General features: G+C 73.1%; 153 protein-coding genes, 1 tRNA gene and 5 pseudogenes (1 of these 159 running past the window's edge). 68 read left to right on the top strand and 91 right to left on the bottom strand.

Translation table 11 applies throughout. The annotated features are described in order from the left end of the window. The 4 genes from ABTY56_RS04020 to ABTY56_RS04005 form a co-directional block, all read left to right on the top strand. Window positions 1-1,641 (top strand): GltB/FmdC/FwdC-like GXGXG domain-containing protein (locus tag ABTY56_RS04020; RefSeq protein WP_350626252.1); only part of this gene is annotated, 1,641 nt, incomplete at its 5' end. Beyond that, complete coding sequence (locus ABTY56_RS04015; RefSeq protein ID WP_350626250.1) at window positions 1,634-3,112, top strand: glutamate synthase subunit beta; 1,479 nt, start codon at window positions 1,634-1,636, stop codon at window positions 3,110-3,112. The genes ABTY56_RS04020 and ABTY56_RS04015, both read left to right, overlap by 8 nt. Before the next feature lie 461 nt (window positions 3,113-3,573). Continuing rightward, a complete protein-coding gene (locus ABTY56_RS04010; RefSeq protein ID WP_350626248.1) occupies window positions 3,574-4,440 on the top strand; it encodes a Sco1979 family transcriptional regulator in 867 nt (288 codons plus the stop codon). A gap of 49 nt (window positions 4,441-4,489) precedes the next feature. Further along, entirely contained in the window at window positions 4,490-5,947 is a 1,458-nt protein-coding gene (locus ABTY56_RS04005) for an aldehyde dehydrogenase family protein (RefSeq protein ID WP_350626280.1), read from the top strand. Between the two features lie 105 nt (window positions 5,948-6,052). On the opposite strand, the gene ABTY56_RS04000 is transcribed toward ABTY56_RS04005, so the two are convergent. From ABTY56_RS04000 to ABTY56_RS03970, 7 genes are all read right to left on the bottom strand, one after another. Beyond that, window positions 6,053-6,997: an AraC family transcriptional regulator gene (locus ABTY56_RS04000; protein ID WP_350626246.1), complete on the bottom strand. Its 945-nt coding sequence runs from the start codon at window positions 6,995-6,997 to the stop codon at window positions 6,053-6,055. 85 nt (window positions 6,998-7,082) lie between these two features. Beyond that, complete coding sequence (locus tag ABTY56_RS03995) at window positions 7,083-8,009, bottom strand: NADP-dependent oxidoreductase (protein WP_350626244.1); 927 nt, start codon at window positions 8,007-8,009, stop codon at window positions 7,083-7,085. A 141-nt stretch (window positions 8,010-8,150) separates the two neighbouring features. After that, entirely contained in the window at window positions 8,151-8,705 is a 555-nt protein-coding gene (locus tag ABTY56_RS03990) for a Uma2 family endonuclease (RefSeq protein WP_350626242.1), read from the bottom strand. A gap of 86 nt (window positions 8,706-8,791) precedes the next feature. Continuing rightward, window positions 8,792-10,624: a bifunctional metallophosphatase/5'-nucleotidase gene (locus ABTY56_RS03985; protein WP_350626240.1), complete on the bottom strand. Its 1,833-nt coding sequence runs from the start codon at window positions 10,622-10,624 to the stop codon at window positions 8,792-8,794. Between the two features lie 322 nt (window positions 10,625-10,946). After that, window positions 10,947-11,543 (bottom strand): hypothetical protein, encoded by a 597-nt coding sequence (locus tag ABTY56_RS03980; protein WP_350626238.1) that lies wholly within the window; start codon window positions 11,541-11,543, stop codon window positions 10,947-10,949. Beyond that, window positions 11,530-13,185: a VWA domain-containing protein gene (locus ABTY56_RS03975; protein WP_350626236.1), complete on the bottom strand. Its 1,656-nt coding sequence runs from the start codon at window positions 13,183-13,185 to the stop codon at window positions 11,530-11,532. The genes ABTY56_RS03980 and ABTY56_RS03975 overlap by 14 nt, the downstream gene beginning before the upstream one ends. After that, window positions 13,182-14,279: a substrate-binding domain-containing protein gene (locus tag ABTY56_RS03970; RefSeq protein ID WP_350626234.1), complete on the bottom strand. Its 1,098-nt coding sequence runs from the start codon at window positions 14,277-14,279 to the stop codon at window positions 13,182-13,184. The genes ABTY56_RS03975 and ABTY56_RS03970 overlap by 4 nt, the downstream gene beginning before the upstream one ends. 331 nt (window positions 14,280-14,610) lie before the next feature. Between ABTY56_RS03970 and pyk the strand changes: the two genes are divergently transcribed. The 3 genes from pyk to ABTY56_RS03955 all read left to right on the top strand — a co-directional run bounded on the left by pyk (window position 14,611) and on the right by ABTY56_RS03955 (window position 16,807). After that, entirely contained in the window at window positions 14,611-16,041 is a 1,431-nt protein-coding gene (gene pyk, locus ABTY56_RS03965) for a pyruvate kinase (protein ID WP_350626232.1), read from the top strand. 110 nt (window positions 16,042-16,151) lie between these two features. After that, a complete protein-coding gene (locus ABTY56_RS03960; RefSeq protein ID WP_350626230.1) occupies window positions 16,152-16,511 on the top strand; it encodes a type II toxin-antitoxin system RelE/ParE family toxin in 360 nt (119 codons plus the stop codon). Further along, a complete protein-coding gene (locus ABTY56_RS03955) occupies window positions 16,508-16,807 on the top strand; it encodes a helix-turn-helix domain-containing protein (RefSeq protein ID WP_350626228.1) in 300 nt (99 codons plus the stop codon). The genes ABTY56_RS03960 and ABTY56_RS03955 overlap by 4 nt, the downstream gene beginning before the upstream one ends. A 17-nt stretch (window positions 16,808-16,824) precedes the next feature. Here ABTY56_RS03955 and ABTY56_RS03950 read toward each other — a convergent pair. Continuing rightward, window positions 16,825-16,907, bottom strand: a tRNA-Leu gene (locus ABTY56_RS03950). Between the two features lie 94 nt (window positions 16,908-17,001). On the opposite strand from ABTY56_RS03950, the gene ABTY56_RS03945 reads away from it, so the two are divergent. Continuing rightward, window positions 17,002-17,658, top strand: coding sequence for an ANTAR domain-containing response regulator (locus tag ABTY56_RS03945; RefSeq protein ID WP_350626226.1), 657 nt, complete (start codon window positions 17,002-17,004; stop codon window positions 17,656-17,658). Between the two features lie 57 nt (window positions 17,659-17,715). Here ABTY56_RS03945 and ABTY56_RS03940 read toward each other — a convergent pair whose 3' ends face one another. The 6 genes from ABTY56_RS03940 to ABTY56_RS03915 form a co-directional block, all read right to left on the bottom strand. Further along, entirely contained in the window at window positions 17,716-18,432 is a 717-nt protein-coding gene (locus ABTY56_RS03940) for an ABC transporter ATP-binding protein (RefSeq protein WP_350626224.1), read from the bottom strand. Beyond that, entirely contained in the window at window positions 18,429-19,310 is an 882-nt protein-coding gene (locus ABTY56_RS03935; RefSeq protein ID WP_350626278.1) for an ABC transporter ATP-binding protein, read from the bottom strand. The genes ABTY56_RS03940 and ABTY56_RS03935 overlap by 4 nt, the downstream gene beginning before the upstream one ends. Before the next feature lie 8 nt (window positions 19,311-19,318). Next, complete coding sequence (locus tag ABTY56_RS03930) at window positions 19,319-21,250, bottom strand: branched-chain amino acid ABC transporter permease (RefSeq protein ID WP_350626222.1); 1,932 nt, start codon at window positions 21,248-21,250, stop codon at window positions 19,319-19,321. Window positions 21,251-21,255: 5 nt separating this feature from the next. After that, window positions 21,256-22,185 (bottom strand): branched-chain amino acid ABC transporter permease, encoded by a 930-nt coding sequence (locus ABTY56_RS03925; protein WP_350523537.1) that lies wholly within the window; start codon window positions 22,183-22,185, stop codon window positions 21,256-21,258. A 179-nt stretch (window positions 22,186-22,364) separates the two neighbouring features. Continuing rightward, a complete protein-coding gene (locus ABTY56_RS03920; RefSeq protein ID WP_350626220.1) occupies window positions 22,365-23,594 on the bottom strand; it encodes a branched-chain amino acid ABC transporter substrate-binding protein in 1,230 nt (409 codons plus the stop codon). Window positions 23,595-24,172: 578 nt separating this feature from the next. Beyond that, on the bottom strand, window positions 24,173-24,637 hold the full coding sequence (locus ABTY56_RS03915; RefSeq protein ID WP_350626218.1) for a PaaI family thioesterase: 465 nt from the start codon (window positions 24,635-24,637) through the stop codon (window positions 24,173-24,175). Window positions 24,638-25,000: 363 nt separating this feature from the next. On the opposite strand from ABTY56_RS03915, the gene polA reads away from it, so the two are divergent. Then, window positions 25,001-27,685 (top strand): DNA polymerase I, encoded by a 2,685-nt coding sequence (gene polA / locus ABTY56_RS03910; RefSeq protein ID WP_350626276.1) that lies wholly within the window; start codon window positions 25,001-25,003, stop codon window positions 27,683-27,685. 137 nt (window positions 27,686-27,822) lie between these two features. Then, complete coding sequence (locus ABTY56_RS03905; protein WP_350626216.1) at window positions 27,823-28,584, top strand: GNAT family N-acetyltransferase; 762 nt, start codon at window positions 27,823-27,825, stop codon at window positions 28,582-28,584. A 173-nt stretch (window positions 28,585-28,757) separates the two neighbouring features. On the opposite strand, the gene tgmC is transcribed toward ABTY56_RS03905, so the two are convergent. The 5 genes from tgmC to ABTY56_RS03880 form a co-directional block, all read right to left on the bottom strand. Further along, complete coding sequence (gene tgmC / locus ABTY56_RS03900; protein ID WP_350626214.1) at window positions 28,758-29,900, bottom strand: ATP-grasp peptide maturase system methyltransferase; 1,143 nt, start codon at window positions 29,898-29,900, stop codon at window positions 28,758-28,760. Continuing rightward, a complete protein-coding gene (gene tgmB, locus ABTY56_RS03895) occupies window positions 29,897-30,862 on the bottom strand; it encodes an ATP-grasp ribosomal peptide maturase (RefSeq protein WP_350626212.1) in 966 nt (321 codons plus the stop codon). Before tgmB ends, tgmC begins: the two co-directional genes overlap by 4 nt. Beyond that, window positions 30,862-31,140: a putative ATP-grasp-modified RiPP gene (gene tgmA, locus ABTY56_RS03890; RefSeq protein WP_350626210.1), complete on the bottom strand. Its 279-nt coding sequence runs from the start codon at window positions 31,138-31,140 to the stop codon at window positions 30,862-30,864. Before tgmA ends, tgmB begins: the two co-directional genes overlap by 1 nt. Before the next feature lie 110 nt (window positions 31,141-31,250). Next, on the bottom strand, window positions 31,251-31,817 hold the full coding sequence (locus ABTY56_RS03885; RefSeq protein WP_350626208.1) for a hypothetical protein: 567 nt from the start codon (window positions 31,815-31,817) through the stop codon (window positions 31,251-31,253). Window positions 31,818-31,830: 13 nt separating this feature from the next. Continuing rightward, window positions 31,831-32,283 carry an ATP-binding protein gene (locus ABTY56_RS03880; RefSeq protein ID WP_350626206.1) on the bottom strand — a complete coding sequence of 151 codons (453 nt, stop codon included), beginning with the start codon at window positions 32,281-32,283 and terminating at the stop codon, window positions 31,831-31,833. Window positions 32,284-32,763: 480 nt separating this feature from the next. Between ABTY56_RS03880 and ABTY56_RS03875 the strand changes: the two genes are divergently transcribed. The 3 genes from ABTY56_RS03875 (at window position 32,764) to ABTY56_RS03865 (ending at window position 35,103) form a co-directional block, all read left to right on the top strand. Further along, window positions 32,764-33,642 (top strand): glycosyltransferase family 2 protein, encoded by an 879-nt coding sequence (locus ABTY56_RS03875; protein ID WP_350626204.1) that lies wholly within the window; start codon window positions 32,764-32,766, stop codon window positions 33,640-33,642. 239 nt (window positions 33,643-33,881) lie between these two features. Then, window positions 33,882-34,649, top strand: a complete 768-nt coding sequence (locus ABTY56_RS03870; RefSeq protein WP_350626202.1) for an XRE family transcriptional regulator — start codon at window positions 33,882-33,884, stop codon at window positions 34,647-34,649. Then, window positions 34,636-35,103, top strand: coding sequence for an NUDIX domain-containing protein (locus ABTY56_RS03865; protein ID WP_350626200.1), 468 nt, complete (start codon window positions 34,636-34,638; stop codon window positions 35,101-35,103). The genes ABTY56_RS03870 and ABTY56_RS03865 overlap by 14 nt, the downstream gene beginning before the upstream one ends. A gap of 26 nt (window positions 35,104-35,129) precedes the next feature. Here ABTY56_RS03865 and hrpB read toward each other — a convergent pair whose 3' ends face one another. Both hrpB and ABTY56_RS03855 read right to left on the bottom strand, forming a co-directional pair. Next, on the bottom strand, window positions 35,130-37,643 hold the full coding sequence (gene hrpB, locus ABTY56_RS03860) for an ATP-dependent helicase HrpB (protein WP_350626198.1): 2,514 nt from the start codon (window positions 37,641-37,643) through the stop codon (window positions 35,130-35,132). Between the two features lie 6 nt (window positions 37,644-37,649). After that, complete coding sequence (locus ABTY56_RS03855) at window positions 37,650-38,516, bottom strand: class I SAM-dependent methyltransferase (RefSeq protein ID WP_350626196.1); 867 nt, start codon at window positions 38,514-38,516, stop codon at window positions 37,650-37,652. A 415-nt stretch (window positions 38,517-38,931) separates the two neighbouring features. Between ABTY56_RS03855 and rpsA the strand changes: the two genes are divergently transcribed. Continuing rightward, window positions 38,932-40,422, top strand: coding sequence for a 30S ribosomal protein S1 (gene rpsA / locus ABTY56_RS03850; RefSeq protein WP_030061640.1), 1,491 nt, complete (start codon window positions 38,932-38,934; stop codon window positions 40,420-40,422). 194 nt (window positions 40,423-40,616) lie between these two features. Then, complete coding sequence (locus tag ABTY56_RS03845; RefSeq protein ID WP_350626194.1) at window positions 40,617-42,863, top strand: MMPL family transporter; 2,247 nt, start codon at window positions 40,617-40,619, stop codon at window positions 42,861-42,863. Window positions 42,864-42,950: 87 nt separating this feature from the next. On the opposite strand, the gene ABTY56_RS03840 is transcribed toward ABTY56_RS03845, so the two are convergent. Continuing rightward, complete coding sequence (locus tag ABTY56_RS03840; RefSeq protein ID WP_350626192.1) at window positions 42,951-43,382, bottom strand: MarR family winged helix-turn-helix transcriptional regulator; 432 nt, start codon at window positions 43,380-43,382, stop codon at window positions 42,951-42,953. A gap of 62 nt (window positions 43,383-43,444) precedes the next feature. Between ABTY56_RS03840 and ABTY56_RS03835 the strand changes: the two genes are divergently transcribed. Then, window positions 43,445-44,086, top strand: a complete 642-nt coding sequence (locus tag ABTY56_RS03835) for an MBL fold metallo-hydrolase (RefSeq protein WP_350626190.1) — start codon at window positions 43,445-43,447, stop codon at window positions 44,084-44,086. Between the two features lie 109 nt (window positions 44,087-44,195). After that, the gene (gene coaE / locus ABTY56_RS03830; RefSeq protein ID WP_350626188.1) at window positions 44,196-44,795 is read left to right on the top strand and encodes a dephospho-CoA kinase; all 600 of its coding nucleotides are present in this window, start codon (window positions 44,196-44,198) and stop codon (window positions 44,793-44,795) included. 137 nt (window positions 44,796-44,932) lie between these two features. On the opposite strand, the gene ABTY56_RS03825 is transcribed toward coaE, so the two are convergent. Then, window positions 44,933-46,168, bottom strand: coding sequence for a sensor histidine kinase (locus tag ABTY56_RS03825; RefSeq protein WP_350626186.1), 1,236 nt, complete (start codon window positions 46,166-46,168; stop codon window positions 44,933-44,935). Window positions 46,169-46,269: 101 nt separating this feature from the next. Here ABTY56_RS03825 and ABTY56_RS03820 point away from each other — a divergent pair, with 101 nt between their 5' ends. Further along, a complete protein-coding gene (locus ABTY56_RS03820; protein ID WP_350626184.1) occupies window positions 46,270-46,887 on the top strand; it encodes a GNAT family N-acetyltransferase in 618 nt (205 codons plus the stop codon). A 7-nt stretch (window positions 46,888-46,894) separates the two neighbouring features. On the opposite strand, the gene ABTY56_RS03815 is transcribed toward ABTY56_RS03820, so the two are convergent. Then, a complete protein-coding gene (locus tag ABTY56_RS03815) occupies window positions 46,895-47,626 on the bottom strand; it encodes a CTP synthase C-terminal region-related (seleno)protein (RefSeq protein WP_350626182.1) in 732 nt (243 codons plus the stop codon). A 70-nt stretch (window positions 47,627-47,696) separates the two neighbouring features. Here ABTY56_RS03815 and ABTY56_RS03810 point away from each other — a divergent pair, with 70 nt between their 5' ends. The 3 genes from ABTY56_RS03810 (at window position 47,697) to ABTY56_RS03800 (ending at window position 50,049) form a co-directional block, all read left to right on the top strand. Then, on the top strand, window positions 47,697-48,605 hold the full coding sequence (locus ABTY56_RS03810) for a LysR family transcriptional regulator (RefSeq protein WP_502893012.1): 909 nt from the start codon (window positions 47,697-47,699) through the stop codon (window positions 48,603-48,605). 109 nt (window positions 48,606-48,714) lie between these two features. Further along, window positions 48,715-49,269 carry a GNAT family N-acetyltransferase gene (locus tag ABTY56_RS03805; RefSeq protein ID WP_350626180.1) on the top strand — a complete coding sequence of 185 codons (555 nt, stop codon included), beginning with the start codon at window positions 48,715-48,717 and terminating at the stop codon, window positions 49,267-49,269. A 171-nt stretch (window positions 49,270-49,440) separates the two neighbouring features. Continuing rightward, the gene (locus ABTY56_RS03800; protein WP_350626178.1) at window positions 49,441-50,049 is read left to right on the top strand and encodes a hypothetical protein; all 609 of its coding nucleotides are present in this window, start codon (window positions 49,441-49,443) and stop codon (window positions 50,047-50,049) included. A 204-nt stretch (window positions 50,050-50,253) separates the two neighbouring features. Here the strand turns inward: ABTY56_RS03800 and ABTY56_RS03795 are convergent, their stop codons facing one another. From ABTY56_RS03795 to ABTY56_RS03785, 3 genes are all read right to left on the bottom strand, one after another. Beyond that, window positions 50,254-51,054: a hypothetical protein gene (locus tag ABTY56_RS03795; protein ID WP_350626176.1), complete on the bottom strand. Its 801-nt coding sequence runs from the start codon at window positions 51,052-51,054 to the stop codon at window positions 50,254-50,256. 560 nt (window positions 51,055-51,614) lie between these two features. Next, window positions 51,615-52,874: an alpha/beta hydrolase gene (locus tag ABTY56_RS03790; protein ID WP_350626174.1), complete on the bottom strand. Its 1,260-nt coding sequence runs from the start codon at window positions 52,872-52,874 to the stop codon at window positions 51,615-51,617. Window positions 52,875-52,910: 36 nt separating this feature from the next. Continuing rightward, window positions 52,911-53,690 carry a class I SAM-dependent methyltransferase gene (locus ABTY56_RS03785; RefSeq protein WP_350626172.1) on the bottom strand — a complete coding sequence of 260 codons (780 nt, stop codon included), beginning with the start codon at window positions 53,688-53,690 and terminating at the stop codon, window positions 52,911-52,913. A 313-nt stretch (window positions 53,691-54,003) separates the two neighbouring features. On the opposite strand from ABTY56_RS03785, the gene ABTY56_RS03780 reads away from it, so the two are divergent. Further along, window positions 54,004-54,525, top strand: coding sequence for a GNAT family N-acetyltransferase (locus tag ABTY56_RS03780; RefSeq protein ID WP_350626170.1), 522 nt, complete (start codon window positions 54,004-54,006; stop codon window positions 54,523-54,525). Here ABTY56_RS03780 and ABTY56_RS03775 read toward each other — a convergent pair. Both ABTY56_RS03775 and soxR read right to left on the bottom strand, forming a co-directional pair. After that, entirely contained in the window at window positions 54,522-55,448 is a 927-nt protein-coding gene (locus ABTY56_RS03775) for a phosphotransferase family protein (RefSeq protein WP_350626168.1), read from the bottom strand. The genes ABTY56_RS03780 and ABTY56_RS03775 overlap by 4 nt on opposite strands. 64 nt (window positions 55,449-55,512) lie before the next feature. After that, complete coding sequence (soxR, locus tag ABTY56_RS03770; RefSeq protein WP_350626166.1) at window positions 55,513-56,061, bottom strand: redox-sensitive transcriptional activator SoxR; 549 nt, start codon at window positions 56,059-56,061, stop codon at window positions 55,513-55,515. 180 nt (window positions 56,062-56,241) lie between these two features. Between soxR and ABTY56_RS03765 the strand changes: the two genes are divergently transcribed. Together ABTY56_RS03765 and ABTY56_RS03760 are read left to right on the top strand one after the other, a co-directional pair. Then, window positions 56,242-56,895, top strand: coding sequence for a thiamine pyrophosphate-binding protein (locus ABTY56_RS03765; RefSeq protein WP_350626272.1), 654 nt, complete (start codon window positions 56,242-56,244; stop codon window positions 56,893-56,895). Window positions 56,896-56,962: 67 nt separating this feature from the next. After that, complete coding sequence (locus ABTY56_RS03760) at window positions 56,963-57,856, top strand: transketolase family protein (RefSeq protein WP_350626164.1); 894 nt, start codon at window positions 56,963-56,965, stop codon at window positions 57,854-57,856. A gap of 91 nt (window positions 57,857-57,947) precedes the next feature. On the opposite strand, the gene treZ is transcribed toward ABTY56_RS03760, so the two are convergent. The 3 genes from treZ to glgX form a co-directional block, all read right to left on the bottom strand. After that, window positions 57,948-59,681, bottom strand: a complete 1,734-nt coding sequence (treZ, locus tag ABTY56_RS03755) for a malto-oligosyltrehalose trehalohydrolase (protein WP_350626162.1) — start codon at window positions 59,679-59,681, stop codon at window positions 57,948-57,950. After that, the gene (treY, locus tag ABTY56_RS03750) at window positions 59,681-62,200 is read right to left on the bottom strand and encodes a malto-oligosyltrehalose synthase (RefSeq protein WP_350626160.1); all 2,520 of its coding nucleotides are present in this window, start codon (window positions 62,198-62,200) and stop codon (window positions 59,681-59,683) included. Before treY ends, treZ begins: the two co-directional genes overlap by 1 nt. Window positions 62,201-62,285: 85 nt before the next feature. After that, window positions 62,286-64,409 carry a glycogen debranching protein GlgX gene (glgX, locus tag ABTY56_RS03745; protein ID WP_350626158.1) on the bottom strand — a complete coding sequence of 708 codons (2,124 nt, stop codon included), beginning with the start codon at window positions 64,407-64,409 and terminating at the stop codon, window positions 62,286-62,288. A gap of 555 nt (window positions 64,410-64,964) precedes the next feature. Here glgX and ABTY56_RS03740 point away from each other — a divergent pair. The 4 genes and pseudogenes from ABTY56_RS03740 to ABTY56_RS03725 all read left to right on the top strand — a co-directional run. Further along, the gene (locus ABTY56_RS03740) at window positions 64,965-66,155 is read left to right on the top strand and encodes a DUF5919 domain-containing protein (protein ID WP_502893016.1); all 1,191 of its coding nucleotides are present in this window, start codon (window positions 64,965-64,967) and stop codon (window positions 66,153-66,155) included. A 61-nt stretch (window positions 66,156-66,216) separates the two neighbouring features. Beyond that, window positions 66,217-67,155: a GNAT family N-acetyltransferase gene (locus ABTY56_RS03735; RefSeq protein WP_350626156.1), complete on the top strand. Its 939-nt coding sequence runs from the start codon at window positions 66,217-66,219 to the stop codon at window positions 67,153-67,155. Between the two features lie 206 nt (window positions 67,156-67,361). Beyond that, on the top strand, window positions 67,362-68,063 hold the full coding sequence (locus tag ABTY56_RS03730) for an exonuclease domain-containing protein (protein WP_350626154.1): 702 nt from the start codon (window positions 67,362-67,364) through the stop codon (window positions 68,061-68,063). An 8-nt stretch (window positions 68,064-68,071) separates the two neighbouring features. Continuing rightward, window positions 68,072-68,202 (top strand): annotated as a pseudogene (locus tag ABTY56_RS03725) (GNAT family N-acetyltransferase); the annotation flags it as partial. 63 nt (window positions 68,203-68,265) lie between these two features. On the opposite strand, the gene ABTY56_RS03720 reads toward ABTY56_RS03725, so the two are convergent. From ABTY56_RS03720 to ABTY56_RS03705, 4 genes are all read right to left on the bottom strand, one after another. Next, window positions 68,266-69,231, bottom strand: coding sequence for a YwqG family protein (locus ABTY56_RS03720; protein ID WP_350626152.1), 966 nt, complete (start codon window positions 69,229-69,231; stop codon window positions 68,266-68,268). A 64-nt stretch (window positions 69,232-69,295) separates the two neighbouring features. Further along, window positions 69,296-70,345, bottom strand: coding sequence for a polysaccharide deacetylase family protein (locus tag ABTY56_RS03715; protein WP_350626151.1), 1,050 nt, complete (start codon window positions 70,343-70,345; stop codon window positions 69,296-69,298). 170 nt (window positions 70,346-70,515) lie between these two features. Beyond that, window positions 70,516-71,409 carry a phosphotransferase enzyme family protein gene (locus tag ABTY56_RS03710; RefSeq protein WP_350626149.1) on the bottom strand — a complete coding sequence of 298 codons (894 nt, stop codon included), beginning with the start codon at window positions 71,407-71,409 and terminating at the stop codon, window positions 70,516-70,518. Between the two features lie 120 nt (window positions 71,410-71,529). Next, the gene (locus tag ABTY56_RS03705; protein WP_502893015.1) at window positions 71,530-73,779 is read right to left on the bottom strand and encodes an MMPL family transporter; all 2,250 of its coding nucleotides are present in this window, start codon (window positions 73,777-73,779) and stop codon (window positions 71,530-71,532) included. Between the two features lie 573 nt (window positions 73,780-74,352). On the opposite strand from ABTY56_RS03705, the gene ABTY56_RS03700 reads away from it, so the two are divergent. The 3 genes from ABTY56_RS03700 (at window position 74,353) to ABTY56_RS03690 (ending at window position 78,982) form a co-directional block, all read left to right on the top strand. After that, window positions 74,353-76,548: an MMPL family transporter gene (locus ABTY56_RS03700; protein ID WP_350626145.1), complete on the top strand. Its 2,196-nt coding sequence runs from the start codon at window positions 74,353-74,355 to the stop codon at window positions 76,546-76,548. Between the two features lie 364 nt (window positions 76,549-76,912). Further along, a complete protein-coding gene (locus ABTY56_RS03695) occupies window positions 76,913-77,119 on the top strand; it encodes a cold-shock protein (protein ID WP_049657493.1) in 207 nt (68 codons plus the stop codon). Window positions 77,120-77,275: 156 nt separating this feature from the next. Further along, window positions 77,276-78,982: a DEAD/DEAH box helicase gene (locus ABTY56_RS03690; protein WP_502893011.1), complete on the top strand. Its 1,707-nt coding sequence runs from the start codon at window positions 77,276-77,278 to the stop codon at window positions 78,980-78,982. A gap of 80 nt (window positions 78,983-79,062) precedes the next feature. Here the strand turns inward: ABTY56_RS03690 and ABTY56_RS03685 are convergent, their stop codons facing one another. Next, entirely contained in the window at window positions 79,063-79,926 is an 864-nt protein-coding gene (locus tag ABTY56_RS03685) for a helix-turn-helix transcriptional regulator (RefSeq protein WP_350626143.1), read from the bottom strand. 114 nt (window positions 79,927-80,040) lie between these two features. Between ABTY56_RS03685 and ABTY56_RS03680 the strand changes: the two genes are divergently transcribed. From ABTY56_RS03680 to ABTY56_RS03660, 5 genes are all read left to right on the top strand, one after another. Continuing rightward, a complete protein-coding gene (locus ABTY56_RS03680) occupies window positions 80,041-81,060 on the top strand; it encodes a hypothetical protein (protein ID WP_350626141.1) in 1,020 nt (339 codons plus the stop codon). A gap of 306 nt (window positions 81,061-81,366) precedes the next feature. Next, window positions 81,367-82,140, top strand: coding sequence for a ricin-type beta-trefoil lectin domain protein (locus tag ABTY56_RS03675; protein WP_350626139.1), 774 nt, complete (start codon window positions 81,367-81,369; stop codon window positions 82,138-82,140). 47 nt (window positions 82,141-82,187) lie between these two features. Next, window positions 82,188-82,955 (top strand): ricin-type beta-trefoil lectin domain protein, encoded by a 768-nt coding sequence (locus ABTY56_RS03670; protein ID WP_350626137.1) that lies wholly within the window; start codon window positions 82,188-82,190, stop codon window positions 82,953-82,955. 149 nt (window positions 82,956-83,104) lie between these two features. Beyond that, window positions 83,105-83,326 carry a type II toxin-antitoxin system VapB family antitoxin gene (locus ABTY56_RS03665; RefSeq protein ID WP_350626135.1) on the top strand — a complete coding sequence of 74 codons (222 nt, stop codon included), beginning with the start codon at window positions 83,105-83,107 and terminating at the stop codon, window positions 83,324-83,326. Next, on the top strand, window positions 83,323-83,733 hold the full coding sequence (locus ABTY56_RS03660; RefSeq protein ID WP_350626133.1) for a PIN domain-containing protein: 411 nt from the start codon (window positions 83,323-83,325) through the stop codon (window positions 83,731-83,733). The genes ABTY56_RS03665 and ABTY56_RS03660 overlap by 4 nt, the downstream gene beginning before the upstream one ends. 15 nt (window positions 83,734-83,748) lie before the next feature. Here the strand turns inward: ABTY56_RS03660 and ABTY56_RS03655 are convergent, their stop codons facing one another. The 11 genes from ABTY56_RS03655 to ABTY56_RS03605 form a co-directional block, all read right to left on the bottom strand. Further along, window positions 83,749-84,477 (bottom strand): sirohydrochlorin chelatase, encoded by a 729-nt coding sequence (locus ABTY56_RS03655; protein WP_350626131.1) that lies wholly within the window; start codon window positions 84,475-84,477, stop codon window positions 83,749-83,751. A 10-nt stretch (window positions 84,478-84,487) separates the two neighbouring features. After that, entirely contained in the window at window positions 84,488-85,414 is a 927-nt protein-coding gene (locus tag ABTY56_RS03650) for an ABC transporter permease (RefSeq protein WP_350626129.1), read from the bottom strand. Then, window positions 85,401-86,204 carry an ABC transporter ATP-binding protein gene (locus tag ABTY56_RS03645; protein WP_350626127.1) on the bottom strand — a complete coding sequence of 268 codons (804 nt, stop codon included), beginning with the start codon at window positions 86,202-86,204 and terminating at the stop codon, window positions 85,401-85,403. Before ABTY56_RS03645 ends, ABTY56_RS03650 begins: the two co-directional genes overlap by 14 nt. A 150-nt stretch (window positions 86,205-86,354) precedes the next feature. Further along, window positions 86,355-87,515: an aliphatic sulfonate ABC transporter substrate-binding protein gene (locus ABTY56_RS03640; RefSeq protein WP_350626125.1), complete on the bottom strand. Its 1,161-nt coding sequence runs from the start codon at window positions 87,513-87,515 to the stop codon at window positions 86,355-86,357. Window positions 87,516-87,763: 248 nt separating this feature from the next. Then, window positions 87,764-89,092 carry a sulfate adenylyltransferase subunit 1 gene (locus ABTY56_RS03635; RefSeq protein WP_350626123.1) on the bottom strand — a complete coding sequence of 443 codons (1,329 nt, stop codon included), beginning with the start codon at window positions 89,090-89,092 and terminating at the stop codon, window positions 87,764-87,766. Continuing rightward, entirely contained in the window at window positions 89,092-90,030 is a 939-nt protein-coding gene (gene cysD, locus ABTY56_RS03630; RefSeq protein ID WP_350626121.1) for a sulfate adenylyltransferase subunit CysD, read from the bottom strand. Before cysD ends, ABTY56_RS03635 begins: the two co-directional genes overlap by 1 nt. Beyond that, window positions 90,027-90,608: an adenylyl-sulfate kinase gene (gene cysC / locus ABTY56_RS03625; protein WP_350626266.1), complete on the bottom strand. Its 582-nt coding sequence runs from the start codon at window positions 90,606-90,608 to the stop codon at window positions 90,027-90,029. The genes cysD and cysC overlap by 4 nt, the downstream gene beginning before the upstream one ends. A gap of 65 nt (window positions 90,609-90,673) precedes the next feature. Beyond that, window positions 90,674-91,375 (bottom strand): phosphoadenylyl-sulfate reductase, encoded by a 702-nt coding sequence (locus ABTY56_RS03620; RefSeq protein WP_350626119.1) that lies wholly within the window; start codon window positions 91,373-91,375, stop codon window positions 90,674-90,676. Continuing rightward, window positions 91,356-91,538 (bottom strand): hypothetical protein, encoded by a 183-nt coding sequence (locus ABTY56_RS03615; RefSeq protein ID WP_030060859.1) that lies wholly within the window; start codon window positions 91,536-91,538, stop codon window positions 91,356-91,358. The genes ABTY56_RS03620 and ABTY56_RS03615 overlap by 20 nt, the downstream gene beginning before the upstream one ends. Then, entirely contained in the window at window positions 91,535-93,259 is a 1,725-nt protein-coding gene (locus tag ABTY56_RS03610) for a nitrite/sulfite reductase (RefSeq protein ID WP_350626117.1), read from the bottom strand. The genes ABTY56_RS03615 and ABTY56_RS03610 overlap by 4 nt, the downstream gene beginning before the upstream one ends. Window positions 93,260-93,456: 197 nt before the next feature. Continuing rightward, window positions 93,457-93,540: a putative leader peptide gene (locus ABTY56_RS03605; protein WP_310593185.1), complete on the bottom strand. Its 84-nt coding sequence runs from the start codon at window positions 93,538-93,540 to the stop codon at window positions 93,457-93,459. 176 nt (window positions 93,541-93,716) lie between these two features. Here ABTY56_RS03605 and ABTY56_RS03600 point away from each other — a divergent pair, with 176 nt between their 5' ends. Beyond that, complete coding sequence (locus ABTY56_RS03600; RefSeq protein WP_350626115.1) at window positions 93,717-95,066, top strand: YihY/virulence factor BrkB family protein; 1,350 nt, start codon at window positions 93,717-93,719, stop codon at window positions 95,064-95,066. 132 nt (window positions 95,067-95,198) lie between these two features. Here ABTY56_RS03600 and ABTY56_RS03595 read toward each other — a convergent pair whose 3' ends face one another. Then, window positions 95,199-96,887, bottom strand: coding sequence for an FtsW/RodA/SpoVE family cell cycle protein (locus tag ABTY56_RS03595; protein WP_350626113.1), 1,689 nt, complete (start codon window positions 96,885-96,887; stop codon window positions 95,199-95,201). 259 nt (window positions 96,888-97,146) lie between these two features. Between ABTY56_RS03595 and ABTY56_RS03590 the strand changes: the two genes are divergently transcribed. Together ABTY56_RS03590 and rsgA are read left to right on the top strand one after the other, a co-directional pair. Continuing rightward, window positions 97,147-98,154, top strand: coding sequence for a cytochrome c oxidase assembly protein (locus tag ABTY56_RS03590; protein ID WP_350626111.1), 1,008 nt, complete (start codon window positions 97,147-97,149; stop codon window positions 98,152-98,154). Window positions 98,155-98,586: 432 nt separating this feature from the next. Continuing rightward, entirely contained in the window at window positions 98,587-99,696 is a 1,110-nt protein-coding gene (rsgA, locus tag ABTY56_RS03585; RefSeq protein ID WP_350626109.1) for a ribosome small subunit-dependent GTPase A, read from the top strand. 41 nt (window positions 99,697-99,737) lie between these two features. Here rsgA and ABTY56_RS03580 read toward each other — a convergent pair whose 3' ends face one another. Then, window positions 99,738-100,232 (bottom strand): ASCH domain-containing protein, encoded by a 495-nt coding sequence (locus ABTY56_RS03580; RefSeq protein ID WP_350626107.1) that lies wholly within the window; start codon window positions 100,230-100,232, stop codon window positions 99,738-99,740. Between the two features lie 232 nt (window positions 100,233-100,464). Between ABTY56_RS03580 and ABTY56_RS03575 the strand changes: the two genes are divergently transcribed. Both ABTY56_RS03575 and ABTY56_RS03570 read left to right on the top strand, forming a co-directional pair. After that, a complete protein-coding gene (locus ABTY56_RS03575; protein WP_350626105.1) occupies window positions 100,465-102,033 on the top strand; it encodes a DNA-3-methyladenine glycosylase 2 family protein in 1,569 nt (522 codons plus the stop codon). After that, a complete protein-coding gene (locus ABTY56_RS03570; RefSeq protein ID WP_350626103.1) occupies window positions 102,030-102,539 on the top strand; it encodes a methylated-DNA--[protein]-cysteine S-methyltransferase in 510 nt (169 codons plus the stop codon). The genes ABTY56_RS03575 and ABTY56_RS03570 overlap by 4 nt, the downstream gene beginning before the upstream one ends. A gap of 72 nt (window positions 102,540-102,611) precedes the next feature. Here the strand turns inward: ABTY56_RS03570 and ABTY56_RS03565 are convergent, their stop codons facing one another. Next, a complete protein-coding gene (locus ABTY56_RS03565; RefSeq protein ID WP_350626100.1) occupies window positions 102,612-103,172 on the bottom strand; it encodes a GNAT family N-acetyltransferase in 561 nt (186 codons plus the stop codon). Window positions 103,173-103,277: 105 nt separating this feature from the next. After that, on the bottom strand, window positions 103,278-103,784 hold the full coding sequence (locus ABTY56_RS03560) for a MarR family winged helix-turn-helix transcriptional regulator (protein WP_350626098.1): 507 nt from the start codon (window positions 103,782-103,784) through the stop codon (window positions 103,278-103,280). Between the two features lie 144 nt (window positions 103,785-103,928). Between ABTY56_RS03560 and ABTY56_RS03555 the strand changes: the two genes are divergently transcribed. Beyond that, a complete protein-coding gene (locus ABTY56_RS03555) occupies window positions 103,929-105,614 on the top strand; it encodes an MFS transporter (protein ID WP_350626097.1) in 1,686 nt (561 codons plus the stop codon). Here the strand turns inward: ABTY56_RS03555 and pth are convergent. From pth to ABTY56_RS03535, 4 genes are all read right to left on the bottom strand, one after another. Further along, window positions 105,611-106,246: an aminoacyl-tRNA hydrolase gene (pth, locus tag ABTY56_RS03550; RefSeq protein ID WP_350626095.1), complete on the bottom strand. Its 636-nt coding sequence runs from the start codon at window positions 106,244-106,246 to the stop codon at window positions 105,611-105,613. The two genes, ABTY56_RS03555 and pth, sit on opposite strands and share 4 nt — an antisense overlap. A gap of 123 nt (window positions 106,247-106,369) precedes the next feature. After that, complete coding sequence (locus ABTY56_RS03545; RefSeq protein ID WP_502893014.1) at window positions 106,370-106,999, bottom strand: DUF305 domain-containing protein; 630 nt, start codon at window positions 106,997-106,999, stop codon at window positions 106,370-106,372. A 149-nt stretch (window positions 107,000-107,148) separates the two neighbouring features. Further along, entirely contained in the window at window positions 107,149-107,814 is a 666-nt protein-coding gene (locus tag ABTY56_RS03540) for a thioredoxin-like domain-containing protein (protein ID WP_350626091.1), read from the bottom strand. Between the two features lie 102 nt (window positions 107,815-107,916). Beyond that, entirely contained in the window at window positions 107,917-108,483 is a 567-nt protein-coding gene (locus tag ABTY56_RS03535) for a hypothetical protein (protein ID WP_350626089.1), read from the bottom strand. A gap of 328 nt (window positions 108,484-108,811) precedes the next feature. Here ABTY56_RS03535 and ABTY56_RS03530 point away from each other — a divergent pair, with 328 nt between their 5' ends. Beyond that, window positions 108,812-110,650 carry a PP2C family serine/threonine-protein phosphatase gene (locus tag ABTY56_RS03530; RefSeq protein ID WP_350626087.1) on the top strand — a complete coding sequence of 613 codons (1,839 nt, stop codon included), beginning with the start codon at window positions 108,812-108,814 and terminating at the stop codon, window positions 110,648-110,650. Between the two features lie 550 nt (window positions 110,651-111,200). On the opposite strand, the gene ABTY56_RS03525 is transcribed toward ABTY56_RS03530, so the two are convergent. From ABTY56_RS03525 to ureA, 4 genes are all read right to left on the bottom strand, one after another. Continuing rightward, window positions 111,201-111,800, bottom strand: coding sequence for a TetR/AcrR family transcriptional regulator (locus tag ABTY56_RS03525; RefSeq protein WP_350626085.1), 600 nt, complete (start codon window positions 111,798-111,800; stop codon window positions 111,201-111,203). A gap of 83 nt (window positions 111,801-111,883) precedes the next feature. Beyond that, entirely contained in the window at window positions 111,884-112,930 is a 1,047-nt protein-coding gene (locus tag ABTY56_RS03520) for an agmatine deiminase family protein (protein ID WP_350626083.1), read from the bottom strand. A 47-nt stretch (window positions 112,931-112,977) separates the two neighbouring features. Then, entirely contained in the window at window positions 112,978-114,699 is a 1,722-nt protein-coding gene (locus ABTY56_RS03515) for an urease subunit alpha (RefSeq protein ID WP_350626081.1), read from the bottom strand. A gap of 97 nt (window positions 114,700-114,796) precedes the next feature. After that, a complete protein-coding gene (gene ureA, locus ABTY56_RS03510; RefSeq protein WP_350626079.1) occupies window positions 114,797-115,507 on the bottom strand; it encodes an urease subunit gamma in 711 nt (236 codons plus the stop codon). Window positions 115,508-116,131: 624 nt separating this feature from the next. On the opposite strand from ureA, the gene ABTY56_RS03505 reads away from it, so the two are divergent. Together ABTY56_RS03505 and ABTY56_RS03500 are read left to right on the top strand one after the other, a co-directional pair. Then, window positions 116,132-116,626: an ATP-binding protein gene (locus ABTY56_RS03505; RefSeq protein WP_350626077.1), complete on the top strand. Its 495-nt coding sequence runs from the start codon at window positions 116,132-116,134 to the stop codon at window positions 116,624-116,626. A gap of 356 nt (window positions 116,627-116,982) precedes the next feature. Continuing rightward, window positions 116,983-119,316, top strand: a complete 2,334-nt coding sequence (locus ABTY56_RS03500) for a SpoIIE family protein phosphatase (RefSeq protein WP_350626075.1) — start codon at window positions 116,983-116,985, stop codon at window positions 119,314-119,316. A gap of 99 nt (window positions 119,317-119,415) precedes the next feature. Here ABTY56_RS03500 and ABTY56_RS03495 read toward each other — a convergent pair whose 3' ends face one another. The 5 genes from ABTY56_RS03495 to ABTY56_RS03475 form a co-directional block, all read right to left on the bottom strand. Further along, window positions 119,416-120,531, bottom strand: a complete 1,116-nt coding sequence (locus ABTY56_RS03495) for a DUF2637 domain-containing protein (RefSeq protein WP_350626073.1) — start codon at window positions 120,529-120,531, stop codon at window positions 119,416-119,418. A 213-nt stretch (window positions 120,532-120,744) separates the two neighbouring features. After that, window positions 120,745-121,683 (bottom strand): (2Fe-2S)-binding protein, encoded by a 939-nt coding sequence (locus tag ABTY56_RS03490; RefSeq protein WP_350626071.1) that lies wholly within the window; start codon window positions 121,681-121,683, stop codon window positions 120,745-120,747. A gap of 163 nt (window positions 121,684-121,846) precedes the next feature. Next, complete coding sequence (locus tag ABTY56_RS03485) at window positions 121,847-122,689, bottom strand: hypothetical protein (RefSeq protein ID WP_502893010.1); 843 nt, start codon at window positions 122,687-122,689, stop codon at window positions 121,847-121,849. A 202-nt stretch (window positions 122,690-122,891) separates the two neighbouring features. After that, complete coding sequence (locus ABTY56_RS03480; protein WP_350626069.1) at window positions 122,892-123,746, bottom strand: hypothetical protein; 855 nt, start codon at window positions 123,744-123,746, stop codon at window positions 122,892-122,894. A 141-nt stretch (window positions 123,747-123,887) separates the two neighbouring features. Next, window positions 123,888-124,505, bottom strand: coding sequence for a nucleotidyltransferase family protein (locus tag ABTY56_RS03475; protein WP_350626067.1), 618 nt, complete (start codon window positions 124,503-124,505; stop codon window positions 123,888-123,890). Between the two features lie 130 nt (window positions 124,506-124,635). Here ABTY56_RS03475 and moaA point away from each other — a divergent pair, with 130 nt between their 5' ends. Beyond that, window positions 124,636-125,631, top strand: a complete 996-nt coding sequence (gene moaA / locus ABTY56_RS03470) for a GTP 3',8-cyclase MoaA (RefSeq protein WP_350626065.1) — start codon at window positions 124,636-124,638, stop codon at window positions 125,629-125,631. Window positions 125,632-125,726: 95 nt separating this feature from the next. Continuing rightward, window positions 125,727-127,301, top strand: coding sequence for an alpha/beta hydrolase (locus ABTY56_RS03465; protein ID WP_350626063.1), 1,575 nt, complete (start codon window positions 125,727-125,729; stop codon window positions 127,299-127,301). Between the two features lie 137 nt (window positions 127,302-127,438). Here ABTY56_RS03465 and ABTY56_RS03460 read toward each other — a convergent pair whose 3' ends face one another. After that, window positions 127,439-129,925, bottom strand: a complete 2,487-nt coding sequence (locus tag ABTY56_RS03460; RefSeq protein WP_350626061.1) for an ArnT family glycosyltransferase — start codon at window positions 129,923-129,925, stop codon at window positions 127,439-127,441. A gap of 85 nt (window positions 129,926-130,010) precedes the next feature. After that, entirely contained in the window at window positions 130,011-131,132 is a 1,122-nt protein-coding gene (locus tag ABTY56_RS03455; RefSeq protein WP_350626059.1) for an alpha/beta hydrolase, read from the bottom strand. Between the two features lie 152 nt (window positions 131,133-131,284). Here ABTY56_RS03455 and ABTY56_RS03450 point away from each other — a divergent pair, with 152 nt between their 5' ends. The 6 genes and pseudogenes from ABTY56_RS03450 to ABTY56_RS03425 all read left to right on the top strand — a co-directional run bounded on the left by ABTY56_RS03450 (window position 131,285) and on the right by ABTY56_RS03425 (window position 136,693). Then, on the top strand, window positions 131,285-132,205 hold the full coding sequence (locus tag ABTY56_RS03450) for a hypothetical protein (RefSeq protein WP_350626057.1): 921 nt from the start codon (window positions 131,285-131,287) through the stop codon (window positions 132,203-132,205). Between the two features lie 101 nt (window positions 132,206-132,306). Beyond that, window positions 132,307-132,993 (top strand): annotated as a pseudogene (locus tag ABTY56_RS03445) (trypsin-like peptidase domain-containing protein); the annotation flags it as partial. 213 nt (window positions 132,994-133,206) lie between these two features. Continuing rightward, window positions 133,207-133,923 (top strand): annotated as a pseudogene (locus tag ABTY56_RS03440) (Ig domain-containing protein); the annotation flags it as partial. 229 nt (window positions 133,924-134,152) lie between these two features. Beyond that, window positions 134,153-135,370, top strand: coding sequence for a hypothetical protein (locus ABTY56_RS03435; RefSeq protein WP_350626055.1), 1,218 nt, complete (start codon window positions 134,153-134,155; stop codon window positions 135,368-135,370). Between the two features lie 247 nt (window positions 135,371-135,617). After that, complete coding sequence (locus ABTY56_RS03430) at window positions 135,618-136,001, top strand: hypothetical protein (RefSeq protein ID WP_350626053.1); 384 nt, start codon at window positions 135,618-135,620, stop codon at window positions 135,999-136,001. Between the two features lie 26 nt (window positions 136,002-136,027). Beyond that, window positions 136,028-136,693 (top strand): HAD family hydrolase, encoded by a 666-nt coding sequence (locus tag ABTY56_RS03425; protein ID WP_350626051.1) that lies wholly within the window; start codon window positions 136,028-136,030, stop codon window positions 136,691-136,693. On the opposite strand, the gene ABTY56_RS03420 is transcribed toward ABTY56_RS03425, so the two are convergent. Continuing rightward, the gene (locus ABTY56_RS03420) at window positions 136,681-137,424 is read right to left on the bottom strand and encodes an SDR family NAD(P)-dependent oxidoreductase (RefSeq protein WP_350626049.1); all 744 of its coding nucleotides are present in this window, start codon (window positions 137,422-137,424) and stop codon (window positions 136,681-136,683) included. The two genes, ABTY56_RS03425 and ABTY56_RS03420, sit on opposite strands and share 13 nt — an antisense overlap. A 102-nt stretch (window positions 137,425-137,526) precedes the next feature. On the opposite strand from ABTY56_RS03420, the gene ABTY56_RS03415 reads away from it, so the two are divergent. Then, complete coding sequence (locus tag ABTY56_RS03415) at window positions 137,527-138,381, top strand: helix-turn-helix transcriptional regulator (RefSeq protein WP_350626047.1); 855 nt, start codon at window positions 137,527-137,529, stop codon at window positions 138,379-138,381. Here the strand turns inward: ABTY56_RS03415 and ABTY56_RS03410 are convergent. Beyond that, entirely contained in the window at window positions 138,357-139,298 is a 942-nt protein-coding gene (locus tag ABTY56_RS03410) for a LysR family transcriptional regulator (RefSeq protein WP_350626045.1), read from the bottom strand. The genes ABTY56_RS03415 and ABTY56_RS03410 overlap by 25 nt on opposite strands. A 117-nt stretch (window positions 139,299-139,415) precedes the next feature. Between ABTY56_RS03410 and ABTY56_RS03405 the strand changes: the two genes are divergently transcribed. Together ABTY56_RS03405 and ABTY56_RS03400 are read left to right on the top strand one after the other, a co-directional pair. After that, window positions 139,416-140,132, top strand: coding sequence for an SDR family oxidoreductase (locus tag ABTY56_RS03405; protein ID WP_350626043.1), 717 nt, complete (start codon window positions 139,416-139,418; stop codon window positions 140,130-140,132). Between the two features lie 59 nt (window positions 140,133-140,191). Beyond that, window positions 140,192-141,184, top strand: a complete 993-nt coding sequence (locus tag ABTY56_RS03400) for an aminoglycoside phosphotransferase family protein (RefSeq protein WP_350626041.1) — start codon at window positions 140,192-140,194, stop codon at window positions 141,182-141,184. Here ABTY56_RS03400 and ABTY56_RS03395 read toward each other — a convergent pair. Continuing rightward, on the bottom strand, window positions 141,151-141,972 hold the full coding sequence (locus tag ABTY56_RS03395; RefSeq protein ID WP_350626039.1) for a hypothetical protein: 822 nt from the start codon (window positions 141,970-141,972) through the stop codon (window positions 141,151-141,153). The genes ABTY56_RS03400 and ABTY56_RS03395 overlap by 34 nt on opposite strands. Before the next feature lie 72 nt (window positions 141,973-142,044). Between ABTY56_RS03395 and ABTY56_RS03390 the strand changes: the two genes are divergently transcribed. Continuing rightward, window positions 142,045-142,353 (top strand): cupin domain-containing protein, encoded by a 309-nt coding sequence (locus ABTY56_RS03390; protein ID WP_350626037.1) that lies wholly within the window; start codon window positions 142,045-142,047, stop codon window positions 142,351-142,353. Between the two features lie 53 nt (window positions 142,354-142,406). Here ABTY56_RS03390 and ABTY56_RS03385 read toward each other — a convergent pair whose 3' ends face one another. The 7 genes and pseudogenes from ABTY56_RS03385 to ABTY56_RS03355 form a co-directional block, all read right to left on the bottom strand. Beyond that, complete coding sequence (locus tag ABTY56_RS03385) at window positions 142,407-143,003, bottom strand: RICIN domain-containing protein (RefSeq protein ID WP_350626035.1); 597 nt, start codon at window positions 143,001-143,003, stop codon at window positions 142,407-142,409. Between the two features lie 125 nt (window positions 143,004-143,128). Further along, on the bottom strand, window positions 143,129-144,124 hold the full coding sequence (locus ABTY56_RS03380; protein ID WP_350626033.1) for a helix-turn-helix domain-containing protein: 996 nt from the start codon (window positions 144,122-144,124) through the stop codon (window positions 143,129-143,131). A gap of 98 nt (window positions 144,125-144,222) precedes the next feature. Further along, window positions 144,223-144,363: a hypothetical protein gene (locus ABTY56_RS03375; protein WP_350626031.1), complete on the bottom strand. Its 141-nt coding sequence runs from the start codon at window positions 144,361-144,363 to the stop codon at window positions 144,223-144,225. An 89-nt stretch (window positions 144,364-144,452) separates the two neighbouring features. Beyond that, window positions 144,453-145,208: an alpha/beta hydrolase family protein gene (locus ABTY56_RS03370; protein WP_350626029.1), complete on the bottom strand. Its 756-nt coding sequence runs from the start codon at window positions 145,206-145,208 to the stop codon at window positions 144,453-144,455. A 207-nt stretch (window positions 145,209-145,415) separates the two neighbouring features. Continuing rightward, complete coding sequence (locus ABTY56_RS03365; RefSeq protein WP_350626027.1) at window positions 145,416-146,111, bottom strand: aspartate/glutamate racemase family protein; 696 nt, start codon at window positions 146,109-146,111, stop codon at window positions 145,416-145,418. 54 nt (window positions 146,112-146,165) lie between these two features. Continuing rightward, the gene (locus tag ABTY56_RS03360; protein ID WP_350626025.1) at window positions 146,166-148,019 is read right to left on the bottom strand and encodes a CocE/NonD family hydrolase; all 1,854 of its coding nucleotides are present in this window, start codon (window positions 148,017-148,019) and stop codon (window positions 146,166-146,168) included. Between the two features lie 155 nt (window positions 148,020-148,174). Then, window positions 148,175-149,140, bottom strand: a pseudogene (locus ABTY56_RS03355) (hydrolase); the annotation flags it as partial. A gap of 236 nt (window positions 149,141-149,376) precedes the next feature. Between ABTY56_RS03355 and nicT the strand changes: the two are divergent. Further along, window positions 149,377-150,486, top strand: a complete 1,110-nt coding sequence (nicT, locus tag ABTY56_RS03350; RefSeq protein ID WP_350626023.1) for a Nickel transporter NicT — start codon at window positions 149,377-149,379, stop codon at window positions 150,484-150,486. Window positions 150,487-150,719: 233 nt separating this feature from the next. On the opposite strand, the gene ABTY56_RS03345 is transcribed toward nicT, so the two are convergent. Next, entirely contained in the window at window positions 150,720-151,658 is a 939-nt protein-coding gene (locus tag ABTY56_RS03345) for an SGNH/GDSL hydrolase family protein (RefSeq protein ID WP_350626021.1), read from the bottom strand. Between the two features lie 337 nt (window positions 151,659-151,995). Between ABTY56_RS03345 and ABTY56_RS03340 the strand changes: the two genes are divergently transcribed. The 4 genes from ABTY56_RS03340 to ABTY56_RS03325 all read left to right on the top strand — a co-directional run bounded on the left by ABTY56_RS03340 (window position 151,996) and on the right by ABTY56_RS03325 (window position 156,477). After that, on the top strand, window positions 151,996-153,651 hold the full coding sequence (locus ABTY56_RS03340; RefSeq protein ID WP_350626019.1) for an FAD-binding dehydrogenase: 1,656 nt from the start codon (window positions 151,996-151,998) through the stop codon (window positions 153,649-153,651). Between the two features lie 147 nt (window positions 153,652-153,798). Further along, window positions 153,799-154,227: a (2Fe-2S) ferredoxin domain-containing protein gene (locus ABTY56_RS03335; protein ID WP_350526427.1), complete on the top strand. Its 429-nt coding sequence runs from the start codon at window positions 153,799-153,801 to the stop codon at window positions 154,225-154,227. Between the two features lie 117 nt (window positions 154,228-154,344). Next, window positions 154,345-154,596 (top strand): hypothetical protein, encoded by a 252-nt coding sequence (locus ABTY56_RS03330; RefSeq protein WP_030056971.1) that lies wholly within the window; start codon window positions 154,345-154,347, stop codon window positions 154,594-154,596. 213 nt (window positions 154,597-154,809) lie between these two features. Beyond that, window positions 154,810-156,477 carry a purple acid phosphatase family protein gene (locus ABTY56_RS03325; RefSeq protein WP_350626016.1) on the top strand — a complete coding sequence of 556 codons (1,668 nt, stop codon included), beginning with the start codon at window positions 154,810-154,812 and terminating at the stop codon, window positions 156,475-156,477. A gap of 159 nt (window positions 156,478-156,636) precedes the next feature. Here the strand turns inward: ABTY56_RS03325 and ABTY56_RS03320 are convergent, their stop codons facing one another. Together ABTY56_RS03320 and ABTY56_RS03315 are read right to left on the bottom strand one after the other, a co-directional pair. Then, on the bottom strand, window positions 156,637-156,969 hold the full coding sequence (locus ABTY56_RS03320) for a YnfA family protein (protein ID WP_350626014.1): 333 nt from the start codon (window positions 156,967-156,969) through the stop codon (window positions 156,637-156,639). A gap of 18 nt (window positions 156,970-156,987) precedes the next feature. After that, window positions 156,988-158,202 (bottom strand): pyridoxal phosphate-dependent aminotransferase, encoded by a 1,215-nt coding sequence (locus ABTY56_RS03315; RefSeq protein ID WP_350626012.1) that lies wholly within the window; start codon window positions 158,200-158,202, stop codon window positions 156,988-156,990. 97 nt (window positions 158,203-158,299) lie between these two features. Here ABTY56_RS03315 and ABTY56_RS03310 point away from each other — a divergent pair. Further along, window positions 158,300-158,653 (top strand): annotated as a pseudogene (locus ABTY56_RS03310) (winged helix-turn-helix transcriptional regulator); the annotation flags it as partial. Between the two features lie 320 nt (window positions 158,654-158,973). Further along, window positions 158,974-159,759 (top strand): SGNH/GDSL hydrolase family protein, encoded by a 786-nt coding sequence (locus ABTY56_RS03305; protein WP_350626010.1) that lies wholly within the window; start codon window positions 158,974-158,976, stop codon window positions 159,757-159,759. Here the strand turns inward: ABTY56_RS03305 and ABTY56_RS03300 are convergent. Continuing rightward, the gene (locus ABTY56_RS03300) at window positions 159,756-160,412 is read right to left on the bottom strand and encodes a GNAT family N-acetyltransferase (protein WP_350626008.1); all 657 of its coding nucleotides are present in this window, start codon (window positions 160,410-160,412) and stop codon (window positions 159,756-159,758) included. The two genes, ABTY56_RS03305 and ABTY56_RS03300, sit on opposite strands and share 4 nt — an antisense overlap. Window positions 160,413-160,541: 129 nt before the next feature. Here ABTY56_RS03300 and ABTY56_RS03295 point away from each other — a divergent pair, with 129 nt between their 5' ends. Beyond that, window positions 160,542-161,471, top strand: a complete 930-nt coding sequence (locus ABTY56_RS03295; protein ID WP_350626006.1) for a pentapeptide repeat-containing protein — start codon at window positions 160,542-160,544, stop codon at window positions 161,469-161,471. A 39-nt stretch (window positions 161,472-161,510) separates the two neighbouring features. Here ABTY56_RS03295 and ABTY56_RS03290 read toward each other — a convergent pair whose 3' ends face one another. The 4 genes from ABTY56_RS03290 to ABTY56_RS03275 all read right to left on the bottom strand — a co-directional run bounded on the left by ABTY56_RS03290 (window position 161,511) and on the right by ABTY56_RS03275 (window position 164,046). After that, complete coding sequence (locus ABTY56_RS03290) at window positions 161,511-162,071, bottom strand: DinB family protein (RefSeq protein ID WP_350626004.1); 561 nt, start codon at window positions 162,069-162,071, stop codon at window positions 161,511-161,513. Window positions 162,072-162,202: 131 nt separating this feature from the next. Further along, complete coding sequence (locus ABTY56_RS03285) at window positions 162,203-162,937, bottom strand: tyrosine-protein phosphatase (RefSeq protein ID WP_350626002.1); 735 nt, start codon at window positions 162,935-162,937, stop codon at window positions 162,203-162,205. A gap of 10 nt (window positions 162,938-162,947) precedes the next feature. Next, window positions 162,948-163,601, bottom strand: a complete 654-nt coding sequence (locus ABTY56_RS03280) for a TetR family transcriptional regulator (RefSeq protein WP_350626000.1) — start codon at window positions 163,599-163,601, stop codon at window positions 162,948-162,950. Between the two features lie 40 nt (window positions 163,602-163,641). Continuing rightward, window positions 163,642-164,046 carry a RidA family protein gene (locus tag ABTY56_RS03275; protein WP_350625998.1) on the bottom strand — a complete coding sequence of 135 codons (405 nt, stop codon included), beginning with the start codon at window positions 164,044-164,046 and terminating at the stop codon, window positions 163,642-163,644. A gap of 72 nt (window positions 164,047-164,118) precedes the next feature. Between ABTY56_RS03275 and ABTY56_RS03270 the strand changes: the two genes are divergently transcribed. Beyond that, on the top strand, window positions 164,119-165,048 hold the full coding sequence (locus ABTY56_RS03270) for a LysR family transcriptional regulator (RefSeq protein ID WP_350625996.1): 930 nt from the start codon (window positions 164,119-164,121) through the stop codon (window positions 165,046-165,048). Here ABTY56_RS03270 and ABTY56_RS03265 read toward each other — a convergent pair. After that, window positions 165,045-165,944 (bottom strand): aminoglycoside phosphotransferase family protein, encoded by a 900-nt coding sequence (locus ABTY56_RS03265; RefSeq protein WP_350625994.1) that lies wholly within the window; start codon window positions 165,942-165,944, stop codon window positions 165,045-165,047. The two genes, ABTY56_RS03270 and ABTY56_RS03265, sit on opposite strands and share 4 nt — an antisense overlap. Before the next feature lie 74 nt (window positions 165,945-166,018). Here ABTY56_RS03265 and ABTY56_RS03260 point away from each other — a divergent pair, with 74 nt between their 5' ends. After that, window positions 166,019-166,597, top strand: a complete 579-nt coding sequence (locus ABTY56_RS03260; RefSeq protein ID WP_350625992.1) for a hypothetical protein — start codon at window positions 166,019-166,021, stop codon at window positions 166,595-166,597. Here the strand turns inward: ABTY56_RS03260 and ABTY56_RS03255 are convergent. Further along, window positions 166,584-166,976 (bottom strand): PPOX class F420-dependent oxidoreductase, encoded by a 393-nt coding sequence (locus tag ABTY56_RS03255; RefSeq protein WP_350625990.1) that lies wholly within the window; start codon window positions 166,974-166,976, stop codon window positions 166,584-166,586. The genes ABTY56_RS03260 and ABTY56_RS03255 overlap by 14 nt on opposite strands. Before the next feature lie 188 nt (window positions 166,977-167,164). Between ABTY56_RS03255 and ABTY56_RS03250 the strand changes: the two genes are divergently transcribed. Next, window positions 167,165-169,666, top strand: a complete 2,502-nt coding sequence (locus tag ABTY56_RS03250; protein ID WP_350625988.1) for a Tex family protein — start codon at window positions 167,165-167,167, stop codon at window positions 169,664-169,666. Between the two features lie 95 nt (window positions 169,667-169,761). Here ABTY56_RS03250 and ABTY56_RS03245 read toward each other — a convergent pair whose 3' ends face one another. The 4 genes from ABTY56_RS03245 to ABTY56_RS03230 form a co-directional block, all read right to left on the bottom strand. After that, window positions 169,762-170,181 (bottom strand): SHOCT domain-containing protein, encoded by a 420-nt coding sequence (locus ABTY56_RS03245; RefSeq protein WP_350625986.1) that lies wholly within the window; start codon window positions 170,179-170,181, stop codon window positions 169,762-169,764. Window positions 170,182-170,292: 111 nt separating this feature from the next. Continuing rightward, complete coding sequence (locus ABTY56_RS03240) at window positions 170,293-170,877, bottom strand: NUDIX hydrolase (RefSeq protein ID WP_350625984.1); 585 nt, start codon at window positions 170,875-170,877, stop codon at window positions 170,293-170,295. Further along, window positions 170,874-172,034 (bottom strand): type III polyketide synthase, encoded by a 1,161-nt coding sequence (locus ABTY56_RS03235; protein ID WP_350625982.1) that lies wholly within the window; start codon window positions 172,032-172,034, stop codon window positions 170,874-170,876. Before ABTY56_RS03235 ends, ABTY56_RS03240 begins: the two co-directional genes overlap by 4 nt. Window positions 172,035-172,158: 124 nt before the next feature. Further along, on the bottom strand, window positions 172,159-172,673 hold the final stretch of the coding sequence (locus ABTY56_RS03230; protein WP_350625980.1) for a cytochrome P450. The gene runs 691 nt beyond the window's last position; 515 of the gene's 1,206 nt are visible here — the last part of the coding sequence; the start codon falls outside the window, past its right edge; the stop codon is at window positions 172,159-172,161.

The raw sequence follows: 172,673 nt of genomic DNA, 5'->3' as shown, positions 1-172,673 counted from the left end.
AAGGTGTACCCGTGGGTCGCCAAGACCCGGCACTCCACCCCGGGTGTCGGTCTGATCTCCCCGCCGCCGCACCACGACATCTACTCGATCGAGGACCTGGCGCAGCTGATCCACGACCTCAAGAACGCCAACCCGGCGGCCCGCATCCACGTGAAGCTGGTCTCCGAGGTCGGCGTCGGGACGGTCGCGGCGGGTGTCTCCAAGGCGCACGCCGACGTGGTCCTGGTCTCCGGCCACGACGGCGGCACCGGCGCCTCGCCGCTGACCTCGCTGAAGCACGCCGGTGGCCCCTGGGAGCTCGGCCTCGCCGAGACCCAGCAGACCCTGCTGCTGAACGGGCTGCGCGACCGCATCGTCGTCCAGACCGACGGGCAGCTGAAGACCGGGCGTGACGTGGTGATCGCCGCGCTGCTCGGCGCCGAGGAGTTCGGCTTCGCCACCGCCCCGCTGGTCGTCTCCGGCTGCATCATGATGCGCGTCTGCCACCTGGACACCTGCCCGGTCGGCGTCGCCACCCAGAACCCGGTGCTGCGCGACCGGTTCTCCGGCAAGCCCGAGTTCGTCGTCAACTTCTTCGAGTTCATCGCCGAGGAGGTCCGGGAGATCCTGGCCTCGCTGGGCTTCCGCTCGATCGAGGAGGCCGTCGGCCACGCCGAGCACATCAACGCCACGGCCGCGATCGACCACTGGAAGGCCGCCGGGCTCGACCTGGCCCCGCTCTTCCACGTGCCCGACCTGCCCGACGGCGCCGCCCGGCACTGCACCACCACCCAGGACCACGCGCTCGACAAGGCCCTGGACAACCAGCTCATCACGCTCGCCGAGGACGCCCTGGTGCGCGGCGACGCCGTCCGCATCCAGCTGCCGATCCGCAACGTCAACCGCACCGTCGGCACCATGCTCGGCCACGAGGTGACCAAGCGGTACCGCGGCGAGGGCCTGCCGGAGGGGACCATCGACGTCACCTTCACCGGCTCCGCCGGGCAGTCCTTCGGCGCCTTCGTGCCGCGCGGCGTCACGCTGCGGCTGGAGGGCGACGCGAACGACTACGTCGGCAAGGGCCTCTCCGGCGGCGTGCTCGTCGTCCGCCCGGCCCGCGAGGCTGCGGCCATCGGCAACGACGCGCAGAACCACGTCATCGCCGGCAACACCATCGGCTACGGTGCCACGAGCGGCCGGATCCACCTGCGCGGCAAGGCCGGCGAGCGCTTCGCCGTCCGCAACTCCGGCGCCACCCTGGTCGTCGAGGGCGTCGGCGACCACGGCCTGGAGTACATGACCGGCGGCCGGGTCGTCATCATCGGCGAGACCGGGCGCAACCTCGCGGCCGGCATGTCCGGCGGCATCGCGTACGTCCTGGACCTGCGCCCCGCGAACGTCAACGACGGCATGGTGGGCATCGAGGCCCCCACCGCCGACGACCGCGACTGGCTGCGCGAGACCGTGCAGCAGCACTACGAGGAGACCGGCTCCACCGTCGCCGCCGAACTCCTGGCCGACTGGGGCAGCGGCGTCTCCCGCTTCTCCAAGATCATGCCGACCGACTACAAGGCAGTGCTCGCCGCCAAGGACGCCGCTGAGCGCGATGGCCTCTCCGAGGCCGAGACCACTCGCAAGATGATGGAGGCGGCTAATGGCTGACCCCAAGGGCTTCCTGACCACGCCCAAGCAGCTGGCCGAGCGCCGTCCCGTGGACGTCCGTCTGCGGGACTGGAACGAGGTCTACGTCGAGCGCAGCCTCCTGCCGATCATCACCAAGCAGGCCGGCCGCTGCATGGACTGCGGCATCCCGTTCTGCCACAACGGCTGCCCGCTCGGGAACCTCATCCCCGAGTGGAACGACCTCGCCTTCCGGGACGACTGGGCCGGCGCCATCGAGCGCCTGCACGCCACCAACAACTTCCCGGAGTTCACCGGGCGGCTCTGCCCGGCGCCCTGCGAGTCGGCCTGCGTGCTCGGCATCAACCAGGACGCGGTGACCATCAAGAACGTCGAGGTCACCATCATCGACAAGGCCTGGGACCGCGGCGGCGTCACCCCGCAGGTGCCGGAGCGGCTGTCCGGCAAGACCGTCGCCGTCGTCGGCTCCGGCCCGGCCGGCCTCGCGGCCGCCCAGCAGCTCACCCGCGCCGGACACACCGTCGTGGTGTACGAGCGGGCCGACCGCATCGGCGGACTGCTGCGCTACGGCATCCCCGAGTTCAAGATGGAGAAGCGCCACATCAACCGCCGCATCGAGCAGATGCGCGCGGAGGGCACCCGCTTCCGCACCGGCGTGCACGTCGGCGAGGACATCACCGGGCAGCAGCTGCGCGAGCGCTTCGACGCCGTCGTCGTCGCCGCCGGCGCCACCACCGCCCGCGACCTGCCGGTGCCCGGACGCGAGCTCAAGGGCATCCACCAGGCCATGGAGTACCTGCCGCTGGCCAACAAGGTGCAGGAGGGCGACTTCGTCGAGTCCCCGATCAGCGCCAAGGGCAAGCACGTCGTGGTCATCGGCGGCGGCGACACCGGCGCGGACTGCGTCGGCACCGCCCACCGGCAGGGGGCGGCCTCCGTCACCCAGCTGGAGATCATGCCGCGGCCGAGCGAGGAGCGGCCCGGACACCAGCCGTGGCCGACCATGCCGATGACCTACAAGGTCACCTCCGCCCACGAGGAGGGCGGCGAGCGGATCTACTCCGTCAACACCACCCGCTTCACCGGCTCCGCCCCCGAAGAGGGAGAGACCGTCGGCAACGTCCAGGAACTGCACCTCGTCGAGGTGGAGTTCAAGGACGGCCGGTTCGAGCCGGTGCCGGGCAGCGAGCGGGCCATCCCGGCGCAGCTGGTCACCCTCGCCATGGGCTTCACCGGCACCGACGTGCGGAACGGGCTGGTCGAGCAGCTGGGAGCCGACCTCGACGCGCGGGGTAATATTGCCCGCGACGGCCGGTTCGCCACCAATGTCGATGGCGTGTACGTCTGCGGAGACGCCGGCCGAGGCCAGTCGCTGATCGTCTGGGCCATCGCGGAAGGCCGTTCGGCCGCCGCCGCGGTGGACGCGTACCTGGGCGGCAAGACCCCGCTTCCCGCCCCGATCCGACCCACGGACCGCCCCCTGGTGGTCTGACGGTCCGACCGGCCCCCGAACCCCCGGCGCCGCATCGCCGGGAGCTCAACCCGCTGCCCCCGCCAGCGTCGCCGGGCCAACGCGGTCTCCTGGCGCCTGCCCTCTTCCCCGACCAGTTGGAGGGCGGGCGCCGTCGCGTTTTCCGGGGGCGCCGAAGTCTCCGGAGAGGCCGTCGGGGAGGGCGTCGGAGAGGCCGTCGGGGAGCGTGCAGGCGCCCTTGGCACGGTGAGTCCGGGGGAGGGCGCAGCCGGGATCGCGTGGGGCGCACAGGGGAAACCTCCACGCGTGGGGGCGCACGACGGGCGCGACACCCCTCCGTACACCGAGGGTTGGCTCACAGCGGAACCACAGGCTTCTCACAGCGACCGGAAAGCCTCCCGGGACGGGCTGTTGTTCGTCGGTGCCAGGTGGCAGACTGCCGCCGACGGCCGGGGGCTGCGCGAGTGCGGAGGTTGACTTCGATGGGCACGACTCAGGCAGGCGGAGGCGCGACGGTACGGCGTCTGCTGCTCGGCACCCAGCTGCGCAAGCTCCGCGAAGCCAGAGGCGTCAGCCGGGAGGAAGCCGGCTACTCGATCCGCGCCTCCGAGTCCAAGATCAGCCGGATGGAACTCGGCCGCGTCGGCTTCAAGGAACGCGACGTCGCCGACCTGCTGACCCTCTACGGCGTCGAGGCCGAACAGGAACGCGCCACCGTCCTCGGCCTGCTCCGCGACGCCAACGCCAACTCCTGGTGGCACGAGTACGGCGACGTGCTGCCCGGCTGGTTCCAGAACTACCTCGGACTGGAGGAGGCCGCCGCCCGGATCCGCAGCTACGAGGTCCAGTTCGTCCACGGGCTGCTGCAGACCGCCGACTACGCCCGGGCCGTCGTCACCGCCGGCTGCCACGACCACGGGGCCGAGGAGATCGAGCGCCGGGTCGACGTCCGGCTCAAACGCCAGGCACTGCTCACCGGCGAGCGCGCGCCGCAGCTCGTCGCCGTGCTGGACGAGGCGGCGCTGCGCCGCCCCTGGGGCGGGTCCGAGCTGATGCGGAGCCAGCTCGACCGGCTGCTGGAGCTCGGCGAGCTGCCCAACGTGCGGCTGCAGGTGCTGCCGTTCGGCAACGCCGGGCTGTCGGCGGAGAGCGGCGCCTTCACGGTGCTCGGCTTCGCCGAACCGGAACTCTCCGACGTCGTCTACCTGGAGCAGTTCACCACCGCGCTCTACCTCGACAAACCCGCCGAGGTCACCGAGTACCGGCACGCGATGGACGACCTGATCGCCGACAGCCTGGACCCGGCGCGAACCAGGGATCTGTTGTACGCGGTACGCCAGGAGCTTTGACACATCAGTACGATGATGTTCCATCAGGTCGGTGCATGAGAGGGAACAGATGTCGTACTTCTCCGAGTTGGCGCTGCAGTACATCGACGGCGAGTGGTGCAGCGGCAACGGCTCCTGGGACATCGTCGACGTCGACCCCTACACCGGGGACAAGCTCGCCACCATCACCGTCGCCACCGTCGCCGAGCTCGACCGGGCCTACCGCGCCGCCGAACGCGCCCAGAAGGGGTGGGCCGCCGCCAACCCCTACCGGCGCCGACTGGTCTTCGAGCGCGCGCTGCGCCTGCTGGAGGAGCGCGAGCCCGAGATCGTCGCGGCGATCATGGCCGAGCTCGGCGGCACCGCGCTCAAGGCGGGCTTCGAACTGTCCCTGGTCAAGGACGTGCTGCGGGAGTGCCTGCACCTGTCCGTGGCCGCCGAGGGCCGGCTGCTGCCCTCGCCCGCCCCGGGCAAGGAGAACCGGCTCTACCGGCTGCCGGTCGGGGTCGTCGGCGTGATCAGCCCGTTCAACTTCCCGCTGTTCCTGGCGCTCAAGGCGGTCGCCCCGGCACTCGCCCTCGGCAACGGCGTGGTGCTCAAGCCCCACCAGGAGACCCCGGTGGTCGGCGGCGGCCTGATCGCGAAGCTCTTCGAGGACGCGGGCCTGCCGCCCGGCCTGCTGAACGTCGTGATCACCGACATCGCGGAGATCGGCGACGGCTTCATCGAGCACCCGGTGCCCAAGGTGATCTCCTTCACCGGCTCCGACAAGGTCGGCCGGCACGTCGGAACCGTCGCCGCCGCGAACTTCAAGCGGTGCGTCCTGGAGCTCGGCGGCAACAGCGCGCTGATCGTGCTGGACGACGCCGACGTCGACTACGCCGTGGACGCGGCGGTGTTCAGCCGCTTCGTCCACCAGGGCCAGGTCTGCATGTCCGCCAACCGCGTGCTGGTGGACCGCGCCGTCGAGGCCGAGTTCACCGAGAAGTTCGTCGCCAAGGTCGCCTCGCTCACCGTCGGCGACCCCAAGGACCCGGCCACCCACATCGGCCCGCTGATCAACCCCGTCCAGGCCGACGCCCTCTCCGCCCAGATCGACCAGGCGGTCGCCGCGGGCGCCACCGCGCTGCTGCGCGGCACCACCACCGGCAGCCTGATGGCGCCGACCGTGCTCACCGGCCTCGCCGAGGACGCGCCGATCCTGCAGCGCGAACTGTTCGGCCCGGTCGTGCTGCTGGTGCCCTTCGACGGCGAGGACGAGGCCGTGCGGATCGCCAACAACACGCCGTTCGGGCTCAGCGGCGCGGTGCACACCGCCGACGTCGAGCGCGGGGTGCGGCTCGCCCACCGGGTCGAGACCGGCATGATCCACGTCAACGGCGGGACCATCGCGGACGAGCCGGGCGTGCCGTTCGGCGGGGAGAAGAACTCCGGCGTCGGGCGGCTCAACGGGGAGGCGACGGTCGACGCGTTCACCACGATGAAGTGGATCTCGGTGCAGCACGGGCGGGCGGTGTTCCCGTTCTGACCGTCCGCCGGTCGGGCGGCTCGGACCGTGCGGCTGAGACCGTACGGCTCTGATCGTGCGGTTCTGATCGTGCGGTCCTGAGCGTCCGGCTCTGATCGCGGGCGCCTACGCGGCACGGGCCTCCCGGCGGTAACCGCCGGGGGCCAGGCCGAACTCGCGCTTGAACGCCTTCGCGAAGGCGTACTCCGAGCCGTAGCCGGTCTGCGCCGCGACCGAGGTCAGCGGTGCCTCGGACTCGCGCAGCAGCCGGGCCGCCGTGGTCATCCGCCAGCGGGTCAGGTACGCCATCGGCGGCTCGCCCACCATCGTGGTGAAGCGGCGGGCGAAGGCGGCCCGGGACAGGCCCGCCCGGTCCGCCAGCGACTCCACCGTCCACGGGGTGGCCGGTGCCTCGTGGATCGCGGTCAGGGCCGGGGCGACGGCGGCGTCCCGCAGCGCGGCCGCCCAGCCGGCGGCCGTCGCGGCGGGCTGGTCCTCGAACCAGGCCCGCAGGATGTACAGCAGCAGCGAGTCGATCAGTGCCGGGACGATGCCCGTCGAACCGATCCGCGGATTCTCCAGCTCGGTGCCCAACAGCTGGACGGCGGCGGCAAGTTCGGGGTGGCGCCCGTGCCGGGTCGGCAGGTGGATCAGGGCCGGCAGCTGGCGGACCATCGGGTGCGGGCGGCCCTGGTCCAGGTGGTAGTTGCCGCACAGCAGGCTGGTGCGGGCGCCCTCGCCGCCCAGGGTGAGGGTGCCGATCGGCGGGGCGGAGTCCTTCACGCAGTCCCGGGCGTCCACCGGCGGGGTGTCCGGGTGGTCGGCCAGGACGTGGCCGCCGCCGTCCCGCAGGAAGACGACGTCGCCGGGGCTGAGCGCTGTCGGCTCCTGCCGGTCGGCGCCGTCCCCGACGCCCAGCGGGATCAGCCAGCAGGTGCCGTACAGCACCACGTGGAAGCCGGCGCCGAGCACCGGGGGCAGGCGCAGGGCCCACGGGGCGCGGCCCTCGGTGCGGGCGGAGGACGGGTAGGCCGTCCGCATCGAGCCCAGTGCCTCGGTCAGGATGTCCAACGCCCGTCCCCCTTGGGTGCTTTCACCGGCGTTCCTCGGTGGTCCTCGGCGGTGCTCAGTGGTCCTCAGTGGTCCCCGGTGCTCCTCAGCCGACCGTCAGGACGACCTTGCCCTGGACGGTACCGGAGCCGACCAGCTCGTGCGCCCGGCCCGCCTCGGCCAGCGGGAAGGCCTGCGCGACGTGCGGACGGATCCGGCCCTCGTCCACCAGGGCGGCGATCGCCTCCAGGGCGGCGTGGTCGGGCTCGACGGAGACACCCGCGAAGCGGCGCCCGGCCGCTTCGACTGCGGCGGCCAGCTCCCGGTCCCGGTGCTCCATGATGCTCACCAGGACGCCGCCGGGCTTCAGCACGTCCAGGGCGCGGGTGTTCTCGGAGGAGGAGTCGAAGACGACGTCGACGTCCTTCACCGCCTGGGTGTAGTCGGTGGTGCGGTAGTCGACGACCTCGTCGGCGCCGATCTCCTTGAGGAAGGCGTGCTTGGGCTCGCTCGCCAGCGCGATCACGTACGCGCCGCGGGCCTTGGCGATCTGCACGGCGAAGTGGCCGACGCCGCCCGCCGCCCGGTGGACCAGCACCCGCTGCCCCTCGCCGACGTCCGCCGCGTCCACCAGGCCCTGCCAGGCGGTCAGCGCGGCCAGCGGCAGCGCGGCGGCCTGCACGTGGTCGATCGAGGCGGGCTTGCGGGCCAGCTGGCGGGACGGCGCGGCCACGTACTCGGCGTAGGCGTTCGCGGCGCGAGGGAAGAACGGCATCCCGTACACCTCGTCGCCCACCCGGTACCGGGCGCCGGGCGCGGCCTCCTCGACCACCCCGGAGACGTCCCAGCCCACCGTGAACGGCGGCGCGCCCAGCAGCGGGAACATGCCCGCCCGCACCGCCACGTCCACCGGGTTCACCCCGGCCGCCTTCACCCGCACCAGCACCTCGCCGCTCAGCAGTTGCGGACGCTCCACCTCGGCGACCTCCAGGACCTCCGGCCCGCCGACCTCACGCTGAACGATCGCACGCATCGCACTCACTCCCTGTCCGCTCGACAACCCCGGCCCCCCGTGGGGCCGTTCGCGATGTCTTCAACGATAGGGAGGGCCGGCGAGCGGATGAATATCCTCCAGTCTTCGCTGGATGTCCGATCGTCTCGCCGGACGAGCGGGTCAGGCCGGGTAGCGGAGCAGGGTGTCGGTGGCGAGCTCGAAGTCGAAGGGGGCCGGGATCGGCACCCGGTCGCCGAACTTGCCGTTCCACTGCCGGTGGTAGCCGGTGGGGGAGGGTTCGGCGTAGAGCGTGATGTCGCCGTTGCGCGGGTCGATCACCAGGTAGAGCGGGATGTCCATCAGCGGGTAGTCGCGGACCTTGCCGACCAGGTCGTTCTCGGGGTTCGACGGGGAGACGATCTCCACCGCGATCGCCGCCTGCTCGGCGGGCACCTCGTTGCCGCCGGAGTCGAGGACCGAGAGCGGGACGTAGGTCAGGTCGGGGTTGCGCAACATGCCGATGGCCGGCGAGACGAGGTCGGTGTTCTCGCTCGGCATCACGTCGGAAGGGCGGTGCGCGTCGAGTTGGCGGCGGACGAGCCAGAGGGTGTGTGCATGGGCGACGGACGGACTCGCCGTGATGACGATCATGCCGCCGGAGACTTCGACCTTCCAGCCCGGTGGCGGGGTCAGGGTGCGTGCGTACGTGAGGACTCGGTGGTCCGGCTCGGTCATGGCGGGCATCATGCCACCGGCCGGATGCGGCGAGGCGCCGCCGGGCGGACGGGCCCGGCGGCGCCTCGGAGGGGAGGGGGTGCTGGTCAGAAGACCGGCTGGCCGGCGCGGACGAGGCGCCAGGAGTCGGTGAAGAAGTCGGCGGGGTCGATGACGCCCTTGGCCTTCACCCAAGCGATCATGGTGTTGCGGATCTCGTCGGAGTTCGACCAGACCAGCTTGGCGTTGGCCACGTGCGGGAAGTTGCCGCCGCCGTTGGCACGGTAGTTGTTGACGGCCAGGACGAACTGGGCGGCGGGGTCGATCGGCTTGCCCTGGAAGGACAGGTTGACGATCCGCCGGCCCTTCGGCTGGGCGATGTCGATGTCGTAGCTCAGGCCGTAGACCGAGTCGTAGTTGTAGTCCGGGGTGGTCTCGGCGCCGGTCAGGGCGTCCTTGTCGACCGGGGCGCCCGGGGCGAGCTGGTTGTAGTACTTCGCCGAGAACTCCAGGTAGTCCTTGAGCTGGACGCCCGTCAGGATGCGGGCCTCCAGGGTGTTCTCGTAGATGTAGAGGCCGGCGGCGTCGCGCAGCTTGACCTGGCCCGACGGGATCACGGCGGTGCGGTTGAACGGGGCGGCCTGGGCCAGCACCGGGAGGTTGGCGTACTGCCCGCCGGCCAGCGCGGTCTTGACGGCGTCGGCCTGGACCTTGCCGATCAGGTCGATGATCGGGGTGGCCTTGAAGCGGGACTCGGCGATCGACAGCTCGATCTTGCTGGTGCCGATGTTCTGGTTGACGTACGCGACGACCTTCTTGTGCTGCTCGGTGAGCGCGTTGGTGATCTCCGGGTTCTCCGGCACGGTGTTGGAGTTCAGCACCCGCGAGGAGACCGAGGTGACCTTCCAGGCGCCGTCGGCGAACTCGACCTCGAAGTCGAAGCAGCTCAGGCGCTGGCCCCAGCACAGCGGCTCGGAGAGCACGACCGTCTTGCCGGTCTTCTTGTTGACGATCAGGCGCTGCGGGACCTCCTTGTGGGTGTGCCCCACCAGGACCGCGTCGATGCCCGGGACGGTCTCCGCCATCTCGCCGGACGCGTCCTCGGGCCAGGGCAGCTGGTCGCCGTAGGTGGTCGCCTCGTCGATGCCGGAGTGCGCCGAGACGACGATGACGTCCGCGCCCGCCGCCTTCATCCGCGGCACGTACTTGGCGGCGGTCTCCACGATGCCCGGGAAGACCATCTGGCCGCTGACGTTGGCCTTGTCCCAGATCGCGATGCCCGGGTTGGTGAGGCCGAGGATGCCGACCTTCAGCGGCTTGCCCTCGCCGAGGTGCAGCTCCTTGATCACGTACGGCGGGAAGGCGGGCTTCTCGTTCTTCGCGTGCAGCGCGTTGGCGCCCAGCAGCGGGAACTCCAGCTGGTCCTCGAAGGCCTTGACGGTCGGGATGCCGTAGTTGAACTCGTGGTTGCCGAGCGCGGCGGCGTCGTACTCCATGAGGTTCATGGCGACGGCCATCGGGTGGTCTGGGACGGTGTCGCCGTCGGTGGCGATCGGCTCGATCCGGGCGTAGTAGTAGGTCAGCTGGGTGCCCTGGATGATGTCACCGGAGTCGATCAGCAGGCAGCGGTTCCAGCCCTTCTCCTCGCGCACCTGGTTGGCCAGGGTGGAGATCTTGGCGAGGCCGACCGCGTTGTGCGCCTTGTCGACGTACTCGGCATCGGTGAAGTAGTCCCAGTTGAGCACCCGGCCGTGCAGGTCGGTGGTGCCCATGACGGTGAAGGCCTGCTTGCGCGGCTTGCGCTGGCCCTTGGCGGCCGCCGTGTCCGGCTCGGCGGCCGCGGCGGAGGGGGCGGCGGCCACGGCGGCACCGCCGACGAGGGCGGCGCCGGCGGCGGTGGCGGCGGACCGGGTGACGAAGTCACGGCGGTTCAGGGGCATGGACGACTCTCCCGAGTGGGGCGACGGCAGATGGACCGTCAACTTGGCTGCGTGAGTGGGTGCGCGCCCGGGTGTCGGCGCGTCAATGCGTCGACGCGCGTAGAAGGACGCGCGTAGAAGTGTGCCGTGCGGGCCGGGCCGCTGGATAGCCCCCGGACCTGTCCAGGAGGTGAGATCTTGGCGACTCGTTCGTGACCGGGATGGGTGGGGGCGACGGTGGTAAGGGGAGAATCCGGGCCCGGCCAGGCGCCTGAGCTGGGACGACCCGGGGCCGATCAGGGGCCGATCGGGGGCCGGTGCCCGGCCGGGGCCGGGCACCGGGTCACGCCAGGTCGCTGGTCAGCAGGACCACCTCGCGGCCCAGTTCGGCCGCCGGGTCCGGGGCGTCCGGGCCCACCCACGGCTGCCAGGTCCGCGCCCGCAGGTAGCCGGCCACCGCGAGCGGCAGCCGGTGCCGGACGATCCGTTCCGCCACCGGGCCCGGGCCGGCCGCCCGCAGCGCCGCCACCAGGTCGTCCACCCCGGCGGAGGGCGGCAGCGGCACGGTGTCCAGGTAGCCGGCCAGCGCCTCCAGTTCGGGGTCGGGGAGGGGCGCCGGCGGCGGGGTCGGCGGCTCGTCCGGCTCCCGCTCCGGCTCCGACTCCGGCTCTGACCCGGACCCCGACCCCGACACCCGGCCGGGGTCCGAGCCCCCACCGGGGATCGGCGGGTCCGGCGGGTCCGGCGGGCCGGGCCTGCGGCCGGGGGCCACCAGGGCGCCGACCCCGTACAGGGCGGCCACCACCCCCGGCCACAGGCCCCCGCCGAGCCCGAACTCGTGCAGCGTCGTCCCGACCGCGGCGCCCCCGAGGCCGGCCCAGTTCTTGGCCGAGTTCAGGTACTGCCCCACCCGCCGGGCCGGTCCGTCACTGGTAGCCACGGATCTCCTCGAACGCCCCGTCCAGCGAGCCCGAGCCGTCGAACAGCTTGCCGCCGCTCACGTCCGCGATCCCCTGCAGCTGGGACACCGCCGCCTCCCCGAACTTGATCGGGAACACCGGGATCGACTTCTCCCAGGCCGGCAGCGCGTCGTGGAAGCGCTTGAAGTCGGCGTCCGACGCACCGACGTTGCTCTCCCCGTCCGTCATCAGCACGATCGAGGTGAACCGGTCGTCGTTCGCCGCCGCCTGCTGACGCTCGATCACCCGGTACGCCTCCTCCAACGAGCCGTACACCGCCGTCCCGCCCGAGGCCGCCAGCGACTGCACGTCGTTGTTGATCGACGCCAGCTCCTGCTGCGGACCGGGCTGGCTGCCCGTGGGCGGCACCACGTGCGTCTTGGACCACTTCACCGAGGAGGCGAAGGACATCAGCGTGACCTCCTCGCGGTTGCGGAAGCGCCGCACCCCGCGGGTGTCGTCCGCCCCGGTCAGCCGGCCCATCGCGGTCTTCAGCGAGGCGATCCGCGAACCCTCCATCGAGCCCGAGGTGTCCAGCACGTACACCGTCCGGGACGGGCGGCGCAGATCGTTCTGGTACGAGGCGAGCAGGCCGTCCGCGACCGCCCTGGTGCCCGGGAACGGCAGCTCCCGGCGGCGGTCCGTCGGCAGCCCGGCGGCCGGGCCCACACCCGCCGTCGCCGGGCGGCGCAGCGTCGTCTCGGAGATGCGCTTCTGCACGTCGTCCTTGAGCAGGTACGAGGTCAGCCGCTGGAAGGCGTCGCGCTGGTCCGGCGCGGCCGAGGACAGCAGCGACAGCGGGTAGTCCGCCGACACCACGCCGTCCACCGGGCGCACCACCGTCAGCTGCTGCTGCGGCGACAGCGTCCGGTTCATCGACAGCAGCACCGACTCGTAGTTCACCAGCGCGCCCACCACGCCCGACTCGGCCCGGGTGTACGCCTGGGCCAGCCAGCCCGAGGAGCCGGAGGTCAGCTTCTGGCCGGTGAAGAACTGCTTCAGCTGCGGCGTCGCCTTCTGCACGTCCGCCTCGGCCAGCGCCCCGTCCGCCCCGGAGAACGCCGAGGCGACCGCCACCAGCGTGGAGAAGCCGGAGTTGGAACGCGACGGGTCCGCCATCCCGTACGTCAGCTTGCCGGCCGCCGCCGCGTCGCCGACCTGCGCCCAGGTGACCTTCGAGCCGTCGCCCCAGCCCAGGTCGCCGAGCACCGAGGAACGCACCCCGATCGCCACCGGCGAGACCATCACCGGCGTCTCGGACAGCACCTTGGACTTCCCGACCGGATCCAGCCGCAGGTACTGGTTCGAGGGGAACCACACCGCGTCGTACTTGCCGTCCGCGCGGCCCGAGGCCACCGCGTCGGCGCCGTCCAGGGTGCCCGTCCAGGAGAACTGCACGGTCACCCCGGTGGCCTTCCGGGCCTCCTCCAGGACCGGCGCCAGGTCCTGCAGCTCACTGCCGGCCAGGACGCGCAGCACCCCCGGCCGGGCGGTCTCGGCGGGCGGGTCGCTGGGCTGCGGGCCGGCCTTGTCACCGCCGGAGGAGGTGCAGGCGGTCACTGCGGCCAGCACGGCCGCCAGGGCGACGGCGAGCCCGCCGCGGCGCTTCGTACGGAGGTTCACTTCGGGCTCCCACCCTTCGCCGCGGCGATCAGCTTCTGGAGGTTGTCCAGCGAGGGCAGGGTGGCCTGCTTGAACCCGGAGTTCCTCAGGTCGTGCGCGAAGGACGGCTTCTTGTCCTTCATCAGGTTCCAGAAGGCCTCCTGGTCGGCCTGCGGGCGCAGGCCGTACCGGGCCTCCAGGCCGCGCAGCACCGCGTCGTTCTCCAACAGGTCGGCCAGCTTGCGGCCGTTGTCCGTCCGGGCCACCAGGGTGTGGTCCGACTGGATCGTGGTGTCCGGGTACATCACCACCATGTCGCCGGTGTCCTTGCCCTGCAGCGGCAGTGCGGCGGCCTGCGACTCGTACGCGAAGACCAGCGTGCCCACGCCCGCGAAGAAGTCGCGGAACGGCTCGTCACTGCTGATCTTCTGCATGCCCTGGACGCCGTTCGAGGTGGCCAGGACGTCCCGGACGTTGTTCACGCCGGCGTCGTCCTGCACCACCTGGTTGCCGTTCGCGACGTACGACAGCAGCGCCACGTACATCGCGCCCGAGGACGAGGTGTCCGGATCCGTGGTCGACACGAACAGCGGGCCGGCCAGCTCCGGGTGCTTGTCGGCGCCCTGGAGCTCCTTCCACTTCCGGCCGGCCTTCAGCGCTTCCACGTACTTGTCCATCCGGAACGTCCAGACGCCCTTGGTGTCCACGTCGGCCAGCTGGTTCTGCTTCAGGACCTGCGCCGCCGAATCGGGCGCCACGACCACCAGCGGGGAGTAGAAGGGCACCAGCGGCGAGTCCGTCAGCTGCCAGTTGCGCTGGATCTCCCGGGCCGGGGCGGCACTGGCCGGGAAGGCGAAGTCCAACCCCTTGGTGCTCTTCGCCTGCTCGCTCATCGTCCACGAGCCGGTCGAATCCGCCTTGACCACCAGGCCCTGCTTCTTCAACTCGTCCTTGACCGCCTGGTCTTCGAAGAAGCCGCGTTTCTCCGAACCGATCAGGCCGGTGACCGTGACCACCTGGGTCCCCCCCTTGTGGTCGTCGGGGATCAGCGCATAGGCGACCCAGCCCAGCAGGGCCAGGGTCGCCACCACCCCCAGAGCGCCGCCGCGTTTCATGTCGAACGCCTCCCCCTCGTACGCGACTTCGGCCGCGTCTTCTACGTCGTCCGGGTGGTTACCCGGAATCCTCGGATCGTCACCCGGGGGTGACGAGCGTCCCGCCGGGCGGGGAGCGGCAACGGAAGTGACGGTGAACCAGGGGTGAACACCCCTTCACGGAATCGCATCGACCGGGCCGCCGCAGGACGGCCGGAGAGGGGCCGGGGCAGGCCGCTCGCACACCGGTCCGAGGGTGTGTCAGATTGTTCAACTCGCCTTACCGCAAAGGTCATCCCGCAGTCCGGACCCGCCTCGTGGTTACGCGCCGGTAATGCCTAGTCTCAGCACTATGCGCCGAGCAAAAATCGTCTGCACCCTCGGGCCCGCCGCCGACTCGTACGACCAGATCAAATCCCTGGTCGACGCCGGGATGGACATCGCCCGATTCAACCTCAGCCACGGCACCCACGCCGAGCACGAGGAACGCTACCGACGCGTCCGTAAGGCCGCCGACGAGACCGGCCGGAGCGTCGGCGTCCTCGCCGACCTTCAAGGCCCGAAGATCCGCCTCGACACCTTCGCCCACGGGCCGGTACTTCTCGAACGCGGCGACGAGTTCACCATCTCCACCGACAAGGGCGTCGTGGGGGACAAGGACATCTGCGGAACCACCTACACCGGGCTCGCGGGCGACGTCAGCCGCGGCGAACGCATCCTCGTCGACGACGGCCGCGTCACCCTGGAGGTCGTCGCCGTCGAAGGGCCTCGCGTGCGGTGCCTCGTCATCGAAGGCGGCCTGGTCTCCGACCACAAGGGCCTCAACCTCCCCGGCGTCGCCGTCTCCGTCCCCGCACTCAGCGACAAGGACGTCGCCGACCTGCGATGGGCGCTGCGCACCGGGGCCGACCTGATCGCGCTCTCCTTCGTGCGGAGCGGACGCGACATCGAGGACGTCCACCGGATCATGGCGGAGGAGGGCCGGTACGTCCCGGTCATCGCCAAGATCGAGAAGCCGCAGGCGGTGGAGAACCTCGAATCCGTCGTCGACGCCTTCGACGGCATCATGGTGGCCCGCGGCGACCTGGGCGTGGAGATGCCCCTCGAACAGGTCCCGCTGGTCCAGAAGCGCGCCATCAAGCTCGCCCGGCGCAACGCCAAGCCGGTCATCGTCGCCACCCAGATGCTCGACTCGATGATCAACGCCTCCCGGCCCACCCGCGCGGAAGCCTCCGACGTCGCCAACGCCGTACTGGACGGCACCGACGCGGTGATGCTCTCCGGCGAGACCTCGGTCGGCAAGTACCCCGTCGAGACGGTCAAGACCATGGGCCGGATCATCGAAGCCGCCGAGAACGACATCCTCGCCGCAGGACTGCCCCCGCTCACCGCCGGCAGCAAGCCGCGCACCCAGGGCGGCGCCGTCGCCCGCGCGGCCGCCGAGATCGGCGACTTCCTGCACGCCAAGTACCTGATCGCCTTCACCCAGTCCGGCGACACCGCGCGCCGCCTCACCCGCTACCGCTCACCCATCCCGGTGCTCGCCTTCACCTACGAACCGGCCGTGCGCAGCCAACTCGCCCTCACCTGGGGCGTGGAGACCTTCCTCGGCCCCTTCGCCCCGACCACCGACCAGATGGTCGAACAGGTCGACGCGGCCCTGCTGTCGCTCGGCCGCTGCCAGAAGGGCGACATCGTCGTCATCACGGCCGGCTCACCCCCCGGCCTCGCCGGCTCCACCAACCTCGTCCGCGTCCACCACGTGGGGACGCTGGACGCCTGAGCGTGAATCGATCGGCCTTCCGAGGGCGGCATCCCCCATCTGGTGGGATGCCGCCCGTCGACTGTCGGATCGGCGGGAGTGTGGCCTGGCGCCCTCATAACATCCGTGTTATGACTTGGGGAGAGGTGGAGCTCGAACCGGAGGTCCGGGATTGGATCCTCGGGCTGAGCCAGGACGATCAGGGAACGGTCGCGTTCTACGTGGACCTGCTGGCCGTCCGTGGCTCGCTGCTCAGCGAGCCGTACAGTCGGCAGTTGCACGGAAAGCTTCGAGAACTGCGCTTTCATCTGGGCGAACTGGACATGCGCATCACCTACTGGATCGCGTCCGGCAGGAGGATCATCCTGCTGACCGTGTTCCGTAAGACGCGCATGCGTGAGACCGGCGAGGTCGACCGCGCGAGGCGGGCGATGCGCCGTTGCGTGGCTGAGCAGCACACCGCCGACGAGGATGAGGAGTGGTCGAGATGAGCGAACGCACGTCCTGGCGGTCCATGCGGGAGGAGATCCTCAACCGACCCGGTGCCGGCGCAGCCTACGAGGCCGCGCGGATTCGGTTCGAACTCGGCGAGACCGTACGCCTGCGCCGCGAGGCCCTCGGTATGACCCAGGCCCAACTGGCTTCCGTGACCGGGATGAAGCAGCCCGCCATCGCCCGTTTCGAGGCAGGGGGGACGATGCCCACGATCGTGGTCCTTGAACGGCTCGCGGAAGCGCTCGGAATGCGGCTCACGGTCGAGCTGGAGCCATTGGACAGGGCGAGCTGAAACGCGGAGCGGGAGGGTGCCGGGTGCGGGATTCGAACCCGCAAGCCCTTTCGGGCAGATGTGTTTGAGACATCCGTGTATGCCGTTCCACCAACCCGGCGGGGTCAGTCCCGACAGAGCATACCGGCTGCGTGCGGTCGGCCGCTGCTAGGTACCCTCGATTACTGCAGTACCCCGCCGGAACTAGGAGCCCCGTGAGCACCGCCGACGAGCAGGCACAGCCGCTTGAGACCGATACGCCCCAGATCACCCGGATCGTGATCGCCGAGGACGAGGCGCTGATCCGTCTCGATCTGAAGGAGATGCTGGAGGAGGAGGGGTACACCGTCGTCGGCGAAGCGGGGGACGGGGCGACGGCGGTGCAGTTGGTGGAGGAGCTGAAGCCGGATCTGGCGATCTTCGATGTGAAGATGCCGGTTCTGGACGGGCTGTCCGCTGCCGAGCAGATCCACGAGAAGCACCTGGCGCCGGTGTTGATGCTGACGGCGTTCTCGCAGCGGGAGCTGGTGGACCGGGCGCGGGACGCCGGGGCGATGGCGTACATCGTCAAGCCGTTCTCGAAGTCGGACCTGGTGCCGGCGATCGAGATGGCCGTGTCGCGGTACACCGAGATGCGGGCGCTGGAGAGGGAGATCGGGGATCTCACCCAGCGGTTGGAGACCCGGAAGCTGGTGGACCGGGCGAAGGGTGTGCTGCAGACGAAGTTCGGGCTGAACGAGCCCGCCGCGTTCCGGTGGATCCAGAAGACGTCGATGGACCGGCGGATGACGATGGCGGCGGTGGCCGAGGCGGTCATCGAGGAGGGCGAGGCCCAGGACCGCAAGAAGGCCGAAGAGGCCAAGGGGGAGTAGCGAGGACGGGAAGGGCCCGGCAGAGCGGATCTGCCGGGCCCTTCGTCATGTGTGGGCTCAGTCCTCGCCGAGGTAGGCCTTGCGGACGGACTCGTCGTGGAGGAGGTCGGCGCCCGTCCCGGAGAGGACGATGCGGCCGGTCTCCATGACGTAGCCCTGGTCGGAGAGGGACAGGGCCGCCTGGGCGTTCTGCTCGACCAGGAGGATGGTCGTGCCGGACGACTTGAGCTCGACGATGGTCGCCATGATCTTCTGCATCATCAGCGGGGAGAGGCCCATCGAGGGCTCGTCCAGCATGAGCAGCTTGGGCTGGGACATCAGGGCCCGGCCCATGGCGAGCATCTGCTGCTCGCCGCCCGACAGCGTTCCCGCGGCCTGCTTGCGGCGTTCGCCGAGGATGGGGAAGAGGCCGTAGGCGCGTTCGACGTCGGCGGTGATGCCGGCGGTGTCGGAGCGCAGGAAGGCGCCGAGGAGGAGGTTCTCCTCGATGGTCATGCGGGGGAAGATGTGCCGGCCTTCGGGGGAGTGGGCGAGGCCGAGGGACACGATCTTGTGGGCGGGGACGGTGGAGAGGTCCTGGCCGTCGAAGGTGATGCGTCCGGCGGTGGGCTTGAGGAGGCCGGAGAGGGTGCGCAGGGTGGTGGTCTTGCCGGCGCCGTTGGTGCCGATGAGGGTGGTGACCTCGCCCTGTTCGACGGTGAAGCTGATGCCCTTGACGGCTTCGATCTTGCCGTAGGCGACGCGGAGGTCCTCGACCTCGAGGAGTGCGGTCACTGGTCGGTCTCCGTAACGATCTCCGGGCCTGCCGGGGCGGTGTCTGCCGGGGCGCTGTCTGCCGGGGCGGTGTCTGCCGGGACGGTGTCTGCCGGGACGGTGTCTTCGAGCGGTGCGCCGAGGTAGGCGGTGATGACGCGCTCGTCGTTCTGGACGGTCTCGCGGTCGCCCTCGACGATCTTCTGGCCCTGGACGAGCACCGCGGTGCGGTCGCAGAGGTTGAAGATGAAGCGCATGTCGTGCTCGATGACGAGGATGGAGATGCCCCGGTCGCGGATGGCGAAGACGAGTTCCTCGGCGGCGCGGGTCTCCTGGGGGTTCATGCCGGCGGTGGGCTCGTCGAGGAGGAGGAGGCCGGGGTCGGAGGCGAGGGCGCGGGCGATTTCGAGCTTGCGCTGCTCGCCGTAGGGGAGGTTGCGGGCGAGGTGGTCGGCCTTGTCGGCGAGGCCGGTGAACGCGAGGAGTTCCATGGCCTTCTCGCGGCTCTCGGCTTCGGCGCGGTGGTAGCCGGGGCCGCGGAGGATGGCGGAGAAGATGCCTTCCTTGGTGCGGGTGTGGCGGCCGACGAGGACGTTCTCCAGGACGGTCATGTTGGCGAAGAGCCGGATGTTCTGGAAGGTGCGGGCGATGCCGGCCTGGGTGACCAGGTGGGGCTTGGGGGGCAGCAGGACGTCGCGGTAGCGGACGGCGCCCTCGGTGGGGACGTACAGGCCGGTGAGGCAGTTGAAGAAGGTGGTCTTGCCGGCGCCGTTGGGGCCGATGAGGCCGATGATCTCGCCCTCGCCGACGGTGAGGGAGACGTCGTTGACGGCGGTGAGGCCGCCGAAGCGCATGGTGACGCCGGTGACTTCGAGCAGGGGTGCGGCGGTGGTGGTCATCGGGTCGTTCACGCCCCTGCCTTGGTGAGTGCGGTCGGCTCGCCGGTGGGTTGGGCCGGGATGGTGGCCTCGTGGAACTCCAGCTGCCGGCGGCGGTTGGGGATGAGGCCCTCGGGGCGGACGCGCATGAGGATGATGAGGGCGGCGCCGAAGGCGAGGAGCTGGTAGTCGGCGAGGAACTCCAGCTTCTTCGGGATGAGGAAGAGGAGGGTGGCGCCGGCCAGCGGTCCGCTGATGGTGCCCATGCCGCCGAGGATGACGGCGGCGAGCAGGAAGGCGGAGTTGGGCGGGAGGGCCTCGGCGAAGGTGTACTGGTCGGGGGTGACGGTGTAGCTGACGTGGGCCTGGACGGTGCCGGCGAGGCCGGCGAGGCAGGCGCCGAGGGCGAAGGCGAGGAGCTTGAGGCGGAAGCCGTTGATGCCCATGGCTTCGGCGGCGGTCTCGTCCTCGCGGATGGCGACCCAGGCGCGGCCGATGCGGGAGTTGCCGACCCGGGCGAAGACGAGCACGACCAGGGCGGTGACGAGGAGCATCAGCAGGTAGTAGTTGGAGAAGCGGCCGAGTTCGATGCCGGCGACGGTGTGGGTCTTGCCGAGGTCGAAGCCGAGGATCTCCAGGTCGGGGATCCGCGGGATGCCGTTGGAGCCGTTGGTGATCTTGGGGCCGGTGGTGCCGTTGAGGTTGAGCATGGTGATGCGGAAGATCTCGCCGAAGCCGAGGGTGACGATGGCGAGGTAGTCGCCGCGCAGCCGCAGGGTGGGGGCGCCGATCAGGACGCCGAAGACCATGGAGACGACGGCGCCGGTGAGCATCGCGGCCCAGAACGGGAACTGGACGTGGATGGGCGAGGCGGGGGAGCCGGAGACCAGGGCGGCGGCGTAGGCGCCGACGCCGAGGAAGGCGACGTACCCGAGGTCGAGCAGGCCGGCCAGGCCGACGACGATGTTGAGGCCGAGGGCGACGGTGGCGAAGATCAGGATGTTGGTGGCGACCGAGGTGTACTGGTCGCTGCTCTGGGTGAAGGGGAAGCTGGCGGCAGCGGCGAAGGCGGCGCCGGTGGTGACCGGGCGGTGCTTGACGGTCAGCGCGCGCAGTCGGGCGATCAGGCCGGACTTGGTGAGGGCGGCGACGGTCGGGCCGGCGAACAGCAGGTAGCAGATGAAGAGTTCGCCGTACTCGGTGTCGATGCCGAAGGTGATCGCGAAGAGGCCGAGCCCGAAGGCGACGATGATGAGCAGGACCTCGAGCCAGGAGGGGAGTTGCCGCGGCGCGGGCAGCGGGCGCTCGATCCGGCCGAGGCGCAGCCAGGTGTTGGCGAGGTGGCCGAGTTGGAGGAGGAGGACGGCGCCGGTGGCGATGGCCACGCCGCCGGCGAGGGCGGTCATGACGGGGGCGACGGGCTTGTCGGTGGGGATGGCGTGGGTGGCGAACCAGACCAGGGGGGCGGCCGGGACGAGCAGGAAGAGGCGCTTGTCGACGATCCGCAGGGGGACGGCGGTGCGGCGGTCGAGGGGGAGGCCGAGGGCGCCGAGGACGCTGAGCAGGCCGCCGGCGGCGAGGACCCAGCCGCCGGGTTCGAGGTTGACGAGGCCGTCGAGTTCGACGGCGATGGAGGCGACGGAGTAGACGCCGACGGCGAGGGCGCCGGTGGCGGCGTAGAGGACGGCGTTGTTGCTGCCGGCGGGGGCGGCCCAGCGCAGGCCGGGGACGCCTTGGGCGGCGAGCAGCAGGACGAGGGTGAGGGCGCCCGCGGCGAGGGCGAGCCACTGGAGGCCGGCCGGGGAGCCGTAGTAGGTGAGGTCGCCGGGGAAGTCGGAGGTCCAGGTCCAGGACATGGCGGCGGAGGCGGCGGTGGCGAGGGCGCCGAGGCCGGTGAGGGCCGCGGCGGCGCGGGCCGGCAGGGGGATGACCGGGGTGGTCTCGGTGGTCGTGGTGGTCATGGTGGTCACGCCCTGTCCGCGACGCGCTCGCCGAGCAGGCCTTGGGGCCGGACGAGGAGCACGAGGATGAGGAGTACGAAGGCCCAGACGTCCTTCCAGGCGCCGCCTCCGAAGAGGTGCATGCCGGGCAGGTGCTGGATGTAGCCGGTGGCGAGGGCTTCGGCGAGGCCGAGGGCGAGGCCGCCGAGCATGGCTCCGTAGATGTTGCCGATGCCGCCGAGGACGGCGGCGGTGAAGGCCTTGAGGCCGAGGATGAAGCCCATCCGGAAGTCGATCTGGCCGCTGCGCAGGCCGTAGGCGATGGCGGCGACGGCGGCGAACGCGGCGCCGATGGCGAAGGCCATGACGATGATGCGGTCGGTGTCGATGCCCATCAGCTTGGCGGTGTCGGGGTCCTGGCTGGTGGCCTGCATGGCGCGGCCGGAGCGGGTGCGGGTGACGAACCAGCCGAGGGCGAGCATGCACAGCGGGGCGGCGATGATCAGGAAGAGGTCGCTGCGCTGGATGGTGACGGAGCCGAGGCTGAAGGGGTCGCCGGGGATCTTGGGGAAGACCCGGGCCTTCTTGGCGTCGGGGTAGAAGGAGAAGACGAGTTGCTGGAGGAAGATGGAGAGCCCGATCGCGGTGATCAGGGGGGCGAGCCGGGGCGCGTTGCGCAGGGGGCGGTAGGCGAAGCGCTCGGCTGCGACGGCGGTGAGGGTGGAGACCAGGATGCCGGCGATCAGCATCAGCGGTAGGGCCAGCCAGAGGGTGGTGCCGCCGGGGAGGGCGAGGTAGGCGGTCAGGGCGCCGAAGCCGCCGACCATGACGATCTCGCCGTGGGCGAAGTTGATGAGCTGGACGATGCCGTAGACCATCGTGTAGCCGATCGCGACGAGTCCGTAGAGGGCTCCGAGGATCAGGCCGTTGGCCAGCTGCTGCGGTAGGTCGTGCACCGCTGGGCCTCCGTAGTGCGTTCTGGGGTGTCCGCGTGGGTGGTGGATGTGGGGGCGCGCGGGGGCACTCGTGGCGCCCCCGCGCGCGTGCTGTGCTGTCTGGCCGGCTCCCGGGGGAGCGTCAGCCGTCGGCCGGCTCCCGGGGGAGCGTCAGCCCTCGGCCGGCTCCCGGGGGAGTGTCAGCCGTTGAAGGTGCCGGACTTCTCCACGGCCCACTTGCCGTCCTTGACGGTGTAGACGGTGAGCTGCTTGTTGGTGGTGTCGCCGAACTCGTCGAAGGAGACCTTGCCGGTCACGCCGTCGAAGGAGACCTTCTGGACGGCGTCGCGGACGGCCTGGCGGGTCGGGGCCTTGCCGTTGCTGTCCTTCGCGGCCTGCTTGACGCCCTGGATGATGGCCCAGGCGCTGTCGTAGGAGTAGCCGCCGTAGGTCTCGTAGGCGTCCTTGTAGGCGGCGGCCTTGTAGTCCGCGATGAACTTCTTGGCGGTGTCGAGGGATTCGACGGGCAGGCCGACGGCGGTGGCGAAGTCGCCCTGGCCCTTGGGGTTGAGCTTGATGAAGTCGCCGCTCTGGATGCCGTCGCCGCCCATCAGGGGGATGTTGACGCCGGCGTCCTTGAGCTGGAGGGAGAGCGGGCCGGCGGCGGGGTACTCGCCGCCGTAGTAGACGGCGTCGGCGCCGGAGCTCTTGACCTTGGTGACGATGGCGGCGAAGTCGCGGTCGTCGGGGTTGACGTGCTCCTCGCCGGCGAGGGTGCCGCCGAGCTTGGTGAACTCGCCCTTGAAGGTGGCGGCGAGGCCGGCGCCGTAGGTCTTCTGGTCGTCGATGAGGAAGACCTTGGTCTTCTTGGCGTCGTTGTAGAGGAACTGGGCGGCGAACGGGCCCTGGACGGCGTCGGTGGTGGCGGTGCGGAAGTAGGACTTGAAGGGGCGCTTCTTCTCGCCGCTGGCCCACTTCTCGCCCTGGCTGAGGGCGACGCCGGTGTTGGCGGGGGAGACCTCGACCAGGTTCGCGTCGTCGAAGATCTGCTGCATCGACTGGGCGACGCTGGAGTTGAGGGGGCCGACGACGCCGAGCACCTTGGGGTCGCCGACCAGCTGGGTGGCGTTCTGCTGGCCGGGGGCCGGCTTGCCGGTGTCGTCCAGGGCCTTGATCTCGAACTTGACGCCCGGGACCTCGTTGGTTTCGTTGGCCTTCTTGACGGCGAGGTCCACGGAGTTGCGGATGCCGAGGCCGAGGGCGGAGAGGTCGCCGGTGAGCGGGGCGTCGACGCCGATGACGACGGTGGTGGAGGCGTTGTTGTCCTTGCCTCCGGCGCCGTCGGACTTGGCACCGCGGGAGCCACAGGCGCTGAGGCTGAGGGCGCCGATCACGGCAATGCTCACGACAACTGCAGAACGGTGACGCACGAGGGTCCCCTTCGGTTCAGGAGGCGCCCGCGCCGGAATGGCGGGAGCCGGAGTGCGCAGAGGGCCGGGCCCAATCGGTGGCGCGGTGACTGGCCGTGACTCTAGATGCCGTTGGGCGGCTCGGGCAGTGCTGCGAGCATGCTGTGATTCTCTTGTTATGAGCACACGGAGCAGTTGTCTCAGCATGTGGTCGTTTCGGCTCGATCGATCCGGCGCTTTCGGGCGTTTACGCGCTGGTAGGGCGATGTAAGGGCCAGAAATGCGGGTTGCGGCTGGCATCGTCGATAACCGGACAGTCATGTCCGATTCCCGGGTTTCGACCTTGCGCGTCCGTATTGCGGACGAGAAGGGCGCGGTGAAGTGGCCTCGGGGCGCCTGGGGCCCCCGGAGCCGGACCTGTGCTCGGATTTCCTGCCTGTTACGCAGCGTTACGGGAGCGGGGGTCGCCTCGGTGTGTCCGGGCATGCGAACGCCCCCTCGTTTGACCAACGCCTGCCCAGGGCGGTCGATGGTCAAACAAGGGGGCGGAAAAGGAATTTGATGCCGCGTCCGCTGAACTCGCGGCAGTTGTCGGCCCGTTAGAGGTCGCGCAGCATGCAGGTCAGCCGGCAGCTGGTGATCCGCTTGCCGGTGTCGTCGGTGATCGCGATCTCGTAGGTGGCGGCGGTGCGGCCCTTGAACACGGCCGTCGCGACCCCGGTGACCAGGCCGGAGGTCGCCGAGCGGTGGTGGGTGGCGTTGAGGTCGACGCCGACCGCGTACCGGCCGGGGCCGGCGTGCAGCATCGCCCCGATCGAGCCCAGCGTCTCGGCCAGCGCCGCCGACGCGCCGCCGTGCAGCAGCCCGTACGGCTGCTGGTTGCCCTCCACGGGCATGGTGCCGACCACGCGGTCGCCGGACGCCTCGACGATCCGGATGCCGAGCTTCTCGCCCAGGTGGCCGCCGGAGAAGGTCTCCGGGCTGACGCCCAGCTTGGCGAAGTGGTCCAGTACGTCCTGCGGGACGTTCAGGACGGGTGCGGTCTCGGGGGCCGCATCGGTCATGGGGGAACTCCTGCCGCTCGGGGGTCACGGGTCCTGCTGCCCGTGATCGTACGACCGTCCTACTCGGCGGTGGAGCGCGCGGCCGGGGGCTGGCGTGGCGGCCCCGGCGATGCGCCCCCGCCGACCCCGCCGGTGCGCCCTCACGGCCCCGGCGATGCGCCCCCGCCGGCTCCGCCGGGGCGGCACTCCGACCCCGCCGGTGCGGTGCCCTGCCCCCGTCGATGCCGTGCCCCTTTTGTCGGTGCCGGGCCATAGGATCGGTGGCCGGTAGTGGAATCGGCAGGAACGGACGTTGACGTGGCTACGCAGAGTACGGACAAGGGCGCTACGGGTGGCGGCGGGGCCGGCCCGCGGCCCCGGCTGATGCTGCTCGACGGGCACTCGATGGCCTACCGGGCCTTCTACGCCCTGCCCGTGGAGAACTTCAACACCTCCACCGGGCAGCCCACCAACGCGGTCTACGGTTTCGCGTCGATGCTCGCCAACACCGTCCGGGACGAGCAGCCCACCCACCTTGCCGTCGCCTTCGACCTCTCCCGGCAGACCTTCCGCTCCGTCGAGTTCCCCGACTACAAGGCCAACCGGGCCAAGACGCCGGACGAGTTCAAGAGCCAGGTCGGTCTGATCGGCGAACTCCTCGACGCCATGAGCATCCCCCGGCTGACCGCCGAGGGCTTCGAGGCCGACGACATCATCGCCACCCTGGCCACCGCCGCCGAGGCGGCCGGGTACGACGTCGACATCGTCACCGGCGACCGCGACTCGCTCCAGCTGGTCACCGACCACGTCACCGTCCTCTACCCGACCAAGGGCGTCTCCGAGCTCACCCGCTTCACCCCGGAGAAGGTCACCGAGAAGTACGGCGTCACCCCGCGCCAGTACCCGGACCTCGCCGCGCTGCGCGGTGACCCGTCCGACAACCTGCCCGGCATCCCCGGCGTCGGTGAGAAGACCGCCGCCAAGTGGGTCAACCAGTTCGGCTCCTTCGACGAACTGGTCTCCCGCGCCGAGGAGGTGAAGGGCAAGATCGGCGAGAAGCTGCGCGACAACCTCGACTCGGTCAAGCGCAACCGCGTCCTCACCGAGCTGGTCCGCGACGTCGAACTCCCGCTCGGCGTGGCCGACCTGGCCCGCTCGCCGTTCGACAGGGCGGCCGTCGGCACCCTGATGGAGTCGCTGGAGTTCCGCAACGCCAACTTCCGCGACCGCGTCTACGGCATCGACCCGGCCGTCGGCGAGGAGGAGGCCGCCGAGCTCGCCCCCGGCATCGAGGTGGACGGCGAACTGCTCACCGACCCGGGCACCCTGGCCGCCTGGCTGCGCGAGCACGCCTCCGACGGCAAGACCACGGTCGCCCTCGCCGCCGTCTACCAGTGGGCGCTCGGCGCCGGCGAGGTCACCGAAGTCGCCCTCGCCGCCGGGGAGACGGCCGCCTGGTTCGACCCGGCGCTGCTCGCGGAGGAGGACGAGCGGGCCTTCGCCGGCTGGCTCGCCGACCCGGCCGCCCCCAAGGCCCTGCACATCGCCAAGCAGGTCATGCGCGCCTTCGCCGAGCGCGGCTGGACGGTCGAGGGCGTCGTCGCCGACACCGCGCTCGCCGCCTACCTGGAGAAGCCCGGCCGCCGCACCTTCACCCTGGAGGTGCTCGCCGAGGAGTACCTGGCCCGCTCGCTCACCCCGGCCCCCGCCGCCGAGAGCGGCCAACTCGCCTTCGACGCACCGGAGGAGGACGAGACCGCCGCCGCGCAGTCGCTGATGCTCCAGGCCCGCGCCGTGCTCGACCTGGCCGCGCTCTTCGACACCCGCCTCGCCGAGGTCGGCGCCGCCGGGCTGATGCACGACATGGAACTGCCCATCGCCGCCCTGCTCGCTCGCATGGAGCGCTACGGCATCGCCGCCGACCGCGCGTGGCTCACCACGCTGGAGGCGCAGTTCGCCGCCGAGATCCAGCGCTGCGTCGAGGAGGCCCACGCCGCCGCCGGGCACGAGTTCAACCTCGGCTCGCCCAAGCAGCTCCAGGAGATCCTCTTCGGCGAGCTCGCGCTCCCCAAGACCAAGAAGATCAAGACCGGCTACACCACCGACGCCGACGCGCTGACCTGGCTCGCCACCCAGACCGACAACGAGCTGCCGGTCATCCTGCTGCGCCACCGCGACCAGGCCAAGCTGCGCACCACCGTCGAGGGCCTGCTCAAGACCGTCTCGCCCAAGGGCCGGATCCACACCACCTTCAACCAGATGGTCGCCGCCACCGGCCGGCTCTCCTCGCAGGACCCGAACCTGCAGAACATCCCGGTCCGCACCGAGGAGGGCCGCGCCATCCGCCGCGCCTTCGTCGTCGGCGAGGGCTACGAGTCGCTGCTCACCGCCGACTACTCGCAGATCGAGCTGCGGATCATGGCGCACCTGTCCGAGGACGAGGCACTGATCGAGGCCTTCGCCTCCGGCGAGGACCTGCACACCACCGTCGCCTCCCAGGTCTTCGAGGTCCCGGGCGCCGCGGTCGACGCCGAGATGCGCCGCAAGATCAAGGCGATGTCCTACGGCCTGGCGTACGGGCTGTCCGCGTACGGGCTCTCGCAGCAGCTCAACATCAAGCCCGCCGAGGCGCAGGGCCTGATGGACACCTACTTCGAGCGCTTCGGCGGCGTGCGCGACTACCTGCGCCGCGTCGTCGACGAGGCCCGCGCGACGGGGTACACCGAGACGCTGCTCGGCCGCCGCCGCTACCTGCCGGACCTCAACAGCGACAACCGCCAGCGCCGCGAGATGGCGGAGCGGATGGCCCTCAACGCCCCGATCCAGGGCTCGGCCGCCGACATCGTCAAGATCGCCATGCTCCGGGTGGACGAGGCGCTGCGCGCGGCCGGCCTCACCTCCCGGATGCTGCTCCAGGTGCACGACGAAATCGTCCTGGAGCTGGCCCCCGGCGAGCGCGAGCGGGTGGAGGCCGTCGTCCGGGAGCAGATGGCGGGTGCGTACCCGCTGCGCGCCCCGCTGGACGTCTCGGTCGGCGTCGGCGCGAACTGGGAGGCCGCCGCCCACTGACGGCGGCGAGCGGTACCCGGCGGGCCCGGACGCGTGGAGCGTCCGGGCCCGCCGTCGCACAGGGTCGCGGGGTCGCCCGGTCCGCCCACGGGAAACCGTTCCTTACGTTCGATCAATTTCGTACTACCGTAGGCGCAATGACAACCGGAACCCCTTCGACCGACCAGCCCATGTCCCTGGCCGAGGCGCCGCTGCGCCAGGCCCGGAACTCCGCCGCCTTCTGGACTGCGACCGGCCGGTCCCGGGGACACGAGGTGATCCGGCGCCGCGGGTTCGTCGCGGTCGACGGCGACGAGCGCGCCGGCCTGCGGGTCCTGATCCAGGAACCCGAGCTCGACCCGGGCGAACTGGCCGAGGTGAGCGAGCTGGTCCGCGGGGCCGCAGGGACGGCCTACGTCGAGGACCCGTTCAGCTCGGCCGACCTGAACCACCTGGGCCTGCGCAACTGGCAGATGCCGATCATGCTGCGCCTGCCCGGGCCCGTCGCCGAACCGGCCCTGGACGTGATCAGGGTGCGGCGGCTCGAGGACCTGTGGACGGCCGAGCAGGTCGTGATCGAGGGCTTCGAGCTGGACGGCTTCCAGCCTCACCGCCCCGGCGAGCTCTTCCCCCCGGCGCTGATCGAACAGCCGGGCGTCGACGTCTTCATCGCCTCGATCGACGGCGAGACCGCGGGAGCCGGCGTCAGCGTCCTGGCCGACGGCGTCGGCAGCCACTACTGGATCGGCACCTCGTCGGCGTTCCGCTCGCGGGGCGTGGGCCGGGCCGTGATGCTCGGAGCCCTCGCCCACCTGGCGGAGCTGCCGGTCACGCTCACCGCCTCGAAGCTGGGCAGGCCGCTGTACGAGTCGCTGGGTTACGCGGTCGCGGCGCCCTCGACCTGGTGGGCCTCCTCCTGAGCGACGGACCCGCGGTGACATCCGCCCGGCCCGTACTGCCGTGACGCGCCGGCCGGTACCCGCTGCCCGCGCCGCGGGGACGTCGGAGGGCACGGTCCGAAGTGCACAGGAAGTCGGTGTTGCCGACTTCCTGTGCACCGGCGCGGGTGCCGGGGGTGGTTTCGCACACCCGGTCAGATCGGCAGGTTCCAGCCGGGGCCGTTCTCGCTGCCGAGCCAGACCCGTTGCCCCGCCGGGGAGACCGTGATGCCGAAGGCGTCCTGGTGGGGCTCGCCCGCGCGCTGCCATGCCTCGACGGCGGTTTCGACCTGGTCCCACAGTCGGAGCGGCCCGCGTTGGACCACGGTCCACCCGTCGTCGCCGTCGGGCACCGTCCGGGCCTGGGAGCCGGTGGCCACGTCCGAGAGGACCTGCTGCCCCCCGCTTCCCATCCGTTCGGCCGAGGGCGCGGCGAGCTGCGCGACCCAGCTCCCGGTCCACGTGTCGAGCGTCGCGGGGTCGATCCGGCTCGGACGCTCCTCCCCGGGGAGCAGGGCCAGGGCCGGGCGGGGCGGCCGGTCGTGCGGCCGGGCGATCATGAAGCTGGTGTAGCCCGGCAGGAACCTGCCGGTGGCCTCGCCGGGGCCGGTGACGTCGAGCAGCGCCAGGGCGTTGGCGTAGCCCCACCCGGACAGGGTGACCAGGATCCGGCCGCCCGGCCTCACCTGGCGGAGCCAGGCCATCGGCAGGTACCGGACCGAGCACGTCGCGATCAACCGGTCGAACGGGCCGCCGTCCGGGTCCCCGCCGAGGCCGTCGCCGGTGAGGAGCCGTGGGGCGCAGCCGGCGGCCCGGAGTGCGGCGGCGGCGCGTTCGGCGACGCGGGGGTCGTACTCGATGCTGGTGAGGTTCCCGTCGCCGAGGCGGTGTGCGCCGAGGGCGGTCGAGTAGCCGGTGCCGGTGCCGACTTCGAGGACCCGGTGACCGGTGTCCGCGCCGAGCTGCTGCCACATGTCCAGCACGAGTGAGGGCAGGGTGGAGGACGACGAGGGCGCCCCGGTCACCGGCTGGTCCCCGGTGTCCTCCGGGTGGGTGCGGCCGTCGAGTTGGGTGATGAGGGTTCGGTCGGCGTAGGCACCCTCCAGCCATCCGGGGTCACCGTGGTGCAGGGCCCGGTAGCCGGTCGGGGAGCTGCCGTCGATCGGGACGAAGTAGGAGCCGGCGAACAGTTCGCGCGGCACGGCTCCGGCGGCCGCGGTCCATGCGGGGTCGGTGAGCGTGCCGTTCTCGGTGAGCTGCCGGACCAGGGCGGCGCGCAGGGTGGCGGACGTGGTCACGTGTCGTGGTTCCCTTCCAGTCGGTCGGCGATCGCGTGTGCGATCCGGTCGGTGATGTCGGGCGGCTGCCATGCCCATTGCCCGTTGGGGTTGCACTCCAGGAACTGCCAGGTGCCGCCGTCGGTGACGGCGAAGTCGAAGGCGCCGAAGGTCAGCCGGAAGGCGGCGAGGTAGCGGGCCACGGCTTCGGCGACCGGTACGGGGACGTCGATCGGGCTGCACCGCATCCGGTCCTGCCGGTACCGCCAGTCGAGGTCCGGGCTGTCGATGCGGGCGCCGAACAGCCGGTCTCCGACGGCGGTCACCCGGGTGTCGAAGGCCTTGGGGACCTTGGCCTGGAACAGGTGCGGACACGCCGTCACCGCTTCGGTGAGCTCCGGGCCGCGGACTTCGCGGACCCAGACGGTCCGGGGCTGCCCGTCGACCTCGTGCGGGGTGTGCCACACGGGCTTGTAGACCGTGCCGCCGGCGTTCCCGGCGGCGAACTCCCGCGCCTCGCGCTCGTCGTCGGTGATCAGCGTGGGGGGCACCCGGAATCCGCAGTGCTGGGCGGTGGCGAGCTGAGCCGGCTTGTACTCCGCCGCCCGGTTGTCCCAGGGGTGGTTCACGTAGTGCGCCCCCGGCAGCGAGGCCAGGATGCCACCCGCTCCCCAGAAGGCCTGTGCGGCGGCGAACCGGCGGTCCTGGCCGTCGAGGTCGGGCGGCCCCTGGTACGGCGAGGGCCTGCGGACCCAGACGGAGCGCACGGCCGTCAGGTCCAGTTCGCGGCTCGACGTGCGGAGGGTGCCTCGCTGACCGTCCGCACGGTACGCGGCGGTCAGCGAGGCACCCCCGTGCAGGTCGGTGCCGGGATCGAGACGGACCACCGGGACGCGGCGCCCGGCGAGCACCCGCAGCACCGCGTCCGCCGTCACGTCGGAGACATTGGTCAGTACCAGCACCGACCTGCTTCGGTCGTCCATCAGCCGGAGCTCTGGTCCTGGTCGTAGGACTCGGTGACATCGCTGTCCGTGGCCCCGCCCGGCGCGGCCCCGTCACCGGGGGTCGTCTGGGTGGGCGTGACACCGCTGGTGCTGGTGCCGTGGCTCCCCAGCTCGACCGTCCGGCCGTTCTCGTCCACGATGACGGCGATCTGGGTCTCGGGGTCGATGACGGGCGTGAACGCCGGGAGCGGGAGCGTGGCGGTGGCCGCGTAGGGCTCCATCCTGCCGATGCCCCACGGCTTGGGGGTCTGCGTCATGCGTCCTCCTTGTATCGGTATGCGGAGATTTCCGGCAACTCTGCTGCTGCGCAGAGTCGTTCATCGGCCCGCCCTGGGTGGGACGGGAGTGGTTCGCCGACTTCCGGCGCTTACGGGGTGCTGGTTCGGGCGGCCTGGGTGCGGCAGTGGGCGAGGGCGAGCTTGATGCGGCCGTCCGGCGCGGGGGTGGCGGCGAGGAGTTCGCCGGCGGCGACGAGGGTGGTCCAGTAGGCGGTGGGGTCGCCGGTGCGGGGCATGGGGTGGGCGGCGGCGAGGGAGAGGTAGGCGGCGGTCAGGTTGCCGGTGGTGAACCAGCGGTCGAGGCCGTGCCGGTGGCCGGGGCGGATGCCGCCCATGGCGTCGATCGCAGTGAGGAAGAGGTCGATGAGGGAGCGGTCGGTGTCGGTGAGGGTGACAGGGACGTCGAAGACGCCGAGGGCTTCGAGGAGTTCGCCGGTGTCGGCCTCGGAGCCGGGGCGGCGGTGGGCGAGGAGGGCGCTGTAGCAGTCGTCGAGGCGACGGTCGGCCTCGGCGAGGGGGATGGAGAGGGCCAGGCACACGGCGCGGGCGGCGGGGAGCGGCTTGCGCGAACGGCGAGCGAGGAACGCGTAGGCCTCGGCGGGTGTGGAGCCGCGCGCGAGGGCGTGCCGGGCGAGAGTGATGAGGGGCGGCTGCATCGGGGGCGCGCTTTCAGGCGGTGACGAGGGAGAGGGAGGGGGAGCGGGCGGGCGAGGGGGCGGGGGCGACCAACGCCCAGACGAACTTGCCGACGCCACCGGAGCGGGGGCAGCAACCCCACCGCTCGGCCAGCTCGTTGACGAGGAAGAGTCCGCGTCCGCGCTCCTCGTCGGTACCGGCGGTGTGGACGGAGGGGCGGCCGGCGCCGGCGTCGTGGACTTCGAGGCGGAGGAGGTCGCGGACGACGGAGAAGCGGACCTCGATGAGCCGGTCGGCGGGCGCCTCGGAGTGCTGGACGGCGTTGGCGAACAGTTCGCCGAGGAGCAACTCCGCGACGTCTGAATAGCATTCGCCGTCGGGGAGGGCAGCGAGGTAGGCACGGAGGAGGTGGCGGGCGAGAGGCGTGGACTCGGTGCGGGAGCCGAGGCGCGCGGCGAACGTGCGGGGACGACGGGCAGTGAGCATGACGGAAGCACCTCAAAGGGATGGAGGGGGCATGCGAATGGAGTGCGACGTGCGCGAAGCGGTGGGCGACTGCTGCTGAAGCGAAGGGTCGGACCGCGGTTTCGGAGGCTTGGCCTTGGGAACCGTCTCCGGCCGAGTCCTTGATCAGCCTCCCGGCGTCGGGACGCCCCGGAGGGGAAGGAGGCCGCCGGGTCGGCGTCGGCAGTCATGACAGGCCGCCGCAGTGAAGTGGGCGGGCAGCTGCATCAGGAGCGGGACCCCGGCGATGCGTCGGGCGCCGTGGACGGTGCCGACAACCTTCCTACGGGTGAACAAGAGCCTTCGGGGACCAAGCAGGGACGGGCGGTGTGGGATGGTGACCCGGGTACCCGGATCTGTGGCCCAGGCGTTGGCCCGTCCCGGTCGGCACGCGCAGCGGCGCATGCCCAGGTTGCGGTGCCGACGAGATCCTGGAGGGCTCTCACGTTGGGTTCGAGTGCGATGGGCGTCACGCTGGGCGTGGTGGTGCTCACGATGGGAAACCGGCCTGCGGAGCTGGCGGCGTTGCTGGACTCTGTGCGGGCCCAGGACGGCGGCAGCAGGGGTGTGCGGACGGTGGTGCTCGGGCAGGGCATGAGTCTGCCCGAACTGCCGGACTGGGTGGACGCCGTGGAGCTGACGAAGAACCTCGGCATCCCCGGGGGCCGCAACGCCGGTGTCGAGCGGCTGCGCGAACTGGGGGGAACTGACGTCCTGGTCGTTCTGGACGACGACGGCCTTCTGCCGCGCACCGATACCTTCCAGCTGGTCCGGGAAGCCTTCGAACAGAGCCCGGAGCTGGGAATCGTGTCCTTCCGCATCGCGGACGAGACCGGGTTCACGCAGCGTCGGCACGTCCCCCGTCTCGGCGCCAGCGACCCGATGCAGTCCGGCCCGGTCACCACGTTCCTGGGCGGTGGACACGCAATTCGGATGAGCGTGATCGACCAAGTAGGAATGTTCCCCGACGCGTTCTTCTACGCCCATGAGGAGACGGACTTCGCCTGGCGCGCCCTGGACGCCGGCTGGCGCATCGACTACCGCGCCGACATGGTGTTGCAGCACCCCCGCACCGATCCGGCCCGGCACGCCGCGTACTTCCGGATGACGGCCCGCAACCGGGTGTGGCTGGCCAAGCGTCACCTTCCGGCGGTTCTCGTGCCGGTCTACCTCACCTCCTGGGCTCTGTACACGGTGCTCCGCCGGCCGCCGCTGTCCGGTCTCAAGGCGTGGTGGTCCGGCTTCTTCGAGGGCGTACGGACGCCCTGTCCTCCGCGTCGGCCGATGCGGTGGAGCACGGTGTGGCTGATGGCGAAGCTGGGTCGACCGCCGGTGTTCTGACAGGCAGCCCAGCACGGTCAAGCTGAAGTGGCGGAGGGCATCGAAGACGCTCTGCACGCGGCTGTACTGGTCATGGTCGGGTGGCGCGGAAGGAATGTGCTTGCTGCGGGCAGGCGGTGTGGCTTCTGTCACGCTCGAAATGGTCGACCCATATGACGGGACGTCATACCGCGTTCGGGGGACATTTAGGACGTTCAGCTGGTAGACCTTGAAACGTCCCTCATGTGGAAGGTTGGTCGGTGAACAGCCCCCTCCGTGACGCAATGGCCCGTGCCAATATGACCTCGTCCAAGCTCGCGCGGGTGTGCGGTGTCGATCCCAAGACCGTTGACCGGTGGCTCGCGAACCCCTCGCGTGAGCCGCATGCCCGACACCGTTCAGCGGCCAGCCGGGCCCTCGGCGAGGAGGAAACCGTGCTCTGGCCATCCGTGCAGCAGCTGGTGAAGTCAGGGCCGGACCGGGAGTTGGTGCAGATGTATCCGTACCGGTCGGCGGCACCGGCTTCGCTGTGGCGTCAGCTGATAAGGGGGACAACCCGGGAGATGACGTTCGCGGGGTACACCAACTATTTCCTGTGGCTGGAGCACGCGAACTTCGGCAGCTTGCTCCGACAGAAAGCGGAGGCTGGCGTCCAGGTCCGCTTCATCCTTGGTGAGCCCGGACATCCGGTCACCCGTCAGCGTGAGCTGGAGGAGGGCGTGCCGCTGAGCCTTTCGACCCGAATCGAGGTCACCCTGTCCGAGTTGGCCAAGCTACGGGACACGTCGATCGAGGCGCGATTCGAGACCGCACACGTCTCACTCAGCGTCTTTCGCTTCGACGACGACATGATCGTCACGCCGTTGCTGCCGGGTAGGATCGGCCATGACGCCCCGATGATGCATTTCAGGCGTGCCCAGGACGACGGCGTGTTCGATCGCTTTGCAGGCCACGTCGAGGACTTGTGGGCGAAGGGGCGAGACGTATCGATCCCGGTGACGGAGGTGGTGGGTCATGTCCAGGCGTGACTACGAGGACGACCCCAACGCTCCCGAGGCCAACTCCCTTGTCCCGGCCGCGTCCGTCGTCGTGGTCGACGATGCGGGTCGCGTCCTCCTCCAGCGCCGGACCGACAACGGGATGTGGGCCCTGCCGGGCGGCAGGATGGACATCGGTGAGTCGCTCGCCGGGTGCGGCATCCGCGAGACGCGCGAGGAGACCGGCATCGACATCGAGATCACCGGGATCGTCGGCACCTACACCGACCCCCGCCACGTCTTCGCCTACGACGACGGCGAGGTCCGCCAGGAGTTCTCCATCTGCCTCCTCGGACGCCCGCTCGGCGGGGAGCTGCGGGTATCCGACGAGTCCCACGAGGTGGCATGGTTCACCCCGGCCGAAACGGACGGGCTGCCGATGGTGTCGAACATCCGCAGGCGGCTGGCCGACTGGCGCTCGGGGGAGATCCCCGTGGTGCGTTGATCGCCGTACGTTGTTCGACTCCCGGGTCACTTGCGGGCGTTGGTGCGCTTGGTGGGCTCGGCGGTGGTCGGGTCTTCGGGCCAGGGGTGGCGGGGGTAGCGGCCTCTCAGATCCGCTCGCACGGCTTGATAGCCGTTCTGCCAGAAGCTCTCCAGGTCGCCGGTGATGGCGGCGGGGCGGCCGGCGGGGGACAGTAGCTGCACGGTGAGCGGGATGCGGCCGCCGGCCAGGGCCGGGGCGGCCTTCCAGCCGAAGAGTTCCTGCAACTTGACGGCCAGTACTGGGCGTTCGGTGCTGTAGTCGACTCGTATCTTCGAGCCGCTGGGCACGGTGATGCGTTCGGGTGCCAGCTCGTCCAGCCGCCCGGCCTGTCCGCTCGCCCACGGGAGCAGGCGTTGCAGCGCCGCCGTCGTGTCGATCCGCGCGAGGTCGGCGCGGCGGCGGGCGCGAGACAGTTCCGGCTCCAGCCATTCCTCGGCGTGCTCCAGCAGCGCCTCGTCGGAGACGTCGGGCCAGGGGTCGCCGATCGCCGTGCGGAGGAACGCCAGGCGTTCGCGCAGGTTGGACGGAAAGGTCAGGAGGGTGCTGACGCCCTCGCGGGTGAGGCCTTCGAGGACGGCGGCGCGGACGAGTGCCCGGTCCGGGCGGTCCAGCGGCTTCTCGGCGAGTTCGATGGCGCCGAGGGATTCGACCCGCCGGGAGACGACTTCACCTCGCCGGGTGTCCCAGTGGACTTCCTCGCGGGCGTCGAGCAGGGCCGCTCCGGCTTGCCGGGCGGTGGACTCGTCCAGTGCCGCGGCGTGCAGCACCCGCGCGGAATGTGATCCCGCCGGGCGGTCGGCGACGGCGACGGCGAGCCACGGCAGGGTGCCCAGGACCGTTCCGGGGGAGAGTTCGGCGGCCGTCCCGGAGGCCATCAGGTACGGGCTGCGCTCGCCGGGCGCCGGGCGTTCGACCCTCGCCCTCGCGATTCGCTCCGGGAACGCCAGGGCGACGACGAGGCCGACGGCGGCCGTGTCGTCCAGTGCGGTGGCAGGCTCGTCGCCCGCCGCCCGCTGCAGGCGGCGGACTTCGTCGCGCCAGCGCCCGGCGTAGGGATCACCGGAGGAGCGGACCGTCCGCCACACCGCGCCGAGGTCGTCCCCCAGTGCGCGCGGGGGCTCTTCGGAGAGCAGTGCGACGACCTCGGCCGCGCGCCGCGCGCCGACGGCGGCCGCGCCGTCGACCAGGGCCCGCCCCAGTCGCGGGTGCAGCCCGGTGCGGGCGAGGCGCACGCCGCGCTTCGTCGCCCGGCCGTCGGCGGAGACGGCCCCGAGGGCCCGGAGGGTCTGCCGGGCGGCGGCCATCGCGCCCGCCGGGGGCCGGTCGGGCAGGGCGAGGCCGGTGGCGTCCGGGTCGCCCCAGCACGAGGCCTGGAGGGCGAACGACGTCAGGTCGGCGAGGGCGATCTCGGGGGTGGGGAAGCGGGCGGCGAGGGCGTCCTCGGCCTCGTTCCAGCAGCGGTACACCGTGCCCGGGGCCTCGCGCCCGGCACGCCCGGCGCGCTGGCGGGCGGCGGCGAGGGAGGCGCGGACGGTGACCAGCCCGGCGAGGCCGCGGGCGTGGTCGGTGCGCGGCTCGCGGGCGAGCCCGGCGTCGACCACGACGCGGACGCCGGGGACGGTCAGGGAGGACTCGGCGACGGCGGTGGAGAGCACCACCCGTCGCTGCGGGGAGGGCGTGAGCGCGGCGTCCTGGACGGCCTGTGGGGCGCGTCCGTGCAGCTGCAGCACGTCCCCGGCGACCCCGCCCAGCTGCCCGGCGACCCGGGCGATCTCGCCGACGCCGGGCAGGAAGCAGAGCACGTCCCCGTCGCGCTCGTCCAGGGCCCGCCGGACGACGGACGCGACGTGGTCGAGCAGCGCGAAGTCGACCCGGGTGCCGTGCGCGGGCCGGACGGCGCGCGGCGGGGGCGCCCAGACCACGTCCACCGGGTGGGAGACTCCGTGCGCTTCCACCACCGGGGCGCCGCCGAGCAGGTCGGCCCAGGCCTCGGTGTCGGAGGTGGCCGAGGCGCAGACGAGCCCGAGTTCGGGCCGCAGTGCCGCCCGGACGTCCAGCAGGAAGGCGAGCGCGGTGTCGGCGTCCAGGTGCCGCTCGTGGCACTCGTCGAGCACGACGACGTCCACGCCGGGGAGTTCCTGGTCGCGCTGGAGCCGCTGGAGCAGCACGCCGGTGGTGACCACCTCGACCACGGTGTCCGGCCCGGCCCGGCGTTCGCCGCGCACGGTGTACCCGACGCGGCCGCCGGCCGTCTCGCCGAGCAGCCAGGCCATCCGCCGGGCGGCGGCCCGGACGGCGAGCCGGCGTGGTTCGGCGACCAGTACCCGGCGGACCGGCCGGCCGTCGTCGAGCAGTCCGGCCAGGGCGAGCGGCACCAGCGTGGTCTTGCCGGTGCCGGGCGGGGCGGCGAGGACGGCGGTGCCGTGCCCGTCGAGGGCGTCGTGGAGCGCGGGCAGGGCGGTGCGGACGGGCAGGTCGCGCCAGGCCGGGTTCAGCAAGACGATTCAGCCCCGCTCGGTGACGAAGATCGCCGTGCCGGGGATCAGCCGCCCGCGCAGCGGGGACCAGCCGCCCCACTCCTGCTCCAGGCCGGCCGGCCACTCGGGCTCGACCAGGTCCAGCAGCCGGAAGCCCGCGCCGACGAGTTCGCGGACCCGGTCGCCGATGGTCCGGTGGTGCTCGACGTAGGTGGCGTGGCCCTGCTCGTCCTGCTCGACGTAGGGGGTGCGGTCGAAGTAGGAGGACATCGCGGTGAGGCCTTCGACGCCCGGCTCGTCCGGGAAGGCCCAGCGGATCGGGTGGGTCACCGAGAACACCCAGCGTCCGCCGGGTCGCAGCACCCGGTGCACCTCGCGCATCAGGGCGGCGGTGTCGGCACTGAACGGGACGGCGCCGTAGGCGGAGCAGGCGAGGTCGAACGCGCCGTCGGCGAAGGGGAGGACGGCGGCGTCGGCCTGGACGACCGGGACGGGGACGACGCCGCGGCCGAGGTCGATCCGGCGGGAGTGCTGGAGCTGGCGGTAGGAGATGTCCAGGGCGACGGGGCGGGCGCCGCGGCCGGCGAGCCAGCGCGAGCACTGGGCGGCGCCGGCGCCGATCTCCAGCACGTCCTTGCCCGCGACGTCGCCGAGCAGTCGGGCGTCGGCCTCGTCGAGGCCTTCGGGGCACCAGGTGAAGCGGTCGTCGCCGAGGAACTCGCCGTGCTCGTCCTGGTACTCGTCGGCGTTGCGGTCCCACCAGTGCCGGCTGGCGCGGCTGCTTTCCCCGGTGCCGGCCTCGCGCCGCACCGCGTCGTCGTCGCCCTCCTCGGCGGATGCGTCAAGATCGTGGAGGTCTGACTGGGGGGTGGTGGCCACGGTGACAATGCCCATCGCGTAGGGTATGGAATGCGGAAGCGCCGCTGCCGAGAACCGGTCCCGAGAGGGCCCGGATCCTGGCGGTGGCATCCGGGGAAAGGGCTCCCTGCGGGCGCCGCCGAGAGGTGCGCATCCGGAGGATATGGCCTGATCCGTACCGGGCTCCACCGTCTTGCCGTTCTTGGCGTTGACCGTGCCTGGCCGTCCCCGTATGCTACAAGTTGCGCTGCGGGCCTGCGCGCCTCAGACGGAGCAGGTCGCGCTCGCATTCTGTCGAAGACCCCACGGTCGCAAGACGGACGCCGGTTCTCGCTGTGCGGGAAAACCGGTGGGCCGCGTCTTGGGCTGTCCCGGTTTTCGGTGGGAGCGATACGGGCCCTCCGCGTGGCATTACCTACGACTTCATGTCCGTACCGGAGCCCTTTTCCTAATGACGAGCCCCACCGACTCCTCCCTCAGCACCACCCCGCAGGTCGCGGTCAACGACATCGGCGACGCGGAGGCCTTCCTCGCCGCCATCGACGAGACCATCAAGTACTTCAACGATGGCGACATCGTCGAGGGCGTCATCGTGAAGGTCGACCGTGACGAGGTCCTCCTCGACATCGGTTACAAGACCGAGGGCGTCATCCCGTCCCGCGAGCTCTCGATCAAGCACGACGTTGACCCGCACGAGGTCGTCGCCGTCGGTGACAACATCGAGGCCCTGGTTCTCCAGAAGGAGGACAAGGAGGGTCGTCTCATCCTGTCCAAGAAGCGCGCTCAGTACGAGCGTGCCTGGGGCACGATCGAGAAGATCAAGGAAGAGGACGGCATCGTCACCGGTACCGTCATCGAGGTCGTCAAGGGTGGTCTCATCCTCGACATCGGCCTCCGCGGCTTCCTCCCCGCCTCGCTGGTCGAGATGCGTCGCGTCCGCGACCTCCAGCCCTACGTGGGCAAGGAGCTCGAGGCCAAGATCATCGAGCTGGACAAGAACCGCAACAACGTGGTCCTGTCCCGCCGTGCCTGGCTGGAGCAGACCCAGAGCGAGGTCCGCCAGACCTTCCTCACCACCCTGCAGAAGGGCCAGGTGCGCTCCGGCGTCGTCTCCTCGATCGTCAACTTCGGTGCCTTCGTGGACCTGGGTGGCGTCGACGGCCTGGTGCACGTCTCCGAGCTGTCCTGGAAGCACATCGACCACCCGTCCGAGGTTGTCGAGGTCGGCCAGGAGGTCACCGTCGAGGTTCTCGACGTTGACATGGACCGCGAGCGCGTCTCCCTGTCGCTGAAGGCGACCCAGGAGGACCCGTGGCAGCAGTTCGCCCGTACGCACCAGATCGGTCAGGTCGTCCCGGGTAAGGTCACCAAGCTGGTTCCGTTCGGTGCGTTCGTCCGCGTGGACGAGGGCATCGAGGGTCTGGTCCACATCTCCGAGCTGGCCGAGCGCCACGTGGAGATCCCGGAGCAGGTCGTCCAGGTCGGCGACGAGATCTTCGTCAAGGTCATCGACATCGACCTCGAGCGTCGTCGCATCAGCCTGTCGCTGAAGCAGGCCAACGAGGCCCTGGGTGCCAACCCGGCCGAGGTCGAGTTCGACCCGACCCTGTACGGCATGGCCGCCTCGTACGACGACCAGGGCAACTACATCTACCCGGAGGGCTTCGACCCCGAGGCGAACGACTGGCTGCCCGGCTTCGAGAAGCAGCGTGAGGAGTGGGAGCGCCAGTACGCCGAGGCGCAGGCCCGCTTCGAGCAGCACCAGGCCCAGGTCATCAAGAGCCGCGAGGCCGACGCCCAGGCTGCCGAGGAGGGTGGCGACGCCGTCGCCGCTGCCGCCGGTGGCTCCTACTCGTCCAGCAGCGACGAGGGCTCCGGCGCCCTGGCCTCCGACGAGGCCCTGGCCGCCCTGCGCGAGAAGCTGGCCGGTGGCCAGAGCTGAGGCTCTCGCTTCCCGCTAGCCGATAGCTAGCAGATGGGCCCCACCCGGAATTCCGGGTGGGGCCCATTTGGTTTTCCGCTTTGACTTATGTGTGTTTTATGTGAAGGAAAGTGTGAGATGGGGCTCATCGCCCTTCCCTAGGTCGAAGTTCGGGTTCCGCCTACATTGAGTGGAGCTGCCCGAAAGGCTCCTTTATGCGAAACCCCTCCTCCGCTGCCCCCGCCACCGCGCTGGTCGGCGGCCGGCTCGCGGCCCTCGGCCGGTTCTGCTTCCGCCACCGCCGCTGGGTGCTCGGCTTCTGGGCCGTCGTCCTGGTCGTCGGCGTCCTGATCGGCGGCCGGGTCTTCGAAGGATCGGTGGCGGGGGCCTCCTCCGCCAGTGCCGAGGCTGACCGGGGCAGCGCGGTGGTCACCGCGGCCGACCCGGTCAAGGGCACCGTCACCGCCGTGGTGGACGGCAAACCGGTGGACGATCCGGCGGTCAAGGCCGCCGTCGAGAAGGCCACCGCCGAGATCGCCGCCCTGCCCGGGGTCTCCTCCAGCCTCGACGCGTACGGCCCCGGCCCGGCCCCGGCCGCGCTGCGCTCCGCCGACGGCAACGCCGGCCTGGTCACCGTACGGATGGCCGACACCGCGACCACCGCGCAGACCGACGCCGTCACCGGGCGGCTCGCCGCGCTGAACGGCGCGGGCGGCGCGCACGTGACCGTCGGCGGGGACCTGGTGCTGCAGGACGAGGTCAAGAAGCAGACCGAGAAGGACACCCGCTTCGGCGAGATGGTGACGCTGCCGCTCACGCTGGTCGTCATGGTGCTGGTCTTCGGCGGGCTCTCGGCGGCCTCGCTGCCGGTGATCGGGGCGGTCGCCTCGGTGGGCGGCGCGCTGCTGGCCATGTTCGGGTTCAGCCGGATCATGGACATCGACACCAGCGTGCTGCCGATCGCGACCGTGCTGGGGCTCGGGCTCTCGATCGACTACGCGTTGCTCATGGTGAATCGTTTCCGCGAGGAGCGCGGCCACGGCGCGGGCATCGCCGCCGCCGTCGAGCGCACCGCGGCGACCGCCGGGCGCACCGTGGCCTTCTCCGGGCTGACCGTGGCCGTCGCGCTGTCCGGCCTGTTCGTCTTCACCAGTCCGGTGCTCGGGGCGGTCGCCGCCGCCGGGGTGAGCGTGGTGGTGATCGCCGTCGCCGCCGCGCTGACACTGATCCCCGCGCTGCTCGGCTTCGCCGGCTCCCGGATCAAGACGCCCACCTCTCCGGTACCGGACGAGGGGTTCTTCAGCCGGACCGTCCGCCGGGTCCGCAAGCGGGCGGTGCTGGTCACGCTCGCCTCCGTGGCGCTGCTGATGGCGGCCGGGGCGCCGTTCCTCCATGCCGAGATGCGGAACTCGGGCGCCGCCGTGCTGCCCGCCTCCTCGGCGGGGCGGCAGGTCACCGAGACCGTCGACCAGCGCTTCCCGCAGGTCTCGGCCGCGCCGGTCACGGTGGTGGTCGAGGGCGGTGCGACGGTCGCGCAGGCGTACGCCGATGACGTGGTCGCCAAGCTGCCCGGGGTGAGCGGGGTACGGGCGGTCAGCCCGGTGAGCGACTCCGTCTCCACCATCGACGTGCTGGTGAAGGGGGACCCGCAGGGCGGGCAGGCCAAGCACGTGGTCGAGGAGCTGCGGGCGGACCGCGGCGGGCTGAAGACCTACGTCACCGGCGGCGCGGCCTCGGTGGTCGACTTCCAGAAGGAACTGCTCTCGCGCGGGCCGTGGGCGCTCGGGCTGGTCGCGGCGGGCACGCTGGTGCTGCTGTTCCTGATGACCGGCTCGGTGGTGATGCCGGTCAAGGCGCTGCTGATGAACCTGCTCTCCCTCGGCGCCTCGCTCGGCGCGCTCACCCTGGTGTTCCAGGACGGGTGGTTCAGCGGGCTGCTGGGGTTCAGTCCGGCCGGCGGGTTGGAGACCTTCATCCCGGTGCTGGTCTTCGCCTTCGCCTTCGGGCTGTCGATGGACTACGAGGTGTTCCTGCTCGCCCGGATCAAGGAACTGCGGGACAAGGGGCACAGCAACACCCGGTCGGTGGAGCTGGGCGTCCAGCGCAGTGGTCGGATCATCACCTCGGCGGCGTTGCTGATGGTGATCGTCTTCGCCGGGTTCGCGCTCGGGGACATGCTGATGGTCAAGCAGATGGGTATCGCGCTGGCCGTCGCCGTCGCGGTGGACGCCACCCTGGTGCGCTGTCTGCTGGTGCCCGCCGCGATGAGCCTGTTCGGCGAGTTCAACTGGTGGGCGCCCGCTCCGCTGCGGCGACTGCACCGGCGGTTCGGGCTGAGCGAGCACGTCGAGCTGCCGGAGATCGAGCCGGCGGTGATCCCGGCACCGCGGCCGGTGGCCGGCGAGCCGGTGAGCGACTCGGCGCCCGGCGAGCCGGTGAGCACCGACCTGGTGAAGGCCTAGCTGTCCGTCCCCGGCGTCCGTGCCTGGCGTTCGTGCCCGGCGTCCGTGCCGGGCACGGACGCCCCCGGCCGGAGCCGGGCGGGCGGCTCAGGACAGGCGGTGCAGGAGGTCGACCGTGGCACGGAGCCGGTCCTGCTCGGCGGGCGTGAGGCGGGACTCGATGGCGGCCGCGATGTGGTGTTCGCGGCGGGCGCGCTGGTCGAGGAGGGCGGCGCGGCCGGCCTCGGTGGCGGCGATGAGCTGCTTGCGGCCGTCGGTGGGGTGGGGCTGCTGGGTGACCAGTCCGGCTTCGGCCATCAGGGCGACGGTGCGGGCCATCGACTGGTGGCGGACCCGCTGGAGGTCGGCGAGCTCGGCGACGGTGCAGGAGCGCTCGTCGCGGACCAGCAGGCCGAGGACGGCGGCCTGGTTCTGCGGCAGCTCGTCGTTGTCGCGCAGGGAGCGGACCAGGCTGCCGAGGGCGGCGCGCAGGTCCGCGGCGAGTTCCAGGGTGTCCGGGTGCGGGGCTTCGCTGGGCATGGGAGAAGTCTACCCGGAAGATCTGCAGCATTGCTGTACAGCTTTGCTGTAGGGTTTCGAGCATGCGAATCACCAAGTTCGGACATGCCTGCGTACGCATCGAGCACGGCGACACCACCGTCGTCGTCGACCCCGGGGTGTTCACCGACCCCGTCGCGCTGACCGGGGCGGACGCCGTCCTGATCACCCACGAGCACATGGACCACTTCGAGGAGTCCCGGCTGCGCGCCGCGCTGGAGGCCGACCCGGCCCTGCGGGTGTGGACCAACACCGCCGTCGCCGCCCAGCTGGAGGGCGTCGCGCAGCGGGTCACCGCGGTCGGCGAGGGGGACGCCTTCGAGCTCGGCGGCCTCGGCGTCTCGGTGCACGGCGAGTGGCACGCGGTGATCCACCCGGACATGCCGCAGGTGCGCAACATCGGCTTCCTCTTCGACGGCCGGCTCTTCCACCCCGGCGACGCGTTCACCGTGCCGCCGCACACCGTGGACACCCTGCTGCTGCCGCTCGCGGCGCCGTGGACCAAGGTCTCCGAGGTGGTCGACTACGTCCGGGAGGCGGGGCCGCACCGGGCGGTGCCGATCCACGAGGCGGTGCTCAGCCCGGCCGGGTTCGCCGTGCACAGCCGACTGGTCGGACCGGACGGGCCGGGCACGGGCGCGGAGCTGGCCGTCCTCGGGGACGGGGAGAGCCTGGAGCTGGGCTGACCGCTGGGCGCGACCGGGATGCGATCGGGGTGCGATCGGGGTGAAGCCCGCGCTCCCCGGGTGCCGCCCGGTGCTGACGGGCCCGGTGCGGCGCCGGTAGCCTGACGCCATGCTGAAGATCGGACTGACGGGCGGCATCGGCGCGGGCAAGAGCGCGGTGTCCCGGCTGTTCGCCGCGCACGGCGCGGTGATCGTGGACTCCGACGTGATCGCCCGCGAGGTGGTCGCCCCCGGGACGGACGGTCTGGCGGCCGTGGTCGCCGAGTTCGGCCCGCAGGTGCTGCGGGAGGACGGCGCGCTGGACCGCCCGGCCCTCGGGACGGTCGTGTTCGCCGACCCGGAGCGGCTGAAGGCGTTGAACGCGATCGTCCACCCGCTGGTGCGGGCCCGCTCCGCCGAGCTGGAGGCGGCGGCCGCGCCGGACGCGGTCGTGGTGCACGACGTGCCGCTGCTGGCCGAGAACGGGCTGGCGCCGCTGTTCGACCTGATCGTGGTGGTCGACGCGGCCGACGAGGTGCGGCTGGACCGGCTGGTGCGGCTGCGCGGGATGGCGGAGGAGGAGGCCCGGGCCCGGATGGCCGCGCAGGCCTCGCGGGCGGACCGGCTGGCGATCGCCGACCTGGTGATCGACAACGGCCGGGGGCTGGCGGAGCTGTCGGCCCGGGTGGACGAGGTCTGGACGGAGCTGGCAGAGCGCGCGGCCGTCTGAGCCGCGGGGCGGTCTGAGCCGTGGGGCGGTCGGGCCCGTGCCGGTTCGGCCGGCCCTGCGCGGACAGCCGGACCTGCGCCGGGTCAGCAGGGTCAGCCCGGTCAGCAGGGTCGGCCCGGTCAGCAGGGTCGGCCGGGTCAGCCGGTCCGGCCGACGCCGAGCGGAAGCCTGGCCCGGACGGCGAAGCCGCCCTCGGCCGTCGGCCCGGCGTCCAGGGTGCCGCCGAGATCGCCGGCCCGGGTGCGCATGCCGGTCAGTCCGTGGCCGCCGGAGGGCAGTCCGGCTCCGTCGGCCCCTGGGGCGCAGCCGCCCGTGGGCCCGTCGGACTCCGCCGCGGTGGGGGAGTTGACCACTGCCAGGCGCAGCCCGTCCGGCCCGACCTCGACGGTGACGGCGACCTCGGCCGCCGGGGCGTGCTTGTGCGCGTTGGTCAGCGCCTCCTGGACGATCCGGTACGCCGCGTACTGCACGGCGGGCCCGGGCGCGGGCAGCCCGTCGGCCGGGCCGGTGACGGTCAGTCCGACCGCCAGCCCGGCCTGCCGGGACTCCTCGACCAGGGTGGGCAGGCCGCGCAGCGAGGGCGCCTGGTCGGCGGCCGTGGTCAGCACGCCCAGCAGGCCGCGCAGTTCGGTGAGCGCCTGCAGCCCGAGGGTGCGGATCAGGCCGAGCGTCTCCCGGACGGCGGCCGGGTCCTCGGCCCGGGCGACCTGGCCGGCGCCCGCGTGCAGGGTGATCAGCGAGACGCGGTTGGAGACCACGTCGTGCATCTCCCGTGCGAGCCGGGAGCGTTCGGCGGCCGCGGCGCGTTCCTCGACGTGCCGGCGGGCCTCCTCCAGCAGCCGGTTGCGCTCGCCGAGGAAGCGGTTGCGCTCCGCGAGCACCCGGACGGTGCGGGCGCGGTGGTGGGTGGTCAGCCCGAGGAGGACCGGGACCGCGCCGAACACCAGCGGGTCCTCGATCAGGCCGGCCAGCGACGAGGGGGTGGTGACGTCCCCGAGGTCGAACGGGACGACCAGCCGCAGTTCGGCCGCGGCCGCCAGGACGTACAGCAGTGCGGTGGTGCCGCGCCGCGCGGCCAGTCCGTAGAGGGCGACGGCGAGCGGGAGTTGACCGCTCATCAGGGTGGCCGCGGTGACCGCCGCCGGATGCCGGCGCCGCAGGGCCAGGGCGAGGGCGCCGAACGCCATCAGGCCCGCGTTGACCGACGGTGAGGTGGTCGGGCCGAAGTCCGGGTCGTTCGCGGCGAGCGGGACGAGCACCAGCAGGACCAGGGCGGTCGGCGCGAGGGCCCGGACCGGGCGGGGCAGGCGCACCGGCGGCCAGGGCGGCGGCGCGTCGGGATCGACGGCCGACCGGTCGGTGAGGTGCTGCATGAGGGGCATGCTTCCACACCGGGGTCCGACCGGGATGATCGTCCGACCGTGTGGCCGGGAAGGGGCTGTTGCGAGGAGCCCGGTGGGGAGAGCATGGCGGCATGAATGATCATCTTTCGTCCGGGCCGCAGTCGACCGGGTCGCCCACGGCCGACCCGCACCGGACCGACCGGCACCTGACCGACCGGCACCTGACCGAGCCGCACGTGGCCGTCGAACGGTTGGAGCGCTACTCCCGCGCCGAGCAGGAGGAGATCCTCGGCCCCGGGGACGACCCGTACGGGGTCGCGTACACCGGGCTGACCTTCCTGCCCAAGGAGATCCACTTCGGCGTCCGGGCCGCCGACGGCCGGCTCGTCGCCCACACCGGGCTGTTGCCCCTGGCGCTCACCGCGGGCGGCACCGACCTGACGGCGATGGGCGTCGGCGGGGTCTGCGTCGCCCCCGACCGGCGCGGCGGCGGCCTCGCGCACGCCGTGGTCGGGGCCGCCCTGGACCACGCCCGCACCCTCGGCCATCGGCGCGCGCTGCTGTTCTGCAGGCCGCCGCTGACCGCGTTCTACCGGGGAATGGGCTTCCGGGAGGTGACGCCGGAGGTGACGGTGGAACAGCCGGAGGGCCGGCTCGCGGTGATGCCGCTGCGTACCATGTGGGCGCCGCTGGCGGCGGGGGCCGACTGGCCGGAGGGGCCGGTGCGGCTGCGCTCACTGCCGATGTGAGTCCGGATCAGACGCCGACGGCCGGCGCGGACGACTCCGCGTGGGCCACGGCGGCGGCGGCCAGCGCGCGGATCACGGCGTGCGCCCGGGTGCCGTCGCCGGACAGCTCGGGCTGGAAGAGCGAGGCGAGGAAGAACGGGTGGTCCGGCAGTTCCAGGATCCGCACCTCGCCCGACTCGTCCGCGCCGCTGAACCGCAGGCCGTGCGCGCGCAGCCGGTCCAGATAGGCGGCGTTGAGGCCGTACGCGCAGTGGTAGCGCTCCAGGGTGCGGGTGGTGCCGAGGACGCGCTCGGCGAGGGTGTCCGGGGTGATGACGACGGCGCCCTCGTGGCCGACCAGTGAGCAGCTCAGCGGGGCGATCACCTGCTGCTCCCCGTCGGGGTGCTGCTCGCCGTGGACGGCCCCGGCCAGGCCGCAGACGTTGCGGGCGAACTCCAGGACCGCGTGCTGGAACCCGGCGCAGGTGCCGAGGAAGGGGATGCCGCGTTCGCGGGCGGTGCGCACGGCGGCCACGGCGCCGGCCTCGCTGCGGTAGGGGCTGCCGGGCAGTAGCCAGACGGCGTCGAAGCCGTCCAGGGCGCCGGGTGCCGCGGCGTCCTCGGTCGGGATCCAGTAGGCGTCCAGGACGAGGCCGTCGTGCTCGGCGAGCGCGTCGAGCAGGCCGGGGATGCGGGCGTGCGAGCGGACGGCGGGGGAGCGGTCGCCGACGAGGGCGATCCGCGGGGTCAGGTAGGTCATGCGGCTATCCTGACCCCGCACCCGAGATCAGCGCCAACGATGATTTCTTACACCTCGATCAGATCGGTTGATGGCCGCCGTGGATCCCCAGCAGCTGCGCACCTTCGTCACCGTCACCCGCCTCGCCTCCTTCTCCGACGCGGCACGCGAACTCGGCTACACCCAGTCCGCGGTCTCGCAGCAGATCGCCGCACTGGAGGCGGACCTCGGTACGGCGCTGCTGATCCGTCGCCCGGTCGGCCCGACCGAGGCGGGGCGGCGGCTGCTGGAACACGCCGCGCCGTTGTTGGTCCGCCTGGAGGCGGCGCGTGCCGACGTCGCGCGCCTGGCCGGTGCCCCGAGCGCCCGGCTGGTGCTCGGCGCCACGGCGCTGGCGGTCGGAGCGGCGCTGGGGCGCGCGCTCGGCGAGGTGCGCCGGGCGTACCCGAGGGTGCAGCCGGAGGTCCGGGTGCTCGCCCAGGACGTGCTGCCCGCGCAGGTCGCCACCGGCGAGGTCGACCTCGCCCTGATCGACGGCCTGGCCGCGCCCAGCGACCCGCTGCCGTTGCCCGAGGTCGGCCCGCTGCGCACCGTCGCGGTGGACGAGCGGCCGGTCGTCGTCGCCCTGCCCGCCGGCCACCCGCTGGCGGGCCGCGGCGGCCTGGCGCTCGCCGACCTCTCCGCGGCCCGCTGGCTGGACGCCCCCGACCTCGCCCCGCCGGTCGCCCGGCTGCGCGCGGCGGCGGGCGTCGACGGCTTCCGGCCCGCCACCCGCTACCGGGGGACCGACCTGCACGGGCTGCTGGCGCTGGTCGCCGCCGGGCACGGGCTCACGCTGCTGCCCGAGCCGGTGCCGGCCGGGGTGCCCGGGGTCGGGTACGCGCCGATCGTCGCACCCCGGCTGGTGCACCGCACCGAGCTCGTGCATGGGAGCCTGCCGGAGGGGCCGGCGGCGCTGCTGGCGCGGTTGCTGGCGGGGGCACCTGTCGACCCGGCCTGATCGGCCGCCGCCGGCTGGATCGGCGGTCCGCGCAGCGGTGGCCCCCGGTGCGGGTCGGAGGGTGAAATCGGGTTGCGAGGGCTGCCGGATTCGATGAAATGATCATGCAATGAGCATCATCATCAGGCGGGTACGGCAGGGGGACTGGGCGCGGGTCAAGGAGATCCGGTTGGACGCGCTGCGGGACCCGGTCGCGGCCATCGCCTTCCTGGAGACCCACGAGCAGGCGGCCGCCAAGCCCGACGAGTTCTGGCAGGACCGCACGAGGGGGGCCGCGACCGGCTCCGTCGTGGCGCAGTTCGTCGGCGAGGACGCGGACGGGCGCTGGCTCGGCACGGTGAGCGTGCTGGTCGAACGGCCCGGTGGGCCCGGGGCGTTCGAGGGCGACGCCGTCGAGGTCGACCAGGCGCACGTCGTCGGCGTCTACGTCCGGCCCGAGGCGCGCGGCACCGGGCTGGCGCCCGATCTCATCCGGGCGGCCAGGGACTGGTCCTGGTCGCTCGACGAGCCCCGGATCGAGCGCGTGCGGCTGTTCGTCCACGAGGACAACGCCCGCGCCGAGGCGATGTACGTGAAGGTCGGGTTCGAACGCTCCGGCGTGGCGCTGCCCGTACCGGGTGACGTGCCGGGCCGGGAGATCGAACTGGCGGTGTCCCGGGGCTGATTGCCGGCCGTGCTGCGGGGTCGTCCTGCGGGGCCGTGCTCCGGGGTCGTTCTGCGGGGTCGTCCTGCGGGTCGGCGGGCGATCCGGGAGGACGGCCCCGGCGGTTGTGAAGACGAGGTCACCTGGCGTTCACGCCCCGGGACTGACGGTCGTCGCACGCCCGGTGCTGTCATGGACACAGCTGCCCGGCGACAGGCCGGGCCGACCCTGGAGATCTTCCCCATGATGCTCCGTCAGCGCCTGACCGTCGTCGCCTCGGCGGCCGCCCTGACCGTCGCCGGGCTCGCCGCGGGCACCGCCCACGCGGCCGCCCCGGCGACCGCCGCCACCGCGAAGTCCCGAGCGCTCAGCGCGAGTTGTTCGCAGGACTACCTGCCGCTGCCCGACCCGTCCTGCACCCCGGGTGCGTACAACCCGGACGTCACCCAGGACACCATCGGGCAGACCATCTGCGTCTCCGGCTGGACCGCCACCGTCCGCCCGCCGACCAGCTACACCAACCCGCTGAAGGTGCGGCAGATCGCCGAGTACGGCTACGACGACACCAGCACGGCCGACTACGAGGAGGACCACCTCGTCCCGCTGGAGCTCGGCGGCGCCCCGCGCGACCCGGCCAACCTGTGGCCCGAGCCGCGTTACGGCAACGAGCCGGCGCAGAGCAAGGACTCCGTCGAGACCAGGCTGAAGAACGCGGTGTGCAGCGGCCGGGTCGGCCTGGACGACGCCCGCGGCGCGATCGCGAGCGACTGGACCACGGCCCTCAGCGTCCTGGGGCTGTGAGGCGCGCTGCGGATCCGAGGCGCCCTCGCGCCGTGGCTCCGCGACGCCCTTCGCGCCGTGGCTCCGAAGCGCCCCTGACGCGGTGAAGCCGGTTCACCGCGGGCGGGCGTGAAGGAGCCGCCCGGCCCGTCCGGTCCCCTGTGCCGGACGGGCCGGACGGCCGTCTGTGGGGTGGTGCGGGCGCCCGGGCGGAGCGCCCGCGGATCAGCCGCAGCCGGGCAGGGCCTCGCACATCGGCGCGGTCATCCCGGTGCCGACGTACTTGTCCTCGGGGGCCTTCCAGGCGTCCTTGGGCTGGGCGCCGCCCTTGGTGGTCGCCCAGACGGACAGCTCGCTGACCGTCCCGCCGTCGGTCACGGCGTACTCGTGCAGGGTGACGGTGGTGCCGTCGGCCTGCGGGATCGTCAGGACGGCGGCGAAGTACGGCGCGTCATCGGCGCTGTTGACCTTCACGGTGGCCCCGGGCGCGGTCTTGGCACAGCCCTTGAGCGCGTCCGTCAGGCGCTGGTCGACCATGTTGGTGGTCTGCTTGGTGCCGCTGCTGTGGGTCGGGTCGCCGACGAAGAGCAGGGTCTGCTGGGCCGTCCAGCGGTCACCGCCGAAGCCGACCGAGGCCTTCGCGGAGGCGGTGCCGGCGAACCCGTACTCGTCGTCCTTGGCGATCGGGGCGTGGCACAGCTCCATGCCCTTGAACTGGACCGGGCCGGTCTGCGGCTTGGCGTTGGCCGCCAGCGGCGCGTAGTGGTAGGCCTCGTCCATCGGGATGCTCTTGGTGTCCATCCAGGCCTTGGCCGGGATGCCCTTGGCGGCTCCGTCGGTGCCGGCCGGCTTGGTGGCGCCCGTGGTGGGGGCTCCGGTGGCGGCGCCGGTCGCGGCGGGGGTGGACGGAGCGGGTGCGGCGGTCTTGCCGCCGTCCTCGCCGCTGTTGTCCGGTCCGCAGGCGCTGAGGGCGCCCAGGCAGACGAGGGCTGCGGCGGTGGCGGTGACCAGGCGGGTGCTGCGCAACTGACGAATCCTCAAGTGTCCGGTGGCGTGGATCGGGGTCGGGTGCGCGGCGGTCGCGGGCCGCTGGTGCGCGGCACCGCCCGTCCGCCCCCGCCGCCCGGGCGACCCGTGGTCGCGGGCACTCGGCATGGCTGTTCCTCCCCCGTAGACGTACTGCCGTCCGGCTCCTGGCCGCGCCGCCCTCCCAGGGTCTGAGGGGCGGTCAGCGCCGGTGCTGCGTCGACGGCGGTCGAAACCTATGCCAAGCGACCGTCGGGAGCAAAGCGGGATTCCGGTGGACGCCCGGGTGGCGGGGGTGGTTGCACGGCAGTGGTGGGGAACGTGTGTGCGGGCGCGGCGGGAGCCATGTGCGGGGTGCGGGGGATTCCTGGAGCGCGCGACCTCGGCTGCGCGCGGTCCGGAGCGGCGGATCCCCGCTGCTGGGACGCGGTGCTGCGAGCGCGCACGGTGCCCCCGGCCGTACCGGGGGACGGACCGCGGGCGGCCCCCGACACCAAGGCTTTCCCAGGCTGCGGCCCGGGGCAGCTCCCGTCGGAGGGGTCTCGGCGGCAGCCGTGCGGCTACGCGTGGGTGCCCGGGACGCCGAGCTGCTGGGCGAGCCAGGGGAGGGCCTGGGCGAAGGTCGCGGCGCCGGTCTGCCAGCTGTGCTTGCCGGAGCCGACGGTGGAGACGGTGCGGATGCCGTCCTTCCGGGCGGCCGCCTCCAGGGCCTTGGCGGACTCGATCTGACCGTGCTCCTCGTCGCCCTGGCCGAAGTAGCCGGAGACGCCCTGGTACTTGGGGTGGTGGGCGAGCACCGTCAGCGGGTCGTGGGCGGCCCAGGCCGCGGCGTCGCCGCCGTACAGCTCCTGGACGGTGTGGTCCTTGTCCCCGATGAACGGGCCCTTGTCGCCCGAGAAGTCGCCGAAGTGGGTGAAGACACCGGGGTGTTCGACGGTCAGGTCGAAGGCGCAGGTGCCGCCCATCGACCAGCCGGCCACGCCCCACTTGTGCGGGTCGGTGGCGGCGTTGAAGGTCGTCCGGATGAACGGCGGGACGTCCTTGACCAGGTGGGTCTCGGCGTCGCCGTGCGGGCCGTCGACGCACTCGGTGTCCACCCGGAAGCCTCCGGTGGCGTCCACGAAGACCAGGATCGGCGCGAAGCCGTTGTGCTGGGCGGCGAACGCGTCGGCGGTCTTCACGGCGTTGCCGGAGCGGATCCAGTTGTCCGGCGCCGCGAACTCGCCGCCGATCATCTCCAGGACCGGCAGCTTGGGCCGGGTCTGGCTGCGGAACCAGGCGGGCGGCAGGTACACCAGCTCCTGGCGGTGGGCGAAGCCGCCGGTGGTGTCCGGTATGTCGACCTGGACGATGCGGCCGGTGTTGGTCCTGCCGTGGATGGAGGCGAGTTCGGCGAGCGTGACCTGTTGAGGCAGTGGCCCGCCGCTGAGCTCACCGATCGCGTCGCCCAGGGTCGGGTAGTAGCCGGTGGCGGTGTTCAGACTGTTCGCGGCGCAGAACAGCGCCAGCAGGACGGACGGCACCACCAGCAGTCGCCGCCACCACCGCGCGCCGCGCCAGCCGAACCCGAGCACGCACAGGGCCGCGACCGCCACCCCGCTCCACAGCCACACCCCGTACGGGATCGGGTCGGTGATCCCGCTCAGCGTCACCACGGCGACGGCGGCGACGGTAGTGACCGCCAGCGCCGTCCCGAGCGCGATCGGCCCCCGCCTGACCAGCCATGTCCGGTCCCGCCGGGCCACCGAGCCGAGGAACACCACGAGGGCCGCGGCCTGCACCGTCCACGGGAACCAGCCGTCCAGCAGGGAGACGTTCATAGGGCCGGAGGCTAGGGGCGGTGGATGAGAGGCTGGTTAAAGACTGGTAGTTCGCTGGAAGAGGCCTGTGAGGAGAAAGGGGAGGCCGAAGAGTCCGGAGCCCGGCGGCCGGGCCGCCATCGGGCGGATCTCCAGCGGCGTGAGCTCGCGGAACAGCGAGCGGAGTTCGTCCGGGGACCAGGCCAGGCCGCCTTCCAGGGCCCCCAGTCGGTACAGCTCCTCGTCGGGCCGCGCCGACCCCATCGCCCCGGCGGCGAACGCGGTGACGGCGAAGTGCCCGCCCGGTGCGAGGACGCGGTCGAGGAGGGCGAGGTAGCTGACGCGGCGGTGCGGCGGGAGGTGGTGCAGGCAGCCGGAGTCGTAGACCAGGTCGTACCGGGCGTGCGGGAGGTCGGCCTCGAAGATGCTCGCCCGGTGGAGGCGCAGGGTGGCGCCGACGCCGGCTTCACGGGCGCGCTCCTCGGCCCAGGCGACGGCGGCGGAGGAGACGTCGACGGCGTCCACCTCGAACCCGCGGGCGGCCAGGTGGATCGCGTTGCGGCCGGGCCCGCAGCCGAGGTCGAGGGCGCGGGCACGGGCGGGCGCGGGGTCGGGTGCGTCGTCGGCCGCGTCGTCGGGGCGGGAGGCCGGTGCGCGGTCGGGGGAGAGCAGGCCGCGGTCGAGGTAGGAGACCAGGTTCTCGTCCGGCTCGGGCGTGAAGAACGGGCGGTCGGCGGAGCGGTCGGCGTAGAAACGGTCCCACCAGGCCTCGGCCGGCGGGAACAGCCGGTCGAGGAGGGCGAGGACGTCCTCGGTGGTGCGGATCGTGCGGTTCATGCGGCCGAGCGTAGGCGGCCGGGCGGGCGGCTGCGAGCGGCGCGAAATCCCTTGTGGGGCGGGCTGTCGGGGCCCCGGTCGCAGTGGTGGGACGGGGTGGTTACGGGCCGGTCCGGCGCACGGCGGTGGCCCCGCCGCACGTCGGGAAGGGCCCTTTCCGCGGAGCTGCAGGCGCACCCGGAGGAGGGGCGGCATAACGTTTCGGGCAAGGTGACGAGAGGACTGACGGGGCGTCACGGTGGCGGGACCCGCGCGGCCCCGGAAAGTCGCCTCCCGAGGAACTCGTGTGCGGGGAGCGGTCGTTGAGGTCGGTGTGACCGAAGAGCCGATCTTCCTCGAGCCGATCGCCGAGACGGACCTCGCCCCGCTGGAGGCGCTGGTCGCCAGTCCCGAGGAGCTGGGCCCGTTCCAGTGGTACGGCTGGCGCGATCCCGGCCGGTTTCGCCGCACCTGGGCCGAGAACGGCCTGCTGTCGGACGAGCGGTCGGTGCTGGCGGTCCGGGCCGGCGGCGGGTTCGCGGGGTTCGTCGCCTGGCGCCGGATGAATGCCGCGCCCGGCGCCCCGTACTGGAACATCGGCATCCAGCTCCGTGCGGAGGTGCGCGGCCGGGGCATCGGCACCGAGGCCCAACGCCTGCTCGTGGACTACCTGTTCGCGCATTCGCCGGTGATGCGGCTGGAGGCGGACACCGAGACCGCCAACCACGCCGAGCAGCGGGCGCTGGAGAAGTGCGGCTTCACCCGGGAGGGCGTGCACCGCGCACTCACCTTCCGGGACGGGGAGTGGCGCGACGTCGTCCGCTACGGCCTGCTGCGCACGGATCCGCGCCGCTAGCCGACGGCCCCGAACCACTCCTCGGCGAGGGCGTCCAGCGTCCGGGCGGAGGGCTTCAACTCCCTCAGGTACCACGGCAGGTTGCTGTAGACGTGGAGCAGGGTGTACGCCATCAGCAGGCGCGGGTCGACGGCCCGGCCGTAGGCGGCCAGCAGCTGCCCGAGGAGGTGCGGGTCGGCGCGGGTGGTGAAGAGGCCGACGGCGACGAGGTCGTAGTCGGGGTCGCCGATCATGGCGGGCTCGAAGTCGAACAGACCGGTGAGGCGCCAGCCGGCGGCCGGGTCGGTGAGGAGGTGCTCGCGCATGAACTCGGTGTGCAGCAGGGCGCGTCCGGGGGCCGCCGGGAGCGGGGCGGCGGCGAGGAAGTCCGGGATCTGCTCCGACCAGGCTTCCGGCAGGCCGCGTCGGCGCCGGCGGGCGACGGCGTCGGCCCGCCGGTCGTCGAGGAAGGCGAGCCAGTCGCCGGGGCCGAGGGCGTCGGCGAGCGGTTCGGGGTCGAGGGCGTGCAGGGCGGCGAGGGCCTCGCCGCAGTCACGGGCGATCCGTTCGCGCTCGGGCTGCGGGATGCGCGGCCAGGCGGGCGCCAGGCCCTCGCCGGGCAGCCGGGACATCAGCACGTAGCGCCAGCCGTTGACGTACTCGCCGGCCTCCCGGACCACCGGGGTGGGGATCGGCAGCGCGCCCCGCAGCCGCTCCAGGACGCGCGCCTCGACGAGGCCGTCCCGGGCACTGGCAGCCGGGAACAGCTTGAGGACGTGCTCGTCGCCGACCGCGTAGACCGGGACGGAGCCCTCCGCGAAGCGTTCCAGCGGCAGCCCGCCGACGCCGAGCCGGGCGCACAGCGCCTCCGCGCCGGGGCGCATGACCGACTCGTCGGGGACGACCGCGTCCCACTCCTTGTCCGTCAGTACCAAAGGCAGCACGGGCGCACCGTAGGCAGACCGGCGGCCGCGCCGCAAAGGCTTTTCACCGCGCCGCAAAGGCTTTTCACCGCTCCTCCAGGGCGGCGCCGCAGGCGTCGGCGGATGGCGAGACCGGCTCGGGCCCGGCGGCCGGGTCGCGGGTGAGCAGGTAGCGGGCGCCGGGGCCGGCCTCGGCGGCGCGGTCGCCGGCGTTGTAGAGGGCGCAGCGGGAGAGGGAGAGGCAGCCGCAGCCGATGCAGCCGGACAGCTTGCGCTTCAGCAGTTCGAGTTCGGCGATCTGTTCGTCGATGCGGCCCTGCCAGGACTCGGCCACCCGGTCCCACTCGGCGCGGGTGGGTGCCGGGCGGTCGGGGAGGCGGTCGAGGGCGACCCGCGCTTCGTCGAGGGAGAGGCCGACCCGTTGGGCGGCGCGGATGAACGCGATCCGGCGCAGGGTGCCGCGGGTGTAGCGGCGTTGGCCGCCGGTGGTGCGGGTGGCCTGGATCAGGCCGAGGCTCTCGTAGTAGCGCAGCGCGGAGGCGGCGAGGCCGCTGCGGTCGGCGAGTTGGCCGATCGTCAGCAGGTCGCTGTGGTGCGGGCCGGCGGTGCGGCGGCCGTCGGAGGAGGCGGTCATGGGAGCCCACTGTAATCGCTTGACCTCAAGCTCGCTTTAAGTTGCATGATCGTGGTCATGACGACGAACGCAACCGCGGAATCCGTGACCGAGAGCCGTTCCGAGACCCGTTCCGAGACCCGTCCCGAGAGCCGTTCCCAGGCCGGCCCCGAGGCCCGGTTCGAGGACCTGCCGGCCCTGATGGCACTGATGACCGGCGCCGAGAAGCACGGCCCGGCCGCCACCTCCACGCTGGACGTGCTCTGGGTGCTGTACGACCGGGTGCTGCGGGTCACCCCGGCCGGCGCCGAGGAGCAGGGTCGCGACCGCTTCCTGCTCTCCAAGGGCCACGGCCCGATGGCGTACTACGCGGTGCTGGCGGCCAAGGGCTTCATCGACCCCGAGGTGCTGTCGAGCTTCGGCGGCTACGACTCGCCGCTCGGCCACCACCCGGACCGCACGCTGGTGCCCGGTGTGGAGATCTCCTCCGGCTCGCTCGGGCACGGCCTCCCGCTGGGCGTCGGCACGGCGCTCGGGCTGCGGGCGCAGGGCCTGACCGACGCCGCGGTGTGGGTGCTGGTCGGCGACGCCGAGTTCGACGAGGGCTCCAACCACGAGGCGGTCGCCTTCGCCGGGTCGTACGGGCTGGACCGGCTGCACGTCGTGGTGATCGACAACTCCTCGGCCACGCACGGCTGGCAGGGCGGCATCGCGCAGCGGTTCGCGGCCGAGGGCTGGTCGACCGCGACGGTGGACGGCCGCGACCACGAGGCGCTGCACCGGGCCTTCACCGCCGAGCACCCGGGCCGCCCGCACGTGGTGGTCGCCCGGGTGGAGCCAAAGGAGAACCACTGAGCGTCCGGCCGCCCCGAGCGCGCCAGGACGAGCACGTCGAGCCCGAACCCCGAGAGGAACGTCACCGATGGACACCATGCGCGACCGTTTCGTCGCCGTCACCACCCGCCTGCTGGACGAGGACCCGAGGCTGGCCGTGGTGCTCGCCGACATCACCGCCGCCGCCTTCGCCCCGGCCCGGGAGCGCCACCCCGACCGGGTGGTCAACGTCGGCATCCGCGAACAACTGCTGATCGGCGCGGCCGGCGGCCTGGCGCTCAGCGGGATGCGGCCGATCGCCCACACCTTCGCCAGCTTCCTGGTCGAACGTCCCTTCGAGCAGGTCAAGTTGGACCTGACCCACCAGGGTGTGGGTGCCGTCCTGGTGAGCGCGGCCGGCTCGTACGACTGGCCGGCCGGCGGCCGCACCCACATGTCCCCGGGCGACGTCGCGCTGCTGGACACCCTGCCGGACTGGACCGTCCACGTCCCCGGGCATCCGGACGAGGCCGAGCAGCTGCTGCGCCACGCCTACGCGGACGGCGACCGCAATGTGTACGTCCGGCTCTCGGCGCACCGGAACGCGGCGCCGGTGGCGGTCGAGCCGGGCCGCTTCAGCACCGTCCGCACCGGTTCGCGCGGTGTGGTGCTGGCCGTCGGGCCGATGCTGGACGCGGTGCTGGCGGCCACCGAGGGCCTGGACGTCACGGTGCTGTACGCGGCGACGGTGCGCCCCTTCGACGCGGCCGGGCTGCGGGCGGCGGTCGGCGAGCGGGCGGAGGTGGTGCTGGTCGAGCCGTACCTGGCCGGGACCTCGGCGAGCGAGGTGCACGAGGCGCTGGCAGACCGCCCGCACCGGGTGCTGGGCCTGGGCGTGCCGCGCGAGGAGCACCGGCACTACGGCTCGATCCCGGAGCACCTGGCCGCCTACGGCCTGGACGCGCCCGCGCTGCGGGAGCGGATCGGTACCTTCCTCTGGTGAGCGGGCCCCCGGTGCCGCAGGCCATGGGCGTGCGACCCCTGGCGCCGAGACCCCTGGCGCCGCGGCCGTCGGCGCTGCGGCCCCCGGTGGATCAACCGGTCAGGACCACGGCCACCGCGTCCGGGCCCACCCGCACCGCCGTGCCGTCCAGCGTGGCCGGGCCGAAGGCCGCGACCACCTCGCGCCCGGCGGCCCCCAGCGGCAGCGCGGCCTCGTCCGGTCCGAGGTTGACGGCGACCCGGTACGGCCCGCGGTGCACCACCAGCCACCCCGCCGCCTCGTCGAGGACCGCCCGCACCGCGCCGAGGTCGGGGTCGGCGAGCTCCGGCCGTTCCCGCCGCAGTCGGAGCAACGTCCGGTACCAGGTAAGCAGTTCGGAGTGCGGGGCGCGCCGGGGCTCGGTCCAGTCGAGGACGGAGCGCAGCACGGTGGCGGGCTCCTGGGGGTCGGGGACGGCCTCCGCGGCCCAGCCGTGGTCGGCGAACTCCCGCCGCCGGCCCTGTCGGACGGCCTCGGCGAGGTCCGGGTCGGTGTGGTCGGTGAAGTACTGCCAGGGTGTCGCGGCGCCCCATTCCTCGCCCATGAACAGCATCGGGGTGAACGGCGAGGTGAGCACCAGTGCGGCGCCGCAGGCGAGTCGGCCGCCGGGGAGCGTGGTGGAGATGCGGTCCCCGAGGGCCCGGTTGCCGATCTGGTCGTGGGTCTGCAGGTAGCCGAGCAGCCGGTGGCCCTCGGCGGTGGGGAACGGGCGTCCGTGGCTGCGACCGCGGAAGGAGGACCAGGTGCCGTCGTGGAAGAACCCGCGGGTGAGCGCCTTGGCGACGGCGGCGAGCGGTTCGCGCGCGAAGTCGCCGTAGTAGCCGTGGGATTCGCCGGTGAGCGCGCAGTGCAGGGCGTGGTGGAAGTCGTCGCTCCACTGGGCGGTGAGGCCCTGGCCGCCGGCCTCGGGCGGGGCGGTGGTGCGCGGGGTGTTGAGGTCGGACTCGGCGATCAGGAACAGCGGGCGGTTCGTGGTGACCGCCAACCTCCTTACCTCGTGGGAGAGTTCCTCCAGGAAGTGGACCGCTCGGTCGTCCGCGAGGGCGTGCACGGCGTCCAGTCGCAGGCCGTCGATCCGGTAGTCGCGCAGCCAGGCCAGTGCGCTGCCGATCAGGTACGCGCGCACCTCGTCCGAGCCGGGCGCGTCCAGGTTCACCGCGGAGCCCCACGGCGTGTGGTGCCGGTCGGTGAAGTACGGGCCGTACGCGGGGAGGTAGTTGCCGGCCGGGCCGAGGTGGTTGTGCACGACGTCCAGCACCACGCCGAGGCCCTTGCGGTGGGCGGTGTCGACGAAGCGCTTGAGCCCCTCGGGCCCGCCGTAGGGCTCGTGGACGGCCCAGAGCGAGACCCCGTCGTACCCCCAGCCGTGCCGGCCGGGGAACGGGCAGACCGGCATCAGCTCGACGAAGTCGACACCCAACTCGACCAGGTGGTCCAGGTGTTCGGCGGCGGCGTCGAAGGTGCCGCGGGCGGTGAAGGTGCCGATGTGCAGTTCGTACAGCACCGCGCCGGGCAGTGCGCGGCCGCGCCAGCCGGTCCGCGACCAGCGGAACGCGGCGTGGTCCACGGCGCGGCTCGGGCCGTGCGGGCCGTGCGGCTGCCAGGCCGAACGCGGGTCGGGCAGCGGCGGGCCGTCGTCGAGGCGGAAGGCGTAGTCGCCCGCCGGGGCCTCGCCGGACCACCAGCCGTCGCGGTCCGCGCAGCGGGCCAACTCGTGTTCCGTGCCGTCGACTTCGACGCGGACACGGGACGCGGCGTGCGGCGCCCACACCTCGTAGGCCGGCATCAGCCCCTCCTCGTCAGCAGCGCCACCGGGCTCCCGGCCAGCAGGTCGGTCACCGGCACCGGGCCCGCCGGGAAGGTCCGCAGCGTCAGCTCGTCCGTCCACGGCCCGCCCGGCGGCAGCTCCAGCACGGTGTCCCGCCAGCCGCCCGCCCGCTCCAGCCCGTACGGCAGCCGGGTGACGGCGGTGACCGCGTCGTCGCCGCGGGCGAAGGCCAGCAGGTGGTCGGCGGCGGCGCCGGTGGCGGGCAGCGGCCGGTACGGGCCGAGCGGGTGGGAGCGGCGCAGGTGCAGCGCGGTGGTGGTGAGGTGCAGCTTCTCGCGGGCGAGGTCGCCGGGGCGCGGGGTGGCGGAGTCGGTGAGCCGCACGGCGAGCGCGCCGAGGTCCACCACGCCCCGGTTGTCCGGGTCCACCAGGGTGTACAGCGGCTCCTCGCTGCCCTGGTAGAGGTCTGGCACGCCCGGCACCGTGAGGTGCAGCAGGGCGGCGGCGAGGGTGTTGGAGCGGGCGTGCGGGGCGAGGGCGTGCACCCGGCCCTCGATCCGGGGGAGCAGCCCGGGGTTGTCGTAGGCGGCGCGGGCCCGCTCCTCCAGCGCCCGTTCGTAGCGCGGGTCGGGCTCGGTCCAGGAGGTGTGCAGCTTGGCCTCGCGGACGGCCTTGAGCAGGGCGGCGACCAGTCGGTCCGGGGCGATCGGCCAGGCGGCGACCAGGGTGTGCCAGAGCAGCCAGTCGGCGTCGCGGTCGAGGCCGGGGGCGGCGGGGCCGGCCGCGGTGGACCAGGCGGCGGCCTCGGCGGCCCAGGCGTGCGGCTGCTCGGCGAGGACGGCGAGCCGGGCGCGGGCGTCGGCGCTGCGCTTGGTGTCGTGGGTGGAGAGCACGGTCATGCCGTGCGGCCAGGTGCGCTCCTGCCGGCGGCACCAGTCGTGGAAGTCCGCCGGGCGCAGCCCGGGCCGGGCGGGCTCGCCGCCGACCTCGTTGAGGCCGGGCAGCGCGTTCCAGCGGTAGAAGGCGGTGTCCTCGACGCCCTTGGCGGCCACCGCCGCGGCGGTCTGGGCGAAGCGGACGCAGAACTCGTCCTGGTCGGCGCCGCGCCCCAGCTCGCCGAGCGCCAGTGCGGCCACCAGGCGGTCGGTGGGGTCGGCGGAGCCGTCCAGGGCCGCGCGCAGCTGCTGCCGGGAGGCGGGCGGGGGTGCCTCGCCGGGCCGCGCGTACGGCCGGTACGCCGGGTAGCCGGTGAGCAGCCGGGCGAGCGCGGCGCGCAGCTGCCAGGGCGCGTGGTCGGCGTGCGCGGGTTCGGCGGCGCCGATCCGCAGGGCGATCCGCACCAGCCGTTCGACCTCGGCGGCGAGCTCGCCGTCCGGTCCGGTCATGTCGGCCCGTCCGCGCCGGGCGGCGGCGAGCGCCGGGTGCGGGTCCTCGCAGAGGTCCCGGACCGGGCCGCCGCGCAGGAAGGACTCGTAGGCCCCGGCCAGCACGCAGGCGCCCGCGTGGTCGGTGAGCACGCCGTCGATGCGGCGCAGCGCGTCGTAGCCGGTGGTGCCGGCGACCGGCCAGTCCTCGGGCAGCCGCTCGTCGCCGGTGAGGATCTTCTCGACCACGACGTAGGCCCCGCCGGCGGTCCCCGCTGCCCCGCCCGTGGTCCCCGACGTCCCGCCGGCGGTCCCCGCTGCTCCGCCGGTGGCTGCTGCGAGGCGGCGCAGGTAGCCGCGCGGGTCGGCGAGCCCGTCCGGGTGGTCGATCCGGAAGCCGTCCAGGACGCCGTCGGCGTGCAGCCGCAGCAGCACGCCGTGGGTGGCGGCGAACACCTCGGGGTCCTCGACCCGCAGGGCGATCAGCTCGTTGACGGTGAAGAAGCGCCGGTAGTTGAGCTCGGTGCGGGCCAGGCGCCACCAGGCGAGCCGGTACCACTGGCGGGCGAGCAGCTCGGGCAGCGGCAGTGACTCGGTGCCGGGGCGCAGCGGCAGTTCGTGCCGGTGGTAGCGCAGGGCGCCGCCGTCCACGGTCAGCTGGTCCAGGACGGCGCCGAGCCGGTCGCCGAGCAGCGGCAGCAGTACCCGGCCGCGCCCGGGGGCGTCGGGGGGGCCGGGCTGGGCGGTCCAGTCGATGTCGAACCAGCGCGCGTACGGCGAGTCGGGCCCGTCACGCAGTACCTGCCAGAGCGGGTGGTTGAGCCGCTCGGGGGTGGGGACGGCCATGTGGTTGGGCACCACGTCCGCGATCAGCCGCAGTCCGTGCTCGCGGGCGGCGGTGGCCAGCGCGCGCAGCGCCGGCTCGCCGCCGAGCTGCTCGCTGATCCGGGTGTGGTCGACGGTGTCGTAGCCGTGGGTGGAGCCGGGGACGGCCTCCAGCAGGGGGGACAGGTGCAGGTGGGAGACGCCGAGGGCGGCCAGGTAGGGGACGGCGGCGGTGGCGTCGTGGAGGGTGAAGCCGGGCTGGAGCTGGAGGCGGTAGCTGGCGGTGGGGGTGCCGCCGGGAGGGGTGGCGGCCGGGCGGGGCTGCGCGGGCTCGGCGGCGGAGGTCATAGCTCCATAGGTACCCGGGGGAGCCCGCCGCCAAGACCCGCTGTTGATCCGAACAGGTGACCGCCCCCGGTCGCCGGCCGGTCGGTCACGCCGGCCGCTGCAGCACCATCAGCGAGCGGTCGGTGAGCCACAGCGTGTCCCCGGCCTTGACCCGTGCCCCGGTGCCCGGGGCGGGCAGCCGGGGCTGGGTGGTGTCGACCACGACCCGCCACTCCTGGCCGTGGTCGGCGGGCACGGTGAACTCCAGCGGCTCGAAGTGCGCGTTGAACATCAGCAGGAAGGAGTCGTCGACGATCCGGCCGCCGCGCCGGTCGGGTTCGGAGATCGCGTAGCCGTTGAGGAAGACGGTCAGCGACTTGGCGTGGCTGGCGCCCCAGTTGCGCTTGGTCATCTCCTCCCCGGTCGGGGTGAACCAGGCGATGTCGGTGAGGTCGTCGAACCCGCCGGAGGCGGACACCGGCCGGCCGTGGAAGAACCTCCGGCGGCGGAACACCGGGTGGTCGCGGCGCAGCCAGATCATCCCCTGGGTGAACTCCAGCAGCCGCGCCTGCGGCCCGTCGTCCTCGGGCCAGTGCACCCAGGTGAGGTCGTTGTCCTGGCAGTAGGCGTTGTTGTTGCCCAGCTGGGTGCGGCCGAGTTCGTCGCCGTGCGAGAGCATCGGCACGCCCTGGGAGAGCATCAGGGTGGCGATGAAGTTGCGCTGCTGGCGCGCCCGCAGCTCTTCGACGGCCGGGTCGCCGGAGGGGCCCTCGACGCCGCAGTTCCAGGAGCGGTTGAAGGACTCGCCGTCGCGGTTGTCCTCGCCGTTGGCCTGGTTGCGCTTGTCGTTGTAGGAGACCAGGTCGCGCAGGGTGAAGCCGTCGTGGCAGGTGACGAAGTTGATGGAGGCGATCGGGCGGCGGCCGTCGTCCTGGTAGAGGTCGGAGGAGCCGGTGAGGCGGGAGCCGAACTCGGCGAGGGTGGCGTTCTCGCCGCGCCACAGGTCGCGCACGGTGTCCCGGTACATGCCGTTCCACTCCGTCCACAGCGGCGGGAAGTTGCCGACCTGGTAGCCGCCCTCGCCGAGGTCCCAGGGCTCGGCGATCAGCTTGGCCTGGGAGACCACCGGGTCCTGCTGGACCAGGTCGAAGAACGAGGAGAGCCGGTCGACCTCGTGGAACTGCCGGGCGAGGGTGGCGGCGAGGTCGAATCTGAAGCCGTCCACGTGCATCTCGGTGACCCAGTAGCGCAGCGAGTCCATGATCAGCTGGAGCACGTGCGGGCTGCGCATCAGCAGGCTGTTGCCGGTGCCGGTGGTGTCCTCGTAGAAGCGCTGGTCCTGGGCGAGGCGGTAGTAGGAGACGTTGTCCAGGCCGCGCAGCGAGAGGGTGGGGCCGAGGTGGTTGCCCTCGGCGGTGTGGTTGTAGACGACGTCCAGGATCACCTCGATGCCGGCCGCGTGCAGCGCCTTGACCATCGACTTGAACTCCTGCACCTGCTGGCCGCGGTCGCCGGTGGAGGAGTAGGAGGAGTGCGGGGCGAAGAAGCCGACGGTGTTGTATCCCCAGTAGTTGGCCAGGCCGAGGTCGCGCAGCCGGTGGTCGCGGACGAACTGGTGCACCGGCATCAGCTCGATCGCGGTGACGCCGAGCTTGGCGAGGTGTTCGATCACCGCGGGGTGGGCCAGGCCGGCGTAGGTGCCGCGGATTTCCTCGGGGATGCCCGGGTGGAGCCGGGTGAGGCCCTTGACGTGGGCCTCGTAGATGACGGTGCGGTGGTAGTCGGTGCGCGGCGGGCGGTCGGTGCCCCAGTCGAAGTACGGGTTGATCACCACCGAGTGCATGGTGTGCGGGGCGGAGTCGAGGTCGTTGCGGCGCTCGGGCGCGCCGAAGTGGTAGCCGTAGACCGACTCGTCCCAGTCGATGTGCCCGCTCATCGCCTTGGCGTACGGGTCCAGGAGCAGCTTGGCGCTGTTGTGCCGCTGGCCGAGGCCCGGGTTGTACGGTCCGTGCACGCGGAAGCCGTAGCGCTGGCCGGGCTGGACGCCGGGGAGGTAGGCGTGCCGGACGAAGGCGTCCGTCTCGCGCAGTTCGACGGCGGTCTCGGAGCCGTTCTCGTCGAGCAGGCACAGTTCGATGCGGTCGGCGCTCTCGGAGAACACGGCGAAGTTGGTGCCGGCTCCGTCGTAGGTGGCGCCGAGGGGGTAGGGCGTGCCGGGCCAGACCTGCATGGCTCCTCAACTTCCTTGCTGCAAACGGAAACTGACATGTAGTCCGACAATAAGTCCGACAGCCTGCACGGACCCGGACGCTCTCCTGCCCGGCCGGGCGGCCGGGCATGTGCGGTGCTCGCGCGCCGTGACGCACGGCACAGCCCGCATACTTCCCGAGCCCTTCCCCGGTGGCCGGGAGAACCGGCCCGGGTTGGTCCGAACGAGTGTCCGGCGGGCATTCGTGTGAAGAGTGGTGCCGGTGGGGCGGGTCAGTGGGGCCGCCGGTGCGGGCCGGGGTGCGGGCGCGGCGGCCCCCGGGGCGCGGGCGGGGCCCTCTGCGATCCGGCTGCGGTCGGCTCGCGGCGGGCAGTACCCTTGATCGTCCGGCCGCCCGGCGCCCCGCCGACAGTCCGTCAACAGGCTGACAGCGGTCCGTCAACGGTCCTCGCGCCCGCGGGGGCCGGCGGCAGCAACCAGATGAGGTGGCGCATGGTGTTCCCCGCCGGCGGCCGTGGCCCCGGGCCCGACGGCCCCGACCGGGGCGCGGCCCGCGCCGAGGCGCCCACGGTGGTCATGCGCCCCGCCATGACCGGCCGCGCGCTGGTGCCCGCCCAGGGCGGCCCGGTCGAGATACCGGCACTGGCCTGGTCGGCCGGCGAGTGGGAGGACGCCTACCAGCGGGTGCGGCTGTCCGGCCGCGCCTACGTCTGGCTCAACCTGGTCGAGCAGCGGCTGCGCTCCCTGGTGGACGAGGTGCTGCACCCGATCTACGCCCCCGCCCACGGCGAGGACTGGGTCACCGCCGCCGCCGGACCGGCCGGCGAGGAGTGGGCGTACCGGGCCGGGGCGGTGCGCGAGGTCAGCCGCCGCAAGGGCTACCTGCTCGACCCGGCCGACGACGACCCGCTGGTCTTCCTCACCCTGCCCCAGCTGCGCGAGTTGATGGTCCAGCACTGGCCCTGCTTCGAGCCGTACCTGGCCGACCGGCGCGAGATCGAACTCGCGCTGGACGAGCTGGAGGTGGCCCGGCACGTGGTCTCCCGCAACCGGGTGCTCACCCAGACCGTCCTGGCCCAGACCGAGCGCGCCGCCGCCCGGCTGCTGGCCGTCCTGGACGGCGGCGCGGGCGGGGTGCCCGCCGACGTGGTGGAGTCCCTGGTGGCCGGCCGGTACGCGGACGTGGTCGCGGTGCACGCCGACCGGGTGCGGCTGCAGCGCGACCTGCCGGTGGAGGACCTGCTGGACGGCGCCCGGCGACTGGACGCGCTCGGTATCGGCCTCGGCATGCTCTGCCAGAACTACACCGGCAAGCGCCTGGTGCGCCTCGCCGGGGAGGGCTGCCGGGTCCGGCTGCTCTTCCTCAACCCGGCGAGCAGTGCGGTGCGCCGCCGCGAACGCGAACTCGGCCTCAGCCGCAGTGAGTTGTCCCGCTCGATCGAGATGAACATCATGCACGTACGGCGGGTCCGGGCCCGGCTGCGGGACCAGGGCGGCTTCGAGATCCGGGTGTTCGACGAGACCCCGCGCTTCACCGCCTACCTGGTCGAGGGCCCCCGCGCCACCGGCCAGGCGGGCGGACGCCGGCAGGGCCGCGACCTCGGCGTCATCCAGCCCTACCTGCGCCGCTCCCGCGGCATGGAGTCCCCGGCGCTGGTGCTGCGCGGCGGTGCCGGCCAGCAGCCGGGCGGCACCGAGCCGGGGCTGCTGGAGGTCTACCGCGAGGAGTTCGAGGGGGTCTGGGCGGACTCCCGGCCGGTGTCGTGAGGCCCGCATCCCGGGAAAACCCCGTGGTCCCGGCGGTGGCGCGGCTGACAGACTGCGGTCCGTGAACAGTCTTCCCGCCTGGACCCTGGTACCCGCCGCGCTCGACGACCTCGAACGCATCACCGACCTCAAGGACCAGGTCATGCGCGCCGACCTGGAACGCCTCGGCCGCTGGGACCCGGACCGCTCCCGGCGGCGGGTGGCGGACTCCTTCTCCACCAGGTGGACGTCCGTGCTGCTGGTCGACGGCGCCTTCGCCGGCTCCGTCGCCGTCAGCCCCGACGCGCGGGGCGGGCGCCACCTGGAACTGTTCTACCTGGCTCCGCACCTGCAGGGCCGCGGCCTCGGCAGCGCCGTCCTGCGCCGGATCCTCGCCGAGGCCGACGCCGCCGGGGAACCGGTGCACCTCGTCGTCCTGCGGGGCAGCGCCGCCCGGCGGCTCTACGAGCGGCACGGCTTCACCGTCGTCCACGAGGACCCGGTCGACGTCCACATGTACCGCCCGGCCCCCGAGCCCGCCCCCGTGACCACCCCGGAGCAGGCGCTCACCCGGCTCCGGGACTGCGCCGCCCTCTGGAGCGGCGGCGCCGCGCACGGCCGGGTGGTGATCGACGCGGCCTGCGAGGCCCTGGTCGTCGGGCTCGACGGCCCGGCCCTGCGCGAACTGGCCGCCTGCTCCTACGGCGAGGCCGCCACCGAACTGCACGCCCTGCTGCCCGCCGCACTGGCCGAACAGGGCCTGGTCTTCCACCCCTTCGGGAGCGACGGCGCCGACGAGGACATCCTGCGGGCGCTCGCCGTGGCCTTCCTGAACGGGGAACTGACGCCCCGGGAACTGACCCGCGCCGCGCACCAGCGCTTCGGGCACGAGCTGGACGCGGCCGATCCGCTCTCCTGCCTCGACGACGAGTACGACATCCTGGCGTACGGCACGCGCACCCGGGAGGAACTGGACGCCGACGTCCTCGCCGAGGCCCGCCGACTGGCCGGCGCGCCGTAGGGCGGACGGACTGCCGGTGGCCGGAGTCCCGGCCGGCCGGGCCCTGCCTGCCGCCCCGAGGCCGCCCCGAGGCCGCCCCCGACCGTCCTCCGCATGCGGAACGTCCGCCCGCCGGAAGGGGGAGCGGGCGACCCGTGGGCCGGGTTGTCGGTGGGGCGGGTGATGATAGGGACTGTTTCGAGAGGCAGGACGGAAGGACACACCTGATGAGCTGGTGGCAGCAGCCACTGGTCGGCTTCGACCTGGAGACCACGGGCACCGACCCGGCCGTGGACCGCATCGTCACGGCCGCGCTCGTGGACACGGTCGGGGCCGCCCGGGTGGGGGCCGCGCACTGGCTGCTCGATCCCGGGGTGCCGATACCCGCCGAGGCGGAGGCGATCCACGGGATCGGGGACGAGGTGGCGCGGGGCAAGGGGCGGCCGGCGAAGGAGGCGGTGGAGGAGATAGCCGCCGCGCTGTGCGAGCGGATAGCCGCCGGGAGACCGGTGGTGGCGTTCAACGCGCCGTTCGACCTGTCGCTGCTCGACGCCGAGCTGCGCCGGTACGGGCTGGCGACGCTCGCGGAGCGCCTCGGCGGACCGGTCGGGCCGGTGCTGGACGCGCTGGTGATCGACCGGGCCGTGGACAAGTACCGCAAGGGCTCGCGCACCCTGCAGCGGGTCTGCGAGGTGTACGGGGTGGAACTGACGGACGCGCACGAGGCGGGCAGCGACGCGCTGGCCGCCGTCCGGGTCGCCGTCGCGCTGGCCGGGCGCTATCCGGCCGAGGTGGGGGCGGTCGCGCCCGCCGAGCTGCACCGCCGGCAGATCGACTGGTACCGGACGTGGGCCGAGGGCCTGCAGGCCTGGCTGCGCCGCAGCAAGGACCCGCAGGCGGTGGTCGACCCGCGCTGGCCCGCCCGCTAGCCGCGCGCCCGGACCACCCGGGCGCGGTGGCGAGCGGCGCCCGGTCTTCTACGAACGGCTGGGCTTCACCCCGGCCGAGGCCGCCGACCCGGGCCCGGAGGGCGGCTCCCGGCAGGTCTACCGGCTCGACCTCACCTGACGGGGGCCGGCGGCGACGGTCCGGCGGCCCGACAGCCTGACCGGGCCTGCCGGGCCGCCGGGACTACTGCAGGTCCAGCCCCACCGGGTGCGCGAGGTCCACCGGGCAGACGAACACGTGAAGTTCGCCGAACCGCCCGACGGACACGTCCGGATCCCCGCCGCTGTCCACGGTGAGCAGGTGGACCATCCGCGCGCCGCAGCCGCAGTCGATCGGGACCAGGTCGGTGGAGTGCCAGGACGGCCAGCCGCCGAGCTTCCAGCCCTCCGCGCAGGACAGGGCGCGGTGGTACTCCAGGCCGTGGCGCTGTGCGAACTCCTCGGCAGCATCGTGGAGTTCGCCGGGAAGCTCGTCCTGGTCCGGCAGGTCGAGGATCTGCTCGGGATGCAGCGCGCAGGGCGTCGGCAGGTAGTACTCGTCGCTGCGCCGGGGCGCCGGCGGAGTGACCGCGGAGAGGTCGGCGGCGCGCTGCCAGTGCAGTTCGACGTTCGGGCCGTAGTAGTAGCGCTGTCCCGGGAGGTCGTCGTGGTCGTTGGGGCACCACAGCACCTGGAGCCGGTCGGTGCCCTCGGGCCAGGGCAGGTGCGGGGCGTCCTCGGCGCGGATGTGTGCCAGCGGCACCACGGCCGTCCCGGCGGCGGGCCGTTCGGCGACCTTCCGGTGGAGGCGCCAGTTGATCAGGTCGAGGGAGCCGGCGCCGTCCATGATCCGGCGTCGCTCGGCGGCTTCCTCGGGGGTGAGGACGTGCGGGTCGCCGCCGGCCCGGGCCCGCTCGTGCAGCGCGCGGTCGATGCCCTCCCAGATCGCGCGGTCGGCCGCGGAGACGTCCTGGTAGTCGTCGTCCAGGTGTCCGGCGGTGCAGTGCGGCCACGGCTCGTCGGCCGGCCACAGCGCGGGGCCGCCGATCCGGCTCGCCGTCGGTTCGGGCGTCGCGGCGTACGGGTGGAGCAGGGTGGCGGGCCGCAGGTAGGGGGCCAGTCCCGGTACGGCGGCGACGAGTTCGGCGGGGGTGGGGCTGCTGTCGGTCACGCCGCACACCCTAGGCCCCGGCCCCGTCCGGCCGCCCGGGCGGGTGCCGGAGCCGGCAACTGCCCTACTGCGCCGGGAAGTCGAAGGTGTACCCCTGGGCGACCAGCCAGGGCAGCAGTTGCCTGAGCGCTGCCACGGTCTGGCTGCGGTCGCCGCCGCCGTCGTGCATCAGGATCACGCCGCCCGGCTTGAGCTGCTTCTGGACGGTGGCGACGATGGCCGGCACGCCGGGGCGGGACCAGTCGCGGGGGTCGACGGACCAGCCGAGCGAGGACATCCCGAGGCCCGCGGTGATGTGCTCGTTGTCGGCGTTGAAGCCGCCGCCCGGGGCGCGGAACCAGTCGACCCGGGTGCCCGGGCCGCCGGCCTCGACGATCATGTCGCGGGCGGCGCCGATCTCGTACGCGGCCTTGTCGTGCGGGAGCTTCGCGAACGGCTGCGGGTGGTGGACGCTGTGGTCGCAGAGCCGGTGCCCGGCGGCCAGGACGCGCTTGACCACGGCCGGGTCGGCGGCGGCGTTCTGGCCGACCTCGCAGAAGGTGGCCTTGGCGTGGTACTGGGCGAGCAGGTCGAGGATCTGGCCGGTTGCGGGGCCGGGGCCGTCGTCGAAGGTGAGGGCCACGGTGCGGCCGCCGGAGGCGGTGGAGCCGATCACCGTGCCCGCCCCGGGGTGCTCGGGCGGCGCGGCGGGCGAGGAGGACGCGGGTGAGGAGGACGCGGGTGAGGAGGACGCGGCGGGGGAGGCCGGCACCGCGGGCGTGGCCGGGGCGGCGGGGGAGGAGGAGTCGCCCGGCTTGGGCGTGCGCGGCTTCGCCGGGACGGCCGGCGCGGCCGACGAGGAGGAGCCGGTGGCCCCGGTGGTCCCGGAGGTGCCCGGGGCCGGCGGTATCCCGTCGGAGCCGGGCGTCGGGGCGATGGTGGCCGCCGCCGTTCCGCCCGGGTGCGCGGTGACCGGCGGCTGGGCGGCCGCGCTCGGCGACTGCAGCGCCCCGCTGGCGGTCCCGCACGCGGTGAGCCCCAGCAGCGCGGCCACCGCGGCGCAGCCCGCGATCAGCCGGCGCCTGGAGCGGGACGGGCGGGCCGGGGCGGAGGGGCAGCGGGCGGTCCGGTGCATGGCGGCGGCTCCTGAGGTACGTACGGTGCCGATCCCTCGGGTCAGGATGACTGTCCGGTAGGACGCCGAGCCTACGTTCCGCGGTTGCTCGCCGGACCGCTCCCGTCCGGGACTCTTCTCACACCCGCCCCGGTTGGCACCCGGCCGCGGACCGGGGTATCGGCCCGCCGTCAGAACGGGTACCAGCGCACCTCGGTGGCACCGTCCCGCAGGGAGTCGACCCGCCGCCGGAACTCCGCCAGTGCGGCCGGGTTGCTCGCGGCCTGCTGCGCCACCCAGGAGGCGCTGGCGGTCTCGCGGGCGCCGCGCAGCACCGTGAAGCCGGGCCAGTCGCGCACGTCCCAGCCGTACGCCTCGGTGAACGCGCGGTACTCCTCGCCGGGCACGCCGTAGCGGTCGTGGGCGAGCGCGAGGACCACCAGGTCGTGCTCCCGCAGGTCGTTCGCGACGAATTCGAGGTCGAGCAGCACCGGCCCGTCCGGGCCGACGTGGACGTTGCGCGGCAGCGCGTCGCCGTGGATCACGCCGGGGTGCAGCCGGGGGACGAGGTCGGGCAGGGCGGCCTCGAAGGCGTCCCGGCGGTGGCGCAGGAAGGCGACGTCCGCGGGGTCGACGTGGCCCTCGGCGGAGGCCAGCCAGCGTTCGACCGGGGTCAGCAGGTCGCGCCGGCCGAGCGGGACGGGCGGCACCGGCAGCCGGTGCAGGGTGCGCAGCAGCGGGGCGAGGTCGACCGGGCGGGCGGGTCGGACGGCGGGTGCGAGCCGGTGCCAGAAGGTGACCGGATGCCCGTCGGCGAGTTGGGGTTCGGGCGCCACCGCGTCGTACGGGCGCACCACCGGGACGCCCTGCCCGGCCAGCCAGTGGGCGACGGTCAGCTCGCGGTGCGCCCGGTCGTACAGCTCGGGGCCGCGGCCGACCTTGGCGACCACGGCGGGGTCGCCGAGGTCGAAGACGGCGTTCTCGCCGAGCGCGAGCAGCCGGGCGTCGCCGGGGCCGGGCAGTCCGGCGGACTCGCAGGCGTGGGCGAGCAGCAGCCGGGCGCGGCCCTCGTCGAAGGGGATCATGACTGGGCTCCGTTCCGGCGGCGTTCACCCGGGGGACCCGGGACGGTGATCATCATGACGCACGGACGCCGGGCCCCGCGCGTTGCGGGGCCCGGCGTGGTGCGCGTCACCGCCGGCGGCTCAGACCTCGACCCGCCGGTGCCGGGCGGCGCCGTCCGAGGGGGCGGCGGGCTGGGTGTGCAGGGCGTTCGCGGCGCCGAGCGGCGGCACGGACTCGCCGTGCGACAGGTCCGGCAGCCGGTTCAGCCAGCGCGGCAGGTACCAGTTGCGCTCGCCGAGCAGGGTCATCACCGAGGGCAGCAGCACGGCGCGGATCACGGTGGCGTCGATCAGGACCGCGACCGCCAGGCCGACGCCCATCTGCTTCATCGCCTGCATGGACAGGGTGCCGAAGACCCCGAACACCGCCACCATGATCACCGCGGCGCTGGTGACCACCCCGGCCGTGGAGCGGATGCCGTGGGCGATCGCGGCGCGGGTCGGCAGCCCGCGGTCGTGGCCCTCCTTGATCCGGGAGACCACGAAGACGTGGTAGTCCATCGAGAGCCCGAAGAGGATCACGAAGAGGAACAGCGGCACCCAGGACTCCACCGCGCCGACGCCGGCGGTGCCCAGCAGTGAGGCGCCCACGCCGTGCTGGAAGACCAGCGTCAGCACCCCGTACGCGGCGCCCACCGAGAGCAGGTTGAGCACGACGGCGGTGACGGCCACGGTCGGCGAGCGGAAGGAGGTGAGCATCAGCAGGAAGGCGAAGGCGACGACGAAGCCGAGGACCAGCGGCATCGAGCCGGTCATCTTGGCGTTGAAGTCGTACGACCCGGCGGTGCGTCCGGTGACGGGGGCCTCGGTGCCGGGCACCGTGAGGACGGTCGAGGGCACCAGGTCCTCGCGCAGGGCCTTCAGCGCCTTGTTGCTGGTGGCGTCGTTGCCGGTGCCGTCGAGCGGGATGTCGACGGTGGCGATGTTCTTGTCGGCGTGCACGGTGACCTCGACCGGGCCGTGCATCAGCCCGCCGGCCAGCGCCTTCGCCTTGAGGTCGGCGATGGCGGCGGTCATCGCGGGGGAGTCGATGTCGGCGGCCTTGATGACGACGGTGGCCGGGGCCGGGCTGCCGGGGAAGGCGGCCTCGATCTTCTGCGAGGCGGCGACCAGCGCGTTGCCCTCGGGCAGCTGCTGCTGGAAGGTCAGGTTGGCGGTGTGCATGGTGAGCATCGGTGCGGCCAGGGCGAGCAGGAAGGCCCCGGCGAGCACGGTGGAGGCCAGCGGGCGGCTCAGCACGGGGGTGAGCACCGCGTTCCAGAACCGCCCGCCGGTCCGTCCCGCGTCCGGGCGGCGGAGCTCGGCGAGGAGGGGCACCCGGCCCTTGTCGACCCGGTCGCCGAGCATCGACAGCAGTGCGGGCAGCACGGTCAGCGAGCCGAGCACGGCGGTGATGACGACCAGGATGGTCGCGAAGGCCATCGCCCGGAAGTCGGCGATCCCGGTGAGGAACATGCCGGCCATGGCGACCACCACGGTGACGCCGGAGACCAGTACCGCCCGGCCGCTGGTGGCGGCGGCCACGGCCAGTGCGGTGTGCGCGTCGCGCCCGGCGGCCCGTTCCTCGCGCTCGCGGCGCAGGTAGAAGAGGCAGTAGTCGACGCCGACGGCGAGGCCGACCAGCAGCATCACGGAACTGGCGTCGTCGCTGGTGTGCAGCAGGCCGCTGCCGAGCGCGACCAGCCCGGCGGCCGCGACGAAGGCGGTCAGCGCGAGCACCACCGGCAGCACGGCGGCGACCAGCGCCCCGAAGGCGATCAGCAGGATGCCGAGGGCGAGCGGCACGGCCGTCCACTCGGCGCGGGCGAAGTCGTTCTTGAACTGGTCCTGGATCCACTTGCCGGAGCTGGCGTCGCCGAGCTCGACCACGGTCAGGCCGGGGTTCTGCCGCTGCACGCCGGCCACCGCGTCCATCACCGCCCCGACGTTCGCGACCGCCTCGTCCCGGTCGCCCTTGAGCGTGACCAGGACGAGCGCGGAGTGGCCGTCCGGGGAGACCGCCTTGGTGTCGTACGGCGAGCGGACCCCGGCGGCCTTGCCGGTGCGGTCGACGGCGGAGAGGACCTGGTCGACGGCGGTGCGGAAGTCGGGGTCGTCGGCGCTGCGGGTGGCGCTCTGGATCAGGACGGTCTCGCTCGCCGGGCTCGTCAGGCCGGCCTCGTCGAGGATCTTCGCGGCCCGGGAGACCTGCCCGGGCATCGACTCGGCCTCGGTCACCTTGGTGCTGCCGTGCAGGCCGCCGAGGACCGCGGCGAGTACGACGAAGAGCAGCCAGCCGAAGACGGCGGACTTCCGGTGCCGGGCGCTCCAGACGCCCATCGCGGCAGCCATGCCGAGTCTGGTCCGGGCGGGTTCGGACTGCACGGGTTTCACGGAGGTTCCCCCTGGGAGAGCGGCGGTTCGTCGCCGGTCGTGAGCGGCGGTGGCCCTGGCCGTCCGAACCGCCGTCTGCTGTCCGCCGGTTGCGGATCCGGCGTCCCAACCGACAGTAGGGAAGGCGGGGTTGGGCGGGAATCGGGCTGGCGGGTGAGCCTGCCCTGGGGCCTGCCTCGGGGGTGGGGTGGGGTTATCCCTACCCCGCGACCCCGAGAACTCCACCTGGGGGTAGGGGATCGGACTCCACCCTGAGGGGGAGATGACTCCACCCGGAGCACGAGGTCAACGGGTCCGCGCTCGGGAGAAACTGGGTCGGGGCCGCTTCGGGGCGGTCCCGCACGGGGGTTGGAATACGGGGGCTCCTTGCCGGGCGGCAAGCAAGTGCTCGTAAGATGATGCCCCACACCTACTTACCTGCCGACCGGCAAGGGCCTGCGCATCCCGTGCATGCCCGGACCGGTCATGCCGTCGCCCAGCGTCCCGTCCCCCAAGGGCTGCGGTGAACCATGCCCAGGAGGCATCACGAGCATGTTCCACCGACTAGGACACTTCGTCGTTCGTCGTGCGTGGTGGGTGATCGCGGCGTGGGTCGTCGCGATGATCGCCATCGTCGGCTCCGCGCCGAAGGTCACCTCGCAGACGGACGAGTCCGCATTCCTGCCCAAGCACTACGAGTCCATCCAGGCCGCGCAGCTCCAGGAGCAGGCGTTCCCGGCGAGCTTCACCCCCTCCGCGCTGCTGCTCTTCGAGCGCAACGACGGCCAGGCGCTGACCGCCGCCGACCAGGCCTCGATGGACAAGGTCGTCAACGGTCTCACCGACGCGAAGATCCCCGCCGTCGAGAAGGTCCTGCCGGTCGACCCCAAGACCTCGAAGTCCAAGGACGGCAAGTACGCGCTGTCCATGGTCGCCATCGACAAGAACAAGATGCAGAGCGAGGAGTTCCCCGACGCGGCCAAGAAGCTGCGCGAGGAGGGCACCAGGCTCGCCGACGGCAGCGGCCTGAAGTTCCAGGTCGGCGGCCAGGCCGCCAGCAGCCTGGACCAGAAGGACGCCTCCGGCGCCACCGACATGATCGTCATGCTCGGCAGCCTGGTGCTCGTCATCCTGATCGTCGGCATCATCTTCCGCAGCGTCCTGGCCGGCATCCTGCCGGTCCTGCTGTCGCTGGTCATCGCGATGCCGGTGGCCAACGGCCTGATCGCCGACGCGATCAAGCTGTTCGACCTGAAGTCCTCCCCGATGACCTCGGCGATCCTGATCATCGTCGTCCTCGGCGTCGGCACGGACTACTTCCTCTTCCTGTCCTTCCGCTACCGCGAGCGGCTGCGCCTGGGCGAGGACCGCAAGACGGCCGTGGCCAACGCCGTCGGCCGGGTCGGCGAGGCGATCGCCTCCGCCGCCGGTGCCGTCGCCGTCGCCTTCGCCGTGCTGATCCTCTCCAGCCTGGGCATGTTCACCGCGCTCGGCCCGGCGCTGGCCATCGCGGTCATCGCGACCGCCCTGGTCTCGCTGACCCTGGCCCCGGCCGTGCTCGCCGTCATCCCGTCCCGGGCCGTGTTCTGGCCCGGCAAGAAGTGGATGCAGGAGCCGCAGAACGCCCGCTTCGCCGCGCTCGGCCGGATGACCGGCAAGAAGCCCGGCCTGGTCGCCCTGGTCTCCGGCGGCATCCTGGTGGTGCTGACCCTGGCCGGCATCAACTACAACGGCACCTACGACCTGGCCGGCAGCTCGATGCCCAAGGGCAAGGAGTCGATGGTCGTCCAGGACAAGCTGATGACCGCCTTCTCGGCCGGCGCCGCCGACCCGAGCCACGTCTACCTGACCAGCACCAACGGCTCCAAGCTCAGCGAGTCCGCGCTCAACGACTTCGCCGGCAAGCTCCAGGGTGTCCCCGGGGTGGCCTCCGTCGTCACGCCGAGCAGCGAGAACAAGGCGATCAGCGCCGACGGCGCCACCGGTGACTTCACCGTGATGCTCAGCGACGCGCCGGCCTCGAACAAGGCCATCGACACCATCGAGAAGGTCCGCGACACCGCCCACGCCTCGGCCCCGGCCGACAGCAAGGCGCTGGTCGGCGGCATCACCTCGGTGTACAAGGACATCAACACCGCGATGGTGCACGACTACACGCTGGTCTTCCCGATCGCGGCCCTGCTCATCATGATCATCCTGGGTCTGCAGCTGCGCAGCGTGGTCGCGCCGTGGTACCTGATGGCCTCGGTCGGCCTCGGCTTCGGCGGCACCCTCGGTGCCACCACCCTGGTGTTCCAGAACATCAAGGGCGAGCCGGGCCTGATGTTCATGCTGCCGATCTTCATCTACCTCTTCGTGGTGGCGATCGGAACCGACTACAACATCCTGATCATCGCCCGCCTCCGTGAGGAGGCCCGCGAGGGCCGGAACCCGCGCGAGGCGGCCCGCGAGGCCGTCAAGCACGGCGGTCCGACCGTCGCGGCGGCCGGCTTCATCCTGGCGGCGTCGTTCGCGACCTTCATGTTCGCGGGCAACGTGCTCTTCATGGAGCTCGGCTTCTCGCTGGCCTTCGGCATCGTGCTGGCGGCCTTCGTGATGGCGATGTTCTTCACCCCGGCGCTCACCGCGCTGCTCGGCCACCGCGCCTGGTGGCCCGGCCACGCCGACAGCCCCGGCCACGGTCACGGCGGCGGTCCGGCTCCGCTGGCCGGCACGCACGGCGTGCCGGAGCCGGCCGGTCGGCACTGACCCCGGCTGACCCCGGCCGACCCCGGCTGACCCCGGCTGACCCCGGCCGACCCGGGGCTGATCCCGGGTCGACCCCGGGTTGATCCACAGGCGGCGCCCCGCTCCGGCGGGGCGCCGCCTGCCCGTTCGCCGGGGGCGCCAAACGTGATCTGTTCAGCGGAAAATCCCCGGTCGCGCGGGGTGTCACCGTGCTACAGTCGAGTCAGTTGCAGTTTTGGTTCCCATGAACGTGTATGTGCGCCTGCTGGTTCCAACCAACAGGCGCATTTGTTTTGTCCGGTGTTTCAGTCTCCGGATGGGGATCGCGGCTACTTGGGGATTCACGAGGTGTGGGTCCCTGATGCCCCAGTATGAGGAGACGGTTATGGCTACCGGCACCGTGAAGTGGTTCAACAGCGAAAAGGGCTTCGGCTTCATCGAGCAGGATGGTGGCGGCGCCGACGTGTTCGCCCACTACTCGAACATCGTTGCTCAGGGCTTCCGTGAGCTGTTCGAGGGCCAGAAGGTCGAGTTCGACGTGACCCAGGGCCAGAAGGGCCCGCAGGCCGAGAACATCCAGATCATCGGCTGACGTCAGCCCCACGCTGACTCGCGATCATCGCGAAGCAGGGGCCCGCACCGCACGGTGCGGGCCCCTGCTCATGCCGCCGAACGGCCGGGGCGGCGCACGCACTCCGACGGCCGACCAGCCCGCGACGCGGGCTGCCTACCGACTGACGGAGATCCCGTGACCACCCCTGCCCGCCCGCCGCGCGACCGCGGCCCCCGCAACACCGACCAGTCCCGCGGCACCGCCGGCGGCGACCGCGCGCGCAAGCCGCGCAACCGTAGCGGCGCTCCCAAGCACGGTGCTCCGAAGCACGGTGGCCCCAAGCAGACCCGGGCCACCGCGCCCGAGGCCGCCGACTTCACCGTGGTCCAGGGCACTCCGGCCCGGCCCCCGGCGGCCACCTTCGCCGAGCTGGACATGCCCAAGGCGATCCTCTCCGCGCTCACCCGCGAGGGCGTCACCGAGCCGTTCCCGATCCAGGGCGCCACGCTGCCCGACTCGATCGCCGGGCGCGACGTGCTCGGCCGCGGCCGCACCGGCTCCGGCAAGACCCTCGCCTTCGGCCTGCCGCTGCTGGCCCGCACCGCCGGGCGCCGTGCCGTCGCCCGGTACCCGCTGGCGCTCGTCCTGGTGCCCACCCGCGAGCTGGCCCAGCAGGTCACCGAGGCGCTGACCCCGTACGCCACCGCCGTCAACCTGCGGATCACCACCGTCGTCGGCGGCATGTCGATCAACCGGCAGGCCAACGCCGTGCGCCGCGGCACCGAGGTCCTGGTCGCCACCCCCGGCCGGCTGGACGACCTGATCGGGCGCGGCGACGTCAACCTCTCCGACGTGACGATCACCGTCCTGGACGAGGCCGACCAGATGGCCGACATGGGCTTCCTGCCGCAGGTCACCAAGCTGCTGGAGCAGGTCGCGGAGGGCGGGCAGCGGATGCTGTTCTCCGCCACCCTGGACCGCAACGTCGACCGGCTGGTCAAGCGCTTCCTGACCGACCCGGTGACCCACTCGGTCGACCCCTCGGCCGGCGCGGTCACCACCATGGACCACCACGTCCTGCAGCTCGACCCCACCGACAAGGCCTCCGCCACCGCGCACATCGCCTCCCGCGAAGGCCGCGTGATCATGTTCGTGCACACCAAGCACGGCGCCGACCGGCTCGCCAAGCAGCTGCTCGCCAACGGCGTGAAGGCCGCCGCCCTGCACGGCGGCAAGTCCCAGCCGCAGCGCAACCGGGTCCTCGACCAGTTCCGCGACGGCCACGTCACCGCGCTGATCGCCACCAACGTCGCCGCGCGCGGCATCCACATCGACGGTCTGGACCTCGTCGTCAACGTCGACCCGCCGATCGACCACAAGGACTACCTGCACCGCGGCGGCCGCACCGCCCGGGCCGGCGAGTCCGGCACGGTCGTCACCCTGGTGCTGCCCGAGCAGCGCCGCGAGGTCAACCGGCTGATGACGGTGGCCGGCATCCGTCCGACCGTCACCAAGATCCGCCCCGGCGACGCCGACCTGGTGCGGATCACCGGTGCCCGCACGCCGAGCGGCGTCCCGGTCACCCTGGCGGTGCCCGTGGTCCAGGCCGCCGGGGCTCCGGCGGGCACGGCCGGTTCGGCGGAGGACAAGCGCGCCGGGTCCAAGGCCGGCGCCCCGCGCCGCCGCTCCGGCAAGCGCTCCGGGCTGCCCACCGACGTCGACATGAACGGCAACCCGCGCCGCCCCCGCCCCAAGCAGCGGATGGGCGCCGCCGCGCAGAACGGCGAGCGCCCGCAGGCGGCCGGCTTCATCGGCCGCTCCGCCGGCCGCGCCAAGCCGGGCAGCGGCACCAAGTCCGGCTCCAACTACGGGACCGGTCGCCAGCGCCGCACGTTCGACTGACACTCCGCACCCGCGCCCCGGGCCCGCTCCACCGCGAGCGGCCCCGGGGCGCGCGGCTGTCGTGGGGCGGCCGAGCGCCCTCAGACCGCCGCCACCGCCGGGGTCGGGGCCAGCGCGCGCAGCCGCTCCCGGGTCTCGGCGTCGCGCGGGGCCATCACGATCAGCTGCAGGCCCTCGGAGGCCAGCAGCACGTGCTGGTCGATCCGCAGCGCGCCCACCGCCTCGTGGTGGATGACCTTCTCGGCACCGGAGCGCTCGGCGACCTGGTGCTCGTCCAGCCAGCGGTCCGCCTCCGGATACTCGCCGCGCACCTGCTGGATCATCCGGGCCAGGTGGCGGCCGACGGCCGTCGCCTCGCCGCCGCGCTCGGCGTACGCGGAGCGCAGCTGCGCCAGGAAGCGGCGGGCGTGCTCCTCCCAGTGCTCGACCCGGGCCCGGTGCACGGGGTTGCCGAACACCACCCAGGCCAGGTTGCACTCCTCCGGCGGTCGGCCGGTCAGGCCGAACAGCGCGTCCGCGCCCGGGTTCCAGGCCCGGATGTCCCAGTTGGCGTCCATCACGAAGGACGGCGCGGGCCACTGCGCGTGCATCAGCCGCAGCAGCGGGACCGGCACGTCCCCCGGCGCGGCCACCTCGCCGTCCCGCGGGTGGCTGCCGGCCAGCCGGAACAGGTACGCCGTCTCCGCGCGGTCCAGCCGCAGCGTCCGGGCCAGGCTCGCCAGCACCTCCGGGGACGGGTGGATGTCCCGCCCCTGCTCCAGCCACGTGTACCAGGTCACCCCCACGCCGGCGAGCAGCGCCAGCTCCTCCCGCCGCAGCCCCGGGGTGCGCCGCCGCACCCCCGGCGCCAGCCCCACGTCCTGCGGCGCCAGCCGTGCCCGGCGGCTGCGCAGGAAGCTCGACAGCGCCGTACGGCGCTCCTGGGCGTCCTCCACCTCGACCATCTCCCCCCGTCCTCCCTGGTAGTCGGACTACCAGTATTCCCACGCACTGCTGCGGACCGCCCGGCCGCGCGAGAGTCGATCACGTCAACGGACCGCACGCGCAAGGGAATCCCGATGAGCAACCGTCAGCACCGTACCCTCCGTGCCGCCCTGGTCGCCGCCGCGACCGCGGCCCTGCTCGGCACGGCCGGCACGCTGCCCGCCTCCGCCTCCGCCTCCGCCGGCTGCCCGGCCCCGGCCGTGGTCACCGGCCACGCGGCGAGCCTGGTACCCGAGTCGGGCGACTGGGACGCCACGCACCACCGCTTCCTGCTCGGCTCGCTGCGGCACGGCACCGTCTCCGCCGTCGGTACCGACGGGAGCGTGCGCACCCTGGTGCAGGACCCCGCCCTGACCGAGGTCGCCGGCCTGCGGGTCGACCCGGTCCGCCGCCGCGTCCTGGTCACCGACCTGGACAACGGCCTCGGCGAGCGCAGCAGCGCCGCCACGCAGGGGAAGCTCGCCCGGATCGCCGCCTACGACCTGGACACCGGGCGCCGGATCTTCGTCACCGACCTCGCCGCCGTCGCCGCCGACGGCGGGAACCACCTGGCCAACGACATCGCGATCGGCCCCGACGGCACCGCGTACGTCACCGACTCCTTCGCCCCGGTCGTCTACCGGGTGACACCGGACGGCACCGCCTCCGTCCTGCTGCGGGACCCGCGCCTGGCCCCCGCCCCCGGCGCGTACGGCCTCAACGGCATCGTCTACCGGGACGGCCGGCTGGTCCTCGGCAAGTGGGACGACGGCACGCTGTGGCAGGTTCCGCTGCGCGACCCGGCCGCCCTGCGGCGCGTCGAGGTGACCGGCGGGGACGCCCTGCTCCACCTGGACGGCCTGCTCGGCCGCCCCGACGGCTCCATCGCGGGCGTCACCAACGCCTTCTTCGGGGCCGGCCGCGACGCCGAGGTCGAGCTGCGCTCGGACGACCACTGGCGCACCGCCCGGCTCACCGCCGTCCGACCCTCGGCCGACCCCACGCCGACCGCCCCCGTCGCGGGCCCGGGCGGCAGCCTCTACCGGCTCTCCGGCGGCCTCGGGGACGCCTTCGCCGGCCACCCGGCGGACACCTTCACCCTGCGGCGGATCTGACCCGGCGGGCGGGCCCGGTCGGGGCCCGGACCGGTGGACCCCGGCTCGGCTCCCGCTCGAACGGGGAGCCGGGCCGTGTGCGATCCGGCCGGATCGGCCGTCCGCCCGGCCTGCCCGGACCGGTCCCGGCCCCTGTCGTGTACCAACCCTGCGTGGACGAAGCGATGGCGTGATCTCCGCCCCCTCCCGTTGACCGTGAACAGACCGTGCCCGATGCTTTCGCGCGGCCCGCACAACCGTCGCACCGTCATCACGGGTGCTCCACATGCGGGTCGACCGGTTCACCGTCTCCGGAAGGACCTTCCCATGCGCCGTACCGCCGCCCTGTTCGCCACCGCCCTGCTCGCGGGCGCCGCCGCGCTCACCGCGCCCGCCGCCGGCGCCGCCGAGAGCACCCCGTCCACGTCCACCGCGTCCTCCGCCCGGACCGCCGACACCACCCCGGGCCCGGGCGGGGTCGGTAGCTGCACTCTCAGCGGCCTCACCGGTACCTGCACCGGCCTCGACCCGCAGCAGACCTGGAGCGTCATAGGCACCTGCCAGGGCCGGGACTTCAACACCGGGATGCCCACCTCCTGGCCCACGGGCAGCGGCTGGGTCACCGGCAACACCACCGCGAGTGCGGGGTGCTTCGGCCCCATCCTGTGGTTCTCGGCCGCTATCGCGTTCGGCCCGGCGGTTCCGGCGGGCCCGGTCGGTCAGATCACCGGCATCGCGGGCAAGTGTCTGGACGTGCGTGGCGGCAGCAACGCGAACGGGACGCAGACGCAGATCTGGGACTGCCTCGGCAACGTCAACCAGACGTGGAAGGTCGGCGCCGACGGCACCGTCCGGGCGGTCGGCAACTGCCTGGACGTCGAGGGCGGGCGCACCGGCAACGGCACGCTGGTGCGGACGTGGGAGTGCAACGGCAGCGGCGCCCAGCAGTGGCGGGCCCGTCCCGACGGTTCGCTGGTCAACCCTCAGTCGGGGCGCTGCCTGGACGTGCGGGGCGTCTCCAGTGCGAACGGCGCGGTCCTGCAGATCTGGGACTGCTTCGGCGCCACCGCCGCCAACCAGGTCTGGCACCTGCCCGTCTGATGTCCGCCGCAGGACAGTCCACCCGATCACCCTCCAGGAGCCCTGACATGCGTCGTACCGCCACCCTGTTCGCCACCGCCCTGCTCGCCGGTGCCGCCGCGCTCACCGCGCCCGCCGCCGGCGCCGCCGAGAGCACCACCCCGAACGCGCCGGCCGCGTCCGGCGCATCGACCACCGGCACCCCGCTCACCGGCAGCTGTACCGTCAGCAGAAGCGGTGCCGGCTTCGTCGGCACGTGCTCGGGCATCGACCCGCAGCAGACCTGGCGCCTCGCGGGCACCTGCCAGGGCGTCGACGCCAGTGGGTTCCCCACCTACTCGGGGACGTCCAGCGGCTGGGTCACCGGCAACGTCACCGTCTCCACGGGGTGCTGGGGCATGTCGATGCCGTCGTACGGCTGGATCGTCACCGGCTCGCCCGTCCCGGCGGGCCCGGTCGGCCCGATCAGCGGCTACGCGAACAAGTGCGTGGACGTGCGCGGCGGCAACAGCGGCGCCGGCACCCCCGTCCAGATCTACGACTGCCTGGGCAACACCGCCCAGACGTGGAAGATCGGCACCGACGGCACGATCCGCGCCCTCGGCAAGTGTCTGGACGTCCAGGGCGGGAACACGGGCAACGCCACCCTGGTGCAGATCTACGACTGCAACGGCACCGGCGCCCAGCAGTGGCAGGTCCGGGCCGACGGCTCGATCCTCAACCCGCAGTCCGGCCGCTGCCTGGACGACCTGGGCTTCTCCACCACCAACGGCAACCAGCTGGGCATCTGGGACTGCAACGGCGCCGCCAACCAGGTCTGGCACGTCCCCGCCTGACCCCACCCGGGCGCGCGGCCCCGGGGCTGCCCCGGGGCCGCGCACCCGCCGTCCGGCGACGTGCAGACGTTCTGGCCCGTGGCGATGTTGGAAGAGTGCAGTTCCATGTACATCACCAACATCACCAACATCGATCGACGGAGGTGCCGATGGCCGTGACACAGATCGACATCGATGAAGAGGCGTTGGAGCGCGCGATGGTACTCGCCGGAGTGCGGACCAAGAAGGAAGCCGTCAATCTCGCGCTGCGCTACTACGCCGAGCGGCAGGAGCGTGCGGCCCGTATCAGCAGGCACTTCGAGCGGGCTCGTCTTTGGGAGGCCGTCGAGCTCGCCGAGCGGCTGCACCGGGCCGAGAAGGATGCCCGGTGATCTACCTCCTCGACACGTCCGGTCTGGTCCGGCTGCTACGCGAGCCGAAACTCCAGACCGCCTGGTACGACGCGATCGACGCAGGGTCGATCGCGTCGTGCTATCCGCAGCGTGCCGAGTTCCTCTGCAGCGCCCGCGACGGCCGGGAGTACGACGAGATCTCCGAGATGTTCGCCGAGTTGTACCCGGACGTCTCGGTGCCGAAGGGCACAGGACGTTGGATCGACACGGTGCCGCGCCGGATGGCACCTGCCGGACAGCACCGAAGTGCCTCCGCGGTCGACCTGATGATTGCGGCGACGGCTGCGCACCACGGGCTCACGGTCCTCCACGATGATGCGGACTACCGCACCGTGGCACGGTTCGCGGCGGACCTCCGTGAGCACAGCATCATGGATCACGCGTGACGGACGGTCCCGTGCTCACGCCGTCAGTGCGGTGGTGACCGGCGCCGCGCGACGGGCCCCGTCGTAGCGCCGCAGGAGCAGGGCGGCCAGCTCCGGGGCCGGGCCGAGGACGTCGGCCAGGACGTCGGCACCGGCCGCGGCCGTGGCGATGCGGTCCGGCAGCAGGCCCGGGGCCAGGAGGTAGGGGGAGACGGCGGTGCGCTCGGCGCCGGCGGCCCGGAGCGCGGCGAGGGCGTCGGGGACGCGCGGCCCGGCGGCGGAGGCGTAGGCGACCTCGACGGCGGCCCAGCCGCGGGTGCGCCGCCACTCGGCGGCCACCGCGCGGGTGGCGGCGTCGGCGGCCGGGTCGGAGGAGCCCGCGGCGGCGAGCACGACACCGGTACGGGCGCGGACGGCCGGGGAGGAGAGGTCCGGGTCCGCCTCGGCGAGGCGCCGGTCCAGGGCGGCGAGCAGCAGTGGGGAGGGGCCGAGCACGTCCGCGACCGGCAGCCGCGAGCCGGCGGCACGCAGGGCGGCGGGGATGTCGTGCTTGGCGTGGAACGCCCGGTTGAGCAGCAGCGGCACGGCCACCGCGTCCGCCAGCCGCTCCACCACCTGCGGGATCCGCGGCGCGCAGTGGTCCAGGTACGCGGTGGCGACCTCGACGCCGGGCCGTTGCGCCCGCACCTCCTCGACGAGCGCGGCCACGGTCGCGGCGTGGCGCGGGTCGCGGCTGCCGTGGGCGATCAGGAGGAGGGCGGGCATCAGCGGCGCCTCACTTGCCGGTGGCCAGCAGGCCGCGGTTGCGCAGCACCCGGCGCTCGACCGGGGTGAACACCAGCAGCTCGATGGCGATGCCGACGAACAGGATCAGCACGATGCCGAGCAGCACCCCGGACATGTCGGAGAACTCGCGCTGGTCCTCCAGGAACCGTCCCAGGCCCCGGCCCAGGTCGGGGGAGGAGGCGACCAGTTCGGCGGCCATCAGCGAGCGCCAGGAGAACGCCCAGCCCTGCTTGAGCCCGGCCAGGTAGCCCGGCAGCGCGGCCGGGATCAGCACGTGCCGGGCGCCAGCCAGCCCGGTGGCGCCGATGGTGCGCCCGGCCCGCAGGAACAGCGGCGGCACCTGGTCGATGCCGGCCACCAGCCCGTTGGCGATGGACGGGACGGCGCCCAGCAGGATCACCGCGTACATCATCGAGTCGTTGATGCCGAGCCAGATGACCGCGGCCGGCACCCAGGCGACCGAGGGCAGCGACTGCAGGCCCTGCAGCACCGGCCCGATCGCGGTGCGCACCGGTCGGACCCGGGCGACCACCAGCCCGATCGGCGTGCCGATCATCACGGCGAGCAGGAAGCCGGACAGGCCACGCCAGACGCTGGTCCAGATGATCGAGAACAGCGTGCCCTGGTACCAGAGGTCCTGCGCGGAGCGCCACACGTCGGCGGGGCTGGGCAGCTTGTACGAGGAGGTGACGTGCAGGCTGTACGCCCCCTGCCACAGCGCGAGCACCACGAGCACGCCGATCAGCGGCGGCAGCGCCTTGGTCCGCAGCGCCTCGCCGAGCGAGCCGCGCTGCGCGGTGACGGCGTCGAGGGCGTCCAGGCCCGCGCCGACGTCGGCGGTGTCGCTGGTGCCCGTCCCGCCGTCGCGGGCCCGGTCGGTCTTGTCCAGGACGGGGGTGGTGTCAGTGCTGGCCATGGCGACGGATCTCCCCACGCAGTTCTTCGGTGATCTCTATGGACAGGTCGGCGACGCCCGCGGACTCGATGCGGCGCGGCTGCGGCAGGTCGATCCGCCACTCCCGGGCGACCCGGCCGGGGCGGGAGGACAGCAGCACGACCCGCTGGGCCAGTCGCACGGCCTCGCGCACGTTGTGGGTGACGAAGAGGACGGACAGCTGCCGCTCGGCCCAGATCCGGGTGATCTCGTCGTGCAGGACGTCCCGGGTGATGGCGTCGAGCGCGGCGAACGGCTCGTCCATCAGCAGCACCTTGCTGCCCTGGGCGAGCGCCCGGGCCATCGCCACGCGCTGGCGCATGCCGCCGGACAGCTCGTGCACCCGCTTGCCGTACGAGCCCTTCAGACGGACGAGTTCGAGCAGCCGCTCAGCCTCGGCGCGGCGCTCGGGGCGGGGCACGCCGGCCAGCTTGAGGGCCAGTTCGATGTTCTTCCCGGCGGTGAGCCAGGGGAACAGCGCGTGCTCCTGGAACATCAGGGCGGGTCGGCCGCCGGGCACCTCGATGCTGCCGGCGGTGGGCTTGTCGAGACCGGCGACCAGGTTGAGCAGGGTGGACTTGCCGCAGCCCGAGGCGCCGAGCAGGGTGACGAACTCACCGGGCGCGACGTCGAGGGTGATGTCGTCCAGGACGTGGGTCCGGGCGCCGGGGCGGCCGAAGGACTTGTGCACGTTCGAGATGCGGACGGCGGGCGCGCCGCCGTGGGCGTCGGCGCCGACGGCGTCCGCCGAGGTGGTCAGTGCCGGGGTCATCCGTGGCACCTCCTGCGTGAGTGGTCTGCGGGGCTGCTGGTCGGGGCCGTGGCCCGGGCCCCGCCCGTCCCGGTGGGCATCGATCGGGGATCGACCGGGCGGGCGGGGGCCGGACCGCGGAGTCGGGGGCGAACGGCCGTGCGGTGGGCGCTACTTGGCGCCGAGCCCGGCGTCCGCCACGGCGGCCTGGCCCTGGGTGGCGAGGACCTTGTTCAGCAGGGTGAGGTCGTAGATGCCGTTCAGGTTGGGCTTCTTGAGGAGCCCGGCGGTGACGGCGTGGTCGGCCTCGGCCTGCAGGGTGTTCGCCAGCGGGTCGTCCAGGAAGTCGATGTCGGCCCAGGCCGGGTCGAGGACGGCCGGCTCCAGCGCGCTGCCGACCTCCTTCTTGATCGCCTCGTTCGCGTCGGCCTTGGCCTTGTCGGAGTCGGCCTTGATGAAGGCGTTGGTCTTCACCGAGCCGCGCAGCACGGCCTCCACCACGTCCGGGTGCTCCTTGAGGAACTTCTGCGAGACGATGATGTTGGTGATCACGAACTTCTTGTCCGGCCAGACGTCCTTCTCGTTGAGCAGGACCTTGGCGCCGAGCGAGACCAGCTTGGAGGCGGTGGGCTCGGGCACCCAGGCGCCGTCGACGGAGCCGGACTTGTAGGCGTCGGGGGTGACCTTGTTGTCGGTGCGCACCACCGAGACGTCGCCCGCGCCGGAGGCCGCGTCGACCTTGTAGCCCTTGCCGGCGAGGTAGTTGAGCAGTGCCACGTCCTGGGTGTTGCCCAGCTGCGGGGTGGCGATCTTCTTGCCCTTGAGGTCGTCCAGGGAGGAGATCTTGTCCGGGTTGACCACCAGCTTGACCCCGCCGGAGGCCGAACCGCCGATGATCTTCAGCGACTTGCCGTCGGACTTGGTGTAGCCGTTGATCGCCGGGGAGGGGCCGATCCAGCCGATGTCGATCGAGCCGGCGTTGAGCGCCTCGATCTCGGCCGGGCCCGCGTTGAAGACCTGGGTCTTGATCTGGGTGGCGCCCAGCTCCTTCTGGAAGATGCCCTCCTGGAGGCCGACCAGCGGGGTGCCGTGGGTGAGGTTGGCGAAGTAGCCGATCTTCACGGTGTCGGCGGAGAGCTTCGCACCGGAGCCCCCGGCGGTGGCCGCGGCATCGGCCTTGGTGTCGGCGGACTTGTCGGCCTTGGAGCCGTAGCTGCAGGCCGACAGCAGGGCCACCGCGGTGAGTCCGGCCGCCGCGGCCGCCGCGGTGCGTCTGATCCGGCCGGCGTTGGGGCGGGCGCGGGTATGCGAAGGTGCCTGGATCGGTGCCATGGTCAGGAGTCCTGTTCGCGGACGGACCGTCAGGAGGCGGTCTCGGGGCGGAAGGTGCGGAAGGTGGTGCGCGCGGCAGCTGGGTGCCGGGGCAAGCCGGGCGGCTGTGGGGGAAGACAGCCCGGTGACAGGGCGTTCTCAGCCCTGTCGGCCCGCACATCGGGTCAGGCCGCCCTGGCCGCTGCCGAGGACGCCGCTGCCGATGCGGCCGCCTTCCTTGTCCATGCCCGAGAACGCCTCGCTGGGCATCAGACCCAGTCCTCCTCTTCGGGTGCGTCGGGTGCGTCGTTGCTGCGTACGGTCTCGAAGGCCTCGCCCGCCATGCCGGCGGTGAGGGTGGTGCCGTCGGCCGGGTCGATCAGCAGGAACGAGCCGGTGCGGCGGTTGTCCGTGTAGGCGTCGAGGGCCAGCGGTTCGGCGGTGCGCAGCACCACGTGACCGATGTCGTTGACGGTCAACCCCTCGGCGCCGGAGCGCTGTTCGAGCGTGTCGATGTCGATCCGGTAGGAGATCTCCTTGACCAGCGCGCGCACCGTGCGGGTGGTGTGCTTGAGCAGCACCTTGTCCCCGGCGCGCAGCGGCCGCTCGTTGAGGTGGCTGACGGTGGCCTCGATGTCCTTGGTCGGCGCGGAGGCCGGCCCGGCGGCGATCAGGTCGCCGCGGGAGATGTCGAGGTCGTCGGCGAGCCGCACGGTGACGGACTGCGGGGCCCAGGCGATGTCGGTCTCCCGGCCGAGCGCGTCGATGCCGGCGACGGTGCTGGTGAGGCCGGACGGCAGCACGGTGACCGGGTCGCCGACCCGCAGCACGCCGGAGGCCAACTGGCCCGCGTAGCCGCGGTAGTCGGGGTGCTCCTCGGTCTGCGGGCGGATCACGTACTGGACGGGGAAGCGGGCCGGCTCGGCGCTCGGGTCGCTGCCGACCGGCACCGTCTCCAGGTGTTCGAGCAGGGTCGGGCCGGCGTACCAGTCCATGTGCGCGGACGGCTCGACGACGTTGTCGCCGGCGAGGGCCGAGATCGGGACCGCCAGCACGTCCTTGACGCCGAGCGAGGCCGCGTAGGCGGTGAACTCGGCGGCGATCGCGGCGAACACCGGCTCCGCGTAGCCGACCAGGTCCATCTTGTTGACGGCCAGCACGACGTGCGGCACCCGCAGCAGGGCGGCGACGGCGGCGTGCCGGCGGGTCTGCTCGACCACGCCGTTGCGGGCGTCGACCAGGACGACGGCGAGCTCGGCGGTGGAGGCGCCGGTCACCATGTTGCGGGTGTACTGCACGTGCCCGGGGGTGTCGGCGAGGATGAACCGCCGCCGGGGGGTGGCGAAGTAGCGGTAGGCGACGTCGATGGTGATGCCCTGCTCGCGCTCGGCGCGCAGGCCGTCGGTGAGCAGTGCGAGGTCGGGCGCGTCCTGCCCGCGCTTGCGCGAGGCGTGCTCGACCGCCTCCAGCTGGTCGGCCAGCACCGACTTGGAGTCGTGCAGCAGACGGCCGACCAGGGTGGACTTGCCGTCGTCCACCGAGCCGGCGGTGGCGAAGCGCAGCAGCGAGGTGGCGGTGGTCTCGATGGTCGTGCTCATTAGAAGTACCCCTCGCGCTTGCGGTCTTCCATCGCGGCCTCGGACAGCTTGTCGTCGGCGCGGGTGGCGCCGCGCTCGGTGAGGCGGCTGGCGGCGATCTCGGCGATCACGGCCTGGATGGTGGTGGCGTCGGAGTCGACGGCCCCGGTGCAGGACATGTCGCCGACGGTGCGGTAGCGGATCAGCCGCCGCTGGACCGGCTCGCTGTCCTTGGGGCCGCCCCACTCGCCGGCGGTCAGCCACATGCCGTTGCGGGCGAAGACGTCGCGCTCGTGGGCGTAGTAGATCTCCGGGAGCTCGATGCCCTCGCGCTCGATGTACTGCCAGACGTCCAGCTCGGTCCAGTTGGACAGCGGGAACACCCGCACGTGCTCGCCGACCGCGTGCCGGCCGTTGTACAGCGACCACAGCTCGGGGCGCTGGCGGCGCGGGTCCCAGGCGCCGAACTCGTCGCGCAGCGAGAAGACGCGCTCCTTGGCGCGGGCCTTCTCCTCGTCGCGGCGGCCGCCGCCGAAGACGGCGTCGAAGCGGTTCCGCTCGATGGCGTCCAGCAGCGGGACGGTCTGCAGCGGGTTGCGGGTGCCGTCCGGGCGCTCGCGCAGCACGCCGCGGTCGATGAAGTCCTGGACGTGGGCGACGTGCAGGCGCAGGTTGTGCTCCGCCACGACGCGGTCGCGGTAGGCGATGACCTCGGGGAAGTTGTGCCCGGTGTCGACGTGCAGCAGGGAGAAGGGGACCGGCGCCGGGTGGAAGGCCTTGAGCGCCAGGTGCAGCATGACGATGGAGTCCTTGCCGCCGGAGAAGAGGATCACCGGGCGCTCGAACTCCCCCGCGACCTCGCGGAAGATGTGCACCGACTCGGCCTCCAGCGCGTCCAGGTGGGACAGCGCGAAGGGATTGTCCTCGGTGCGGACGAGACTGTCGGTCGCGGTGGTCATGCGAGTCCCCTCTCGGTCAGGAAGGCGTACAGCTCGGCGGCGGAGTCGGCCACCTCGCGGCCCTGCGTCCGGATCCGCAACTCCGGGCGCTCCGGGGCTTCGTACGGGTCGTCGACACCGGTGAGGCCGGAGATCTCGCCGGCCGCCTGCTTGGCGTACAGGCCCTTGACGTCGCGTTCGGCGCACAGCTCGACCGGGGTGGCGACGTGGATCTCCAGGAACTCGGTGCCGGCCGCGGCGTGCCGCTCGCGCACGGCGGCCCGGGAGTCGGCGAAGGGGGCGATCACCGGGGCGAGCACCTTGACGCCGTTCGCGGCGAGCTTCTCGGCGACGAAGCCGATCCGGGTGACGTTGGTGTGCCGGTCCTCGCGGGTGAAGCCGAGGCCCTTGGAGAGGAACTCGCGGATCTCGTCGCCGTCCAGGACCTCGACCTTGTGGCCCTCGGCGCGCAGCCGCTCGGCGAGTGCGAAGGCCAGCGTGGTCTTGCCCGCGCTGGGCAGCCCGGTCAGCCACACGGTGGCGCCGCGCTCGCAGGGGGCGGCCGCGGGGGCCGCCTCCGCGGCTCCGACGGCGCCCAGGGTGTCTGCTGTCACGGTTCTTTCCTTACGCGGTCGTTGACGGATGATCAGGGGGCCGTCGGGGTTCAGAGGTGGATGCCGCACTCGGTCTTGCCGGAGCCGGACCAGCGGCCGGCCCGGGCGTCCTCGCCCTCGGCGGGCTTGCGGGTGCAGGACAGCGGCGAGCAGCCGATCGAGGTGTAGCCCTCCCACAGCAGCGGGTTGAGCAGCACGCCGTTCGCGGCGACGTAGGCGTCCACGTCCTCCTGCGTCCACCGGGCGATCGGCGCGATCTTGACCTTGCGACGCTTCGGGTCCCAGGCGACCACCGGGGTGTTCGCCCGGGTCGGCGACTCGTCGCGGCGCAGCCCGGTGGCCCAGGCGTCGTAGCCGCCGAGGCCGCGGTTCAGCGGCTCGACCTTGCGCAGCGAGCAGCAGAGGTCGGGGTCGCGGTCGTGCAGGTTCGGCCCGTGCTCGGCGTCCTGCTCGGCCACGGTCCTCAGCGGGGTGAGCGTGATGACGTTGACCGGCATGGTCGCGGCCACCGCGTCCCGGGTGCCGATGGTCTCCGGGAAGTGGTAGCCGGTGTCCAGGAACACCACGTCCACGCCGGGGAGCACCGAGGAGGCGAGGTGGGCGACGACCGCGTCCTCCATGGAGGAGGTGACGCAGAACCGCTTGCCGAAGGTGTCGGCGGCCCATCGCAGGATCTCCTGCGGGGTCGCCTCCTCCAGCTCGCGGCCGGCCCGGACGGCTGCCGCCTCGTGGTCAGTCGCGGTGCTGCTCATGGGACGTCCCCCCGTGGTTGGTCGGTGACAGCAGGCCGAGGAACTTCAACTGGAAGGCGCGGCGGCAGCCGTGGCACTCCCAGGCGCCGTGCCCGGCCTCGGACGGGCGCAGGTCCTCGTCGCCGCAGTAGGGGCAGAAGAACGGGGCTGCTCTCTCGCTCACGACAGCTGCTCCTCGCTCGCCCGGGCCGTCCACTGGGCGAAGCGCTCGCCCTCGGTGCGGTCGGCCTGGTAGCGGGTCAGCAGGCGCTCGACGTAGTCGGGCAGGCCGGCGCTGGTGACCTTGAGGCCGCGGACCTTGCGGCCGAAACCGGCCTCCAGGCCGAGCGCGCCGCCCAGGTGCACCTGGTAGCCCTCGACCTGCTCGCCGTTCTCGTCGGTGACCAGCTGGCCCTTGAGGCCGATGTCGGCGACCTGGATGCGGGCGCAGGCGTTCGGGCAGCCGTTGATGTTGATGGTCAGCGGCTCGGCGAACTCCGGCAGGCGGTGCTCCAGTTCGTCGATGAGCGTGCGGCCGCGCTCCTTGGTCTCGACGATGGCGAGCTTGCAGAACTCGATGCCGGTGCAGGCCATGGTGCCGCGGCGGAACGGGGACGGGGTGACCCGCAGGTCGAGCGCCTCCAGGCCGGCCACCACCGACTCGACGTGCTCCTCGGCGATGTCGAGGATCAGCATCTTCTGCTCGGCGGTGGTGCGCAGCCGGTCGCTGCCGTGGGCGGCGGCGAGGTCGGCGAGCTCGCCGAGCAGCTTGCCGTCGACCCGGCCGACGCGCGGCGCGAAGCCGATGTAGAACCGGCCGTCCTTCTGCCGGTGGACGCCGACGTGGTCGCGCCAGCGGGCGGCGGGCTCGGCGGGGGCGGGGCCGTCGACCAGCCGGTACTTGAGGTACTCGTCCTCCAGCACCCGGCGGAACTTCTCCACGCCCCAGTCGGCGACCAGGAACTTCAGCCGGGCGCGGTTGCGCAGGCGGCGGTAGCCGTAGTCGCGGAAGATGCCGATGACGCCGCCGTAGACGTCCGCCACCTCGTCCAGCGGCACCCAGGCGCCCAGCCGCACGCCCAGCTTGGGGTTGGTGGACAGGCCGCCGCCGACCCACAGGTCGAAGCCCGGGCCGTGCTCGGGGTGGACCACACCGACGAAGGCGACGTCGTTGATCTCGTGCGCGACGTCCAGCTGCGGGGAGCCGGAGACCGCGGACTTGAACTTGCGCGGCAGGTTGGAGAAGTCCTTGTTGCCGATGAAGCGGCGCTGGATCTCCTCGATGGCGGGGGTGCCGTCGATGATCTCGTCCTCGGCGACGCCGGCCACCGGGGAGCCGAGGATGACGCGCGGGGTGTCGCCGCAGGCCTCGGTGGTGGACAGGCCGACGGCCTCCAGCTTCTGCCAGATCGCGGGGACGTCCTCGATCCGGATCCAGTGGTACTGGATGTTCTGGCGGTCGGTCAGGTCCGCGGTGCCGCGCGCGTACTGCTCGGAGACCTCGGAGACCGCCCGCAGCTGGGCGACGGTCAGCCGGCCGCCGTCGATGCGGACCCGCAGCATGAAGTACTCGGCGTCCAGCTCGTGCGGGTCGAGGATCGCGGTCTTGCCGCCGTCGATGCCCTCCTTGCGCTGGGTGTAGAGGCCCCACCAGCGCATCCGGCCGCGCAGGTCGGCGGGGTCGATCGAGTCGAAGCCGCGGTGCGCGTAGATCGTCTCAATGCGTGTCCGCACATTGAGACCGTCGTCGTCCTTCTTGAACTGCTCGTTGGCGTTGAGGGGAGTGTGGTGGCCCATGCCCCACTGGCCCTCGCCGCGGTGGCGGGTCACCTTGCGGGCCGCGGCGGGGCGGCGCGCGGCGGGGCTGTCGGCCGTGGGCTCGACGGTCTCGGGGGAGGTGGCCATGCTGAAGTCCTTCGGGGCAGGTGGCGCTGACGCTGGGTGGGTCGCGGGGCGTGCTCCGCCGTGCGGCGCTGCTCTGACCTGCGGGTTTCTCAAGGCCGGGAAGACAGTGACCGAGGCGGGCGGGCGCCTGCGCATCCGCTGCTGCGGGGATGGCGGGAACGGGTGGCGCCGGGTGCGGTGGTGCGGCGGGGATGGGCTCAGGTCACCGGACAGATGGCGCTGGACACGCGAAGGAGATCGACGTGGAGTCGACCTACCAGGGTGGTTCCGGCGCTAGGCATGGCAAGAGATTCGCACGGCGCAGGACTCGCGGTCCACTAACATCCGAATGGTGGACGCTGAGGTTTCGTCATGTGGGACGGTCAGAGGTTCCCGCCGCTCCCGGCCCGGTGTCCGCTCGGGCGCCCCCACCCCGGGGAGATCAACCGGACGGCCCCGGCCCGATACCGTTAGCCCTGTGCAAGCAGCAGGCGATACGAGCAAACCGAACCCCGAGTCGCGGCCGTCCCGGCGCCGGGGCAAGGGATCCCGGCGCGCGGCCAAGCAGGCCACCTGGCGCCGCACCGCGTGGGAGCTGGTCAAGGACACCACCAACACCTGCGTCGAGTACCGGGTCACCGGCCTCGCCGCGGAGGCGGCCTTCTTCACCCTGCTGTCGATCCCACCGCTGCTGCTCGGCCTCGCCGCCACCCTCGGCTACCTCGACGAGTTCCTCGGCGCGGGCACCATCGACCGGCTCAAGCACGACATCGTCTCGGCCTCCGGGACGGTGCTGTCGGACTCCTCGGTCGACGAGGTCGTCAAACCGCTGCTCAGCCAGGTCTTCGACCACACCCGGCCGGACCTCATCTCGATCGGCTTCCTGCTGTCGCTGTGGTCCGGCTCCAGGGCGCTCTACATCTTCATCGACACCATCACCGTCATGTACGGGCTCGACGGCAAGCGCGGCATCGTCAAGACCCGGATGATGTCCCTCGGCCTCTACCTCGGCGCGCTGGTGATCGGCTCCCTGGTGCTGCCGCTGCTGATGGCCGGGCCCGGACTGGTGGAGAACGCCGTGCCCGGGGTCGCCGGGCTGGTCGGCGCCGCGTACTGGCCGGTCGCGATCGTGCTGCTGATCGTCTCGCTGACCACCCTCTACCACCTGGCCGTCCCGGTCTCGACCCCGTGGCGCGAGGACATCCCCGGCGCCCTGGTCGCCCTGGTGGTGCTGGTCTTCTGCAGCGTCGGCCTGCGGCTCTACCTGGTCAGCTCGGTCGAGGGCCCCTCGGCGTACGGCTCGCTGGCGGCGCCGGTGGCCGTGCTGTTGTGGATCTTCGTGGTGGCCCTCGCGGTGCTCATCGGCGCCGCCATGAACGCCGCGATAGACCGGCGCTGGCCCACCCTGGAGACCGCCGACGCCCGCGCCGAGAACGAGCGGGCCCACGAGGAGGCGGCCGCCGCCGTGGTCCGCGAGGTCGCCGCCCGGCGGGCCGTCGAACGGGCCCGGCGCGCCCGCGAACTCGGGCTCGCCGAGGGCGCCGAGGAGGAGTGGGGCGAGGACGAGGGCGAGGACGTCGACGTGCCCTCCGAGTACCCGGAGCGGTGGGCCGACGTGCTGGCCGCCGACAACGTGCGCGGCCGGCTCACCGCCCGCGGCGGGCCGCACCACCGGCCCGGCCCGCCACCGCCGGACAGCGACCGGCCGTCCGGGCCGCCGCCGGCGGCGCCGGAGCCGTCCGGGCCGCCGGAACCCCTCGGACCGCCCGGGCAGCAGGTGCCGGGGTACCCGCCCCGGCCGCCCCGGCCGCCGTGGGAGCAGCGGTAGGCAGGGGTGTGCGGGTGCGACGACGGACAGGGCCTCTCCCGCGGGTGCGGGGGAGGCCCTGTGTCGTGTCCGCGGGTCCTACGGCCTGTCGGCCTGTCGGCCCGCCGGTCGGACGGTCCGCCGGTCGGACGGTCAGGTGGTGGTGGGGTTCCGGGGGTCGCCGTACTGCGGGGCGGCGGGGGTGTGGCCGTACCGGGGGCGCAGCTCGGTCCGAGCGGAGGGGTCGCCGGCGCCCGGTGTGACGGGGTGGGATCCGGTCGGGCTCGCGGGCGTCCGGCTCGCGGCCGCCGGGTTCGGGGCCGCCGGGGTGGGCGTCGGGTTCGTGGGCGTCCCGTTCGGGGCCGGCGCGCCGCCCGCCGCCGGTGCGGCCCGGGCCGGGAGCGGCTCGGGGGCGGGCTGGGCCGGCTCCAGGGCGGTGCGCCCGGAGGAGTCGCTCAGCTTGATCAGCAGAGCGACCATCAGCCAGTTCGCCAGCAGCGAGGACCCGCCGGCCGCCAGGAAGGGCAGCGCCTTGCCGGTCAGCGGGACCAGCCCGCTCACCCCGCCGACCACCACGAAGATCTGCAGCGCCAGCGCCGCCGACAGGCCGGTGGCCAGCAGCTTGCCGAACGGATCGGTCAGGCCGACGGCGGTGCGCAGGCCCCGCTGGATCAGCAGCACGTAGACCAGCAGGATCGCCGTCACCCCGGCCAGGCCCAGCTCCTCGCCGATGGTGGTGAAGATGAAGTCGCTGCGCCCGGCGAAGCCGATCAGCCAGGGTCGGCCCGAGCCCAGGCCCGTCCCGGTCAGGTGCCCGGTGCCCAGGCTGAACAGGGCCTCCGCGGGCTGCTCGGAGATCGCCTTGTCGTGCACCGGCTTGTAGTAGTCGAGCGGGTGCAGCCAGGCCTCGACGCGGCCGTGCACGTGCGGCTCGACGGTGCCGACCACCGCCGCGCCGCCGACCGCCATCAGCAGGCCGAGCACCACCCAGCTGGTGCGCTCGGTCGCCACGTAGAGCATCACGATGAAGATGCCGAAGAAGATCAGCGAGGTGCCCAGGTCACGCTCGAAGATCAGCACCAGCAGGCTGACCACCCAGATCGCCAGCACCGGCCCGGCGTGCCGGCCGCGCGGCAGGGTCAGCCCCCAGATCTTGCGGCCGGCCAGCGCGAGCGCGTCCCGGGAGGCCATCAGGTAGCCCGCGAAGAAGATCGTGATCGCGACCTTCACGAACTCGTCCGGCTCGAAGGAGAGCCCGAACAGCCGGATCCAGCGCTTGGCGCCGAAGCTGTCGCTGGGCGAGGCCACCGGAGCCGCCAGCAGGATCAGTGCGCCCGCCATCAGCAGGTAGACGTAGCGCTGGAAGAAGCGGTGGTGCTTGACCAGCACGATCAGCGCGATCGCTGCCGCCACCGAGATGAACACCCACATCAGCTGGGAGGGCGCGGCCGGGAGCTTCTGGTAGTCGCCCTTGGCGCTGTGCGCGGCCTTGTAGCTGATGTCCAGCCGGTCCAGCAGCACCAGCCCGAAGCCGGTCAGGAAGACTCCCAGCGGCAGGATCAGCGGGTCCGCGTACGGTGCGAACCGGCGCACCGCCAGGTGCGCCGCCCCGGCGAGCGCGCCCAGTGTCAGGCCGTGCACCAGCAGTCCGGGCGGTAGCGAGCCGGTCAGCGCCAGATCGGCCTCGATGTGTCCCGCCAGGCAGACGGCCACCGCGAGCGCCAGCAGGCCCAGCTCGATGTTGCGGTGGCGCGCGGCCAGCCGGCGGCCCTCGCCGCGTGCAGTGCTTCGCACCTCTTGTCGTCCCCTTGTCACCCACGTGGCGGTCTCGCCGACCGGCATCCTGCCAGACGTTTGTGTCGTGGCCGCGGTTGCGAACGGAGGGGTTCCACGGGCAGAACTTTGCCTGGGCAAAGCCTTGTCGGGGATCGGTAAAGCTTTCCTCAGGACCGGGTATAGAGGAGGGCCCCGCGCGCGGCGGGCCGCCGGCGCGGCGACATCATGGCCGGGTGTCGCGACATCCGTCGCGGGGCCCGACGGTGACGGTGCGGACGGCTGCCGCCGCCTCGGTGGCTGCGGGTACGAGCGAGGTGGCGGACGGATGAACGGCGCGGTGGACGGCGCGGTCTCCGCACTCGCCTACGACGGACCGCCCCCGTGGCAGTGGTCCGACCTGGCCACCTCCTGGACGGCCGAACCGCTGGTGCTCACCCTCTCGGTGCTGCTCGGCGCCTGGTACCTGGCCACGGCGCGTGCCGTCCACCGGTCCGGCGGCGAGCGCTGGAAGCCCAGCCGCACCGCCGCGTTCCTCGGCGGGCTGCTGCTGTGGATCTGGTGCACCTGCTCCGGCCTCGGCGTGTACGACCGGATCCTCTTCACCGACCGGGCCGTGCAGATCGTGCTGCTGCTGATGGTCGTCCCGCTGCTGCTCGCGCTCGGCGCGCCCGTCTCGCTGCTGGTCGAGTCCGCGCCGCCGGTCCGGCGGGAACGGATCCTGCGGGCGCTGCGCAGCCGCCCGTCCAAGGTGCTGATGTTCCCGGCGGTCTCCACCGCGCTGCTGATGGCGCCGCCGTGGCTGCTCTACTTCACGCCCTGGTACGAGTGGTCGGTCTCCAGCGGCGTCGGCAACCTGGTGCTGCACCTGGCGCTGGTGCTGCTGGGCCTCGCCTACTTCTGGCCGCGGCTGCAGATCGACCCGGTCGGGCACGAGTACCCGCACCTGGTCGGGCTGTTCATCACCTTCGCCGAGGTGATCTTCGACGCGGGGCTCGGGATCGTGCTGATCTACGGCGGCCACCTCGTCGCCGAGCACTACTACGTGGCGCTCGGGCGGCCGTGGGGGCCGAGCCTGGCGCAGGACCAGACCTGGGGCGGCAACGCGCTCTGGGTGCTGGGGGACCTGGTCGGGCTGCCGTTCGTGGCCGCGCTGGTACGGCGGATGGTGGTGCAGGGGCGGGAGGAGATCCGGGCCGTGGACGCCGAGCTGGACGCGCGCTTCGAGGCGGCGGCCGAGGAGGCGCGGGCGGCGGGGCGGCCGGAGGAGGAGGAGACGGGGATGCGGCCCTGGTGGCTGGACGACCCGAACCTCAAGCACCGGTACGGGGGGTAGGTGCCGCTTCGGGCGGCGCCGTCGGTGGGCCGGCATGCAGGGGCCAAATTTGCTCCTCGGCGGCTTTCGCGGAGGTTCTCGGAGGCTTTCACGGACCGCTGGGGAGCGCGTTTCCGCAGGTCAAAAATAGGTTGGTGCGGCCGGGCCGTTTCGCTAGCGTGTGACGTGTCCGGTTCGGGGGCCGTTGGGCCGCCCGAGGAGTAGAGAGCAGGAGGTGACCCCCGTGGTCGTTGTCGCCCCGATAGCTGCCCAGGGCAGCACTCGCGTTCACCTCCTTTTCCCGGCCGCCGGCTGAGCCCTTCGCGCCAGCCGTAGCCCGCCGGGACGATCTCCTCCCGAAGGGCCACTGCGTTGAGCAACGCTGCCTCCGTTCCGTCGTTCTCTCTCCCCACCTCTTCCTCTTCCTCTTCTTTCCTGTCCGATGTCGGCTCCGTGTCGACCGGCTCCGGCCTGACCAGCTCTGCGTCGATCGGCTCCGGCCTGACCGGCTACGGCTGGACGTCCGAGCTTGCGGAGCTGTTCGCCCCGCTGGGCGAGGCCGGGCTGCTGCCGGCCCGGATCGTCCGGGTCGACCGCGGCCAGTGCGACGCCGTGATCGCCGACCCGGAGACGGGCGAGCCGCGCACCGTCCGGTTCGACACCCGGCCGGTCGGTGACGCCGACATGATCAACTGCCCGTGCACGGGCGACTGGGCGGCCGTGGACCTCCACGCCCAGCCGATGGCCGCCGTCGTCGCGCTGCTGCCGCGCTCCACCGCGATCATCCGCAAGGTGGCCGGCAAGCGCTCCGACGGCCAGGTGCTGGCGGCCAACGTCGACACCGTCCTGATCGCCTCCTCCCTCGCGACCGATCCCGACCTCGGGCGGATCGAGCGCTTCCTCGCCCTCGCCTGGGAGTCCGGCGCCGAACCGCTGGTCGTCCTCACCAAGGCCGACCTGGTGGAGGACGCCGACTTCATCCGGTCCGACGTCGAGGCCGTCGCGCCCGGGGTCACGGTGCTCGTGGTGAGCGCCGAGACCGGGGACGGCATGGACGTGCTGCGCGCCTGCACCCCCGGCACCACCGCGGTGATCGGGCAGTCCGGCGTCGGCAAGTCCACGCTCACCAACGCGCTGGCCGGCGCCGAAGTGATGACCGTCCAGGAGGCCCGCGAGGTCGACCAGAAGGGCCGCCACACCACGACCACCCGCGAGCTGATCCCGCTGCCCGGCGGCGGAGTCCTGATCGACACCCCCGGGCTGCGCGAGGTCGGCCTCTACGGTGGCGAGGGTGTGGACCTGGCCTTCGCCGACATAGCCGAGCTGGCCGAGGAGTGCCGCTTCCACGACTGCGGTCACCACACCGAGCCGGGCTGCGCGGTGCGGGGGGCGCTGGCCGACGGCACCCTGCCGCAGCGCCGGATGGAGAGCTACCTCAAGCTCCAGCGCGAGAACGAGTGGATCGCCTCGCGTTCGGACGCCCGGGTGGCCAAGGCCCGGCTGCAGAAGTGGAAGGCGATCACCAAGTCGATGCGTGCCGCGGGAGGTCCGGCGAAGCGCTGACCCGCCGCCGGCGGTGGTCGGCCGACGCGGACCGGTCCGGTTCAGCGGAGGTCGGCCACCAGGCGGAAGCGCTGCAGGACCAGCGGGGTGGCGTCGTCCACGGTGAAGCCCGGGTCGTCGAGGGCGGCGAGCATCTCCGGGCTGCGCCAGAACCGCTCGTGCGTGGTACGCCACTCGGCCACGGTCCGGTAGCCCTCGCCCTCGTCCAGGGCGTGCTGCAGATCGACCTCGGCGAGCGGGACCACGCGGACGTCCGTGGTCTCGATCACCGCGATCCGGCGGCCGCCGGAGTCGAGGACGGCGGCCCGCTCGCCGACCTGCGGCAGGGGTTCGTTCTCGTGCTCGTAGTCGGCGACCAGGCCGGTGGTGCTGGTCTTCGCACCGCTGAGGACGGCCGCGACCAGCTCGTCGCGCAGCGGGCCGGGGAACGCGAACTCCTCCGGGGGCAGGGCGACGACCCGCGGATCGTTCGGGCCGACGTAGGAGTGGTCGGCGTACGAGTGGTCGGCCTGCCGGGCGTCGGGCTGCTCGCTCATGGGGCGAGCGTAGCCGCGGGCCGGCCGGCCCACGAATTTCGGGCGGTGCGAAAGGCCGGCCTCGACGCGCACACCCCGTTGCGCGGTGTGATCCGCTGACGAATTGCCGATTCTCCGGGGAGACGGAGTGCCGACGGCGTCCTGCTCGAACGGCTGCACATCGAGAACACCTGGGGCGGCGCCGTGGAGTTCTTCTCCGGCGGGACGTGGGACGGCCAGGCGATGAACGGCGATGTCCGATTCCCGCCAGTCACCCCCCGTGCGATCCCGCAGACTGGACAACGTGATCGACGACGACATCCGGTACCGAGCCGTGGACAGCCGAGACGCCCGCTTCGACGGCGTCTTCTTCACGGCCGTCACCTCCACCGGCATCTACTGCCGACCGAGCTGCCCCGCCGTGACCCCCAAGCGTGCCAACTGCGTCTTCTACCCCAGCGCCGCGGCCGCCCAGGGCGCCGGCTTCCGTGCCTGCCGCCGCTGCCGCCCCGACTCCGTGCCGGGCTCGCCCGAGTGGAACCACCGCGCCGATCTGGTCGGCCGTGCGATGCGCCTGATCGGGGACGGCGTCGTGGACCGCGAGGGCGTCGCCGGCCTGGCCGACCGCCTCGGCTACAGCTCCCGCCAACTGCAGCGCCAGCTCACTGCCGAACTCGGCGCCGGTCCGATCGCGCTGGCCCGCGCCCGTCGCGCCCAGACCGCCCGGCTCCTCCTGCAGACCACCGAACTGCCCGTCACCGACATCGCGTTCGCGGCCGGCTTCGCCTCCGTCCGGCAGTTCAACGACACCGTGCGCGAGGTCTACGACCGCACCCCCAGCGGACTGCGCGCCGAGGTCACGGCCGGCCGCCGCACCGCGACCCCGGCCGGCGGCCTGACCCTGCGCCTCGCCTACCGCGGCGCACTGGACAGCGACCACCTGATCGACTTCCTCGCCCTGCGCGCCGTCCCCGGCGTGGAGGAGGTCGTCCCCGGCGCACGTCCCGGTGTCCGTACCTACCGGCGCACCCTCGCGCTCCCGTACGGCCACGGCATCGCCGAGGTGGACGGCCTGGCGCCCGGCGAGCCGCGCACCCGGGGCTGGCTGGACTGCCGGCTGTTCCTCGCCGACCTGCGCGACCTGCCGACCGCCGTCCAGCGCCTGCGCAACCTCTTCGACCTGGACGCCGACCCGCTCGCGGTCGACGACCAGCTCGGCGCCGACCCGGTGCTCGGCCCGCTGGTCCGGGAGCGCCCCGGCCTGCGCTCGCCCGGCCACGTGGACCCGCACGAGCTCGCCGTCCGCGCCGTCCTCGGCCAGCAGATCACCGTCGGCGCCGCCCGTACCCTGGCGGGCCGGCTCGCCGAGAAGTACGGCACCGCGCTGCCCGAGCCCAGCGGCGGCCTGCGACTGCTCTTCCCGACCTCGGCGGCGCTGGCCACCGCGGCCCCGGAGGACTTCGCGATGCCCGTCGCCCGCCGTCGCGCGCTCACCGGGCTGTGCGCCGCCCTGGCGGAGGGCGTGGTGAGCCTCGACAGCGGGGTCGACCGGGAGGAGGCCGCGGCCCGGCTGCTCAACCTGCCCGGTATCGGCCCCTGGACGGTCGGCTACCTGCGGATGCGGGCCCTCGCGGACCCCGACGTCTTCCTCCCGAGCGACGTGGGCGTCAAGCACGGCCTCGTCCGGCTCGGCGCCCCGGGCGACCCGAAGTCCGCCGCCCGCGCGGCCGAGGCCTGGGCCCCGTGGCGCTCCTACGCGGTCCACCGGCTGTGGGCCGGCCCCGCGATCATCAGTACCGGAACGGAGAACGAACAAGCATGAGCACCACCGTCTACACCACCATGGAGAGCCCCTTCGGCCGGCTGCTGCTCAGCGGCGTCCTGCCCGAGGACGGCGGGCCGGCCGCGCTGGCCACCGTCACCGCGCCGGGCCAGAAGTACGCGCTGGCCGAGCCCGCCGACGACTGGGTCCTCGACCCGGAGGCACTCGCCGAGCCGGTCGCCCAGCTGACCGCCTACTTCGCGGGCGAGCGCACCGGGTTCGACCTCCCGCTCGCACCGGTGGGCACCGAGTTCCGCCGCCGGATCTGGGCCGCGCTGGACGAGATCCCGTACGGCACCACCGTCACCTACGGCGAACTCGCCGAGCTGGCCGGGCAGGAGCCGCGGATGGTCCGGGCGGTCGGCGGCGCGGTGGGCGCCAACCCGCTGCTGATCGTGCGTCCCTGCCACCGGGTGCTCGGCGCCAACGGCGCGCTCACGGGCTTCGCGGCGGGCGTGGACCGCAAGCGCCGGCTGCTGGACCTGGAGGGCGGCACGCTGTTCTGAGCAGCGCCCCTCGCCGTTCCGACCGCCTGCCCCGACCCCGCCGCCGCGACCCCGCCGCCCCGATTCCGTCGGTCAGTCCGAACCGTGCAGGTCCACCCGCCAGTTGTGGCTGCGCATGAACCGTCCGGGCGGGAACTCGAACTCCGTCTCGCCGAGCAGCGTGAACCCGGCCTTCGCGCAGACCGCGTTGGAGGCCGGGTTGTCCACCGACGGGAAGGCGTGCAGGTACCGGTGGGCCGCCTCGCGGCGGGCGGCCGCGACCGCGGCGCGGGTGGCGGCGACGGCGATGCCCCGGCCCTGGTGGCCGGGCAGCACGTTCCATCCCATCTCGTGGACGGTCTCGCCCTCCCAGGTCCGGGTGCCGTAGCCGACCGTGCCGACCGACTCGCCCGCGACCGGCTCGCCCGCGGCCGACTCGCCCGCGGCCGGTGCGTCCTCGGGCAGCAGCACGATCCGGTACATGCAGCCCAGGCCGGACGGGACGAAGTCGAGGTAGCGGCCGTGCCGGACGAGCAGCTGCTCCTCGGTCTCCGGCCCGCCGACGTGCTTCTTCATCTCCGGCGTGTTGACCCGGCGCAGCAGCGCCAGGTCGGCGTCCGTCCAGGGCTCGATCCGTACCCGTGCTGTGGTCATGCCCGGACGGTAGCGGTCGGCCCGGGCCGCTGACCATCGGTTTTGCTCACGGGCGGACGGCATGGACCGCGCCGGGAGCGGGGTGGCCGGAGCCGGGCCGCCGGGTCAGCCCTGTTCGGCGCCGGTCCCCGGCTGCGCGAGGGCGCGGGCGAGCCGCTCCAGCGCGGGCAGGGCGTCGACGACCGCCGCGCGGTCGGTGGGGTCGAGGGTGTCGAGCGCGGTGGCGATGCGCCGCTCGTGGGCGTGCTGCCAGTCGTCCAGTTGGCGCCGGCCGGCCGGGGTGAGGGCGATCCGGGCGGTGCGGCGGTCGCCGGGGTCGGCCTGGCGGTCCACGAAGCCGGCTTCGAGCAGCTTGCCGACCAGCCCGCTGACGGTGTTGGGTGCGAGTCGCTGCCGGGCGGCCAGCTCGCCGACCCGCAGCGGTGCGGCGGCGAGGGTCTGGAGGAGTTCGACCTGCGCCATCGGCAGGGACTCCCACGGGTAGTCGGTGCGGATGCTGCTGCGCAGTGCGCGGCGCAGCCGGGTGACGGTGTCGGTCAGTCGCCGGGCGTGCTCGACCGCCGGGTCGGGGCTTGCGGTGGCGGAATCGGGAACGTGTGGTGACGACGGCATGGCGGACAGCGTATCTCCTGGTACGGGGCGTTCCGGGGGCCCGGTCCGCCCCTCGGACGTGGTGCGGACAGCCGGTGAGATGCTTCGTATCGCAGGTCGATCTGCTCGTAGAAAGAACATGTCTGCATCCGATATATTAGTGGCATGAACGCCACCGCCCTTGCCGCACGACTGCTCACCGAGCGTCCCCGGCCCCGCGGCATCGCCGGCTGGCGTCACGCCCACTGGCTGGCCGTCGGCACGGTCTGTCTCGGCGCCTTCCTCGGCCAGCTCGACGCCAGCGTCATCGCCCTGGTCTTCCCCGCCATCGGCCACCACTTCGACGCGGGCTTCGCCGCCGTCGAGTGGGTCGCCCTCGCCTACCTGCTCGTCCTGGTCGCCCTGCTGGCCCCGATCGGCCGGCTGTCCGACCTGGTCGGCCGCAAGACGATGTACATCGGCGGCTTCGCCGTCTTCGGCCTCTCCTCCCTCGGCGCCGGATTCGCCGGAAGCCTCGGGATCCTCGTCGGCTGCCGGGCCGTCCAGGCCGTCGGCGCCGCGATGATGCAGGCCAACAGCGTCGCGCTGGTCGCCCGGGGCGTCCCGGAGCACGCGATGCGTCGCGCGCTCGGCATCCAGGCGTCGGCGCAGGGCCTCGGGCTGGCGCTCGGGCCCAGCCTCGGTGGGCTGCTGGTCGAACACGCCTCGTGGCGCTGGGTGTTCTGGGTCAACGTGCCGATCGCCGTGTTCGGCATCCTGGCCGGCTGGTACCTGCTGCCCCGCACCCGGACGGGCCAACCGAGCGCGGTCCCGAGCGCGGTCCCGGGCCCGAGCCCGGTGTCGGTCCCGCGCCCGAGCCCGGTGTCGGTCCCGCGCCCGAGCCCGATCCCGGCGCCGGGGCTCCGGACGCGAGCCGTGCCGAACGCCGGGGCGCGTCCGGCGGTACGCCCGGCCCGGGACGACGCCCGCTTCGACCTGCCGGGCATGCTGCTGCTCGCCGGTGCGACCACGTCGCTGCTGCTCGCCCTGTCCACCGCCTCCGGCCTGCCGCTGCCCGGCTGGGTCGTCGCCGTCCTGCTGCTCGCCGCCGCCGTGCTCACCGTGGCGCTGGTGCGCCAGGAGCGTCGGGCCGCCCGGCCGATCCTGGCGCCCGGACTGGTCAACACCCCGGGCGTGCGGTCCGGCCTGGTGATCGCGCTGATCGGCTACCTGCTGCTGTTCTGCCCGCTCGTGCTGGGCCCCGTGCTGCTCACCGGCGCGGGAGTGTCGACGGCCGGCGCGGGCCTGCTGGTCACCCTGCTGCCCGCCGCGTTCGCGCTCGCCGCGACGGTCGGCAGCGGGCTGCTGCCCCGGGGCTGGTCGGACGTGACCAGGTGCCGCTTCGGTGCGGCCGTCGCCGCCGCCGGGCTGCTGCTGTTCGCCGTACTGCCGGCCTCGACCGCCTCGGCGGCCCCGCTGCTGGTCGCCGGGTACGGTCTGGGCCTGCTGCTGCCGGCCAACAACGCGCTGGTGATGCGTGCGATCCCGGCGGAGTGCTCGGCGGTCGGCGGCGGCATGGTGAACATGGCGCGCAGCCTCGGTACGGCGCTCGGCATGGCGCTGTCCGTCCTGGGCGTCCACCTGGCGGGCGCGGCGTCCGGTGGGCGGACGGTGCTGCTGCTTCTCGCGGCGGTCGCGACGGCGGCCGCCGTCCTCACCCGGCCGGCCCGCCCCACCGGCGCGGACCGCAAGGCCCGCACAGCCCGCCCGGCCCGCACAGCCCGCCCGAGCCGTACAGCCGGGACGAGCCGCGCGGCCGGGACGAGCCGTACGGCCCGCAAGGGCAGCCCCTCCGGGACGGCCCGCTCCTAGCGGACCGGAGTGTGCAGGGCGTCCTGGGCCCGGTTCAGGCCGAGCCGCACCAGCGTCTCCACTGCGTCGGCGCAGCGGTCCAACTCGCCCGGCATCGCGGCCAGTTCCTCATCCGAGAACTTCTTCAGCACGAAGTCGCCGACGCTCTGCCCCTTCGGCGGCCGGCCGACACCGAACCGCAGCCGGACGAAGTCACGGGTGCCCAGCACCTCGCCCACCGAGCGCACCCCGTTGTGGCCGCCGGGCCCGCCGCCGCGCTTGAGCCGGGCGGAGCCGAACGCGAAGTCCAGGTCGTCCTGCACGACCACCAGCCGCTCCATCGGCACGCCGTACCGGCGCAGCAGCGCGGCCACCGGGCGGCCGGAAAGGTTGATGAACCACAGCGGCTTGGCGAGCAGCACCGGCCGGCCGTCGACCTCGATCTCCGCGACCAGGGTGGCGAGGCCGCGCCGCCGGAACCGGGCGCCATGCCGCTCGGCCAGCCGGTCGACGGCGAGGAAGCCCGCGTTGTGCCGGGTCTGCCGGAACCACGGTCCGGGATTGCCCAGTCCGGCGATCAGCCACGGGGTGGCAGGGGCGGCAGGAGTGGCAGGGGAACCGGCGGCGGGGGAGGCGGGTGGTGCGGGGGTCATGCGAGGTCTCCGTGAGGGGTGGGAACGGCGGACGGCCGGGGCGCGGCGGGGACGGTACGGGACCGTCGGCCGCGCCCCGGCCGTCCGGGGAACGAGAGGGATGGGCCTGGCTCGGGGCCCTGCTCAGGAGGCGGGCACCCCGGGGGCCGCGCCGCGCTCCGTGAGCATGTCGGTCATCAGCTGCAGCTCCGATGTCTGGGCGACCACCATCGACTGCGCCAGCCGCTTCTCGGTGTCGTTCCTGGCCAGGTCCACGTAGCCCTGGGCCATCTCGACACCGCCCTTGTGGTGCTCGATCATCAGCTGCAGGTAGAACACCTCGGCGTCCCGCCCGCTGAGCGAACGCAGCTTCGCGATCTGGGTGTTGGTGGCCATGCCGGGCATCAGGGAGCCGTCGTTCGCCTGGTAGTCGTGGCCCATCTTCATCCACGCCATCGGCTTGGCGGTCGAGTGCTGCGTCAGTCCCCACTGGTCCAGCCAGCCCATCATCATCCCGCGCTGGTTGGCCTGGGTGTTGATGATGTCGAAGGCGAGGGTGCGGGTCGGCTCGTCGCTCGTGCGGTCCCGTACGACGAACGACAGGTCCACCGCCTGCTGGTGGTGGGTCGCCATGTCGCGGGCGAACCCGGCCTCGGGCGAGTCGTCCGCGGGGACGGACAGCGAGGTGCCGGAGGCGGAGGTGCCGCTCGCGACCAGTGCCGGCACCCCGAGTGCCAGCGCCACGGCGGCGGCCAGCGCGGCCGGCCACCACATGCGCCGACGGCGCGGGGCCGCGCCCCCGCCGTCCTCGGCGGTGACGGCCTCGGTGACGGCCTCGGTGACGGCCGCCGCGGCCGTCCCGACGGCGTCGCCGGACGCCGCCCCCGCGGACGCGGCGCCCTCGGGGCGGCCCGCGTCGGCGGTCACATCGCCCCCATGGTGCAGGAGGCGCCCGGCTCCTGGGTCTGCTTGCCCTGGACGTACTTGGTGAAGAACTGGTTGACTCGCGGGTCGCTGGCGCTGTCCACGACCAGCTGGGTGCTCCAGGCGTTCAGGGTGATGGTGCCCTGCTCGTCCGGGTACGGGCTCATCAGCGAGTACGGGGTGGCCTTCACCTTGTCGGTGAGGGTCTTGATGTCGTCCGGCGTGGCCTTGCCGTTGTACGTCACCCAGACCGCGCCGTGCTCCAGCGAGTGGACGGCGCGCTCGTTCTCGACCGGCTGGTCGTAGACGTGGCCCATGCAGTCCAGCCAGACGGCGTTGTGGTCGCCGCCGACCGGCGGGGTCATCGGGTAGGTGACCTTCTCCTTGACGTGGTTGCGGGTCAGGTCGCCGAAGGTCTTCACGCCCGGGATGTCCGCGTTGGCGGCGGCTTCCTTGTCCTTCTTCTTCTGGTTCTGGTCCATGACGATCCAGGTGCCGGTGGCGATCGCGCCGATCACCAGCACACCGGCCACCACCGAGGCGACGACCTTGTTGCGGCGGTCGCGGCGCTGCTCGGCGGCGCGCAGCTCGGCTATCCGGGCGCGGCGGTCGAGCCCGGCCTGCTTGCCGCCGGACTTGTTGGACTGCTTCGAGGCGGAACCCATGGTGGTGTCCTTGTCTCCGCCGCGCACCGGTCGGTGGCGGCGGTCAGCTGGAGGGGGAGACGGCGCGGATCCGTCGGCGTCGGGGCCGGCGGTGGGTTCCGCTCAGGAGCGGTGGACCTGGAGCTCGTGCAGGTCGGGCGCCGGGTGCGAACCGTCCAGCAGGCCTGCGGGCACCACCCGGGGCGGCGCCTCGGGTGCGCCGGAGGTCACGGGTGACACGGCGGGCTGCGGCTGCGGTGGCGGATTCGGCAGCTGGGCGTCCTGCGGGCAGAACGGGTGGCTGGAGCAGCCGTTGTTGCGCGGGGGCTCGCCGTCGGCGGTGCAGAGGATCCAGTGCCCCTGCTCCTCGGCGATCCGGTGCTGGTCGGGGGCCTTCGAGGCCTTGCCGACCTCGACGACCTTCGCGGCCTTGGCGGGCTTGGTGTCCTGCGCGGCGTGGCCGGCGTGGGGCGCTTGTCCGGTCGCGATCCGGACGCTGACGACGCTCACGGCACTGACGGGGGCCGCGACCGGCACCGGACGGACGGGCCCGTCGATCGCCTTCGCCTGGCCGGCGCAGGGCAGCATCGTCAGCAGGGCGACGAGCAGCAGGACCAACAGCGCACCCACCGGGCGGCCCGCCGGTGCGGCCCTCCCCGGTCGGGGTGAGCTGGGGGCCGACGCGGTCATGCGGACATTTAATCAGCCGAACGTGTGAAGCGATGCCCCCCATCGGCCCTCATTTTCGGGGGCCCGAACGCCCGGATGTCCAGGAAACACCCTGCTCCGGGCACATCCGGCAAGCACGGACGGAACGGAAACGGACGGAGCGGTGACGTCCGCGGTGAGATGACCGGGACACGGCGACGAACCGGCTGGTCGGCGGCGTGGCCGGGATGTTCCGGTGGGTGACCGGTTGTCGCCGAAACCCGGACAGGGTCGTTGCAGGTGGAGAACAATGACGTCGAGCCCGGCCCGCCGGGGGCGGCGCGACCACGGACCGAGCAGGAGCCGCCAGATGAGCAAGCAGGGTGCACCCGCACAACCGCACCGGCCCGACGACGGCTGGTGGGACACCGTCTACGACGGCCCGGCGGGCACCCTCCCGGACACCCCGCACGCCGACCCGGGGGACGGCAGCGTGGACGACTGGTTCGACACGGCGGTCGGGCTCATCGGGCAGCAGCGGTCGGCGGAGCCGGAGCCCGCACCGGAGGCTGCGCCGGCCCCGGAGGCTGAGCTCGCGCCGGAGCCGGAGCCCGTGCCGGAGGCTGCGCCAGAGCCTGCGCCGGTGCCCGTGGTCGCCCCGGAGCCCTTGCAGGACGGTGGGGACAGCCTCGACGACTGGTTCGCCACCGCCGTCGGGGTGATCGGCGGGACGGAGGGGGTCGGGCGCCGGCGGGGCTCCATGGAGACCCACCAGTTCCCGGCGCCCTCCTTCGCCGACGACAAGCCGAAGCCGAAGGCGGAGCCGGCGTCTGCATCTGCGTCGGAGCCGGTGTCGGAGTCGGAGTCGGCGTCTGCGTCGGAGGCTGGTTCGGTCTCGCTGGAGAAGACCGCGCTGCCGTCGGCTCCGGAGCCGGTCGCCGAGCCCGAGCCCGAGCCTGTTGCCGACGATGCCGAGGTCGGATTCGAGCCCGTCGCCGCCGGAGTCCCGGCGGCCGCCGAAGCCGTCGAGACCGCTGAGGTTGCCGAGGCCCCTGAGGTCGTCGACGTTGCCGAGGCGCCCGAAGCGGTGGAAGCGCTCCAAGCGGTCGAAGCCGTCGAAGTGGTGGAGGCCCCCCGAGCGCCCGAGGCGGCTGCGACACCCGCCCCTCACCCGACCCCCGAACCCGAGCCCGATCACGCATCGGCACCCGAACCCGACCCTGAACCCGCCCCTCCCGCCGTCGCCGTCCCCGACCCCCGCCTGGCCTCCCGCACGCCGCTCGCCGACGGCGGCGCCGCCGTCCCGCACGTGGGTGAACGCCCCCCGACGTACGGGCCCGAGCCGACGGCCGTACCGGAAGCGGATCCGGGCTCGCTGCGCTCGATCGTCCCGGACACCGTGCTGGAGGGCGCGCAGTACGGACCGTCCGTGCTGCGCGCCGCCTCCGTCCGGGGCGACTCGGCCCGCTACCGGGGGGAACCGCGCCGGGACTGCCTGGTGGTCACCCGCTTCGGCGACGGACCGGACGGACTGCTGCTCGCCGTCCTCGGCGGCTTCGACCGGACGGACGGCGCCGAGGGCGAGACGATCACCGCGGAGGCCGTCGCCACCGCCACGGGCGAGGCCTGCCGCCAACTCGCCGCCGCGATCGGACGCAGCCGGGCCGGGCTGGCCGCCGACCTGCGCGACGGCGCCCGGGACCGGCTCCGCTACGGCCTCCAGCGGCTGGCCACCGGCGCCGTGGCCCCGCTGCGCGCGCTGGCACCCCGGGCGGAGGGGGACGGCACCCCGTCGCCGGCCTCGCTGCACTGCCTGATGGTCTCGCTCGACCCGGCGGCCGGCTACCGCGCGGCCTTCGGCGTCGGCCCGGGCGGCCTCTACCTGCTGCGCTCCGGTCACTGGATCGACGCGTACGCGGCTCGCCTGCTGCACCACCCGGACGGCCAGCCGCCGGTACCCGAAGCGCCGGTCCCGGACCCGCGCCCGTTCCGCTTCCGGCTCGTCCCCGCCACCCCGGGCGACATCCTGCTCCTCTGCACCCCGGGCCTGAGCCGCCCGATCGCCGACGAACCCGCCGTCGCCCACTTCCTCTCCACCCACTGGGCTCACCCCCACCCCCCGGGCACCGTCGACTTCCTGCGCCAGGTCCAAGTCCGCGCCAAGGGCTACGCCGACGACCGCACCGCCGCCGCCATCTGGACCGAGTGACGCCCTGCGCGCCAGAAGTCGACCCAAGCGACTTCTGGCGCAAGAGGCGAACCTCCCCAGCCCGGGAAGCAAATCTGTAGACCGGTCTGCATATTCTCGCGCGGCCCGCGGTAAGGCCGCGCAGGAAGTCGGCGGGCCCGACTTCCTGCGCGCAGCCGGGTTGCGCCGGGGCGGCCGATATGTAGACCGGTCTGCATATTTCGAGGCGGTCGCGTCGGCGCTGCGCAGGAAGTCGGCCTGGCCGACTTCTGGTGCGCTGGATGCGCGCTTACAGATGGTGAATCTCTAGACCGGTATGCATAATTTTTGCCCCGGGGCGGCCAGGGGATGACGCTTGCGCAGGAAGTCGGCGGGCCCGACTTCCTGTGCGTGGCCGGGGGTGCGGAGGAGCGCTGGGGTGGCCGGTATGTAGACCGGTCTGCATATTTTGCCGAGGCGTCGGCGCTGCGCAGGAAGTCGGCCTGGCCGACTTTTCGTGCGGGCGGGCGCCCGGGGGTGACCAGAATCAGTAGACCGGTCTGCATATTCCCCCTCGTGGCCGGGGCGCGGTTCAGGTGCGGAGGAGGATGTTTGCTACGGCGGTGGCCTGGGTGATGGCGGCAGGGGGATGGGCGTCGGGGAGGCCGATGGCGATGGGGACGGCGAGGCCGTCGAGGAGGGCGCGGATCTGGGTGGCGCGGTCGGCGGTGGGGCCCGGGGTGAAGTGGCCGGTGGCGGTGCCCTCCTCGATGAGGGCCACCAGCTCGGCCTGCCAGGGGGCCTCGATCTCCTGCTGTCCCTGGCGGATCTCCGCGCTCGCGGGGGAGCGGCCCCACACCTCGACCCAGAGGATCCAGCGCGGGTCCCCCGCGCCCTCGGGCAGGTAGAGGCGCAGGTAGGCGTCGAGGCGCTGCCAGGGGTCGAGGGAGTGGTCGGCGAGGGCGTCGTGGCGGCGGGCGCCGAGCTGGTCCTCGCTCCAGCGGAGGGTCTCCAGCAGCAGCTGGTCCTTGCTGCCGAAGTAGTAGAGCAGGTGCCCGGCGCTCATCTGGAGCTGCTTGCCGAGGGCGGCCATGGTGAGCTTGGCCAGCCCGTGTTCGGCGATCGCGGCCCGGGCGGTGGCGTAGACCTCCTCGCGGGGGCGTGCCGGCCGGCGCGGGCGGGGGTCGGCCATGTGCGGTGCTCTCCCTCGGTGGAACGGAGGTTCGAAGGCTACCGGAGCGGGGGTCGCGGGCCCCCGCTCCGGCGGCTCCGGGGTCAGGCCTTGGGCTGCTGCTGGGTGATGCAGTGGATGCCGCCGCCGTTGGCGAAGATCTCGCGGGCGTCGACGAGTTCGACGGTGCGGCCCGGGTAGGCGCGGCCGAGGATGGCGGCGGCCTCCTCGTCGCGCGGGTCGGCGAAGGCGCACAGGATCACGGCGCCGTTGGCCACGTAGTGGTTGATGTAGGAGTAGTCGACCGGCTCGCCGTCCTCGTCCAGCAGGACGGTGGGGGCGGGCAGTTCGATGACCTCCAGCTGCCGGCCCTGGGCGTCGGTCGAGGCGCGGAGGATGGCGACGAGCTCCTGGCAGACCTCGTGGTCCGGGTGGGAGGGGTCGGGCTGGACGTGGGCGACGACGACGCCGGGGCGCACGAAGGAGGCGACGATGTCGATGTGCCCGCGGGTGCCGAACTCGTCGTAGTCGCGGGTGAGTCCGCGCGGCAGCCAGATCGCCTTGGTGGTGCCGAGGAAGGCGTGCAGCTCGGCCTCGACCTCCTCCTTGGTCCAGTCGGCGTTGCGGCCCTCGCCGAGCTGGACGGTCTCGGTGACCAGTACCGTGCCCTCGCCGTCGACGTGGATGCCGCCGCCCTCGTTGATCAGCCGGGAGGCGAACCGCTGGACCTCCGTCAGTTCGCTGATGTGCTCGGCGATGTGCTGGTCCTTGTCCCAGCGGGCCCAGGACTGTGCACCCCAGCCGTTGAAGATCCAGTCGGCGGCGGCCAGCGTGCCCTTGCCGTCGATCAGGAAGGACGGGCCGATGTCGCGCATCCAGGCGTCGTCCAGCGGGCGTTCGACGATCTCGACCTGCTCCGAGACGTACTTGCGGGCCTCGGCGGTCTCGCCGGTGTTGACGATCAGCGTCACTGGCTCGTAACGGACGATGGTGTTGGCGACGGTGGCCCAGGCCTCGCGGCCCGCGTGCAGTGCCTCGGGGCTGTCGAAGGTGGGGTTGGTGGTCGGGAAGGCCATCCAGGTGCGGTCGTGCGGGTGCCACTCGGCTGGCATCCGGTAGCCGAGGGAGGCGGGCGTGGGGGTGGTCATCATCAAGTCCTATGGGGGAGATCGAGGGGGATCGGAGGGGCGGGGGGGGATCAGAGGAAGTAGAGCCGGCTGAGCGAGACGCTGTCGGCGGGCTCGGAGCGCAGCGGTGAGCCGTCCAGCGAGACCAGCCCGGTCTCGGTGACCTCGACGTGGCCGACCCGGGCGTTGCGCACCATGTCGCGCGGCCCGATGCCGCGGGTGCCCCGGACGCCGACGCGGCGGCGGCGGGTGGGCAGCCCGTCGGCGGGGCGGTCGAGGTAGGCGCCGTCGGCCGCGGCCTGGGCGACGAAGGCCACCGAGATGTCGGCGGCGGTCGCGCCGTGGGCGCCGAACTGCGGCCCCAGGACGAGCGGTTCGCAGCGGTCGGTGGAGGCGTTGGGGTCGCCGACCACACCGTACGCCGGGAAGCCGGCCTTGAGTACGAGCTGCGGCTTGGCCCCGAAGTGGTCCGGGCGCCAGAGCACGATGTCGGCGAGCTTGCCGATCTCGATCGAGCCGACCTCGTGCGAAAGGCCGTGCGCGATGGCCGGGTTGATGGTGAGCTTGGCGATGTAGCGCAGCACGCGCTCGTTGTCGTCGCCGCTCTCCGTCGTCCCGTACGAGCCGGTGCCGTCGAGCGGGCCGAGCTCGGCCTTCATCTTGCCCGCCATGGCGAAGGTGCGGCGCACCGTCTCGCCGGCCCGGCCCATCCCCTGGGCGTCGGAGGAGGTGATGCCGATGACCCCGAGGTCGTGCAGCACGTCCTCGGCGCCCATGGTGCCGGCCCGGATGCGGTCGCGCGCCATGGCGGCGTCGCCGGGCAGGTCGACCTTGAGGTCGTGCGCGGAGACGATCATGCCGAAGTGCTCGCCGAGGGCGTCCCGGCCGAACGGCAGCGTCGGGTTGGTGGAGGAGCCGATGACGTTCGGCACGCCCGCCATCTTCAGCACGTTGGGGACGTGTCCGCCGCCGCAGCCCTCGATGTGGAAGGCGTGGATGGTCCGGCCCTCCAGCACCTTCAGGGTGTCCTCGACCGACAGGCACTCGTTCAGCCCGTCGGTGTGCAGGGCGACCTGGACGTCGTACTCCTCGGCGACCCGCAGTGCGGTGTCCAGCGCGCGGGTGTGCGCGCCCATGTCCTCGTGCACCTTGAAGCCGGACGCGCCGCCCTCGGCCAGCGCCTCGACCAGGGGGGCCGGGTCGGAGGACGAACCGCGGCCCAGGAAGCCGATGTTGACCGGCCAGGCGTCGAAGGCGTTGAACGCGTGGCGCAGCGCCCACGGCGAGTTGACGCCGACGCCCCAGACCGGGCCGAACTCCTGGCCGATGATCGTGGTGACGCCGGAGGCGAGCGAGGCCTCCATGATCCGCGGCGAGAGCAGGTGGACGTGGGTGTCGATGGCGCCGGCGGTGGCGATCATGCCCTCGCCGGAGACGATTGTGGTGCCGGTGCCGACGACCACGTCCACGCCGTCCAGGGTGTCCGGGTTGCCGGCCCGCCCGATCGAGGCGATCCGGCCGCCGATCAGGCCGATCGAGGTCTTGCGGATGCCCTGGACCGCGTCGATCACCAGCACGTTGCTGATCACGACGTCGCAGGTGTCGCGGACGGCGGCGGGCTTGAGGTGCAGGCCGTCGCGGGCGGTCTTGCCGAAGCCGGCCAGGAACTCGTCGCCGGGCGCCTGGGAGTCGGACTCGACGCGGACGATCAGGCCGCTGTCGCCGAGCCGGACCCGGTCCCCGGCGCGCGGGCCGTGGACGGCGATGTAGTCGTGCGGGGTGATCGCGGTCATGCTCCGGCCTCGCTTCGCTCGCCGGACCACGCCCGCGTGGCGGCTCGGTTGAATTGCTCTCCCCCGGCCTCCGGCGGGGGGTACCCCCATCGTTCGTTCACGAGGGCACCTCCGAGTCGTCGAAGCCGGTCAGGTAGCCGGTCGCGCGGGCCTTGGCCAGGGCGGCCTCCTTCGCGCCGGGCGCGTCGAGGGGACCGTCCACGAGCCCCGCGAAACCGATCGCGACCCGCTCGCCGCCGATCGGCACCAGGCCGACCTCGACGGTGGCGCCCGGGTCGAAGCGCACCGAGGAGCCGGCCGGGACGGCGAGGTGGGTGCCGTAGGCGGCGGCGCGGTCGAAGGCCAGGCGCGGGTTGGCCTCGAAGAAGTGGAAGTGCGAGGTGACCGAGATCGGTACCCCGGAGGTGTTGTGGACGGGGAGCAGCAGCGTCTCCTCGATCGGGTCGTAGCCGGCTCCGTCGCCGATCAACGCGCCGCCGGGGGCCTCGTCGCCGAGCGAGCCGGCGCCCTTGAACGGGTCGTTGACGACGGCGAGGCGGGTGCCGTCGTCGAAGACGGCCTCGACCTGGACGACGGTGACCACGTCCGGCACGCCGGGCAGCACGTCGTCGGCGGTCAGGACGGAGCGGCCGGCCTCGATGGCCTCGGCCAGCCGCAGGCCGTCGCGGGCGGCCTCGCAGACGGTGTCCGCGATCAGGGCGGTGGCCTCGGGGATGTTGAGGCGCACGCCCCGGGCGCGGCGGGCGCGGGCCAGCTCGGCTGCTGTGAAGATCAGCAGCCGGTCCCGCTCGGTGGGGGTCAGTCGCACGGTTCCTCGCTCGCGGTCGCCGGGGAGGGGGGTTCGGCTCGGGGCTTCGGGGGGCTTCCGGGGGTGATGTTTAGAACGTCGTTCAAACATCTCGGGTCATTGAACCCGGACCGGGGCGCTCTGTCCAGCGTTGCCGGTCCGCGCGGGTTCGGCTCCCTGGGCGGGGGATGGGGGTGAGGGGCCCGGGGCGGTGGGCGCCGAGCGGGGCGGCGGGAGCGGGGCGCGGGCGGGGGTTGCGGCGGGGGGCGCGTGGTCGGGTGCGCGGTCTGGACGGGCGCCGGGCGTACGCGGGATCGGGTGGCGGCGGCTTCGAAAACTGCCTCTGCGCTTCGCAAACCTGTCCGGCGCGGGCAGTTGGATCACGCGAACCTCCCCGTGCCCCTTTCACCCCACGTGATCGGACGCACACTGTTGCAAACGCCGTCAACTGGGCATGAGGATGGTGGTCAGATCGAGGGGGCCACCCGGCCGGCGGGGGATCCGGAGGCGGGGGCCCGGATTTCAGGGCGGGGGCATGTGGTGATGGACGGTCAGTCGCGATTCCCGCGTCAGAGGACGAGTTCGGGCGACGCCTACCGGTCCGGGCCGGTCCAGGGAACGGTCGGCGGTACCGGAGCGCCCGGCGTGAACGGGGTGGCCGGGGTGGCCGGGGTGAACGGCGTGAACGGGGTGGCCGGCGTGGCCGGGGCGAACGGGACGGCCCGGCAGGGCACACCGGCCCCAGAGTGCGCCCTGCACCGGCGGCTGCACCTGACGCTCGACCCGGCCGACCTGGTCGCGGTGGGCGCGGTCCGGCAGCGGCTGCGCTCCGCACTGAGCCACTGGGGGGTGCCGGAGTTGTCCGACACCGCCGAGCTGCTCTCCTCCGAGCTGGTCACCAACGCGCTGCTGCACACCGCCAAGGGTGCGGTCTTCGATGCGGTGCTCGGCTCGGACGACCGGCTGCGCATCGAGGTGCAGGACGGCGCAAGCAGGTTGCCCGGGCGGCGGCGCGATCCGGAGGCCGAGTACGCGACCTCGGGGCGCGGCCTGATGCTGGTGGAGGCGCTCGCGGACTCCTGGGGCGTGCAGCTGAGAGGCGACGGCAAGGTCACCTGGTTCGAACTCGCGTTGCCCTGACTTCGCCCGCCGCAGTCGTACGATTGTTCGCAGTCGATTGATTCGCCGTCGAAGGAAGCCCTGAACAGAAGGCGGAACGGAAGATTTCCGGCCCGTTGGCATTGCCGCTCGGCGGAACATTGGCCAGGATGGTGGGAATGTGTGTCCACGTGCAAGAAGCAGCGGGGAGACCGTACCTCGACTGACCACCGTCCGTCGGCACCGTCCTATCCAGCATGACTCATCACATCGCCTCGCGGCCCGTCCGGACGGTCGGCGCGGTCCGCCACGGCAGCGGCAGGAGCAGCATGCCCACTGAGCCCGAGTCGCCGGGGCCGGCGCTTTCTCCCGGCGCGTCCGCCGTGGAACCGCGAGCCGTGGAGCCCAGAACCGCAGAGCCGTGCACCGTGGAGGCGCGCGCCGCAGAGCCGCGAACCGCCGATGCCCCCATCGCCGAGCAGCGCACCGCAGCGCCCGGAACCCTCGGGCCGCCCGTCGTCGGCCCCACCACCGCCGGGACGGGCCGGGCCCGGCCGCCCGCGCAGGCGAACCGGCGGAGCCCCGCGGTGCGCCCGTCCCCCAGCCTCGCCGCCGCCCGGTTGGCGCCCGTGCTGTCCGGCGGGTTGCCGCCCGCGTCCGCCGACTCCATGCCGGACTGGCTGGAGCCCGCGATGGCGGCCAACGGCATCGGCTCCTTCGACTGGGACATCCGCCGGGACGTCCTGGAGGGCGACCCGCGGGCCTGCGCGATCATCGGCCTGGACGCCCTGGAGCAGGCCCGCTTCGACCGCACCGCCGACTCCTTCCTGTCCCTGCTGCACCCCGAGGACGCGCCGGTGGTGCGTCGCCGGGTCGAGCGCGCGGTCGCCGAGCTCGGCCAGTGCGGCGCCTACTACCGGACGGTCGGGCCGAACGGCGCCATGCGGGCGGTGCGCTTCCGCGGCCGGGTGCTCGCGGACGCCTTCGGCCGGGCCTCCCGGATGGTGGGCTTCGTCTGGGACGCGACCGTCGAGCTGCACAAGCGCGACCACGCCGACCGGATGGCCCTGCTCCGTGAGGAGCGTTCCCGGTTCATCAAGGAGGCGGCGCGCGCCCTCTCCGAAGCCGTCACCGTCCGTGACGTGGCCCGGGTGTTCACTGAGCTGCCGCTGCCCGGGCTGCCGCCGGACGGCCTGGTGCTGGCCTCCTTCGAGGCCGGACGGGCCCGGATCCTCGGCGCCTCCGGCTACCGCACCGAGGCGCTGGCGGTCTGGGACCGCACCGTCCTGCCCGCCGGCCACCCGGCCGCCGAGGCGCTGCGGCACCGCGCGCCGGTGTTCGTCTCGACCCGCGAGGACTTCCGCGACGGCTACCCCGAGGTGTGGGAGCCCACCAGTCGCACCGGTCGCGGCTCCTGGGCGTACCTGCCGCTGGTGGCCAGCGGCCGGGCGATCGGCGTCTGCGTGGTCAGCTTCGACGACGAGCGGGAGCTGGACGCGGACGAGCGCACCCTGCTGACCACCCTGGGCGGGCTGGTCGCCCAGTCGCTGGCCCGGGCCCGGCTGCACGACGCCGAGCACGAGCTGGCGGCCGGCCTGCAGCGGGTGATGCTGCCGCGGACCGTCCCCTCGGTGCCGGGCGTGACGACCGCCGTGCGCTACCTCGCGGCCGGCTCCGGCCTGCAGATCGGCGGCGACTGGTACGACGTGGTGCCGCTGCCCGGCGGGCACGTCGGCCTGGTGATCGGCGACGTCCAGGGCCACGACGTGCACGCCGCCGGGATCATGGGCCAGCTGCGGATCGCGCTGCGTGCCTACGCGGCCGAGGGCCACCCGCCCGCCGCGGTGATGGCCCGCGCCTCCCGGTTCCTCGCCGACCTGGACACCGACCACTTCGCGACCTGCACCTACGCCGAGGTCAACGTGGACTACGGCGTGGTCTACGCCGTCCGGGCCGGCCACCTCGACCCGGTGGTGCGTCGCGCGGACGGCACCGTCACCGTGGTGCCGGTGGCCGGCGGGCTGCCGCTGGGCATCGACCCGGACCAGGAGTACCGGGTCACCCGGTTCAGCCTGGACCCGGGCGAGACCGTGCTGCTCTGTACCGACGGCCTGGTCGAGGCGCGCGGCATGGACCTGGACGAGGGGATCTCCCGGCTCACCCGGGTGCTCGCCCGCCCGCTGCCGCGCGCCGACGAGGCGGCCCGCGACCCGCTGGAGGAGCTGGCCGACCGGATCGCCTCGCAGGCCGCCGACTCCAGCGAGCGCGAGGACGACATAGCGCTGCTGCTCCTGCGCTGGGACGGCCCGGCGGGCGGCCTCGCGGCCCAGCAGTTGCGCCGTCGGATCGGCCAGGCCGACCTGGCCCGGGTCGCCGAGGTGCGGGCCGAGCTGCGCGACGCGCTGCGCCGCTGGGGCGTCGCCGAGTTCATCGACACCGCCGAACTGCTCTCCTCCGAGCTGGTCACCAACGCGATCCGGCACACCGACCGGGACGCCATGTTCACCGCCCGGCTCTACCGGGAGCCCGAGGAGGACGGCGGGCGGGCCCGGCTGCGGGTCGAGGTGGAGGACGAGTCGGACCTGTGGCCGACCCGCCGCACGCCGGGGGAGCAGGCCTCCTCCGGGCGCGGCCTGATGCTGGTCGAGGCGCTGGCGGACTCCTGGGGCGTGGAGCCGCGCGGCTCCGGCAAACGGATGTGGTTCGAGCTCAGCGGGGCGGCGGCGGCCTGACCGCCCGGGGGGCGAGCCCGGGGCGCCGCCGCCGCTCCCGCGAGGGGGCGGCGGCGGAGGGGCCGACGGCGCCCTACGGGATCATCGGCCCCCGGGGCGTCAGCCGAACTGCTGCTCCAGGTCCTTCAGTTTGCGCTCCAGCGAGTCCAGCCGGGGCAACGTGACGGTGTCCTCCTCCAGGGTGAGGTCGATGGTGCGCCGCTCCGGGCGGGCCGGCAGACCGGGCTGGACGACCGTGCCCTCGGCTGGCTCGACCTCGCGCGGCGCGGCGGATCGCTCCACCTCGGGCCGTTCGACCGCGGGCCGTTCCACTGCGGGTCGTTCCACTGCGGATCGTTCCACTCCGGGCCGTTCGACCGCGGCGGGCCCGCCGACTATGGCGGGCTCCGAGCCGGACTCCAGCTGCCGCGCGGCGCCGCCGCCCCGGCGCCAGGTGCCGTGGGAGCGGCTGATGGCCCGGATCTCGGCCCGCTCGCGGCGCCCGGCCAGCTTGCGGCGCTCCTTCTCCTGGGCGCGCTCCCGCTTGTCGTCGCGGACCTCGTCCACCGCCTCGTCCAGGCTGCGTACGCCCTCCAGGAGCATCAGCGACCAGGCCGCGTAGGTCTCGCGCGGGGCGCGCAGCCAGCGGACGATGCGGATCTGCGGCAGCGGGCGGGGGACGAGTCCCTGCTCGCGCAGCGCGGCCCGGCGGGTCTGCTTCAGCGCCCGGTCGAACAGGACCGCCGCCGAGAGGGACATGCCGGAGAAGAACTGCGGGGCGCCGGCGTGGCTCAGGCCGCGCGGGGCGTGCACCCAGTTGAACCAGGCCGAGGCGCCTGCGAAGACCCAGACCAGCAGGCGGGAGCCGAACGCCGCGTCACCGTGGCTGGCCTCGCGGACGGCGAGCACCGAGCAGAACATCGCGGCGCCGTCGAGCCCGAACGGGACGAGGTACTCCCAGCCGCCGGACAGGCCCAGGTTCTGCACACCGAAGCCGACCAGTCCGTGGAAGGACAGCGCGGCGGCGACACCGGCACAGCAGAACAGGAGCGTGTACGAGGCGGCGCCGTAGAGGGATTCCTTGCGGCGGCGCCGTTCCTCGGAACGCTCCCAGGAATCCGTACCTGTGGTGCCGGCGGATCCCCGGCTGCGGAGCAGGGCCACCAGGAGCGCGCTGACCAGCAGCCCCGCGACTAGGGTGATGGCCCACCCGAGCGGTATGTCGGACAATTTCATCGCCGGAACCAGCCTCGCTTCCTTCGTCGCGTTCCTGTGTCGTGGTGGCGGGGACCATCATGACGGATGCTCGGCGGGCGAATGACCGATTCGGTGTCAATGCGCTGGAGAGAGGGATTTCTGACGCAGCGACAAGACGATTGTCTGACTAATCTGGCGTGGATTGTTCCTGAAATTCCGGGCTTTCCGGATCTGATATCGGACGAACATTCGTCAACCCCGCGTGACGCGTGGGCAGCCACCGCACATGTCCTCCGCTGCGACGGTGTAGACGAGGCAGCAGCTGGCCCGGGCCCGGTCCGTGGTCGAAGCGTCGTCGCAGCCGGGCGCCGGGGGCGCGAAGCCGGCGTCCGGGGTGAAGGGCGCCGGGGCCGGAGCGGGGCCCCCGTCCGCGCCGGGCGCGCACGCGGGCTCGCCGGGCCCTCCACGCCCGCTCGGCCCGCCGGGTGCCAGTAGCGCGGACAGCTCGGCGCGCGCCCGGTCCGCCTCCCCCAGCAGCCCGCCCGCGTACCAGAGCCCCTCCGCCACCGCGTCCGTGGCCATCGCCCACAGCACCCGGGGCCCGCGCCGCGTCTCCGGGCGGAAGGCGGCCAGCACCGGCGCCAGGAACCCGCCCAGCGCGCACCGCAGTTCGGCGGCCAGCGCGTCCCCGTCCGGCACCGTGCGGGCCGACGAGCCCGCGACCGGGTCGTCCGGCAGGCAGACGAACCCGCCCGGGCGGACGGTCAGTTCCACCGCCTCGGGCCGTCGGCGCAGCGAGACGTCCCCCAGGGCGAGCAGCGGGACGCGCCGCTCCAGGAACCACGGCAGCGTGAACAGCAGCGAGACCGGCCAGACGAAGCGGTGCAGTCCGAAGCCGGCCGCGACGTCCGGGCGCAGCGGCTGCCCGTAGCGGGCGAGGCCCCGCCGGGCATCGTGGGCGATCAGCTCGCGCACCGCAGCGGGGCGGGTGGCCAGGTCGGCGGCCGGCAGCCAGCCGGCGCCGCGCCGGGGTGGTGCGCAGCACACGCTCAGGACGGGGGTGAGTCCGGTCAGCCGGTGGTACGAGGGGGCGCCCGGGACGGGGGAGTCCGGTGCGCCGGCGGGGGCGTGCGCCCCGGCGCTGCGGGGGGCGCACGGCGTGGGGCCGGGCCTGGTGCTGCTCGCGGTCATGGGCGGGCCCCATCGGGTCGACCGGGGCCCGCCCATGGACCGCCCGGCGGCGCCCGGCGGCGCTGGTGCGTCGGGCGCGGCCGGACCGGGGCGTGGCGGTGCCCGGGGAACGGCAAGGCGACCCGGCCGGGGCACTGCTCACCCCAGCCAGGTTAGGCTCACCTTAGCTGATTGTTCCCCGAGTCTCGCTCGCGATGCGTCCGTCCGGGGGAGGCCCCGGCGCGCGGGCGGCGCCCAGCTGGCGTGCGAGCCAGACCGGGACCCCGCCCAGGGCGTGCACCAGCCGGGTCGCCTCGGCGCGCAGCCGCGCGGCCTCGGCCGGTTCGGACACCTCGGCGAGCGCCGCGAGCGCCGGAGCCACCCCTACCGTGAAGCCGAGTTGCTCGCGCAGTCGCAGGGAGGCGTCGAAGCCCTCCCGGGCGTGGCCGCGGTCCCCGCGGGAGAGTGCCAACGCGGCCAGGTGGCGCCAGGTGTACGAGCGCAGCAGTTCGTCCCCCCGTTCGCCGGCACCCTCGTGCGCGCGGCGGTAGGCGATCCAGGCGGCGCTGCGGTCGCGCAGCAGGTTCTCGGCGACCAATCCGCGCCGGAAGTCCAGCAGTGGGCGGCCCGGCGCGTCCGGCGGCAGCAGGGCCGAGGTCCGGCCGAGCGCGGCCTGCGCCTCGTCCAGCCGGTCCCGCGGGCCGAGCACGCTCGCCACGTACGCGAGGAACCCGCGGGCGCAGGCGGCGCCCGCGCGCTGCTCGGTGCCGGCCGCCAGGGCCTCCGCCAGGCGCAGCGCCTGCTCCGCCTGGGTCCAGTTGGCGGCGGTGAACAGGCACTGCTCGATGAGGAGTTCGGCGCGCCCGAGGGCGGCTGTCGGGTCCTGCTCGGCGGTCGGGCGCAACAGTTCGGCGGCCTCCTGCCAGCACGCCCGGGACCTCAGTCGCCACACGGTGTCGCCCGGCTCCTCCGATGCCGCCCGCCCCCGCCCGTCCGGGCCGCTCGGGCCCCATCCGTGCTCCGACAACGCCACCTCCTTGTGTGCGCCATCCAGCAGGACGCGGACCCGCCCCTGGGGCCCTGCCGCCACGACCCGTGCGCATGGCAACGGCAGGGCGAAAGGCCCGCGCTGTGGCGGCAATTCAACACGGGGGTGAGCTTGTGCACCAGATCACGAGCGGAGGTTGTTGCTTTCGGTGGGGAAATGATCTAGAGGAGCCTCCGGGTGGTCAGGAGGTCCAGCCGGTCTCCATCAGGGCCTCGGCGGCGCCGTTCGCGGGCTGTGGCACGCCGGCCAGGTCCAGGCTGAACAGGGCGACCAGCAGCTGCTCGCCGCGCACGGTGGCCTGGTGCGAATAACCCGCGAGGGTGAACATCGCGGCGGCCATCTCCTCGGCGTGCAGGGTCTGCAGCCACAGGCACTCGACCGACTTCACGTCGGCCGGCTCGGTCCAGGTGTCGACCTGGGCGACCATCCGGCTGCCCAGCAGGGTCACCCCGTCGCGCTCCTGCGCCTCCGTCAGTTCCAGGTCGTCGAAGCCCAGCCACTCCAGGTAGCGGGCGGCGGTGAACACCGCGTCCTGCGAGGTGCGCACCGGGTGCGGGCGGAAGGGGGTGCGGTGGCGGAACGGGCGGGCGCGGCCGGTGGAGGCACCGGGCGGCGCGGGCGGGGCGGGCACCGGCGCGCCGATCGGGTGGGCCGGGTGGGGGCGGGAGGCCTGCGGCCCGGGGGCGGCGAGCGGCCCGGCGGTGCCGCTGCCCAGCCGGGTGGTGCGGTCCACCGGCAGCCGGACGGTGGCGCCGCAGTTGCAGGTGAACTCCGGCTGCGGCCACTGGTCGGAGCGGCCGCAGTGCGGGCAGCGCATGCTCAGCCAGGAGTCCTCCCAGGAGCGGAAGCGCACCTGCACGGGCACTCCGCCGCGCAGCAGCGGCACCTTGAGCGAGGCGCCGCAGGGGCAGGGCAGCGAGGGCGGCTCGTAGAGGTGCTCGCGGCGGCAGGCGGGGCAGCGGATCGCCCGGGCGCCACCGCCCGCCCCCGGCCGCGTGGGGTCGTGTCCGGTGAAGTCGTCGGGCAGTCCTGCCATCGCGGGCTCCGTCCGTCGGTGTCGGGTGGGTGGGACGATTCCCATGCTCCCCGAAATGTCCGGCGCTGGGCGCGGAATGGGGCAATCCTCAGGGACGGATCAGGGACCGGCGGCGGCCGGCCTCCGTCCAGGGGAGGACGGTCACCCGGCGGACCAGCGGGCCAGGTCGGCGGGGGTGTCGAGGTCGTCCGGGACGGCGACGTCGGCGCACTCGACCAGGACGACGTCCGCCGCGTGCGCCGCCAGCAGGGCGCGGGCGCCGGCGTCGCCGCGGGCGCCCGCGGCCGCCTCGGCGACGTGCCGGGCGCCGATCAGCACCGGGTGGCCGCGCCGTCCGTCGTAGGCCGCCGCGGCCAGCTCGGCGCCCGCCCGGTGGGCGGCCAGCAGCCGGGTGACGGCGGCCGGGGTGACACCCGGGGTGTCCACCAGCATGACGAGCACCGCCGAGGCCCCCGGGGGCAGTGCGGCCAGACCGGCCCGCAGCGAGGAGCCCATGCCGCCCGACCAGTCCGGGTTGGCCACCAGCCGGCAGCCCGGCAGGTGCGCGGTGGCCCTGACCTGCTCGCCCGCCGCGCCCAGCACCACCGTGACGTCCGCGCAGCCGCCGGCCCGGACCACCGCCACCGCGTGCTCCACCAGCGGCCGGCCCCCGTACCGGATCAGCGCCTTGGGGCGTCCGCCGAGGCGCCGACCGCCCCCGGCGGCGAGGACGAGGGCGGCGACCGGGGCGGGCCCGGCAGGTGTCGGCGCAGTCTGCATGGCCCCCAGCCTGCCCCTATGGGGCGGAGGCACGCATTGTGTGAATCCACAAGGCGAAGCCGCAGGTGGCGGCCGGTCCCCGGCGGTTCGGCCGCTGGCCCTGCGGGCGTCCGCCCCCTGTACTGGGTCGATGAACACCGCACCGCGCCCGCTGGTGGACCGTTTCGGTCGGGTCCACACCGATCTGCGGGTCTCGTTGACCGACCGCTGCAACCTGCGCTGCACCTACTGCATGCCGGCCGAGGGCCTCGACTGGCTCGCCCGGGACGCGGTGCTCGGGGACGACGAGGTGGTGCGGCTGGTGCGGATCGCCGTGGAGCGGCTGGGGATCGCCTCGGTACGGCTGACGGGCGGGGAGCCGCTGCTGCGGCGGGGGCTGCCGGGGCTGGTCGGCCGGATCGCGCGGCTGGGGGCAGAGGTGTCGCTGACGACCAACGGGATCGGCCTGGCGCGGACGGCGCTCGCGCTGCGCGAGGCGGGGCTGGGGCGGGTGAACGTCAGCCTGGACACCCTGCGGCCCGAGCGGTTCGCGGCGATCACCCGGCGGGACCGGCTCGGCGACGTGCTGGCGGGGCTCGCGGCGGCGAAGGCGGCCGGGCTGGGGCCGGTGAAGGTGAACGCGGTGCCGGTGCGCGGCGTGAACGAGGACGAGATCGTCGCCCTGGCCGAATTCGCCGTCGAGCACGGGTACGTGATGCGGTTCATCGAGTCCATGCCGCTGGACGCGCAGGAGGCGTGGGACCGCGCGGCGATGGTGACGGCCGAGGAGATCCTGGCCGCGCTCGGGCAGCGGTTCGACCTCGTCCCCGTCGGGCGGCACGGCGGCGCGCCGGCCGAGGAGTGGCGGATCGCGGGCACGGACGCGGTGGTCGGGGTGATCGCTTCGGTGACCCGGCCGTTCTGCGGGGGCTGCGACCGGGTCCGGCTGACGGCCGACGGGCAGCTGCGCAACTGCCTGTTCGCGACGGAGGAGTCCGACCTGCGCGCGCTGCTGCGCGGCGGGGCGGACGACGCCGAGGTCGAGCGGGCCTGGCGGGTGTCGGTGGCGGGCAAGGCGCCCGGACACGCCATCGGGAGCGCGGACTTCGTCCGCCCCGACCGGCCGATGTCCGCGATCGGCGGCTGACGGAACCTCACGTCCGAGGGGCGGGCGCGGGCGCGGGGTGCGACCCGGGTTCGGAGCCGGGCCGGGTCGGATGGTATTCGTGGGCGGTGGCCCCGATGACCTCCCGCTTCCCCAGATTCCCCAGGTTCCCCCGGCGTACCCTGCCCGCCCTCGCCCTCGGCGCGTCCCTCGCCCTGCTCGCGGGCTGCACCGGCTCCGGCGGCGCGGGCCGTACCGGCAGCCGGCCGCCGCTCGACGACCTGGTCGCCACCGGCGCCGCGCCGGCCCTGCGCGCGCTCTACGGCCAGCGGATCGACTGGCGGCCCTGCCCCGACGACGCCGACGGCGGCCAGGACGGGCCGGCCATCGAGTGCGCGACCCTCACCGTCCCGCTGGACTACACCGACCCCGGCGGCCGCACCATCGGCGTCGCCCTCGCCCGGCTGCCCGCCGCCGACCCGCAGTCGCGGATCGGCGCCCTCCTGGTCAACCCCGGCGGGCCCGGCAACTCCGGTGTCACCATGGTCCGCGGGGACTGGAAGAGCTACCAGGGGCTGCACGAGCGCTTCGACCTGGTCGGCTTCGACCCGCGCGGCGCCGGTGACACCACCCCCGTCCACTGCCTGGACGACCGCACCCGCGACAAGTGGAACGCCACCGACGACCCGACCTACGACCACGGCCGGGTCCTCGCCGACGCCTGCACGGCGAGCCACGCCGACCTGCCGCACCTCGGCACCCGCGACGCGGCCCGCGACCTCGACGTGCTGCGCGGAGCCCTCGGCGAACGCAAGCTCGACTTCCTCGGCCTCTCCTACGGGACCCACCTCGGCGCGCTCTACGCCGAGGAGTTCCCCGGCCGCACCGGCCGCCTCGTGCTCGACGGCGCCGTCGAGCACGGCACCGACCCGATGCGGCTCGACGTCGAACAGGCCGTCGCCGGCGAGACCGCGTTCCGGGCCTTCGCCACCTCCTGCGCCACCGACGACGGCGCCGACTGCCCGCTCGGCACCGACCCGGACGCCGCCCCGCGACGCCTCGCCGACTTTCTCGACGGCCTGAGCGACCGCCCGCTGCGCGCCTCCGACGGCCGCACCGTCACCGCCGCCCTCGGCTGGACCGCCACCCTCAACGTGCTCTACGACGGCCGCCGCTCCTGGTACCGGCTGCTCGACGCCCTCGGACCGGCCCTCGGGCGGGGCGACGCCGACGCCCTCCTCGGGCTCGCCGACGGTGCCACCGGGCGCGGCGAGAACGGTCGGTACGCGACCGTCGCGGACGCCTACGCGGCCATCTCCTGCGCGGACCTCCCGGCGCCCGACGGCGCGCAGCTGAAGGCGGCCCTCGCCGACCTCGCCGTCCAGGCCCCGCTGACCAGCCGGCACAACCCGCTGACCACCCTGCTCGCCCCGGACTGCCGCCCCTGGCCGTACCGTTCGACCGAACGCCCGCACGTCGTCCGGGCACCCGGCAGCGCCCCGGTCCTGGTGGTCGGTTCCACCGAGGACCCGGTCACCCCGTACCCGTGGGCGCAGCGGCTGGCGGCCGGGCTGGAGCACGGCGTGCTGCTCACCCGCGACGGTGACGGGCACACCGCGTACGACAAGAGCGCGTGCGTCCGGTCGGCCATCGCCGCGTTCCTGGAGGACGGCCGGATGCCGGCGGTGGGGACGCACTGCCCGTCCGACTGAGCGGCTCCGGCGGGTGCGGGTGCGGGTGCGGGCGCGGGTGCGGGCGCGGGCGCGGGTGCGGGCGCGGGTAGGGGCCCGCGCACGGCAGAGGGGGCGCACCGCGCGGACGCGGCGCGCCCCCTCTGGGGGCCTCACGGTCAGGAGGTCGGGGCCGTCAGGTCGTAGAAGGTGGCCGAGCCGACCGTCTTGGCGGTGAAGTGGGCGGCGACCCAGGACTCGATCCGGTTGTTCTCCGACTCCTGCCGCTCACCGCCCTCCGCGCTGCTGCCCGCGCCGCCGAAGCCTCCGCCGAAGCCGCCGCGGGAGCCGCCGGCGACGAACCAGTGGACCTTGCCCTCCTGGACGTACTTCTGGAAGCCCGCCAGGCTCAGCGAGGGGTCGGTTCCGTTGAAGCCGCCGAGGGCCATCACCGGCTCCCCGGTGGCGAGTTGGTAGCTTGCGGCGTTCTGCGAGCCGACGGTGGCGGCCGCCCAGGTGTAGTGGTCGGCGTTCTCCTTGAGCAGGGAGGCGGCCTCGTCGCTCACCTTGGTGCCGCCGAGCAGACCGCCCATGCCGCCACCGCCCATCCCGCCGCCGTTGAAGCCGCCGGGGGCCGTGCCCTCGGCACCGGTCGCGCCGGGGGCGCCGGGGGCACCGGGGAAGGTGCCGTTGGTGCCGTTGGCGCCGCGCTGGTGGCGTCCGTTCGCATGGTCGGAGCCGGAGCCGGAGCCGTTGCCGCCGCCGTTGCCGGCGCCGGGGAAGCCCCCGCCGTTCTGCCCGCGCGTGCCCTGCCCGCCCGGGAAGCCCTGCCCGCCACCCGGGAAGCCCTGGCCGCCGCCCTGGCCACCCTGGCCGAACGAACGGCCGTTGCCGCCGCCCGGGAAGCCCATGCCGCCGGGGAACCCCTTGCCGCCCTTGCGCCCGCCGCCGGGCCCGAACGCGCCCTGTACGCCCGGTCCGGCGGTCACGATCGAGCCGGTGTGCGGCGTGTCGACGGTGTCCACGGCGTACGCCGCCGGGCCGCCGAGCGCCGCCGCCAGGCCCACCAGGCCCGCCACCGAGGCGATCCGCGCGCCGGTCCGGCCGGAGGTCCGTCCGGCGAGCTGGCCGCCGACCAGCGCGACCGCCGCCGCCAGCCCGCCGACCAGCACCGCCCAGCGCAGCCACGGCAGGAAGTCCGAGCTGCGGCCGAGCAGCACGAACGCCCAGACCGCCGTCACCGCGAGCGTGCCGGCCAGCGCCAGCGCCCACGGCAGGCGGTGTCGCGCCCGCCACAGCCCGTCCACGCCCATGCCGACCAGCGCCGCGACGGCCGGGGCCAGTGCCACCGTGTAGTACTGGTGGAAGATCCCGGACATGAAGCTGAAGATCAGCGCGGTGGAGAGCAGCCAGCCGCCCCAGACCAGGAACGCCGCGCGGGCGGTGTCGGTGCGGGCGTAGCGGCGGGTGCCCCAGAGGCCGACCAGCAGCAGGATCAGCGCGGCCGGGATCAGCCAGGCGATCTGCCCGCCGATGTCGGTGCCGAACATCCGGGTCAGGCCGGTCTCGCCCCAGCCGCGTCCGCCACCGGGCATGGCCCCGCCGGGCATGGCCCCGCCGGGCAGGTCGACGCCGGCCGGGAGCCGTCCGCCGCCGCCCACGCTGCCGCGTTCGTTGCCGTCCACCCGGCCGAGGCCGTTGTAGCCGAAGGTGAGCGACAGGAAGCTGTTGTCCTGCGAGCCGCCGATGTACGGGCGGGCCGAGGCCGGCATCAGCTCGACGATCGCGACCCACCAGCCGCCCGAGACCACCATCGCCACGCCCGCGAGCAGGGTCTGCCGCACCCGCCGCCAGAAGCCGGTGGGCGCCACGACCAGGTAGATCACCGCGAAGGCGGGCAGGATCAGGAAGGCCGCCAGGGTCTTGGTGAGGAAGGCGAAACCGAACATCACCCCGGTGAACAGCAGCCAGCGGGTGCGCGCCGCCTCGGTCGCCCGCACCAGCCCGTACGCGGCCAGGGTCAGCAGCAGCACCAGCAGCGCGTCCGGGTTGTTGAAGCGGAACATCAGGGCCGCGACCGGGGTGAGCGCCATCGCGGCGCCCGCCAGCAGGCCGCCGAGCGGGGAGAAGCGGCGGCGCACCGTCGCGTACAGCACGCCGACGGTGGCCGTGCCCATCAGCGCCTGCGGGGCCAGCACCGACCAGGAGGAGAGGCCGAGGACCCGCGCCGAGAGCGCCATCGGCCACAGCGCGGCCGGGGGCTTGTCGACGGTGATGAAGTTCCCGGCGTCGGAGGAGCCGAAGAAGAACGCCTTCCAGCTCTGGGAGCCGGCCTGGACGGCGGCCGAGTAGAAGGCGTTGGCCCAGCCGGACGCGCTCAGGCCCCACAGGTAGAGGGCGGTGGTCGCGGCCAGCAGTGCCAGCAGGGCCGGGCGCACCCAGCGCGGGTCGTCCGCGCGCCCGCGCCAGGCGCGGGCCGGGAGGGTGCGCAGCCGGCCGGACCAGGAGGCGGGGCCCTTGGGGCCGACGGGCGGCAGGGCCTGCTCGGGGAAGAGCGGTGCCCGGTCCGACCGGGCGGGCTCCGGCTGTGGCACCTCCGGCGGCGGGAAGTTCGCGGCCTCGGGCCACGGGTCGCCGGCCGGAGGGGAGTAGCTGCTCGTGGTCATGCGCCATACGCTGCGTGGCGCGACTGAGAGAACCGTGAGACGGGGCTGTGAGGCGGGTGTGATCTGCCCGCCGGGGGGGGGAAGGTCAGGCGGCGGCGGGCATGGTGATGTGCTTGCCCAGCCACTCCAGGGCCGGGGGGATCTCCCGGGTCCAGGTGTGGAAGTTGTGGCCCGCGGTGTCCAGCGTGATGGTGGACATCGAGGTGGGGGCCTTGAAGGCGGCGACCATGGCCTTGGTCTCGTCGAAGTTGTTCTCGTCGTTCGCGGTGGTCAGCAGCAGCGAGACGGGGGCGGCCGGCTGGTTCTTCAGCCGCCACAGCAGGTCGTTCTCCTGCTTCAGCTGGGCGTTGCCGCCGAAGAGGTCGCCGGTGCTCGGGTCGTGGGCCGCGCTGTAGTAGCCGGAGAGGGCGATCGCCGCGGGGTAGGAGTCGGGCTTGCGCAGCGCGAACTTGAGCGCGCAGTAGCCGCCGGTGGAGTTGCCGATCACGGCGCGGTTGGCCGGGTCGTTGCCGATCCGGTAGGTGCCGGCGAGGGCCTTGGGCAGGTCGCTGGTGAAGAAGGTCTCCACCTGCGGGCCGTTCGGCACGTCGACGCACTCGGTGTCGCGGTTGCCGACGAGCGTGGGGCGGGTCATCACCAGGATGGTCGGCGGCAGCTTCTTCTGCTCGATGGCGTTCAGGGTGGACGCCGGGTACTGCATGAGCGAGATCAGCTTCTCCGGGGTGCCCGGGTAGCCGGTGAGCACCAGGGCCATCGGGAAGCGCTGCTTGGCGAAGTCCGGCTGGAAGTACTGCGGCGGCAGGTAGACGTACGCCTCGGTGCTCAGACCGCTGCCCGCTCCTTTGACGGCCACCTGCTGGATCAGGCCGGAGCGCTGCGGGTCCGAGCCCTGGGCGGAGTAGAAGCTCTGCTGCCCGGTGACGGCCACCCCGGAGGCGTTCGGCGTGTGGTCGACCACGGTGCCGAGCTTGCCGCTGGTGCCGAGCAGGTCGGTCCAGGAGCTGTAGAAGCCGAAGTAGCTGTTGGCGATCAGGCCCATCGCGACCAGGACGGCGACCTGGGTGGCGAGGAAGGCGCCGATCCGGCCCAGCCAGGACTTCCAACCCTTCCCGCCGAACCGCGGCCAGAGCCACATGGTGGCGGCGAAGACGGCGATCGCGAGGACCGCGGTGATGATCTGGAGGGGGAGTCCGGTGAGGCTGAGCACGTGCCCGATCGTAGTTGACCCTGACGGGCGGGCCGGGGCGGGCCCGTCTGATGATCGTACGGACCCTGTTGACCGGGGCGGTTCGTACTCGGCAGCATGTCCGTTCGTGTGCGCGTGGGGAGCGTGTGCCCGATGACAACAGGGGTGGGGCCGTGACGTCCACGGGGAACGTGTTCAGGTCCGGTGCGATCGTCGGCGGGGTGCTGCTGCTCGCCGGGTGCTCGGGCGGGGGCGGCGGGACGGCCGCACCGAGCCCCGCGGTGACGCCGAGCGCCTCGGCGACGCCGTACGGCACGACGCTCGCCCAAGTCCTCGAACCGATCAGCACCGGTCTGGGGAAGGTGGCGGCGGCCACGACCACGAGCGAGGTCACCAGCGCGCTCGCCACCGTCGAGTCCAGCGCCGACCGCGCCGCCCGGAACCTGAACGCCGGCAGCGCCCCGGCCGGCGCCGACGCGGCCCGCACCGAACTGGTCAACGGCCTCAACTCGCTCTCCTCCGAGGCGTTGTCGATCCGCGTCGAGCTCAACGACAAGAAACTGTGCGCCGTCGGTGTCGTTCAGGCCGAGCTCGGTGCCGCCCAGGGGCTGGTGGCGGTCCCGGCCGCCCTGGCCGAACTGGCGACGGCCGGCTACCCGGCCGCCTTCACCGTTCCGGAGCTGCCGAAGCCGCAGCCGCAGCCGCGGACCCTGGAGAACGGCGCTGTCGTCCGCGACGGGGGCAACGGCGGCAAGGGCACGCTGAAGTTCAACAACAACGGCTCGGCGGACGCCGTCTTCACGCTCGCCACCGACGGCAAGGCGGTGGCCTCGGCGTACGCGGCCAAGGGGCAGGCCGCCACCATCGACGGCGTCAAGGACGGTTCCTACGAGATCTACTACACCACCGGGGTGGACTGGGACTCCGAGGCGAAGCAGTTCACCCGGGACTGCCGGTTCGTGAAGGTCGGGGACACGCACGAGTTCGAGCCGGGCGGCGGCGGGACGATCTGGACGATCAAGATGCGCGCGGAGGACGGCAAGGGCAATGCCAAGACGGAGAGCCGGACGGTGAACTCCGCCCCGCAGCCCTAGCGCGTAACGGGCATACCGGGACGGGTGGTTGCCTCGGGGTGGCACAACAAGCCGTGAGGAGTGGCGAGTTCGGCCAGAACGGTTGACCCCTTGAGGTGGCCATGGCACTTTCGTGCGGCGCGGGCGTCGGCGACCAGTCGTACACCCCGCGATCCCCCACAAGGAGAGCCATGTTCAAGAGACTTGTCGCGGTGGCCGGTACGAGTGCCGTCGTCGCGGGCGGGTTGGCCTTCGCCGCCGCCCCCGCGCACGCCGTCCAGGCGGCCGACCTGACGTCCACCATCGCCCTGAGCAACTGCTCGGCCTCGCTGGTCCGCTACCCCACCTCGGTGGCCGGCGACCGGGCGCTGATGCTCACCAACGGGCACTGCCTGCCGACCATGCCCTCGGCCGGCCAGGTCATCCAGAACGTCAGCGCCAGCCGCAGCGGCACCCTGCTCGACGGCGCCGGCAACAGCCTGGGCACCGTCCAGGCCGACAAGGTGCTCTACGCGACGATGACCGGCACCGACGTCGCGCTCTACCAACTCACCGACACCTACGGCTCGATCACCTCCAAGTACGGCGCCACCGCGCTGACGGTCAGCGACACGCACCCGGGCGACGGCGCGGCGATGTACATACCCTCGTCGTACTGGAAGCAGGTCTGGAACTGCTCCGTCAACGGGTTCGTGCCCACCCTCCGCGAGGACGAGTGGACCTGGCACGACTCGCTGCGCTACAGCTCCGGCTGCAACACCACGCACGGCACCTCGGGCTCGCCGATCATCGACTCCGCCAGCGGGCGGATCATCGGCATCAACAACACCGGCAACGACGACGGTGCGATGTGCACCCTCAACAACCCGTGCGAGGTGGCCGCCGACGGCACCACCAAGGCCGTCAAGGGCCAGAGTTACGGTGAGGAGACCTACTGGTTCACCACCTGCCTGAACTCCAGCCGGACCATCGACCTCAACGTGGCCGGCTGCCTGCTCACCAAGCCGGCCGGCAGCGGCGCCGTCTCGGTGACCAGCCCCGGTGACCAGTCGACCGCCGTCGGCGGCTCGGTGAACCTGCAGATCAACGCGTCCGGCGGCACCGCTCCGCTGTCGTACTCGGCGACCGGTCTGCCGGCCGGCCTGTCGATCAACGCCTCCACCGGCCTGATCAGCGGCGCAACGACGACCGGCGGCAGCTACCCGGTGACCGTCACGGTGAAGGACGCGGCCGGCAAGACCGCCACCGCGAGCTTCACCTGGACCGTCGTCGGCAGCGAAGGCAACTGCATCCCGGCGCAGCTGCTGGGCAACGCGGGCTTCGAGACGGGTTCGGCCTCGCCGTGGACGGCGAGCTCCGGAGTGGTCGACAACAGCTCCAGCCAGGCCGCGCACGGCGGTTCGTGGAAGGCGTGGATGAACGGCTACGGCTCCACCCACACCGACACGCTGTCCCAGACGGTCAGCATCCCGGCGGGCTGCAAGGCGACGCTGAGCTTCTGGCTGCACATCGACACCGCGGAGTCGGGCACCACCGCGTACGACAAGCTGACCGTGTCGGTCAACGGCACCGCGCTGAAGACCTACTCCAACGCGGACGCCGCGGCGGGCTACCAGCAGCGCACCTTCGACCTGTCGGCCTACGCGGGCCAGACGGTCACCGTGAAGTTCAACGGCGTCGAGGACTCCTCGCTGCAGACGAGCTTCGTGATCGACGACACCTCCGTCCAGACCCGCTGACGCGGCACCTCCGAGGGCCCGGTGGCTTCCGCCGCCGGGCCCTTCGCGTTCCTTTCCTCAGAAGTCGCTCAACTCCCTTTCGCCGCACAAAGAGCTGGTTAGGTTGCTTCCTGAAGGCGTCGATCGCCGATCGTCGAGCGGTTCGGCAGCCCGGTCCCGTGGTTGTTCCGGCAGGGCAGTCGCGCTGGTTCACGGCCGGGGTGGGGCCGATGGTCTTTGGAGGTGGCAGGTGACCGACCTGGATTTCGAGCGGCGGGTGAATCCGTGGCTCTTCGACAGTTCCGGCAACCTGACGGAGGCGGCGAAGAAACAGTTCCCGGACCTCGCCGCCGCCGCTGCCGGCGCCCAGCCCCAGCGGTGGTCGCCGGCGCCCGGTAGTCGGGTCGAGGAGCAGGCCAAGCAGGCGGCCGACATCCTGCGGCTGGCCGGGAACGCCACCGACGCCCAGATCGACCAGCTCAACAAGACCTTGAAGGAACACTCCGCGGACCCGCGGTTCACCACGGCCTTCTACCAGTCCCTCGGGCCGGACGGTTTCCTCAAGTACTACGGCCAGTTGGCCGTCGCCTCGGCGGACAAGGGCGGCAACCGGCCGCAGGCCATCGCCGACCTCCAGAAGAACCTCGGCACGGCGCTGGCGACCGCTACCGACACCCGTAACTACCCCCGCCTCTCCGATGACTGGGAGGCCGGCCTGCGCCGGGCCGGCGTCGCCCGGGTGGACGTCTGGCCGCCCGGAAGGCCGGGCGGCAGCGCGCAGCCGTTCGGCTACCAGATCCTGACGAACATCCTGCGCACCGGGACGTACGACGCGCACTTCCTGAACCCGATCGCCGAGCACGTCACCCAGCTCAGCGAGAAGAAGGGATTCTGGACGTCGGACCAGTGGAACAACACGGAGTTCACCCAGCTGAAGTTCCTGGGCTCCCCACAGGACTCCGCGCAGGGCGGCTTCAACCCGATGGCGGGGGTGCTGGAGGCGCTCGCTTCGGCAGTGGAGACGGCCCCATCAGCTTCGCCGGGGCGCCGTAGGGCGGCCCGGACCGATGCGCTGGTGCGCGAGATGAAGGACCAGGTGGACGCGTACAACAAGTCCATCGATGAGAACGCCGTGTGGGGCAAGTCGGTGTGGGCGATGACGGGCGGCAAGGTGCTGGGATTGGTTCCCGGTGTGGGCGCCGGCCTCTCCCTTCCGGTGAACTACTTTGTCGACCAGCTGGCCGCGAACTACCACATCGAGGTGAATCCCGGGGATCCGGCCACGGCCGCGGACGTCGCGAGCCTCAACGGAGCGGCGGAGGCAGCAAAGAAGGCGGTGGAGAACGCCGCGCAGGGGACCGGCCTGAACCCGCAGCAGATCGAGGCACTGTCCACAGGGGCCGCGAACGAGGTTCGGGCCGGTGCGGCCGACAGTGCGGGACTTTTCGCGCGGGCCGTCAATGGCTGAGGGCAAGCGGCTCCGGCGGCGGTGGGTCACCGCCGGGGCTGCGGCTGTGGTCCTCGCCGGTACCGGCTTCGGATGGTGGTGGCGGTCGGCTCACGCACCGGCGGAGCCGTCTGCCAGTGCCTGCTGGTCGGTGCTCACCCGGGCGGACCTCGCACCTCTGGCGGATGACCTGCCCCGAACGTTCGTCGAGCACTACGGGGGCGGCAGCACGGAGAGGCTCGGGCCGGGCCAGGGGGAACAGACCTGCGTGGTCTGGCGGAACGCGGAGAAGTCCCTCCTGGTGATCCGGGTACGGCCGATGGACGAGGCCACCATGAACGACACCTACGGCGCGGGCTCGGAGACGTACGGCAACGGCAGGAGTCGCCTGGACTTCGGTCCGGACGTGCGGGGGTGGGTCGGGGGGCAGTCCGTGGGCCTCGGGTTCCGGTGTGACAACCCGGAGAACGTACGCACGGGTCGGCCGTACGTGGAGGTCCTGGTCAGTGTGGACAGGGTCCACCGGGCCGTTCTCGACATCGCGCTGAAGTACGCCAAGGCCGTCGTCGCGGACTACCCGTGCTCGAACCCGGTGCGACTGCCGGACAGTGTGCCCGAGTCGGCGGGGAACTTCCCGCCGCCGGGTCCCTGATCGGGGCCGCGCCCTATGCTGTCCGGATGATCAAGCCGATTGAGCTGGTGATATTCGACTGCGACGGCGTCCTGGTGGACAGCGAGGTGATCGCCGTACGGGTGCTGGTGCGGCTGGGGGAGGAGTACGGCTGGCCGCTGACCGAGGCGGAGGCGATCGAGCGGTTCGTCGGGCGGTCGGAGGCGGTCAACAACGCGCTGGTCGCCGAGCGGCTCGGGGCGGAGGCGGCGGCGGTGTGGGGCAAGCGCTTCCACGAGCTGCACGCGGAGGCCGTGGACGCCGGGCTGACGCCAGTGGACGGCCTGCCGGAGGCGCTGGACGCGATCGACCTGCCGATGTGCGTGGCCTCCAGCGGTACGCACGAGAAAATGCGGCACACCCTGGGCCGGACCGGGCTGTACCAGCGGTTCGCGGGGCGGATCTTCAGCGCCACCGAGGTCGAGCACGGCAAGCCCGCGCCCGACCTCTTCCTGCACGCGGCGCGGAGCATGGGCGTCGACCCGGCGGCCTGCGTCGTGGTCGAGGACAGCGCCCCCGGCGTCGCGGCCGCCCGGGCCGCCCGGATGCGCGCGCTCGGCTACGCGGGCGGCGTCACGGCGGCCGAGCGGCTGACCGGGCCCGGCACCGTCGTCTTCCGGGACATGCGCGAGCTGCCCGGACTCATCGCCGCCGGGGCCGGCTACCAGGCGTAGCGGCCGCCCTCCGGGTGGAAGAACGCCCCGGTCGGCCCGGCCGCCGCCTCCGCGAGCTGCCGGGCGATGCGCCGGCCGCCCTCCTCGGCGCTGGAGTGGCCGCTGTGCCCGTTGAGGTCGGTCGCGCAGTAGCCCGGCTCCAGCGCGCTGACCTTGATGCCGCTGTCACGCAGCGCCCGGGCGTAGACCAGGGTGAGGGCGTTGAGCGCGGCCTTGGAGGAGTTGTAGGCGAGCAGTGTCGCGTGCTCCCAGACCGGGGAGTCGGGGTCGGCCAGGAAGGAGAAGCTGCCGAGGCCGCTGGAGACGTTGCCGATCAGTCCGGCCGCCGACTCGCGCAGCAGCGGCAGCAGGGCGTTGGTGACGGTGACGACGCCGAACACGTTGGTCTCGTACGTCTCGCGCACGGCCTCGACGGGAAGCTCCTCCGGTGTGCGCCGCCAGTCCCGGGCGACGCCCGCGTTGTTGACGAGGGTGTCCAGCCGGCCGTACTCGGCGGCGATCAGCCCGGCCGCGGCGGTGGCGGTCGCGGGGTCGGTCACGTCCAGGCGGACGGCGCGGGCGTCGAGGCCCTGCGCGGTGAGCCCGGCGGCGGCCGCGGCGCCGCGCTCGGGGTCGCGGGCGCCGATCAGCACGGTGTGCCCGGCGCGGGCGAGTTCGCCGGCGGTGGCGAGTCCGATGCCCTTGGTGGCGCCGGTGATCAGGACGATGCGGTGGTGCGCTGCGGTGGTCATGGGCTCAGCCTGGCCGGGCGGCGCGCGGGCCGGGAGGGCACTGTCGAGGGTGGTACCGGCGGTCCCATGGTGGCCGGGAGGCGGCCGGGCCAGACTGGGGGCGTGGAACACGTGGACCGGGCGGAGCTGGCCGCCTTCCTGCGGCGCTGGCGCGCCCGGGTCCAGCCCGCCGACGTCGGCCTGCCGGCCGGCGGTCGGCGCCGCACCCCGGGCCTGCGCCGCCAGGAGGTCGCGCAGCTCGCCGGGATGTCGGTGGAGTACTACATCCGCCTCGAACAGGGCCGGGGGCCGCGGCCGTCGCGCCAGATGATCGGGGCGATCAGCCGCGCGCTGCGGCTGTCCGACGACGAGCGCGCCCATCTGCACCACCTGGTGGGGGAGTCGCCGCTGCCGCCCTCCGGCCTGGCCCGCGACGTGCGGCCGGGCGTCCTGCACCTGCTGGACCGGCTGGACGACACCCCGGCCATGGTCTGCAGCGCGGCCCGCGACGTCCTCGCCTGGAACGCCATGGCGGCCGCGCTGCTCGGCGACTTCTCCGCCCTGCCGCCCGGCGAGCGCAACCTGGTCTGGCGCTTCTTCACCGACCCGGACGCCCGTGCCTGCCACGACGCCTCCGGCCAGGCCGAGTTCGCCCGCCGCGCGGTCGCCGACCTGCGCTCGGCCGCCGCCCGCTACCCCGCCGACAGCGCGCTGCGCGCCCTGGTCGAGCGACTGCGCACGCACAGCGCCGAGTTCCGGGAGCTGTGGGCGCGCCAGGACGTGGAGGCCCGCCGGTCGACCCGCAAGCGGATCCTGCACCCGGTGGTCGGCCCGCTCGACTTGGACTGCGAGGCACTGCACGACCCGCACCGGGACCAGTGGACGATCTTCTACACCGCGGCCCCCGGGACGCCCTCGCACGCGGCCCTGCGGCTGCTGAAGGTGGTGGGCAGTCAGGATCTCGCGGTACGGGGCTGATCCGGTGCGGCCGCGGGCGTTGGTGCGGACGTTGGTGCGGGCGGGGGCGTCGGCGTCGGTACGGGCGTCGGCGTCGGTACGGGCGTGGGCGGCGGGGTGCCGTCGGAGGGGCGGCGGCGCAGGGTGGCGGCGGCGATCGCCAGGAAGTCCGCCACGGGCCCGGTGCAATCGCCCTCCGGCACGGCCAGGCAGGTCTCGACGGGCAGTGAGTCGGTGACCGGGAGGTAGACCAGGTCGGGGCGGGAGTACGAGCCCGCGACGCTGAGCGGGACCAGCGCGATGCCCTGCCCGGAGGCGATCAGCTCGAACTTCTCGTCCAGCGAGGAGGTCCGCCGCTTCCTGGCGTCGAGGATCGGCTCACCGGCGAGGTCGGCGGCGGTGAGGGTGCGGCGGCCGGCCAGCGGATGCGTCGCCGGCAGGCAGGCCACCTTGGTCTCCCGGCCGATCGGGACGGTGCGCAGCCCGGTGTCGTCGAACGGCCGCCGCAGGTGGCCGACGTGCGCTCGGCCGTCGCGCAGCGGGGCGTCCTGCTCCCACCAGCGCAGCGGGAGGACGTCGATCGCGACCTCCGGGTTGCGTGCCGTGTACGCCCGGATCGCTTCCGACACGTGCAGGCCGGGGGAGAAGGCGACGACCAGCCGCTGCTCGCCCCGCGCGGCCTCCTGGACCCGCCGCAGGGCGGCGTCCACCGTGACGGTGATCCGTGCCGCCTCCTCGTACAACTGTCGCCCGGCGGCGGTCAGTTCGACGCTGCGCGTGGTGCGGGTGAAGAGCCGGCAGCCCAACTCCTGCTCGAACGCCCGGATCTGTCGACTGAGCACCGGCTGGGCGATGAACAACTCCTGGGCCGCCCGGCCGAACTGCCGGTGCTCGGCCACCGCGACGAAGTAGCGGAGCTTGCGCAGGTCCAGGTCCATGCCCGCACGGTATCAATGCGCCCGGAAGGGTATTGGACGCCCGGCCCCGGCCGCTCGGAGACTCGACCCATGAGTGAAGCTCGACCGAATGAAGCTCGACCGAATGAAGCTCGACCCATGAGTGAAGAACGGCACCTCGCGGCCGCACCGCGCAGGACCGCCCTCGTCATCGGCGCCTCCCGGACCCTGGGCCTCGGGATCGCCGCCGAGTACCTCCGCCGCGGCTGGGACGTCATCGGTACGGTGCGCGGCAGCCGCCGCACCGGCCTGCACGAGCTGGCCGCGTCCTCCGGCGGGCGGCTGACCGTCGAGTCGCTGGAGATGACCGACCCGGAGCAGATCGCGGCCCTCCGTGACCGGCTGGCCCGGCGCACCCTCGACCTGCTCTTCGTCAACGCCGCCGTCACCCGCGGCGACCTGCCGATCGGCGAGGTGCCGACGGAGATGTTCACCGAGGTGATGGTCACCAACGCGCTCGGCCCGATGCGCGTCGTGGAGGTCCTCGGCCCGCTGGTCGCGCCCGCCGGGACCATCGGGGTGATGTCCTCCGACCAGGGGAGCATCGCCCTGAACACCGAGGGCGGACAGGACCTGTACCGGGCGAGCAAGTCCGCGCTGAACCAGCTGATGCGCTGCTACGCCGTCCGCCAGGCCGGCGGCGCGCGCAGCCTGCTGCTGATGGACCCGGGCTGGGTGCGGACCGAACTCGGCGGCATGGAAGCCGAGTTGAGCGTGGAGGAGAGCGTTCCCGGCGTGGTGGAGACGATCGAGCGCCACCGCGGTGAGGCCGGCCTGCGGTTCCTGGACCACCAGGGGAAGTCCGTGGCCTGGTAGTCGCCGCGGAGGGTCAATTCGCTTGCCGGAGCGGCGCCGGCCCGGCAGGCTCGGTCACCATGTCCTCCTCCCGCACGATGCACGCCGACGAGCTCGACATCGACGACGCCCTGGTCCGCCGGATGGTCGCCGCGCAGTTCCCGCACTGGGCGGGCCTGCCGGTCGAGCCGGTGGCGACGGCCGGGACGAGCAACGCGATGTTCCGGCTGGGCGCGGAGCTGGTGGTGCGCGTCCCGCGGATCCCGGGGGCCGTCGAGGACATCGCGAAGGAGTGGGTCTGGCTGCGGCACCTCGCCCCGGAGCTTCCGGTCGCGGTGCCCGTCCCGGTGGCCCGGGGCGGGCCGGTGGACGGCTGCCCGTGGCCCTGGTCTGTCCTCCGCTGGCTCGACGGCGTGAACCCGGCGGCCGGTCGGGTGGCCGAACCCGCCCTGCTGGCCGCCGACGTGGCCGCCTTCGTGACCGCCATGCGCCGGGTCGACCCGGCGGGCGGCCCCGCCTCCTACCGCGGCGAGTCCCTGCCGGAGCGGGACGATGCGGTCCGCAGGGCGATCGCGGAGCTCGCGGACGCCATCGACACCGAGGCCGCGACCGCCGCCTGGGAAGAGGCCGTTCGCGCCCCGGGGCACGCCGGCCCGCCGGTCTGGATCCACGCCGACCTGCAGCCCGGCAACCTGCTGGTGGACGGGCGCGGCCGGCTGAGCGCCGTCATCGACTTCGGTTGCGCGGGCCTGGGCGACCCGGCCGTGGACCTGATCGTCGCCTGGTACGTGCTCCCCGGGGCGACCCGCGCCGCCTTCCGGGCGGCGGTGGCCGCCGACGGCGCCACCTGGGCCCGCGGCCGCGGCTGGGCGCTGTCCGTCGCGCTGATGGAGCTGGCCTACTACCGCCGGACCAACCCGCGGATGACCGGCATCGCCCGGTACGTGATCGGCGAGGTGCTGGCCGATCACGCCTCAGCCATCGATGACGCCTCAGCCATCGATCAGGCCTCGGCCGTCGATCGCGCCGCTGCGGCAGGTCACGACTCCCCGGCCGGCAGCCGCCACTCGTAGGGGAACAGCTCGTCCTCCCAGCCGGGCGAGGCGGCGAGCTCGGCGGCCGCCCGCGGGGTGCGCAGCAGGCAGCGGTTGCGCAGCAGTTCGCGACGTTCGGCCGGGGTGAGCAGGTGTTCCTCGGGGGCCAGTTCCTTGTAGTGGCCGAGGTCGGGCCGGCCGTCGACGGAGCCGTCCTCGGCGACGTTGAGGTGGTCGCCGTCGGGGGTGCGGTAGTCGAGGCGGAAGTCGGTGCGCCACTGGGAGTTGCTGCCCCAGCTGTGCGAGAGGTCGTGCACCGGCCGGTCGGCGCGGCGGAACGTCCAGTAGAGCGGGAAGCGGTCGGCGATCCCGCGTTCGGCGTGCGCGGCGCCGGCCCGGATCCGTACCCGGGCGCGGTTGAACAGCAGTTCGCCCAGCATCAGCCCGGGGCGGTGGACCTCCAGGACCTCGATCGGCGCCTGCGGGTCCTCGGTCTGCTCGACGTCGACGATCTCGTGCAGGAAGGGGTCGAAGGGTGCGACGCCGTCGAACGGCGTCATGCCGAGGGCGGTGAACAGGCGCAGGTAGTCGTCCGGTCGCGGGTCGAGCAGCAGGACGTCGGCGAGCCGGCCGAGGGCGTACAGCTCTTCGACGAGGTCCGGTCCGTGCTGCTCCTCGTCGGCCCACCAGGCGGAGCCGTGGACGGCGGCCGTCCGCAGGCGTTGGAGGTAGGCCGGTGCGGCCGCCTGGCCGAGCCAGCGGTCGATGTCGTCCCGGTGCGGCCCGTCGTGGCCGAGCAGGTCGTGGTAGAGCGCGCGTGCCTTCATCGGAGCGATCATCGTGAGGTTTTACCGAACGGTCAACCAATCGACGGCCCGGGACGGATAGCGTCCAGGGCCATGAGCTTGGTCGATGTGAACGAACGGGCGGCGCGGCTGCCCGAGGCCTGGCGCTCCCAGGTGCTGGGGCGGGTCGGGACGGCGGCGGTGAAGGTCCTGCGGATGGACGGGCGGGAGCTGGAGGCGGAGGTGCACGGGACGACCGAGGCGCTGTTCGTCGCGGAGGGGAGTCTCGAACTCCTCGTGGACGGCGCGGAGTCGACCGTACGGGCCGGTGAGCTGTGCGTCGTCCCGGCCGGCGCGCGGCACGCGGTGCGGGCGGGCAGCCGGGGGACCCTGCTGATCGTGGAGGTGCCGGAGGAGGAGTGATCGCCGTCCTGCCGATCCGGATCGGCAGGACGGGCGGGGCGCTTCCCGACGGATCAGAACCTCCAGAGCACGCCGGTCTGGTGGTTGTCCTCCCACTGCTGGGCGCGGGCGCCGTTCTTGGCGGAGGAGTTCTCGATCTCCAGGAACTTGCCGCTGCTGTTCCTCAGCCCGTAGACGCCGCTGTACCTCGTGCCGACGACCTGCCACTTCGAGCCGGCCTGCTCGTTGCACGACCACAGTTGGGCGTTGGCGCCGTTCTGGTGGGAGGAGTTTTCGATCTCCAGGCACTTCCCGTTGTGGACGTTCTTGATGTAGTACCAGTTGGAGGCTTCCGGCACGAGGTCGAGGCGCCACACCGCGCCGGCCTGCCCGTTGCACGTCCACTGCTGGGCGCGGGCGCCGTTCCGGCTGGAGGAGTTCTCGATCTCCAGACACTTGCCGCTGCTGTTCCTGATGTTGATCGGGCCGGTGGCGTCGGCGCGGAGGGCGGTCCCGTCGGCCGGGACGGGCAGGTCCGTCCCGGTGGCGGTGCCGCCCTGCGGCGCGGCGAGGGCCTGGCCGCCACCCAGGGCGGTGAGCGCGAGCGTCAGGGCGGCGAAGCCGACCCCGGCGGCCGACCGCGGGTGCTTGCGGAGTCCGTTGCTGGACATGTGACGTCCCCCTTCGAGGGTCTGATGGGTTCGCGTCCGCCGTACGATCCCCCGCGGTGGACGCACCATCAGCTTGCTCCGTCGACACCGGGATGTCGTTGGCATCCGGTCCACTGCCGCTTGGCTCAGAGTCCACGTCCGAGCGTCACGGCGTCGTGGCGGTAGTCGCGGGGCGCCAGACCGTACGCGCCGCGGAAGGCGCGGCTGAAGTCCGCGGCGCGGGGGAACCCGCAGCGGGCCGCGATGACGTGGACGGGCGTTGCGGCCAGGGCCGGATCAGCGAGCTCGCGGCGGGCCCGTTCCAGGCGCTGGCGGCGGATCCAGGCGGCGATGGTCTCCTCCTCGCCCTCGAACAGCCGGTGCAGGTAGCTGACCGAGATGTGGTGGGCGGCGGCGAGGGCGCCGGGGTTGAGGTCCGGCTCGTGCAGGTGGGCGTGGACGAACGCCCGTATGCGCTGGACCAGCGCCCGACGCCGGATCTCCGGCGGCACGGCGTCCTCGGCGTCGAGGTGGTGGGCGAACAGGGCCGACACCAGGTCGAGCGCGACCGCGCCCAGCCGGGGTGCGTCGGTGGCGCGGTAGACGCCGGTGTCGGCGGTGATGCCGGTGAGCAGTCGGACGAGCAGGGCCCCCATTCCGTCGTCCCCCGGCAACCGACGGGCGGTCAGGTCGGCAACCCTGTGCGGCGGCAGTGGCAGGGCCTGCCGGGGGACGGTCACCCAGGCCCCGCGGATCCGCTGTCGAGGGTCGTCGGTGCACACCTGGAGGACGTTGGGTTGCGCGCTGTCCTGCAGCACCAGGTCGTGCGGGCGGTACGGGCCGAGGCCGTCGGACCGGACGGCGTTGGCGGCCTCGCCGAGCGGGAGCGACAGGAGGTACAGCTCGGGGTCGTCGGACGAGCGGACCAGCCGTGCCGACCGGCGTGCGGTCATCGGCGGGTTCTCCATCGTCCAGAGCGCCAGGTCGCCGAGCGGCAGGACGCGCATCTCCGCCCGGAAGTCGGCGGCGTGCGCGGTGCGGGCCTCGAACGGCGCGATCATCCGGGCGACGTGCTGCCGCCAGTACTCGAAGCGGTCCGGCGGCGCCACGTCCTCGGTCCGGAACACCGTCTCGGTCAGCATGTCGCCCTCCCCGACTCGCCTGCCTGGTAAGGGCATTGTCGCATCGGGGCGGGTCCGGAGCAGGGGACGCCGGGCCGGGTTCAGCCGGCGAAGCCGCCCTAGATGTTCTGACCCGAGAGGTTGGTCCTGTCGGGGTCGTTGAAGTGCGCGACCTGGGTGCCGAGGGCCTCCTCGGGGGTGACCTCGCCCGTGACGAAGGCGTAGTCCTCGCCGAGGAAGTCGTATCCGGGGTCCTTCATCGTTCCAGTGCGGTCATTGCCTCACCGTAGGGTCCGGTGGCGGGCCCGGGCGCCCGGCCGGGGTGGGCCGGGCGCCCGGGGTGCCGGGGTCAGCCCTTCGCCCGGCCGAGGTGGCGGGCGAGGAAGCGAGCGGCGCTGTCGGCCTCGAAGCGGGGGAACTCCTTGTGCTTACCGGAGTTGACGTGCAGGGACTTCTCCGTCGAGGCGAAGGCGTCGAACAGTGCGAGGCCGTCCGCGCGGGAGATGTGCTCGTCGTCCCACTGCATGCCGAACTCGACCGGGACGGTGATCCGCTTCGCGTGCTCGGCCAGGGCGTCGGGCCAGTGCTGGCCGAAGACCGCGGCCGTGATCCGGGGTTCGGCCGCCACGAACGGCACGCCGATCGCGGTGCCCATGTTGATGCCCCAGTAGCCGACCGGCCCGTCGGCGCCGATCTCCGGGAGCCGCTGGAGGGCGTCCAGGGTCGCGTGGTACTCGGGCACGGCGAGCTTCGCCAGGTGGTCGTTGTAGCGGACGACGATCGGGCCTTCGGGCTCGCCGGCCGCCCGCGCCCGGAACATGTCGGCGATCTCCGCCTCGTCGTGCGCGGTGCGCGGCCGGTCGCCGTGCCCGGGGGCATCGAGGACGGCGACGTGGAAGCCGTGGCCGTCGACGAGCAGCCGGGCGCGGCCCGACATCGCGGGGTGCTTCTTGTGGTTGCCGCCGCCGTGCCCCATCAGGACGAGCGGGGCGCGGTCGGCGCCGGTGGCCGGGGACCAGAGCACGCCGGGGACGCCGCCCACGGTGAAGTCGCGCTCGCGGATGCCGTTCGACACGGAATCGGCAGTGAACTGGAAAGTATTCATGGCAGTTGCCTTTCGGGAGGGCCTTGCTATGGCGCTCCCGGCGACGCCTGCGTCAGTCGCCGACCGTGACGGAAAGGGGGAGCACCCACGTCGATACAGCCTTCACGGGTCTCACCTCCTCTGACGATGTCTCGGTCGGGGAAGATCTTGCCGCCTGAACGCCCTTCCCCGCAAGGCCTTTTCCGTCACCGGTCGCCGTGGGGCCCGTCACCGGTCGGCGAGGGCGGCGGCCACGGCGGCCTCGGCGTGCAGCCGGGCGGTGGGGAACACCGGGACGGGGCTGTCCTCCTGTCGGACCAGCAGTTCGATCTCGGTGCAGCCGAGGACGATCCCCTCCGCGCCCGCCGCCACCAGGTCCTCGATCACCCGCCGGTACGCCGCCCGGGACTCCTCCCGGACCACCCCGACGCACAGCTCCTCGTAGATCACCCGGTGGACCAGGGCGCGCGCGCCGGTGTCCGGGACGAGGACGTCGAGGCCTCCGGACGTCAACCGCCCTCGGTAGAAGTCCTGTTCCATGGTGAACGCCGTCCCCAGCAGCCCGACCCGGCGCAGGCCCGCGGCCCGTACGGCGTCCGCCGTGGCGTCGGCCAGGTGGAGCAGGGGGACGGAGACCGCCGCCGCCACGTGGCCGGCGACCTTGTGCATGGTGTTGGTGCAGATCAGCAGCAGGTCGGCGCCGGCCGCCTCCAGTGAGCGCGCGGCGGCCGCCAGGACCTCGCCGGCCTCGTCCCAGCGCCCGGCCGTCTGCAGGTGCTCGATGTCGGCGAAGTCGACGGAGTGGAGCACGAGTCGGGCGGAGTGCAGCCCGCCGAGGCGGTCGCGGGTGAGTTCGTTGATCAGGCGGTAGTACTCGGCGGTGGACTCCCAGCTCATGCCGCCGATCAGGCCGATGGTCTTCATGGAGTCATTTATAAGGGTATGGAGAAGCGAGAGCAAACTCCATAAGGCTTCCTTTTAGGGCCTCTCCCGGGGCACCCGGTGCTGCCACTCGCGGGTGAACAGCACCGATCCGGCCTCCAGCGCCCGCAGCTGCACGATGCTGAGGAAGTGCCCGGCGTCGCAGCGCAGTTGGGCGCGGGTCTGGACGGTGACGTCCCAGCCGATGTCGGGGCGCTCCAGCCGGACGGTGTGGTCGGTGCGGGCCTGGGTGCTGAGCGGGGCGTCGGTGAGGACCCGGTAGGCGGTGACGGTGTGCTCGTCGCGGACCAGGCCGTCGGGGTGGGTGCGGGTGCCGTCGGTGGCGGGGGAGAGCTCGGTGCGCCACTCGCGGCGGCCGATGTCGTGGACGGTGACGTGCTCGGGCCGGGCGGTGAGCGGTTCGGTGAGGTGGATGTCGAGCGGATCGGGCAGCGAGGGGGTCGAGAAGGTGACGGGCGCGGCGCCGACGTCGGCGGCGAGGTGGCGGACGGGCAGGCTCAGGGTGGAGCGGCCCGGGTCGAGGGCGTACCCGGTGCCCTCAGCCGGGGGCCACACCCACGGCCAGTAGACGGAGGAGAAGGCGAGCCGCAGCCGGTGTCCGGCCGGGACGGTCCAGGCGCAGGCGGCGAGCTCCACCTCGACGTCCGGGCCGTCGGCGACCAGGACGCCCCGGGTGACCAGCTCCGAGGTGCCGTCCGGGCCGACCGCGCAGAGCCGGACCGCCACCAGGGGCGCCGGCCCGCCCTCGCGCAGCCGCAGCCGTACGGTCGGGGCGCCGAGCAGTTCGAGCGGCTCGGGCAGCGGCTGGGAGTCGAAGCAGACCGAGCGGCCGTCCTCTTCGCGCTGGTCGGGCGGCTGGTCGGCGGGCCGGCCGTGCGGGACGTAGGCGCCGGCGTTGAGGCCGGTGTGCTGCGGGGAGCGGACGTGGACGAAGCGGTCGTCGGCGGCGGTGCCGGCGGTGCGCAGCGGCCCGTCCAGGCCGTAGTGGATCTCGCGGACGTCGGGCGAGGGCCAGGCGTCGTCGCCGGTCCAGCGGGTGCCGATCCAGCTGCGCAGGGCGGGTTCCTTGACGGCGCCGGTGTCGGCGCCGCGCAGCCAGTGCTCCCACCAGCGCAGCGTCTCGGGCAGGGCGTCCTCGGGCAGGCCGTGCGGCCAGGGGCCGATCAGGGCGCGCGCGGTGGGGGACTCGGCGAGCAGCCGAAGCACGAAGGAGCAGGACGGGTCGCCCCAGCCGGCGATCGCGAAGGTGGGGACGGAGACCGGCACGGTGGTCTCGCCGGCGGCGAGCCAGGTGTCGACGGGCGGCTCCAGGGCCTCCAGGCGGGTCAGCCAGCGGCTGCGCCAGGCGTCGCCGACGTGGCGCGGGTCCGGTGGCAGGGCGGCGTCGGCGACCAGGGCGGTGAGCCGGGTGTGCAGGTCGGCGGCGAGGACGGCGCCGCCGAGCCGGTGGCCGCCTTCGGGGCACGCGGTGACCACGGCGCCGACGATCTCCGGCACCCGGGCGGCCAGGCGCAGCGCGGTGGTGCCGGCGGCGCCGACGCCGAGCAGGCCGACCCGCCCGGTGGAGTAGGGGCGGCGGGCGAGCCAGTCGACCACGACGGCGCCGTCGGCCAGCTCCTGCTCGCCGCCGGGCTCGCCGGGGATGCCGGCGGAGTTGCCGTGTCCGCGGGTGTCGACCCGCAGGGTGACGTAGCCGTGCCCGGCGTACCAGGGGTGGCGCCGGGCGTCCTCGGCGGCGGTTCGGTCGCTGAGGCGCCCGCCGGAGTACTCCAGCAGTGCGGGGACGGGCTCGTCGGTGACCGGCCGCCACAGGCGGGCGGCCAGCTGCGTGCCGTCGGGCAGCGGGATGCGGACGTCCTCGCGGGTGGTGTGGAAGGGGTAGGACGGCATGGCCGCTCCCATCGGGTCCCGGGCCGGGTGGGCGCCGACGGGCCCGCGGCGCGCCGGCGTACGGATGGTGCGCCGTACGTGCGCGCCGCGGGCGTCGGCATTCCGACCCTAGGGGAGGAAGCGGCCGTTTTCCTGGCGAGGCCGCGCGGTGGTCACGCCTTGCTCAGCCAGGCGGTGGCGTTGAGGGCGAGGGCGGCGTCGGTGCCGGCCGGGTCGTTCCAGCCGTTGTAGAGGGTGTTGCCGGACTGGCCGGTGCCGTCGTCGATCGGGGAGCTGTCGCCCCAGATGGCGACCCGGCCGGAGCCGAAGGTGCTGGTGACGAAGAAGGCGCCGGTGTTGCCGCTGTAGCCGGTCCGGTAGACCAGGCCCTTGACCGAGGGGTTGTCGGCGGGCTTGAGGGTGAAGGTGGTGCCGTTGCGCAGGATCGAGCCGGTGACGGCGCCGAAGGAGCCGTGCAGGACGGGGTCGGTGGCGTCGCTGACCGCGCGCGGGTTGTCGGTGGTGATGTTGAGCAGGTCGACCGAGAAGCCGAAGGGGTCGTTGTTGTTCACCCCGTTGTTGGTCAGCAGGTCGTTGATGATCTTCGGCGAGTCCCAGCCGTCGTTGTTGCGGTCGCTGTTGACGTGGTCGGAGATCAGGAAGAGCCCGCCGCCGTTCTGGACGAACTTCATGATCGCGGTCTTCTCGGCCGCGCTGAACCGGATGTTGGGCTCCGGGACGACGAAGGTGTCGAAGTTGGCGAGGTCGAGCGCGCCGCCGGTGCCGTAGGTGATGGTGGAGCCGGACGGGAGGGTCTTGAGGCTGTACTGGCCGGTCTTCTGCAGGGCGACGCCCCAGGCGGACAGTGCGCCGGTCCAGCTCTTCTCGGTGGTGGGGTTGGCGTTCTGGGCGAGCGGGTCGGGCTGGCTGGTGCTGATGATCCAGTCGGCGTTGCCGGCGGTCTCGGCCTTGGAGTTGTCGAACAGCACCCGGTGCGGGGTGGCGCTGACGGCGGCGGTCGCGGTCGCGCTAGCGGGGGCCGGGGCGGCGGTGGCGGTGGCGGTGGGGGCGAGGGTGGTGAGGCCGGCTGCGAGCAGCGCCGCGCCGGAGAGGGCCGCTGCGGTTCGGATTCGGATCGTCATGTGCCGTTCCTCCGTGGGGAGTCGAGGTGTTCGGCGCCCGAGTTTTCGCGCGTAGAACGGGAGTATCCGCGCGTAGAGGGGCCGGAGTAAGGCCTGGGAGGTTACGAGGCCCTGTACGGGTCGTGGTGATCCCGGGGTGAGCGGAAAGCAAGCCGTAATTGCGCATGACTTGCAACTACGTGTGTCAAGGCGGAAAGATGGCCCAGCTTCGCCCGCACCGCCGAAAGGACACCCCGATGACCGCCCCTCGCTGGCGCGACCGACTCACCCGTGAGGAGTGGATCCGCCTGGCCGGAATGGGCGGGTTCATCCTCGCGCTGCACGTCGTCGGCTGGTTCACGCTGCTCGCGCTCGTCGCCCCCGAGCACTACACCGTCGGCGGCCAGGTGTTCGGCGCGGGCATGGGCCTGACCGCCTACACCCTCGGCATGCGGCACGCCTTCGACGCGGACCACATCGCCGCCATCGACAACACCACCCGCAAGCTGATGGGCCAGGGCAAGCGGCCGCTGTCGGTCGGCTTCTGGTTCTCGCTCGGGCACTCCTCGATCGTCTTCGGCCTCTGCGCGCTGCTGGCCTTCGGCATCCGCTCGCTGGCCGGCCAGGTCGAGTCCGACGACTCGACGCTGCACGAGATGACGGGCCTGATCGGCGTCACCGTCTCCGGCACCTTCCTGCTGCTGCTCGGCCTGATCAACCTGGGCGCCTTCAACGGCATCCTCAAGGTCTTCCGCCGGATGCGCGACGGCGAGTACGACGAGGCCGAGCTGGAGCGCCAGTTGGAGCGGCGCGGGCTGATGAACCGGATCCTCGGCCGGGTGACCAGGGCCGTCACCAAGCCCTGGCACATGTACCCGGTGGGCCTGCTGTTCGGCCTGGGCTTCGACACCGCCACCGAGGTGTCCCTGCTGGTGCTGGCGGGCGGCGCGGCGGCCTTCTCGCTGCCCTGGTACGCGCTGCTCACGCTGCCGATCCTGTTCGCGGCCGGGATGAGCCTGCTGGACACCATCGACGGCTCCTTCATGAACTTCGCCTACGAGTGGGCCTTCTCCAAGCCGGTCCGCAAGATCTACTACAACCTGACCGTCACCGGGCTGTCGGTGCTGGTCGCGCTGGTCATCGGCTCGATCGAGCTGATCGGCCTGCTCGGCGAGAAGCTGGACATCACCAGCGGGCCGATCGCCTGGATCGGCGGGCTGGACCTCAACTTCGTGGGCTACGCCATCGTCGGGCTGTTCGTGCTCACCTGGGCGGCGGCGATCGCCTACTGGAAGTTCGGCAACGTCGAGGAGAAGTGGTCGGCCGGGCTGGCCGCCGCCTCCGCCTCGGCCGCCGAGCCGGAATAGCGCGCGACGGCGGGGACCGAGGGGCCGGTGACCGGGGTCTGGTCACCGGCCCCTCGGGGCTCTCCGGGGCCGCGTACGCGGGCGGTGCCGCGACGTGCCCGCGAGCGGGCGCTGCCGCGACGTACCGCGTGGGCTGTCGCGACGTACCCGCGAGCGGGCGCTGCCGCGACGTACCGCGTGGGCTGTCGCGACGTGCCCGCGAGCGGGCGGTGCCGCGACGTACCCGTGCGCGGCTACCGCAGTGCGGCGAGCACCGCGTCCGCCATCGCCTTCTCGCCGGTCGCGTTCGGGTGGAACGGCACGGCGGGCGAGCCGGGCAGCGCGCCCTCGATCCAGCGGTCGTCCGAGCAGACGTCGTGCCCGGCCGTCGGCGTCGCGGTGTCCACGTACGTCGCGCCGTTCGCCGCCGCCGTGGACTTCAGGGCGGCGTTCAGCTTGTTGAGCACGCCGTACATGTACTCGACGTCGCCCGGCGTCACCGGCTGGCGCAGGATGCACGCCGAGCCGTCGGCGGGCAGCACGGACGGGTAGCCGACCAGCAGCACCTTGGCCTTGGGGGCCTTGGCGTGGATCTGCTGGAGGGTGCCGGCGATCTGCGGGGCGATCGTGGTGCGGATCCGGTCGGCCAGGTCGTCGTTGCCGTACTGCCAGGACCACGTGCTCCAGTCCCAGTAGCCGTGGTGGTAGACGTCCTTGCAGGGCGTGCCCAGCGGGTTGACCACCGCGCCGGCGATGCAGGTGGCGACCAGTTCGCCGAGGCCGAGGTCGCTGGCGGCGAGGTCGTTGCCGCCGATCCCGAGGGTGACCAGGTCGGTGTCGCCGGTCAGCGCGTCGAACTGCGGGTCGTTGACCTTGATGAACGCGTCGTACTGGGACTGCGTCATGTGCTTGACCTTGGCGGCGGCGCAGGTCACGTCGGTGTAGGCGCCGGCCTTGAGGGCGCCGGCGACCAGGTGGCCGTAGTTGTGGTCGGAGCGCAGGCAGAGTCCGGCCGACTGGCCGGGCACGCCGGCGCCGGCGGCGTAGGAGTCGCCGAGCGCCACGTAGTGCTTCGGGGCGGGGGTGGCGGCCTGGGCGCTGGTGGAGGTGAGCGCCAGGGCCGCGCCGAGGGCGACCGCGGCGAGCGCGGTGGAATTCCGGAGGTGCCGGGAATTCCGGGCAGGGCGGAGCACGGTTCCTCCTGGGGGAGAGAAACGACGGGTGGGGGGTCGTGCCGAGCCGGGCCACAGCTACTCGCAGGTAAGTTACTGCCAGGTTTCGCGGACGTCCATGGTTTGCGCGGAAATTGCCGAAATTCCGTCAGATGGCTTCGCGCGACATTTCGAATTTCGCTCCACCGTGTATCGGAGGTATTTCCGAAACGCCGTGGAGCGGAATTCACGCACGCGCTTGTTACCGGCCGGTCGACAACCGGTTGACCGGACGTCACCGCAGGCCGCAGTATCGGGCGCACGGCGACGGAGCACCCCCCGGCCCGCCGCCACCGCGAGCCGCGACGGAGGACTGCGCATGCCCCTGGACGCCGACGTCATCGTCATCGGAGCGGGACTCGCCGGCCTCGCCGCGACCGCCGAACTCGCCGACGCCGGACGGAAGGTGATCCTGCTCGACCAGGAACCGGCGGCCTCGCTCGGCGGCCAGGCGCACTGGTCCTTCGGCGGCCTCTTCCTGGTCGACTCGCCCGAGCAGCGCCGGATGCGGATCCGCGACTCGCACGCCCTCGCCTGGCAGGACTGGCTCGGCACGGCCGGCTTCGACCGCCCCGAGGACGCCTGGCCGCGCCGCTGGGCCGAGGCGTACGTGGACTTCGCCGCGGGCGAGAAGCGGTCCTGGCTGCACGGGATGGGCGTGCGGTTCTTCCCGGTGGTCGGCTGGGCCGAGCGCGGCGGCTTCCTCGCCGACGGGCCCGGCAACTCGGTGCCGCGCTTCCACATCACCTGGGGCACCGGCCCCGGGCTGCTGGAGCCCTTCGTGCGCCGGGTCCGCGACGCCGCCGCCCGCGGGCTGGTGGACCTGCGCTTCCGGCACCGCGTCACCGGACTGTCCGCCACCGCGGGCGCCGTCGACACCGTCACCGGCGAGGTGCTGGAGCCGAGTCCGGCCGGCCGGGGCGAGGCCAGCTCCCGCGCGGTCGCCGGGCACTTCGAGCTGCGCGCCCAGGCCGTCGTCGTCACCTCCGGCGGCATCGGCGGCAACCACGACCTGGTCCGCAAGGCCTGGCCCGCCCGGCTCGGCACCCCGCCCGCCAAGCTGCTCTCCGGCGTGCCCGCGCACGTGGACGGCCTGATGCTGGAGATCGCCGGCGCGGCCGGGGCCAGCCTGATCAACGGCGACCGGATGTGGCACTACACCGAGGGCATCGAGAACTGGGACCCGATCTGGGCCCGGCACGGCATCCGGATCCTGCCCGGCCCGTCCTCGCTCTGGCTGGACGCGCGCGGGCGGCGGCTGCCCGTCCCGCTGTTCCCCGGCTTCGACACCCTCGGGACGCTGGAGCACATCATGTCCACCGGGTACGAGTACACCTGGTTCGTGCTCAACCAGCGCATCATCGAGAAGGAGTTCACCCTCTCCGGCTCCGAGCAGAACCCGGACCTGACCGGGAAGTCCGTGCGCGGCGTGCTCGGCCGCGCCCTGCCCGGCGCCCCCGGCCCGGTCCTGAGCCACCTGCGGCACGGGCGCGACTTCGTGGTCGCGGGCAACCTCGCCGACCTCGCCCGCGGCATGAACGCCAAGACCCGCGAGCCGCTGATCGACCCGGACGGGCTGCGCCGCACCGTCGAGGACCGCGACCGGCAGCTGGCCAACCCCTTCGCCAAGGACCTCCAGGTCACCGCCATCCACGGCGCCCGCCGCTACCTCGGCGACAAGCTGGTGCGCACCGCCGCCCCGCACCGCATCCTCGACCCCGCCGCCGCCCCGCTGATCGCCGTCCGGCTCAACATCCTGACCCGCAAGTCGCTGGGCGGGCTGGAGACGGACCTGTCCTCCCGGGTGCTGCGGCCGGACGGGGAGGTGCTGCCGGGCCTGTACGCGGCGGGCGAGGCGGCGGGCTTCGGCGGCGGGGGCGTGCACGGCTACCGCTCGCTGGAGGGGACGTTCCTGGGCGGCTGCCTCTTCTCGGGCCGTACGGCGGGCCGGGCCGCGGCGCAGGCGGTCGGATGACCGGGGAGTGAGGGGTGGCGGCGGGCCCCGCGCTCCTGCTTCCCCGCCGAACCGTGCGCATCCCAAGGGCCTGGTGGACGGCGCCTGACCGGCGGGTACAGTGCCGGTGCAGAGCGCGCCGCCGACCACGAGGGGTATCCAGAACCGATGAGCCGCCGAGACCGTGACCGCGACGGCGCCCGGGACCACGACCGGAAGCGGGGCGCCGGCTCCCCGGTGACCGTCACCGTCTGCCGCGGCTGCTGCTGCGGCACCGAGGCGAAGCACCCCGGGGTCGACCACGCGGGGCAGTACGAGCGGCTGCGGACGGCGGTGGGGGCGGCGGGCCGGGTCCGCGCCGTCAAGTGCCTGGACGTGTGCAGCCAGTCCAACGTGGTGGTGGTCGGGCCCTCCAGCGAGGGCCGGGCCGCGGGCGGGCGGCCGGTCTGGCTCGGCTTCGTCCTGATGGACGAGATGATCGACGACATAGCCGCCTGGGTGCGCGCGGGCGGTCCCGGGCTCGCCGAGCCGCCCGGCCTGCTCGACCTCCAGCTGATCTCGGTCTCCCGGCGGGTCCGCGAGGGCCTGCCGGAGTAGCGTCCGCCGCCGGGCCGAGCTGACCGATCGTCAGATCGTCGTCCCGGGGTGGTCCGGCGGCCCGCACCACTAGCATGACCGGTGGCACCGAGGCGCTCCGCGCGAGGGAGGAAGACGATGACGACGGTCTGCCGCATCTGCGCGGGCACCGGCCGGACCGCCGGCCTCAGCTGCCGGACCTGCCAGGGCACCGGCACCACCGAGGTGGGCGGCGGGGGCGGCAACTGCTTCCTGTGCGACGGCACCGGGGTGTACGTGCGCTACCGGGTGGACGCGACCGGCGCCAAGCACGCCTACCGGGACGAGATCTGCCGCACCTGCGACGGCACCGGGAACCGCACGGCCACCCAGTGGGACGAGCCCTCCTGACCCGCCGGCACACCGCCCCCGACCGGGGGGCGGGCCGCGCCGACGCCGACTCAAGTGACCCGGCCGGTGGAGAGCATGATCCGGCGTCGGATCGACGCGGACATGCCCTTTACCGAACCATGGTCGAACATTGGCGTTCGAATGGGGGACACGCTGGGGCCCGTTCACCGGGCGTCCGCGTCAGATCCACGCGCCGCTGACAGAGTCCCGCGCATGGATATCCCCAACATGGGCGTGCCGGCCAAGCTTGCCGACCGCATGAGCATGGCCGAGCAGCACGAGTACCTGCGGGCCCGCTTCTCCCGCCGCCGGATGCTGCGCGCCGGTGCCGTGACCGTCGGCGCCGTCGCCGTCGGCGGTGCCCTGGGCAGCGGCACCGCCTTCGCGGCGCCGGCCGGCCCGCAGCTGCTGACGGGCGGCACGACGGACGGCATCGACGGCTCGCTGGTCGCGCCGGTCGGTCGCCACCTCCAGTTCGGCCCCGAGCCGGACACCCAGTTCCGTGTCTCCTGGCAGGTCCCGGCGCCGGTCAAGAAGCCGTTCCTGCGCTTCGGCAAGACCCCGTGGGAGCTCAGCCACAAGGTGCAGGCCGAGGTCCGCGCCCTGCACACCCCGGCGCTGACCCCGGGCAGCCAGCCGGTGGACCAGTACTACCTGCACGTGGCGCTGGAGGACCTGCACCCCGACACCACCTACTACTACGGCGTCGGCCACGAGGGCTTCGACCCCGCCTCGCAGCAGCAGATCTCCACCCTGCACACCTTCCGCACCGCGCCCTCCCGCGACCACCGCTGGGGCAAGGTGTACGAGCCGTTCACCTTCACCGCCTTCGGTGACCAGGGCGTCAGCGCGCACGCGGCGGGCAACGACCACATCATCAAGGCGCAGAAGCCGTCCTTCCACCTGCACGCCGGCGACATCTGCTACGCCGACCCGGCGGGCTCCGGCACCGACCCGGACAAGTCCGTCTTCAACGCGAAGACCTGGGACGACTTCCTGGTCCAGACCGAGACGGTCGCCGCCGAGATCCCGTGGATGGTCGCCTACGGCAACCACGACGTCGAGGCCTGGTACTCGCCCAACGGCTACGGCGGCGACAACCAGCGCTTCTACCTGCCGAACAACGGCCCGGACCCGCGCGTCGTCCCCGGTGTCTACACCTTCCGCTACAAGAACGTCGGCGTGATCTCCCTCGACGCCAACGACGTCTCCTACGAGATCCCGGCCAACCTGGGCATCTCGGCGGGCAAGCAGACCAAGTGGCTGGAGCGCACCCTCAAGGACCTGCGCAGCGACGAGACCATCGACTTCGTCGTGGTCTTCTTCCACCACTGCGCCTTCTCCACCACCGTCGCGCACGCCTCCGACGGCGGTGTCCGCGAGGCCTGGGTGCCGCTGTTCGAGAAGTACCGGGTGGACCTGGTCATCAACGGCCACAACCACATCTACGAGCGCACCGACGCCATCCTCGGCAACAAGGTCTCGAAGCAGGTGCCGAGCGGCGCCAGCATCGAGCCCGAGAAGGACGGCGTGGTCTACGTGACCGCCGGTGCGGCCGGTCGCAGCCTGTACAAGTTCGACGTGCCGGACACCTACGAGGGGCACGAGAACCACCAGGACGAGGTCAACACCTACTACTACGGCAAGGGCCGGGTGAAGGTCTCCGAGACCATCCAGTGGTCGCGGGTGCGCTACACCGGCTACTCCTTCATCAAGGTCGACGTCACCCCGGCCCACCTGGGCCAGAAGTCGGCCATGAAGGTCACGGCGCTGGCCGAGGACGGCACCCGGATCGACAACTACACCATCCTGCGCAAGGTCGGCGAGGGCTGGGACTCCGGCCGCGACGACGACGGCGAGGGCGGCGGCTGGGGCTGGTAGTCCCGGGCGGTCGTGACGGTGCCCCGGTGTCGGAAGCCCGACACCGGGGCACCGGTGTGTCCTGTTGTCCTGCGTGTCCTGTGCGTCCGACGCGTCCGGTGTGTCCGACGCGTCCGGTGCTTCCGGCCGTGCGTCCGGTGCGTCCGCTCGTGCGGCGGGTCAGCGCCTGGGGCCGTACATGATGACCGCGACCCCGGCCAGGCAGATCAGCGCGCCCGCCACGTCGTAGCGGGTCGGCCGGAAGCCGTCGACGAGCACGCCCCAGAGCAGCGAGCCGGCCACGAACACCCCGCCGTACGCCGCCAGCACCCGGCCGAAGTGGCTGTCCGGCTGCAGCGCCGCGACGAAGCCGTACGCGCCGAGCGCCACCACGCCCAACCCGGCCAGCCACCAGGGCCGTTGCTCGCGCACGCTCTGCCAGACCAGCCAGCAGCCGCCGATCTCGGCGAACGCGGCGAGGACGAACAGGGCGATCGAGCGCAGGACGGTCATGGGTGCGAGCGTAGGCGCTCAGCTCTGGCGGTACGTCGCCAGGAAGCGCCCGATCCGGTTGACGGCCGTCTCCAGGTCGTCGGCGCGGGGCAGGGTGACGAAGCGGAAGTGGTCCGGGCGGGGCCAGTTGAAGCCGGTGCCCTGGACGACGTGGATCTTCTCGCGCAGCAGCAGGTCCAGCACGAACTGCTCGTCGTCGACGATCCGGTGCACCGCCGGGTCCAGCTTGGCGAAGGCGTACAGGGCACCCTTGGGCTTGACGCAGCTGACGCCGGGGATCTCGTTGAGCGCCCGGACCGCGATGTCGCGCTGCTCGGCGAGCCGGCCGCCGGGCAGCACCAGGTCGTTGATGGACTGGTGGCCGCCGAGCGCGGCCTGGACGGCGTACTGGGCGGGCACGTTGGGGCACAGCCGCATGCCGGAGAGCATGGTGAGGCCCTCCAGGTAGTCGGTGGCGTGCTGCTTGGGGCCGGAGACGACCAGCCAGCCGCTGCGGAAGCCGGCCACCCGGTAGGACTTGGAGAGGCCGTTGAAGGTGAGGGTGAGCACGTCGTCGGCGAGGGCGGCCAGGCAGTGGTGTTCGGTGCCGTCGTAGAGGATCTTGTCGTAGATCTCGTCGGCCAGGACCATCAGCTGGTGGCGGCGGGCCAGGTCGAGGATGCCCTCCAGCAGTTCCTTCGGGTAGACCGCGCCGGTGGGGTTGTTGGGGTTGATGACGACGATCGCCTTGGTGCGGGCGGTGATCTTGGCGGCGATGTCGTCCAGGTCCGGGTACCACTCGGCCTCTTCGTCGCACAGGTAGTGCACGGCCTTGCCGCCGGCCAGCCGGACCACCGCCGTCCACAGCGGGTAGTCGGGCATCGGCACGAGCACCTCGTCGCCGTCGTCCACCAGCGCGGTGACGGCCATCTGGATCAGCTCGGAGACGCCGTTGCCGAGGTAGACGTCGTTGACGCTGACGCCCTGGACCCCGCGCTGCTGGTAGTACTGCACCACCGCGCGGCGGGCCGGCAGGATGCCGCGGGAGTCGCTGTAGCCGTGCGCCTTGGGCAGGTTGCGGATGATGTCCTGGACGATCTCCTCGGGCGCCTCGAAGCCGAACGGCGCCGGGTTGCCGGTGTTCAGCCGCAGCACGGTGTGCCCGGCCTCCTCCAGGGCGTTGGCCTGGTCGACCACCGGGCCGCGGATCTCGTAGCACACGCCATTCAGCTTGCTGGACTGTCGAAACTCCATCTGCGGCCTCCCGACCGTCACCACCGCTCCGTTGCTTCTGCTTTGTTCTACCAAGTTGGCACTTGGAAAGTCCAACCTTTTGGCTATGCTGATCCACATGTCACGCCGAAGCTACGACCAGTACTGCGCCGTCGCCCGCGCCCTGGACGCGGTGGGGGAGCGCTGGAGCCTCCTGATCGTCCGTGAACTCCTGGCCGGCCCGCGCCGCTACACCGACCTGCACGCCGACCTGCCCGGCGTCTCCACCGACATCCTGGCCGCCCGGCTCAAGCAGCTGGAGGGCGAGGGCCTGGTCGCGCGGCGGCGGCTGGAACGGCCCGCCAACGCGACGGTCTACGAGCTCACCGAGCGCGGGCGCGAACTGCGGCCGGTCATCGAGGCGCTGGGGGAGTGGGGCCTGGCCGCGCTCGGCGAGCAGCGGCCCACCGACGCGGTGCGCGAGCACTGGTTCACGCCCCGCAAGGCGGGGGACGAGGCGGCGGCCGTCGCGCCCTGACGGGCCGGTGGCGCGGTGGCGGCCGGCGGCCGGTGGCCGGTGGCCGGTGGCGATCGGTGGCGCGAGTCCCAAAGGCGTTGCAGCCGAACGGGGGCGGCGGCAAGGCCCCCGTCGCCGGCCGCCGCCCCGTGGCCCCAGGATGGCGCGGGCCGATAAACGAACGGTCGACGCGCGATGAGCGCCGAGGTGGGGGGCCTCGCTGCGGAGCCGCATCGACGCGCACGTACGATCGTCGGACCGCGGAAGCCGTCCCAGGAGAGCGGAGGCCCCAGCCCGTGCCCACCACCCACCGCAGCTACGCCGACTACGTCGCCCTCGGCGACTCCTTCACCGAGGGCATGTGCGACGACCTGCTGCCCGACGGCCACTACCGCGGCTGGGCCGACCGGGTCGCCTCGGCGCTGGCGGCGGAGCGCGCGGACGGGGACTTCCGGTACGCCAACCTCGCCGTCCGCGGCAAGCTCATCGGGCAGATCCACGACGAGCAGCTCGCCCCCGCCGCCGCCATGGGCGCCGACCTGGTCACCCTGGCCGGCGGCCTCAACGACGTGCTGCGCCCCGGCTGCGACATCGACCGGGTCGAGCGGCTGCTCGGCGAGTGCGCCCGCGAACTGCGGGCCGGCGGCGCCACCGTGGTCCTGTTCACCAGCACCGACCCCACCCGCCGGATGGCGGGCAGTGCCCGGCTGCTGCCCACGGTCCTGCGGATGAAGGCCTTCGTGCAGGAGCTCGGCCGCCAGGACGGCTTCGCCGTGGTCGACCTCTTCTCCGCGCCCTGCTTCGACGACCGCCGGCTGTGGGCCGAGGACCGGCTGCACCTCTCGCCCGAGGGTCACCGGCGGGTTGCCGAGGGCGTGTTGGAGGCACTCGGCCGCCCCGCCACCTTCGACTGGCGCGCCCCGCTGCCCGTCGCCGCCCCGCCCGGCCGCACCGAACGTCTGCGCGCCGACGCCCGCTGGCTGCGCACCCACCTCGGCCCGTGGATCGGCCGCCGCCTCACCGGCCGCTCCTCCGGCGACGGCCGCCCGCCGAAGCGGGCCGAACTCCGGCCGTACGTCTAGTCCTCGGCGGGCTCCGGATCCAGGACCAGGCTGGCCATGGGGGCGTGGGTGGTCCAGCCGAGCGCGGTGTAGAGCGCCTGTCCGTCCGGGGTGGCGACCAGTACGCCGGTGCGCGCGCCCCGCTCGTGCGCGGCGGACTGCAGCGTCCGCATCACCAGGGCGCCCAGGCCCCGGCGGCGGAACCCGGGTGTGGTGCTGATCTGGTCGGGCACGGCGACCGGTCCGGCCAGGCCGGCCTGGCCGCGCGCCGCCAGCTGCCCGTCCTCGGTGCGCACCATCGTCCGGATGACGCCGCCGCGCTCCCAGGTGGTGACGGTGTGGCCGGCCGGCGGCTCCGGCCGCTCGGGGGCGAGCGGGACGCTCATCAGGAAGCCCGGCACGTCCAGCCGCCACTGCGGGCCCAGCCAGGGGCGCACGGTGGCGTCCTCGGCGAACAGCTTCAGCCAGGTGGTCGGTGCGGTGGTGGCCTCGGCGATCTTGCGGACCTCGGCCTCGGTCGGCTCGGGCAGCACGTGCCGGCCCACCTCCCCGGCCGGAGAGCCGACGTCGATGCTCCAGCCCCAGGGCTGGTCGACCGGTTCGGCGGAGCCGCGCGAGACGACCCAGCCCGAGATCCACATCCGGACCAGTTCCCCGGTGTCCGGCTCCTGCATGATGCCCACCTCTTGCGCGTAATAGTCTCAGATGCGTTTCACACCTTACCGACCGTGGGGGTGGTCTGACCAGTAGGATTTCGGGGTTCACGGCGTCGCTCCGGCGCCCGGCTGGAAGGACCCCGGAACGTGCGCGAGACCGAGTCGCCGCAGGACCCCACGGCGGCCTCGCCGACCCCGCTCCGGTCCGACTGCGGCAGTTGCTTCGGGCTCTGCTGCGCCGCGCTGCCGTTCGCCGCCGGTGCCGACTTCGCCGAGAACAAGGCCGCCGGCAGCCCCTGCCGCAACCTGCAGACCGACTTCACCTGCGGCATCCACGCGCGCCTGCGTGACAGCGGCTTCCAGGGCTGCACCGTCTACGACTGCTTCGGCGCCGGGCAGCGGGTCTCCCAGGTGACCTTCGGCGGTCGCAGCTGGCGCGAGGAGCCGGACAGCGCCGGGCCGATGTTCGAGGTCTTCCCGGTCGTCCGGCAGCTGCACGAACTCCTCCGGTACCTGACCGAGGCACTCACCTTCGAGCCCGCCCGCGCCGTCCACCCCGAGCTGCGGCAGGCCCTGGAGGAGACCGACCGGCTGGCCGGCGGCACCCCCGAGGAGATCCTCGCCCTCGACGTCCGGGCCCACCGGCAGCGCGTCAGCGAACTCCTGCTGCGCGCCAGCGAACTCGTCCGCGCCGGTGTCCCGCGCCGCCGGGAGCACCGCGGCGGCGACCTCTTCGGCGCCCGGCTGCGCGGCGCCGACCTGCAGGGTGCCAACCTGCGCGGGGCGCTGCTGGTGGCCGCCGACCTCTCCGGCGCCGACCTGCGCCTGGCCGACCTGATCGGCGCCGACCTGCGCGACACCAACCTGTCCGGCGCCGACCTCGGCACGGCGCTCTTCCTCACCCAGAGCCAGCTCCACGCCGCCCGCGGCGACGCCGCCACCCGCCTTCCGGCCGGCCTCACCCGCCCGGCCCACTGGCCCGAGAAGGTGGCCCCGGCGGGCCCGGCGGGCTCGGCGACGAAGCCCCGGTCCGGCCCCGGCAAGGGTGGCCGGCCGGCCCGGGGGCGTCGCCGCTAGGGTCCGTCGCCGCCGGGGTCCGTCGTCAGGGCGCGTCGGTCACTGGCCCACCCGGCCGTCGACGCACTCGCGCAGCAGGTCGGCGTGCCCGCAGTGCCGGGCGTACTCCTCGATCCGGTGCACCAGCAGCTCGCGGATCGCGACCCCGTCCTTCCCGACCCGCTCGCCCAGGTCGGCGTACCCGGCCAGCGCGGCGTCGGTCGCGGCCTGCTCGCGTTCGAGGTCCCGGAACGAGGCCTCCACCACGGCCGGTTCGGCCACCGCCCCGTCGAAGTCCGCGTCCCGCTTGCCGTACAGCTTCGGCAGCGGCTCGTCCTCGGTGAGCCAGGTGCGCCAGTGCCGTTCCACCTCGGCGAGGTGGCGGACCAGCCCGAGCAGCGACATCGTCGACGGCGGGACCGAACGGCGGGCCAGCTGTTCGGCGTCCAGGCCCTCGCACTTCATCCGCAGGGTCAGCCGGTAGTTCGTCAGGTAGTCCTGCAGGCTCCCGAGTTCGCCGTCGGGGCTGGGGCCTTCGCTGTTGCGGGGGTCGTCGTCCGGGTCGGCCCACATGTCGGGGTAGACGGTCGCCTCGGTCCATCGTGCGGGTTGTTCGGTCATACCGTGCATGGTCGTTCGTGACCGCCCTCCCCCGCCACCGGTTATCGCCCGCGCAGGAAGTCGGGCCGGCCGACTTCCTGCGCAGCGGTTCTCAGCGGTCCGCGGCGGTCCGCAGCGGTCCGCAGTGGTGCTCAGTCGGTCAGCAGTCGGGCGCGCAGGTCGGCGATCCGGTCGCGGTCGACGCCGAGGGTGCCGGTGAGGTAGGCCTCGACCGAGCCGTGGCGGGCGGCGAGGTCGCCGAGGGCGAGGCGGATGACGGTCTCCGGGGCGCGGCCGTAGCCGGGCCAGCGCAGGGTGCGGTCGGGGTGGGCGGCGTGCCACTCGGCGATGAAGTGCGGGGTGGCGAGCTCGGTGAGGGCGAAGTCGACGGCGATGTCGTCCTCGGCGACGCCGAGCAGGGTGAGCAGCAGGGCGGCGATGAGCCCGGTGCGGTCCTTGCCGGAGGCGCAGTGGAAGACCACCGGGGCGTCGGCGGCGGCGATCACCTCCAGGACCTGGCGGATCTCCTTCACGCCGTCCTCGGCGACCTCGGCGAAGCGGTCGGCGAGGTAGCGCCAGGGGTCGAGCTCCGGGTCGATCTCGGCCTGGTCGTACGGGCGGTGTTCGATCGACAGGTTGTGGTACTCCAGCCCGTCGACCTCGGGCACCCGGCCCTTGGCGGCGATCTCCCAGGGGTAGCGCAGGTCGATCACGGTCCGGACGCCGAGGGCCCGCAGCCGGTCGAGGTCGGCGGGGGAGGTGAGCTTGCCGAGCGAGTCGGAGCGGTAGAGCAGGCCCCACCGTACGGACCGCCCCCCGGCGGCCGGATACCCGCCCAGGTCACGGAAGTTGTGCAGGGCATCGAAGCTGTGGTGACGCGTTGTCATACGCGGCACTCTAGCCAGGCGCCCGGCCGGGGTCGGGTCGGCCGTAGCCGTGGGCGAGGAGGTCGAAGGCGCGGGTGGCGTCGCCGGCGGCCTCGGCGTGCAGGTCGTCGGCGGTGCGGCCGCCCTCCCGGATGCGCTGCCAGTTGTGCAGGGCGAGGACGCGCTGGGTGGCGGTGACCTGGGCGGCGAGCAGCTCGGCGGTGAGCGCGCGGGGTTCGGGGAGCTCGGGGACCTCGTACAGGGCGTCGGCCAGGGAGCGTTCGGCGCGGGACACGTACGCGCCGACCCGGGCGGCCAGGCTCGGGGTGCCGTACACGAGGGCGGTGAAGGCGAGGACGGCGGGGTGGTCGTTGAGGCCGGTGACGGGGTCGCGCCGGGTGAGGCCGGTCAGGAAGTCCCGGAGGAGGGCGTCGAGCACCGGTTCGCCGGCGAGCCGGTTGCGGACGACGTCGGCCGCCTGCTCCTGGTGGTCGGCGAAGCGGTGGACGACCAGGTCCTCCTTGCTGGGGAAGTAGGAGAACAGCGTCGGCTTGGAGACCTCGGCGGCCGCCGCGACCTCCGCCACCGACACCTGGTCGAAGCCGCGCTCCAGGAAGAGCGCGATGGCCGCCTCGGAGATGGCCCGCCGGGTCCGCTCCTTCTTGCGCTCGCGCAGTCCGGTCATGGATCCAGGCTAGCAGGGGATCTTGACCCGGGAAGTTTTTTTACCCGGTCGGCGCGCTCGTGCCCCGCCGCCGGGCGGTGACCTCGATCTCGATCCGCATCCGGGGGTCGGCGAGCCCGCACACCTGCATCGTGGCGGCCGGGCGCACCTCGCCGAAGCAGCGGCGCAGGACGGGCCAGCAGGGCTCGAAGTCCGCGCGCTCGGGCAGCAGGTAGCGCACCCGCACCACGTCGGCGAAGCCGCAGCCCGCCTCGGCCAGCGCGGCCGCGATGGTGCGCAGGCACTGCTCGGCCTGCTCGACCACGTCCTCGGAGATGGTCATGGTGGCGTAGTCGAACCCGGTCGTCCCGGAGACGTGGACGGTGTCGCCGTCCACCACGGCGCGGGCGTAGCCGATCTGTTCCTCGAAGGTCGATCCGCTGAGGATCGCGCGTCGCTCTGTCATGCCGGGAACGCTAGGTGGCCTGCGGGAATACGTCCAACACTCCCGGCGGGACGATCTGATATCCCTGGAGGTATGGAGCGCCCCGAACTCCCCCTCCCGCAGCTGCGCGCCTTCGTCGTGCTCGCCGAGGAGCTGCACTTCGGCCACGCCGCCGCCCGCCTGGGCATCGCCCAGCCGCCGCTGAGCCAGCAGATCCGACGGCTGGAGGAGAAGGTCGGCCACCCGCTCTTCCGCCGCGACCCCGGCGGCGTCGAGCTGACCCCGGCCGGCCGGGAGCTCCTGCCCGCCGCGCGGCGGGCGCTGACCGACCTCACGGACGCCCTGGCCGCCGCCCGCGCGGTCGGCCGCGGCGAGGCGGGACGGCTGCGGATCGGCTTCTCGGCCTCCCTCGCCCTGACCGTCCTGCCCGGCCTGCTGGACACCTTCCGGCGGCATTGCCCCGCCGTGCACCTGGACGTGCGCGAGATGACCAGCGCGCCGCAGATCGCCGCGCTGCACGACCGGAGCATCGACGTCGGCCTGCTGCGTGAACCACCGCCGGACGAACCGGAGTTGCGCTTCCGTACCGTCCTCACGGAGCCGTTCGTCGCGGTGCTGCCGACGGGCCACCCGCTGGCCGGGCGACGGACCGTCCGGCTCGCCGGGCTGGCGGACGAGCCGTTCGTGCTGCTGCCCCGGGAGGACGGCCCGCAGTTGTACGACCGGATCACCGGGCTGTGCGCCGAGGCCGGCTTCACCCCGCGGATCGGGCAGCAGGCGGTGGAGTGGCAGACGGTGTGCGCGCTGGTCGAGGCCGGGTTGGGCGTCTCGCTGGCCCCGGCGAGCATCCGGCGGATCCGGCTTCGGGGCGTCGCCTTCCGCTCGATCGAGCCCGGCGCGGCCCGGACCGCCGTCGCGGTCGCCTGGCGCGCCGACGACCCCGACCCGCTGGTGCGTCGACTGCTCGCGGCCGTCGGCGACCGACCCGCGGGGAGCGGGCGGACGCTGCGGGGGAGCGGTTAGACGCTGCGGTCGGCGAGCACCTCGCGGACGACGTGGCGGGCGTTGGCGGTCAGGGCCTGGTCGGTGTGCCGGTAGTACGGGATCGTCACCAGGGCGATGGAGAAGGCCCAGGCGCGGCCGCGGGCCCACATCGCGTCGTCGGCGCGCAGGGCGGCGCGGAAGGTGGGGCGGGCGGCGGCCGGCAGCAGGTTCCAGGCGGCGATCAGGTCGGCGGTCGGGTCGCCGACGCCCATCAGGGCGAAGTCGATGACGGCGGCGAGTCGGCCGTTCCGGGAGAGCAGCAGGTTGCCGGGGGTGAGGTCGCCGTGCATCCACTGCGGCGGTCCGGCGTGGTCGGGCAGGCGCAGCGCCTTGTCCCACAGCGCGGTGGCGGCCGCGGTGTCGATCGAGCCGGCGAGTTGGGCGATGGCCGCGCGGGTCGCGCCGTCGCGGGAGGCGAGCGGCACGCTGCGGTGGCCGGCCGGGGCGTCGGCCGGGTCGACGGCGCGCAGGGCGTTGACGAAGCCGGCCAGGTCGCGGGCCAGTGCGTCGGGTGCGGCGAGGACGCCGACGGCGGGGTTGACGCCGTCGATCCAGTGCAGCACCGACCACTCCCACGGGTAGCCGGCGGCGGGCCGGCCGACGGCGAGCGGGGCGGGGATCGGCAGCGGCAGCCGCGGCGCCAGGCGGGGCAGCCACTGGCGCTCCCGGCGGACGTAGCCCGCCGCCCACTCCACTCTGGGGAGCCGGACGGCGAGTTCGGGCCCGAGGCGGAACATCGCGTTGTCCGCCCCCGCGGAGCCGACCGGGGTGATCGGAAGGTGTTCCCACTGCGGGAACTGGGCGGAGATCAGACGTCTCACCAGGGCCGCGTCGACCACCGGCTCGTCGGGGTGCATCCGGGTGGCAGCGCACATGCCCGGCAGCGTACAGCGCCGATCGTTTCCGTTCAGCCGTATTCCCCAACTGCGCGGACCAATAGGCTGACGACATGGTGATCAGTCAGCAGACCGCGGGAGAGCGCCGGGCCCTGCGCGCGGCACTGGCGGCGCTCGCGCTGCTCGCCCTGTTGGGCGCGGTCGGGCAGTACGGCGAGCGCCCGGGTGGCCTGCTGGTGCTGCGCGACTGCTTCGACCGGCCGCTGTTGCTGTTCACCGGCGCGCTGCCGCTGCTGCTGGTGGTGCTGTACTGCGTCACCTGGCGGGCCTGGATCCGGGTGGTCCTGGGCGTCGGCGTGCTGCTGACGGCCGCGGCGACGGTGCCGCTGTGGATCCTCCTCGACGCCCCGTACGACACCGGGACGCAGCGGGCGCCCGACCGCTCCGACCGGCGGATCGTCCGGCAGGAGGAGCCCGGGATGCTGAGCACCGCCCAGTGGGTCTACGTCGACCAGGGCACCGGCCTGACCGCCCGCCGCTGGCAGATCGCCCACGCGGACTTCCGCTCCGGCGACGAGATCGACGCCGTCTGGGACGGCCCGGACCGGGTCCGGCTGACGAGCGGCAGCGTGACGAAGGTGATCGACCTCGCCGCCGACGGCCGGCCCAGCGGCTCGCTCACGCTGGGGTGACCCGCACCCCGATCGTGCCGCCCTTGCCGAACCGCAGCACGTTCGCGGTCAGCGCGATCGCGCACAGCAGCCCGTACTTGCGCCGCAGCAGCCTGCGGTAGGCGGGCGCCCGGACCGGGTCGAGCACGGCCGTGGCCGCGACCTGCGCGCCGAGCAGGTTACCCCGGATGTCGCTCGGGCCGACCAGCACGTCCGAGCGGTTGCGCAGGCGCTTGACCTTGCCGGTTTTCGTCACGGTGGTGAAGACCAGCGCGTCGCCGTCCCGCGCGACCCAGACCGGGGTGGCCACCGGGGTGCCGTTCCTCCGGTAGGTGGTGAACAGCAGGTACTTGGCGGCGGCGAGCCGCTCCAACTCGGCGGCAGCATCCAGAGTGTCCATGCCCGCCAGGCTATGCAGCGGCAACTGGGCATCGCTTGAGCCTTCTTGGGGCCGGCGCCGGCCCGCCCGGGGCCGCCGGCCGGGCGCGCCACGCCCGGGCGCGACGGGTGCGGCCGGGCGTCGTCGTCGGCACCTGCCAGAATGCAGGGCGTACGGCGAAAGCACTGAAGGAGAAGGTGACCGGCTTCGTGACCACGCCAGTCGAACAGGCGGCCCGCCAGGGCCAGCAGGCGATCGAGCGCAAGATCGCCGAGGAACTGGGCGTCCGCGAGGGGCAGGTGAAGGCGGCCGTCGACCTGCTCGACGGCGGCGCGACCGTCCCGTTCGTGGCCCGCTACCGCAAGGAGGTCACCGGCTCCCTCGACGACGCCCAGCTGCGCAGCCTGGAGGAACGGCTGCGCTACCTGCGCGAACTGGAGGAGCGCCGGGCGGCCGTCCTGGACTCGATCGAGTCCCAGGGCAAGCTGGACGACGCGCTGCGCGCCCGGGTGCTGGCCGCCGACTCCAAGGCCCGGCTGGAGGACATCTACCTGCCGTTCAAGCCGAAGCGGCGCACCAAGGCGCAGATCGCCCGCGAGGCCGGGCTGGAGCCGCTGGCCGACACCCTGCTCGCCGACCCCGCGCAGGACCCGGCGACGCTCGCCGCCGGGTACCTCAACGAGTCGGTGGCGGACGCCCCGGCGGCCCTGGAGGGCGCCCGGGCGATCCTGGTCGAGCGCTTCGGGGAGGACGCCGACCTGGTCGGCTCGCTGCGCGATCGGATGTGGACCCGCGGCCGCGTGGTCGCCACCGTCCGCGACGGCAAGGAGCAGGACGGCGCCAAGTTCGCCGACTACTTCGACTTCGCCGAGCCCTACACCAAGCTCCCCTCGCACCGCATCCTGGCGATGCTGCGCGGCGAGAAGGAGGAGGTGCTCGACCTCGAACTCTCGCCCTACGACGGCGAGTCCGAGGGGGACCTGCCCGGCGGGAACGACTACGAGCAGCGGATCGCCGCCCGGTTCGGCATCGCCGACCGCGGCCGCCCGGCCGACAAGTGGCTCGGCGACACCGTCCGCTGGGCCTGGCGCACCCGGGTCCTGGTGCGCCTCGGCATCGACCTGCGCGCCCGGCTGCGCGCCGAGGCCGAGGAGGAGGCGGTGCGCGTCTTCGCCGCCAACCTGCGAGACCTGCTGCTCGCCGCCCCGGCCGGCACCCGCGCCACCATGGGGCTGGACCCGGGCTTCCGCACCGGGGTGAAGGTCGCGGTGGTGGACGCCACCGGCAAGGTCGTCGCGTACGACACGATCTACCCGCACCAGCCCGCCAACAAGTGGGACGCGGCCCTGCACACCCTGGCCGCGCTGGCGAAGAAGCACGACGTCGACCTGGTCGCGATCGGCAACGGCACCGCCTCCCGGGAGACCGACAAGCTGGCCGAGGACCTGATCAAGCGCCACCCCGAGCTGAAGCTCACCAAGGCGATGGTCAGCGAGGCCGGCGCCTCGGTCTACTCGGCCTCCGCGTTCGCCTCGCAGGAGCTGCCGGACCTGGACGTGTCGATCCGCGGCGCGGTCTCGATCGCCCGCCGGCTGCAGGACCCGCTGGCCGAACTGGTCAAGATCGACCCCAAGTCGATCGGCGTCGGCCAGTACCAGCACGACCTGAGCGAGGTGAAGCTCTCCCGCTCGCTGGACGCCGTGGTCGAGGACTGCGTGAACGCCGTCGGCGTGGACGTCAACACCGCCTCGGCGCCGCTGCTCACCCGGGTCTCCGGCGTCACCGGCACGCTCGCCGACAACATCGTCGCCCACCGCGACGCCAACGGCCCGTTCCGCACCCGCAAGCAGCTCAAGGACGTCGCCCGGCTCGGCCCCAAGGCCTTCGAGCAGTGCGCGGGCTTCCTGCGCATCCCCGGCGGCGAGGACCCGCTGGACGCCTCCAGCGTGCACCCCGAGGCCTACCCGGTGGTGCGCCGCATCCTCGCCGCGACCGGCGGGGAGCTGCGCGAGCTGATCGGCAACGGCGCCGCGCTGCGGGCGCTGAGGCCCGGCGACTTCGCCGACGAGACCTTCGGTGTCCCGACCGTCACCGACATCCTCGGCGAGCTGGACAAGCCCGGCCGTGACCCGCGCCCGGCCTTCCGCACCGCGACCTTCAAGGAGGGCGTCGACAAGATCGGCGACCTGGAGGTCGGCATGGTGCTGGAGGGCGTGGTCACCAATGTCGCCGCCTTCGGGGCCTTCGTGGACGTGGGCGTCCACCAGGACGGGCTGGTGCACGTCTCGGCGCTGTCCAGGACCTTCGTCAAGGACCCGCGCGAGGTGGTCAAGCCCGGCGACATCGTGAAGGTCCGGGTGGTCTCGGTGGACGTGCCGCGCAAGCGGATCGGGCTCACCCTGCGGCTGGACGACGAGGTCGGGCGCGAGCGCGGCGACCGGGGCGGCGACCGCGGGGACCGCGGCGAGCGGCAGGCCCGTCCGCCGCGCCAGGAGCGGCGCGGCGCCGGTCAGGGCGGTCAGGGCGGACGCGGCGGCCAGGAGCGGCGCGGCGGCGGTCCGGGCGGCCAGGGCGGACGCGACCGGGGCGACCGGGGCGGCTCCGGCGGCTCCCCGGCGCCGGCCAACAGCGCCATGGCGGACGCGCTGCGCCGGGCCGGCCTGGCCGGTGGCGACGGCGGCTCGGGCGACCGGCGTTCCGGGCGGCGCTGAGCCGCCTCGGACTGACCGACGGATCGACGACGGCCGGGGGCCGGTGGACGCGCTCTGCGTCCACCGGCCCCCGGCCGTGGTACCCGTCCGGGTGTTCAGGCCAGGAGTTTCGCCTTGGCCTTCTGGTACTCCTCGTCGGAGATGGCGCCCTTCTCCTTCAGGTCCGCCAGTTTTGCCAGGTCGTCGACGTGGCTGCCGCCGGCGTCCGGGCCGGACGCTGCCGCGTCCCGGACGTAGGCCTGGAAGGCGGCCTGGCTCTCCTTGGCCTGTTCGATGTCGCGTTTGGTCATCGACTGCCCGCGGGCGATCAGGTAGATGAGCACGCCGATCAGGGGCAGGAGGATCACCAGGACCAGCCAGCCGGCCTTGCCCCAGCCGCTCAGGTCGTGGCTGCGGAAGATGTCCGTGATGATCTTGAACAGCAGGAAGAACCAGAGGATCCACAGGAACAGCTCCAACATCGTCCAGAAGATGTTGAGCAGCGGGTAGTCCGCGGCCAGCGTGTAGGTGTCCATGGCCGAGTCATATCATCGCAAAACGGACATCGCGCTCCGTTGTTCGGCCGTTCCAGTGATCTTCCGGACCGGCGGGAATACCCCGGCCGACCGGCCTGACCGGCTGACGCCTCAGCCCAGTCCGGCCCGGCGCCGCAGCTCCACCGCGAGCCCGACCAGCTCGCCCCACCAGGCCTCGTGCCCGGTCAGCAGCAGTCGCTGCGCCTCGGCGGCCGGGACCGTACGGACCTCGACCACCTGCTCCCCGTCGGCCGGGTTGGTCGGCGAGGACTCCAGCGCGACCTCGCCCCAGCCCCACAGCCAGGCCTTCTCCGGGTGCGGCTGCCACGGCCGGTACGGCACCGGGTCGTCGGTGCGGCAGCGGTGCGCACCCAGCCAGCCCGGCTCGCCGAGCAGCCGGGCACCCGCCTCCTCGCGCAGCTCGCGCTCCAGGCAGGCGGCGATGCTCTCGTCCTGCTCCCGGGTGCCGCCGGGCAGGAACCAGTGGTCCCGGTCGTCCCGGCAGAGCACCACCTCGCCGTCGGCGAAGCCGACCAGGTGGATGTTGGTGACCAGGTCGTCCGGCGGCAGCTCGGTGGAGAACTGCGCGTCGTAGCGTCCCCAGCTCCAGTACTGCGGCGCGTGCAACGCCGGGAAGCGGGCGGCGAGTTCGGCGGCTCTGGCGGAGGCGTCGGTGCGGTCCGTGGTATCGGTCATTCGGTGATCGTAGTGCCGGCCGGGAAACGGCGGGGGACGGTCGGATGGACGAGGGCGATGTCGGAGGTGGAGACGGCGCGAGGCCGGCGGGGGCGCGGCGCCTCGGCCGGCACGCCGACCCAACTCCCCAGCGAGATCTCGGCGGTGATGCCCGGCCCGAAGCCGGCGATCAGTCCGGTGGTGCCCTCCGGTACGCCGCCGTCGTCGAACAACCGGGCGAGCGCGTCGAAGACGACGGCGCTGGCGATGTTGCCGCGTTCGGTGAGCGTGGCGCGGCTGTAGCGGAAGGTGGCCGGTTCCAGGTTGAGGAAGCGGCACAGGTCGTCCAGGATGCGCGGACCGCCCGCGTGCACGATGTAGAACCCGAGCCCGGAGACGTCCCAGCCGTGCTCGCCGGCCAGGCCGCGCAGCGCGGGCGCGAGCATCTCCATCGTGCCGGGCACCCGCTTGTCCAGCTGGAAGTGGAAGCCGGTGTCCTTGACCCCGTACGAGATCCAGTTCTCGGTGCCCGGGACGAGGTGCGAGCCGTTGCGCTCGATCCGCACGCCGTGCCCGCCGTGCCCGCGCATCACCACGGCGGCCACCGCGTCCCCGAACAGGCCGTTGGAGAGCAGCGAGCCCACGCCGAGGTCGGTCGGCTGGTAGCAGAGCGAGCAGAACTCGCAGGCGACGATGAGCACGTTGGCGCCTGGGTAGGCGCGGCAGAAGTCGTGCGCGCGGTTGACGGCGGCACCGCCGGCCGCGCAGCCGAGCTGGGCGATCGGCACCTGGCGGGTGTCGGAGCGGAAGCCCATGGTGTTGATCAGCCAGGCGGTCATCGACGGCATCATGAAGCCGGTGCAGGACACGTAGACCATCAGGTCGATGTCCCGGGCGGTCAACTCGGCGTACGCCAGGGCCCGTTCGACCACCTCGGGGACGCGGCGCTTGGCCTCGCGCTCGTACACCTCGTTGCGGACGGTGAAGCCCGGGTGGGTGAGGGTCCGCTCGATCGGCTGGACCAGGTGCCGGGTCCGCACCCCGGTGTTCTCGATCAGTCGCAGGGCCAGGCCGAGCTGGGGGTGGTCGGCGTGCAGGGCGCGGGCGAGTTCGAGGGTCTCGCCGAGGGTGATGACGTGCTCGGGTACGGCGATGGCGGGGCGGCAGAGTGTTGCCATGGGTGTGTGGGTCTCCCCTGGGGGCCTGGGGGCAGGCCGGTGGATGCGTGGAACGGGGACGGGCGCGGCGCCCGCCCGGCTGCGGGTGGCGGGGCCGGTCGCGCGGAGGCGGGGCGGGCGGCGGCTACCAGGCCACCGGCAGGGTGCGCGGGAAGCGCCAGATCGAGCCGGAGTCCCAGTCGAGTTCGGCCGGTTCGACAGCCAGTCGCAGGCCGGGGAAGCGCCGCAGCAGGGTGCCGATGGCGACCTGCAGCTCCATCCGGGCCAGGTGCGCGCCGAGGCAGTGGTGCTGCCCGTAACCGAAGGTCATGTGGGTGGGCGCGCCGCGGTCGAGGTCCAGCTCGTCGGGGCGCTCGTACACCGCCGGGTCGCGGTTGGCGGTCAGGTAGGAGACGTGCACCGCCTCGCCGGCCCGGATCAGCACCCCGCCCAGCTCCACGTCCTCGGTGGCGACCCGGGCGATGCCGACTCCCTGCCGGAACGGGATGAAGCGCAGCAGCTCCTCCAGGGCGCGCGGCAGCGTCTCGGGCCGGGCGCGGAGCTTGGCGAGCTGCTCGGGGTGGGTGAGCAGGGTGTGGGTGATGTTGCCGAGCTGGTAGGTGCTGGTGTCGTGGCCGGTGACCAGCAGGACCATCGCCA

It is taken from the genome of Kitasatospora sp. NPDC097691 (genome assembly GCF_040302665.1).
GTDB lineage: Bacteria > Actinomycetota > Actinomycetes > Streptomycetales > Streptomycetaceae > Kitasatospora.
The sequence above is the reverse complement of the archived record's forward strand: the minus strand, read 5'-3'. Positions and strand labels throughout refer to the sequence as shown.

What these genes read in the sequence shown, in the direction of transcription:
- ABTY56_RS04015 (WP_350626250.1), top strand. Translation starts at nt 1,634, where the DNA reads ATGGCTGACCCCAAGGGCTTCCTGACCACGCCCAAGCAGCTGGCCGAG.
- ABTY56_RS04010 (WP_350626248.1), top strand. Translation starts at nt 3,574, where the DNA reads ATGGGCACGACTCAGGCAGGCGGAGGCGCGACGGTACGGCGTCTGCTG.
- ABTY56_RS04005 (WP_350626280.1), top strand. Translation starts at nt 4,490, where the DNA reads ATGTCGTACTTCTCCGAGTTGGCGCTGCAGTACATCGACGGCGAGTGG.
- ABTY56_RS03995 (WP_350626244.1), bottom strand. Translation starts at nt 8,009, where the DNA reads ATGCGTGCGATCGTTCAGCGTGAGGTCGGCGGGCCGGAGGTCCTGGAG.
- ABTY56_RS03990 (WP_350626242.1), bottom strand. Translation starts at nt 8,705, where the DNA reads ATGACCGAGCCGGACCACCGAGTCCTCACGTACGCACGCACCCTGACC.
- ABTY56_RS03985 (WP_350626240.1), bottom strand. Translation starts at nt 10,624, where the DNA reads ATGCCCCTGAACCGCCGTGACTTCGTCACCCGGTCCGCCGCCACCGCC.
- ABTY56_RS03970 (WP_350626234.1), bottom strand. Translation starts at nt 14,279, where the DNA reads ATGAAACGCGGCGGCGCTCTGGGGGTGGTGGCGACCCTGGCCCTGCTG.
- pyk (WP_350626232.1), top strand. Translation starts at nt 14,611, where the DNA reads ATGCGCCGAGCAAAAATCGTCTGCACCCTCGGGCCCGCCGCCGACTCG.
- ABTY56_RS03960 (WP_350626230.1), top strand. Translation starts at nt 16,152, where the DNA reads ATGACTTGGGGAGAGGTGGAGCTCGAACCGGAGGTCCGGGATTGGATC.
- ABTY56_RS03955 (WP_350626228.1), top strand. Translation starts at nt 16,508, where the DNA reads ATGAGCGAACGCACGTCCTGGCGGTCCATGCGGGAGGAGATCCTCAAC.
- ABTY56_RS03935 (WP_350626278.1), bottom strand. Translation starts at nt 19,310, where the DNA reads ATGACCACCACCGCCGCACCCCTGCTCGAAGTCACCGGCGTCACCATG.
- ABTY56_RS03930 (WP_350626222.1), bottom strand. Translation starts at nt 21,250, where the DNA reads ATGACCACCACGACCACCGAGACCACCCCGGTCATCCCCCTGCCGGCC.
- ABTY56_RS03915 (WP_350626218.1), bottom strand. Translation starts at nt 24,637, where the DNA reads ATGACCGATGCGGCCCCCGAGACCGCACCCGTCCTGAACGTCCCGCAG.
- polA (WP_350626276.1), top strand. Translation starts at nt 25,001, where the DNA reads ATGCTGCTCGACGGGCACTCGATGGCCTACCGGGCCTTCTACGCCCTG.
- ABTY56_RS03905 (WP_350626216.1), top strand. Translation starts at nt 27,823, where the DNA reads ATGACAACCGGAACCCCTTCGACCGACCAGCCCATGTCCCTGGCCGAG.
- tgmB (WP_350626212.1), bottom strand. Translation starts at nt 30,862, where the DNA reads ATGGACGACCGAAGCAGGTCGGTGCTGGTACTGACCAATGTCTCCGAC.
- tgmA (WP_350626210.1), bottom strand. Translation starts at nt 31,140, where the DNA reads ATGACGCAGACCCCCAAGCCGTGGGGCATCGGCAGGATGGAGCCCTAC.
- ABTY56_RS03885 (WP_350626208.1), bottom strand. Translation starts at nt 31,817, where the DNA reads ATGCAGCCGCCCCTCATCACTCTCGCCCGGCACGCCCTCGCGCGCGGC.
- ABTY56_RS03880 (WP_350626206.1), bottom strand. Translation starts at nt 32,283, where the DNA reads ATGCTCACTGCCCGTCGTCCCCGCACGTTCGCCGCGCGCCTCGGCTCC.
- ABTY56_RS03875 (WP_350626204.1), top strand. Translation starts at nt 32,764, where the DNA reads ATGGGCGTCACGCTGGGCGTGGTGGTGCTCACGATGGGAAACCGGCCT.
- ABTY56_RS03865 (WP_350626200.1), top strand. Translation starts at nt 34,636, where the DNA reads ATGTCCAGGCGTGACTACGAGGACGACCCCAACGCTCCCGAGGCCAAC.
- ABTY56_RS03855 (WP_350626196.1), bottom strand. Translation starts at nt 38,516, where the DNA reads ATGGGCATTGTCACCGTGGCCACCACCCCCCAGTCAGACCTCCACGAT.
- rpsA (WP_030061640.1), top strand. Translation starts at nt 38,932, where the DNA reads ATGACGAGCCCCACCGACTCCTCCCTCAGCACCACCCCGCAGGTCGCG.
- ABTY56_RS03845 (WP_350626194.1), top strand. Translation starts at nt 40,617, where the DNA reads ATGCGAAACCCCTCCTCCGCTGCCCCCGCCACCGCGCTGGTCGGCGGC.
- ABTY56_RS03840 (WP_350626192.1), bottom strand. Translation starts at nt 43,382, where the DNA reads ATGCCCAGCGAAGCCCCGCACCCGGACACCCTGGAACTCGCCGCGGAC.
- ABTY56_RS03835 (WP_350626190.1), top strand. Translation starts at nt 43,445, where the DNA reads ATGCGAATCACCAAGTTCGGACATGCCTGCGTACGCATCGAGCACGGC.
- coaE (WP_350626188.1), top strand. Translation starts at nt 44,196, where the DNA reads ATGCTGAAGATCGGACTGACGGGCGGCATCGGCGCGGGCAAGAGCGCG.
- ABTY56_RS03825 (WP_350626186.1), bottom strand. Translation starts at nt 46,168, where the DNA reads ATGCAGCACCTCACCGACCGGTCGGCCGTCGATCCCGACGCGCCGCCG.
- ABTY56_RS03820 (WP_350626184.1), top strand. Translation starts at nt 46,270, where the DNA reads ATGAATGATCATCTTTCGTCCGGGCCGCAGTCGACCGGGTCGCCCACG.
- ABTY56_RS03815 (WP_350626182.1), bottom strand. Translation starts at nt 47,626, where the DNA reads ATGACCTACCTGACCCCGCGGATCGCCCTCGTCGGCGACCGCTCCCCC.
- ABTY56_RS03810 (WP_502893012.1), top strand. Translation starts at nt 47,697, where the DNA reads ATGGCCGCCGTGGATCCCCAGCAGCTGCGCACCTTCGTCACCGTCACC.
- ABTY56_RS03805 (WP_350626180.1), top strand. Translation starts at nt 48,715, where the DNA reads ATGAGCATCATCATCAGGCGGGTACGGCAGGGGGACTGGGCGCGGGTC.
- ABTY56_RS03800 (WP_350626178.1), top strand. Translation starts at nt 49,441, where the DNA reads ATGGACACAGCTGCCCGGCGACAGGCCGGGCCGACCCTGGAGATCTTC.
- ABTY56_RS03790 (WP_350626174.1), bottom strand. Translation starts at nt 52,874, where the DNA reads ATGAACGTCTCCCTGCTGGACGGCTGGTTCCCGTGGACGGTGCAGGCC.
- ABTY56_RS03785 (WP_350626172.1), bottom strand. Translation starts at nt 53,690, where the DNA reads ATGAACCGCACGATCCGCACCACCGAGGACGTCCTCGCCCTCCTCGAC.
- soxR (WP_350626166.1), bottom strand. Translation starts at nt 56,061, where the DNA reads ATGACCGCCTCCTCCGACGGCCGCCGCACCGCCGGCCCGCACCACAGC.
- ABTY56_RS03765 (WP_350626272.1), top strand. Translation starts at nt 56,242, where the DNA reads ATGGCACTGATGACCGGCGCCGAGAAGCACGGCCCGGCCGCCACCTCC.
- ABTY56_RS03760 (WP_350626164.1), top strand. Translation starts at nt 56,963, where the DNA reads ATGGACACCATGCGCGACCGTTTCGTCGCCGTCACCACCCGCCTGCTG.
- treZ (WP_350626162.1), bottom strand. Translation starts at nt 59,681, where the DNA reads ATGCCGGCCTACGAGGTGTGGGCGCCGCACGCCGCGTCCCGTGTCCGC.
- treY (WP_350626160.1), bottom strand. Translation starts at nt 62,200, where the DNA reads ATGACCTCCGCCGCCGAGCCCGCGCAGCCCCGCCCGGCCGCCACCCCT.
- glgX (WP_350626158.1), bottom strand. Translation starts at nt 64,409, where the DNA reads ATGCAGGTCTGGCCCGGCACGCCCTACCCCCTCGGCGCCACCTACGAC.
- ABTY56_RS03740 (WP_502893016.1), top strand. Translation starts at nt 64,965, where the DNA reads ATGCGCCCCGCCATGACCGGCCGCGCGCTGGTGCCCGCCCAGGGCGGC.
- ABTY56_RS03730 (WP_350626154.1), top strand. Translation starts at nt 67,362, where the DNA reads ATGAGCTGGTGGCAGCAGCCACTGGTCGGCTTCGACCTGGAGACCACG.
- ABTY56_RS03715 (WP_350626151.1), bottom strand. Translation starts at nt 70,345, where the DNA reads ATGCACCGGACCGCCCGCTGCCCCTCCGCCCCGGCCCGCCCGTCCCGC.
- ABTY56_RS03710 (WP_350626149.1), bottom strand. Translation starts at nt 71,409, where the DNA reads ATGATCCCCTTCGACGAGGGCCGCGCCCGGCTGCTGCTCGCCCACGCC.
- ABTY56_RS03705 (WP_502893015.1), bottom strand. Translation starts at nt 73,779, where the DNA reads ATGGCTGCCGCGATGGGCGTCTGGAGCGCCCGGCACCGGAAGTCCGCC.
- ABTY56_RS03700 (WP_350626145.1), top strand. Translation starts at nt 74,353, where the DNA reads ATGTTCCACCGACTAGGACACTTCGTCGTTCGTCGTGCGTGGTGGGTG.
- ABTY56_RS03695 (WP_049657493.1), top strand. Translation starts at nt 76,913, where the DNA reads ATGGCTACCGGCACCGTGAAGTGGTTCAACAGCGAAAAGGGCTTCGGC.
- ABTY56_RS03685 (WP_350626143.1), bottom strand. Translation starts at nt 79,926, where the DNA reads ATGGTCGAGGTGGAGGACGCCCAGGAGCGCCGTACGGCGCTGTCGAGC.
- ABTY56_RS03680 (WP_350626141.1), top strand. Translation starts at nt 80,041, where the DNA reads ATGAGCAACCGTCAGCACCGTACCCTCCGTGCCGCCCTGGTCGCCGCC.
- ABTY56_RS03675 (WP_350626139.1), top strand. Translation starts at nt 81,367, where the DNA reads ATGCGCCGTACCGCCGCCCTGTTCGCCACCGCCCTGCTCGCGGGCGCC.
- ABTY56_RS03670 (WP_350626137.1), top strand. Translation starts at nt 82,188, where the DNA reads ATGCGTCGTACCGCCACCCTGTTCGCCACCGCCCTGCTCGCCGGTGCC.
- ABTY56_RS03665 (WP_350626135.1), top strand. Translation starts at nt 83,105, where the DNA reads ATGGCCGTGACACAGATCGACATCGATGAAGAGGCGTTGGAGCGCGCG.
- ABTY56_RS03655 (WP_350626131.1), bottom strand. Translation starts at nt 84,477, where the DNA reads ATGCCCGCCCTCCTCCTGATCGCCCACGGCAGCCGCGACCCGCGCCAC.
- ABTY56_RS03650 (WP_350626129.1), bottom strand. Translation starts at nt 85,414, where the DNA reads ATGGCCAGCACTGACACCACCCCCGTCCTGGACAAGACCGACCGGGCC.
- ABTY56_RS03645 (WP_350626127.1), bottom strand. Translation starts at nt 86,204, where the DNA reads ATGACCCCGGCACTGACCACCTCGGCGGACGCCGTCGGCGCCGACGCC.
- ABTY56_RS03640 (WP_350626125.1), bottom strand. Translation starts at nt 87,515, where the DNA reads ATGGCACCGATCCAGGCACCTTCGCATACCCGCGCCCGCCCCAACGCC.
- ABTY56_RS03635 (WP_350626123.1), bottom strand. Translation starts at nt 89,092, where the DNA reads ATGAGCACGACCATCGAGACCACCGCCACCTCGCTGCTGCGCTTCGCC.
- cysD (WP_350626121.1), bottom strand. Translation starts at nt 90,030, where the DNA reads ATGACCACCGCGACCGACAGTCTCGTCCGCACCGAGGACAATCCCTTC.
- ABTY56_RS03620 (WP_350626119.1), bottom strand. Translation starts at nt 91,375, where the DNA reads ATGAGCAGCACCGCGACTGACCACGAGGCGGCAGCCGTCCGGGCCGGC.
- ABTY56_RS03610 (WP_350626117.1), bottom strand. Translation starts at nt 93,259, where the DNA reads ATGGCCACCTCCCCCGAGACCGTCGAGCCCACGGCCGACAGCCCCGCC.
- ABTY56_RS03605 (WP_310593185.1), bottom strand. Translation starts at nt 93,540, where the DNA reads ATGCCTAGCGCCGGAACCACCCTGGTAGGTCGACTCCACGTCGATCTC.
- ABTY56_RS03595 (WP_350626113.1), bottom strand. Translation starts at nt 96,887, where the DNA reads ATGCCGGTCGGCGAGACCGCCACGTGGGTGACAAGGGGACGACAAGAG.
- ABTY56_RS03590 (WP_350626111.1), top strand. Translation starts at nt 97,147, where the DNA reads ATGAACGGCGCGGTGGACGGCGCGGTCTCCGCACTCGCCTACGACGGA.
- ABTY56_RS03580 (WP_350626107.1), bottom strand. Translation starts at nt 100,232, where the DNA reads ATGAGCGAGCAGCCCGACGCCCGGCAGGCCGACCACTCGTACGCCGAC.
- ABTY56_RS03575 (WP_350626105.1), top strand. Translation starts at nt 100,465, where the DNA reads ATGTCCGATTCCCGCCAGTCACCCCCCGTGCGATCCCGCAGACTGGAC.
- ABTY56_RS03570 (WP_350626103.1), top strand. Translation starts at nt 102,030, where the DNA reads ATGAGCACCACCGTCTACACCACCATGGAGAGCCCCTTCGGCCGGCTG.
- ABTY56_RS03565 (WP_350626100.1), bottom strand. Translation starts at nt 103,172, where the DNA reads ATGACCACAGCACGGGTACGGATCGAGCCCTGGACGGACGCCGACCTG.
- ABTY56_RS03560 (WP_350626098.1), bottom strand. Translation starts at nt 103,784, where the DNA reads ATGCCGTCGTCACCACACGTTCCCGATTCCGCCACCGCAAGCCCCGAC.
- ABTY56_RS03555 (WP_350626097.1), top strand. Translation starts at nt 103,929, where the DNA reads ATGAACGCCACCGCCCTTGCCGCACGACTGCTCACCGAGCGTCCCCGG.
- pth (WP_350626095.1), bottom strand. Translation starts at nt 106,246, where the DNA reads ATGACCCCCGCACCACCCGCCTCCCCCGCCGCCGGTTCCCCTGCCACT.
- ABTY56_RS03545 (WP_502893014.1), bottom strand. Translation starts at nt 106,999, where the DNA reads ATGTGGTGGCCGGCCGCGCTGGCCGCCGCCGTGGCGCTGGCACTCGGG.
- ABTY56_RS03540 (WP_350626091.1), bottom strand. Translation starts at nt 107,814, where the DNA reads ATGGGTTCCGCCTCGAAGCAGTCCAACAAGTCCGGCGGCAAGCAGGCC.
- ABTY56_RS03535 (WP_350626089.1), bottom strand. Translation starts at nt 108,483, where the DNA reads ATGACCGCGTCGGCCCCCAGCTCACCCCGACCGGGGAGGGCCGCACCG.
- ABTY56_RS03530 (WP_350626087.1), top strand. Translation starts at nt 108,812, where the DNA reads ATGAGCAAGCAGGGTGCACCCGCACAACCGCACCGGCCCGACGACGGC.
- ABTY56_RS03525 (WP_350626085.1), bottom strand. Translation starts at nt 111,800, where the DNA reads ATGGCCGACCCCCGCCCGCGCCGGCCGGCACGCCCCCGCGAGGAGGTC.
- ABTY56_RS03520 (WP_350626083.1), bottom strand. Translation starts at nt 112,930, where the DNA reads ATGATGACCACCCCCACGCCCGCCTCCCTCGGCTACCGGATGCCAGCC.
- ABTY56_RS03515 (WP_350626081.1), bottom strand. Translation starts at nt 114,699, where the DNA reads ATGACCGCGATCACCCCGCACGACTACATCGCCGTCCACGGCCCGCGC.
- ABTY56_RS03495 (WP_350626073.1), bottom strand. Translation starts at nt 120,531, where the DNA reads ATGAAATTGTCCGACATACCGCTCGGGTGGGCCATCACCCTAGTCGCG.
- ABTY56_RS03490 (WP_350626071.1), bottom strand. Translation starts at nt 121,683, where the DNA reads ATGACCGCGAGCAGCACCAGGCCCGGCCCCACGCCGTGCGCCCCCCGC.
- ABTY56_RS03480 (WP_350626069.1), bottom strand. Translation starts at nt 123,746, where the DNA reads ATGGCAGGACTGCCCGACGACTTCACCGGACACGACCCCACGCGGCCG.
- ABTY56_RS03475 (WP_350626067.1), bottom strand. Translation starts at nt 124,505, where the DNA reads ATGCAGACTGCGCCGACACCTGCCGGGCCCGCCCCGGTCGCCGCCCTC.
- moaA (WP_350626065.1), top strand. Translation starts at nt 124,636, where the DNA reads ATGAACACCGCACCGCGCCCGCTGGTGGACCGTTTCGGTCGGGTCCAC.
- ABTY56_RS03465 (WP_350626063.1), top strand. Translation starts at nt 125,727, where the DNA reads ATGACCTCCCGCTTCCCCAGATTCCCCAGGTTCCCCCGGCGTACCCTG.
- ABTY56_RS03460 (WP_350626061.1), bottom strand. Translation starts at nt 129,925, where the DNA reads ATGACCACGAGCAGCTACTCCCCTCCGGCCGGCGACCCGTGGCCCGAG.
- ABTY56_RS03425 (WP_350626051.1), top strand. Translation starts at nt 136,028, where the DNA reads ATGATCAAGCCGATTGAGCTGGTGATATTCGACTGCGACGGCGTCCTG.
- ABTY56_RS03420 (WP_350626049.1), bottom strand. Translation starts at nt 137,424, where the DNA reads ATGACCACCGCAGCGCACCACCGCATCGTCCTGATCACCGGCGCCACC.
- ABTY56_RS03410 (WP_350626045.1), bottom strand. Translation starts at nt 139,298, where the DNA reads ATGGACCTGGACCTGCGCAAGCTCCGCTACTTCGTCGCGGTGGCCGAG.
- ABTY56_RS03405 (WP_350626043.1), top strand. Translation starts at nt 139,416, where the DNA reads ATGAGTGAAGAACGGCACCTCGCGGCCGCACCGCGCAGGACCGCCCTC.
- ABTY56_RS03400 (WP_350626041.1), top strand. Translation starts at nt 140,192, where the DNA reads ATGTCCTCCTCCCGCACGATGCACGCCGACGAGCTCGACATCGACGAC.
- ABTY56_RS03395 (WP_350626039.1), bottom strand. Translation starts at nt 141,972, where the DNA reads ATGAAGGCACGCGCGCTCTACCACGACCTGCTCGGCCACGACGGGCCG.
- ABTY56_RS03390 (WP_350626037.1), top strand. Translation starts at nt 142,045, where the DNA reads ATGAGCTTGGTCGATGTGAACGAACGGGCGGCGCGGCTGCCCGAGGCC.
- ABTY56_RS03385 (WP_350626035.1), bottom strand. Translation starts at nt 143,003, where the DNA reads ATGTCCAGCAACGGACTCCGCAAGCACCCGCGGTCGGCCGCCGGGGTC.
- ABTY56_RS03380 (WP_350626033.1), bottom strand. Translation starts at nt 144,124, where the DNA reads ATGCTGACCGAGACGGTGTTCCGGACCGAGGACGTGGCGCCGCCGGAC.
- ABTY56_RS03375 (WP_350626031.1), bottom strand. Translation starts at nt 144,363, where the DNA reads ATGAAGGACCCCGGATACGACTTCCTCGGCGAGGACTACGCCTTCGTC.
- ABTY56_RS03370 (WP_350626029.1), bottom strand. Translation starts at nt 145,208, where the DNA reads ATGAATACTTTCCAGTTCACTGCCGATTCCGTGTCGAACGGCATCCGC.
- ABTY56_RS03365 (WP_350626027.1), bottom strand. Translation starts at nt 146,111, where the DNA reads ATGAAGACCATCGGCCTGATCGGCGGCATGAGCTGGGAGTCCACCGCC.
- ABTY56_RS03360 (WP_350626025.1), bottom strand. Translation starts at nt 148,019, where the DNA reads ATGCCGTCCTACCCCTTCCACACCACCCGCGAGGACGTCCGCATCCCG.
- nicT (WP_350626023.1), top strand. Translation starts at nt 149,377, where the DNA reads ATGACCGCCCCTCGCTGGCGCGACCGACTCACCCGTGAGGAGTGGATC.
- ABTY56_RS03340 (WP_350626019.1), top strand. Translation starts at nt 151,996, where the DNA reads ATGCCCCTGGACGCCGACGTCATCGTCATCGGAGCGGGACTCGCCGGC.
- ABTY56_RS03335 (WP_350526427.1), top strand. Translation starts at nt 153,799, where the DNA reads ATGAGCCGCCGAGACCGTGACCGCGACGGCGCCCGGGACCACGACCGG.
- ABTY56_RS03330 (WP_030056971.1), top strand. Translation starts at nt 154,345, where the DNA reads ATGACGACGGTCTGCCGCATCTGCGCGGGCACCGGCCGGACCGCCGGC.
- ABTY56_RS03325 (WP_350626016.1), top strand. Translation starts at nt 154,810, where the DNA reads ATGGATATCCCCAACATGGGCGTGCCGGCCAAGCTTGCCGACCGCATG.
- ABTY56_RS03320 (WP_350626014.1), bottom strand. Translation starts at nt 156,969, where the DNA reads ATGACCGTCCTGCGCTCGATCGCCCTGTTCGTCCTCGCCGCGTTCGCC.
- ABTY56_RS03315 (WP_350626012.1), bottom strand. Translation starts at nt 158,202, where the DNA reads ATGGAGTTTCGACAGTCCAGCAAGCTGAATGGCGTGTGCTACGAGATC.
- ABTY56_RS03300 (WP_350626008.1), bottom strand. Translation starts at nt 160,412, where the DNA reads ATGCAGGAGCCGGACACCGGGGAACTGGTCCGGATGTGGATCTCGGGC.
- ABTY56_RS03290 (WP_350626004.1), bottom strand. Translation starts at nt 162,071, where the DNA reads ATGACCGAACAACCCGCACGATGGACCGAGGCGACCGTCTACCCCGAC.
- ABTY56_RS03285 (WP_350626002.1), bottom strand. Translation starts at nt 162,937, where the DNA reads ATGACAACGCGTCACCACAGCTTCGATGCCCTGCACAACTTCCGTGAC.
- ABTY56_RS03280 (WP_350626000.1), bottom strand. Translation starts at nt 163,601, where the DNA reads ATGACCGGACTGCGCGAGCGCAAGAAGGAGCGGACCCGGCGGGCCATC.
- ABTY56_RS03275 (WP_350625998.1), bottom strand. Translation starts at nt 164,046, where the DNA reads ATGACAGAGCGACGCGCGATCCTCAGCGGATCGACCTTCGAGGAACAG.
- ABTY56_RS03270 (WP_350625996.1), top strand. Translation starts at nt 164,119, where the DNA reads ATGGAGCGCCCCGAACTCCCCCTCCCGCAGCTGCGCGCCTTCGTCGTG.
- ABTY56_RS03265 (WP_350625994.1), bottom strand. Translation starts at nt 165,944, where the DNA reads ATGTGCGCTGCCACCCGGATGCACCCCGACGAGCCGGTGGTCGACGCG.
- ABTY56_RS03260 (WP_350625992.1), top strand. Translation starts at nt 166,019, where the DNA reads ATGGTGATCAGTCAGCAGACCGCGGGAGAGCGCCGGGCCCTGCGCGCG.
- ABTY56_RS03255 (WP_350625990.1), bottom strand. Translation starts at nt 166,976, where the DNA reads ATGGACACTCTGGATGCTGCCGCCGAGTTGGAGCGGCTCGCCGCCGCC.
- ABTY56_RS03245 (WP_350625986.1), bottom strand. Translation starts at nt 170,181, where the DNA reads ATGGACACCTACACGCTGGCCGCGGACTACCCGCTGCTCAACATCTTC.
- ABTY56_RS03240 (WP_350625984.1), bottom strand. Translation starts at nt 170,877, where the DNA reads ATGACCGATACCACGGACCGCACCGACGCCTCCGCCAGAGCCGCCGAA.
- ABTY56_RS03235 (WP_350625982.1), bottom strand. Translation starts at nt 172,034, where the DNA reads ATGGCAACACTCTGCCGCCCCGCCATCGCCGTACCCGAGCACGTCATC.